We start from the raw sequence: 230,686 nt of genomic DNA, 5'->3' as shown, positions 1-230,686 counted from the left end.
GGAGACCTCGTGACCGGCGTGCCCGTCAAGTCCGTCCCCACCTGGCTGAAGGATGACCAGGGCATCGACTATTCCACCCTCGAAAATGTGGGAACGCTGAAGGAACCCGACGTAGAGGCCATTGCGAAACTTAACCCCGACCTCGTGGTTGTGGGCGCGAGGTCCGCGAAGTTCTACGACGAGCTCTCCAAGAACTTCACCACCATCGACGCGTCCGTCCCGTGGGACAAGGATGGCTACTCGCAGCGCGCTGCTGAATCTGTAGAAATGCTCGCGACTGCTGTTGGTAAGGCCGAGCGCGGCGCGGAACTCAAGGATGAACTCCTTACCAAGATCGCTGAATACAAGGCTGAAGCCGAGAAATCTGAGCGTGGCACGGCAATGGTCCTGATGACCAACGGTGGAGAAGTGTCAATGCATGGACCGCAGTCCAGGTGGGCGCCAATCTACGACGTGTTCGGTTTCAAGCCCGTAACTGAAGGCGAAGCTGAAGAAGGCCACAAGGGCCAGAAGATCTCGTTTGAAACTGTGCGTGAGCTTGCTCCCGACTACATCTTCGTGATTGACCGCGACGCGGCCGTTGGCAACACCGAGGCTGGAACCACTGCGCAGCAAGTTCTGGACAACGACCTCGTAAATGAAACTCCCGCGGCTAAGAACGGTCACATCGTTTACCTGTCGCCAGAGCGCTGGTACGTGGTCATGACGGGCGCATCCAACTTCATGGCTGAGCTAGAAGAAGTAGCGGCCGCCACCAAATGAGCGCTCCCGCTCTAACCGCTAAGCCGGTAGCCGCCAACCAGTCCCGATACGCTCTGGGGCTGGCTGGCGGCGTCGTCTTGCTCGCGGTGCTAATGGCCGTATCCGTAACGGTTGGTACCGCAGACCTGTCCATTGCAAATCTGATAACCGGCCAACTAAGTAGCGCGGAAGCTCAAGTTCTAACCGTGTCGCGTATTCCCCGCACCCTCGCCATCGTGCTTGCGGGCGCCTCCATGGCAGTTGCCGGCCTGGTCATGCAGATGCTGGTGCAAAACCGCTACGTTGAGCCCTCCACCACCGGTGTCACCGAATCCGCCGGCCTTGGCGTGCTGGTTGTGACCCTCCTGTTCCCGGCAGCCTCAATTCTGGTGAAAATGGGATTCGCCGTGATTTTTGCCCTCGGCGCCACCCTGGTGCTCCTCGCCCTGATCCGCTCCATCCCACGCAAAGACCCAATCATCGTGCCACTGCTCGGCATTGTCCTCTCCGGCGTCATTGGAGCCGGAGCCACCTTCCTCGCCTGGGAATTTCAACTGCAGGGCACCCTGCAAGCATGGCTAACCGGTGACTTTTCGGGCACTATTTCCGGCCGTTACGAACTGCTGTGGATCGTGGCGGGGGCGTGCGCTCTCGCATACCTGTTTGCAGACCGCTTCACAGTGGTGGGGCTGGGCGAAAACTTTTCCACAAACCTTGGCCTTAACCACGCCCGCGTCACTCGTGTCGGCCTAACCATAGTCGCCATCGTGGCCGGCACAACCATCGTGGTAGCAGGGTCGCTTCCCTTCCTCGGTCTCGTTGTCCCCAACATCGTGTCACTCATCATGGGGGACTACCTGCGTCGGTCGCTGCCCTTCGTCGCCATGGGCGGTGCCGGTTTTGTTCTCATCGCTGACATTCTTGGACGCACCCTGATCGCGCCAGCCGAAATTCCCGTTGGCGTCGTAATGGGTGTGCTTGGCGGCGCCATATTCCTCGTTATCTTGCTGAAAACGGTGAAGTTATGACCACCATCGCCCTGCCCCTCGTGCGCCCGATTCGATCCGAATCGGCCGTTGGAAGTGCTCCCCACATCGCAGCGGTCATGGCAAAACGAGCTAAAGACGTACGGCTGCACGTGCTCATCGCGGTAGGTCTAGCCGTGATCGCGATGCTGTTCTTCCTGCTGTATGGGGCGCTTGACGCGTGGCAAATCATTGCGGCGCTGCGCATCAAACGCCTTGCTGGTCTAGTGGTGGTGGCCGTTGCTCTCTCTGCCGCCACCGTGCTGTTTCAAACGGTCACGCGCAACCGCATCCTCTCTCCCTCCGTCATGGGATTCGACGCCATGTTTGCCCTGGTGGCAACCAGCCTGGTGTTCTTCCTTAGCGCGCGCGTAACAAACCTGATTCCACCCGCCCTCATGTTTGCCCTGCAAGCCTCCCTTATGACACTGGTGTCCGTCACCATGTTCCTTGCAATCATGCGCAAAGGTCGGGCGTCAACGCACCTGCTGGTCCTCGTTGGCATTGTCGTTGGCGCGCTTTTGCGTTCTATCACCACGATGATGTCGATCATCATGGACCCCAACGAGTTCTTGACCGTGCAAGACCTCTCCACGGCTTCATTTGCCGCCATTAACACAAGCGCACTCGGTATCACTGCATTAGTAACCGTGATTGGTTTGGCTTACGCCATCAAACGGTCGCGTGATTGGGACGTGTTGGCGCTAGGGCCAGACATGGCCACGTGCCTGGGCCTTAACTACAGTCGCGAAGTTAAAACTGTGCTGGCAACCTCCGCACTGCTAGTTTCAGCCGCCACAGCTCTGGTGGGCCCACTCATGTTTTTTGGCCTTCTGGTAGCAAACATTGCCGTTCATGCCCTCGGATCTACGTCCATCCGTCACCTCGTACCCGGCGCAAGCGCGATTGGCATCATCGTCCTCGTAGGCGGACAAGCTATCTTGGAGCATGTTCTTTCAGGAGGCACCATTTTGCCCGTTGTGATTGAACTGGTTGGCGGCGCACTACTGCTGGTCATGCTAGTTAGGGGATCAAAATGATTGAACTACGTAACGTGACCATGTCCTACGGGGCTGATCCCGTAGTGAAGAACGTGAGCTTTAACCTGGCTGATAGCGGGCTCACCGCCCTCATCGGGCCGAACGGGGCAGGCAAATCCACCCTCCTTTCCGGCATTGGACGTCTCATCCCGCTCGCGGATGGCCACGTCCTGGTAGACGACATTGACGTGAAAGATTGGAAAAGCGAAGAACTTGCCAAGAAGATTGCGATTTTGAGGCAGGAGAACCATCTTTCGGTACGGCTCACAGTTGCCGAGCTTGTCATGCTGGGACGCCACCCGCACGGTCGTGGGCGCATCGGCTCTAAGGACCAAGAAAAGGTAGCTGAAGCCCTGAAGTCAGTGGACATGCTTTGCCTCGCCGACCGCTTTTTGGATGAGCTTTCTGGCGGCCAACGCCAGCGTGCATTCATCGCCATGACGCTCGCGCAAGACGCCAAATACCTACTGCTCGACGAGCCGCTCTCCGCCCTCGACATGCGTCATTCGCGTGACATGATGCGCCACCTCGTTCGCGCCACAAAAAACCAGAACATGTCCACCGTGGTTGTCATTCACGACATCAACACGGCCAGCGCCTACGCCGATCGCCTCATTGCATTGAAAGATGGCGAGGTAGTAGCCGACGGAACTCCGGACGAAGTCGTGCGTCCCGAGGTCCTTGAAGACATCTTCGAGGTAGACGTTGAAGTTGTACACGTGAACGGGCGCCCAGTGGCCGTGCCCCTGGCTTAGCTACCTCGAAGCCTCGCAGGTGTTTTAAAGCGGAAGGGGAGCGGCCACCTCGGCAATGAAGAAAGCGTGGACATGCCTGCGCGCGCCACGTGCCGTTAATAGACTGGACGCATGGATTTTCCTCTACGTGGACGCAGTTTTTTGCGTGAACTCGACTTCAGCTCTAGCGAGTGGACCTACCTCCTTGACCTTGCCGGGCAGCTGAAGAACGCAAAGGCCCAGGGGCGTGAAACCCAATATCTGCAGGGATTGCAAATCGCCCTCGTATTCCAAAAAATGTCTACCCGTACCCGGTCTGCCTTCGAAGTCGCAACGTTTGACCAAGGCGCAAACACCACGTACCTAGATCCGGCGTCATCTCACGTGGGTTACAAAGAATCCGTAGCGGACACCGCGCGCGTGCTCGGCCGCATGTTCGACGCAGTTATGTTTCGCGGTGACAGTCATGACACTGTGGAACAACTACACCGATGGGCAGGTGTACCCGTCTTCAACGGTCTTACAGACCTTTGGCACCCCACGCAGATGCTTGCCGACGCCCTCACCATGCGTGAACATTCCTGCGCGCCGCTAACCGAAACAGCATTCGCTTACGTGGGCGATGCGCGCTACAACATGGGCCGATCCCTCCTCGTTCTTGGAGCTATGCTGGGCATGGATGTGCGCATCATCGCGCCAACCGCCCTGCAGCCGCCCGCTGAGCTGGTTGAACAAGCTCAAGATCTAGCGGTTTCGACCTCGGGAAAGGTTACGGTAACCGACGACGTCGAGGCCGTCGCGGGCGCAAACTTTGTGCACACCGACATGTGGGTATCAATGGGGGAGCCCGAGGCCGCGTGGGACGAGCGTGTTCGCCTACTCACTCCCTACCGCGTGGACGCGGCCCTCATGGATCGGGCCGGTGCAGACGCGAAATTCATGCACTGCCTGCCCGCGATTCACGACATCAACACTCAAGTTGGCAAGATGATACTTGAGCGTTACGGCCTGAACGGGTGTGAAGTGAGCGACGAAGTATTCGAGTCGGAACGCTCTATCGTGTTTGATCAGGCCGAAAACCGCATGCACACCATTAAAGCCGTTATGGTCGCTTCTCTCGGACGCGAATAAACCTCAAAGTAGAAGGACTGCGCAATGAACCCGATTTTGCCTACAAACGAACTTTGCTACGGAGGCGACTGGAACCCCGAGCAGTGGCCCGCTGAAACCATTCGCGAAGACATCGAACTGATGCATGAAGCCGGGGTGAACCTGGTAACGCTCGGCGTCTTTTCATGGGCCAAGCTAGAGCCGCGTCCTGGCGAGTACAACTTCACGTGGCTCCGCGAAATCATGGACCAGTGCGCGGCCGCTGGCATCTACGTCGATTTGGCCACGGGCACAGCTTCGCCACCCGTGTGGATGGCTCGTCAGCACCCCGAATCCCTACCCGTAGATGAGGCTGGAGTCCGCCTCTCTTTTGGCTCGCGCCAGCAGTACTGCCCCTCCAGCGCCGTGTACAAGGAAAAGTCGGTGGCGCTTGCGGCTGCACTCGCGAAGGAGTTTTCTAACCACCCAGCTCTTGTCATGTGGCACATCAACAACGAGTATGGTTGCCACGTTCACGGCTGTTACTGCGATGCCTGCGAGGGGGAGTTTCAGGCGTGGCTGCGTGAGAAATACGGTTCTATTGACGCTCTGAATCACGCGTGGAACACGAGATTTTGGGCGCAAACCTACGGCGACTTCACCGACGTCTACCTGCCGCGCAAGATGCCCGCACAACACAACTCGTCGCAGGTGCTGGATCATGCACGCTTTGTTGATAGTCAGTTGCGCGGCCTGTGTATAGCTGAAGCGAAGCAGGTGAGGGAGGTCAACCCCTCTATCCCTGTAACCACGAACTTCATGGGCGAGTTTCCCTTCACTAACGGGCGCGAGTGGGCTAAGCATCTAGATCTGGTTTCCGACGATTCCTACCCGGATCCCGCGCTTGCCGGTAGTGCTCACGAGGTTGCGTTCACGTCTGCCCTCATGCGCGGATACCGCGGAGGCCAACCGTTCCTGCTAATGGAACAAACCCCCGGAGCGGTGCAGTGGCGCCCTGAAAACAGTCCGAAGAGGCCCGGCCAGCTTGCCCTCTGGTCGCTTTCCCGCGTGGCGCACGGCGCGGACGGTATCTTGCACTTCCAGTGGCGGCAAAGCCCGGGCGGAGCAGAAATGATGCACTCGGCAATGGTGGCGCACGCGGGTAAGAACGCGCAGTCTTGGGCTGAGGTTGTGCAGCTCGGTGAGTACTTGCGTCGTCTGACCCCGGTGGTGGGGCAGCGGGTGCAGGCCAAGGTTTGCATTGTGGCGGATTGGGACAGCATGCAGGCGCGCGCCGCTGTGATCGGCCCCGATAGCTTGCCGCCGGCCATGCACGGGGTCAGGGCGTGGCACCGAACCCTGTGGGAGATGAACATCGCTGCTGAAGTGGTTGGTATTGAAGATGACTTGGCCGGCTACGATCTGGTGGTAGTTCCCGAACTGTTCATCGACTACCCGAACTTCGCTGAACGTCTCCAGGCTGAAGCGCGCCGCGGCGCACACGTCTTGGTTGCGGCTCCCTCGGGTGTAGTTGATGAATTCGGCCGCGCGATTTTGGGCGGCTACTTGGGAGCGCTAACAAATCTGCTAGGCGTTCGCGTTACGCAGCACGCCGTAGCATCGCCAAATGCGCAGCGGTGGAATATTCCAAACCTGGACGAAGTGGACCCGCGCGTTGACCGGATTACGAGGGCGGTGCGCGTCCCTTCGAAGCAGGGCTTCCACAACTTGGAGGTTCGCGCCGAAGAGTTGAAGCGGGCGCTGGATCAGATTGGTACACCGCAACCAACCCCGCGCGGGGGCGCGTGGGGCGAGTATGTGATGGCAACAAAGGAAGCCAGCGACTTCACTGATCCGATGTGGCTAAACGACGAGGTCGAGGTGATGGCGCAGTTTGGTTACGAGTCAGATCTTGGAGGATGGCCGGCAATCACGCGCAGGCGAATCGACAAGGGCAGCGCGTGGTACGTTGCAACGGATCTGGATGCTACCGGCCGAGCGGCCCTCATGCGTGTGCTCGGTGCGTTCGCGCGCCTGGATATGAGCGGCATGGAGCTGCCTGATGGTGTAGAGAGAGTCGCACGCGGACCGGTGACGTTCTACATGAACCACTCTGACAAGGCTGTGCAACTATCTGGCGTTACCGGGTTTGACCTGATTTCGCAGGCGGATGCGACGGGCCATGCCGTCCTCGCGCCCCGCTCCGCAATGGCGATCCTGAACCGCTAAGCAAAGCACCAGCCCCGCCCCTTTCTCACACGCGGGTAGGGGCGGGGCTGGTAGTTCTGCTGAAGCAGGTGGACTCGGCGAACTTGATGGCCTACTTGCGGTGCGGGCTTTCTAGCCTCCACTTCGGCAGTAGCCACAGCGGGTATTTATTTGAGAACAGGCCGACCACGGTGCCAACCGCTCCGACGGCGGACAGTAGACAACCGAGGATAAACAGTATCCACACGCCTCCGGTCAACTCGTTGAACAGGCCGGATAGTCCGATTACTCCCAGGCCGAACAGTAAGACGGTGAAACTGGGGAGGAACACGAAGGCAAATCGTTCATCCACGATGCCATCTTCGGTTTCCCACGCCCGCGACGAGGGCGTGTCTTTGCGTAGCCACACGGTTGCGATTAGGGCAGCCAGGCCCAATACGAATGCGATGATCGTCATGCTCCAAGCTTACCCACACGAGCCGGCGTGGACCCGCGCTGATCTGTAGTTGCCGCGCATCGAGTGTTGAGGGGAACATGAGCGGGGGTCGGCGGCGCCACGAAATACGCGCAAGTTTGGCAAAATGGGGTTGTGAATGATGCGCTCCCCACTGATTCTGCCCGACTTCTCGAGGTCGCGATTGAGGCGCTTCCTGCCTCGGTTGTGAACGTGTTTGAAGGAATTGATCGGCTGCTTTATTGTCGGTTGCCACTAAAGAACAGGTTTCGGCGTATCACAGTGCGTGACGGCCTGATTTTGCGCGGGCCGGGCGGTTGGGCGGAAGTTTCACCATTTTGGGATTATGACGCTCGCGAATCCGCCCAGTGGTTGTGTGCAGGGCTTGAGGCCGCGCAAAGTGAGCCACTGCCTCGTAAGCGCGAGGCCGTGCCGGTTAACGCAACGGTGCCGGTGGTGGATCCGCAGGTGGCGTTCGACATCGTGAAGAATTCGGGTGGCGCTCGCACGGTAAAGGTAAAAGTGGCGGATCCAAACTCCACTATTAGCGAGGATTGTGCGCGTATTGAGGCGGTGCGTGACGCCCTCGGCCCCGCGGGGCAGATCCGCGTGGATGCAAACGCGGCGTGGGATGTGCCGCAAGCGCTGGAGGCCATTCACGAACTGAACCGGGCATGCCAGAGTGGGGGCGGCGCGGACCTGGAGTATGTGGAGCAACCGTGCGCAACGGTGGAGGAACTTGCGCGCGTTCGCCAGCAGGTGGACGTGCGGATCGCGGCGGATGAGTCGGTGCGTCGCGCCTCGGACCCTCTAGCGGTGGCACGCGCGGGCGCTGCGGACTTAGTGATCGTAAAGGTGCAACCTTTGGGTGGTGCAAAGCGCCTGATCGACGTGGTTGAGAGGGCGGGATTGCCCGCGGTTGTCTCCTCCGCTTTGGATTCGTCGGTGGGCCTAGCCCGCGGCGTGGAGTGCGCGGCGGCGCTGGATGAGCTTCCGTTTGCCTGCGGACTCGCTACCGCGCAAATGTTCACGGCGGACGTCACTAAGACTCCGCTTCGACCGGTAGATGGGGTTATTGCTCCTCAAGAAATCGAGATTGACGAGGCCGCCGTATCGTTCTTGCCGCATAGGCGTGACGAGGCGGAGCACCTGACGCGGTGGCTCGCTAGGCTTGAAGAAATGGTTCACTGCCTGTAGTGGCGGGGGAGGGTTATGCCTGCTTCTGTTGATGCGCGCTGGCTGATTGCGGCGCTGGCTCCGTACGTGCGCGATTTTGTGGTTGCTGCGGGTTCGCGTAGCGCTCCGCTTGCATATGCGATTGCTAGTGCGGAGGGTAGCGGGATGGTGCGCGCGCACCCCGCGTTCGATGAGCGTAGCGCAGGCTTCTTCGCGCTGGGTTTGGCGCAGGCTTCGAAGGCTCCAGTTGCGGTGGTGACAACTTCCGGCACCGCCCCCGCACACCTGCTACCAGCGGTGATTGAGGCGTTCCACACGGGCGCGCCGCTCATTGTGATTTCGGCGGATCGGCCCTTTGAGATGAGGGGCGTGGGCGCGTCGCAGACCACGGATCAATCTGGGCTGTTTGGCAATCACGTGGTGGCGCAGCTGGATGTGCCGGCGGAAGTGGGGATTAGTCCGGATGCTCGCGCGGTGTCCGAGGACGGCGCTGCGAAGGCCTTTGTTGCGCGCGTTCGCCGCCTGGTGGGCCAGGTTGTGGGCGCGCGCGGGGCGGGTGGTCCGGCGCATATTAATATCGGATTCCGCGATCCTTTGACCCCGGAGGGGGCGCCTGCGGTAGCGGATTTAGACGCGGGGATCCCCGCCCGGCTTGCGCGGCGTCAGCCGGTTGTGACCGCGTGGGAGGATGCCGTGCAAGATTTGCGCACGGTCATTGTTGCGGGAGACAAGGCCGAGGGGGCGGCGCAGCTGGCTCAGGCGGCCGGGATTCCGCTTCTGGCCGAGCCTTCCTCCGGCGCATTTGGAGCTGCTGCCTTTTGCGGATTCGAGCAGCAGATGCTGACTCGGTTTGCGGGTGAAATCGAGCAGGTCGTGGTGCTTGGCCATCCCAGCTTGTCTCGCCCGGTTTCGCGCCTGCTGGCTGGCCCGGCCCGGGTGGTTGTCGCTTCGATCGCGCACGAATACCCAGATGTTGCGGGTAACGCCGACATAGTGGTGGAACAACTTGCCCCTGCCAGGCAGAAGATGCCACAGGGTGCGTGGACAAGAAGCTGGGCCGAGCATGCTCAAAACGTTGGCCAGTGGATCCGGGCGCGCGAACTCAGTCAGCTTGCTGCTTCCTCCCTCCATGAAGGCAACTGCCACGGCAACAATATGCGCGAGGCGGATTCCAACTCAGGCACCCGCCACCCAATACCGCACGGTGTTATTGCCGCCCGCGCGGTGTGGGACGCGTACGCAAACGCTTCGCGCGCGGCTGAGCCGGAAGATGGCGGTCACGCCCTGGTCCTCGGCGCTTCAAATTCGATTCGATACATTGATCTGGCGGCGGATTCGCCCGTGGGGAGCGGGGCAAAAGGGGTGTTTGCCGCGCGCGGCCAGGCGGGAATCGACGGAACTATCGCAACGGCAAAAGGCATTGCGCTCGGCCTTGATTGCCCCGTGCGCGCATTGGTTGGGGACCTCACGTTCATGCACGATATTGGCTCTCTCCTGCTCCCCGCGGGGCAGTCCGTGCCAGATGTGGACGTGGTGGTGATAGACGATCAGGGAGGACGCATCTTCCAATCGCTCGAACACGGCCTAGCTCCAAGTGCCGTCTATGAAAGGTTCTTTGCGGTCGCGCACAGCCTCGACTTTGAGGCGCTTGCCGCCGCTACCGGCTGGGAGTACGTGCGCGCGGACTTCACCACCTCCACCCGAAACGGTGCGGAGGGAAACGGCAATGACGCGGTTGAAGCAGATGCTTTTGAAACATTAACGAGGGCGCTCGCAGACCGGCCGCGGGGGCGGATCATTCACGTGGTGGCAGACCACAGCGGAGTGCGCGCGGGCGTGCAATCACTTTTTCCAGAAAAAACCCAGGTGCGCTGAAGAAATCGCTCAGAACAGCCGGCCACCATGTACATTGTTTTGAAAAAAGTACAGATATTTTTTAGGAGCCACGATGGAGAATGAGCGTCCCAGGGATTACGAGGGCGAACCAGATTCCGTTACCCCTGAAACCCCACAGGGTGAGCCCATCAAAACCCCGGATCAGCCGCGCTACGTTTACCGAACAGCAGATTCGCAAGGCGCAGATCAGCAGGATCCACGTGAGCAAGAAGAGGTAGAAGAGCAAGGACAACCTCAGGCCTACTCCGCGCCCGTAGCCGCGCAAAACTATCCGCAGCAAGGTGCCTACCCGCAGCAGGCGTATGGCCAGCAACAATATGGCCAGCAAGCTAGCGGACAACAGGGAGCATACGACCGGGGTGCTTACGGTCAGGCGAATTACGAGCAACAGGGCTTTCAGCAGGCGCAACCCGAGCAGTCGTATGGCCAGCCGTTTGGCTATGCCTCAAAGGTGCAGACAGCGCCGCGCAAACCGGCTAAGAAGGGTCCGGGTTGGGGCGCCCTCATAGTCGCGATGCTGCTTGCCGCGTTCCTCGCGGTTGGTGGCACGATCGCTACCCTAAAGTTTTCGGGAGCATACGCGCCCGCGGCCAGTAGCCAGCAGATTCAGCAGCCGTCAGGTGAAAAGACTCCAACCGTTCAGGTTTCGGGAGAGGGCACTGACTGGCAGGCGGTAGCTAACGCGGTTCGTCCCGCCACAGTGTCCATTCAAGTCAGCACGGGGGATGGTGGTGACACCGGTTCGGGTGTTGTTTGGGATAGCAACGGCAACATTGTCACGAACTATCACGTGGTTTCTGCCGCAGTTAATAACGAGCAGGCAAAGATCACGGTTCGCGCCAGCGGAAGCCGACTTTACGAGGCGGAGATTGTGGGTATCGACCCAACTACGGACCTGGCTGTTATCCGTATGAAGAATCCGCCCGCTGATTTGGTTGCCGGTAACTTTGGTGATTCCAGCCAGCTAAAGGTGGGCGAGGCCGTGATGGCGATCGGCTCGCCGCTGGGGCTCACGGACACGGTGACCACCGGTATCGTTTCGGCGCTGGATCGCCCGGTGGCGGTGAAGACGGCTGTGCCAAACGATCAAAGCGAGCAGTTCAACTACCAGTTCCCGTACTTCCTGCAGCAGTCGCCGCAGTCAGAAACGGTGGTAACAAACGCTATCCAGGTGGATGCCTCGATTAACCCCGGTAACTCGGGCGGTCCGTTGTTTGATGCGCAGGGCCGTGTGATTGGCATTAACTCCTCAATCGCGTCGATGGGTAAAGAGGGCTCGGCTGGCTCTATCGGCCTCGGATTCGCGATCCCTGTGAACCTGGTGAAGAACGTGGTGACGCAGTTGATTGAGAAGGGCGAGGCGGTGCACGCTCAACTTGGCGTGAGCATCTCTACTGCGGCGGTCCAGGTGGGTGAGGAAACTCGCCTGGGTGCGAAGGTGGAGTCGGTACTGCCAGGAGGAGCGGCCGCAGATGCGAACCTGCGGGTTGGTGACGTGATCGTGTCGATAGATGGCAACGACGTGGTGTCCTCCGCTGCGCTTACGGGATTTGTGCGTAGGTATAACTCCGGTGACACGGTGACGCTGGGGATCGCTCGTGGCGGTGAGATCACCGAGGTCCAAGTGGCCCTCAAGGCTAAGTAGCTAGCTCGGCCAGCTCGCATTCACCACGGATTTGGAGCTGCACGGGCGGCTCGCAGCGCGTGTAGCATTGGGTTTGCAACGCTCGGTCTAGGAGGATCCCGTGAAGCGAAATAGTCAGTACACCATTCCGATTGTGTTGGTGATGCTAGCTGGCCTTGCCCTGCCTTTCCTCGTTTGGTTTGAACAGGTTCCGTTTCAAGCTCGCTATATGCGCGGCGAAGCCGGGGCGGGGGATTGGCTACTTTTGATCGGTGGAGCTCTCGTGTGGGCCGGGTTGGTTTGCGTCGCTTCGGTGATGGCAAATGTGCTGGCGGCGGAGTATTACAAATCGGGCGGCATTTATCTTGTGGCGGCGATAGCGGCGGTAGTTTGCGGCGTTTTCACTGCATTCGCCCTGAACGCCTTTTCGCCACTGGCGTTGACCATTGGTTTCGCGGTGATTTTGTTCCCTGCGATCTACGTGGTGCTCCCGGACTATTCGCCGCGCTAGCCGAATGCGTAAGCTTTAAGCTTTCACCAATCGGCCTCGAAGATTAGTTTTCGAGGCCGATTGCCTGCAGTACGGGCAGCATTTTCGCCCCGGTTTCGGCTAGTTCCACCTCGGGTATGGATTCGGGCATGATGCCTCCGCCGGCAAATACGCGGATTGAGTGCTCGTCGGGAAGAACCTGGCCGCAGCGCAGAGCGATCGCGCACGCTCCCTCACCCGCCCCGTCGATCCAGCCGACGGGCCCGGAGTAGCGTCCACGGTCGGTCAGCTCATGCTTGGACAAAAGCTCGAACGCGTCCTGTGTGGGGGTGCCACAAACCGCGGCCGTGGGATGTAGGGCTCGAACCGCTTCGCAAACGGGCGCGTGGCCCACCTCAATCGCGGTGAGGTCGGCGGTGACGTCGGTGGCAAGGTGTGTGACGTTAGGAAGGTCCAAGAGGAACGGCTGGCTGGGAGCGTTGAGGTCGCGGCTGAGCCCGGCCAGGGCGTCCACCACGGATTGAACGGCCAGGGCGTGCTCTTCGCGGTCTTTAGCTGATTCCCACAGGGTGGCGCCTTCCCCCGGAGGACAAGTGCCGGCAAGTACGCGGGACTTCAACTGTCCGCCGCGCACGGATGCAAGCATTTCCGGTGATGCGCCGGTGAGGCCGGCAACGCTAAACGTCCAGGTGGTGGGGTATGCAGTAGCGAGCTCTTGTAAAACCGCAACTAGGTTAATCGGATGGTCAGATCGAGCCGTAATATCGCGAGCCATAACAGCTTTTTGTGCCCGGCCGTCGCGCAGTTCGTCCACGACCATGGCAACCGCGTGCTTCCATGCGGACCGTGACATGGTGCCCGGATCTAAATACCAGTTGGGCGCTCCGCCACTGTCCTCGCGCGCAGTGTCGCGCTGGCCGCCGCCGTCCTCGATTGAGTGGAGGTCCTCGCCGCCTGCCTCAATAACCGTCTCAATCTTCCACGTGGCGTCTCCCATCGCCACCCATGCAATGCGTGGCAATACCAGCGCCCCCGGCGTTCCGGGAGCAAAGCCAAATGACATTAGCCCCAGCGGAGCGTGTATCCCCGTCCGGGCTAAGAATTCCTGGCCGCCCTTCACGCTGGCTTCAGCGATTAGCGCCAGCCAGTCTTGGCCCGCGACCTGCATGTGCGGCTGGTTTTGAACTATCCCGGGATTCTCTGGCCGCGGGTTGGGCAGCAGCGCGCGTGAAAGTATTTTGAAAGTGGGATGCGCGAGGCCGTAGCTGCCTTCCTCTGCTGCAATGAGGGCAAGTGCTATACCGTCTCCAACGATGATTGGCTGAGCGTCAGTAGCGAGCGCAGGTCCACTCCAAACCGAGAGATTACGTGCGCCGTCAACGCGGTGTAGAAGCTCAGAGAATGTGGAGGGGCCACCAACCTCGCTGATCGAAACGCGCAGTTTTGGGCGCGCATGCGGATCGCGAAGGCGAAATCGTCGTGCGGAGTTCAATACGGTCACGGTATCCCATACTACCTGGCATCGTATTTTCGTTGCGCCAGGCACCCTAACGATCGAGTTTGCTTGAAATCCTAGGCATTACGTCCCCTCGAAGAAGGATCTGATTTCGCGTCACCCGGTTGAAGTTCACCTCTGGCATAGAACCGTGACAAGATAGATCTCATGGCAAAACGTGACCTTAAAGCTTCAGACGTAAATCGTGCATCGCTAGAGAAGCATCCCCACGAGGTCGCGGGCATGTTCAATAAAGTGGCCAGTCGATACGACCTAACCAACGAGGCGTTGACGTTCGGCCAGGTGCACATTTGGCGCAGGGGAGTGGTGCGCGCCCTCAATCTGAAGCCGGGCGAACGAGTCCTTGATCTGGCTGCTGGAACGGGTGGTTCCACGGCGGCACTCGCGGAAACCGGTGCGCATGTGATCGCGTGTGACCTGTCGGAGGGCATGATCGAGGTCGGGCGCCAGCGTCACCCGGAACTAGAGTTTGTGCAGGGGGACGCAACTGATTTGCCGTTTGAGGATGCCTCGTTTGACGCGGTAACTATTTCGTTTGGCCTGCGCAACGTGCAAAACACCGAGAAGGCGTTGCAGGAAATGTCGCGCGTGACCAAACCGGGCGGGCGTCTTTTGATCTGTGAGTTTTCGCGTCCAACTTGGCCGGTGTTTAACGCCGTTTACGGTTTTTATTTGGAAGAAATTTTGACGCGAGTTGCGAAGCTACTGTCTTCAGACGATGAGGCCTATGACTATCTGATTGAGTCGATTCGCGAGTGGTATGACCAGGAGACGCTGGGAAAAATGATTGCCCAGGCCGGTTGGGGGCGGGTGCAGTACCGCAACTACACGGGCGGTATCCTCGCGTTGCACCGCGCTGTCAAACCCTGAAGTGCTGATGCGCTATTTTCGCGATAGCCTCACTGTGATCAATAAAATAAGTAACATGGTTGTGATCAAATACGATTGTGTTTGCGGCGGCCGGGCGTTCGTTTCCCGTGCCAAATAGCCTTTTTTCTGTATCTTTTGTGGACCTACCCCACCTGGTGGATAGGGTAGGGACATATGGGCATTTCGCCTCTAGAGGAATGCAAATTTGGTAAAAGTTATATGAGTAGCAACGAGCGGGAGGAACACGTGGAGCTGGCTGACGCGTCCGACTTCAGTGCTGATGTCGTCGTTGTGGGCGCAGGCCCTGCAGGTTCTGCAACGTCTTATTACTTGGCGCGGGCGGGGCTTGATGTCGCTCTTTTAGAAAAATCTACGTTCCCGCGCGACAAGATTTGTGGTGATGGCTTGACGCCAGCCGCGGTTGCTGAGGTCCAACTCATGGGCGTTGACACCGCGGGGTGGAAGCGCAACAAGGGTCTCAATGTAATTGGCGGCGGCCACTCTATTTATTTGCCGTGGCCAGAAACGAAGTCGGCTCCTAACTTCGGTATGGCGCGTGCCCGAATGCAGTTGGATGAGGATTTAGCGCGCCGCGCCGAGTCCGCGGGAGTCCGCTTGTACGAAGGTTTCAACGTTACGGGCGCTCTGCAAACTCCTACTGGCCGCGTGTGCGGCGTAACCGCTAAGGTCGGCAAGGGTAAAGATGCGCGGGAAATAGAGTTTCGCGCGAAGGTCGTTGTTGAAGCCGGCGGTGTAGCTGCCCGCCTCGCCACGTCCCTCGGTATTGAAAAGCTAGAGAACCGTCCGCTGGGTGTGGCAGCTCGTGCATACTTTAAGTCGCCAAAGGGCGATGCAGAGTGGATGGATTCGCACCTGGAGCTGTGGAGCGGCAAGCGCGGCGAATCTGATCTTTTGCCCGGCTACGGCTGGCTGTTCCCGCTGGGCGACGGCGTTGTTAACGTTGGGCTCGGCTCCGTTTCTTCCACGTCGAAGGCAACTAAGTTGCCGTATCGCGAGATCTTCAAGACCTGGATTGCGAACCTGCCCGAAGAGTGGGAGATGACCGAAGAGAATCAGATCGGTCAGCTTCGCTCTGCCGCTTTGCCGATGTCGTTCAACCGCAAGCCCCACTACCGCGATGGTCTCGTAATCGTTGGTGACGCGGGCGGTATGGTTTCCGCTTTTGATGGCGAGGGAATTGCCCCAGCTATGAGGGCGGGACGCTACGCTGCAGAATCTATTGTTTCCGCACTAAGCCGCACGTCGGATGCGGGTTTTGATCGCGCGATGGAAACGTACACGGAGACGCTGAGGGCAGACTGGGGCGGCTACTACCAGCTGGGCCGCGTGTTTGTGAAGCTGATCGAGAACCCGAAGATCATGCACGCCTGCACAAAGTATGGCCTGCCGCGTCCCAGGCTCATGAAACTCGTTCACAAACTCCTTTCGGACGGCTTTGAGCGTTCGGGCGGAGAGTGGGATGACAAGCTGATAACGGCTCTTGCGAAGGTGGTTCCAAAGGTATGATTAGGCGTTTGGTATCCCCAGCAAAATCTACAAAGAATGATCTGTTAACCGCCAGGTTGGAGGCATAGTGAGCAATCCGTATATCCCGATATTGATCATGGCTGCGATGGCAGTCTTGGTCGCACTCGGTGGCCTGGGAGCCTCCGCGATCCTGGGACCCGTTAACAAGAACAAGGTCAAGTCCAGTAACTACGAGTGCGGCGTGGACCCGATCCATCACGACGCTGATGTCGGCCGCTTCCCCGTGAAGTACTACCTGGTGGCTATGACGTTCATTATTTTCGACATCGAGGTGGTCTTCCTTTACCCGTGGGCTGTTACCTTCGGGAAGTTGGGCCTGTTCGGCCTCGTTGTCATGTTTACGTTCATCGCGCTGATCACGGTTCCATTCATTTATGAGTGGCGCCGCGGCGGCCTGGATTGGGACTGATAGGAGGGAGTAGTAAATGGGTATCGAAGATAGTCTTCCCGCAGGCGTTGGCCTAGCCTCCATTGAGGCGGTTCTAGATCTTGCCCGTAAGCACTCTCAGTGGCCTGTAACGATGGGTCTGGCATGCTGCTCCATTGAGATGATGGCTGCGGGCACGCCGCGTTTCGACATGGCTCGTTTTGGTTTGGAAGTGTTCCGCGCCTCGCCGCGCCACGCTGACCTCATGATCGTGTCCGGCCGGTTGTCGCACAAGATGGCTCCGATTGTTCGCCGCGTTTATGACTCGATGCCAGAACCCAAGTGGGTTATTTCGATGGGCGCCTGCGCCTCCACGGGCGGCATGTTCAACAACTACGCGGTTGTGCAGGGCTGTGACCACGTTGTTCCGGTTGATGTTTATTTGCCGGGATGCCCGCCGCGTCCAGAGGCTTTGATCAACGCGATCATGGTACTGCGTGAGCAGATCGGTAAGGAACCGGTTGGCGCTCACCGCATTGAGGTTGCGCGTAAGGCGGAGGAAGCTGCTCTGGCAGCTACCCCAACTCATCTGATGAAGGGACTGCTTGCATGAGCGACAACTCCCCATCCTCGAAGAAGTTCGGCGAGGTAGCCGAACAGGTCAGCCCAACTCGCGGCGGAGCGGCTCCGGAGACCGTTGACGTTCGTCACGGCCAGTGGGGCGTTCGCGGTTCTGGCGATACCACCGGTTTTGGTGGCCTCACGCGCACGGTTGATCTTCCCGGTGAATCGGCTCGCCCCTACGGCGGGTGGTTTGACTCTGTTGTGGACATTCTTGAAGAACTCATCAAGGATGCCGGCATTGAGGTCAAAGATGTCATTGAGCGCGTGGTTGTAGACCGCGACGAGCTTACGATTTTTGTGACTCGCGAGCACATTCTGCAGGTTTGCCGTTGGTTGCGTGATGATCAGGATCTGCGCTTCGAGCTGTGTCTTGGCGTTTCTGGTGTGCACTACCCGCACGCGGCGGGTCGAGAACTGCACGCTGTCTACCACCTCCTCTCGGTGACGCATAACCGCATGCTCCGCCTAGAGGTAACGGCCCCGGATTCGGATCCGAAGATCCCGTCCGTCGTTTCGATCTACCCGGGTAATGACTGGCATGAGCGCGAAACATGGGATTTGTTCGGCATCGTATTCACCGGTCACCCCGGCCTTACTCGTACCGCTCTACCCGATGACTGGGTAGGCCACCCGCAGCGCAAGGATTATCCGCTGGGTGGTATTCCGGTCGAATACAAGGGAGCTACAGTTCCGCCGCCAGACACTCGGAGGTCGTACAACTAATGAATAACGAAAAACCGGTATTTTACGCAACGCCCGGTGGACTCGATATCGACGATATTCCTGAGGTTCTGGCAAGCGGCGGCGACTGGGAAGATGTTCTTTCTGAAATTGAGCGTCTTTCTAACGAGCGCATCGTTGTTAACCTCGGTCCGATTCACCCGTCCACGCACGGCGTGCTGCGCGTGATCCTCGAGATCGATGGTGAGACCGTGCGTGAGTCCCGTCTGAATACGGGCTACCTGCACACGGGCATTGAGAAGAACATGGAGTACCGCACGTGGACGCAGGGCGTAACGTTCTGTACGCGTATGGACTACGTGGCTCCACTGTTTAACGAGGCTGTTTATGTGCAGGCCGTGGAGAAGCTACTCGGTATTACCGACGAGGTTCCGCAGCGCGCTAACTGGATCCGCATTCTGTTGATGGAGCTGAACCGTATTGGTTCGCACCTGGTCGCAATCGGCTCCGGTGGTAACGAGCTGGGCGCAACCACGATGATGACGATCGCGTTTAGGGGCCGTGAGAACGTGCTCCGTATTTTTGAGCGCATCACGGGTCTGCGTATGAACCACGCGTTTATGCGTCCGGGCGGTGTGGCTCAGGATCTGCCGTCGGGCACCACGGATTACATTCGCGAGCTCCTGCCTAACTTGCGCAACGACATTGGGGAGCTGCAGGACCTCACGCAGGAAAACCCGATCTTCAAGCTGCGTCACATCGATGTGGGCTACATGTCGCTCGCTTCGATGATGGCGCTTGGCATGACCGGTCCGTGCTTGCGTGCTGCTGGCCTCCCACTCGATTTGCGTAAGACGCAGCCGTACTTCGGTTACGACCAGCTTGAGTTTGACGTTCCGGTTCGAGACAAGTCTGATGCGTACAACCGCGTGCAGGTGCGTTTCGACGAGTGCTACCAGTCGCTACGAATCATTAACCAGGTTCTCGACAAGCTCGATGAGTGCGAGGGTGACCCGGTTATGGTGCAGGATCCGGCAATCAAGTGGCCGGCGCAAATGTCGATTGGTTCGGATGGTCAGGGTAACTCGCTGGCGCACATTCGCGAGATCATGGGTGAGTCCATGGAGTCTCTCATTCACCACTTCAAGCTTGTAACCGAGGGCTTCAAGGTTCCGGCCGGCCAGGCGTATGGAATGGTGGAACACGCTAAGGGCGTTATTGGCGCTCACGTTGTCTCGGACGGCGGTACGCGCCCGTACCGCGCGCACTTCCGCGACCCGTCGTTCTCTAACTTGCAGTCGTTTGCGATGATGACTGAGGGCGGTCAGCTTGCTGACGTCGTCGTGTCACTCGCTTCGATTGACCCGGTACTGGGAGGTGTTGATCGCTGATGTACAGCGACGAAGTTTTGGAGCGCCTGCGTGCTGATGCCGCTGCGATTATGGCGCGCTACCCGAAGGGCCACGAGCGTTCGGCACTTTTGCCCATGCTGCACTTGGTGCAGTCGGTGGACGGCTACATTTCTGCTGATGGCGTGACTTTTTGTGCACAGACTCTGGGGATTACTCGCCCGGAGGTTTCCGCTGTTGCCACGTTCTACACGCAGTACAAGCGCCACCCCAACGGTGAATACAACGTGGGGGTTTGCACGAACGCCCTGTGCGCTGTGATGGGCGGGGACCAGATCTGGGAGGCCGTTTCCGGTCATCTCGGGGTGGGCCACGACGAAACCACGGCGGATGGCAAGATCACGCTGGAGCGCCTTGAATGCAACGCAGCTTGCGACTACGCGCCCGTAGTGATGGTCAACTGGGAGTTCTTCGACAACCAGACGCCGGAATCAACGATCGCCCTCGTGGATGATATTGAGGCCGGGCGCCCGATCAAGTCCACGCGAGGTCCGGAGCAGGTGCCCACGTTCAAGGAAATCTCTAGGCTCCTAGCCGGTTTTGAAGATGGCCTCGTGGATGAGGGCCCGTCGGCTGGTGAACCGTCTTTGCGCGGTCTGAAGATCGCGAAGGAGAAGGGCTGGATGAGCCCGTCAAGCATCTCGGGTGCGGAGGGACAGCCTCAGCAGGAAGTTGGCGGCTTGTACTCGTCCGCTGAGCGTCCTGCGGTTACAGAGGAAGATAAGGAGGGCGACGAATGAGCGACGTAACGTTTTCGAAGCCCGGAGTCCTAACGCCGGTACTTTCACGCGGCTGGGATGAGGACCGTTCCTGGACCCTGGAGTCCTACCGCAGCCGCGGGGGATACAAGGGGCTTGAGAAGGCCCTCACGATGGAGCCGGGTGACATCACCGAGACAGTGAAAACCGCTGGTCTTCGCGGTCGTGGTGGTGCAGGATTCCCGACTGGTTTGAAGTGGTCGTTCCTTCCTCCTGATGATGGCAAGCCGCGCTACCTGGTCGTTAACGCCGATGAGTCCGAGCCGGGAACCTGTAAGGACATCCCGCTCCTTATGGCGAATCCGCACGTCTTGATCGAGGGCATGGCAATCACGGCCCGCGCGATCAGGTGTGAGCACGCATTCATCTACTTGCGCGGCGAAGTCGCGCACGTTTACCGTCGCCTTCTCGCCGCGGTGCGTGAGGCCGAAGAGGCCGGCATTATCGGCCAGGGACGCGGACCCGCAGGGGATTTCAACCTCCGCATCACGGTGCACGCTGGTGCGGGCGCTTACATTTGTGGTGAGGAAACCGCGCTGCTTGACTCCCTTGAGGGTCGTCGCGGTCACCCGCGTTTGAAGCCTCCGTTCCCAGCTGTTGCGGGTCTTTACGCCCGTCCGACAGTTGTTAACAACGTTGAGTCGATCGCGCAGGTTTCTGGAATCTTCCAGCACGAAGCCGGTTGGTTCACCTCGATGGGTACTGAGAAGTCGAGCGGTCACGGCCTCTTCTCCGTGTCCGGTCACGTTAACAATCCGGGACAGTTTGAAGCACCGTTTGGCATCACCATGCGCGAGCTCATTGAGATGGCTGGCGGTATGCGCAACGGTCACAAGCTGAAGTTCTGGACTCCGGGTGGTTCTTCAACTCCGATCTTCACTGAGGAAGAACTCGACGTACCGCTCGACTACGAGTCTGTTGGCGCTGCCGGTTCAATGCTTGGAACGCGCGCCCTGCAGGTATTTGACGAAACCACTTCAGTGGTTCGCGTCGTCACTCGTTGGACTGAGTTCTACCAGCACGAATCGTGCGGTAAGTGCACGCCGTGCCGCGAGGGCACCTACTGGATGAAACAGATCCTGCTGCGCCTCGAAGAGGGTAGGGGACTTCCCGGTGACGTGGACAAGCTTTTGGAGATTTCCGGAAATATTGCGGGCCGCTCGTTCTGCGCCCTCGGTGATGCTTCGGCAGCTCCCGTCCAGTCTGGTATCGCGCATTTCCGCGAAGAGTTCGAAGCCGGCCTCACAACGCCTGCGCGCGAACTATTCCCGTATGAAGCGTCCGCCCACTTTGCTAAAGGAGGTGCCCGATGAGTGAGGAGTTGGTAACTCTCACTATCGACGACACTGAGGTGTCCGTCCCGAAGGGTACGCTTATCATCCGCGCTGCCGAGCAGGTCGGTATCCGCATTCCGCGTTTTTGCGATCATCCGCTTTTGGCTCCAGCTGGCGCGTGCCGCCAGTGTCTGGTTGAGGTAGCGGCGCCGGACCGTTCTGGTGAGGTGCGTCCGTTCCCGAAGCCACAGGCCTCGTGCACGATGACGGTCATGCCCGGCATGGTGGTAAAGACGCAGCGCACGTCCGAGGTAGCAGAGAAGGCCCAGAAGGGTGTGATGGAGTTCCTCCTGATCAACCACCCGCTGGACTGCCCGATCTGTGACAAGGGCGGCGAATGCCCGCTACAGAACCAGGCGATGTCCGAGGGGCGCGAAGTTTCGCGTTTCGATGACGCCAAGCGCACGTTCGTGAAGCCCATCAAGCTCTCCACTCAGATCGCGCTTGACCGTGAGCGTTGCATCCTGTGTCAGCGCTGCACGCGTTTTTCGAAGCAGATTGCGGGCGATGCTTTCATTGACCTGCAGGGTCGCGGCGGCGGCACCGCTCCAACCGAGGACCACCAGTTCATGGGGGAGCAGGTTGGACGCTTTGACACTGCCGTTCTCGGCTTCCATAGCGATGCTTCGAACATCAATAGTGACGAAGGATTTGCTGGCCCGTTCGGCAACCCCGGCTACGAGTCCGGCCTCAACGCCGGCCCGGTTGGTGCCGCGGAAGCCGACACGTCCGGACGCCCATTCGCCTCCTACTTCTCGGGTAACACCATTCAGATCTGCCCGGTGGGTGCGCTCACGTCCACCTCGTACCGTTTTAGGGGACGCCCGTTCGACCTCGTATCGACGCCGTCCGTCTCTGCGCACGACGCCTCTGGCGCCGCAACGCGTATCGACATTCGCCGCGGCGAGGTTGTTCGCGTTCTGGCGGGTGAGGACGCTGACGTCAATGAAGAGTGGATCACCGACAAGGATCGCTTCGCATTCACCTGGAGCACCGGCGAGGATCGCCTGACCGCTCCGCTGGTTCGCGAGGACGGCAAGCTTGTTCCCACCTCTTGGGCGGATGCGCTTGACCGTGCGGCTCGCGGCTTGAAGGAAGCCCGCGAAGCTGGCAAGACGGTACTGTTGCCAGGTGGCCGCCTCACGGTTGAAGATAGCTACGCGTGGTCTAAGTTTGCGCGTGTCGTCATGAACACCAACCAGGTTGATGGCCGCGTACGCGCCACCTCGCTTGAGGAAACGAAGTTCCTTGGCACGCGTGTTGCCGGCACTGGCCTGGGCGTGACCTACAAGGATCTTGAGAAGGCTGGCCGCGTTCTCATCGTTGGTCTCGAGGCCGAAGATGAAGCTGGAAACGTTTTCTTGCGTTTGCGCAAGGGCGCACTGGCCGGCTCCGTTAAGGTTTCCGTGGTTGCTCCGATGACCACCCCTTCCACTCGCAAGATGAATGCCGATCTGCTTCGCGCAGCTCCCGGCACTGAACCCGAGGTGCTCGACGCAGTAAGCGGCGATCTCGCAACTGAACTTGCAAATGGTGTGATCGTTGTTGGCGAACGCGCTGTGGAGATTCCCGGTCTTTACACCGCTGTTGCCCGCCTCGCGGACCGCACGGGTGCACGCATCGCGTGGATCCCGCGTCGCGCCGGCGAACGAGGTGGCCTCGAAGTTGGCTTGAACCCGAACCTGCTTCCATTTGGCCGCTGTGCTGCGGATGCCGATGCTCGCATCGACATGGAAGCCGTGTGGGGCGCCAAACTTCCGTCGGATCCCACCAAGTGCACGGTAGATATTCTGGCCGAAGCCGCAACCGATCCTCGTTCGGCGATGATCCTCGGCGGCGTTGACTCGCGCGACGTAACTGACCCGGAGAACCTGAAATCCGCAATCGAAAAGTCCGGATTCGTGGTTGCTCTGGAAGTCCGCCGCACGGATCTGACCGAAATGGCAGACGTTGTATTCCCCGTTGCACCGGTGACCGAAAAGAACGGTACGTTCATCAACTGGGAAGGCCGTCTGCGCCCCTTTGGCCAGGCTCTTGCAACCCGCGCGCTAACCGACCGCGAAGTGCTACACCGCCTCGCAGGCCTCATGGGCGTGAACCTCGGCGTTGAAACCTTGAAGGACACGCACGCCGAAATCAACGAGCTCATGGAGTGGGATGGCTCGCGCATCGACAGCCCGGCAATCTCGCCCGCCCCCGTGCAGGCGCCCGGCGCTGGCAATGCTGTCCTCGCCACCCACAAGCTCATGCTCGACGAAGGCCGGATGCAGGACTTCGCTCCAGAGCTGGCCGGCACTGCTCGCCGATCCGTTGCCCGCATGAGCGTGGCAACTATGCAGGCAATCGGCGTAGCCGAAGGCGATCTCGTAAGCGTTTCTACGTCACGAGGCGCGATCACCCTTCCGGTTGCTGTGACTGACCTTCCCGAGGACGTTGTGTGGCTGCCCGAATGCTCGGCAGGCTCACACGTTCATGAAACTCTCGGCGCCAAAAATGGTTCCGTTGTATCCATCGCAGCCAATACGGAGGTGAACCGGTGAGTACTCTTGCGCTAACTCTTACGCCGTTTGCTCCACCGACAACCGCGCCGGCTGACTTCAGCGAAGAGACCTGGTGGCTGAGCCTACTTAAGGCCCTGTTCATCGTGCTATTCCTGATCATGTCAGTGATCATGGCGCTCTGGGTTGAACGACGTGGTCTTGGTCGTATGCAAACGCGTCCCGGCCCGAATGTTGCAGGCCCGCTGGGCTTGTTCCAAGCATTCGCGGACGCCGTGAAGCTCCTGTTCAAGGAGGACATTTGGACGGATAAGGCAGAGAAGTTCATCTACTTCGTTGCCCCCGCTATTTCCGCGTTCTCCGCATTCATGGTGCTAGCGGTCATCCCCATGGGCCCGAACGTGAACATGTTCGGCCGCTCCACGCCTCTGCAGATGGCTGACACCCCAATCGCGATCCTCTACATCCTCGCGATCGCGTCGATCGGTCTTTACGGCACGGTCCTAGGCGGTTGGTCAACGCGTTCCACCCTGCCGCTCCTCGGCTCGGTCCGCGCTGCCGCGCAGGTCATCTCCTACGAACTTGCGATGGGCCTCTCGCTTGTGTCCGTGTTTCTCGTGGTCGGCTCCATGTCGACCTCAGAAATCGTTGCGGCACAGCACAGCGTTTGGTGGGCATTTGCCCTCTTGCCCGCGTTCATCGTCTACTTCATCTCGATGGTGGGCGAAGTAAACCGCCTCCCGTTTGACCTTCCGGAAGCAGAAGGTGAACTCGTTGCCGGGCACATGACCGAATACTCGTCGATGAAGTTCGGCTGGTACTACCTGTCCGAATACATCAACATGTTCAACGTGTCCGCCGTTGCAACCACGGTGTTCCTCGGCGGCTGGCATGCGCCGTTTGGGCTGTCTTACGTTCCATTTATCGACTTCAACTCCGGCTGGTGGGGCTTCCTGTGGTTCAACCTGAAGATGTGGCTCTTCTTCTTCAGCATGGTCTGGATCCGCGGTACGCTCCTGCGTTTCCGCTACGACCAGTTCATGAAGCTCGGCTGGAAGATCCTGATCCCAACCTCCCTTGTCTGGCTGGTTCTTGTTGCAACGCTGCAGGGCGTGCGCATGTGGGTAACGGATTCGCTTCTCGCAATCACGGGCGGAATCGTAGCGGTGTTCCTCGTTGTCATGATCATCCTGTGGCTGTTTGATCGCCCCGAGCCTGAAGTCAAGGCGGACGAGGAGTTCGATCCGTTCGCGGGCGGCTACCCTGTACCGCCGCTACCCGGCCAGCAGCTACCCCCGTCCCCACGGGCGGGTTTGGTGCCGGCCGCCACCGCCGCAACTGATCAGAAGGAAGTGCGCGATGAGTAAAGACAAGAACGAAGAGATGCTCTACGAGCACGATCCGAAGGGCTTCTGGGGCAACTTGTTCGCCCCAGTGGCAGGTTTTGGCGTAACTATCTCATCGATGTTCCGCCCGGTAGTTACGGAGCAGTACCCGTTTGAGGGTCCCTTCGTGCAGCCACGCTTCCACGGCCGCCACCAGCTGAACCGCTACGCGGACGGCCTCGAAAAGTGCATTGGCTGCGAGCTTTGCGCATGGGCATGCCCAGCGGACGCGATCCTTGTTGAGGCCGCCAATAACACTCCCGACGCCCAGTACGCTCCGGGTGAGCGCTTCGGCCGCGTCTACCAGGTCAACTACCTGCGTTGCATTTTCTGTGGATTGTGCATCGAGGCGTGCCCCACGCGCGCCCTCACGATGGGTAATGATTTCGAACTTGCCGACTACCACCGCCGCGACCTGATCTTCGAGAAGGATCAGATCCTCGCGCCGATGGAAGAAGGCATGCTTGCCACTCCGCACCCGATGGTGGAGGGGCTCTCCGATGGTGACTACTACCGCGGCGCCGTAACCGGCCCAACCAAGGCGCAGGTTGAATGGGTGCGTGAACACCGCCCAGACGATCCGACGCTGGAGGCCGCTGCGAAGGCCGCAGAAAAGAACGAAATGGCTCTCGCTAGCTTAGAAACCGAAGGAGGCGAGAGTAAGTGAACCCGACCCCAATTGATGCAGTAACCACGATCGGCACCGGTGAGACAGTCCTCTTCTGGATCACCGCCGCAATCATGGTTCTCGGCGCCCTGGGTGTCCTCTTCTTCAAGAAGGCGGCCTACGCGGCGTTGTCGATGGTGCTGGTCATGCTTGGCCTCTCCGTCCTCTACTTCGCGCAGGGAGCGCCCTTCATGGGTGTTGTTCAGGTCGTGGTTTACACGGGCGCGATCATGATGCTGTTCCTGTTCGTCCTCATGATGATCGGCCTGCAGGCAACGGATAACTACCAGAACCAAAGCCGAGGCAACATTGTCCTCGCCGTGATTGGCGCCGGCGCCATGGCGTTTGCCCTCTCCGCAGTGGTTTGGAAGGCAAATCTCCCGGCGGTCAAGGAGTTTGGAGTTGATCCCTACTCGAACGCTCCGATTGAGAATCTGGCACTCGCCCTGTTCTCCAACTACTGGTTCTCGATGGAACTCGCCGGTGCGCTACTGATCACCGCAGCCGTTGGCGCGGTCCTCCTAACGCATGGCGACCGCCTCTCCCCGAAGCGCACGCAAAAGCAGGTAGTTGACGCGAAGATGTCCGCTTACGCAGAAACCGGCCGCCACATCGGCCAGTACACTGCGCCCGGTGTGTTCGCTCGATCCACCGCATTTGACGTGGGTGCTATTTCTGGTGAGACCCACAAGCCGGTTGAAGAATCGATCCCGCGCGTTGTGCGCGTGCGCGGTCTTGACCGCTCGCTCGGTTCGCTCGATCCGGAACTCGCGCGTTCGCTCGGAGAGCAAGCCCTGGGCAAGCAGCCGGAGCACCCGTACCACGGCGTCGCCGCCACCCAGAGCGTGGCCCGCGCCCGCACGTGGGGCATGGCCGGCGAGGAAGCCCCGGACGGTCTCCTCCAGTACGAGGCCCGCCCCGAAATCGAAGCCGGCGAGCCCGAAGTTAAGGAGGACGAGCAGTGAGCATCTCGTACTACATCATCTTGGCAATGATCCTCTTCTCGATCGGCGCCGCAGTGGTAATGGTTCGCCGCTCCGCAGTGATCTCACTGATGGGGGTTGAGCTGATGCTGAACTCCGCGAACCTCACCCTCATCACTTTTGCCCGCATTTACGGTGATTTCACCGGCCAGGTGATGGCGTTTTTCGTCATGATCGTTGCCGCCGCCGAGGTCGTGGTTGGCCTCGCAATCATCGTGTCCATCTTCCGATCTCGTCGCACCACCTCGGTCGATGAGGTCAACCTACTGAAGCACTGAGGGAGGAAAGGTGAATTACTCCATGCTTCTTCCCCAGGCACCCGTCGAGGCCGCAGCGGTCTCCGGCGTAGCATCACTGGGCTGGTTGATGATCGCGATCCCACTCGCGGTTTCTATCCTTCTGCTCCTGCTGGGGCGCGTGTCTGATCGGTGGGGCCACTGGCTTGCCGTCCTCGCATCCTGGTCCTCGTTCGGTATCGGCCTGGCCATCATCATTCAGATGCTCGGCGTGGCCCCCTCCGAACGCTCGATGGAGATGAACCTGTTCGAGTGGATCCCAGCTGGCGACTTCACGGTAAACTTCGGGCTCCTCATGGACCCGCTGTCAATGACGTTCGTCATGCTGGTCACGTTCGTTGGCTCGCTCATCCACGTGTACTCGATTGCGTACATGGAACATGACAAGGACCGCCGCAGGTTCTTTGCCTACTTGAACTTCTTTATCGCGGCCATGCTGATCCTCGTGCTCGGCAACTCCTACGCGATCCTGTTCGTCGGTTGGGAAGGCGTTGGTCTGGCCTCCTACCTGCTGATTGGCTTCTGGAACTACGTTCCCGAATACGCCACGGCGGCTAAGAAGGCATTCGTCATGAACCGTGTTGGCGACATGGGTCTGCTGGCGGCCATGATGGTCATGTTTGCCCAGTTCAGCTCGGTGGACTTCCGTACGGTATCGGCGGAGGTAACTGGCGCATCGCAGGGCGCGGCCACTCTGATCGGCCTGTTCCTGCTTCTTGCCGCAACCGGTAAGTCCGCACAGTTCCCGTTGCAAGCCTGGTTGGGCGACGCCATGGCCGGCCCCACGCCGGTCTCCGCCCTCATCCACGCGGCAACGATGGTTACCGCTGGCGTCTACCTGATCGTGCGCTCCGGCGCCGTCTACGTCCAAGCGCCGATCGCCGCAACCGTCGTGGCAATCGTGGGTGCAATCACCCTCCTCTTCGGAGCCATCGTCGGTACCGCGAAGGATGACATCAAGAAGGTGCTTGCAGCATCCACGATGTCGCAAATCGGCTACATGATGCTCGGTGCAGGCCTGGGCCCAATCGGCTGGGCATTCGCGATCTTCCACCTGTTCACCCACGGCTTCTTCAAGGCGCTCATGTTCCTTGGCGCCGGTTCGGTGATGCACGCGATGGACAACCAGGTGAACATGCGTAACTTCGGTGCCCTGAAGGGCGCAATGAAGATCACGTGGATCACCTTCATGATGGGTTGGCTCGCAATCCTTGGCGTACCGCCGTTCTCCGGCTTCTGGTCAAAGGATCCGATTATCGAGGCAGCTTTCGCAGCCAGTAACTTCGGCAACATTGAGGCTTCCTGGCCCGGCTGGATCTTTGGCACGGTGGCTCTCGTTGGCGCAGGAATCACCGCGTTCTACATGTCTCGCCTGTTCTTCATGACGTTCCACGGCAAGGCCCGCTGGACTAAGACAATGGCGGGGGAACCCATCCAGCCGCACGAGTCATCGCCGCTAATGACGGTTCCGATGATTATTCTCGCGGTTGGCGCAGTGTCCCTCGGCGGTCTCCTCACGATCAACTCGACGTTCGTTACCTGGCTTGAGCCGGTCACTGGAGAAACAGTGCACGCAGAGCCGGTACTACCGGTTATTGCAATCCAGGTTCTCGTACTCCTCGTCGTGATTATCGGCGCGCTGTACGCCTGGAAGAAGTACGGACGCGAAGAGGTTTCGCAGGCTGTGCCCGCAGCTGGAGCCCTCGTTCACGCGGCCCGCAACGACCTGTACCAGGATCAACTCAACGAAGGTCTGTTCATGGTTCCCGGCCAGGCGCTCATGCGTGGCGTGACCGCGGCAGATCACTCCTTCGTAGACGGCATCGTCCGTGGCCTCGCAAAACTTGCGGCTGGCACCGGACGGGCCGTATCGAAGGCACAAACCGGCTATGTCCGCTCATACGCGGCGTACGTGTCAGGTGGCGTTCTACTAGCTCTAGTCGTCATTTTGGCAACGCGGATTTAAGAGCGGAGGAAACTGATGGAAATGCAAGTTATCTCGGCAGCTTCAATCCCGTGGCTGTCCATTATGATCGCCCTACCAATGATCGCGGGCATCTTGGTGGTAACCGTGGCGCCGTTGCGCGTTATCGGTCGCCCCATCGCCCTCGTGGTGTCGATCGTCGAGCTGGCTCTTGGCGTTGCGGCTGCGGCCGCCCTCGACTGGTCTGCTGCTAATGCTTACCAGCTCGCTGAAACAAAGAACTGGATTCCAGCGATCGGTGTTAGTTGGGGTCTTGGTGTTAACCAGCTCGCGATGGCGATGATCATACTCGCGGTTGCGCTCGTACCTATCGTCCTCATCGCCGGTTGGCGCGAGGACGCGGGCAAGCGCGACGGGGCTCGCCAGTCCAGCATGTACATGGCTCTGATCCTCATTCTTGAGGGATTCATGGTGCTGATCTTTGCGGCCCGCGACGTGGTTCTGTTCTACATTGCTTTCGAGGCGATGCTGATTCCGCTGTACTTCATGATTGGCCGTTTCGGTGGCAAGAACGCTCGCGCAGCAGCATTGAAGTTCTTGCTCTACTCGCTGTTTGGTGGCCTGATCATGCTTGCCGGTGTTATCGGCCTGTGGGTGGTTTCCGATCACGGTCCAAACGCGTTCCTCATGGAAAATCTTTCCGGAACGCCGATGGCGTCGAACGTAGAGATGTGGATCTTCATCTCGTTCTTTATCGCATTTGCGATTAAGGCCCCGATGGTTCCAGTTCACACGTGGCTACCCGATACAGCTGCGGCTGCTCGGCCTGGCACGTCCGTTCTGCTGGTCGGTGTCCTCGACAAGATCGGCACCTACGGAATGATCGCCCTGGCCCTACCGCTCTTCCCTAATGCTTCGAGCACGGCCGCTCCGGTCATCATTGTTCTCGCTGTCATTTCGATTCTGTACGGCGGCCTGGCAGCCATTGGGCAAAAAGACCTTATGCGACTCGTTTCGTTCACGTCCGTGTCGCACTTCGGTTTCATGGTCCTTGGTATTTACATCGGCTCGCACGTGGCTCTGGTGGGCGCCATGTTCTACATGGTTGCGCACGGCGTCTCGATCGCGGCGATGTTCCTGATCTCCGGCTTCCTCACCGAGCGTGGAGGAACGCGAGAGATCGCGGCCTACCGTGGCATGCAGCGCGTAACCCCGGTCATTGCGGGCACCTGGCTAGTTGCCGGCCTCGCCTCGGTTGCGCTTCCGGGCTTGTCAGGCTTCGTGCCCGAGTTCATGGTGCTTCTTGGCACGTGGAAGATTAACCCGCTGGCCGCCATCTTCGCGGTGCTGGGTGTAGTTCTAGCGGCTCTCTACCTGTTGATCCCATACCAGGCGATCTTCACGGGGCCGCCAACAAATGCAGAGAAGTTCACCGACATGAACATGCGCGAGAAGGGCGTAATCGCCCCGCTTATCGTGGCAATGGTTGTTCTCGGTATTTGGTCTGCTCCTCTGGTAAGTGCACTCAACCCGGTTGCTGACGGTGCTATTGAGCACCTGCAGCCGCGCATTGAGCTCGTTAACAGCGCCGGAGCATCCACTCTGCTCGATGGCACGGAAGGGAGCAACAACTAATGGATCTTGTAACTCAAGCCCCGCAGATCGCCTGGGTCTCATTTGCCCCAATTCTGATCGTTCTCGGAGCCGCTGTAATCGGCGTCCTTGTTGAAGCGTTTGTGCCGCACAAGGCCCGCCGCGGTACGCAGGTTCTGCTTTCGATCATTGCGGTAGTGGTCTCGTTCGTCGCCATCGTGGCGCGCTGGACCGAGATCGCACAGACTCCTCTAGCACACGGGGAGTACATCGAAGATACGCTAACGCTCGCAACCCAGGCGTTGCTTTTGGTTGTAGCGTTCCTAGCGCTCCTCGTAATCGCGGATCGTTCTGAGCTCGGTGATGGAGCATTTGCTGCCCAGCCTTCGGATCGCCCCGGTTCGTCGGATGAAGACCTCTCGATCGCGAAGGGCTACCAGCGTACTGAAATCTTCCCACTAGTGCTGTTCTCTCTTGGCGGCATGATGGTGTTCCCCGCGGCAAACACGCTGATCGCACTGTTTGTTGCCCTCGAAGTGCTCTCCCTACCCCTGTACATTCTGGTGGCAACGGCTCGCCGTCGTCGCCAGCTGTCACAGGAGGCTGCGCTGAAGTACTTCCTTCTCGGTGCATTCGCATCCGCGTTTGTCCTGATGGGTGGCGCGCTCCTGTACGGCTTCTCTGGTTCGGTGGTCCTGAGCGAAATCTCGGTCAAGGTTCCGATGATCCCGGGCATGGACTGGATGCTCATCGTTGGTGTGTTCATGGTTATGGTCGGCCTTCTGTTTAAGGTTGGTGCCGCACCTTTCCACGCGTGGACGCCAGATGTCTACCAGGGTGCTCCAACGCCGATTACTGGTTTCATGGCGGCAGCCGTTAAGGTTGCGGCTTTTGCGACGATGGTTCGTATTTACCTGACCATCGGTGTCCGCCTCGAATGGGATCTGATTTGGATCCTCGCAGCGGTTGCAGCGCTCACCATCGCGATCGGTACGTTCGTTGGTCTGGTTCAGACCGACATTAAACGACTACTCGCGTACTCATCGATCGCTCACGCCGGCTTCGTTCTCATTGGAGTTCTGGCGGCCACCTCGCGTAGCGCGGGTTCGGTCCTGTTCTACCTGCTGGGTTACGGCATCGCCACGGTTGGTGCGTTCGGCGTGGTTGCACTGGTGCGTCAAGCTGATGAGAACGCGAACATTACGGGTGAGGCTACCGAGATCTCCCGCTGGGCTGGTCTTGGCCGCAAGTCGCCGTTTGTGGCTGGCGCCATGCTGATCTTCCTACTCTCGTTTGCGGGTATCCCGCTAACGTCCGGATTCATCGGCAAGTTCGTAGTGTTTGCAGATGGTATCTCCGCTGGCTATACCGGCCTTGTAATCCTGGCTCTCGTAGCTTCGGCAATCACGGCGTTCTACTACTTCCGTCTGGTGGTTCTCATGTTCTTCACCGAACCTAGTGAAAACACCGTGGTTGTGAAGTCGGAAGGCTACACGTTCATTGCAGTTGTTGTCGCCGCTGTGGCAACGATCCTGCTGGGCGTGTTCCCGCAGCCGATTCTTGATGCGTTGGCAAATGTGGTTGTATTGCTACCGTGACGGATTCGAAGTTTTCGCTTGAAGCTCTAGAAGAGCAGGTGTCATCCGACCTCTCCCGAGTTGAGCAGTTGCTCACTGATTCGGTGAAGGGGTCGGATGACCTTATCCACGAGCTCCTTTCGCACCTTGCTAAAGCTGGTGGAAAGCGGTTGCGCCCTGCACTCACTCTCATTTGTGCGCATTTGGGTAGTGAAGGCCAGCCTGCTTCTGATCAGATCGTGGCAGCTGCAACCGCGGTTGAGCTGACCCACCTGGCAACGCTTTACCATGACGATGTAATGGACGCGGCACCACAGCGTAGGGGAGTGACTGCAACTCAACTACAGTGGGGCAACAACCGCGCTATCTTGGCCGGAGACGTATTGTTTTCGCGGGCTTCGCTTTTGGTATCGAAGCTGGGTCAGAGGATCATTGAGTATCACGCGCAGACTTTTGAGCGCCTCTGCATGGGCCAGCTTCACGAGACGTTTGGTCCGGGAGACGCGGATCCGGTCGACTTCTACATTCAAGTATTGGCAGATAAGACCGGTTCTTTGATCGCCGCATCCGCTGTGTTTGGCGGTTGGCTATCAGATGCGGACGATGCGCTGGTGGATGCGGTGCGCGTCTTCGGTGAGCGGGTTGGCGTGGCGTTCCAGATTGCTGACGACGTGATTGATTTTGCCTCTGATGAAGCACTGACGGGGAAGAGCGCCGGAACTGATTTGGTTGAGGGTGTTGCCACGATGCCGGTGCTCCTTTTGCGTAGGCACGCGGAGGCCGGTCTCCTGAATGAAGATGGCAAGAAACTCTTGGCTGACATCGACGGTGGTGACCTCACTGATGATGACCTCCTTGCCTCTGTTGTAGAGCGTTTGAAGCATCACGAGGTGTTGGACGAGACGAGGGCAAAAGCCCGCGAATGGGCCGATCTAGCTTTGGAGGCACTCGAGCCCATCCCGGATTCGCCGGTGAAGGAAGCTCTGGTTCAGTTTGCCAACGCGGCGGTTGACCGCATGGCTTAATCAAGCTGAACTTGTAAAACGCCCCTTTCAAAAGGGGCGTTTTTGATCGGTACAAAAGCGCAGGGCGGCGCAGGAGTGAGAGAAGTCCTGTAGAAATAAGGCCCCGCATTTTCGTAAACTATAGGTTGCATTATTAATCCGTAGGATCGAGGGAAGTAAGTGAGCTCTACGCGTCCACTAAATGTTGCTGTTATTGGAGCCGGCCCGGCGGGTATTTACGCGGCCGACATTTTGTCTAAGTCCGGTTTGGACGTGGCAATTGATCTGTTCGAGCAGCTTCCTGCCCCCTACGGTCTTGTTCGCTACGGTGTGGCGCCAGATCACCCGCGCATTAAGCAGATCATTGTGGCGCTGTACAAGATCTTGCAGCGCGGTGACATTCGCCTGCTGGGTAACGTGCACGTGGGCAAGGACATTACGGTTGAGGACCTTCACGAGCACTATGATGCCGTGATTTTCGCAACGGGTTCGGATCGCGATAAGCCGTTTAACATTCCGGGCGCGGATCTACCCCAGGTGTATGGCGCGGCGGATTTTGTGTACTGGTATGACTCGCATCCGGATTATCCGCGTGAATGGCCGCTGGAGGCCAAGGAGATTGCGGTCATTGGCGCAGGTAATGTGGCACTAGATGTGGCGCGTGTCCTCGCGAAGCACGCGGATGACATGTTGACTACTGAGATTGCGCAGAACGTGTACGAGGGCCTGGCTAAGAATCCGGTGACGGACGTGCATGTATTTGGTAGGCGTGGCCCGGCGCAGATGAAGTTTACGCCGCTGGAGCTTCGCGAACTGGGTAAGCAGCCGGACGTGGACGTGATCGTGTACGAGGAAGACTTTGATTTTGACGAGGGCTCTCAGGAGGCCATCCGCGCGTCTAATCAGACGAAGCAGGTTGTGAAGGCGTTGACGAACTACGCGATGGAGGATGAGCACACGGCCAGCCGTCGCATCCACATCCACATGTTCCATTCGCCCAGTGAGATTGTGGCGGATGAACAAGGTAACGTAGCGGCGATCCGTACGGAGCGCACGAAGCTGAATGGTGACGGTTCGGTGAGCGGCACGGGAGAGTTCGTGGAGACTCCGGTGCAGGCGGTTTACCGTGCGATTGGCTACTTCTCTAGCCCGATTGAGGGCGTGCCGTTTGATGACAAGCGCGGCGTGATTCCTAACATTTCGGGTCGTGTGGTTGACGAGGCGGGTGAGCCTGTCCCGGGTCTTTACACCACTGGTTGGGTGAAGCGCGGTCCGGTGGGTCTGATTGGCTCAACAAAATCGGACGCACAAGAGACGATTGCGATGTTGGTGGAGGACGCGGAGGCGGGTAAGCTTCATGCGACTTCGGCAGAGGTTGGACACGACGCGATGATTGAGCTGTTGAAGGATCGCGGTGTGCGTTACACCGAGTGGCACGGTTGGGAGCTTTTGGATGAGTATGAGCAGAAGCTTGGTGCAGACTTCGGTGAGGTCGTGGGTGGTCGCGGCGGCCGCGAGCGTGTGAAGGTGGTTTCGCGCGAGGCCATGATTCGTATCTCGCAGGGACAGGATCTTGGGGACGCGGATCTGATTGGAAATCCGGGCGAGTAAAACTTCCTAAGTCAGTTTGAGGGATGGGGCAGTGACGCAAGTCATTGCCCCACTCATCTATCTAATGGGTTATTCGGCGGGTTTTTAGCAATCTTTAAGTATTCGCATTTAGGGTGAGTCCTAGGTTTTGGCATCTTTGAGGTTGAGTATGAGTAAAAACGGTTTGAAAACGGCTGGCTTATTGACGGCTATGTGGGCGCTGGTGGTGCTTATTGGCTGGGTTATTTCTCGCGGCACTGGCAATAGTTCCTGGTTGTTCGTTTCGATTGTGCTTGGGTTTGGTATGAACCTGTACACTTATTGGAATTCGGACAAGCTGGCGCTACGGTCAATGAGGGCCCAACCGGTGACACCGCAGGAGGCTCCGCAGCTGTACGCGATGGTAGAGGAGCTGTCTGCGCGTGCAGGCCAGCCGCAACCTCGCTTATATATTGCCCCAACGAGCACCCCGAACGCTTTTGCAACGGGCCGAAACCCGCAGAACGCCGCGGTTTGTTGTACTAGCGGAATTATGCAGCTCTTGGATGATAGGGAGCTTAGGGCGGTGCTTGGGCACGAGCTTAGCCACGTGTATAACCGCGATATTTTGACTTCAACGATCGCGGCTGGAATGGCGCAGGTGATTACCTCAATCGCACAGTTTGCTTTCTTCTTCGGCGGAGGCCGAAACAATGAGGGCGGTAATCCGATTGCGAGCTTGCTAATGATTCTGCTGGCCCCGTTTGCGGCAACGATGTTACAGATGGGAGTGTCAAGGACGCGCGAGTTTGACGCTGACCATGACGGTGCGGAGCTTTCGGGGGATCCGTTGGCGCTTGCGTCGGCACTTAGAAAGCTGGAGCGAGGGAATACTATGTCACCGTTAGAGCCTTCACCATCGCGCGAAACGACCGCTGCAATGATGATTGCTAACCCGTTCAGGGGATCGGGTATGCGGAGTTTGTTCTCCACTCACCCGCCGATGGAGCAGCGCATTGAGCGTCTTGAGCGAATGGCTGGATACTAAGTTTTCGAGGCGCGGTTGGCGCACGTGTAGGACATGCGTCACTAACCTTCGTTTTATGCCTGAATGAATTGGCGTTTTGTGGTTCAGGTTTGATAGTCTTCATTGGCGTCGCCAAGCTGTGATGTTTGAGACGATGGCGGAGTGCCCGAGCGGCCAAAGGGAGCTGACTGTAAATCAGCCGCGTTATGCTTCGGGGGTTCAAATCCCTCCTCCGCCACAAGCCGAAAGGCTGTGTGACGATTAACTCGGTTCCGGGGGTTGCCCCCGCGGCCTTGATTCGAGTAAAGTTGCACGCGTTGCCCCGATAGCTCAGTCGGCAGAGCATCTCCATGGTAAGGAGAAGGTCAAGGGTTCGATTCCCTTTCGGGGCTCTGTTTGTGGGCACAGGCAGTGTTTACAAACCCCCAAGCGGCGGGGTAGCTCAGTTGGTGAGAGCGCACGACTCATAATCGTGAGGTCGCGGGTTCGAGCCCCGCCCCCGCTACCGGCTCATCCTCAATGAGGAAACGCCGAGCAGATTGAAAGGAAAAGGGATGGCTAGCAAGGCTTCTGACGTTCGCCCTAAGATCACTCTGGCCTGCTCGGAGTGCAAGGAGCGCAACTACATTACGAAGAAGAACCGTCGTAACACGCCGGATCGTCTCGAGCTTATGAAGTATTGCCCGCGTTGCCGCTCATCTAAGCTGCACCGCGAAACTCGCTAAGTTCGGGTTTGAGAGCCCCCAGTGTTATGGGGGCTCTTTTGTTTTGCGCAAACTCGTGTTTGCGCTTTGCGGGCCTGTACTATCAGGTTAGAAGAGGGGGATGCAGTGGATATTCCTAGGCCGGATTCAGTTGTGTACACGCGCGCGTCGTATGCGACGGCGATAACGTTCTTTTTTTCTGGATTCACCCTCGCTTCATTTCTTTCGCGTATCCCGTCTATTCGGGATGCTTTTTCGTTGGATCCGGCAATGCTAGGCAACGTCCTCCTGATTGGCTCGTTGGGTTCGGTTATCGCACTTCCATCTACGGGACCAATCGCGGGTCGTTTCGGCCCGCGAGTGACGGCGTGGGCGGGCTTTTTACTGTGGTCTGTGGGAATGTTGGCGGTGATCGTAACTCTCGATCAAGGCAATATTTTGCTTCTCGCTATTTCTCTGTTCGTAGCAAATGTCGGCACTTCCGTGGCAAACACGACCATGAATATTTTGGCCGGTTACGTTGAGGCGCTCTCGCGTAGGAGAGTTATGCCGTGGTATCACGCTGCCTACTCGATTGGTACGGTAACTGCTGCACTATCGGGTGTGCTGATGACGTACTTGCATGTGGGGGTAAGAGCTCACCTGTTGGGCGTCATAGTTGCAACCATAGTCCTCATGTTTTTAACGGGGCTGATGTATGTGCCCCAGTGGATTGTGGCAGCAATATCAACGGACGAGTCGGGTGCGTCAAACGCGAAGCGCACAAAGGCTGCGTGGCGTGAGAAGCGCACGATTTTGATCGGCGTGATGGTTATCGGAACGGGCTTGACAGAGGGCGCGGCAAACGACTGGATTCCTCTGGCGGTTGTTGATGGTTTCGATGTTTCGCACGCGATGGGTACTGCAGCGCTTGCCTTTTTCTTGGCGGTGTTGACAGCAGCTAGGCTTTTAACGCCGCGCATGCAACGGCGGTGGAGCCCGCGCCCGATGCTTCAGGTGTTCCTCGCGATTGCGGTAGTGGGATTGATCCTGTTTGCACTATCGCCGTGGCCGTGGCTGGCTATGGCGGGTATTGCGGGCTGGGCTATCGGTGCTTCGCTGGGGTTCCCCACGGCGGCCTCAGCGCTGTCAACGGATCCGAAGATGACGGCCGCCCGCATTTCGGTGCTGGCCACCATTGGTTATGGCGCGTTCTTGGTTGGCCCGCCGGTGATTGGTCATATTGCACAGTGGGTGGGCTACCGCAGCGCGCTGGGCTTCGTGGCGCTTCCGGTGCTGTTGTCTTTGTACTTGGCTCGTTATATTGATGAGGAGGCGTAGGCACTGCCGGTTTGGCTCTGCTTGCGCCATCGCCTAGTGAACGGGCGTGAGAGAGGTCGATATGGATACGTGTAGCTTTTTCCCACGGACGCCGAATCCGAGTCCGGTGACGTCGGTGCACTCGAATCGTCAGTATGACGAGGGTTCGAAGCGCCTGGCCGATTGGACCACGCTGGGCGTGGGCGGTGAAGCGGAAAGCTTTGTTGTCGCGCGTAGTGAGGATGAGATTGTTGAGGCGGTGCGTGCCGCAGATGAGGCAGGCAAGCCGGTATTGATGCTGGGCGGTGGTTCGAATCTGCTGGTGGCGGATGAGCCGTTTGCAGGCGTTGTGGTGCGCGATGGCCGCTCGGGCTACACGCTGGTGCATGACACGGGCTGTGGTGGCGCTGTGGTTCGCGTGGATGCGGGCATGGCGTGGGATGAGTTCGTGGCAACCGCGGTGGAGAATGATTGGTCGGGCTTGGAGGCCCTGTCGGGCATTCCAGGAACTGTGGGTGCATCGCCGGTGCAGAATGTGGGGGCTTACGGCAAAGAGGTTGCGGACACGATCTCGGCGATCCGTGTTTATGACCGGCTGGAGAAGCGCCGGAAGACGCTAATGTTAACTGATTTAGAGTTTGGCTACCGTACGTCGGTGCTCAAGCGTTCAACGTATGATTCGTCGCTGTCGCAGGGACGTTTGTGGGGGCCAACGGGCCGCTGGATTGTGTTGTGGGTGGAGTTCCAGTTCACGCACGCCTCGCTGTCTTTGCCGATTGGCTATGGCCAGTTGGCGCAGGCCCTTGGCGTGCAGGTTGGTGATCGCGCGGATCAGCGGGATGTGCGTGAGGCGGTGTTGGAGCTACGTCGGAGCAAGTCGATGGTGCTTGATGACGCGAATCGCAATACGTGGTCCACGGGCTCTTTCTTCACAAATCCGATCATTTCGAAGGACGCGGCTAAGCGACTGCCGCAGGACGCTCCTGTGTTCCCGGTCCGCAAGGTTGCGGCTGCAGGTAGCGTGCCTGACGTGGACAGCGTTGAGGAGGGCGTGGTTAAGGTTTCGGCTGCCTGGTTGATTAATCATTCGGGTTTTGAGCGCGGGTTTAAGCTGGATCCAGCTTCGGGGGCGGCATTGTCCTCGGACCATGTCCTAGCAATCTCGAATACGGGGTCGGCCTCCCTCCAAGACGTGGCGCGCCTTGCCGAGGCGGTGCGCGATGGAGTGTGGAAGAAGTGGCAGATCGAGCTGGTTCCCGAACCTGTTCGCGTGGGCTGGGATTTGCCGCCGCTCGCGGCCAACGCTTAAATAGTGTTTTACACGCGTGGCTTGTGACGTTCCATTTCAGCTACGAGCACTCGCAGGGCTTCGGGTGCCGTGAGCAGGTTGTTGTGACCGTAGATGTTGGCAGTGACTACGCGCGCGCCAGGTAGCCATGAGCCGGTGGGGACTTGCTGGTCCCATCGGGCTTGGATTGAGGTTATGCGCGGATTCACGCGAATGTCTTCGTACTGCGTTCGCAGGCTGAGAGCATCGGTGCGCATGTCAGCAACCCGTAGCAGTTTGGGGGCGTAGTTAGCCAGGGGAGATCCCGCGTAGGGCGTGCCCAGTGTAACCATGGCGCGAATGCGCCACCCCTGCGGGCCGGTCATGACGGTCTTGCCGATGAGTCCGCCCTTGGAGTGTGCGAACAGCACAGCATCCTGCAGGTTTTTATCGACGAGGTATTTTTCTAACCTGCGGGCAAAGAGGGGGATGGGCCCGTTTAGGTGATCGAGGGCGGGCACAAAGTGTACGTCCCATCCGGCGCCGCGCAGGGCGTGACCGGCAACGTGCAGGTGCTCGCTGGTTTCGATGATGCCGGGAATGCCGATGCAAACTGGAGCTCCCTCTAGTCGCAAAGCTTCGGCGGATTGCCCGGCAAGTCGGCTGCGAATCAGGGTGGCGCGCACCGCCTGCACGCCGGAGCGAGCGTAATCGGTGAGGGCGATCGGCACGGCTGCCCACAGCGGCGGAGAGGCTACCGAGTGTTCACGCAGCTGCTCCCATACTCCGGTTTCACTTTCAACCGTGCGCGAGGGACTGGCTGCGGCTTCGGTAAGCTGTTTGACCTGCTCCTGCCCGGCCGCAGTTTGTCCTTTGGTCAGGCTTTCTGCAGGCGGCTCTTGAGATAGGGCGATGAGGGCGCGGGCCACCTCGTCGGCGTGCGCAACGATAACGGAGTGCGCGCCGTCCTCGACTTCAAAAATTTGGGCGTCTACACCGGTGCTACTGACAGCGGCGAGGCGTAGGTCTTCAAGCCAAGCGCGCGGTGCCACAGCGTCGTGCTGGCCGCGCATGAGGTAGGTGCGAGCGCGGGCGTCAGCCAGGCGCAGACCGACGGGGTAGGCAACCATTTGCGGCAGGGTTTCCATGAACCAGGGGAGGCCGGAGCGTAGGTATGCGCCTACCGCGAATCGGCTCACTTCGAGGGGTTCGAAGATGGAGGACTGCATGAAGCGCAGTCCCACTTGGGTGAATGTGCGCTCTAGGGCGTTGACGGGCGGGCCGATGAGGAGGATGCGGTTGATCCACTCGGGATCGCGTGCCGCCATTTCGGTAACTACTTGCGCGCCCATCGAGTGGCCCAGCATGACGGGATTTTTTACGTCTTCGAAGCGCATGATTTTGTGTGCGGCGGCGGCAAATCCGGCGATGGACAGTGGGTGGGGTGGGCGCGTGGTGTCACCGAAGCCGGGCAGGTCAAGCGTGATCACATCGCCATGTTCAACCAGTAGCTGTGCTAACGGAACGAAGTATTCGGATGAGACGCCGATGCCGTGAACGAGGACGAACGTGGGAGCGCCCTCGTCAATGAAGTCGCGCCGAAAGCGGTGTACTCGCATGAGGATCCCATCGCCAATGGAAACGACGGAGTTCGTGACGGTGTAGTCGCTCATTGCTTCCCTTCAGCGTTGAAACGCGTCGCCCGTGCAATCGTCTGGTGCACAGCGGCGTCGTCTGGCCCGTGTAGCCACTGGTCGATCTCACCCTTCCAGCGTGCCTTGTTGGTGGGTGAAGCCAAAGATGCCTCGATTGAAGAACGCGCGAGCGATGCCAGTTCAGAATCAGAGAATCCCGCGGCTCGGGCGAACTCGTATTGGTCGAGCAGTCGAGAGCGAAATAGCAGCGGATCGTCGGCTCCAAGGGCAATGGTGGCGCCCGCGTCAAACATGGTGCGCAGGGGCACTTCGTCAAGGTTTTGGAACACCCCGAGCGATACGTTGGAGGCGGGGCACACTTCGAACGCAATGTTTTCATCGACGAGGCGGGCGAGTAGCTCGGGATCTTCGTAGGCGCGCACGCCGTGGCCAAGCCGCTGGGGCTTAAGGTGGGTGACTACGTCGCGTACGTGCGCCGGGCCTAGTAGTTCACCCGCGTGAGGCACACCTTTGAGACCGCCGCGGCGCGCGATGCGGAAAGCGGCGGAGAACTGGGAGGTGTCTCCCGCGGTTTCATCGTTGGACAGGCCGAAGGCAACCACTTCGCCGGGTTGGTCGCCGGCGTATTGGACGGCAAGGCGTGCAAGGATACGCGCGTCGAGGGGGTGGCGGATGCGAGAGGCCGCAACGATTACGCCGATGTCCACCCCGGTCTCACGGCTGGCAATTTTGGCTTCGTCCAGGACGATTTCAAGGGCGGGGGTGAGGCCGCCAACCCACGGGGCATAGGAGGTGGGGTCCACCTGAATTTCGAGGCGGCGCGAGCCCTCGGCGGCGTCATCCTCGGCGGCTTCGCGAATGATGCGGCGCATAACTTCTTCGGTGCGCACGAGTGCTCGGGCGGAGTCATAGGAACGTTGGAATCTGAACCATCCGCGCGAGTTTGCGGGCACGCGCATGGGGTCGTTTTCGAGAAGGTGGTGGGGCAGGCGGATCCGCATTTGCTGCGCTAGCTGAACCATAGTTGCGGGCCTCATCGCACCGGTGAAGTGTAGATGCAGGTGGGCTTTGGGAAGGGCAGCTAGGTCTTTCATGCCTAAAGTCTTCCACGAAACACAGCTAATTAACCACCTGTGTGATGGGATTGGATTGTGATTTCGCATCGGAGATTGCTGGAGTTCATGGCCGGCGAGGGCGCGCGGGAGTTGATTGGCGCGGCTTTGCGTTCGGCGCCCCCGTTGCCACCTGGGCAGGTCTTGCATGGTTTGCGCTATTTGAGCGATTACGAGGTAGCTTCGTGGCAGGTGGTTTCAACCCATGCGCGGCCCAATGCGGGTGCCTCCATCGTGTTCGAGGTGCATTTGGCAAGTGCTGGGCAGGCGATGGTGGTTTGGACGGTGGCCTCAACGGAGCGGGTACGCCACGGATCTGCTGCGTCGTTGCGGGCGGACCCGAAAATCCTCGGCGCGGATCCAGAGCTCGCGCCGGTGCAGGTTAGTGTGTGGACGCTACCGCGGGATCCGGAGTTACCGGGCCTGGTTTGGGCGAGCGATCCGGCGAAGGTGCGCGCGTTTACTGACATCGCTGATCCACATTTGAAGAGGGTGGTTTACCGCCCGACCCGCAGGGCGATGGTGCGCGTGAGCGATGGGGCCCAGCCGCGCGCGTGGGCAAAGGTGTTGCGGCCGGGTTTGGAACAGCCCCTGTTGCAGGCAATTTCTACTTTGGAGGGTTCTGACTTTCCGTTTGCACCCGTGCTCGGCACTCCTAGTGAGGGCGTGATTGTGCAGGCGCACGGGCAGGGGGCGCCGCTTGCGAATCTGATTTCGCAAAAGCCGTTGCAGGCGGCGCGCATGTTTGGTCAGATAAAAGAGGTTTTGGACGCGCTTCCACTCGCGGTGGCGGATTTGCCGCGCCAGAAGTCGTGGACGGATAGGCGGCGCCACCATGCGAAGGCGATCGGACAGTCGATGCCGGATCTGGAGGCCCCCGCTGCACGTTTGGTGGAGCAAATCGATGCGATGTTGACTCCCAACCCGCAGCTGGTGTCGGCGCACGGTGATTTCTTCGAGGCGAATCTGTTGACGAGGGGAGGGCGCATTTCCACGGTGTTGGATTTGGATTCGCTGGGTCCAGGAACTCGCGCGGACGATTACGCGTGTTTGTTGGCCCACGTGTCGGTGTTACCTTTTCTGAACCCAAACAGGTGGGTGTCCGCATCCCCAACCGAGCCGTGGCGCACTCGCTTGGATCAGTTTTTGCCGGGAAGGCGATGCCGCTCGTACCCCGAGTCTGAAACGGTTCTTGAAGCGTGGCGAATAGGCGCCGAGCGGGAGGTTGCAGCTACTGACCTGTATGCGCGGTGCGCGGCGGTGACGCTATCGCTCGCGGCTTCGACCTCGTTGCGTTTTGGCGAGGCCGAAGCAAGGGCACGCTTCAAGAGAGCGCAGTGGTGGGCAGACCTCGGACTGGATGGATTCTGAGGTCACCGTTACGGCCCCGCCTAAGGCGAGCCGCTATGGCCAGCTCCTGCGGCTTACGTCTGCCTCCTAAACCCTAGTTCTGCGGGTCTGTAATGGCTTTGGCACGAAGGATTCCAAACATCCACATGTTGAGGGTTTCCATGAGCATTCCGTTCACGTGTGGTTCGTTGAAAACCTCGTGGCGAGCACTGGGAACTTCGATCATTTCAACGGGGGCGCCGCCCATGCGCGCTTTTTGCGAAAACTCCCAAGAGGCAGAAGGGTCTGCCAGAGTGTCGTCGGAGCCGTGGAAGATGATGAGTGGATTTTGCCATTTGTCGGCGCGCTCAAGCGTTTCAAGACCTTGCAAGATCATGGTTGCGGCGGTGCGGGCGGGCACGCGCCCGTGGTAGTTGAGCGGGTCGGCTTTGTATGCGGCAATCACATCTGGGTCAGAGCTGACTGCTTCGGCATCTAGCGAGGCGGTGGGCATGCCTGCGGGGAACTTGAGTACGGCTTTGGCAACGGCACGCACTTTGTCTCGTTCAATGCCGCCGGCTGTGCTGAATGCGGGGCCGGAGAGGGCAACGCCGGTGACGCCTCGTGGATTGATGAGGTTTGAGGCGGCGGTAATGAGGCCTCCCATGGAGTGGCCGAATAGGAACAGGTCCTCGGTGCGCATCTGTTGGCGAACCTGCTCGCGTGCTTCGAGGTGGTCTTTGATGAGCTGGCCCACGTCAACTCTGGCGCGAGGTCCTGGTGCGGTGCCGTGCCCGTACTGGTCATAGGTGACGGCGTCGAAACCGGCTTCAACCAGGCTGTCAATCAGGTGGCTGTATCGTCCTTGATGTTCGGCGTATCCGTGCAGAATCAGAACAGTTGCTTTGGGATCATCCGCGTAATGCTTCCTTAGTTCAGCTTTCATGTTTTCAAGTTTGTCAAAGTGCGCTGAGTTTCGCCCGCTTTACGCTCGGCCAGTGCAAGTGCGTGGCAAGAAGAATGGTGGCCAGAGTCCCACAAGCGGGTCTGGCCACCATTGAAAGGAAGCGGTTAGTTCTCGCCGTTTATAAGCTTCTTGATGCGAGTTACGCCTTCTACAAGGTCATCGTCGCCAAGAGCATAGGAAAGGCGAATGAAGCCGGATGGGCCAAACGCTTCTCCCGGTACTACCGCAACTTTGGCCTCGTTCAGGATCACTTCGGCAAGGTCAGCGGAAGACTCGATCTTCGTACCTGCAATCTCGCGCCCAATAACGCCTTCAACGGAGGGGTAGCAGTAGAACGCGCCCTTCGGAGTGGGAACTTTGAACCCGTCGATTTGGCTGAGTAGTTCCACCATCTTCTTGCGGCGGCGGTCAAATGCTTGCCTCATGTCTTCAACGGCGGCGAGGTCCCCGGACACGGCTGCGAGGGCAGCTCGTTGGGCAACGTTGCACACGTTGGAGGTGAGGTGGGATTGGAAGTTGGACGCGGCCTTGATGACGTCTGCCGGGCCAATCATCCAGCCCACACGCCAACCGGTCATGGCGTAGGTCTTGGCAACACCGTTCATAACGATGATGCGGTCAAAAAGCTCGGGCACAAGCTTTTGCAGGTGCGCGGGTTCCGCATCGTCATAGAGGAGGTGTTCGTAGATCTCATCGGAGAGGATCCACACGTCGTTTTCTAGCGCCCAACGGCCGATGGCTTCGGCTTCTTCGGGAGTGTAGACGGAACCGGTGGGGTTAGACGGCGAGCAGAAGAGGAGCGCTTTGGTGCGTTCGGTGTGGGCCGCTTCGAGTTGCTCGACGGTGACTTTGTATTCCTGTTCGGCGGAGGCAAAGACCTCAACGGGAATGCCTCCGGCCAGGGTGATGGCTTCGGGATAGGTAGTCCAGTATGGGGCGGGAAGTAGAACTTCGTCACCCGGGTCGATTACGGCTGCAAAGGACTGGAATACAGCTTGCTTGCCGCCGTTGGTGACCAGAATGTTCGTTTCGGGGTCCACCTCAACGCCGGAGTCTCGCAGAGTCTTTTCCGCGATCGCGCGACGCAACTCTGGCAGGCCCTTGTTGGCCGTGTATTTGTGCATGGCCGGCTCATTCGCGGCGGCAACGGCGGCCTGCACGATGTAGTCGGGGGTGGGGAAGTCGGGTTCGCCCGCGCCGAATCCGATAACGGGTTCGCCTGCGGCTTTAAGTTCTTTTGCGCGGTTTGATACTGCGAGGGTGGCTGATGGCGCAATGGCACCCAGGCGTTTTGATACTCGATTTTTGCTCACGTGCTAAGCCTAAACACTGAAGCTCGGGATTAGTAGGACGGGCCCGATTACTGGACGGCACGTGATGAGCCACTGTTATTTGTGTCGCAAAGCTGGCACTGGAGGGTGACAGTTGGACTTGGTAGCCGTGTCGGGTTATGCTTGACGTCGCACATATTCGCTTGCCGGGTATGAGCGTAGGGCAGTGGCGCAATTGGTAGCGCACCGGTCTCCAAAACCGGCGGTTGTGGGTTCGAGTCCCGCCTGCCCTGCTCTTTGTAGTTTATGCAGGAGGAAGAAGATGTCAGACCAGACGAAGTCTTCGCAGAACCCAAACGTCAAGGAAGACTTGAACGTTTTTGGTCGCATCTTGCTGTTCATTCGCCAGGTCATTGCCGAGCTGAAGAAGGTTATTTGGCCTAGCCAGGAAGAATGGTGGACCTATTTCTTGGTCGTGCTGGTATTCGTGGTTTCGATCATGATTTACACAGGTCTGCTTGATTTTGCGTTTGGCCAGTTGAGCGTTTGGATTTTTGGATAGTAAATCCCGCGCTTATGCGTTAAACTCATATCGTTGATAGACACACCCGAGGCTCCGCCCAGGGTGTGTTACTTTTTTAGCCTATTTAGGAAGTGTTCAAGGAGGTCCTAGGTGGATCAGGAAAGCACTGAAGAGAAGTTTGAAGGCGAGCAGGCTCCAGAAGTCGCGTCCGAGGCCGTAGAGGAGTCAGTTTCCCAGGAGGTTGTGGAAGAGGCCGCAACTGATGGGGAAGCGCCTTCCGCGGAGGCCACTTCGGCTCCAAGCGAGGAGACCGAGGTTGTTGATCCGATTGAAGCTAAGCGCGAGGAGTTGTCCTACTTGCCGGGTGATTGGTATGTCATCCATTCTTACTCGGGGCATGAGCGCCGCGTGAAGGCTAATCTTGAGCAGCGCGTGGTTTCGCAGAATGCTGAGGATTGGATTTACCAGGTTGAGGTTCCGATGGAGACCGTAACGGAACTGACGAAGGCCGGTAAGAAGAAGCAGGTTGATCGCGTGCGCATTCCGGGCTATGTGCTTGTGCGCATGGAGATGAATGAGAAGTCTTGGCGCGTGGTCAAGGAAACTCCTGCGGTTACGGGATTTGTGGGCGATGCTCGCGATCCGGTTCCGCTGTACCTCGATGAGGTCGTTAATATGCTCGCCCCGATGTGGGTTTCGAAGGCGCAGCAGCAGGAGACGGCCGAGGTAGTGACTGCTCCGGCGATCACGTTCGAGGTGGGTGAGTCTGTCACGGTTAAGGACGGCCCGTTCGAGAACATGCCGGCTACGGTTTCAGGAGTCTTCCCGGAGCAGCGTAAGCTCACGCTCTCGATCATGATTTTCGAGCGCGAAACTCCGATTGAACTCAACTTTGATCAGGTTGAGAAAATCGACTAGTCACCATCTGGGTGATGTGTCCCACGCCGTCTGGCTTTAGAGGCGGCGTGGGCGTTATGATTATCGATCGTGCACCCTTTCAGCATTCGTGTGCCCAAAATCGGTTACACGAGGGTTGAGAGGGGACACTGCCCAAATCTGCGACATGGCAGTTTGGAAAGTTGACAAGTAAAAGGACCCAATTTTATGGCACCGAAGAAAAAGGTTGTCGGCCTGATTAAGCTCCAGATTCAGGCTGGCGCTGCAACCCCGGCTCCGCCGGTTGGCCCAGCTCTTGGCCAGCACGGCGTGAACATCATGGAGTTCACGAAGGCTTACAACGCGGCTACTGAGTCTCAGCGCGGAAATATCATTCCGGTTGAGATCACCGTGTATGAAGACCGTTCGTTTACCTTCATCACCAAGACCCCTCCGGCGGCTCAGCTCATTAAGAAGGCTGCTGGCGTCGCAAAGGGCTCTGGCACCCCGCACACCACGAAGGTGGGCTCGCTAACGCAGGCTCAGGTTCGTGAGATCGCGGAACTGAAGAAGGAAGACCTTAACGCGAATGACGTTGATGCGGCTATGAAGATCATTGCTGGCACCGCTCGTTCCATGGGAATCACGGTTGAGGCCTGATTCCACTAACTATTTCGTGGCAGGGCAATAGCCGCCCACAGACACCACAACTGCAAGGAGAAACGCAGATATGGCTACTCGTTCAAAGGCTTACCGCGCAGCGGTCGAGAAGATTCACCCCGGTGAGTTGTACGCTCCGCTCGACGCGATGAAGCTAGCTAAAGAAACTTCGACCACCAAGTTTGACGCGACCGTTGAGGTTATGTTCCGCCTGAGTGTGGATCCGCGTAAGGCTGATCAGATGGTGCGTGGCACCGTCTCTCTTCCGCATGGCACCGGTAAGACCTCCAGGGTCCTGGTCTTTGCCGTTGGCGAGCGCGCTCAAGAGGCGCTCGATGCTGGCGCGGATGAGGTTGGCGGCGACGAGCTCATTGAGAAGGTTCAGGGCGGTTACACCGACTTTGATGTCGCTGTTGCTACCCCGGACATGATGGGCAAGGTTGGCCGTCTGGGCCGCGTGCTTGGTCCGCGTGGTCTTATGCCAAACCCGAAGACGGGCACGGTAACGATGGATGTTGCGAAGGCCGTTAAGGAAATTAAGGGCGGTCGTATCGAGTTCCGTGTTGATAAGCACTCGAACCTCGCGTTCATCGTTGGCAAGACGAACTTCACCGCTGAGCAGCTCGCGGAGAACTACCGCGCGGTGTTCGACGAGATCATTCGTCTGAAGCCGGCTTCCTCTAAGGGCCGCTACATTAAGAAGGCTACTGTTTCGACAACCATGGGTCCTGGTATCCCGTTGGATGTCGTGGTTAAGACTGCTTAATCTAGCTTCAAACACGTGACTGGCCCCGGTTTTACCGGGGCCAGTTTTCTTGTTAAACCGCTCATATTTGCCTTCTTTTGGTGTTTTCGTGCTTGCACTTGTAGCCGCGGCTGGGTAGCCTACTTGGTAGCCAAAGACCGTTGGTACCTCATTGAGGTGTAATCCAGATGGAACCTGCGCAGGTGAACGAGTGAGACTTTTTGTCTGTCCCCGTGTGCCTTGCGCGCCGGGGATCTTTTATTCCCCGCTCCGGGTTTGTTCTGGGCCGGCGGATGATCACGGAAGGAGGGCCCATGGCAAGGCCTGACAAGGAAGCTGCAGTTGCAGAGCTAGTGGAGCGTTTCCGCTCTTCATCTGCTGTTGTGCTGACTGAATACCGCGGCTTGACCGTTGAGGAGATGAAGACCCTTCGTCGCTCGATGGCTGGTAACGCGCAGTACTCCGTGGTGAAGAACACGCTGGCCACCATTGCTGCGAAGGAAGTTGGTTTCGACTTCCTGGAAGAAGACCTGGTTGGCCCAACCGCCATCGCGTTTGTAAACGGCGAGGTCGTTGACGCTGCGAAGGCTTTGCGTGACTTCGCTAAGGAGAACCCCGCACTGGTTCTGAAGACCGGTGTGATGGAGGGCGCGAAGCTCTCCGCTGATGATGTTAAGAAGCTCGCTGACCTTGAGTCCCGCGAGGTACTGCTGGCCAAGACCGCCGGCGTCCTCAAGGCTGGAATGTCCAAGGCTGCGTTCGCTTTCGCCGCACTGCCTACCAAGACTGTGCGCACCATCGACGCCCTGCGCGAGAAGCAGGAAGAAGCGGCCTAAGGCCACCCCGGATTCCCGGTACCGTGCCGAGGTCCATCAAACTGACATCTGCTTCTACAGCAGGAATAAATGGAAGGAAGTGCCAAAATGGCAAAGCTCACCGCTGAAGAGCTCATTGATGCTTTCAAGGAACTAACCCTCGTTGAACTGTCCGACTTCATCAAGAAGTTCGAGGAAGAGTTCGATGTTGAGGCTGCCGCTCCGGTTGCCGCTGTTGCTGCAGCTCCGGCTGCTGGTGGCGAGGCTCCGGCTGATGAGGCTAAGACCGAGTTCGACGTCATTCTTGAAGCTGCTGGCGACAAGAAGGTCCAGGTCATCAAGGCTGTCAAGGCCATCACGGGCGAGGGCCTGAAGGACACCAAGGACAAGGTTGAGGGTGCTCCGACCACCATCCTTTCCGGTGTTTCGAAGGAAGACGCTGAGAAGGCTAAGGCTGACATCGAGGCTGCTGGTGGCACCGTCACCGTTAAGTAGTTTCTAACTCAAGCTACTAAGGAGCGCGTGGGGTTTCCCGCGCGCTCCTTTTATTTTGGCAACGACGCATTCGTGGGTCTGATTCGCGATGTCGTTTTCAACTGCTCTGGTGGTGGGCGGCATAGTACACGCTTTGGTGAAAGTGATGAACTGCACGCGTCGAAGGGTAGAGTTTCGTAACCCCTCTTAGATATTCTGATCATTACGCCTGTATCCGAGGTGTACTATGCCTGCACGCAATTAATGAATGCGCTGAGCGTGGGTTGGGTATGGATCACACGAGGGGTTCGAGGCGTGCGCGCTGATTATTAGTAAAGCAGGGAAGGATCCCCTTTGGCTGCACAGAGCGAATCTGCCGCAAAGCACACGAATAAACGAATTTCTTTCGCGCAGTTGCGCGAGCCGATGCAAGCGCCAAACCTCCTTAGCCTCCAGGTGGAGAGCTTCGAGTGGCTTCTTGGAACTGACGAGTGGCGTGAGCGGGTTGAGAAGGCAAATGCTTCTGGCGCTCAGAAGCTACCTACAACCTCGGGGTTGGAGGATATCTTCGCGGAGATTTCTCCGATTGAAGATGTCGGCAACACGATGGCACTGGACTTCCGTGAGTTCCATTTTGAACCGCCGAAGTACACCGTTGAGGAGTGCCGCGAAAAAGACAAGACATATGAGGCTTCGCTGTATGTACAAGCGGACTTCATGAATCAGACTACGGGTGAGATCAAGTCGCAGACGGTGTTCCTTGGCGACTTCCCGCTCATGACGGAGCGTGGCACCTTCATTATTAACGGTACCGAGCGTGTGGTTGTGTCCCAGCTCGTCCGTTCTCCGGGCGTCTACTTTGAGGCCGCTGCGGATAAGACTTCGGACCGCACCATCTACTCGTCGAAGATTATTCCTTCGCGCGGCGCGTGGCTGGAGTTTGAGATTGATAAGCGTGACGCCGTTGGCGTGCGTATTGACCGCAAGCGTAAGCAGCCGGTGACGCACTTCTTGAAGGCGCTGGGTATGACCGAGTCGGAACTTCGCGTTGAGTTCGAGGACTACCCGGTTCTGCTGGAGACCCTTGAGAAGGACACGGTCACCACTCAGGAAGAGGCGCTTACGGATATTTACCGCAAGATCCGTCCGGGTGAGCAGGTTTCGGCTGAGGCCGCGCAGAATCTGCTGAATAACTTCTACTTCACGCCTAAGCGTTACGATCTGGCTAAGGTTGGCCGTTACAAGATCAATAAGAAGCTTGGTCTTGAGGCTGATCTTGACGAGTCCACGCTTCGCCTTGAAGACATCGTTGCTACGGTCAAGTACTTGCTTGCGCTACATAAGCGCGGTAATGCCAGCGGCCGTGAGCGCGATCAGATCCAGTTCCCGGGCATGCGTGGCGGCGAGCCGGTTCTGCTCCCGCTTGAGGTTGACGACATCGACCACTTCGGTAACCGTCGTATCCGCGCTGTGGGTGAGCTCATTCAGGCGCAGGTTCGCACCGGTATGGCGCGCATGGAGCGCACCATTCGCGAACGCATGACCACGCAGGATATTGAGGCGATCACCCCGACCTCGCTGATCAACATCCGCCCGGTCACAGCTGCTATTAAGGAGTTCTTCGGAACTTCGCAGCTGTCGCAGTTCATGGATCAGAACAACCCGCTTGCTGGCCTAACGCACAAGCGTCGCCTCTCGGCTCTTGGTCCGGGTGGTCTGTCGCGTGATCGCGCCGGCATGGAGGTTCGTGACGTTCACCCGTCTCACTACGGCCGTATGTGCCCGATTGAGACGCCTGAAGGTCCAAACATTGGTCTTATTGGTTCGCTTGCAACCTACGCGCGTATCAACCCGTTTGGTTTCATCGAGACCCCGTTCCGCGTTGTGCGTGATGGCCAGGTGACGGACGAGATCCACTACCTGACGGCTGATGAAGAGAACGCGCATCCGATCGCACAGGCTTCGGCGGCGCTCGATGAGAACAATCGTTTCGTTGACGATTCGGTGGTCTGCCGTATTGCGGGCGAGGACCCGGCACTGGTTCCGGTTGAAGAGATCGACCTTATGGACGTGTCGGCACGCCAGATGGTGTCGGTTGCCACCGCGGCTATCCCGTTCCTGGAGCACGATGACGCTAACCGTGCTCTCATGGGTGCAAACATGCAGCGCCAGGCCGTGCCGCTACTTACCACGGAAGCTCCGCTGGTGGGTACCGGTATTGAGCGCCGCGCCGCTATGGACTCCGGCGAGATGGTGACCGCGAAGCGTGCCGGTGTTGTAACCGAGGTTTCTGCTGATCTCGTTGTCGTTATGACGGATGAGGGCGGCTCGGATTCCTACCGCCTGGAGAAGTTTGGCCGTTCAAACCCGGGTAACTGCACCAACCAGATTGTGGCAGTTAACGAGGGTGACCGCGTTGAGGTTGGCGATCTGATTGCAGATGGCCCGGCAACGCAGGGCGGCGAGCTGGCACTGGGTAAGAACCTGCTGGTTGCGTACATGTCGTGGGAAGGCCTCAACTACGAGGATGCGATCATTTTGTCGCGTCGCGTTGTGCAAGATGACCTCCTCACGTCGATTCACATTGAGGAATACGAGATCGCAGCCCGCGAAACGAAGCTGGGTTACGAAGAGATTACCCGCGACCTCCCGAACGTTTCTGAGGATGCGCTCGCGGATCTCGATGAGCGTGGCATCGTGCGTATTGGTGCCGAGGTTGAGGCTGGCGACATCCTGGTTGGTAAGGTCACCCCGAAGGGTGAGACCGAACTGACGTCGGAAGAGCGCCTGCTTCGCGCAATCTTCGGTGAGAAGGCGCGTGAGGTTCGCGACACGTCGATGCGCGTGCCGCACGGCGAGTCGGGCATCGTAATTGGTGTTCGCGAGCAGAACGCGGATGAGGATGACCTACAGCCGGGCGTGCAGCAGAAGGTGCGCGTCTACGTGGCTCAGCGCCGCAAGATCACGATCGGCGATAAGCTGGCTGGTCGTCACGGTAACAAGGGCGTTGTGTCGAAGGTTCTCCCGGTTGAAGACATGCCGTTCCTTGAGGATGGCACGCCGGTTGACATTATTTTGAACCCGCTGGGTGTTCCGCCGCGAATGAACCTGGGTCAGGTCTTGGAGTACCACCTCGGCTGGATTGCCGCGATGGGTTGGGACATTTCCGAGGCAGTGAAGAACGGCGAGAACTGGGCGAAGTACATTCCAGAAGAGGGGATTAAGGCCCCGGCTCGTACGAATGTTGCTACGCCGGTGTTCGACGGTTTGGAGCCGGAGGCTTTGAAGGGCCTGCTTTCGTACACTCTGCCTAACCGTGATGGTGATCGTCTGATTGACGAAAGCGGTAAGGCGCAGTTGTTCGATGGCCGTTCCGGTGAGCCGTTCCCGGGCCGCATTGCGGTTGGCTACACGTACATGCTGAAGCTGCACCACCTGGTGGATGACAAGATTCACGCTCGTTCAACGGGCCCGTACTCGATGATCACGCAGCAGCCGCTTGGTGGTAAGGCACAGTTCGGTGGCCAGCGCTTCGGTGAGATGGAGGTGTGGGCGCTTGAAGCTTACGGCGCCGCCTACGCTCTGCAGGAGCTGCTCACCATCAAATCGGATGACATGCAGGGTCGTGTTTCGGTTGTTAACTCGATCGTGAAGGGCGAGGACATCCCGGAGCCGGGTATTCCTGAGTCTTTCCGCGTCCTCATGTATGAGATGCGTTCGCTGTGCTTGAACGTTGAGGCTCTTGACGCTTTCGGCAACGCGATTGATCTTGCTACGCAAAGCGATTCGGCGCGTTCGGCGTCGGAGGAGCTCGGCATTACGCTCGACACTCGTCCGAATGCGGGCGCGCTGCTTGACGACATTTAGTCCGCCTACCCGCCACCTCGGTTTTAGGTGGTGGCGGGAAGGCGCCTTTGCCGCTCCAGCGGGCGGCAGGGGAGCCGGACCATCCAACGCTGGACCCGGTGTACTACAGAAGGAAACACTTTGATCGACGCCAATGCTTTCGACAAGCTTCACATTGGACTGGCGACTCTTGACAACATCCACGAGTGGAGCCACGGCGAAGTAAAGAAACCAGAAACGATCAACTACCGTACGCTCAAGCCGGAAAAGGACGGTTTGTTCTGTGAGCGTATTTTCGGTCCTACGCGGGACTGGGAGTGTGCGTGCGGTAAGTACAAGCGCGTGCGTTACAAGGGCATCGTGTGTGAGCGATGCGGAGTTGAGGTAGCGCGTGCGGACGTGCGTCGTGAGCGCATGGGCCATATTGAGCTTGCCGCTCCGGTGACGCACATTTGGTACTTCAAGGGCGTTCCGTCGCGCCTTGGATACCTGCTTGATCTTGCACCGAAGGATCTTGAGAAGGTCATTTATTTTGCGGCCTACATGATCACTGAGGTTGATGAGGAGGCTCGCCGCGAGGATCTTCCGACCCTGCGTAACGAGCTTGAGGTTGAGCGCAAGAACATTGAGGCTCGCCGCGAGGCCGACATTAATGCCCGCGCGGAGGCTCTTGAGGCCCGTCTTGCCGAGATGGAAGAGAAGGGCAACAAGCAGGAGACTCGCGACCGCGAGCGCCGTGCTGGTGAGCGTGACATGAACGCGATCCGTCGTGGCTACGAGCAGAGGCTTGCCCGCCTTGAAGAGGTGTGGGATAAGTTCATGAACCTGCAGGTCGGTGACCTGGAGGGTGACGAGCTCATTTACCGCGACATGCAGGCTCGCTACGGCATTTACTTCAAGGGCGCGATGGGTGCGGCCGCTATTCAGAAGCGTCTGCAGTCTTTCGATCTTGAGGCTGAAGCTGAGGCCCTGCGCGAGATTATTGCTACCGGTACCGGTCAGCGTAAGACGCGTGCGCTTAAGCGTTTGAAGGTTGTGAACGCGTTCCTCACTACGGATAACGTTCCAGAGGCAATGGTTCTGGACGCTATCCCGGTGATTCCGCCGGACTTGCGTCCGATGGTGCAGCTTGATGGTGGCCGCTTCGCGACCTCGGACCTCAATGATCTGTACCGCCGCGTGATTAACCGCAACAACCGTTTGAAGCGTCTTCTTGAGCTGAACGCTCCGGAAATCATCGTGAATAACGAAAAGCGCATGCTGCAAGAGTCTGTGGATGCCCTGTTTGACAATGGCCGCCGCGGCCGCCCGGTCTCCGGTCCGGGTAACCGTCCGCTGAAGTCGCTGTCCGACATGCTTAAGGGTAAGCAGGGTCGTTTCCGTCAGAACCTTCTTGGTAAGCGCGTGGACTACTCGGGCCGTTCGGTTATTGTGGTTGGTCCGCAGTTGAAGCTTCACCAGTGTGGTCTGCCGAAGCAGATGGCGTTGGAGCTGTTCAAGCCGTTCGTTATGAAGCGTCTGATTGAAAAGAAGTATGCCCAGAACATCAAGGCCGCGCAGCGTAAGGTTGATCGTTCGCGCCCCGAGGTGTGGGACGTTCTCGATGAGGTTATTCGCGAGCACCCAGTGCTGCTGAACCGTGCACCTACGCTTCACCGCCTTGGCATTCAGGCGTTTGAGCCGCAGCTTATTGAGGGTAAGGCCATTCAGCTACACCCGCTGGTTTGCGGCGCGTTCAACGCTGACTTCGATGGTGACCAAATGGCCGTGCACCTTCCGCTTGGTGCGGAGGCGCAGGCTGAGGCGCGCGTCCTCATGCTGTCTTCGAACAACATTTTGAAGCCGTCTGATGGTCGCCCGGTGACCATGCCGTCGCACGACATGATCATTGGCTTGTACCACCTCACGCTGAACCCGGATTCGTCGATCCCGGTTCCGCGTAATGAGGAGACGGGCGAGCCGATCCTGCCTCACTTCAGCTCTGTTGCCGAGGCGATCATGGCATTTGACCGCGGTGACCTGCACCTGAATGCGCGCGCGATTATTCGTTTCACGGATATTGTGCCGCCGAAGAACTGGGTTGCTCCGGAAGGTTGGAGCGAGGGTGATCCGATCGAGCTGGAAACCTCGCTTGGTCGTGCCCTGTTCAACGATCTTCTCCCGGTGGAGTACCCCTACGTTGAGGCCGTTGTGAACAAGAAGGTTCTCGGCAGGGTTGTCAACGACCTTGCGGAGCTTTACCCCAAGGTTCTGGTTGCCGAGTCGCTTGACGCGCTGAAGGCTGCGGGCTTCTACTGGTCTACCTGGTCTGGCCTCACCATTGCGTTTGATGACATCATGACGCCGCCAAATAAGGGTGAGATTCTTGCCCAGCACGAGGCAGCAGCAGCACGGATTCAGCGCGACTACGAGATCGGTAAGATCACGGAAGATGAGCGTTACAACGCGCTGGTTGAAATCTGGACCACTGCAACTCGTGAGGTTGCGGACGCGATGGAAGAGGCGTTCCCTGAGCGCAACAACCTGTTCCAGATGGTTGATTCGGGTGCTCGTGGTAACTGGGATCAGGTGCGCCAGCTGGCCGGTATGCGTGGCCTCGTGTCGGACCCGAAGCAAAAGCTTATTGAGCGGCCGATTAAGGCTAACTACCGCGAGGGCCTCACGGTTCTGGAGTACTTTATTGCAACCCACGGTGCTCGTAAGGGTCTTGCTGATACGGCTCTTCGTACCGCTGACTCCGGCTACTTGACGCGTCGTCTTGTTGACGTGTCGCAGGATGTCGTGGTGCACGAGGAAGATTGTGGCACCCGTCGCGGTATCAACATGGATATTGCGGAGCTGGACGAAGAGGGCAAGGCGCACCGCCTCGACACTGTTGAGACCACTGCATACGCGCGTACGCTCGCGGCTGACGCGAAGGACGCTGAGGGCAACGTGGTTGCTGAGGCAGGTTCGGATGTGGGCGACGTCTTGATCGACAAGCTCGTGGATGCGGGCATCACCACCATTAAGGTGCGTTCGGTGCTTTACTGTGAGTCCGCTACGGGTACGTGTGCGGCTTGCTACGGCCGTTCGCTCGCGTCGGGCAAGCGCGTAGACATCGGCGAGGCCGTGGGCATTATCGCGGCACAGTCGATTGGTGAGCCCGGTACTCAGCTGACGATGCGTACATTCCACACCGGTGGTGTTGCATCGGCTGCGGATATTACGCAGGGTCTGCCGCGTGTGCAGGAGCTCTTTGAGGCTCGCACCCCGAAGGGTGAGGCAACGATGGCAGAGGCAGCGGGCAAGGTCCACATCGATGATACGGATCCCACCAACCGCAAGATTGTGATCACTCGTGATGATGGCGAGGCCGACCTTGTGGTTGAGGTTTCGCGTCGCCAAGAACTCCTTGTGGAGGAGGGCGAGCACATCGCGGTTGGCACGAAGCTCACCACGGGTCGTCTTGACCCGAAGAAGATGCTCCGCATCCGCAACAAGTCGGAGACACAGCGTCAGCTGGTTGATGAGGTGCAGGAAGTGTACCGCTCGCAGGGCGTGGACATTCACTCCAAGCACATTGAGGTGATTGTTCGCCAGATGCTGCGTCGCGTCACGGTTCTGGATGATCCGGGCGACACCGAGCTTCTGCCCGGTCAGCTTGTTGACGAGGTCGATTTCAAGCGCATTAACCGTGCAACTGTGGCTCAGGGCGGTCGCCCGGCTGCGGGGCGTCCGGAGCTGATGGGTATTACGAAGGCTTCGCTGGCTACGGATTCGTGGCTTGCTGCGGCTTCGTTCCAGGAGACCACGAAGATCTTGACCGAGGCTGCTATTAGCGCGAAGTCGGATCCGTTGATTGGTCTGAAGGAGAACGTGATTCTCGGTAAGCTCATCCCGGCCGGTACGGGTCTTGCGCGCTACAACAAGATCCACGTGGAGCCCACGCCAGAGGCGATGGCTAACGCGGATTACGTTGAGGCTGATTTCCAGGTTGGTGAGGTCGATGAGGCGTTCCTCGCTTCGCTCGACTCGATCGACTTTGGAGCTCCGTTCTCGGATAGCGACTTCCGCTAATCCGGTTTGAAGCGCATTTAGATTTCGCCCCCTCTGCGGAGGGGGCGAAACTAATTCATCAGGGCGGTCGGGCGGGAGGGAGTTCTTTACCGTTTACATTGTTAGATCAGGCACAATAGGCGCGGGTAAAAGGCCTTGGTATTGACCATTGCAGACAAAAAGCCTTATATTTGACGACGGTGCCCGCGTCGCCGGGTATCCACCGTTCAGATTTTTCTGACAAGTGGGCTCTTTGACTGTTCGTCTGAGCTCCGGACGTCATCCTTAACCCTCACGATATGCGACTGTGAGGCTGTTGGCGGGCCGGCCCCGGCGGACACCAGTGTGTCCACGCGGGGTAGCGCGTAAGCGTTTCGGCGTCGCGATACTAAAAGTTTGTTGTTTAAGGAAGACGGAGAAGTAGTGCCTACCATCCAGCAACTGGTGCGCAAGGGACGCAGCACCAAGCCGGCGAAGGCAGCAACGCCCGCACTGAAGGGAAGCCCTCAGCGCCGCGGTGTCTGCACTCGCGTATTTACCACCACGCCTAAGAAGCCGAACTCGGCTCTTCGTAAGGTGGCTCGTGTTCGCCTTTCCTCGGGTATCGAGGTCACGGCTTACATCCCCGGTGAGGGTCACAACCTGCAGGAGCACTCGATCGTGCTCGTTCGCGGTGGCCGTGTGAAGGACCTCCCGGGTGTTCGTTACCACATCGTTCGCGGCGCTCTCGATACGCAGGGTGTTCGCGGTCGTCAGCAGGCTCGTTCCCACTACGGTGCGAAGAAGGAGAAGAAGTAATGCCTCGTAAAGGTCCAGCTCCCAAGCGCCCTCTAGTTGAGGATCCGATTTACGGTTCGAAGGTTGTTAGCCAGCTGGTTAACCGCGTTCTGCTTGACGGCAAGCGTTCCGTTGCTCAGAAGATTGTTTACGGCGCTCTTGAGGGCGTTGCGCAGAAGACTGAGCAGGATCCGGTTGCTGTTTTGAAGCGTGCGCTTGAGAACATTCGTCCGGCTCTTGAGGTTCGCTCCCGCCGTGTTGGTGGCGCAACCTACCAGGTTCCGGTTGAGGTTCGTTCTTCGCGTGGTACCACTCTTGCTCTTCGTTGGCTGGTTGATTTCTCCCGTCAGCGTCGTGAGAAGACCATGACCGAGCGTCTCATGAACGAGATTCTCGATGCATCCAACGGCCTTGGCGGCGCTGTGAAGCGTCGTGAAGACATGCACAAGATGGCGGAGTCCAACAAGGCTTTCGCTCACTACCGCTGGTAATCCCAGCTCTGCTCGTAGATCTAACAAGCGAAGGAAACACACGTGGCACAAGAGGTGTTCACCGACCTCACGAAGGTCCGCAATATCGGCATCATGGCTCACATCGATGCTGGCAAGACCACAGTTACAGAACGCATCCTTTTCTACACCGGCATCAACTACAAGCTGGGTGAGACCCACGACGGTGCTGGCACGATGGACTGGATGGAGCAGGAGAAGGAGCGCGGCATTACCATTACGTCCGCTGCTACCACCTGTTTCTGGAATGACAACCAGATCAATATTATTGATACCCCCGGACACGTTGACTTCACCGTTGAGGTGGAGCGTTCGCTGCGCGTGCTTGACGGCGCGGTAGCGGTGTTCGACGGTAAGGAAGGCGTTGAGCCGCAGTCTGAGACCGTGTGGCGTCAGGCTGACAAGTACGACGTTCCGCGTATTTGCTTCATCAACAAGATGGATAAGCTGGGCGCGAACTTCAAGTACTCGGTTCAGACCATTAAGGACCGTTTGGGTGCAACCCCGATCGTCATGGCTTTCCCGATTGGCGCGGAGGCCGACTTCCAGGGCGTTGTTGACATCATGAAGATGAAGGCCGTCTACTTCCCGGAGAAGGATGAGGATGGCAACGATCTTTATGGTGCACGCGTGGTTGAGGAAGAGATTCCGGCGGAGCTTCAGGCTGAGGCTGAGGAGTACCGCGAGGCTCTTATCGAGGCCGCTGCTGAGGCTAACGAAGAGCTCATGGACATTTACCTTGAAGAGGGTGAACTGACCAACGATCAGATTCGCGCTGGCGTTCGTGAACTCACCATTTCTTCGCAGGCTTACCCGGTATTCTGTGGCTCTGCGTTCAAGAATAAGGGCGTTCAGGTCATGCTTGACGGCGTGGTTTCGTACCTGCCTTCGCCGCTGGATGTGCCTTCTGTTAAGGGCACGAAGGTTGGCGATGAAGAGACCGTTATTGAGCGTCACGCAGATGAGAACGAGCCGTTCTCTGCTCTGGCGTTCAAGGTTGCTGTTCACCCGTTCTACGGCAAGCTGACCTACATTCGTGTTTACTCGGGCAAGGTTGCATCCGGCGAGACCGTGATGAACTCGACCAAGGGTAAGCGCGAGCGTATCGGCAAGATGTTCCAGATGCACTCCAACAAGGAAAACCCTGTGGATGTTGCACACGCTGGCCACATTTACGCTTTCATCGGCTTGAAGGACACCACCACGGGCGACACGCTTTGTGCGCAGGACGCTCCGGTTGTTCTTGAGTCGATGACCTTCCCGGATCCGGTTATCCACGTGGCTATTGAGCCGAAGTCGAAGGCGGATCAGGAGAAGCTCGGTACGGCTATTCAGAAGCTGGCCGAAGAAGACCCGACCTTCACGGTTCGCCTCGATGAGGAGACCGGCCAGACGGTTATTGGCGGTATGGGCGAGCTTCACCTTGATGTTCTTGTTGACCGTATGCGTCGCGAGTTCAAGGTTGAGGCTAACGTTGGTGCGCCGATGGTTGCTTACCGCGAGACCATCCGCAAGACCGTTGAGAAGGTTGAGTACACGCACAAGAAGCAAACTGGTGGCTCTGGCCAGTTCGCAAAGGTGATCGTTCGCTTCGAGCCGCTCCCGCTGGATGGCGAGAAGACGTACGAGTTCGGCAACGAGGTCACTGGTGGCCGCGTTCCGCGTGAGTACATTCCGTCGGTTGACGCCGGTATTCAGGAGGCCATGCAGACTGGTGTCCTGGCTGGTTACCCGATGGTTGGCTTGAAGGCCACGCTGCTTGACGGCCAGTACCACGATGTTGACTCGTCTGAAATGGCGTTCAAGATCGCTGGCGCAATGGTGTACCGCGAGGGTGTTCGCAAGGCATCTCCGGTGCTTCTTGAGCCGATCATGTCTGTTGAGGTTCGCACTCCTGAGGAGTACATGGGCGACGTTATTGGCGACCTGAACTCCCGTCGTGGCACCATCCAGTCGATGGATGATGCTTCCGGTGTGAAGGTTGTGCGAGCACTCGTTCCGCTGTCGGAAATGTTCGGGTATGTTGGTGACTTGCGTTCGAAGACGCAGGGCCGCGCAGTCTACTCGATGCAGTTCGATAGCTATGATGAGGTTCCTCGTGCAGTAGCTGAGGAAATCATTGGCAACGCTTCGGGCCAGTAAGAGCCTGATCTAGCCAAAAAGTGGCGTTATAAAGACCACACTAATGAAAACCCTGTAGGAAGTATTCGAAGTCAAGTGTTAGGCTACTTCTAGCACTAAGCTGACAAGAACTTATCTACCCGAGTCCAGGAGGACACAAGTGGCGAAGGCCAAGTTCGAGCGTACCAAACCGCACGTAAATATCGGTACCATCGGTCACGTTGACCACGGTAAGACGACCCTGACCGCGGCGATCACCAAGGTACTGGCTGACAAGTTCCCGGAACTGAACGAGTTTACCCCGTTCGACCAGGTTGATAACGCTCCGGAAGAGCGCGACCGTGGTATTACCATTAACGTTTCTCACGTTGAGTACCAGACCGACAAGCGTCACTACGCACACGTTGACGCCCCGGGTCACGCTGACTACGTGAAGAACATGATTACCGGTGCTGCCCAGATGGATGGCGCTATCCTCGTTGTTGCTGCAACGGACGGCCCGATGGCTCAGACCCGCGAGCACGTTCTGCTTGCTCGCCAGGTTGGCGTGCCGACCCTGGTTGTTGCACTGAACAAGTCCGACATGGTTGATGACGAAGAGATGCTTGAGCTCGTTGAGGAAGAAATCCGCGAGCTGCTCTCCTCGCAGGACTTCGACGGCGACAACACCCCGATTCACCGCGTTTCGGCTCTTAAGGCTCTTGAGGGCGACCCGGTTTGGGTAAAGTCGGTTGAGGATCTCATGGAGACCGTCGACGAGTACATCCCGACCCCGGAGCGCGACATGGACAAGCCGTTCCTCATGCCGATTGAGGACGTCTTCACCATTACCGGTCGTGGCACCGTTGTTACCGGTCGTGTTGAGCGCGGTAAGCTTCCGCTGAACGCTGAGGTTGAGATCCTCGGTATTCGCGAGCCGCAGAAGACCACCGTTACCGGTATCGAGATGTTCCACAAGCAGATGGACGAAGCTTGGGCAGGCGAGAACTGTGGTCTGCTTCTTCGCGGTACCAAGCGTGAAGATGTTGAGCGTGGCCAGGTCGTAGCCATTCCGGGTTCGATCACCCCGCACACCAAGTTCAAGGGCCAGGTTTACATCCTGAAGAAGGAGGAGGGTGGCCGTCACAAGCCGTTCTTTACCAACTACCGCCCGCAGTTCTACTTCCGTACCACGGACGTTACCGGCATCATCGAGCTGCCTGAGGGCACCGACATGGTTATGCCTGGTGACACCACCGAGATCACGGTTGAGCTTATTCAGCCGATCGCAATGGAGGCGGGCCTCGGCTTCGCTATCCGTGAGGGTGGCCGCACCGTTGGCTCCGGTCGTGTGACTGAGGTTCTTTCCTAAGTCTGACTGACTTTTAGTTGTGGCCCAAAGCGAACGCTTTGGGCCACAACTTATTTACTCCCCATCACTTTTGCCTGGCACCGTGTTACAAACGCGTGCACGTTTAAGATGGCATGGCTTGACGTCGCGGTTGCTTCTTGATGGGGGAGATGCGTCTCGACCGCAAGTGATGCTTTTGAGAATCACACCACTAAATTCCAAATCATTTGGAATCAGTGCTTAAATCTGTCAAACTGGTGTGGTTGTGTCCGAACGGGAGTGCTATCTCGGGAGGGCGAACAGTGGAGAGCATGAATGTGCAATCTGCTGAGGGGCTTTATGCTCCATGTTCTTGATCACAAGAAAACGGTCCAGTTCCTCCAATGGGGAGCCACCGCGCGAAGCTGTTTGAAAAAGCGACACGCCCGAGCGCGGGGACCGGTGAGAAGCTGTTTAAGAGAGGTAAGACGGCATGGCGGGACAAAAGATCCGCATCCGGCTCAAGTCCTATGACCACGAGGTCATTGACAGCTCCGCGCGCAAGATCGTCGACACTGTGCAGCGCGCAGGTGCGACGGTAGTGGGCCCGGTGCCGCTGCCGACCGAGCGTAACGTTTTTACGGTTATTCGGTCGCCCCACAAGTACAAGGACAGCCGCGAACACTTTGAAATGCGCACTCATAAGCGCTTGATTGACATCATCGACCCGACGCCGAAGGCAGTTGACTCGCTTATGCGACTCGACCTTCCGGCCGACGTAAAAATCGATATTAAACTCTGAGGAAACCTGCAGACATGACTAAAAACACCAAGCAGGCGGTTGCGCCCGTAAAGGCGCTACTTGGCCGCAAGCTCGGCATGACCCAGGCATGGGATAACGACGGTAAGGTCGTTCCCTTGACGGTTGTGCAGGTGGGCACCAACGTCGTTACGCAGGTGCGCACTGAAGAGACTGACGGCTACTCTGCCGCACAGATCGGATTTGGCGAGATCGATGCTCGCCGTATCACCAAGCCTTTGGCTGGTCACTTTGAGAAGGCTGGCGTTAAGCCTGTCCGTCACCTCGTTGAGGTCCGCACTTCTGAAGCTGATTCGTTTGAGGTCGGCCAGGAGCTCAAGGCGGACGTTTTCGCTGCTGGAGACAAGGTTGATGTTTCCGGTAACACGAAGGGCAAGGGCTTTGCTGGCACGATGAAGCGTCACGGATTCGCTGGCGGTCCCGGCGGCCACGGTGCACACAAGATTCACCGTAAGCCGGGCTCTATCGGCGGTGCTTCGACCCCTGGTCGCGTATTTAAGGGCACCCGCATGGCCGGCCGCATGGGCAATGTCCGTCGTACCATCCAGAACCAGACTGTTTTTGCAGTTGATGCTGAAAAGGGTCTGCTGCTTATTCGCGGCGCCATTCCTGGCCCGAAGAACGCGGTTGTTCTGGTTCGCTCCTCTGTGAAGGGTGCGTGAACTATAAATGGCTAAGTTGACTATTGACGTTTTGGGCTTTGAGGGTAAGAAAGTCGACACGATCGAGCTTCCCGCAAAGTACTTTGACGTAGATCTTAATATTCCGCTAATCCACCAGGTTGTTAAGGCTCAGCTGGGTGCAGCTCGCGCTGGAACCCACAAGGTCAAGACCCGCGGCGAGGTCCGCGGCGGTGGCAAGAAGCCTTGGCGTCAGAAGGGCACCGGTCGGGCTCGTCAGGGTTCGATCCGCGCTCCGCAGTGGGTAGGCGGCGGCGTTGTGCACGGCCCGCAGCCGCGCTCGTACGCTGAGCGTACCCCCAAGAAGATGAAGGCTGTAGCTCTTTACAGCGCGCTTTCGGACCGCTTCCGCGGTGGCCGCATGCACGTGATTCTCGGCCTCCTTGAGGGCGATGCCCCGTCCACCAAGACCGCGCGAGTAGCTCTTGACAAGATCGTTGACGGTCGCAAGGCTCTTGTGGTTGTAACGCGTGAGGACGACCTGAACCGTCTTTCGGTTCGTAACCTTCCTAGCGTTCACGTTCTTTGGGCGGATCAGCTCAACACGTACGACGTGATCAACGCGGAAGATGTTGTGTTCACCAAGGACGCTCTTGAAAGCTTCATTGCAGCGAGGGAGGACAACAAGTGAGTCTCGAAAAGTCGAAGAACCCCCGCGACATTATTTTCGCGCCGGTTATCACCGAGAAGTCTTCCGGTCTGATGGATCTTGGAAAGTACACGTTCCTTGTAGATCCGCGCGCGAACAAGACAGAAATCCGCCAGGCAATCGAGGCGATCTTCGATGTGAAGGTAAGCCACGTTGCTACGCAGAACCGACAGGGCAAGCGCTACCGCACTCGCGATGGCATTGGCCGTCGAAACAACACGAAGCGAGCCATCGTTACTGTAAGCGAAGGCACCATTGACATCTTCGGCGATCTCGCCTGAGTCATCGAAGAAGAAGGTTACAAATAATGGCAATCCGTAAGTACAAGCCCACGACTCCTGGTCGTCGTGGCTCGAGCGTGGCGGACTTCGTGGAGATTACCCGGAGCACTCCGGAGAAGTCTCTGGTTCGCCCGCTGACCAAGACCGGCGGTCGTAACAATCAGGGTCGCGTGACGGCTCGTCACCGCGGTGGCGGCCACAAGCGTGCCTACCGTCTGATTGATTTCCGCCGCAACGATAAAGATGGCATTCCGGCTAAGGTCGCTCACATTGAGTATGACCCGAACCGTACTGCCCGTATCGCTCTGCTGCACTACGCCGATGGTGCAAAGCGTTACATTCTAGCTCCTGCAAACCTGAATCAGGGCGACGTCGTCGAGTCTGGTCCAAGCGCAGATATTAAGCCGGGCAACAACTTGCCGCTGCGTAATATCCCGGTTGGTACCGTGGTTCACGCTGTTGAGCTTTACCCTGGTGGTGGCGCAAAGATCGCACGTTCTGCTGGCACCTCTGTCCAGCTGGTTGCAAAGGAAGGCCGCTTCGCTCAGCTGCGTATGCCTTCTGGCGAAATCCGCAACGTTGAGGTCATGGCCCGCGCAACGGTTGGTTCTGTTGGCAACGCCGAGCAGTCCAACATCAACTGGGGCAAGGCTGGACGTATGCGTTGGAAGGGACGCCGTCCGCACGTTCGTGGTGTTGCTATGAACCCGGTCGATCACCCGCATGGTGGTGGTGAGGGTCGCACGTCTGGTGGCCGTCACCCGGTTAGCCCGTGGGGTAAGCCCGAAGTCCGTACCCGTCGTCCGAATAAGCCCAGCGACAAGCTCATTGTGCGCCGTCGCCGGACCGGCAAGAAGCGCTGATAGAGGAGCTGGATTATGCCACGCAGTCTAAAGAAGGGACCCTTCGTTGACGAGCATCTCCTGAAGAAGGTTGATGAGCAGAACGATAAGGGTACGAAGAACGTTATTAAGACCTGGTCTCGCAGGTCCGTCATTACCCCGGATTTCCTGGGGCACACTGTTGCAGTGCATGACGGCCGTAAGCACGTGCCGGTCTTCGTTACGGAAGCAATGGTTGGTCACAAGTTCGGTGAATTTGCTCCGACCCGCACCTTCCGTAGCCATGACAAGGACGATCGCAAGGCACGCAGGCGCTAAGCCTGGTCTTGTAGCTAGAAGTGAGGCAGGTTTTAATGGAAGCCAAGGCGCAGGCGCGCTATGTACGCGTCACGCCCCTCAAGGCACGTCGCGTTGTGAATGAAATCCGCAACAAGAATGCCTTGGAGGCAGCGGACATTCTGCGGTTCGCTCCGCAGGCTGTCGCAAAAGATATCCGCAAGATTCTGATGAGTGCTATAGCCAACGCGAAAGTGAAGGCTGAAAACGCTGGTGAGCGTTTCAAGGAAGAGGATCTTTACGTAGTTGAGGCTTACGTAAACGAGGGTCCAACCATGAAGCGTTTCCGCCCGCGTGCGCAGGGTCGTGCAGCTCAGATTTTGAAGCGCACGAGCCACATCACCTTGGTGGTTGGTACGAAGGACGACAAAGGGAAGGAAGGCCGGTAATGGGTCAGAAGGTTAACCCCACCGGATTTAGGCTTGGTATTACCACCGAGCACCGCTCCCGCTGGTTCGCTGACTCCACCACGGAAGGCCAGCGTTACAGCGACTACGTGATTGAAGACGTGAAGATTCGCGACTTCCTGAACGAGCACTTGGAGCGCGCTGGCGTGTCGAAGGTCGTTATTGAGCGCACTACCGATCGCGTTCGCGTTGACCTACATACTGCTCGCCCCGGCATTGTTATTGGCCGTCGCGGTGCAGAGGCTGACCGTCTTCGCCAGCAGCTGGAGAAGCTGACGGGCAAGCAGGTTCAGCTGAACATTCTTGAAGTTAAGAACCCTGAGCTTGATTCGAAGCTCGTTGCGCAGGGCATCGCGGAGCAGCTTGCTGCTCGCGTGTCGTTCCGTCGCGCAATGCGTAAGGGCATTCAGTCCGCTATGCGCGGTGGCGCCGAGGGCATTCGTGTCCAGGTGTCGGGCCGCCTTGGTGGTGCTGAAATGTCTCGTACCGAGTTCTACCGTGAAGGTCGTGTGCCGTTGCACACCCTGCGCGCCTACATCGATTACGGCTTCTACGAGGCTCGTACGACGTTCGGCCGCATTGGTGTGAAGGTTTGGATTTACAAGGGCAACGTGACCGAGCGCGAGTACCAGCAGCAGCTTATGGAGGCTGGTAACCGCGGTGGCGCCCGTCGTGGTGGCCGCGGCCGTCGTGGCGCGCGTCGTGGTGGCGATCAGCCCAGGAACAAGAGGCCGCAGGAGGCAGCTGAAGAAGCTGCTCCGAAGGCTGAGACATCTGGATCGGAGGCCTAGTCGTGCTTATCCCAAGGCGGACTAAGTACCGCAAACCGCACCGCCCGACCCGTAAGGGTATGGCGAAGGGTGGCACTGAGATTGCGTTCGGCGATTACGGCATTCAGGCTCTTGAGCCCGCCTACATCACGAACCGTCAGATTGAGGCCGCTCGTATTGCAATGACCCGTTACATTAAGCGTGGCGGTAAGGTCTGGATCAACATTTTCCCGGACCATGCGCTCACGAAGAAGCCTGCTGAAACCCGTATGGGTTCCGGTAAGGGCGCTCCGGAGTTCTGGATCGCTAACGTGAAGCCGGGTCGTGTCATGTTTGAGCTTGCTGGTGTTGACGAGCACGTAGCTCGTGAAGCTATGCGTCGCGCGCAGCACAAGCTCCCGATTAAGACCAAGTTCGTGGTCCGTGAGGGTGGTGACGCATAATGGCAGACAAGAAGGGTCTAACGACGGCTGAGCTCGACGAGATGGATAACGCCCAGCTTGCGAGCGAGCTTGAGAAGGCTAAGGCAGAGCTGTTTAACCTGCGTTTCTCCAAGGCTCTCGGACAGGTTGAGGATCACGGCCGCTTTAAGGCTGTTCGCCGTGACATCGCCCGTATTTACACTGTGGCGCGTGAGCGTGAGCTCGGTATTCGCACCGCACCGAATAGCGAGGAGTGAGTTAAGTGAGCGAAACGCCTGTAGTTCGTAACCACCGTAAGGTTCGCCGCGGTTACGTCGTATCCGACAAGATGGATAGGACGGTCGTGGTAGAGCTCGAAGATCGCACCAAGCACCCTCTGTACGGCAAGGTTGTTACCCGTACGAAGAAGGTTAAGGCGCACGACGAGAACAACGAGATCCGTGTTGGCGACTTGGTTCGCATCATGGAGACTCGTCCGCTCTCCAAGACGAAGCGCTGGCGCGTAGTCGAGGTAATCGAGCGAGCCAAGTAGTTTCTACTTGCAACCTTTCAGAATGTAGCCATCCGAGTGGGTGGCTACATTCTTTATTTATGATGTGGGTGAGCAAAGGCACAGGGTTTTTCTTCCGCCCTCTCTTTGGTTTGAGTGGGGAAGTAGCGTAAGCTGTTGGGGTTGCAGTCTTTGCAGCAGTGGCAGTGTGCGCATTTTTCCAAACGTGCGCGTATAGCACTGAGTGGCTTAACCCACCACGCCCACGTTGTAAGACCCAGCCTGCTTTGTTTCAGAGACCTAGCACCGATGGTTTCCTGGTGTGCTCGAGTCTGAAGTGAAGAGGTAACATAGCGCGAGTTTTCGCGCACAAGTCCGTATACGTTCGGCCAGGCTCAAGCGCATTTTGTGCGTGTATGAGAACCAGCTCGACGACAGGAGTACAACGAATGATCCAGCAGGAGTCGCGACTAAAGGTTGCCGACAACACGGGAGCTAAGGAAATCCTGTGCATCCGTGTCCTCGGTGGCTCGGGTCGGCGCTATGCGGGTGTTGGCGATACTATCGTCGCATCCGTGAAAGACGCTATCCCCGGCGGCAACGTGAAGAAGGGTGAGATCGTCAAGGCAGTTGTTGTGCGTACCCGCAAGGAACGCCGCCGCCCAGACGGTTCTTACATCCGCTTCGATGAAAACGCAGCTGTCATCCTTAAGAGTGATGGCGAACCGCGTGGTACCCGTATCTTTGGCCCCGTCGGCCGTGAGCTTCGTGACAAGAAGTTCATGAAGATCGTGTCACTCGCACCGGAGGTGCTCTGATGGCAGCAAAAATTAAGAAGGGTGACCTGGTAGAGGTCATCTCTGGTCGCACGAGCGATCAGAAGAAGATTGATGAGCGCAACAAGCGCCGCGAGGCCGAGGGGCTTGCTCCTCTAGCGCCTGGCGATAAGGGCAAGCAGGGACGCGTTATCAAGGTGTTCCCAGCCGAGCAGAAGGTCCTCGTTGAGGGCATCAACGTGAAGACCCGCCACACGCGCCAGGGCATGTCTGCCCAGGGCGCCACAACTGGCGGCATTGAGCACATTGAGGCTCCGATCCACATTTCCAAGGTGGCTCTTGTGGATCCGGATACGAAGAAGCGTGTTCGTGTTGGCTTCCGCGTTGAGCGCGACGAGAACGGCAAGCGTATTAACCGCAACCCGATCCGCGTGGTTCGTGGTGGTACCAAGCGCGGCCTCGAACCTGGAAAGGAAATCGGAGCATGACCCCTCGCTTGAAGCAAAAGTACATTGATGAGGTCCGCCCGAAGTTGGAGAAGGACTTCGCGCACGCTAACACCATGGAGGTAGGTGGCCTGGTTAAGGTCGTCGTGAACATGGGTGTTGGAGATGCGGCTCGTGACTCGAAGGCTATCGAGGGTGCGATTCGCGACTTGACCGTTATCACCGGCCAGAAGCCGGCTGTTACCAAGGCTCGTAAGTCGATCGCGCAGTTTAAGCTGCGTGAGGGTCAGCCTATTGGCACGCACGTCACGATGCGTGGTGACCGCATGTGGGAGTTCATGGATCGCCTGATCTCTCTTGCACTTCCGCGTATTCGCGACTTCCGTGGTCTAAGCCCGAAGCAGTTCGACGGTAACGGCAACTACACGTTCGGCCTGACGGAACAGTCCGTATTCCACGAGATTAATGTGGACAACATTGATCGCGTTCGTGGCATGGACATCACGATCGTCACGTCAGCCAAAACCGACGATGAGGGTCGTGCGCTTCTGCGCGGCCTGGGCTTCCCGCTCAAGGAGAACTGACAAATGGCGAAGACGTCTTTGAAAGTAAAGGCCGCCCGCAAGCCTAAGTTTGCGGTTCGTGCTTACACGCGTTGCAACCGTTGCGGTCGTCCGCACTCGGTGTACCGCAAGTTCGGATTGTGCCGTGTCTGCCTGCGTGAACTCGCTCTTAACGGCGAGCTTCCGGGTGTGACTAAGAGCAGCTGGTAACGACTACATCGCAGGTCCAATGCTGATAAGCAGTTTTGGAAACCGCGTTGAGGAAGGGGAGAAACCCCGATGACAATGACTGATCCCATCGCAGACATGCTCACGCGTCTGCGTAATGCGAGCTCGGCACAGCATGAGTCGGTGTCGATGCCGCATTCTAAGCTCAAAGCAGCTATTGCTGAGATCCTTGTTAGGGAAGGCTACATTGCCGCTAGCAAGGTAGAGGACGCCCGCGTTGGTAAAACTCTGACGCTTGACCTCAAGTACGGTGCTAACCACGAGCGCGCTATCACTGGCGTAAAGCGCGTCTCTAAGCCGGGTTTGCGCGTTTATGCAAAGTCCACCAACCTGCCGCGCGTTCGTGGCGGTCTTGGCGTTGCGATTCTTTCGACTTCGTCCGGCCTGCTCACTGACCGCGAGGCATACAACAGGGGAGTAGGTGGGGAAGTCCTCGCCTACATCTGGTAAGGAGAACTATTCATGTCACGTATTGGCAAGACTCCGATCCCGATCCCCGCTGGTGTTGACGTTACGATTTCGGATCGCGAAGTTAAGGTTAAGGGCCCGAAGGGCGAACTTAGCTACGTCGTGAAGGGCCCGGTTGCCGCGGTTATCGAGGATAACGAGGTTAAGGTCTCTCGCGATGGTGACGATCGTGAGGCTCGTGCAATGCACGGTCTTACGCGTTCCTTGATTGAGAACATGGTTGTTGGTGTAACCCAGGGTTACTCCAAGGAACTTGAGATTGTGGGCACGGGTTACCGTGTTGCCGCGAAGGGCAAGGGCCTTGAGTTCCAGCTTGGCTTCTCCCACCCGGTAGTCGTTGAGGCTCCGGAAGGGATCGAGTTCAAGGTTGAGAACCAGACCAAGTTCTCTGTTTCCGGTATCGACAAACAGCTGGTTGGTGAAACCGCTGCGAAGATCCGCAAGATTCGCGCTCCCGAGCCTTACAAGGGCAAGGGCGTTCGCTACGCCGGCGAGCAGGTACGTCGCAAGGTTGGAAAGGCTGGTAAGTAATGGCTTACACGGTTAAAGGCAAGGGCAAATTCATTGCCCGCAAGCGTCGTCACCAGCGTGTTCGTAAGAACGTTAACGGTACTGCGGAGCGTCCTCGTCTGGTAGTGACCCGCTCTAACCGCCACATGGTTGCGCAGGTTGTGAACGACCAGGTTGGTCACACGCTCGTATCCGCTTCCACTTTGGAAAAGGATTTTGATGGCAAGGGCACGAAGGTTGAGAAGGCTCGCCGTGTTGGCGAACTGATCGCTCAGCGTGCTAAGGATGCCGGTATCACCGCTGTGGTTTTTGACCGCGGTGGCAACAAGTACCACGGCCGTGTCGCCGCTGTAGCAGAGGGTGCCCGCGAGGGCGGCCTGACGCTGTAAGAAGCGACGAAAGGAAGAGAACACACTGATGGCTAAAAATCAGGAAAACTCTGAGGGACGCGACGAGCAGCGTCGCGAGCGCCGCTCAGGTCGCGATCAGCGCCGTGACAACAACCGGCGTGACGACAAGAACCAGTACATTGAGCGTGTAGTTACCATTAACCGCGTCTCTAAGGTGGTTAAGGGTGGTCGTCGTTTCAGCTTCACGGCTCTTGTAGTCGTTGGAGATGGCGAAGGCACTGTCGGCGTTGGCTACGGCAAGGCTAAGGAAGTTCCTCAGGCTATTGCGAAGGGCGTTGAAGAGGCTAAGAAGAACTTCTTCCGCGTTCCGATGATCCGTCGCACGATCACGCACAAGGTTCAGGGCGAGGACGCTGCGGGCGTTGTTATGCTACGTCCCGCAAACCCCGGTACTGGTGTTATCGCCGGTGGCCCGGTTCGTGCAGTGCTTGAGTGCGCGGGTATCCACGACGTTCTGTCGAAGTCGCTTGGCTCGCAGAACGCAATCAACATTGTTCGCGCTACGGTTGCAGCGCTGAAGGAACTTGAGGTTCCCGAGGCTGTTGCTGCGCGTCGCGGACTTCCGCTGGAGCGCGTGGTTCCGGCTTCCATGCTTCGCGCTCGCGCGGAGGGTGAAGCTGAGCGTCGCGCTGCTGCTGAGAAGGCCGAGAACGATAAGGCTGCGGCAGGGGTGAGCAACTAGTGGCTAAGAATCTGAAGATTACTCGCGTTCGCGGCGATGTTGGTCGTCCCGAGCGTCAGCGCGCCACGATGCGTGCTCTTGGTCTGCGTAAGATCAACCAGTCGGTTGTTCTGCCGGACAACAAGTCCAACCGCGGTATGGTTCGCGCCGTCCGCCACATGGTCGAGGTAGAGGAGGTCGACTGACCATGAGTGAAGAATACTCAATCACGCGCCTCCACGACCTTAAGCCGGCACCCGGTTCCAACAAGCGCAAGATGCGTGTTGGCCGCGGTGAAGGTTCGAAGGGTAAGACCGCTGGTCGTGGTACCAAGGGCACGAAGGCTCGTTACCAGGTTCCCGCAGGTTTCGAAGGCGGCCAGATGCCTATGCACATGCGCCTTCCGAAGCTGCGTGGCTTCAAGAACCCGTTCCGCGTCGAGTACCAGGTTGTGAATCTGGAAAAGATTGAGGCTCTGTTCCCCAAGGGTGGCGACGTCACCGTTGAGGATCTTGTAGCCAAGGGCGCTGTTCGCGGTGGCGAACTAGTGAAGGTTCTGGGCCAGGGCGAGCTCACCCAGAAGTTCAACATTACGGTTGATAAGTGGTCGGCATCTGCTGAAGCTAAGATCACTGCTGCCGGCGGATCCATTTCCGCTCGCTAATGTCAGCTGTCTGAGATGAGGTGCGGCCCGATCAGTATGGTCGGGCCGCACTTTTACCGTTTGCTTAATCTGGTTTCAGACCTAGCATAATGATGCGCTAGTCTAAGATCGATTACGCTTGAATTGATTTGTTTATCCCAGGAGGACGCTTGCTCTCCGCATTTGCACAGGCATTCCGAACACCTGATCTTCGGAACAAAATGCTGTTCACGCTGATGGTCATGGCATTGTTCAGGCTGGGCTCATTCATTCCTACGCCGGGTGTTTCCACTCCGAATGTTCAGGTTTGTTTGGCACAGCAGGATCAGACCTCGCTTCTCGATCTGGTGAATCTATTCTCCGGTGGCGCGCTCCTACAGCTGTCGGTTTTTGCGCTCGGTATCATGCCTTACATTACGGCGTCGATTATCGTTCAGCTTCTTCGCGTGGTTATTCCTCGTTTTGATGATCTTCATAAGGAAGGACAGCAGGGGCGTTCTAAGCTCACGCAGTACACGCGTTACCTGACGATTTTCTTGGGTGTCCTCCAGTCTTCGACCATCATTTCGCTGGCGATGTCGGGCCGTCTGTTCCCAGGCTGCTCCGTGCCATTGATCCCAAATCAGGGTCCGGTCACGTTCCTTCTGATGGTCATTGTTATGACCGCTGGAACTGGCGTCATCATGTGGCTCGGTGAGCTCATTACGGAGCGCGGTATTGGTAACGGCATGTCGCTCCTTATTTTCACGTCGATCACGGCGACCTTGCCTGCTCGCCTCATGTCTATCGGCCGTGGTGGCGGATGGGGCAAGGTCTTTTGGATCGTGGCTCTTATTCTGGCGATCACCCTGGCCGTGGTTTATGTGGAGCAGGCCCAGCGCCGCATTCCGGTCCAGTACGCGAAGCGTATGGTTGGGCGCCGCTTGATGGGTGGTTCCGCCACTTACATTCCGTTGAAGATCAACATGTCGGGCGTTATCCCCGTCATCTTCTCCACGTCTATTCTTGCTCTACCTCCGATGATCGCTAACTTCGGTGAACCCACTGCGGATTGGGTCCTGTGGATTCAGCGTAACTTCTTGTCCACTAGCGCCATGTACATGCTGATCAACGCGATCTTGATTATTTTCTTCGCGTTCTTCTACACGTCAATCACGTTCAATCCGGAAGAGACCGCGGACAACATGAAGCGCTACGGCGGTTTTATCCCCGGTATTCGCGCGGGCCGTCCAACCGCGGATTACCTGCGTTACGTGATGAGCCGTATTACGTCGGCGGGCGCTATCTACCTCGCAATCATCGCGTTGCTCCCAACTCTTGCGATCATTCCTTTGAAGCTTGAGGCTGGCCAGTTACCGTTTGGCGGAACAACGCTTTTGATTATCGTTGGTGTTGGTTTGCAGACGGTTAAGGAAATTAACTCGCAGCTACAGAAGCACCACTACGAAGGGTTCCTCCAGTGATAACTCCAGATGGGGCAAATGTAGGCCCTGCGATTTTGATTCTTGGTGCACCGGGTGCTGGGAAGGGAACGCAAGCTAAGCGTATTGCCAAGGCTTTGCAGATCCCCGCAATTTCTACCGGCGCGATTTTCCGCCAGAACATGAAAGACCGCACCGAGCTTGGTCAAAAAGCGCAGTCTTATATGGATGCGGGCGAGTTCGTTCCCGATTCGGTTACCAACCCGATGGTGGAGGCACGCTTGTCGGCGCCAGACGTTGCAGGCGGGTACTTGCTTGATGGCTACCCGCGCACGATTGAACAGGCGTTTTACTTGCGTGACGTGCTTGCCGCCACGGGGCGCGATTTGGATCTGGTTCTTGAGATCGCGGTTGAACTTGATGAGGTCGTTGAGCGTTTGTTGAAGCGGGCCGAGATCGAGGGACGCGCTGATGACACTGAGCCGGTGATTCGTCGCCGCCTTGAGGTGTATAAGGATCAGACGGAACCGATGGTTACCTACTATGCGGACCAGGACAAACTGGTGCAAGTGGATGGTGTTGGCACGGTTGATGAGGTGTGGGAACGCATCCGCAAGGTGCTCATCGAGCACGGCTTGCTAGAAAAGTAGTTTGATGATGGTGAACCCGCTGAGATTTCAGCGGGTTCACCGCTTTATACGTGTTGAGGTTGGTATGTCTCGAATTGAGCTGAAGTCCGATAAGCAGATTTTGTGGATGCGTGAGGCCGGGCTGGTTGTAGCAGATATTCATAGGGCGCTACGTCAAGCGGCCGTGCCGGGTGTGACATTGCTAGAGCTGGACGAAGTTTCGGCAGGTGTGATTGCAAAGAACGGGGCGAAGTCAAACTTCCTTGGCTACGGAGGTTTCCCGGCAACGGTTTGCATCTCGGTGAATGACACGGTGGTGCATGGCATCCCGGATATGACGCGGCTGGAGCGCGGTGACCTCGTCTCTTTTGACTGCGGGGCTTACGTGGAGCGCGAAGGCCGGCAGTGGCATGGCGACGCGGCATTCACGATGATTGTGGGCGGCGATGAAGCCGGTTCGGATGAGGCTCGTCGTTTGAACTCGGTGACCGAAGAATCCATGTGGGCTGCCCTCGCCGCGGTTGCGAAGGGGAAGCGCATCTACGATATTGGCGACGCGGTTGAAGAAGTGGTGGAGAAGCGCCGCGACGGCAACTGGGAGGCCGGAATCATCGAGGAGTACACGGGGCACGGTATCGGCACCGCAATGCATCAGGCGCCAGAGGTATTGAATTACCGTCCACGCGGTCTGTCACCACGAATTAAACCGGGCATGGTTTTGGCGGTAGAGCCAATGCTGACCGATGGAAGTATTGAAACGTTTGTGCTTGAAGATGACTGGACGGTTAAGACTTCGGATGGAAGCTTGGCCTCGCATTGGGAACACACTATCGCGCGTACAAGTCAGGGCGTTTGGGTGCTGACTTCTCCAGATGGCGGCGCAGCCGGTTTGGCTCCGTACGGGGTGAAACCCACGCCGCTCAGCGCGTGAGTGATTTAACAAGCTCGGGGCCTTTCCAGGCCATCAAATATCCTATAAACTCGATGGTTGGGCCATAATCTGTACCCGAAATTCGGTGTGCATAGGCTCGCCCTCAGTTTTGGGGGTTTCCAAACGACCTGTAGGGGATAGACGGAGGATATGGCGAAAAAAGACGGCGTCATTGAGATGGAAGGAACCGTCGTGGAGGCTCTGCCTAACGCGATGTTTCGAGTTGAGCTTGGTAACGGGCATCTAGTTCTGGCACATATTTCCGGAAAGATGCGCCAACACTACATTCGTATTCTTCCGGAGGACCGCGTCGTCGTCGAGCTTAGCCCGTACGACCTGTCGCGCGGACGCATCGTTTACCGCTACAAGTAAAACCGACACTAAGCCGATTTTCGGTGGAGGTAGAACCATGAAGGTACAGCCGAGTGTCAAGAAGATCTGTGACAACTGCAAGGTGATTCGTCGCCACGGCAAGGTTATGGTCATCTGTGACAATCCGCGACACAAGCAGCGCCAGGGCCGCTAAGCCCAAAGCTGTTTTATAAATCAATAAGCATTTCATCGGCCGCTCCGGGGGATTTTCCCGGGTGCGAGACCCTCGGTTGAGGAGGCCGGGGCTGGGGATTAGAACCTAGATGATGAAGTGACCACCTCCTACTTCACCATTGGAGTGAAAACATGGCACGTATTGCCGGCGTAGACCTCCCCCGCGAGAAGCGGTTGGAAGTTGCGCTTACTTACATTTACGGCGTTGGCCGCACGCGCGCTAAGGAAGCCTTGGCCGCAACCGGTGTTTCACCGGATCTGCGCACAAAGGACGCCACTGAAGAGGATCTCGTAAAGCTCCGTGAGTACATCGAGGGCAACTACAAGGTGGAAGGTGACCTGCGCCGTGAGGTTCAGGCTGATATCCGCCGCAAGATTGAGATTGGTTCCTACCAGGGTCTGCGCCACCGTCGTGGCCTGCCGGTCCGCGGTCAGCGCACCAAGACGAACGCTCGTACCCGTAAGGGCCCGAAGCGCACTGTTGCCGGAAAGAAGAAGGCCTAACCCACGGGGTTGGCTGTTACTCGCAGGAGAATAAGTTATGGCTACTACTAAGCGTTCATCGGTGGCTCGTAAGGGTAAGCGCAAGACTCGTCAGAATGTGCCCCACGGCCACGCGTACATTAAGTCGACGTTCAATAACACGATCGTGTCGATCACAGACCCAACCGGCGCTGTCCTTTCTTGGGCTTCCTCCGGCCAGGTCGGTTTTAAGGGCTCGCGTAAGTCCACCCCGTTTGCTGCTCAGCTTGCTGCGGAGTCCGCAGCTCGCCGCGCCCAGGAGCACGGTGTGAAGAAGGTTGACGTTTTCGTTAAGGGTCCGGGTTCCGGCCGTGAGACTGCTATCCGTTCGCTTCAGGCAACGGGTATTGAGGTTGGCTCCATTCAGGATGTCACCCCGCAGCCGCACAACGGTGCACGCCCGCCGAAGCGTCGCCGCGTCTGAGCGTTTCATCGAGACCTTTGAGTCTCCACGTCGATGTTGATTAGCCTCCCGGTTATTCAACGCCAAACCTGTTCCAGCAAGTGCTGGTAACACCGCTCAATGTCATATGGCGGATGTTGAGCAGAAAGGATCACAGACGTGCTCATTGCACAGCGACCCACTCTGACAGAAGAGAAGGTTAGCGACTACCGCTCGCGTTTTACACTGGAGCCCCTAGAGCCGGGGTTTGGATACACGCTGGGTAACTCCTTGCGTCGTACCTTGCTGTCCTCCATTCCGGGGGCGGCTGTGACGTCTATCCGCATTGATGGCGTTCAGCACGAGTTTTCGACCGTGCCGGGCGTTAAGGAAGATGTCGCCGAGATTATCCTGAACATCAAGGAGATCGTTCTCTCGTCTGAGAATGATGAGCCTGTTGTCATGTACCTTCGTAAGGATGAGGCCGGTGAGGTAACGGCGGGAGATATTACGCTTCCTGCCGGGGTTGAGGTTCACAACCCGGATCTTCACATTGCCACGCTTTCTGAGAAGGGCAAGCTGGAGATCGAGCTGACCGTGGAGCGTGGCCGTGGCTACGTTTCGGCCGCTCAGAATAAGAGCGCGGATGCAGAGATTTCTCGCATCCCGGTTGATTCGATTTACAGCCCCGTTTTGCGGGTTACCTACAAGGTTGAAGCTACTCGTGTTGAGCAGCGTACGGACTTTGACCGTCTCGTCGTTGATGTCGAGACTAAGGCGGCCATTTCGCCGCGTGACGCTCTTGCTTCAGCTGGTAAGACGCTTGTTGAGCTGTTTGGTCTAGCTCGCGAGCTGAATACTGAGGCTGAGGGCATTGAGATTGGTCCGTCCGCTACGGATGAGACGCTTGCGCAGGATCTGGCTCTTCCGATTGAAGAGCTTGGGCTGCAGTCCCGTTCTTACAACGCCTTGCGTCGCCGCGGTATTTTGACCGTTGGCGAGCTGGTTGCTCACTCGGAGGCTGACCTTCTGGATATTCGTAACTTTGGTACGAAGTCTATTGAGGAGATCAGGGAGAAGCTTGCTGGTCTTGGCATGACGCTTAAAGACGCAGTAATGCCCGGTGGTTCCACTGATCAGCCTCGTTCTATCCAGTTCAGCGACGAGTAAGCATCGCACAGAAGTTTTATAGGAGAAATCATGCCCAAGCCTACGAAGGGCCCTCGTCTGGGTGGAAGCCCGGCGCACGAAAAAATCATTCTGGCGAACCTCGCCAGGGAACTGTTCATTCACGGACAGATCACGACGACGGCCGCTAAGGCTCGTCGCTTGCAGCCGCTTGCCGAGAAGATGATCACCAAGGCTCGCCGCGGTGACATTCACGCTCGTCGCACGGTTGCTAAGACGATTTCGGATAAGGACGTTTTGTACACGTTGTTTGACGAGATCGCACCGTCGATTGATCCGGAGCGTCAGGGTGGCTACACCCGTATCACGAAGCTCGGCAATCGTCGTGGCGACAACGCTCCGATGGTTCAGATTTCTATCGTGACCGAGAAGGTTGAGAAGAAGGCTGTTATCGCGGAGGCCGACAAGACTGCAGCTATGGCTGCGGCGGCTGAGGACGAGGTCAAGGAGCAGGAGACCGCCCAGGCTCCTGAATCTGAAGAGGCTGAAGAGGTTGTAGAGGCTGCTGAGGCTGAAGAGGCCGAGGCTGCTGAGGAAACCGAGAAGTAAGTCTGACTGCTTCAAGGAGGGTGCGGATCGTTTGGTCCGCGCCCTCCTTTTGTTTTTGCGCAGGTTGCGGGCCGCTAGGATGGGGAGCATGAGTGAGATTTTGACCCTGGCTGTTGACTGCGGTGGGGGTGGAATAAAGGCGTCGGTGCTGGATGAGAACGGCACGATGATTGCCCCGGCTGTGCGCACGGCTACGCCCTACCCTTTGCCGCCAGCGCTACTGGTTGACACGATTGTGGATTTAGCGGTGCATCTGCCGCATGCGGATCGCGTGACGGTGGGTATGCCCGGCATGATTCGCCACGGTGTGGTGATTGCGACGCCGCACTACATTACGAAGGATGGCCCTCGCTCTAAGGTTTTGCCCGAGTTGGTGCAGCTGTGGTCGCGGTTTGACATGCGCAGGAGTTTGGAGGAGCGCCTACAGGTTCCTACGCTCGTGCTGAATGATGCGGAGGTTGCGGGTGCTGGGGCGATTGCGGGCACGGGCTTAGAGATGATCATTACGCTGGGGACCGGTTTGGGAAACGCGGTGTTTGATGCGGGCAGGCTGGCGCCGCATACGGAGATCTCTCAGGGGCCGATTCGCTGGGGTTTGACCTATGACGATTACCTGGGGGAGCATGAGCGGTTGCGGCTAGGGGACGCGCACTGGTCGCGTCGCGTTCGCCGCACGGTAGCTGCACTCCGTCCCATGTACATGTGGGACCGCTTGTATATCGGTGGAGGCAATGGGGTGCGGATTACGCCGTCTCACCGCGAGCATTTGGGTGATGACGTGGTGATTGTGCCTAATGACGCGGGAATCCGTGGCGGGGTGCGAGCTTGGAACGTTTAGAACAACCCGCGCCACCCGTAGTTGAGCAGGCCGCAGAGCCCGTGGTTCGTGTCCGTTTGGATCTGGCGTATTTGGGAACATCGTTTCGCGGTTGGGCACGTCAGCCGCGTTTGCGTACGGTGCAGGGTGAGGTTGAGGAGGCCTTGGCAACTCTTCTGCGCACGCCGGCGACGCTAACGGTGGCGGGGCGTACTGATGCTGGTGTTCATGCGGCGGCTCAGGTGGCGAACTTTGACGTGGAGCAAAGCCGTATTTCAAAGCTCAACCGTGAGGGTGATTTTGAGGCCGGGATGGCGGCCCTCCAGGGACGCTTGAACGGTTTGTTGTCGCGCGGCAGTGAGGGTGCTGGCGCAGATGTGGTGGTGAAGTCTGTCCGGGTGGTGTCCGCTGATTTTGACGCCCGGTTTAGTGCACTTAAGCGCCACTATTGCTACCGCATTTCAGATCGGGTGGATACGAACGATCCCCTCACCGCTGCCACGATGTGGTGGACTGGTGCGCAGTTGGACGTGAACGCCATGCAGGCAGAAGCAACCTGCCTGCTGGGGGAGCACGATTTCTTGTCATTTTGTAAGCCTCGGGAGGGGGCTACCACTATCCGCACCTTGGAAGAGGTGAGGGTGGAGCGCTCCTCAACGGGAATTGAAGTGCGCTTGTCGGCGGATGCTTTTTGTCATTCGATGGTGAGGTCCGTGGTGGGGGCGCTTATAGAGGTAGGACGCGGGCGGCGTCCGCGCGGGTGGGTTAGGCAGCTGGTGGAACAGCCCAGCAGATCTCATTCGGTGCCGATCGCGCCCGCACATGGCCTGACGTTGGTTGCGGTGGAGTATCCTGGTAAGGACGAATGGGCGGACCAGCAGAAACGAACGCGCAGGTTGAGGTCGCTCGGCTGCTAATAGGTCGACGCCAGCGTGTTTTATGAGTAATACGCCACTAATGGGCGCTGTTCCTTTGACGCTGATCCGCTAGGTCGTTAAGCTGTAAGACGTTGTGCGTCTAGTGTGCGCGGATCAGAACTTCCCACTCACTGGTCTAACGCCCAGACGCAATGACGCGAGCAATACCTGAATGTGAGCGGTTGCAATTATTCGTCATTGAATATTGCGGCGCTCCCGAATTAGAAGAAGAAGGCCACGCCCGTGCGCACCTATATTCCTAAGCCCGGAGACGACGTCAAGAAGTGGTACGTTATCGACGCCACTGACCTCGTCCTCGGCCGTGTGGCAGCTGCGGCTGCCAGGCTACTTCGTGGGAAGCATAAGCCTACTTTCACGCCGAACCTTGATCAGGGTGATTTCGTCATCATTATTAACGCTGACAAGATCGCCGTTACTGGTAACAAGCTGGATCAGAAGTTCGCTTACCGCCACTCCGGTTTCCCGGGTGGTTTGAAGAAGATTTCTTACCGTGAACTTCTTGCTAAGTACCCTGAGCGTGCTGTTGAGAAGGCTATTCGCGGTATGATCCCGCATAACAAGCTCGGTCGAGCTCAGATGAAGAAGCTCCGTGTCTACGCAGGTCCGGAGCACCCTCATGCGGCTCAAAATCCGATTCCCTACGAGATCACCCAGGTCGCCCAGTAAGCGCCCAGCGCTGTGGACGCCAGTAAGTAAAACTGAGGAGAACTGTGGCTGAGACCACCGATATCGACGTGCTGGAAGAGGAGAACGCCCCCAGCTCGTACACTACTGAAACTGAGACCGAGAAGACTGGCGCTGGCCAGTCGATTACCGCTCCGGGTGTTGGCCTGGGCCGTCGCAAGCGCTCCGTTGCGCGTGTGCGCCTAGTTCCGGGCACTGGCGAGTGGAAGGTCAATGGTCGTTCGTTGGACGACTACTTCCCGAACAAGTTGCACCAGCAGCTGGTTCGCTCACCTTTTGTACTTCTTGACCTTGAGGGTCGTTTTGACGTGATTGCTCGCATTAATGGCGGCGGCACGTCTGGCCAGGCTGGCGCTTTGCGTCTTGGCATTGCCCGCGCGCTCAACGAGATTGACCGTGAGGCTAACCGCCCGGCTTTGAAGAAGGCTGGTTTCTTGACTCGTGACGCTCGTGTCACGGAGCGCAAGAAGGCTGGTCTTAAGAAGGCACGTAAGGCTCCGCAGTACTCCAAGCGTTAATGTTTGGCTGATTGCGTTTTGGAGGCCCGCACCACGTGGTGCGGGCCTCTTTTTTGTGTTTTGCTCATATGATTGTGGGGTAAAAGTTTTTTAGGAGTATCGTTTTTCTTGTTTGTTAGAGGGCGCATGTAGCCCGCGATTGGAGGAATGCTATGCCTCGGATGTTTGGTACTGATGGTGTACGTGGGCTTGCAAATCGGGATATAACCCCGCATTTGGCGTTGGAACTGGGGGAGGCTGCCGCTAGGTATGTGGCGCGTTCTTCTAATGGTTCGGGGTCGCGTCCTCGCGCAATTATTGGCCGCGATACGCGCTTGTCGGGCGAGTTCTTGGATCATGCGCTGGCTGCTGGTTTGGCGGCGGCTGGTATGGATGTGACGCGTATTGGCGTGGCTACTACTCCGATGGTGGCGCATTTGACGGCTACGGAGAACGTTGAGCTGGGTGCGATGATTTCCGCGTCGCATAATCCGATGCCGGATAATGGTATTAAGTTTTTTGCCCACGGCGGTTTTAAGTTGGAGGACCGTGTTGAGGACACGATCGAGCGTTTGATTGGCGAACCGTGGGAGCGCCCGGTGGGCGAAGCGGTTGGCGAGATCGAGTTTGATGATTCGCGCGCCTCGTCTTCGTATATTGAGCATCTTGTAGGTGCGGTTGGTACGTCGCTCAGGGGTATGCGCATCGCGGTTGATGCGGCTAACGGTTCGGCATCTTGGTTTGGTCCGGAGGCGCTTCGCGAGGCCGGGGCTGACGTTGTGGTGATTAACGCGTCGCCTGATGGCAGGAATATCAACCATGATTGCGGTTCTACTCATCCGGAGCAGTTGCAGGCGTTCACCGTGGCGTCGAAGGCTGATTTTGGTGTGGCGTATGACGGTGATGCGGATCGTTGTTTGGCAGTTGATGCTGAGGGCAACCTGGTTGATGGTGACAAGATCATGGGCGCGTTGGCGTTGGATCTGCGTAGGCGTGGAAAGTTGTTTGATGACACGCTGGTGATCACGGTGATGTCGAATCTGGGCCTGGTGCTCGCGATGAAGGAGCAGGGCATTAAGACGGTTCAGACGGCTGTGGGTGACCGCTACGTGTTGGAGGAGATGCGAGCGAAGGGCTACACGCTGGGTGGCGAGCAGTCCGGCCACGTGATCGCCTCTCACCATGCAACCACGGGTGATGGTGTGCTGACGTCGTTGTTGATCGCACGCATGTTGAAGGAGACGGATCGTTCGCTGGCCGAGGCTACAGATTTTGTGAAGCGTTTGCCGCAGATTTTGATCAATGTGGGTGGCGTGGATAAGAAGCGCACGGATGACGAGGCAGTTGTGGCTGCAGTGCGTGAGGCTGAGGAGCGACTGGGCGAGACCGGTCGTGTGGTGCTGCGTCCGTCGGGCACGGAGCCTTTGGTGCGCGTCATGGTTGAGGCAGCAACCCAGGAGCAGGCTGATCACGAGGCCGGCCTAATCGCCGACGTGGTGAAGGAACGCCTGTCGCTCTAGATTGTAATAGTCATCTGTCGCTAGGTGACTTCCAGGACAGTAACGGAACTGTGGGGATTCGTCCCTGCAGTTCCGTTTTCATTAGACCTGTTATGGCAGTACAGTACACGGCATTTTAGAGGTTATGGGTGAGAGCTGCACTCAAGCGGTTTGCCTGGTATGCTGCTTGATATGCTGCGTGTAGTTATCACGGTTCGTGATATGTCATGTGCGTAGTACGTACGTAGGAGTAGGCTGGGAAATTTTGCGAAATTATCGCCTTGGAGAGCTGTTCTGCGGCCCGGGAGGATTGGGCTTAGGGGCTCAGCATGCGCAGATAGGTAACGGTGACAAGATCACGCATGTGTGGGCCACTGATTATGATGCGGATACTTGTAATACCTATATCAAGAACATTGAAGGTGCTTCTGAACGGTCGGTCATATGTGAGGATATTCGCGAGTTAGATTACAACCGACTGAGCGAGATCAGCGGTATTGATGGTCTTGCGTTTGGATTTCCCTGCAATGATTTTTCAATCGTTGGCGAACGAAAAGGAATCTCTGGCGAATTCGGCCCTCTTTACAAGTATGGAGTGAAGGCTCTCGAGGTTTTCCAACCGCAATGGTTTATTGCAGAAAATGTTGGGGGATTGCGCTCCAACAATGCGGGCAAAGCCTTCGATCGCATCATGAAGGAACTTCGGGGAGCTGGTTACGAAATCGTTCCAAACCTATACAAGTTCGAGCAATACGGCGTCCCTCAAGCGCGTCACCGAATAATCGTGGTCGGTATGCATAAAGATCTAAAGAAACCGTTCAAAGTGCCGTCTGTTGAACCCTACAAGCATGTGGATGTCTCCGTGTCCACGGCATTGGCAGGAAACATGAGTGGTTTGACCGGAACTGAAAAGACTAGGCAGTCCTCTCAAGTTGTTGAGAGACTCAAGCACATTAAACCCGGGCAGAATGCGTTCACAGCCGACTTACCGGCTCGCTTACAGATCAATACTAGGACTCGGATAAGTCAGATCTACAGGCGTTTAGACCCTGATAAGCCGGCATACACGGTTACAGGTTCTGGGGGCGGAGGCACGCATATGTATCACTGGGATGAGCCGCGCGCACTGACTAATCGTGAGCGGGCTCGTTTGCAGACTTTCCCAGATGATTTTGACTTTTGTGGAAGTAAAGAAAAAGTTCGTCGCCAAATCGGAATGGCTGTCCCACCCCAGGGAGCGCAGGTCATTTTCGAAGCGATTCTTAAAACTATGGCTGGTGTCGAATACGAATGGCAGGAGCCCAGTTTCAAGTAGCGCATATCTGTAGCGGCTCTTGATGGTCCGGAAGACTATCTGGATATGGAATTGCTCGTCGGGGCTTGAACATTAAGTCTTTTGGAGGCTCTCAAATATACTGAACTTGTATTCACACCGGCGTGACCTAGAAGGCATAATGGACTGTATTAATCAACCTTGGGCGCAGAGGCTACGCAAGAAAGTCGATGCTTTCGCGAAGAAGCAGGGTACGAGGGAGCAAGCAGAGAAGCGATATTCGCAGTTTGATAGGGCCAATTGCTTGCCTCAAATACTCGATGAAGTGTATGGCCAGCTAGAAGCCCGGCATCAAGAGGTGCAAGCCAATTTTCTGAAGACTTCGGTTACCACTAAAGACGGATTTGCAGATTGGTATCACGGAGCAAAGGAATCTGGCGGTTGCTGGGCGCAATATCGGGATCGACTTTCCAACGACTCCGGTATGAGGAGCGCGCTAAATACTATCGATTCGGAATCCAGCACAGTAGTGGGCCAGTTGGCAAACCCTTTGAAACGAGGTGACAGGAAAAAGGGTCTCGTACTTGGCTATGTGCAATCAGGTAAAACTGCTAACTACGCAGCCGTCATAGCAAAGGCAGTCGATGCCGGATACAAGATGATTATCGTGCTCTCGGGCATGTACACTGCGCTTCGCCAGCAAACACAGCTGCGTCTTGAGCGAGACCTGGCTGTTGGGCAACGTTTTATACCTGAAGGGACTGCCAAAGAACACGAATGGTTCTTGTTAACGAGTGTTGATCTAGAAACCGTTGCATCAGCTGACGGCGACATGAATGCTCGAGCTGCGAAAATCGGTTCGACGAGCATCGTGGAAGACCGTGAGAAAGTGTTTCTGGCAGTTGTTAAGAAGAACACTGTAGTTTTACAGAATGTCAGTAGATTTCTAAAGAACATGCGGGATTCTGATTTGGCAACGTTTCCCGTACTGATAATCGATGATGAGTCGGATCAAGCAACCCCAAACACCGAGGCTGAAAAGAACGCAATTTCCACTATCAACAAGCGCATCCGTACGATCTGGGAATCGGTGAAAATCGGGTCATATGTCGCATACACCGCCACGCCGTTTGCGAATCTACTAATGGATCCGAATGACGAGTTCGAACTCTATCCTTCTGATTTCTTTATCGCTATGAAGAAGCCCGATGGTTATTACGGTGCGTTGGAATACTTTGGACGACGTGAGGCTGGATTAACGGACAAACCTGGTTTTGAACCCGTGCTAGATGCCGTTAGAGAAATCCCCGACAGTGAAGTAAAACGTATCGAACCAAAAAAGCGTAAAGGCGTGTATGGCGTACCTGAGATGGTTCCGAGTCTGCGCGCGGCCATTGACTGGTTCATTGTGGCGACTGCGATAAGAAGGCTCCGCAACGGGGAGCGTCATTCGACGATGCTCGTGCACACATCAATGAAAACCTCATCACACCAGTCCGTCGCGAGTCTCATCAATGCTTATCTAGACGTATTGCAGGATCTGTCTGAAGCAGAGCTATTAGAACATTTCGAAGAGGTATTCTCCGTAGAATATTTAGCGCGTTTGTCACCTGATGTGGAACCCGGTGAATCTTGGGGAGAACTAGAACCTATCTTGTTGGAGTTAGTTCAAAAGGCGAATGTCATTGTCGACAACTCAGAGTCAGATGAGCGGTTGCAATACGATGCTGATGCCCCGGCTACGACCATTGTTGTTGGTGGTAACACGCTTTCTCGAGGGTTAACGCTTGAAGGATTAGTTTGTTCGTATTTCGCACGTGTATCCCAGGCTGCCGATACCTTGGCGCAGATGGGCCGTTGGTTCGGCTATAGGCCAGGATATGAAGATCTTGTAAGAGTGTGGATGAGTCTAGGCGTGCGCAATAAGTTCACGTACATAGCTGATATTGAGTCCGAATTACGTGAAGAAGCACAGTTCTTCGTAGATGGGCAACAGACGCCGGGTGAAATTGGAGTGCGGATGCGCACATACCCCGGGGTGCTCGAGTTAACCTCGAACAACAAAATGTACTTTGCGCACAAGGTAGACCGTAATCTTCAAGGGGTAAGGCTACAGACGCAAATATTCGAGAATGATCTGGAGCCGATTGCACATAACTGGCAGGCGTTCGTCGATTCGGTCGCGGCTTTTAATCAATCCTGTTCGAAGGCGAAACGCATTCGAAACAACTGGGTACTGTTTGATGTGCCCTCGGCAGAAATATTGGCTTTTCTAGACCGATATAACGTCCACGAAAAGGTGAGTTCGCTCCAGCCCGAAGTGATAGGCGCTTGGATTAATAAACATGCGATGTCTAAACAGTGGAATGTAGTCCTTGTTTCACCAAAGTTCGGCAAACGGGTTGAGTTAGTCGACGGGATGGAGATTACCCTGTCAAAACGTACTCGAACTATTACAAGTGATGATGATGCAACAGACATCAGGGCAGTTATTGCTCCGGATGATGTTAGTGCCGATATTGAAGCAGTTGAGCCAGGATTAGGAATAAGACAACAAATTGAGGCGCGCAGGCGGGACGCTCGCGGTAACGGGCTTTTGTTGCTGTATTTGATTGACAAGTACTCTGCTCCTTCGAATAATGACTCGAAAACTCGATGTGCGCTTAATGCGCCGGCAGATGTTCCTTTGTTCGGCTTGATACCTCCATTCCTCTCAAGAACTGAAAAGAGCGATGGCGATTATGTATCAGTGAAACCTGAAAGCTCTAGGTGAAGGAAAACAGTGAATACGCCTGGTGAAGATTTACGTAGTTACCTAGAAAAACCATTTGAGAGCCCCGATGATGAAACGGTAAGAGCATTTCGGCTTGAATGCCCAGGTACCGGGGAACTTGTATGGGTTACTTTCTCCCCGGAAGCTCAAAGGCAGTTACTGATACAAATTTCGGAAGAGCTCGCCGTCATGAGTGGGGCTCTGACGAAATTTATCGACCGACAAACTGTCTGGCACACAGATAGAAAAACCGGCCGCAAGGCTAGGTATGTCGCATTCACATGTACCCGAGCGTCGTTAACATCAACTTTTGAATCGCTCATTGTTGATTTCATCCGAATGCTAGATGGGATGGAGACAAGTGCGTTTGAGACGTTTGAGGATGTGTTTCTTAAGTGGGAAGAGCTTTTGCAACAGGACATCAGAAAGGTCTCTTTTAATACCCTCGTTGGCTTATTTGGAGAGCTTGTAGTCCTCGAGTATGTGGCTCAAAATGACCCGACGCTCGCTGTTGAATCGTGGTCAGGACCAGAGAACGAAGGCCCTGACTTTAAGAGCGCGTCTTGGAATATTGAAGTTAAGACCACTACAGCGACAAATTACAATCGCCTGCACGTAAGCGATCCCAACCAGTTTGTCCCCTCAGGTGGAATCCCGCTCTATCTAGCTAGAGTGGCTTTAACGACTCATCCGAGGGGGCGAACAATACACGAACTTCGCGATGACATCATTGAGCTGGGAATAAGTAATATCGATCTGGCTGGCAAGATCCAGATGGTATCTGCCCAGATCTTAGAAGATGACACCACTCGCCCTCTTCTGGTTAAAGACATCGGCTTTTACAAGGTTGATGAGACTTTCCCTCATATTGGGGATTTCGGGGCGCCACGCGTAATGGAAGGCGTATCGAACCTGCAATATGACGTGGAATTGCAATACGCATACCGGTTATCCAACGAAGAAATGACGAGCGTTTTTCTAGAGCCAGTGAGGACGAATGTCGAACCTTAAACCGCTGAAACAGTACTCGCCAGAGACAGGGGCCAATGCGGTATCCGCAGATGGAACGCATAAGCTACTCGGCACGTTTGCTATGGATCCTTACGAGATTATGATCCGAGAATGTGCGCAAAACAGTTGGGACGCAAAGCTTGAGTCGTGTCAGACTCCAAGGTTCTTGGTGGATGTTCGTGAGCTTTCAGAGTTGCAGGATGACCTTGTAAAGAATGTGGTCCTTGGTTCTCGGAAGAATCTCGCTACCAGCCTAGTTGAGAGTATTCGTAGCAAAGATCATTTGAAATGCATCGAGATCCTGGACAGGGGCACGTCGGGCCTTGATGGTGAAGCGCGCATTTCTGCACCAAAAAGGGATTCCCAGGGGAGAATCTTGGATACGAATTTTCGAGACCTCGTATTCACACTAGGTGCGACACGTGATACCGAGCTAGGCGGTGGAACGTATGGGTTCGGAAAAATTGCTGCTTTTTTGGTCAGCAAATCGATGACGATTATCTATTGGACTCGTTGCTGGTATCGCGGGCAACTCGAATATAGATTGATCGCTTCGCATATTGGTTCTCCATTTCAAGAGAACGGCAAGCAACATATTGGCCGGCATTGGTGGGGAGACGAACAGGACGGTGAGTTCGTTCCTGTAACTGGAGAGAGGGCTCGCCGAATTGGTGAGGCCATATTCGATCATCACTTTGAAGGACAGGAAACGGGCACAAATATCCTTGTAATCGATCCCGTATATACGAACGCGGAGAGCGAAGAAGAAATAGCTTCAGGCGATGTGAATGATCGCCAGATTGATACGAACGAACTCGGAGCGAAGCTACGAGATTATGCGTTAGTTAATCTGTGGCCGAAAATGACCCCTACGTCGTCTGGGGTGTTGCCGATGGATATAAGAGTGCTAGCAAATGGTGTCGAGCTTTCAATGGGATCTACCCATGAAGATTTATGGGGCATATGGGCCGAAGTCCTAAATGATGTGCGTGATCTCGAGGATGGTGAGATTGAGGAGAGCCCCGAAGGGGAAAACGACATCAAGGTCGTGAAGACGATTGGGTATCAACAAAGGACCAAAGGCGTAAAGGATCTTGGATCACTTGCGATTGTTAGAGATCTTTTCCCGATGGATGAAACGCCCTTTAAACGAGCCATGGTAGGGAAGAACGGAACATTATGCCTGTTGCGAGCTCCTGAACTTGTGGTCAGGTACCTGCCTTTTGGCACAGAGTCTAATGAAGACGCTTATACGTGCGGAGTGTTCAAAGCGTCTCGAGATCCGGAGGTAGATGAGGCATTCTCAGCTGCCGAAAACCCAACTCACACCGAATGGAATACCGGCCAATTAGACGGTGCGAAGCGTGTTTACAAGAACAGAGTCGAGCGAGCTAGACGAGACGTGCGGGCTGTGGCAGCTGCGTTCATGAATCCTGTGAATCATGACGAGGCTAGTGCAGGAGCGAATATCAATATCACGGTTTCTAAGATGTTGGGCTCTCTGTTACCACGTCCAGCCCTACCCGAATCAATGACCACTTCGTCGAAGAGTCGAAGTGGTAGTAAGGGGCGAACGAAAGTACTGTTGCCCGAAATTATCGAGTGCAAATTTGGAGGAATTAGCGGTAACCAGCAGATTCAACATCTACTCATCAAGACCCCTGAAAACGAAACTGAACCTTTGAACGTGTCCCTTGAGGTTTCGATCGTTGCGGAGGCAAAAGAGGTTCTCAGAGATGAGCAACTGGAAGTTCAATGGATTAATCTGAATGACCCGCGCAATAACTCGACGGGTCTAAAGGCAACCCTAGTTGGTGGTGCTGAGTACTTGGCGAAAGTCAAAGCTCCGGGAGGTTGCTTGCTTGAGACCAAGTTGAATGCCGAGAAACCTGAGAATAAGCGAGAAGGGAGGAGAGCCCAGTGAGAAAAGTTCAGGCATTCCCGTTTTTTGCTGCTTCAGACTCGGACGTTCAGTGGGGTAAATGGTCGGTAAACGGCAGTGAGGACGATTCTTTTGAATCGTTGATGGATGAATGGCCTCCTTCTCCATCTGTTAGTTTCGAGATTGGAGCCAAAGTATCCGATCGGTTCTTTGAGAACGTACATGTTCAGGACCGAGAACTGTACAGTCTGGTGATTGAGGCTTACTGTCCCGGAACTCGCTATCTAGTCCATGAAACATCGGGTTTTCGTTCGCGAAATGCCGGCACTCTTGTCACTTCGGTCAGTGTTGACGCATCCAAGGTTATCGGCGAGATCCAACTTACAGCCACCATATGCGGACCGGGATATGTGTCTGATGATCAGAGCGTTCCTGCCGTCCCGTTTGCTCGTCTTGCGACCAATACGACGAAGATACTTGCCCGAGGAGACTCTGCAATTATCCCGACTCGGGAGGTCGAGGGATTAGAATCACCTTGGGAAATTCACGTTAGCTTCCAAGACCTAACTGACCGGTATCAGCATCACATCAATCCCCGTCTAAATGCGAATGAAAAGAAGCTCATTCGAGATTTGAATGCAGGCGACAAGGTATTGCAATGGGCGCTGGTGTGTGACGTTATTCGGACCACGATTCAAGCAGCTTCCTCGTTAGCAAGTGATGACTTGAATGAGGTAGATGACTGCGCTGTGGAATATCCGGAATCACTGGCAGCGGCCGTTGCTAGATATGCAAAGATGATGGACAGCAACTGGACTAGCGCTGACCTATTGCGGGCTTACCGTGACCCGTCAAACTTTGTGGAGATCGAGAATAAGATCAAGAAGGCGGTGAAGAAGAATGTCCGTTAACGGTAGCTGGTTTTTATATCCAGTAGCGTCTTCGGATGTGCTGAGTCAGCAGTTCGAAAACCTTGCCTCTATGTATGCCTCGGGGATGGACATGCGGTCGCATGTTCGGCTCGAGCATCCATCTTTCGCCTACTCACCCGAATTGAACCAAGTCGGTGGTACCAAGGTTACTGCGGCACATCTTAAAGAACTGCAGAATAAGGTGGCATCGCTAATAGATAAGACTAGAGAAGGGGAATTTCTATCTTTCGCAACTGATGCTGACTTTGCATCCCTTCTCCACACAGAAATGAGGGTGCACCCCGCTCAGATTGAGGACGGTCTGATGTGGGCAACGCTAGCGACTTTCATATTGCCTGAGTACGTTCTCAGACGGTTCCCGAAGATTAGCGAAGCGAGATTCGGAGCTACTCGAAGGAATGCTCTTCATAGGCTCTGGTTTAGACGTGAGGCGTTTAGGTTGGAACTAGAAGAGAAGTATGAGCACATATTAGACCAGGACAGTGTGCAGCAAACGGTTGAACGCCCATTGCTCAGTTCTGATAAGCGCCTGGTTGAACTCCTGCTGGAGGTTACAGATGAATCTGTTCCTAAGGGCGTCAATCACAGGCTGTTTTTCCGTGACCTTGCCAAACAGGCAACCTATTTGACGGCAGTGAGCATCCCTGGAGTCATGCCTGAGAAGGTTTTGAAGAGAGAACTATTGAAACGCGCTGCGAATCTGCTGAATGAAAGTGCGACCTAGATTCTCATAGAAAGCAAAGCTTTGCGCAAATACCGCCTTACGCCGGGAGCGCTTGTTGTGCTCCCGGCGTTTGCGTGTCTGCGGGCACTTGCGGTCCGCGTACGGCTGCGACTGCGATCGCAGTTGTGATGGGCACGCTCAAAATGAGGGCGCTGCCGGACGCGAAGATTTGCAGGGCCTCGGCCGCTAGGCTCTCCACCGCGAACAGGTCCGATAAAGACTGGTCATAAAACAGTGCAATCAGCATGACGGAAGACAATGCGGCGCCAGTGTAGGCAAACACTATCGTGTAGATCGTGGAGGCAATGTGGTCGCGCCCAATGCGCATGGCGCTCGAGTAGATCTCTCGTTTCGTGTAAGTGGGGGAGGCAATGCGTAGCTCCCAAACTGCAGAAGACTGCGTGATCGTCACATCGTTCAACACGCCCAGTCCGCTCAAAATAATGGCCGCAACCAAAAGCTGGCTCATATCTAGGCCCGGCAGGCTTGAGGACAAGTTAAACGCAGTCTCGTCAACAAAACCGGACAGATGCCCGAACCTCGTTGCAACGGTGCCAAGAAAAGCAGCCAACAACAGGCCCGCAAAGGTGCCCAACATTGCGGAGGCAGTTCGCATCGAAAAACCGTGCGCAACATGAATCACAACCAGCATGATCGCAGTTGAACCAACCACGCCCACGAGAATCCCGGGTCTTCCCGACGCCAGCGACGGCAACATGAATCGAACGAGCACCAGCACGGCAAACGCAAGCCCTACCAGCGCCATAGCTCCCTTCGCCCTCGCCACGGCCAGCACAACCAAAACGAACAGTAGCGCGAAAAGAAGGATGGGCAGATTGCGCTCAATCCCCGTGAAACTGTAAACCGCAGAGCCGTTTGGGCCGGGTGAACTGATTACCTGAATCACGTCTCCTACAGACAGGTGCGAGGCGGCGGCAGGGCCAGGCGATTCCATCACGGCTTCTTTCCCCGCATCCTCACCCGTGGTCAGCCGGACGGTAAGCGTCACACAAGAATGCGCTCCGCTCGCCGCCAGAGCAGCGCTCTCGCACCGGTGCTCCACTTCAAGAATTTTGGCCTGCTCCCGCGAAACGCCCGGTGCGGTTTGATAACCCGTGAGGGCCTGAACATGCTCAAGTCCCTCCCAGTCAGGCCGTAGCACGTACGCGCCAACAGCGGTCAGAGCCGTAATGAATGCGAGTAGAACAATGATTACCAAACGCGCCTTTGGCGAAGTTGTTGAAGCCTCAGCAGTGCGAGAAATATGTGAGTGCTGGTGTGCCATAGGTGTTTTCTTCTAAACCTAGTTTCAGATTTTGCGTAACCGCAGTTCCCTAACCCGGTGGTCTGCTCCCTTATGAATAACGAGGGTAGCGCGCTCGCGGGTGGGCAGGATGTTGTCCGTTAGGTTAGGCAAGTTAATGGTGTTCCAAATTTCGTGGGCGCGCGCCACGGCCTCCTCGTCCGTCAGATTCGCGTAGGCGCGGAAATACGAGTTCTTGTCACTAAACGCAGTTGAACGTAGCTTCAAGAAACGGTTGATGTACCAAGACTCAATGTGGTCTTGGTCTGCGTCCACGTAAATCGAAAAATCAAAGTAGTCCGAAACCGCTACAGCGCCCGTCTGGTCTTTTGCGGTTCTTGCAGCCTGGAGAACGTTCAGGCCCTCAACGATGAGGATGTCCGGCTGGTTCACCACTTCACGCTCGCCGGGAACAATATCGTAAGTGAGGTGCGAGTAAACGGGGGCGGTCACGCCAGACTGGCCAGACTTCACGTCGGCCATGAACTTCATCAGAGCCGCGCGGTCGTAGGACTCTGGGAAGCCCTTCTTTGCCATTATGCCGCGCTCTTTCAACACGGCATTGGGTAGCAAAAATCCATCCGTTGCAATCAGTTGCACGCGGGGAGTGTTGGGCCACCGGCGCAACAGTTCCCGCAACAGGCGTGCGGTTGAAGACTTACCAACCGCTACCGATCCGGCCACGCCAATAATAAACGGGACCGGCGGGCGGTGGGGTTCGCGCAAAAAGTAGTGTCGGTCGTGTGACAGCCTGCGCGCCGAGTTCACATACATTTGCAAAAGCGCGGAAATAGGGCGGTAAATGGCATCCACTTCCGCAAGATCCATTGGGTCGCCAAGGCTGGAGATCCGCTCAACATCCTCCACGGTTAAAGGTAGTGGCGTTGAATCTGCAAGGTCGCTCCAGGCTTCGCGCGTGAAACGTTGGAACGGTGATTGCTCTGCGTAGAGCCGGGCAGGCGGGTTGAAATGCACGCAACTATTTTGCCTGATTTTTCGCGATTTTTCGCCTCGGATGATGGCGCCCTGTTTTAGGACGTAAAGTTGTGTAGTTGAGGAGGGCAAATGCAGCGAGTTTTTAGCGTGTCAATGATCCGCGCCAGGGAGGCCGCAGCTGTGAAGGCTGCGGGCCTAGATGAGTTGATGAAGGTAGCGGCGCGAGGCGTTGCAGGCGCGGTGCAAGATGTGTACCAGGCCGGCGAGGTAGCTGCGCTTGTTGGTGGCGGTGACAATGGGGGAGACGCGCTGTACGCGGCCGCATTCTTGTGCGGTGAGGGCGTTCCCGTTAAGGCCGTCGTGCTGAGTGATCATCCACACGAACGTGCTTTGACTGCCGCGCGCGCGGCTGGGGTGGAAATCTGCCAGCCTGCTAAGACCGCCGCTGACGTGTTGCCGTTGCTTGCCTCCGCAACTGTATGGATCGATGGCCTTGTGGGCACGGGCACCGAAGGCGCGCTGAAGGAACCGCTGGCGTCAATTGTTGCCGCGTTAGAAGAGGCGCGGGGCCAGTTGCCTGGCCGCAAGGTGGTGGCGGTTGACGTGCCGTCGGGACTAGCAACACCGGACGGTACGGTTCCGGCAGATGCGCTGCGCGCTGACATCGTGGTGACGATGGGCGCGTTGAAGCCGTCGGCGGTGTTCCCTCCCACTTGCTACTACCAGCGCGAGGTTCGCCTAGTGGATTTGGGGCTCGATTTGGGGCCTCATTTTGCCCGCGTACTTGAAGGCGTTGACGTGCGTGAGGTTGTTGCACTCCCATCCGCTACGGATCACAAGTATTCACGCGGCGTGGTGCGCCTGGTGGTGGGATCGCAGAAGTATCCGGGCGCGGCGGTCTTGGCTACCTTGGGAGCACGCGGAGTTGGTACCGGCATGATCCGCCTCGTCACTGATGAAGCTACGCGCACTCTGGTGCTGACTGCCGCTCCCGAGGTTGTAACAGTGGATGGACGCGCACAAGCAGTGGCAGTTGGGTGCGGTATGGACCCGCAGAACTTGGAGGATCGTAGCCGGATCGCTACACAGATTTTTGAGGCGGAAGTCCCCCTGGTGGTTGATGCGGGCGCGATTTCGGTGGCAGCGCAGCTGGTGCACTCTGGTCACGCGGCAGCGCCACAGATGGTGTGGACGCCGCACGCGGGGGAGGCCGCAGCGGCGCTATCGATCCTGGATGAATCTGAATGGACGCGTGAACGCGTGGAGGAAGCCCCAATCAAGGCCGCTATGCGCCTGGCTGGGCTATCTGGCGCGGTAATTGCATTGAAGGGTGCTGCCACGCTGATTGTGAGCCCGCGCGGCCACGTGTTTGTGCAGGCGCAGGCTCCGGCATGGGCGGGCACGGCCGGCTCAGGCGACGTCCTCGCCGGTGCGATTGCGGGTGTTCTTGCCGGCGTGCAGGCGCGCGTCGAGGAGGAAGCGGGCCGCCTCGATTGGGAGGAGCTGACGCGCGCGGTGGCGGCCGCTGTTTGGTTGCACGGGGTGGCGGCGCGGCGTGCAGCTGGATTCGAGGACGTGGATGGGCAGGCCGGCGGGGTTGCTCTGCGTCCGGGCTATGGTTTGGAAGGTGGCCGCCCGATAGCGGCTTCTGATATTGCGCGCAATCTGCCTGACGCTTTTGGGCAGGCCCTGCGCTCGCATAAGAATTCTGCCCGGGAGGCTATGTGACTGAAAACCCAGGAACCCCAAACCCAATCGAGCCGCCCACGCCGGGCCCCTCGACGCCGGACGGATCCTCGGCCCACCCGGCGGCACCTGCAAAGCCCTCTGCGCCGGGCCAAGCTCGCCGCAAGTTGATTGACGCAACTACGTGGAAGTTCATCCTGGTGGGCATTGTGAACACGATTGTGGGCACAACCGTCATGTTCTTGGCGTATAACTGGCTGGGTTTTGGCTACTGGGTGTCCTCAGCGTTGAACTACATTATTGGATCGATTGTGAGCTTCGTGCTGAATAAGTACTTCACGTTCCAAAACAAGGAGCGTTCGCTGCGTCAAGTGTGGCTGTTCATTGTGAATATTGCGGCGTGCTACCTGTTTGCCTACGGGTTGGCTAAGCCCCTGGTTTATGCGCTTACTTCGGGGCTTTCGGTGAAGGTTGCGGATAACTTATCCATGGGTCTCGGTATGATTTTGTTTGTGGCGTTGAACTATGCGGGGCAGCGTTTCGTGGTGTTCGCCAGCAAAACGGATGCCGCCCAGAAGTAGCGTCCCGGTGGTGTCATAGTCTCGAGGAGAATGACAGTGAGTGAACAGTTAGCGCACTATCCGGCGGTTGTCGAGGTCGATGTTGCCGCGCTTGTGGCAAATGCCACGCGCATGCGCACTTTCGCTCCGAAGGCTCGCCACCTGGGGATTGTGAAAGCTGACGCCTACGGGCACGGTAGCCACGAGGTTTCTCGCGCGCTTGCCCGAGCAGGCTACGACATTTTGGGTATCGCCCAGCTTGCCGAGGCTCTTGATCTCAGTAGTTTCCTCAAACAAGAGGGCATTGATGGGGTCAGTGTTTTCAGTTGGATCTTGCCAGTGTCTGACGAAGCTGCCATTCGCCAAGCGATTGAAGCTGGCATTGAACTGTCCGTGTCTAACCTGGACCAGCTTCACCTGATAGAGAGTCAAGGTTTGCCAGCTCGTATTCATCTGAAGGTGGACACGGGGATGGGCCGCGGGGGAGCGGTCCCAACCGAGTTCCCCGCCCTCGCGCTCGCGGCAAGCAAGGCAAAACACGCGAAGATCGTGGGCGTGTGGTCGCATTTGGCGCGCGCGGACGAAGCCGGCGCGGAAGGCAAGCGGGCCACCGACCTTCAAATCAAGATTTTTAACGAGGCAGTGCAGGCGGCTGTAGAGGCTGGCCTGGCCGGTTTTGAGCGCCACCTTGCGGCAACGTCGGGCCAGATCTGGCATGAGGACGCCCATTTCGACATGGTGCGAGACGGCATTGGGTTGTACGGACTTTCGCCAGAGCCGCAGAACACGCCCTCGCTGGACTTGGGGTTGCAACCGGTGATGACGTTGAAGGCTGACCTGGTGCAGGTCAAGCGCGTCTCGCGGGGTCAAACCGTGTCATATGGAGGGCAGTGGGTTGCTCCCACGGATCGCTGGCTCGGCCTGGTTCCTCTTGGATATGGGGACGGTATCCCGCGCCACGCTGCGGGCAAAGGCCCGGTCAGCGTCTATACGCAGGCGGGGAGGATCGACACGCACGTAGTTGGGCGCGTGTGCATGGACCAGTTTGTGATCGACCTTGGGCCCGTGGAGGAAAACGAGCCGCCCGCCCGGGCCGGCGACACCGTGGTGCTGTTTGGCAATCCCAACTCAAAAACCACGCCCGGGTGTCCGCTTGCGGATGATTGGGCGCAGGCGTGCGGCACTATCAACTACGAGATCATTACTCGGTTGGGTGCGCGCGTGCCAAGAGCGTACTCTTAGAGCGGCGCTGATACGTAAAGGAAGACCATGTTTACGATTACTGCAAGAAGCGCGGATGATACGCGTAGCTTGGGGGCCGCTCTTGCCCGGTTTGTGTGCGGGGGCGACATGATTATGCTCACCGGCGATTTGGGGACGGGTAAGACCACGTTCACGCAGGGGCTTGGACGCGCTATGGGCGTGAAGGGCCGCGTTGCTTCCCCCACGTTCATCATTGCGCGCGTGCATAAGGGCGATCCGGATTTGGTGCACGTGGACGCGTATCGCATTAAGGATCTTGACGATCTAGAAACTTTGGATCTGGACACCGCGCTGGAGGAGTCCGTTCTTGTGGTTGAGTGGGGCGAAGGTAAAACCGAGTCGCTTTCCCCGAACCGCCTTGAAGTGACTTTTAAGAACCCTGTCGCCGTGGACGAGTTGAGTGAAAACTTGGAGCACGCTGATTCCAACATTCGTGAGGTCACTTTCAACCCGGTCGGTCCGCGTTGGACCGGTGAGGACGCGCTTGAAGAAACGCTTCGCGAGGCAGTTGAGGGAGCTTACGCATGAAAGACCTGTGCATTGATACCTCCGGTGGTGCGGTAGTTGCGGTTGTAACCGAGGCCGGGACAACGGTAAATACGGAGCCCAACTCTCGCGCTCACGCTGAGCGCCTTGCCGAACTTATCTCGCTTTCGATCAGTGAGGCGGGGCTTGGCAAGACAGCAAAAGAGGCGGACCTGGATCAGGTGATCGTCGGTACCGGGCCGGCTCCATTCACGGGGCTTCGCGCGGGCCTCGTAACCGCTCGAGTAATTGGCCGCGTGGCTGGGATCCCCGTGCGCGGGATTGGCTCGCTCGAGGTTTTGGCTCGCTCTTACCTAGATGACATGCCCGCAGGCGCCGAGATTGTGGTGGTGACCGATGCTCGCCGTCACGAGGTGTATTGGGCGCACGTGCGCGCAGCTGGCCCAAACGACGTTGAGATACTTGAAGGCCCTGCCGTAAACACCGCAGATTTTGTGGCCAATAAGTTCCAAGGTAGCGGCGTTGAGTTCGCGGGCCCGGCCTGCCAGATTTACTCCGACGCTTTGCCGAGCACTCGCGACGCTCAAGGTTTTGACGTGGCTGTGGCTGCGCGGATTGTGCGCGCTCGCCTTGAAAATGGGGTGGAGGACTTTCCGGTAGATCCGCAGTATCTGCGCCGCCCGGATATTCACGGCGAAAAGAAGTGAGCCTGGAGCCCGCCCCGGTGGTTTTAACCGCGGCGAACTTAGAACAGGTGCTGCACTTTGAACAGCAGGTTTTTCCAAAAGCCGACCAGTGGAGCCGCGCCAGCTGGACCGCGGAGCTCTCTAGCCCAGATCGCATCCACTTTGGAATGTTTGACCGCGACGTGCTGATTGCCGCCGCGGGGGCTTCCATAAACGAGGTGGCCGATGTGCTGACCATAGGCGTGCTACCAGAATATCGGGGCCGGGGGATAGCGGGCGCACTACTCGATCACCTGTTGCAGGTGCTTAGAAGCGCCCGGTTTTTCACGCCGAGCCAGGTGCACTACCTGATGCCTTTGGAGGATGATCGCGCGATGGCAGATCCTGCCAGTGCTAGCGATACGTCGAGCGAGGATGACAGCGAATCCGTGGCGGGCATAGAGCGCTCACAGCGCCGGGTTAGTCGCGTGATGCTGGAGGTCCGCGCATCTAATGCCAGCGCGATCGGGTTATACGGATCGCGCGGTTTCAAGCAGATCGCAAGGATTCCGCGCTACTATTGCGCACCCAGCGAAGAAGCCGTCGTGATGGAGCTGGGCCTATAGGTGGGCAGGTAAACACTGCCCCAATTGCAATCTCGTAATGCGTAAAAACCAGTTGGTGGCGACAGGTTTGATGACGATCGGTCATTATGAAACCCAAGTGTTGCCTAATAGACATATTTTTATGACGTTAACAAGGCGCAAAGTGGCCTCAAACCTCTCGGTCGGGGCGGCAGAACAAAGCCCGCTAATTCGCGCCATATAGCCCAAAAGTAGGAATATGTGCGAGGGTCCTGCACCGGCGTGACTATCGTATACGACATGAGCTGCGTTTCACGTATGTACCCTTGAATACATGGCCAATAAAAATCTCGAAACGAGGAAGCGCCGCGCCTGGAACACGAACGTGTTCGTGAAGCAACTAATGGCAATTTCCGGCCTCTTCTTCGTCATGTTCGTTATCGTCCACGCGTACGGAAACTTGAAGATGTTCCTCGGCCAGGAGGCGTACGATCACTACGCTCACTGGTTGAAGGGTGACGCCTTCTATCCGCTACTGCCTGAAGGTGGACTGATCGTTGTATTCCGCACGGCGATGATTCTGTTCGCGCTCGTGCACATCCTCGCCGCGTTCCACACCTGGTATGTTTCCAAGAAGGCACGCGCCGACCGCTACTCGGTTAAGAAGAACGTTGCAGACTCCTACGCTGCGCGCACCATGCGCGTATCCGCAGTGATCTTGCTGTTCATGATTGTGTTCCATATTCTCCACTTCACCACGGCAACGATTCCCGCTGGCTTCGAAGCAAGCGAGATGTCCCCGTACATGAGGATGGTTGGAGCCTTCTCTAACCCGGCCCTCGTTGTCCTGTACGCCGTTTTTGTTGGAACCCTTGCAATGCACATCGGTCACGGCATTTGGTCGGCTCTACAGTCCATGGGCTGGCTCCGTCGTAACACTCAGCACGTTACTGTTGTAATCGGTGGCATTGTTGCTGCAATCGTGTTCGTGATGTTCATGCTGCCGCCGGTCGCTATCGCATTCGGCTTTATTTCTTGAGGAACGTGAAATGACTGATCAGCTTATCCACGGCCTCTACCGCGAAGGCGAGAAAATCGCGGACACCAAGGCACCCTTGGATGTGCCCCTAGCGCAGTGTTGGGAAACCCGTAAGTTCAACGCAAAGCTCGTGAACCCGGCTAACCGACGCAAGCTCAAGGTGATCATCGTAGGTACCGGTCTTGCAGGTGGCGCTGCCGCTGCTTCGCTTGGCGAAATGGGTTACCACGTTGACGCATTCTTCTACCAAGATTCCGCCCGCCGCGCACACTCCATTGCTGCGCAGGGTGGTATTAACGCTGCGAAGAATTATCGCAACGACAACGACTCGGTATTCCGCCTGTTCTACGACACTGTTAAGGGCGGCGACTACCGTGCTCGTGAGACCAACGTTTACCGTCTCGCTGAGGTTTCGGCAAACATCATCGACCAGTGTGTTGCCCAGGGCGTTCCATTCGCTCGTGAATACGGCGGCCTGCTAGATAACCGCTCGTTCGGTGGCGTGCAGGTATCGCGTACGTTCTACGCTCGTGGCCAGACAGGCCAGCAGCTCTTGATTGGCGCCTACCAGGCGCTTGAACGTCAGGTTGAAGCGGGCACGGTGGTGGAACACCGCCGCCACGAGATGGTTGAGCTCATTGTTTCGGACGGCCGCGCTCGCGGTATCGTTGCCCGCAACATGGCAACGGGTGAGCTGGAGACCTACACGGCGGATGCTGTTGTTTTGGCAACGGGCGGCTACGGCAACGTATTCTTCCTGTCCACCAACGCAATGGGCTGTAACGGTACGGCTGTTTGGCGTGCACACCGCAAGGGCGCCTACTTTGGCAACCCCTGCTACACGCAGATTCACCCAACCTGCATCCCGCAGCACGGTGACCAGCAGTCAAAGCTGACGCTGATGTCAGAGTCGCTCCGTAACGACGGTCGTATTTGGGTTCCGAAGAAGGCTGAGGACTGCAAGAAGGATCCGCGCGATATTCCGGAAGAGGATCGCGACTACTACTTGGAGCGCATCTACCCGTCGTTCGGTAACCTCGTTCCGCGTGACATTGCTTCGCGTCAGGCGAAGAACATGTGTGACGATGGCCGCGGCGTGGGTCCGGAGATTAACGGTGTTGCACGCGGTGTTTACCTGGACTTCGCGGAAGCTATTGAGCGCATGGGCAAGGACGCGGTTTCCGCTAAGTACGGCAACCTGTTCGACATGTACGAGCGCATCACAGGCGACAACCCGTACGAAGTTCCAATGCGTATCTACCCGGCTGTTCACTACACGATGGGCGGCCTGTGGGTTGACTACGACCTGCAGTCCAACCTGCCGGGCTTGTTCGTAGCTGGCGAGGCTAACTTCTCGGATCACGGTGCTAACCGCCTGGGTGCTTCCGCGCTCATGCAGGGCCTGTCCGATGGCTACTTCGTTCTTCCGAACACGATTAACGATTACCTCGCTGGTGCGTTCGGCTTCGACAAGCTTGACGAGAACTCGCCTGCCGTTCAGGAGGCGTTGGATTCCACGCAGGCTCGTATCGATAAGCTCATGTCGATCGACGGTAACCGTTCCGTTGACTCGTTCCACAAGGAACTCGGCCACATCATGTGGGAGTACTGCGGTATGGAGCGTAACGAGGAAGGCCTTAAGAAGGCTATTGGAATGATTCGTGAGCTTCGCGAAGAGTTCTACAACAACGTGCGCATTCCGGGTAAGACCAAGGGCGAGATGAACCAGTCTTTGGAAAAGGCCGGCCGCGTTGCCGACTTCCTCGAGCTGGGTGAACTGATGTGTATTGACGCATTGCACCGCGAGGAGTCCTGTGGTGGCCACTTCCGTGCAGAGCACCAGACGCCTGAAGGTGAAGCACTTCGTCATGACGACAAGTTCACCTACGTGGCTGCCTGGGAGTTTGGCACCGACGGCGTTCCGACCCTGCACAAGGAAGACCTGATATACAACAACATCGAGCTTAAGCAGCGGAGTTACAAGTGAACATCACCCTTAAGATTTGGCGCCAGGCCAATCCCGAAGATGCTGGCGCGATGCACGAATACCAGGTACACAATGTGTCGGAAGACTCGTCGTTCCTGGAAATGCTGGACATCCTCAACGAGGAACTATTCGAGGCTGGCGAAGAGCCGATCGCATTCGACTCGGACTGCCGTGAGGGCATCTGTGGCCAGTGTGGCGTTGTAATCAACGGCGTTGCGCACGGCCCGGAGGTCACCACCACCTGCCAGCTCCACATGCGTTCGTTCAACGATGGTGACACGATCACCATCGAGCCGTGGCGCGCAACCGCATTCCCGATTATTCAGGACCTGGTTGTTGACCGCTCGGCTCTGGACCGCATCATTCAGGCCGGTGGCTACATTTCCGTGAACACGGGTGCGGCTCCGGACGCTCACGCTACGCCGGTTCCAAAGCAGAACGCCGACCGCGCGTTCGAGGCTGCCGCTTGCATCGGTTGTGGTGCTTGCGTGGCTGCCTGCCCGAACGCTTCGGCAATGCTGTTCACCTCGGCTAAGGTCACGCACCTGAACCTGCTTCCACAGGGCCAGCCGGAGAACCTTATGCGCGTGAAGAACATGCTGAACCAGCATGACGCGGAAGGCTTTGGCACGTGCACGAACATTGGTGAGTGCGCGGCGGTCTGTCCGAAGCAGATCCCGCTGGATGTTATTTCTACGCTGAACCGCCAGCTTGGAAAGGCCGTCCTGAAGGGCGTGTAACCCAAGCCGTATTGGCCAAGTAAAAGGTGGCTTCGAGAATTATCTCGAAGCCACCTTTTTGTTTTCGTAGCGTGGCGGCTAGTACAGGCCCGCGTGTTTGAGGGCGTTTGCGAGGCCGTCCTCTTCAATGTGGGTAGAGACAAAATCCGCTACCTTTTTCACTTCTGGAACGGCGTTGCCCATGGCGATGCCCATGCCGGCTGTGGAGACCATCTGCAGGTCGTTCAGTTCATCCCCAACAGCTACGGTTTGCTCAATGGGGAAGCCAAGCACTTCGGCCACCTCTTTAAGTCCCGTGCCCTTGTTGTACGCCGATAGCATCACCTCTCCCGTATTTGCCACGCCGGTATCAACCGAAGCGGGAATGATGAGGATCTGCAGGCCAAGGTGTTCGTTAACGTCTTCGATCGTGAGGCCCGAGGCTGGGGGAATGGTAATCATCCCTTTAGATGAGCCCGCTGGAAGTCCCTTCTTGACGTACGGGGTGACCTGGTCAATGTAGGCGCTCCACCGCTCAACTGCTTCGGGAGTGGACTGGAAAAACATTTCCATAAACCCCTCAGCTGGATGAAGCGCATCAGGGGTTTGCCACAGGCTCACAATGCCGTGTTCACGAAAGTAAGCTTCAGCCTCTTCTATGAACTCTTTAGAAAGTCGGTGATCAAAAAGGTCCTCCCCGTCAAGGCGGGCGTGAGCACCGTTTGCGCCGATGAATCCTTGAAAGCCTAGATCCCACAGCCACGGATAGATCTCGGGTGCTGACCTGCCCGTGCAAATCCACAGGGTGTGCCCGTTATCGTGCACCTTCTGAAGCGCTTCGCGCGCGGATTCGGGGACGGTTTGATGCTGGGTAACAACGGTTCCGTCAAGGTCGAGAAATACTAGTCTTTTCATACTTTTATCGTCTCACACTAATGGAGCGGGTAAGCAATAGGTTTTGGTGTGGGATTGTGCCGCTCAGGGTTTAGAATGCTTGAGGTGATGGAAATGAAAGATGCTTTGGTCTTAGGTATTGAGTCGACGTGTGACGAAACTGGCGTGGCGCTGGTTCGCGGCGGGCAACTGTTGGCTGATCGTACAGCCACGTCGATGGACGAGTACGCGCGTTATGGCGGCATTATTCCCGAGATAGCCTCGCGCGCACACCTTGAGTCTTTCTTACCCACTCTTGAAGCGGCGTTAGAGGAGGCCGAAGTTCAGCTTTCAGACGTGGATGCTGTGGCTGTTGCGGCAGGGCCCGGTTTGGTGGGCTCGCTAACGGTTGGGATTTGCGCGGGTAAGGCTCTGGCCACTTCTTTGGGTGTGCCCGTGTACGGGGTGAACCACGTGCTGGGGCATTTGGCTGTTGATGAGCTGGTGCACGGGCCGCTTCCAGATAAGTTCATTGGGCTGGTTGTGTCGGGCGGGCACTCTAACCTCTTGCTCGTAAACAATATTGCAACGGATGTGCGCGAGCTGGGAGGCACGCTCGATGACGCGGCCGGCGAGGCATTCGACAAGGTTGGCCGCTTGCTGGGGCTACCGTATCCGGGTGGCCCGCACGTAGATAGGCTGGCGCAGCAGGGCGATAAGGAAGCGATTAAGTTCCCGCGCGGCCTGTCGGGTGGGCGCGACAAGGAACGCTACCGCTACGACTTCTCTTTCTCGGGTTTGAAGACCGCGGTTTCGCGCTACGTGAAAGCCAAGGAACTTCGCGGTGAGTCGATCAGCAAGGCTGATATTTGCGCTGGTTTTAGTGAGGCCGTGAATGATTCGCTGACGGCTAAGGCTGTTCAGGCAGCGCTTGACCACGATGTGAAGACGATTGTGGTTGGAGGCGGGTTTTCCGCGAATTCGCGTTTGCGTGAGCTGTTGACTGAGCGCGCAAATGCGGCTGGCGTTGAGGTTCGAATTCCGCCGATCCGTTTCTGCACGGACAATGGGGCGCAGATCGCGGCAATGGGTTCGCAACTGGTGCGAAATGGTGTGGAGCCCTCAACCTTGCAGTTCTCGCCGGACTCGCAGATGTCGCTAGACGAGATGGCGATGGCGTAGCGTACGCAAAAGCCTCCAGGAAAAGTATGCGGCTACGATGTCCGCGGGCATTCCCAAAGACAGCTTCATGAGTGCCAGCCACTGCACATTATCGGTGAAGTAGAGCGGGATTTGAACGCTGAGGCGGGCAACGAACACGAAGAACCATATCCACGTGATCTGGTAGTAGCGCAGGCGGGTGAGCTGCCACCCTTCACCTTTACGCCAACGGGTTTTCTCTCCGCGCACTGCTCCGAGCATGACGCCGAGTAGCGGCCAGCGCACCAGGATGGAGATCAGCAGGAGTGAGCCGTAGAACGTGTTCTTCAAGATGGAGATGGCAAACACGTTGACGGCTTGTCCCGTTTTCCACGCCACAAATACCGAGGCGGTCATGCTGAGCACTCCGATGAGGGCAGGGCGCACGGGAAGTCGCTGAATCAGGCGTATGAGCGCGGCGATCGACGTGAAACCAAGAGCCAGGCCCGCGGGGAGCAGGTAGTCTCCGGTGAGGTTCAGCCCAACAAGGAAAATGATCGTGGGGGTCACGGCCTCAACGATAACGCGCCAGCCTCCAATGACGGTGAGGGCGTCAAACTCGTCTTCGTTGATGGCGGCCAGGCCGCTTTTCTTCTTCGGTTCCGTGGGCGTGAGCTCTTGCGCGGCGGTCATGTTTCCCCTTTGTGTCTATGTCAGCCACAGAAAGGATAGTTTGAACCGCGAGTAAACGCCTACATTCTGCGGTTTTAATGACGTAGTGCCATGAACTTGAGTGGCGGTAGTGCCCAGTTCGTGTGAGAACTGTTCTTTTGGTGCTATTGACTTTGATGCCACCTGGATTTATCGTTAAACAATAATATCGATAAACAATAAGGGGGCCATGATGTCTAGATTTGAAAAAGTGCCGTTCTGGTTCGCGGTTGCGCTGGTGTGGGTGCTGTCGCTACTGGTGATTGCCGGTCAGGCGGTGACGGTTATTGAACTGGCAAGTGGGAAACGCTTATTTGGAGGCGCTCCAATTAGCGCCTGCGACTTGCCGAATTTCTGTTTGCAGGGCGAATCGGAGGTTCCGCTAAGCTACGTCTCTGCCACTAGCATTCAGCTTGCTATTGCTGAGGCCGCGCTTGTTGCTGTAGTTGTCGCGGCCGGCCTCATTATTGGTACTGCGGTTATCCGGGCAATCAGTAAGGGCCGCGCTTTTGAGAGGCGCACCGTGCGGCTTATGGGGGTGACCGGCATAGTGCTTGCGCTAGGTGGGGTTGTCTGTGGTTTTGTCTCCGATGCGGCTAGGTCTGCCCTGCAGCAGGACCTGATTGCGTTCCAAGAGGCCGTGCACCCGGGGTCCGGCACTCTCGTCGTGGGGGAGAAGCCGCTGCTTGCCATGGCGCTGTTCTTTGCAGGAGTGTTGGCGCTGGCGCTGTGGGCGGCGTTTAGGCAGGGGGCGCGCATGCGGGAGGAGCTCGACTATGTCGTCTAAACCATTGCCGCACCGCGTTGAGGTGACGTTAGATGCTGTGCTTTCGCAAAGAGGGATGACGCTCACCGCGCTATCCGAGGCCACGGGAATCACGATGGCGAATTTGTCGATTTTAAAAACGGGCAAGGCACGCGCGATTCGGTTCTCTACGCTCAGCGCAATCTGCGAGGTTCTCCAGTGCCAGCCGGGGGACATCCTCAAGCTCGGCTAGCCCGCCAAAACTCGGTTAGCTAGCCGAGGCCCGGTTAGGGGTCGAGGCGGTCAATCCCGCCGTTACAACGGTAAGCTAGCTGCAGTTTTAGTTCGCGGCCTAAAGCGCCGAGTCCGCGCTACTGCCTGCGCACTTCTTTCTTGAGCTCGTTGGGTTTGCTGGCCAGGAAGGTAAGCGGGTCGATCGGGTGGCCGGCCTTGAACTCGGCCTGCATGAGTTCAACCATCGCTCGCGGGCCGTCCTTGTGTCGCGCAGCCGCAATGCTGAGCCGCTGGTAGGCCGCTCCTATGCGCATAATCTCGTGGATATGCTCCAGCTCGTCGCGGCAGCCGATCTCCTCGGCAATGGGGAGTAGCTCGGGAAGCATGTTTCGGATCGTGGTTATCACGTCTTCCTGGTTGCCGGCCTCGTCAACGATCAGATTAGCTTCCATGCCGTAGCGCGATGCCCTCCACTTGTTTTCCGCTACATACCAGTCGGGAATACGGGGCAGTTCTTCCCCGCGGTCGTACATGCGCGAATAGTACTCAACCAGCGTGGCCGTGAGGGCAACAAGTACGCCCACCTCGCGAATGTTCGTGGCTGCGTCAAAAACGCGAATCTCAATGGTTCCCAGCTTTGGCGAGGGGCGAATGTCCCAGCGAATTTCAGAGAAGTCGCTGATAATGCCGGTTCGCGTCACGTCCTCAACGTAACGCTCGAGGTCATCCCACTTCTCAAACTGGCGCGGAATGCCTGCGGTGGGTAGCTGCTGGAAGTACATGGCGCGGTTAGACGCGTACCCGGTGTCTTCGCCCGCCCAGTACGGCGAGGAAGAAGACAGCGCCTGCAGGTGCGCAAACCTCGTGAGTAGGGCATTCAGGATGGGCAGAACCTTGGCGGCATCCTCAATGCCGATGTGCACGTGAACGCCGTACAGCTGCATTTGCCTGCCCCAGTACTGCGTTCTTTCCACTAGGTCGTTGTAGCGGCCCGTGTCGGTAACGCGCTGGTATGCGGGGGTCGCAAAGGGGTGTGTGCCCGCGGTTGCCAGGTCGATGCGCATAGGCGTAGTCACCGGCTGGATGATCGCAATGTTCTCAAGCAGGTCGTCCAAACATTCGGAGGCGTGGCGGCGCGGTTTTGACGTTATCTCAATGGTGTTTAGGAGCATTTCGCGGTGGATGTTTGGCACGTCGCCCAAAGACTCCACGATGTCCATGACGGCATCGGCACTTTGTCTGAGGTCGCCCGTGTCCTTATCGATCATTTGGAGTTCCCACTCCACGCCAATCAGGCCGCGCTCGGACTCGTTGAAATGCATGGTTATCCTATGTTGGTCGCTTGCTCTCTGTTACGAGCCTAGTTTAAAGGTCGAGGCGGCGCGCGATGACTGCCTGGTGACGCCCGTCAACCCTTGTTGCAATGACGGTTACGGGGTTTTCGTAAGAGCTGGTTCTTGGCACCAAAATGCGTTTCAAGGCCGTTTGGAGGGCCGCGGGGTTAATGTCCGCACCGCGCTTCTTTACCTCCACGCTGGTTGGCTCGAGGGCGCGCAGTGCCTTCGAGATGGCTTTCGGCCGCAGTTGCGTCACGTCCAGCACTTCGAATCCACTAAGCGCGTTGGCTTCCTTCCCCGCAACGATCTCGTTTGAAGTCAGGTAGGCAATAGATGGCGAAATCGGGCCTTCTAGCGCCGTGTTGTCTACAAATTGAGCGATGAGGCCAGCGCGAATTACCGCCGGGTCAGGCTCCCACAAATACGTGCCCAGGCCCGCGCTTTCCAACTGCTTGGCCGGCTCCGAGGGGTCGCAAGCCTGTCTGAAAGTAAATGCTTCGCTACCTCTAACTACTGTGGCGGAGCGGCCCGGACCGTGGCTTTGTAGTGCCGGGCTCCACAGGCCCGCCTCCAGTAGCTGCCCGTCCACGGAAACCCAGTTGGCCTCAAAATCAGAGGGGATGTGCTCGTAGCCCAAGCCTGGCGCAACCTTGAGGCCCAGCGCGTCAAAACCGCCCTTACGGAGCGGCTCGCGCCAAGACAGCGCGGTAGGGAGGGAAGGGGACCACTCCTCGGGGGAGCTGATGCGCCGCCCGCCAGCCGCAGCGCCCGTGCGCCGGGCCGGATCAGCAAAGATTGCCTGCACGCCCTCACTGATCAAATGTTCAATATCGAGGGTGGTTACATCCCCCAGGTTGGCCTCGCAGTCGGGCATAAACCGCAGATTAACCTTGGTGCAGGCAACGGCCTCTGGATTAATATCCCACGAACGCACGCGCAAGCCCAGGCTGGCCATCGCCAGGGAATCAATGCCAATACCGCAACCCAGGTCCGCAACCGTGGTGATTCCCGCGTCCTTGAACCGGGCGGCGTGCATCGCGGCCACCTGCAACCTCGTTGCCTGTTCAAGGCCGTCGCGCGTGAAAATCATGGCGCGCGCAAACTCGCCCAACTTATCTTCGGCTTGGCTGCGCAAGGTCAGCTGCGTGAGCACAGCCGCGCGTTCTCCCGCTTCAAGCTCAAAATTTGCGAGGGCGCTTTCCCGCTCAGCTTCGGGGATCTCTTGCAGGTCACCCAAAACCTGCCAGGGGAGTGGCCTTAGAACCAGTTCAACGGGAGAAACACTCACGAGGCTCCTTCATCCAGCTTTTGGCACTCAGCTTGCAAGAGTGCTAATCGAGGATCTAATCTTGTATGTGTAACGCTTACCGTATCCGACCACCCGCGACGGCGGATGCAGCAAATGCGTGCAGTTCAACTACGAATGTGAAAGGGAGTTGGCCAATGTCGATCTCCATTAAACCACTTGAGGATCGTATTGTGATCCAGCAGGTTGAGGCCGAGCAGACTACGGCTTCAGGCCTTGTTATTCCTGATACTGCGAAGGAAAAGCCGCAAGAGGGCACCGTTGTTGCAGTTGGTCCGGGCCGTGTTGATGACAACGGTAACCGCGTTCCGATGGATGTTTCCGAAGGTGACGTTGTTATCTACTCCAAGTACGGCGGCACCGAGGTTAAGTACCGCGGTGAGGAGTACTTGATTCTCTCGGCTCGCGATGTCCTCGCGATCGTTGAGAAGTAACTAGCTCTTCTAACAAAGCATCCCACGCCATTGGCGTGGGATGCTTTTGTGATGCTTAAGCTACCTGCGTTTATGCTACGCGGAAGCGCTTCTTGCGGTTAATAATTTCGCGCCGTTCTTCTTCGGTCAAGCCGCCCCATACGCCGTATGGTTCCTGTACGCGCAGGGCGTGCTCGCGGCACTGCTCGAGTACGGGACAAGCGGCGCAAATTGCTTTGGCTGCCTCCGCGCGGCGGCGCCTAGTTGAGCCGCGCTCACCTTCCGGGTGGAAGAAAAGTTCTGTGTCCATGTCGCGACACGCGCCGAGGTATTGCCAATCCCACCGATCCGCTACGGGACCGGGAAGCCTGGAGATATCTGTCATCCTTCTGCTTCCTTTCATATCGCCTCTGTCTGCGACCAGAACCTATATTATTAGTTATGCAAAAGTTGTTCAAGACCCTTCCGCATATTGTTCGAAACTTTTAAGAAGTTAGGCTCCGGTGGCGCTTCGCTTCTTCGGGCGTAACAATATTAATAGGTGATGTACCTTAAACTTTTCTGGAAATTGTCCAAACTGGAGATGAACAATGCCCCGCCCAGATCTAAGCGCGCACATGAATCCCGCGCCGCTAACCATCGCAACGGTTGCGCAGCGCCTGGGAGTTTCCGCGTCTACGATCCGTACGTGGGAGCGCCGCTACGGGCTAGGGCCAAAACGCGAACCGGGCAAACGCAGAAGGTATAACGAGATTGAACTCAAGCGGCTTGAACAAATGGTTCGCCTAGTCCGTTCCGGCGTGTTCCCCTCGGATGCCGCGCAAGCGATCAAATCTTCCGATGAAGTACTCACCGATAGTGAATCTGCAATTACGGTTGAGTCAATCCTCGACACCGCGCACCGCGGCGACTTCAACTCCCTCCAGCGCAATCTTGACGTGTTGATCTCCCGAGATGGCCTACTCCATACCTGGCACGAGTACATTGGCCCCGCGATGCGCGGCACCTACTACCCGCCCAAAGGAGATAAACCCGGCATCGCTCCTAGGTCGCTAATCACGCAGGCAACACTGTATGCCGTGTATCAGGTAGCCAAGCAAGCGCCGGAACACTCCGCGGGATTCCCGGATGCATGCCCCGTCCTCATTGTCTGCGACGCCGCGCATGAACTGCGTGCCCATATTGTGGGCGTGGCCCTCGAATGGGAGGGAGTTCCCGCCCGCATCGTCCCCGTCACTGCGCCCGCGGAAGGCCCCGACATTTGCCCCCAAGACGTTAGCGAAGCGATCAAAGAATACCGTGACAGTTTTGGCGCGCACGTCCTCATCCTCATCGGCCTGCTTTCATCCGATGAAAAAGTTATCGAGGGTGTGGACGATGGGGGTTCAAACCTGATTCTGGTTGGCCGGCACTGCCCGTTGGATTCCGCCCCGGGCGCCACGCGCCTGCGCACACTAACCGCATGTGTGGAGGAAGCCGTGGATTCAGCTCGAAACTGCTCCATCCCTGAAAACGTTGGGGTTAACTAGTATTATTCCGTTGCCTTGATTGGAGTAATGCCAGATGACTTTCGATTCGGATACGCGCGCCGCGCAGTTTGATGCCCTAATCGATTTTGCAAAAGCCTCCCAAGTGCCAACCGGCTTTGGCTACCTGGATGCAAACGGCACCGTTGACTCCTCGCGCCCCGTAGAACTTTGGATCACCTGCCGCATGACGCACGTGTTCTCACTGGCATCAATGATGGGCGACCTCGAAGCAAATGTGCTGGCCACCCACGGCGTGAAAGCACTGGCCACATACTTCTTCGACCAGCAGTATTCAGGCTGGTTCTCAGCCATTGGGCATGACGCTGACAACGTGCATATTGTTGATGGCACAAAAATGGCGTATTCCCACGCGTTTGTGGTGTTAGCGGCCTCGTCGGCAAAAATCGCGGGTATCGAGGGGGCCTCGGACCTTTTGGACCTAGCGCTTTCCGTGCAGGACGAGTTCTGGTGGGAGGGCGACCAGGCGAAGGTGCGCGAAAGCTATGATCGTGGGTTCGTGGAATGCGAAAAGTATCGCGGCGTTAATGCGAACATGCACACCGTTGAGTCCTACCTGGCCGCATATGACGCGACGGATGAGAGGCAGTGGCTAAACCGTGCGGTGGCGATACTCAACTGGGTTGTTGAGGAAGCCTCGAAGAACAATTGGCACGTGCCCGAGCATTTCGATGAGAACTGGAACGTGCTGCCGGACTACAACCGGGATCGGCCCAAGGATCCGTTCCGTCCGTTCGGTTTCACACCGGGGCACGGGTTTGAGTGGGCTCGCCTTGCCGTACACGCTGGGGCGCAGCTGGCGCGTAGCGGAGAAAAAGTGCCGCACTGGATGCTAGAGGGCGCGCTCGAACTGTTTGACCGCGCAGTAGTGGACGGGTGGAACGTGGACGGTGCCCCCGGATTCGTTTACACCATTGATCAAAACGGCAAGCCCGTGGCGCGCGAGCGCATGCACTGGGTGGCGTGTGAAGCGATCGGGGCGGCCGTGACGCTGGCGCGCGCCCTCGAAGGAAACGACGGGTTTGCGGCCGGCGACGCCGCGAAGGCAGAAGATCTGAAAGCTCGCGCTGAGGCCTGGTGGGAGTACTGCGAGCGCTACCTGATTGAACAGTCGGGCCGCTGGTGGCATGAGCTGGATGAGAACAATCAGCCATCCACCTTGACCTGGCCGGGCAAACCGGACGCCTATCACGTGGCGCAAATGCTGCTGCTACCCGAGCTTCCACTTGCGCCCACGTTTGCGCGCGCGATCAAGGAAGCGATCGCGTAGAAGGCCGCCGCTGGGCAAAGAAGAGCGCAAGAATCAGAGGGGGAGCCCTGCGCATAAGTGGTAGGGTGAAGGCCGCTCAACGACGAGTTGTGGAGGTTCCATGCACGACAATCGCGAAATCCTGTTAAACCGCGCCCGCCGTACGTTACGCGAAAGGATTATCCCCGCCCAGTACGAGGCAGTAGCGGGTGTGTCAGTCAGCCACTGGATAGTTCCGGCCTGCGACGGCACAGTTGGTGAACCCGTCGCATTCGAGCAGGCGAAAGTCGCCTCGTATAAACCGATTGAGATTGGAGCAGAGTGGGGCAAGCCGTGGGAGACCGTGTGGTTCCGCCTGGAAGTTGACGCTGCGCCGCTCGCGTTAGAGGGCGAGGATCGCCTAGAGGTTGTGTTTGACCTCGGCTGGCTGGATAAGTTTGCCGGTTTTCAGTGCGAGGCGCTTGTGCGCAACGAGAGCGGCCAGATTGTAAAAGCCCTCAACCCGCGCAATAACTGGATTCCCGTGCCCGGCGCGGGTTCGCACGTGTTCTATGTTGAAGCCGCCGCAAACCCATTTATCCTCCCGCTCCCACTGTTCCCCGTGACCGAGGATGGCGACAAGCTCACCAGTGGGAATGAGCCACAGTACAGGCTGGCACGTGCAGACCTCGCGATACTGCGAGCAGACGTTTATAGCCTCGCAATGGACCTATCTGTGCTTGTGGAACTGGCAGAAACTACTGCAGAAGACGACCCGTGGGGTTGGAAAATCTTGCTGGCGATGAGCGAGGCCCTCGACCTCATAAATCTCGATGACGTAGCGGGTACCGCGCACGCCGCGTCTGAGGTTTTGAAGCCGATTCTGGCCACGCCGGCCTACGCGAATGCGCATCGCCTGTCTGCAATGGGGCATGCGCACATCGACTCGGCTTGGCTTTGGCCCATCCGCGAAACGCGCCGAAAGGTCACGCGCACTATCGCGAACGTGGTGCGACTTATCGAGGACGGAACAGGCTTGATTTTTGCCCTTCCTGCCGCGCAACACGTGGCGTGGCTGAAAGAAGAAGACCCAGAGCTGTTTGCACGGGTTAAGAAGCAGGTGGAGGCCGGAGCTATCGTTCCGGTTGGCGGCATGTGGGTGGAGCCGGACGCGGTTTTGCCCGGCGGTGAAGCAATGTGCCGCCAGCTAACCGAAGGTCTGGACTTTTTCGAATCTGAACTGGGGGCCACGTGCGAAGAGATCTGGTTGCCCGACTCGTTTGGTTACTCGGGCGCGCTTCCGCAAATTGCGCGGTTAGCTGGGATTGACCGTTTCCTCACTCAAAAAATCTCGTGGAACCAAGTTGATACGTTCCCGCACCACACTCTGATGTGGGAGGGGATTGACGGTTCGCGCATTTTCACGCACTTCCCGCCCGCAGACACCTACGGTTCGGAGGTTACCGGGCAAAACCTTGCCCACGCCGCCTCGAACTTTAAGGACAAGGGGCGTGCCAACAGCTCGGCGCTACTGTTTGGCTACGGCGATGGGGGAGGCGGCCCCACTCGCGAAATGATGGAGCGAATCAAACGCTTTGCTGACTTGGCTGGCGCTGCCCGTACCGTCATCGAATCACCCGCGCAGTTTTTTGAACGCGCCCAGGCCGAGTACAAGAATCCGCCCGTGTGGGTGGGCGAGCTCTACCTTGAGCTGCATCGCGGCACATTTACCTCCCAGATTGAAACCAAGCGCAATAATCGCCGCGCCGAATCACTACTTCGCGAGGCTGAATTGTGGGCCACGATGGCAAGCGTGCGGGCGGGCGTGGAATACCCTCACGAACAGTTGCAAGCTGTGTGGCGTGACGTGCTGCTGTGCCAGTTCCATGACATCCTGCCCGGCACATCCGTTGCATGGGTTTACCGCGAAGTTGCGGCCATTTACGATCGCGTGCAAGAGTGCCTCGAAGCTATTATCGCCCGCTCGCTCACGGCACTTGTCGAGGACGAAACCCCGGCACTAACTAATGCTTCGAGCTTCACGGCACACGGTGTTCCCGCCCTTTCCGCTGCCGCCCCAACTGAGGCGGTGCCGGTACAGGTACGAGGGCACCTGCTCGAAAATGAATATCTACGTGCCCAGTTTGACGAGGTGGGCCTGCTGACCTCGCTAGTACAGAAAGAAACGGGGCGCGAGTACGTGCCGGCGGGCCAACGCGGCGGGGAACTGCACCTATTCCAAGACTTCCCCAATGAGTGGGACGCGTGGGATCTCGACCCGTTCTACCGCGGATCCAAGCAGGTGATTGTGCCAAAGAACGCTGTTTATGAAAGCACTGACGGCGCCGCAAGAGTGCGTACAACAGCCGAGTTCTCTAACTCGAAGGCCGAGGTCACCTGGACTCTGCAACCCGGATCGGGCTCCCTCGATGTGCACGTACGCCTGGATTGGCATGAGAGTGAGAAGATTTTGAAGCTTGCCATGCCGGTCGACATCCACACCGATCACGCGCAGTACGAGATGCAAATGGGCTACATTACGCGTCCAACACATGAGAACACCTCGTGGGAGGCCTACAAGTTTGAGGTCAGCGCACACCGCTGGGTGCGCCTGGCAGATGCGAGCGCCAGCCTGGCTATCACCAACGACGCCACGTACGGGTGGAGCGTTGCGCGTCACTCCAGTGGGCAGCGGGGGACGTGGAGCGAAGTTAGTGCATCGCTGGCCCGCGCTTCACGCTTCCCCGACCCGCATCAAGATCAAGGCGTGCACGAGTGGAACTTCCAGCTCGTGCCCGCCGCGTCCATTGAACAGACAGTGGCGCTTGCACAAATGCTGAACCTCGGTCAGCGTCAGGTAACCGGCCAGATCAGCCCGCTGTTCACCCTCGATGGCGCCGTCGTGGAGTCGATACGCATGGTAGACGACGGCTCTGGTGACGTGATCATTCGAGCATACGAGGCGAGCGGCGGCCGCGCTCTTGCGCGCCTGGTCTGGCCCGAAGCGGCGAGCGTGCGCGGCCAAGATCTGCGCTACCGAGACTCGGACCTGGGTGTGCAGGTGCGTGAAGTTTCGGGTGCGTTCGAGTTCAATCTGGACCCGTTTGAGATTGCAACCCTCAGGGTGAAACTCGCCAATTGAGGCCTGAGTCCAGCAAGAGGCTGGCCCGCCGCGAGGCGGAGGAGGTTAACTGCGTCCGGCGGGCAACCTCTACGCCGGCCGGATTTTGGGCGATAAGAAGTTTCTCGTCACTATGCGGGCGCGGATGAGACCATCGCGCGCTCTGCGTTAGACTGGTCGCGTGAGCGAAATGATCGATAATCCTTTTTCCCTTACCGGCCTAACGTATGACGACATTTTGTTACTGCCTGAAATCACAGATGTTGTGCCCTCCGAGGTTGATACGACTGCGCAGCTAACAAAAAACATCACTCTTAAAATCCCGATGCTGTCCGCGGCAATGGACACCGTTACCGAGGCGCGCATGGCTATCGCGATGGCTCGCCAGGGCGGCATTGGCATCTTGCACAGAAACCTGTCTATCGAAGATCAGGCGCAGCAGGTGCGCCAGGTGAAGCGATCCGAATCCGGCATGGTTAGCGACCCAGTGACAATCCACAAGGAAGCCACCATCGAGGAGCTGGACGAACTGTGCGGCCACTACCGAGTTTCCGGCCTGCCCGTTGTAGACGAGGACGGCAAGCTTCACGGCATCATCACCAACCGAGACCTGCGCTTTATTCCTCCGAGCGAATGGGCAACCGCAACGGTGCAGCAGCACATGACTCCCACGCCGCTTATCACCGCGCCCGTTGGGATCTGCCGTGAAGATGCGAAAGCACTACTCGCTAAGAATCGCATTGAGAAGCTCCCCATCGTTGATGACCAGGGGCGCCTAGCCGGCCTCATCACCGTTAAAGACTTCGTTAAAACCGAGCAATACCCGGACGCGGCAAAAGACGCGGAGGGTCGCCTTCTAGTTGGCGCGGCAGTGGGCTACTGGGGCGACTCGTGGGATCGCGCAGTGGCGCTCGCGGAAGCAGGCGTAGACGTCCTCGTTGTTGATACTGCAAACGGCGGCGCACAGTTGGCGCTGGACATGATTCGCCGAATCAAGTCCGATGAGCGTTTTGCCGGCATCGACATTATTGGCGGAAACGTTGCCACTACCGAAGGTGCACAGGCACTGATTGACGCGGGCGTGGACGCGGTGAAGGTGGGCGTAGGCCCCGGCTCCATTTGCACCACGCGCGTGGTCGCAGGCGTTGGCGTCCCCCAGGTAACCGCGATCTACTTGGCATCGCTTGCTTGCAAGCCGGCAGGTGTGCCGCTCATCGCTGATGGTGGCCTGCAGTATTCGGGCGACATCGCAAAGGCCCTCGTTGCAGGCGCTGACACCGTGATGATTGGCTCCATGCTTGCCGGTTGCGAGGAATCTCCCGGTGACCTCGTATTCACCAACGGTAAGCAGTACAAGCGCTACCGCGGTATGGGATCCGTTGGCGCAATGAGCTCGCGCGGACGCAAGTCCTACTCGAAGGACCGCTACTTCCAAGCGGACGTGTCTTCGGATGACAAGATTGTTCCCGAAGGCATTGAGGGTCAGGTGCCCTACTCGGGTTCGCTAGCCGCAGTGATTTACCAAATGGTTGGCGGCCTACACCAGTCGATGTTCTACCTTGGCGCGCCCACCATCGCGAAGCTAAAGGAGAACGGCCGGTTTGTTCGCGTAACCTCAGCGGGCCTGCGCGAATCGCATCCGCACGACATTCAGATCACGTCAGAAGCCCCGAACTACCACATCAACGAGGGGTAGCGGGCAAAGAATCGCTTGGTAGCTAAGCTGAACTAGCGTAGAAGCAGGCCGGGAAGCTAAACCAACCAGGTGCGGTTGATATTGGCTTCCCGGCCTTTGCTATGCAAGAAAGCCTCAAAATCAGCGGCCCAAACCGCGTGCGCCTGCTTTTGGTACTCGTGCAGACTGTCCAGGCTGTACATGGCCAGGCGAGGGTGCTTGCGAATCATTTGCTTCAGCAGATCTAAAGTTGCACGCGTGTCCACCTCCGCGTCGTGCAAAGACTCATCGGCACTAACGCCGTAGGCCTCCATCAGGTCTGCCAGGGTACGCTTACCGCGCCGCCTGGGAACAAGTGCGCGATCGAGTACCAGCGGGTCAATGACCGGGCGGATCTCACCTAAACGCTGCGTTAGCGTGGGTAGTTGCATGCGGGCAAGCTCGGCCTCCATCAGGCCCAGATCAAACCCTGCATTAAACGCCACCACGGGAATACCGTTGCCGAGCGCGCGGGTCAGAGCCTGCGCGACCTCCTCCAACACCTCGCGGTGAGGACGCCCATGCTGGCGCGCATACTCCGTGCTTATCCCATGCACCCTCTGGGCAGACTCGGGGATCTCAACACCCGGATCCGTCAGCCAATTCGAAACCTCATCGCCGTTCTCACCTCGAAAAATAATCGAGGCTGTAACCAACCGGCTACTACCTGGAATAACCCCCGTAGTCTCTGTATCAAAACCCACGAACGGGCCGGCAATCCAAGACATGGACCCTCCTTAACGTTTCACTACGTAGAGCTTATATGCCCATACGGACAACTATTTCAACAAGCATCACGTAAGGCTCGTATCATGGAAGTGTGACTGAGACGATTAACATTGGACGCGGCAAACAAGCCCGCCGCGCATACTCGCTGGACGACGTGGCAATCGTCCCCTCCCGGCGCACGCGCGACCCCGAAGACGTGAATACGTCCTGGCAAATCGACGCATACAACGTGGACATTCCCGTCCTGGGCGCGCCAATGGACTCGGCCATGAGCCCCGAGAACGTGATCGCGCTAGGCAAGCTGGGTGGCATTGGCGTCCTCGACCTCGAAGGCCTATGGACCAGGTATGAGAACCCCGAACCTGTCTACGAGGAAATCCGCGGACTGCCCGCGCGTGCCTCAAACCGCCGGCTTCAAGAAATCTACGCCGAGCCCATAAAACCTGAACTCATTGGCCAGCGCCTCAGCCAGATTCGCGAGGCCGGAGTTGTAGTTGCCGGCAAGCTCTCCCCGCAACGCACCCAAAAGTACTGGCGCTACGTTGTTGACGCCGGGGTGGACCTGTTCGTCATTCGCGGCACCACGGTATCTGCAGAACACGTATCCAGCAGGGCACAACCACTAAACCTAAAGCGCTTCATCTATGAACTCGAAGTGCCCGTCATCGTGGGCGGTGTAGCCAACTACAATGCCGCGCTACACCTCATGAGAACGGGAGCCGCCGGCGTGCTCGTCGGCTTTGGTGGGGGAGCCGCGCACTCCACCCGCCAGCTCCTCGGAATCCACGCGCCCATGGCAACAGCGCTCGCAGACATAGCCGCGGCTAGGCGCGACTACCTCGACGAATCTGGCGGCAGATACGTGCACATCATCGCCGACGGAGGTATTGGGCTTTCCGGAGATCTGCCAAAGGCAATCGCCTGCGGCGCGGATGCAGTCATGCTTGGCGCAGCCCTCGCTCGCGCAAAAGAAGCCCCCGGAAGCGGATGGCACTGGGGATCGGAGGCTTACCACCCCGAAGTTCCTCGCGGACACCGCGTGCACGTGGGCACGGTTGCCAGCATGGAAGAAATCCTCTTCGGCCCATCCTCACGGGCCGACGGCACCGTTAACTACATCGGTTCGCTCCGCCGCACCATGGCAACCACCGGCTACCTGGAAGTCAAAGAACTCCAACGCGTAGACATGGTGGTGGCGCCCTACGAACCGCACTAAAGGTTCCTCACCAATATTCGATACGGCATTGCCTGCCTGGGCATGCGTGCAAACCGCCCCCAGCATGGCCCCCGTGTTAGACAATAGAAGTAAGTGCGCGCACGTCGCGCGATCAACGATTAAGGAGAACTAATGACCGAAATCGAATACCGCATTGAGCACGACACGATGGGTGAAGTTCGCGTTCCCAAGAACGCCCTTTACGCCGCACAAACGCAGCGTGCAGTTGAGAACTTCCCGATCTCCGGGCGCGGACTTTCCGATCACCACATCGCCGCACTCGGCCAGGTGAAGCGCGCTGCCGCGATTGCCAACCTCGAGCTCGGCGTCATCGACCAGGCCACCTCGGACGCCATTCGTGAAGCCGCCGAAGAAGTCATTGCCGGCAAGCACGACGGTGAGTTCCCCATCGACGTCTTCCAGACCGGTTCGGGCACGTCCTCGAATATGAATACCAACGAGGTCATCTCTACCCTCGCCACCCGTATCAAGGGCGACAAGGTACACCCGAACGACCACGTCAATGCGTCGCAGTCTTCCAACGACGTGTTCCCCACGTCAATCCACATCGCTGCCGCACAAGCCGTTGATGAGGTTCTTCTGCCCGGGCTTGAAACCCTCGCGAAGTCGCTCGAAGCCAAGGCTGAAGAGTACAAGGACGTTGTGAAGTCGGGCCGCACCCACTTGATGGACGCAACCCCGATCATGCTCGGCCAGGAGTTCTCCGGCTACGCCACCCAGATCCGCTACGGCATTGACCGCGTGCACGCCGCCCTCCCGCGCCTGTATGAGCTCCCTCTTGGCGGCACCGCTGTGGGCACCGGCATCAACACGCCGGCCGGCTTCTCCGAGCGCGTCATCGAGCTCATCGCCGAGAACACGGGCCTTCCATTCAAGGAAGCCAGCAACCACTTCGAAGCCCAGGCCGCCCAGGACTCCCTCGTTGAACTGTCCGGCGCGCTGCGCACCATCGCAGTGTCACTAACCAAGATCGCTAACGACCTGCGCTGGATGGGCTCCGGCCCGCGCACCGGCATCGGCGAGCTCCACCTGCCTGACCTGCAGCCGGGCTCCTCGATCATGCCGGGCAAGGTTAACCCCGTTGTTCCTGAAGCCACCGTCATGGTTGCAGCCCAGGTTATCGGTAACGACGCGGCTATCGCGTTCGCTGGCGCGCAGGGCAACTTCGACCTGCTGGTGATGCTGCCCGTCATGGCTCGCAACATCCTCGAGTCGATCAACATCGTTGGCAACGTCTGCACCGTCCTCGCAAAGCGCACGGTTGACGGCCTGATCGCAAACGTTGAACGCTGCAAGGAGCTTGCCGAGTCCTCGCCGTCCATCGTTACGCCGCTCAACCGCATCATCGGCTACGAGAACGCCGCGAAGATCGCCAAGCATTCCGTAGCTAAGGGCATCACGGTTCGCGAGGCCGTGATTGACCTCGGATTCGTAGAGCGCGGTGAGATCACCGAAGCACAGCTTGATGAAGCCCTCGACGTGGCGTCCATGACCCATCCGAAGGCCAACTAGCAAAGCTGAAAAAGGCTCGCGTCCAGCAAGGTTGGACGCGAGTCTTTTTATTTGTGTGGCCCGGTTTACTCGCATAATCGGTGGTTGGAAAGTGTGCGCTGACTTTGGCACAATCAACCGAGATCCACTTTTGAAAGGGCGAGGCAAGTTGGTTTCTGCTGATGTCGCTAGAGCGCGTGCGGGCGTAACCGCACTGTTCTTCACCAACGGCGCACTGTTTGCAAACTTCGCGCTGAGGTTCCCAGAACTAAAAGACGCATTCGAACTAACCGCGGGAGGCTATGGCCTCATCATCGCGGCGTTCCCGCTAGGCGCCATCATTGGTAGACCGTTCGCCGCGAAGTTCGTGGAGCATTTTACCTCCGCTAAAGTCGCTGCCTACGGCACGTTCCTGATTGGAATCGCGCTGACTCTTTCAGCGATCCTGGTAGCCGTTGCGCAGGGTGGGGGAGCTATCCTCGTAGTCCCATTCGCCCTTCTTTTCGCGCTCGGCGGAGCAACAGATGCAATCGTTGACGTGGGTCAAAACGCGCACGGCCTGCGCGTACAAAAACGCTACGGACGCTCCATTATTAACAGTTTCCATGCCTCCTGGTCCTTGGGCGCAATGACCGGAGGACTGATGGCCATGGTAGCCACCGCGCTCGCCGTTCCAATCGGCTACCACATCGGATTTGCCGGAGTCCTCTTCAGTATTGTTGCCCTCATCGCCAGCAAGCACACCCTCCCGGGACATGACGGGGAAGATCAAGACGAACCCAGTATTCACCGGCTCTCTGCAAAAAACTGGTCTGTTCCCCTCGTTATTGCGCTTTTGCTACTTCTAGCGATTTCCGGTGTGCTCGTCGAAGACATCGCGCAATCTTGGTCCACGCTCTACATGCGTGACTACCTGGGGGCCAGCGCGGCCCTCGCTCCCGCAGCCTACGTGTGTATGCTCGCTTTCCACTTCCTGGGGCGCGTTACGGGGGACAGGTTTGTTGATCAGCTTGGCGCGAAGCGCACCATTTTGATGGGTGGCACTCTCATCATTGTTGGTATGAGCGCGGCCCTCCTATTCCAAAACATCTTCGTCACCGTCATTGCCTTCGCCGCAGCGGGCTTTGGCGCTGCCACCACCGTTCCGTTGGCAATGAACGCCGCAGACGACGTCCCCGGATTGAAACCGGGGGTTGGCCTTATGATTGTCTCCTGGCTCATGCGCCTGTCATTCCTGCTGTTGCCACCGCTTCTAGGCCAAGCGGTTGTCGCAACGTCCCTGCTGGCGCCCATCGTGATCTTGCCTATCGGAGGCGTTCTGGTCATCGTCTCTACGGTTGTGCTTGAAGAGCGCAAACCCGTACAAGATTAGTCCAAAATGATTTTGCTCCGAGGCCATTCAAGTGGCCTCGGAGCAAAACTACAAACGTGGTTCAGCGCTTCACGTGTGGGTGTTTTGCATAAGAGATGATCGTGGCGGCCAACCCTCCAACGGTTACGAGGCCCGCGACGATGACCGCCACTTTCACGGCTACGGTCACCGAAGGGTAGAAAGCTAGGATCAGCAAGGTGGCTCCGTGAGCCAGAGCAATGAACACGAGGGCCCCCAGAATCGGCAAGGACGCGCGGTGCACGTGGCGAACCACCTCGGTATCATCCGACCGCACGGGCAAACGCAAGGCGGAGCCTTGCCAGGCATCCTCTTTCACAATGCTCGCAATCAAAGCCACGCCGAGGGTAGCGGCCATTATGAAAAGGCCCCCAAAAATCAATAGCAGTACGGTCACGGCTACCTCTTTTCTAGTTCGATGCCGAGGCTATCAGCCAACTTGTCTATACGTGCAAGCCAAGGCGCGGGCGAGAGATCAGATGCGAGCATCAGGCCACCACGAGGCGACAGGTTCGCGCCTTCTAGTACGCGCGGGCCATTTGCCAGCGTGGAACGCTTGAACTGGTTTGTGAAGAAGCGACGCAGGAATACGCGCTGCCACGTGAGGATCTGCTGAAGGTCAAACTCTGCGCGATCCGTTGCTTCTAAACCGGCGGGCCAAACGCCTTCGTCTGCGTTGCTCCAAGCATGCAAGGCGCGAAATGCCGTGAATTCCGGGGAAAGACCCAGGTAAACCAGGTAGTAGGCGTTGAAATCCTGCAATGAGTAGGGGCCGATCATTGCCTGCGTAGACTGGGCCTCTTCGCCTTCGCGCGTGGGGATCAACTCCGGCGTAATTTCGGTATTCAAAATCGAATCCAGCGTGTCATTTACGTCCTCGCCAAAACGATTCGAGGCCATAATCCAACGGATCAGATGCTGCATAAGCGTTTTTGGAACGCCCGGATTTACGCTGTAATGCGACATGTGGTCACCAACGCCAAACGTGCACCACCCGAGCATGAGCTCCGAATAGTCGCCCGTACCGATCACCAGGCCGCGCCTGCCGTTGGCAATGCGGAACAAGAAATCAGTGCGCAGGCCCGCCTGCACGTTCTCAAACGTCACGTCATACACTTCTTCGCCGCGTCCAAACGGGTGCCCCATGTCGGCAAGCATTTGGCGGGCGGTATCGCGAATATCGATCACCTCAAACGTTGTGCCTAGAACTTCGCACAGCTTCGTCGCATTGTTCTTCGTATGCGAGGTGGTGGCAAAGCCCGGCATGGTGAAGGTCAAAATGTCGGTGCGGGGGCGGCCCATGCGCTCCATAGCCTCAACACACACGAGGAGGGCATGCGTTGAATCCAGCCCGCCCGAGATGCCGATAACCGGGTGCGGGTTTCCGGTGGCCTCAAGTCTGCGCATCAAGGCCTGGACCTGCAGGTCAAACATGTCCTCCAGGTCAGACTCCCAAAGCCGTGGATCCGTATCCAAATACGGGAAGCGGGGGAGCCTGCGCTCTAGCGTCCAGTCGCCCCGCGGTTGCACCCGCACCTGTTGGCTGGCAAACATTTCTTCTTGCGTCGGGTTTAAAACCTTGCGCTCTGCCTGTAGTCGAGCTAGATCAATATCGGCATAAGTGAGGCGCACGCCGGATCTGAACCGGTCGTTTTGTGCCAGTACCTCGCCGGCCTCCACGATGAAAGCCTGCCCGTCCCACGCGTAATCGGTTGTGGACTCTCCCTCGCCTGCGCCCGCATACACAACCGCGAGTCTTGCGGTTCGCGAGGCCTCACGTGCCCGGGCCAAACGATGCCGTGCAGTTCCTGCAAACGCGGGTGCTCCTCCCAAGCTCGCAACTAGGCTCACTCCGCGCTTTGCTTGCATCTGGTAGTCGACTGGTTCGTGCAATTGCACACCGATAGATAGGCCGGGGAGATCCAGGGTCGTCAGAGGTATCTCGCCCGCAACAAATAGCGGCTGGTCCAATATGACCGAGTAGGCGGGGGAGGCATCAGAGTGGGAACTAAACCAGCGCTTTCGCATCGGGGCGTTTTGAATAGGATCAAACCAGATTCCTGCTATTTGGCCGCGCGTGACCGCGATTGCGGCGTTCAGAATCTTGCCGCTTACCCGCAGGGGCGTCCCAAACAGAGCTACTAGTGGCCATTCGGTGGAAGCCTGCTTAATGGTCTCTACCGCGGCTTCACATTCTTCGTGCATAGTGTCTTGGAACAGCAGGTCGTCTGCCGTTACTCCCACCAGCGTAAGCTCTTGAAATACGACCACGCTTGCTCCGGCCTCGCCCGCCCGGTTGGCGGCTTCAATGATGCTGATCGCGTTCGCGGCGGGATCTCCAACCTTGATGGGGATGTTAGCTGCCGCTACACGGGCAAACCCGTTTGCGATGGGGGAGTGAAAGTCGTACATGTTTTTCCTTCACGAATGGCAGGTAAAGCAGGGCTTGGTTATCCCTGATTACGATTTTAGAGCCCAAATTGAAATGGCGCCCCGGTCCGCGAAGAAAACCGAACAGCTCGGTCTATTCCTCGCGGGAGCGGGGCGCCACAGTGTTTTAGTCAAGCAGCGACATCGCTTGCTGGGCGATGGCTAGCTCCTCGTTGGTAGGCACAACCATTACTCGCACCTTCGAGTCGGAGGCCGAGATTGTGCGCGGATCCTTTGAGCGCAAAACGTTTGCAACCGGATCCAGCGTTATGCCGAACATCTTCAGCTTGTCGCACAGTTCTTGGCGTAGAGCCGAGTCGTTTTCGCCAATGCCTGCGGTGAATGTGAGAACGTCCAGGCCGCCCATTTCGGCAGCGTAGGCGCCAACGTACTTGACCAGGCGGTGCAGTACGACGTCGAGGGCAAGACGAGCTTCCTTATCTCCCGCGTTTGCGCGGGCGCGAACGCTACGCATGTCATTGTCGCCGGTAAGGCCTTTCAGACCGGAGCGCTTGTTAAACAAAGTGTCGATCTCATCGATCTTCATGCCGCCGTTGCGCATGAGGTGGAACACAGCCGCCGGGTCGATGTCACCGGTTCGCGTGCCCATCACAAGGCCTTCGAGGGGGGTTAGGCCCATCGAGGTGTCTACGGCCTCGCCGTTTACAACCGCGGATGCGGACGCGCCGTTACCAAGGTGGAGCACGATTTGGCGAATGCGTTTGCGGCCCAGCAGGTCATGGACCCGCCCAGAGACGTACTGGTGCGAGGTTCCGTGCGCGCCGTAGCGGCGGATCGAGTACTTGTCCGCGGTTTCCTTGTCCAATGCGTAGGTTGCCGACTCGTCGGGCAGAGACTGGAAGAACGCCGTGTCGAAAATCGCTACGTGAGGAACGTCTGGAAGCATTTTGCGCGCTACGTCAATGCCCTTGAGGTGGGCGGGGTTGTGTAGCGGGGCCAGCGGGGACAACTGGTCGATTAGGTTACGCGTTTGATCATCTATGAGGGCGGGGCCAGAGAAGTACCTGCCTCCTTGGACCACGCGATGTCCAACTGCCACAATGTTGGCTTCCTCGAGTTTTGGGCCTACCTGATCGAATAGGCGCAGGGCCTCGCGCAGTGCTGCGGTGTGGTCGAGGATCGGCTGGTCCATCGCAACCTCTTTGTCTCCGAACCGGTGTTCGGTGTGAGACACGGGTTCGCCAATTCTCTCAGCGATACCCGAGGCGATGGAGACGCCATCTTCGGGCTCTACCAGCTGGTATTTGAGCGATGAGGATCCGGAGTTGATAACAAGCACCCGGGGAGGAGTTTCACTCATTGATTGCTTCCTGTCTAGTTCTGCTCGTTGTTGATGCTTTGGGCCTGCACGGCGGTGATCGCAACCGTGTTGATGATGTCTTCCACGAGGGCGCCGCGCGAAAGGTCGTTAACCGGCTTGTTGAGGCCCTGCAAGATGGGGCCCACGGCCACAGCGCCGGAGGAACGCTGCACGGCTTTATACGTGGTGTTACCGGTGTTGAGGTCGGGGAAGATGAACACGGTGGCCTTGCCGGCTACGTCCGAGTTTGGCATCTTCTGCGAGGCAACTACCGGATCGATGGACGCGTCAAACTGAAGCGGGCCATCAACGGCAAGGCCGGGTGCTTTTTGACGTACGAGTTCGGTGGCTTCACGAACCTTGTCCACGTCCGGGCCGTGGCCGGACGTGCCGGTGGAGTAGGAGATCATCGCAACGCGAGGTTCCACTCCGAACTGGGCGGCCGTTTCAGCGGACGAAATCGCGATGTCGGCAAGTTGTTCGGCCGACGGGTCCAGATTCACAGCGCAGTCGCCGTAAACGTGTACGCGATCCTTCAGCAGCATGAGGAAGGTGGAAGACACGATCGAGGTGCCGGGCTTGGTCTTGATGATCTGGAACGACGGCACGATGGTGTGAGCCGTGGTGTGGGCAGCGCCTGAAACCATGCCGTCCGCATCCCCCATATGCACCATCATGGTGCCGAAGTAGGAGACGTCTTGAACCTTCTCGCGCGCCTGCTCCAAGGTCACGCCCTTCTTTGCGCGCAGGCGCGCAAACTCGGCCGCATACTTTTCCAAGAGTTCCGGATCCTGCGGCGACACAATTTGTGTGTTTGCCAGTTCGACGCCCAACTCGCCCGCACGGGCGCGGATCGCTTCCTCATCGCCGATCAGAATCACGTCGGCCACGCCGCGCCGCACAATCGTGTCGGTAGCGTGCAAAATGCGATCATCCTCGGGCTCGGGCAAGACTATGCGCATGCGCTTGGCCGCAGCCTTTTCAAGCAGATCAATCTGGAACATGAGCGGCGTGACGTGCGCGGTGCCAGGCGCCTCAGAAATGGCTTCCATTGCGGCCGGATTGATCGATTTGCGAACTAGTTCGATAGCGCGCTCAAGTTTGCGAGGGGTGTGCAGATGCACTGGGCCGCGAGTGCGCGAAACCCTGTCCGCGGTTTCAAAAGTTCCGGTAGAAACCGTCATAATCGGCAGGTCCGGAACGAGTTTGCCAACCAGGTCCATCACTTGTTCAGACAGTTCAAAACCGCCATTTAGAATGAGGCCGGCGAGACTTGGCTCGCCCTCAACCGCGTGAGCTGCGGCAACGGTCATCAAAAGCTCGGGGCGATCCGCCGCCGCAATAACGATCTGACCATCTTGTAGTCGCTCGAGTACGTGCGTGGAGTTCATGCCGCAAATGAGGACGTTTTCGGCTTCGCGAAGCAGGTTTGCGCGGTCACCATTTACCAGTGTGGCGTTGGTGGAGTTCATGATGTCGATGACTCGAGGGGCGGTAAGCAACGGGTCTTCCGGGATCACGTAGGTGGGGATCTTCTCCACCTTGCGGCGGTAGTCATCCGCATTTTCCTCTGGAACGCGCGTTATAACCACACCCGCCACGTGGGCGAACTCCTGGCGAGCCGTAGTCACGGCTAGGCGTCCGGCATCCATCACGTCTTCTGGGGTGCGGTCAATACCGGATAGAACAACGGCCATGTGTGCCCCAATGTTGGCGCTTACTCGGCAGTTGAACTCAAACTCGTCAAACCCAACGACGCCTTCAAAATCGGAACCTGAAACTATGACAACATCAACGTTTTCAGAAAGCTTGCGGTGTGTTCGCACAATGCTTTCCAAAGCGGAATCAGGGTCCGCAATGTACTCGTCATAGGTGAGGGCGCCAACGGCAGGTCCAGAAATAACGGTGCCGTTGTTGAAGATGTTCAGCATCGCGTCTGTGGATCGGTCTCGCACAATGGGGCGCAAGAGGCCAACCTTCATACCTTTTTCAATAAAAAATGAAGCCAGCCCGATAGTCACCATTGGTTTACCGGTGCGAGGCTCTGGCGAGGCAACGAAAAGTGTGCGTGCCAAAACTATCTCCTTTGGAATTATTTTTTAAGGCTCTTCCTAATGGTAGTTAAAATCGACGATGAAAGTAGAGTCAAAAATGTCTCAAGGCACCAAAGTCGCATTTGAGTGGTGAATACATAACATTCGTGATGTAACGTTACGCGGGTGCACAACATGAGTTTTAACAAAAGGCACGAGGCCATAAGCCGTGGTCTTGCCAGCAGGAACGGTATTGAGCTTCCTACGGTAGCAAAAGAGCCTGGCTGGTGGCCGTCTTTCTTGCGCCCTCCCTTGGGGGATCCTGTCGATATGGAGGCCTCGCCTCGGCGCATTTTGTTAGGACTCTTACGTAAGAATAAATGGTTGCTTCTTGGCGCCACATTGGTGGCAACCCTGTCGCAGGTGTCTTCAGCTCTGTTGGCTTGGGCGCTGGGGCTCCTTTTGGATGCCGGCCTGGATATGGGCTTGGGTAGCCACCTTGTTCGCCCCGTCGTGATTTTCTTCTCGCTGATCCTAATCGCAACGGTCTTTGCGGGGTTGTACCAAGTATTCGAGATCGGAACTTGGTTTCAAGCCCAGGCTGGAAGTGCGCGAATGTCCTCGTATCATGTGACAAACCGGCGTGGGAATACAAAAACCGATATGGCGACCGGAGACATCATTGCCACGATAACAACCGACTCCAACCATATTGGCGCACTTTTTGCTTACATTTCAGATCTGGCTGCGTCCTTGATTACAACAGTCGTGATTGCCGCTCTGATGTTCTCTGTCTCAGTTCCCTTGGGGCTAGTGGTGCTGATCGGAATGCCGGTGGTAGTTGGCGGTCTGTCCTTGCTTATAAAACCGCTCGAGCAGCGCCAGCAATCCCAGCGTGATGCGCAAGGCGACCTCACTAATATCGGCACGGATGTTGTGACCGGTCTGCGAGTTTTGCGCGGAATTGGAGGGGAAGACGTATTCAACGAGCGCTACAGGGAGTTGTCGCAAGAGGTTCGTCGTCGAGGGATTCACGCTGCCCGCCCGCAGGCTTTGCTAAGCGCAGCATCGCAGGGAGTGCCGCACGCATTCGCTCTCGCGGTAGTGGCAATCGCAGCGTTCTTGGTTTTTGAAGGCCAGCTATCTGCCGGAGAGATGATCGCTTTTTACGGTTTTGCCGGGTATTTGGCCACCCCGCTGTTCATAATCGTAGGAGCGATGCAGGTGGGCACGCGCGCGTGGGTGGGACTGCGCAAGGTGGCTCGCGTGCAGGAGCTGAAATCGAGCGTGCAGGATCGGACGGACGCTAATGAGAACGTGGACAACAACCCGGAAAACGAAACTAGCTCTTGTTCAACGGACAGCCGGTATCTGCAACCTCTGCGTGACGGTATCAGCGGCGTAGAGGTGAAGGGCGGCGCTATTACCGCACTGGTTGCTGCTGATCCGGATGTTTCCGCGCAACTGGCTACAAGGCTTTGTCGGGTAGACGACGAGAACCCGGTATTTATTGGCAAAGATGATTTGCGTGATCGCCCGGTAGATGAGGTGCGCAAGCACATCGTCCTGGCGTCGGCACAAGACCACCTGTTTAGGGGAAGCTTGCGAGATAATCTGCTGGCTGATCGGGCAGATATGCGCGAGCCGCTGACGGTGCAGAACACGATTTTTGAGACCTATCTGGATAGCCGGATTCGCGAGGAGCGCCCCGAAGTTGAGGTGGGGGAGCATGCGATGGATGAGGCTCTGCTAGACGCTATGTGGACTGCGGACGCTCAAGACGTGCTGGATTCCATTCCTGGGGCATTGAACGGAGCAGTGGCAGAGAAGGGCCGCACGCTCTCTGGTGGGCAACGCCAGCGCGTTGCACTTGCGCGTGCCCTCGCGACAAACGCGGATGTGCTAATCGCAATCGAGCCTACCTCCGCGGTGGATTCGCATACAGAGGCGCGGATTGCCAGCCGGTTGCGCTCGCGGCGCCAGCAGCTCACCACGGTGCTAGTAACCTCCTCCCCATTGGTTTTAGAACAGTGTGACGAGGTTGTGTTTATTGGTGAGGACGGCAAGGAAGTGGCTCGCGGATCTCACGATGAACTGCTGGATCGCGCGCTAAGGCGCGAGGAGAGCGGTCTTAAGTATCAAAAGGTTGTTCAGCGCGCTCAGGGAGGAGAGTAATGAAGCTTCCTATTGCCGCTCGCCCGCAGGTGATCTCGAGGTTTTGGGCTGTTATCCGCCGGTTCCCCAAGCTAATTGCCACGGTTTTGGTGTTCCAAGTTGTGGCGTCTCTAATCGTGGTGGCAACCCCGTGGCTCATCGGTAGACTTTTGGATCTGATCGTGGCGGGGACTACTCGCGCGGAAGTGACACGCTACCTCATCATTATTGGGGCGATAGTGGCCGCACAGTTGTTGCTGACTTATTTGGGCGAGTATTTCTCGCGCGTATTTGGCCAGGCGGTTTTTGCCCAGCTTCGTGAGGATCTGGTGTATTCGGTTACCCATATGCCCCTGTCTGTTGTGGAAGCGGCAGGTACGGGAGACCTGATTGGGCGTACAACTCACGATATTGACCGCATCCAGTTTCTGGTCCAGCGTGGAATCTACCGGATCATAATGATCGTGTTCACTGTGGTAGTTACCTATGCTGCTGCATTTGCGCTTGCTCCCGTTTTGGCGCTATTACTTCTGGCTCCGCTGATTCCGCTCATTTTTGTGTTGCGTTGGTACATGCGCCGCGCTGTGCCGGGCTACCAGGCGGAGTCCGCACAGTGGGCGACGCTTTCTGGCATCACCACGGAGACGGTTGAACAGCATTCCACGGTTGATGCACTGAACCTGCGCCGGGTTAGAAACAATATCCTTGACGTGGCTATCACTCAAATTTGGAATCTGGAGCGCTACACCGCTTACCTGCGCATTTTCTTGTTAAACGCAGTGATTTTCTTCCTGCACACCCCGGCGCTGTTGGTGGCTTTAGCCGGAGCATGGGCGATTCCAAACGGTTACGCCACGCTGGGCGTGGTGACCACGATCGCGCTCTACGGAGTTCAGCTTTCTTATCCGCTCGACGAGCTCTCTTACTGGGTGGATGTGCTTCAAAGTGCGGCAACCTCGTTGGCCCGTATTTTTGGCGTGGACGAGGTGGAATCGGACAGGATAGCGTCGGGCAAGCAGCCTACCTCGAACGCTGTAAGCGTACGAGACGTGAGCTTTGAGTACCGGCCGGAACATCCCGTTTTGCACGGGGTTGATTTAGAGCTGAGGCCGGGGGAGACCCTCGCAATCGTGGGGCCGTCAGGCGCAGGCAAGTCCACACTCGGCCGGATGATTGCAGGTATTCACCCGCCCACTTCCGGGTCGGTAACGGTTGGAGGAGTTCCTCTAGTCGAACTCACGGAAAGCCAGTTGCACCAAAACGTGGCCCTGGTGACGCAGGAGCACCACGTGTTTGTTGGAACGATTGCGGACAACCTCCGGCTCGCAAAACCGGACGCCACGGTTGAACAGATGTGGCATGTCCTAAAAAGCATGGGGGCGGCCAGCTGGGTACAGGAGCTATCGGATGGGTTGGACACCAAGGTCGGCTCGGGCGCTCTGACACTCAGCCCAGCGCAGGCCCAGCAGTTAGCGCTTGCCCGTATTGTCCTCATGAATCCGCACACTTTGATTCTTGACGAGGCTACCTCGCTGATGGATCCAACGGCGGCAAGGCAGTTGGAGCGTTCCCTTGGGAAGGCGTTGGAGGGGCGAACCGTCGTTGCGATCGCGCACCGGCTGTATACGGCTCACGACGCGGACCGCGTAGCGGTGATGGTGGACGGACGCATAGTGGAGCTCGGCAGACACGATCAACTTGTAGCTCGCGGCGGCGAATACGCTTCCTTGTGGAGAGCCTGGCAACACGAATAGTAAAAGGGGAGCGCGGTGAACCGAGTCCGTAAGGATAGTTCACCGCGCCCCTCTATTTGAGCGACTTTGATGCTAACCCGATTGGCGAGCCAGGTCGGCGGCGCCGATTAGGCCAGCGGGAACGCCAAGCTCAGCCAGTGTGATCTGGGCAGGCTGGCGGTACAGGCGGGCAGTAAGGTTCTTTTCGAACGACTTTTGGACGGGCGCACGCAACAACTCTCCCGCAGAGGCGACGCCGCCGGCTAGCACGATCATTTCCGGATCGAGGATGGCACAGAGGTCAGCAAGCCCGCGGCCCACCCACTCCGCAATGGTTTCAACCACGTCGAGCGCAACCGGGTCGCCTTCTTTCGCAGCGGCCGTAACCATCTGCCCGGTGATCTGCTGCGGGTTACCGTCAGCCATTTCTAGCAGTCGCAACGCAGACGCGGGTGCAACAGTGGCGATTTCGCGAGCTTCGTGCACGAGAGCCGTGCCCGAACCGTAGCGTTCCCAACAACCTCGATTTCCGCAGCCACAGCGACGTCCTCCGGCCTTGACCTGCATGTGGCCAACCTCGCCGGCAAATCCTTGATAACCGCGCACCAGCCTGTCATCAACGATGATGCCGCCACCAATGCCAGTACCTAGCGTGATAACAATCGCGTTCTTCGCGTCGCGGGCAGCTCCGAAACGGAACTCGCCCCATGCCGCCGCGTTTGCGTCGTTTTCGACCACAGTGGGAAGCTCTGTTGCCTCCGTGATCTTTGAAGCCAGCGGCTCATTGCGCCACGCCAAGTTTGGCGCGTACACAACCGAAGTGCGCGCGGCGTCGCAAAAACCTGCGGCTCCAATACCAACGGCACTTACTTCCTCGCCCTCACGCAGCTTTGCAACCAGCGTGGCGATTGCGCCCGCGGTTGCGTCAACTTCTTGCGCAGGAGTCTGTATAACTTCCGTGCGCAGAACTTCACCTTCTTCATTAACAAGGCCTGCGGCGATCTTGGTGCCGCCTACGTCAACTCCAATCGTGAGGCTCACGTGCTACTCCTTATTTAGTCACAGGGGCTTTATTGTGCGAAGTTCAAACTTACGGTCTGCACCTAAACTGTACGTCAACGCGCGGCAGATATTTTTCAGAATGGGTGGTCGGGTTTGTTCCACACGCTCAGCGGGTGGGTGGGGATAGTGAAGGCGCTATCAAGGTGTTCAGATACCAGCGAGGCAAGGTTCGCGGGCGTGCCATCTGAGACGAAAAGGATTGGCGGGCGCAACTTCGCAGTTTCAACGAGGTTGAGGATAGGTTTGGCGCCGCCATCTTCAGATTCAACCCAGTACACCATCCAGTCCGGCCCGATTGGGTGCTTGCGTGAGACGATAAGCCGCTTCACTGCGCATCCGGGAGGGAGGGCAGCCACGACGTCCTCATCCAGGTCAATCATTTGTTGCGGTCCGCATACCCACGTTAGTTCACTTTCGTCAATGGACGTCAGTTTTAGTTTAAGGTCCGACTTCTTGGCCTCGAACGACTTGCGTTTGGAGCGCAGGCGCAGGTTTTCAAAGCTATCAACCAGATCGCCGAGGGCGTTGTAGTCCTTTTGCGTCCACGGAATCATGACGCCGGGGTTGATGGCTGTGTATGAGGCGGAGGCTAGGAACCATTCGAGAGGATCAACGGGTTCGGTGAGCAGACCTTCGCGCAGGTAGAGGGCGCGGCGAAGCACCTGGTCTCGCAGCGGGTCGGCAACGCGCTTTTGAGCTTTGGCGAGCCGACGGTGGAAGCGGTTTTGGGCGGATTCGTAGTCATCGCCGGTATTCCACTGGTCTCCGGGCCAGTTGTGCAGTCGGGTTAGTTCTTCACGTAGTGAGAAGCGCTCACCGATGTGGCCGCGCAGTTTAAGGAACTCGTCCCACGCCTCCACCCACGCCACGGCTTGCACAAAAGCATGCGGGTAGGTGCGGGTGGGTAAAACGGTAAGGTTCTTGGCGCCCTCTTCTACGTTGTTGTACCACTGTTGCAGGTCTTCGGTGGTGTACCAGCGGGATTTGCTGTCGGTAAGTTCTTCCCAGTTTGGATTGGTTTTTCGGGCCTCGTGGGCCTGCCACATGCGGGCAAGGGGCTCGCGAATTTTGCGGCGCGGTAGTGTGCGCGTGCGGTTGGTGTACTCGTTTTCAATGATGTTGATAGCGGCGAGTACCAGGTCAAGGTCAGGTAGGTCTGGACCTTTTCGTTTTCCGAGGTCACGAGGGCTGGTCCAAAGAGATATTAACCACGCTGTGTCGGGGCAGTGAGCCGCGGTGGCGGCTTCGTTGGCGGCTTGAAGGAAGTCGTGATTGATGGCGTCGATGGCTTGTTTTTCGGTTTTTGTAAGGGGTTTGAGCTTGCGCGTGCCCCATTTACGGATGAAGACTTCTGAAAGCGACGTTGCCGACTTCTTGTGTGCCATGTCTAATATTCTGCCCTAATTTTGGGACGCGGTGACGGAAGGCAAATTTTGCGCGGTAGAATTTAGCTGTGACTAACGCAAATGAAATGAAGAATCGCCCGGTTCTGGTGGTCGACCTGGGTGCACAAAACGTGCAGCTGATTGCCCGCCGGGTCCGTGAGGCCCATGTTTACTCCGAGATTGTTCCCCAGACTTATAGTGCGCAGCAGATCCGTGAAAAAAATCCTGCTGCGATTATTCTTTCTGGTGGTCCGTCGTCCGCGCACGTTAAGTTTGACGCGGACATTCTTAATTCTGGGGTTCCAGTTCTTGCTATTTCGTCGGGCTTCCACGTGATGATGGATGCCTTGGGGGGTGTGGTTACCCCCGGAGATGTTCCTGAAAATGGTCGCGCCCGCGCAACTGTGACGGTTTCGGATTCGAAACTGCTTGGTACTGATGGTGACCAGGATGTGTGGATGTCTCACACTGACCGCGTCGAGGAGCTCCCCGATGGGTTCCGCGTGAGCGCGAGCACGGAGAAGTCGAAGATTGCGGCAGCCGAGGATGCAGCTCGCGGCTTGTACGGCGTGGAGTGGCTCCCGGAGATTCGTCGCACCGAGCACGGTCAGGATCAGATTGTGCGTTTCTTGCGCGATATTGCCGGTATTGAGGGCGAGTGGTCCGCGGCCTCGATTGTCGATAGTGAGATTCAGAAGATCCGCGAGCAGGTTGGTTCTGCGCGCGTGATTTGTGCGCTTTCTGGCGGCGTGGATTCTTCGGTTGCGGCAGCGCTTGTACACAAGGCTGTTGGCGATCAGCTCACCTGTTTCTTCGTGGACCATGGCCTGTTGCGTCTGGGTGAGCGTGAGCAGGTTGAGCGTGACTACGCAGCCACGATGGGTATCCGTGTGGTCACGATTGATGAGTCCGAACGTTTTTTGAACGCGTTGAAGGACGTCACCGAACCGGAGCAGAAGCGCAAGATCATTGGCCGCGAGTTCATTCGTGTGTTCGAGGATGCTCAGAAGAAGTTCGTGGCAGAAGCTGATCGCGATGGGGAGGAAGTTAAGTTCCTCGTCCAGGGCACAATCTATCCGGATGTGGTCGAGTCTGGAGCCGAAGGGTCGGCGAACATCAAGTCGCACCACAACGTGGGCGGCCTGCCTGAGGATTTGAACTTTGAGCTGGTTGAGCCGTTGCGCGCCCTCTTTAAGGATGAGGTTCGCGAGCTTGGCCTCGAGATTGGGGTGCCGGCCTCTATGGTGAAGCGCCAGCCGTTCCCCGGCCCCGGCTTGGGTGTGCGCGTGGTTGGCGCGCTGACTCGGGAGCGTCTGGATGTTCTGCGCGCAGCTGACTACATTGTGCGCGAGGAGCTAACGAATGCTGGCCTTGATGAAGTTATTTGGCAGTGCCCGGTTGTTCTGCTTGCTGATGTAAGGTCCGTGGGTGTCACGGGCGATCAGCGCACGTACGGTCACCCAGTTGTTCTGCGCCCGATCATTTCTGAGGACGCCATGAGCGCCGAGTGGGCACGCGTGCCGTTCGATGTGCTGGATCGCATTTCGATGCGAATCACCAGCGAGGTCCCGGAAATCAACCGTGTTGTGCTTGATGTGACGTCGAAGCCGCCGGCAACGATCGAGTGGGAGTAATCTCATAGAGTGATGTTTTGGGGAGGGCAGTGCGTGGCGCTGCCCTCCCCAAAATGCTTATGAGGGGCCGGTTCTTAAGGCAGGTGGGTGCTGATAGGGCGCAAGTCTGCCAAAATACTGTTGTCGCAGTGTAGTGATGAGCGAGGAGATTTTTATGCCGGACGACGCAGCGCTCCAGGACGTAGAGCCCCAGGACGCGGAACCTGAGGGCGTGCCGGTAGCGCATTCGGAGCAGAGTGAGCAGGGTATCCAGCCCGTAGACGCGTCTGAACAATCGGCAACAGTCGAAGCTACGGTGCCAAGCAGGGTGCGTAGGTTTAGGGACGCGCTATTGAATCCGAAAGCCTGGTTTGCTTCTAAGAATCGTCCGGGTATTGCCGCGTTCGTCATTCCGGCACTGATCATTTTCATCGCGTTTCAGGTGTCGGGGGTGTGGCCCAGCGGCAACCGGCACATCCTCACTATCGACCTGTACCATCAGTACGCGCCGTTCCTCGCTGAATATCAGCGCAAGCTGTCAAACTTTGAGACTCTTATGTATTCGTGGCGAGGAGGCTTGGGTACCGACTTCCTTTCGCTCTTCGCCTACTACTTGGCAAGTCCAATAAACCTGCTCATTTTGTTGTTCCCCGCCTCGCAACTGTCTAACTTTGTGCTGTTCGACGTCGTTTTGAAAACGGGCTTGGCGGGCTACACCAGCTATTTCTTCCTGCGTCGAGGCCGCGCTCACACCCCGTGGGTTGCCGTCTTGTTCTCCCTCGGATACGCGCTCTCTTCGTTCACGCTCGCGTACTTTTGGAACATAATGTGGCTGGACGTGCAGATCATGTTGCCTCTCCTCGCTTACGGCGCGTGGTTGATCGTCAAGCATGAGCGGCTTGTTCCCTACGTGATTTTCACGGCCATAACCCTCTTCGTAAATTATTACGCGGCGTTCTTCGCCGTCCTGTTTATCGCCCTGTATTTCCTGGTCCTTCTGGTTGAGAACGTTCCGTTCAAACGTTGGCGAGATCAGGTGGCTAAAGCGATCCTGTTTGGTGGGGCGTCCGTGTTCGGGGCTGCGCTGGCCTCCGCGCTGTTAATCCCGGTCTATTTGAAGTTGCAACACACGTCGGCATACGGTGATGCGTGGCCAGACAAAGTGGACTTCATGTATTCGCCCATTGATTTGCTTGGGCGCCAAATGTTCCTGTCCGCACCCGCTGTGCGCGAGGGTCTTCCGAACATTTACGCGGGAACCCTCGTCCTGTTGCTGATCCCGGCCTACTTCCTGACTCGAAGTATTTCCGTAAAGGTGAAGGTTGCTAACGGAATTCTGTTGACCGTCATGGCGCTCAGCTTGTCGGTCAACTCGTTGAACTTCTTCTGGCACGGAATGCACTACCCGAACCAGTTGAACCACCGGTTTGCATTCACCGCGGTATTCCTCCTTGTGGTAATGGCTGCCGACGCTTTCCGTGCGCTCAAAACCGAGCCGCTTCCACTGGCGAAGATCGCATCCGGAATAGGTCTGCTCGCCCTGGTCATGTATCGAATCGATAAAGAGGCTGTGACCGCGCGTTCGATGGTCGCGACCATCGCGGTTAGCGCGCTGTACGTGGCGGTTCTTGCGGCTGTATCTAGGCGAGAAGAAATCACCTTGAAACTGAGGAAGTCGCCGCGAGTGTTTGCCGCGCGGAGCGTTGCAGTGGCAACCATGATCGGCTTGGTCTCAATGGAGCTACTGGCTTCATCAATTGTGGGCATTAAAGATGTGCGAGACGGGCAGGTATTTGGCAATCGCGACGGCTATGCCGCGGGCGACTTCCCCCGGGATGTGCGCGAGGTTGCCGCTAAGATCAAGACTGACAATGACGGGTATCCGCGGGCGGAGCTCGCTAATCGCAAGACCTATAACGACGCATTCCTCTACGGCTATGACGGTGTCACGCTGTTTGGTTCTTCATTCAGCCAGGCGCAGTTGAAACTCATGGAGGACGTTGGCCTATCCACTAACGGCATTAACTCCTACGCTTACAATCCGGCTAAACCGCTCGATACCTTCCTGGGCGTGAAATATGTGATGGCCAGCGACAAAGAGCGCGGGCAGTTGATTGACTACCCGACCTACTACGAATCGACCAGTCTCAATGTTTACGAGAACGCGGACGCCCTGCCTAATGCGTTCCTGGTTGATAGCGCGGCCAAAGATTTCAAAACCGGAGCCGAGGGATTCCTTACCAATCAAGCGAGGATGTACGAGGCTGCGTTTGGCACCTCCGGCCTGTATGAGACGGTGAAGGCAGAGTTCTCAGCTACCACGGGCACGGTGTCTGAGCAATCTAACGAGCCTTTTGGTCAGCAGGTCAAGATTGAATCTTCTTCCGGACAGGCCGTTGCAAACGTGAGGGTTACAGCGCAAAAGGATGGCCACTACTTCCTCGCCTACAAGTCTGGAACGGTGAAGGTGCAAAACGTTTCGGTTTACACCGGGAATGAACAGAAGGTCCAGGTAAGTACCCAAAAGAATGGTCTGGTTGACTTGGGCGTTTTGCACGCGGGCGATACCGGTCGAGTGGAGTTCAAGACCGAGAAAGACAAGTCCGGCACGGTTAGCTTCGAAGCCGGCGTAATGAATGATTCGGTTTATGAAAGTGCCGTTGCGAAGGCGAAAGCCACCCCCGTGAAGATTGAGCGGGGCGGTCGTTCTATGGATTTGAGCATCAGCGCACCCCAGGCAGGCTACTTGCTGGTAAGTAATATTTACGATCCGGGTTGGGAAGCTACAGTTAACGGGCAGAATGTAAAGATAGAGCCTTTCGATGATTCGCTCATGCTGATTCCGGTGCAAGCGGGTGATAACCAGGTGCATATGAGTTTCACGCCTATCGGATTGCGGGCGGGACAACTCACCAGCGCCCTCGCGTTATTGCTACTGATAGCTTTGATTGTTTTTGAGCGGAAAACCAGGCAACGCCAGTTGAAGCGCAAGCACGAGCGTGAGATCGCCAAGAGTGACTTGCCCCAGGATGAACCTGCCTTGGCCGAAGCGGGGGAGCTTAACGAGGAAACCCTGGACGCAGATGAGATGTATGACGGTGGAGTAGAAGATGAGTAGGAAAAAGCCTCGGAACTGGCCCGGGCCCCCTGCGGCTCTAGCTGGTCCTGTGCTCGATAATCACACGCATCTGCCCATTGGGGAGTGGGAAATCCCCAAAGCTGGCGGCGTCAAGCTTCCCCTTGAGGAACAGCTCCATCGCGCGTACCAGGTGGGAGTCCGCGGGCTCATTACGGTGGGCTGTGAGATTACAGATTTTGATCCCACCATTGAGCTTGCCCACAAGTTTGGTGACTCGGCTGGTTTCCCGCGGGTACGTGCAGCTATTGCGCTCCATCCCAATGAGGCGCCGCTACACGCGGGTGTGTTGGACGTGGCCGCCGACGGTTGGGAGCATGAGCTGAAGGATCATCACGTGCCTTTAGATGAGGCTCTTGCCGCGGTGGAGAGCCGGCTGGATGATCCGTCCATTGTGGCTGTGGGAGAAACCGGTATCGACCTGTTCCGCACGGCCGACGCAGGCCTTATCGCTGCAAAGGAATCGTTTGCTGCTCATTTGCGCATGGGATTTGAGCGTTCCTTACCAGTGCAGATCCATGACCGAGATGCACATCAGGAGTGCTTGGACGTCCTCTACGACACGGGTGCAGATAAGGGGAACGCGCCAATCGTGTTCCACTGCTTTTCAGGTGGAACGCACCTGGCTCGGCACGTAGAGAAGAACGGCTGGTACGCCTCGTTTGGCGGATCACTAACGTTTGCGGCTAACGATGATCTGCGCGAGGCCTTCAAATCACTATCACCAGACCGCATTCTGGTAGAAACAGATGCTCCTTACCTCACTCCCGTGCCGTATCGCGGTCATCCGAACGCCTCATACGTTATTGCGCATACGGTTCGGTTCATCGCGCAGATGTGGGAGCGTAGTGAGGAGGACGCCCTCGAGCAGTTACAGAAAAATAGTGAAGCAGTGTATGGCAATGTCTTTTTTGCTTGAAGTGCTTTGTAAGTAAAGGCACAAACTTTGTGTGAGCTTGCACAATTTGCCGGCGGATTAGCTTCCCATTTCTATAACGATCTGGTTACGGTAGGGAGTAGTTAGTTATCTACTCAAGAGGTAAAAGTTTGGCTTTCAACAATGTAGCGTCAACCCGCTGGGCAACGAACGCATCGAAAACGACCATTAAATCCGTTGCAGCTGCGTCTGCTTTGGCCCTCGTAGCGACGGCTGGCGTTTCGATTGCTTCGGCGCGTACCGACGTCCTGGTGAACGCTGATGGTGCAACTTCGGTTGTAACGGTCTGGGGCGGCACGGTTGGCGGCGCGCTGGAGGCGGCTGGTGTAAAGGTTGGCGAGCATGATCTCGTAACCCCTGCAGTTTCCGCTCCGGTAGAAAAGGGCCAGACGATTACGTTCACGTCTGCGAAGCCTTACACAATTCGCGATGAGAAGGGCCGCTCTGAGGTTTGGTCCACCGCCGATTCGCTTGAGGGCGTGATGAGCGTGTTCGCTGATTCGGGCCGCAATGTTGCCATCGCTGCGAATCGTTCGAGTGTTCGCGAGGCCCTGCCTGCAGTTCTTAACGAGGCTGGCACTGTGAGCGTTGTGGTTGACGGCAATGCCAAGTCTGTTGAGGTTCCTGAGGATGCAACCGTTCCTGAGATCCTTGAAGCAGCAAACATTACTCCTTCACCCATTGACCAGGTCTTCCTAGAAACCGGTGACGGTGACGTGAAGGTGAACATCGTGCGCCAAACGCGCGGCACTGTAACCGACGTCGAGGAGCTTGATTTCAAGACGGTTGAGCGTGACACGGATGAGCTTTACGAGGGTGAATCTCGCGTGGTGCAAGAGGGCCAGAAGGGCAAGATCACCACTGTAAAGTACGAGCAGAAGCGTGGCAGTGAGGTCCTTGTTTCTACCAAGGTTTCTGAAGATCGTGAAGAGCCTACCGACAAGATCGTTGAGCATGGAACCAAGAAGCGCCCGGCTGGAGCTGTAGCGGCTGCTCCGCAGCAGGGCTCGGGTACGGGTTCCGCGCCGGCCGGTGTTTGGGCCGCGCTGGCTCAGTGTGAGTCCGGTGGCAATCCGGGCACGAACACGGGTAACGGTTTCTACGGCCTCTACCAGTTCTCGCTACCTACGTGGCAAGCGGTAGGCGGCAGTGGCTTGCCGTCGGATGCTTCGGCTGAAGAGCAGACGATGCGAGCCCAGATCCTCCAGCAGCGCGCTGGTTGGGGACAGTGGCCGGCATGCTCGTCAATGCTTGGACTGCGATAAACTAAAGCGTCTAGTAGGGGAAGTGGTGGCTCAGCTACCACTTCCCCTTGTAATTTGTGTCTGTGTCTGCCCGGTAGAATGGTTCTATGAGCGAAGTTAAGTTGTTGACGCCAAGGGATGTGCGCGAGATCTGCGCCGCCCTTCACATCCAACCTACAAAAACGCTGGGTCAGAACTTCGTTCATGATGCCGGTACGGTTCGCAAGATTGTGAAAGCCGCGAATGTTGTAGCCGGGGAACACGTGTTGGAGATTGGTCCGGGTCTGGGCTCTCTAACGCTGGGCTTGTTGGAGGCCGGCGCGCGCGTGACGGCGATTGAGATTGACCCGGTTTTGGCAACGGCTCTGCCGGCCACTGTAGCCGGGCATGCGCCGGGTGCGCCGCTTCGGGTTCTTCAGTCGGATGCTCTTAAGGTCACCACTTTGGATCGTCTGAATGAGGCGAAGCCTATTGAGGGAGAGATGCAAGAGTGGGAGGCTCCCACCCGCCTCGTGGCAAATCTTCCGTACAACGTGGCTGTGCCGTTGATCCTAGGTGTATTGGATAACTTCCCATCCATCCGTGAGCTTTTAGTGATGGTGCAAACTGAGGTTGCGCAGCGCCTGAGCGCCAATCCAGGGTCAAAAATTTACGGCGTGCCGTCCGTCAAGGTCGCTTGGTATGGCGATGCTGAGCTAGCGGGCACTATTTCCCGGCGCGTCTTTTGGCCCATCCCAAATGTTGATTCTTCACTGGTACGAATTTCGCGTTACGAGGCGGATGCTTTGCCGGCTGCCGAGCAGGCGGGTGTTACTCGCCAAGAACTTTTTGAGGTTGTGGATGCCGCGTTCTCTCAGCGTCGCAAAACCCTTCGCGCTGCCTTGAAGAAGTGGGCGGATGTGGACGTGGACGCATTGATAGAAAACGCGGGTATCGACCCGCTTGCGCGAGGTGAGGTATTGGATATTGACCAATTCTTGTCCTTAGCTAAGGCCCGCAACGAGTTGAAGCAGGGCGCCTAGTGATCACAGCGAGCGCACCGGGAAAGCTGAATCTTATCCTTTTGGTAGGTAAACCCGACCAACGTGGCTACCATCCGCTTTATTCCATTTTTGAAACGTTGAATATTAGGGAGCGAGCAACCGTTCGTTTTCGCCCGCAACGCGATGAATCTGCGCGAATCGGCATGCCGATCGTAGTGCACACGCTGGGCGCGGACCTATCGGATTTGGAACCTACAAAACACCTGGCGTTTCGAGCGGCAAGAGCGCTGATTTTGGAGGCCGCAAAGCTTGGTATTCCAGCGGTTCCAGACGGCCACGTCCTCGAGATCGAAATTGAAAAGAGCATCCCAGTAGCCGGCGGAATGGCCGGAGGTTCCGCAGACGCGGCCGCAACCCTCGTAGCGGTTGATAAACTCCTGGGGTTAAACCTCGATCGCGAGAGCATGCATGAGATTGCCCGTGGGCTTGGCGCAGATGTGCCGGCGTGTTTGGAGGGTGGGATTAGCCTGGGCCTGGGATATGGGGACCACATGACGCGACTGTACCAGCCCGATACGCCTGAGCACTACTGGGTGATGTGCACGATGCGGCAGGGGCTTTCAACGCCGGCCGTGTTCAAAGAGTTTGACGTACAGGGCAGAGGTCGGAGCAAGCTACCTACCAGTTTGCGCGAGGGCGATTGGCGTGTGCTTGAAGGTGCTGAGCAACTGGTGGGCCTATTAGAAAATGATCTGCAGGAAACCGCTTTGAGTATGCACCCTACGCTTGGGCAAGCGTGGAAGGTGATTGAAGAGGCCGGGCCGCTCGCAGTTTTACTGTCCGGTTCGGGCCCAACGGTAGCGGCGCTGGCAACTAGCCTTGAACATGCCCGCCAGATTGAGCAGCGCCTCGCAGAGGCGCCCGAGGTGGAGAACACGCTGGTGGTGTCTGGCCCCGCGCAGCCGGCAAAGGTGGAGTAGTGGCACATCTTTTTGGAACGCAGAGCATTGGCGCGATAGGTGGTTCGCGCAAGATTTTGGCCGATATTTCGGTTTCGGTGGCAGACGGAGATCGCATTGGCGTGCTCGGACCAAACGGGGCGGGCAAAACCACGCTGTTGGACATGCTGGCGGGTGAACGTGAGGTAGATAGCGGCCAGATAATTGTGCGCGATGGTGTCACGTTTGCGCACTTGTCTCAGCGCGACATAATCAGCGATCAGAAGGTTCAAAGCGTGGTTCATCCCGGACTTGCAGCCCACGAGTGGGCGTCTGTGCCCGCGATTAGGGATGTTCATGAGGGGCTTTTGGCTGATATTGATCTGGAAGCGAAAATGAGTGAGCTTTCGGGCGGTCAGCGCCGGCGCGTGAACTTGGCGCGAGTCTTGTCTGCGGGTGTCGTGCAGGGGCACCCGGCGGACGTCCTCGTGTTGGATGAGCCCACGAACCATTTGGATGTTGAAGGCGTATCTTGGCTGGCTAAACATTTGAATCAGCGGATGGGGCCGCGCGATGGTTCGGGCCGTAATAGTGGTGCTCTGATCGTGGTGACGCACGACCGCTGGTTCTTGGACGCGGTGTGTACGCACGTGTGGGAGGTTGTGCCGGGTATTGACCCGGGAGGTTCGCGCCCGCAGGTTCCGGGCCGAATCGAAATGTACGAGGGCTCCTACGCGGCTTACATTTTGGCCCGGGCAGAGAGGGCTCGCCAAAACGCTCTAGCGGAACAAAAACGGCAAAACCTGCTTCGCAAGGAGCTCGCCTGGTTGCGCCGTGGCGCGCCCGCGCGCACTTCGAAGCCTCGTTTTCGTATTGAGGCCGCGGAAGAACTGATCGTTAATGAGCCTCCTCCGCGCGATGAGGTTGAACTTGTACGCATGGCTACCGCGCGTCTGGGCAAACAGGTGATTGACCTGGAAGGCGTGTCTTTAGCTTTTGGCGAGGGCGATGAGAAGCGCACGATTTTTGAGGACGTGACTTACCGTCTAGCTCCGGCTGAGCGCGTGGGAATTGTGGGTGTGAATGGTGCGGGTAAAACCACCCTGCTACGCCTGCTTAGTGGCGAGGTGGAGCCCGATTCGGGTCGGGTAAAGCGCGGCAAAACAGTGAAGGTGCGCACGCTTTCGCAAGATACGCATGAACTAGACGCAGTCGCACATAGGCGGGTGGTTGAGGCCGTGGCTGACGTGGCGCAGTCGGTGATGATTGGCGATAGGGAGGTGTCTGCCTCCCAGCTGGTTGAACGAATCGGTTTTACGCGCAGTAGGGCGTGGACCCCGGTTGCCGACATTTCGGGCGGGGAGAGGCGCAGGCTGCAGCTGATCCGCCTGCTCATGTCGGAGCCGAACGTGATTTTGCTGGATGAGCCTACCAACGACCTCGACACTGACACGCTTGCGGCCATGGAAGATCTGCTGGATTCCTTCCCCGGCACGCTGGTAGTGGTTTCTCACGATCGTTATTTGCTGGAGCGTACTACCACTCACCAACTTGTTCTATTTGGCGACGGCAAGCTTCGTGCCATTCCCGGTGGTGTGGAGCAGTATCTGCAGATGCGCGAGGCCGGCATGGGCGGCGTGGCCGGTAGGGGCACGTCGCAGTGGTCAGATACTAACCGCGAAGAACCGGGCAAAAACGGCGTGAGTAACACCTCGTCCGCGCCAAAAACTTCCGACGCGCAACTGTTCCGCGAAGCGCAGAAGGAAGCGCGCCGAATCGAGCGGCAGATGGATCGCCTGGCCAGTCAGATACAGAAATATGAGGCTCAGCTGGAAGAGCTCGCTGCCAACCCGGAGCCCTCGGCGGATCAGATTGCCGAGATGGCCCGGGTGTCGGCCGCACTTCAAGATGCTCAAAGCGAGCATGATGAGCTAGAAATGGCGTGGCTTGAGGCCGCAGAGGCCGCTGAACGCGCCAAGTAGTCTTCGCCTAATGGCCGGGCCAGCTCTTGATCTGTTGCAAGATGGCGGCCTGGTTGCGCTCTAGCAGGCCTGCTCCGATGCGTAGGGCCACGTAGCTGATCCCCAACGTCCATACCAATACCAGTAGATAAACCGCGGCCTCGGTGATGATGGGGCCAAGGTAGATGTATGCAAGAACTGCTGGGACCATCAGCAAGCTACCGAGTGTGAATACGACCAGACCGCCAATAAACGTGGCCATTTGGTTTGCCGTGCCCTTGGTAGACATGGCTGATGTTCCCGGAGGTTGCACGCCAAATGCGCGGTATCCAGTTATGGCAGACATCAGGCTTGCGGTAAGCAGTCCCAGTGAGAACGAGGCGATGGTCAGCGCTAGCCAGGACATTCCGATTGGTAGTGCAATGGATGCCAGAACGCCGTTGAATATGGAAACCACGATTAGAGCGGGAAGTGATGCGAAGAGACGCCCGAAGCGGTCGGCTCGTCCGGTTACACCCGCGCTGACATGCATCCAGTAGGCGGTTGAGTCGTATGAGAGCAACATACCCGCAGTCTGACCGAAGATCAGGGGAGTGAATACGAATAAAAACCAGCCCGTGGACGCACCCGTTGGGCTTAGCGAAAAGCCGAGACCAAGAATCGGCATCATCAGCATGATGATGAGGGAGGGCGCTAGGCGCGCGTCACGCACCCACATGTGAAGGTTGCGGGCTGCCAGCGCAGCGGTGGGTGGGTTGAGGCCCAGTTTCAGCCAGAAGTTTAGAGACTTCAGCTGTTGGTCTAGGCCGGCAACAGTCTTGACCTCAGTGGCTACTAAAGTCGGATCCACTACGCTTTGCCCCGCGGCCACGGCCTGCTTGGTCGCATCGGTGAGTTCGTGTTTGCGCCCCACCATTTCGCCGCGAACCAGCGAGTGCCATCCAGCTCCTAGTACCGTAAAGATTGCTACCCCGTAAGCCACTTGCACGAGGGCGGGGATGAGCTCACCGCCTGCCAGAAGGTAGGGAATAGAAACGATGCCAGCGAATGGTGTCCATTTCGCGATGTTTGTCAAAGTGCCAATGTCGAGGTTCATTCCGCCTTCTGCAAAGGTCGACATGAAGTAGGAAAATCCCCACATGATTGCCACAAACAGGACTACGCCAACCATTTGCATGAGGTCGCGCCGGCCTTGAGAGGCCTCAACGCGGGCAGCAAACCAGAAGCTTATAAACCGCGATACGAGGGCAAGGGAGACCAGAGCAAACGGCATCAGCACGATGGATAGAACGCCGTAAAGTGGCTCATTTACCTTGAATAGTCCCGCGGTTCCGGCGACGAAAACGAGGAGTGTTATGAGGCCGGCCGGCCCTGCTACTGAGGCGTAAAGGAGCGCTCTAGACAAAGATCTGGTTGGCGCAACATAAGGGGCGAAGGACTTTGGCGCGGTTGTGGCATCTAGTCCCATACCAAATAGAGGAGCGCCTGCCCACGCTAGCGTGCTAGCGCTGGCCACCAGCAGGGCAACTTTGGTGAATGGGATTAAGAGGCTGGCATCAAGAATCAGTAGCGGCGCGATCAGCATGAAACCAAAGAATGCGCCAAAGTAGAGCGTAGCTAGGATAACGAGAACTAACTTCCACCATTTTTGGGTTAGGTTGTTCCACAAAGAGCGAAGTTTAAGGCCAATTATTGACGCAACCAATCGAGACCTCCTGTCTCCTTCACCCCACCTACGAGCTCGCGGAAGCGCTCGTCCAGGCTCTTACCAGCTGATACCTGCTCGGTGGTGCCGGCCGCTAGCACTTGACCGTGATTCAAAATCGCCACGTGGTCACACAGTTTTTCTACCGTGTCCATAACGTGCGAGGAGAGCACTACGGTGCCTCCGGCTTCTACGAATTCGGTTAGGAGGCTACGAATACCGGCCGCGGATATCGGGTCTACCGATTCAAACGGCTCGTCAAGTACAACGATTTTCGGGCCGTGTACGAGGGCGCAGGCCAGCGCAACTTTCTTCGTCATGCCCTGCGAATAGTCGGCTACAAGTTTCTTACCGGTGTTTTCAAGGCCGAGCGCTTCGAGTAGCTCTTTTGCCCGAGTGCGGGACGTGTCTTTATCGAGCCCGCGGAGCATTCCCATGTATTCCACCAGGGCGGCGCCGGAGAGGCGGTCGAACAGTCGGTATCCGTCGGGCAGAACGCCGAGCATGGCCTTGGCCTCTTCGGATTTATCCCAAATATCTACGCCGGAAATGTATGCGGTTCCAGCGTCTGGCACAAGCATGCCCGTAACCATAGAAAGGAACGTAGTTTTGCCTGCTCCGTTAGGGCCGACTAGGCCAAAGAAGGATCCGCGCGGGATGCCCAGGGTTAGGTTGCCAACCGCAATGGTATTCCCAAAAACCTTGGTCAGGCCGCGCGCGTCGATCGCGATGGGCGGTCCGTCAAAGCGGGTGCTGTGAATGCTTTGCGTAGGGCTCGTGGGAGCTTGTTGGTGAATGTTTTCGTTGCTCACGATTTCCTCTTAGTCGGGTACAAATCGGGTCGAAAATGTTAGGTAATGAAGCTGGCAGGCACGCGTGGTGTGCCCTACACGTTAAGCGTCGAATGCGAGTAGTAGCGGCTTCAACAGTAGTGAAAGCCTCTGCTCATCTTCTTCGCTGATTCCAACCAGCAGGTTACGTTCGTCGTCAAGTAGTGATTTGAGCGCGGAGTCCACGCGTTTGCGGCCCTCGACGGTTAGCGACACTAGGACGGCGCGCCGGTCCGACGGGGAAGGGGATCGTTCAACAAGCCCTTTTGCTTCCAGCCTGTCGATACGGTTGGTCATGGTTCCCGATGAGACGAGTAGTTCGTTCATGAGGACGCCCGGGGTGAGCGCGTATGGGCTACCAGACCTGCGTAGGGACGAGAGAACATCGAATTCCCAAGGCTCGAGGCCGTGCGAAAGAAACGCGTTTCGCCGCGCGAGGTCGAGGTGGCGGGCCAGTCGCGTGATGCGCGAGAAAACGAGCATGGGAGTGGAGTCGAGGTCGGGCCTCTCTTTTTGCCAAGAGCTGACGATGCGGTCAACCTCGTCGTCCGGAGTTGGGACGGGCATGCGTTTGTTTTCACTCACGCTTCAAAGATACTTGAAATCAAGACTCTTGTCTTCGTTGATTTTGAAGTTCACCTTAATCAGCGTCGCTAAGTAGCTGCGGATCGGGGTGCAGATTTCGTAGTCCGAGCCAGGTGAGGTTAACGATGTGGGAGGCCACGGTCTTCTTATCGGGGCTGCGCTCTTCTAGCCACCATTGACCAACTTGGGCGATTAGTCCAACCAGCATCTGCGCGTAGATTGGGGCGGCTTTAGCATTTAGTTTTGCCTCCTTGAAGCGGGCGGCAACAAGATGCTCAACCTTGTTTGCTACATCGCCGATGACGGAGGAGTAGTAGCCTTCGGATCGGTTTAGGGGAGCGTCTCGAACGAGCACGCGGAAGCCATCGGTGTGCTCGTCAATGTAGTCCAGGAGGGCAAGAGCGGTGTTCTCAACGATGCGACGCGGGTGCTCCGCCGAGTTAAGCGAGTTAGTGATAGTGGTGACAAGGAGCTGTACTTCCCGGTCCACGATCACGGCGTAGAGGCCTTCTTTGCCTCCAAAGTGTTCGTATACAACGGGTTTTGTTACCCCTGCTTTACTCGCGATTTCTTCTACTGTGGTGGCGTCAAAACCGCGGGCGGCAAAAACGGAACGTCCGGTTGCGATGAGTTGTTCACGGCGTTCGATTGCGCTCAGCCTGGTCCTTTTCGCAGCCACTTTATTTCCTCCGCCCTCGCGGGCATTTTAACTTCGATCACTGGCACCGGTTTCGTTTAGGTGCTCAGCTTTAAAGTATGGCACAATGACTTGTGGCTTTCCGCCCTAGTGTAACGGCAGCACACAGGCTTTTGGTGCCTTGAGGTCTGGGTTCGAATCCTAGGGGCGGAACGGTTGCTCTCACGCAAACGCGTGGGAGTTTTTCTTGTCTGCCCCGTTTCATCCCAAAAATTTATTGAGTCTGCCTAAATTTTCGCCTCGGCGCCTCTGTTCCTATTAAGATCGGAGGTGTTGGCGTAACTCTCGCGGTTTTACAAAACCAAAAGGATGGGAATGTGAGTAACCCGTTGGCTGTAATCGTCCTGGCGGCAGGTCAGGGCACGCGTATGAAGTCCAATACTCCAAAGGTTCTTCACCCAATGTGTGGGCGCCCGCTTTTGGGACACGCAATTGTTGCGGCAGAAGAATCCGGGGCGGCAAAACAGGTTGTGGTGATTCGTCACCAGCGTGATCGCGTGGCGCAGATGGTGCAGGATTTCGCGCCGGATGCTGTGATTGCAGATCAGGATGAGATTCCGGGTACGGGTCGCGCCGTTCAGTGCGGATTGGAAGAACTCGCGAAGCACGTGGATGAGCTCGCGGGAACTGTTTTCGTTACGTCCGCTGACGTACCCCTGCTTACTGGGCAGACGCTGCGCGAGCTGGGGAAGGCGCACGAGAGTGCGAAGAATGCGGTTACGGTTGTGACAACCGTTGTGGAAGACCCCACGGGTTATGGCCGGATTATTCGCGAAGAGGGTGCGGTTACGAAGATCGTGGAGCACCGCGACGCCTCGGAAGACGAACTAGCTGTGCGGGAAATTAACGCGGGAATCTACGCGTTTGATGCGGCTTTCCTCGCCGAGGTTCTACCTACGCTTGGGACGGATAATGACCAGGGTGAGGTTTATCTGACCGACACCATTGCAGCAGCTATTGCGCGGGGCCGCAGGTGTGGAGCTTTCATTCTTGAGGACGTGTGGCAGGCGCAGGGGTGTAATGACCGCGTTCAGCTATCCGAGCTTCGTGCGGAAATGAACCGGCGAATCCTCGAAGAACACATGCGCGGGGGCGTAACCGTGGTTGATCCAACCTCAACGTGGATTGATGTTGATGTAGAAATCGCGCCGGATGTGACGATTGAGCCGGGCTGCATCCTCGAAGGCAACACTTTTATTGATTCTTATTCTGAAATTGGCCCTCATACGACGCTACGTAATGTAGAAGTCGGTGAGGGCTCCATCATGCCGTACTGCTTTGCCTTCGACGCGTTGGTTGAAGCAGGCACTCTTCTACCCGCCTTCCAACAGCTGCAAAACCGCATTTAGGAGAAATTAAAGTGACTGGAATTATCACCACCGGTGAAAAGCGCCTGATCCTGGTGTCAGGGCGAGCCTACCCTGAGCTTGCGGCGGCTGTTGGCGAGGAGCTTCAAACGGGTGTTCTACCCACCACGGCATACGATTTTGCGAATGGTGAGATTTACGTGCGCTTCAACGAGTCTGTTCGTGGCTGTGACGCGTTTGTTATCCAGTCGCATACCGAGCCCATCAACAAGTGGGTTATGGAACAGCTGATTATGATTGATGCGCTCAAGCGTGCAAGCGCGAAGCGCATCACCGTTGTGGCACCGTTCTACCCGTATGGACGTCAAGACAAGAAGCACCTTGGTCGCGAGCCCATTTCGGCCCGCCTCATGTCCGATCTTTTCAAGGCTGCCGGTGCTGACCGCCTCATGTCGGTAGATTTACACGCGGCTCAGGCGCAGGGTTTCTTTGACGGTCCGGTCGATCACCTTTGGGCCATGCCAGTCCTCGTTGACTATGTCCGTACCCGCGTGGATCTGTCTAATGTTGCGGTGGTCTCTCCTGATGCTGGCCGTATTCGGGTTGCGGAGAAATGGTCGCAGAAGCTGGGTGGAGCTCCCCTTGCTTTCATTCATAAGACTCGCGACACCACTCGTCCAAACGTTGCGGTTGCAAACCGGGTTGTTGGTGACGTGGTGGGCCGCGAGTGCGTTTTGGTGGATGACCTCATTGATACGGGCGGCACGATTGCAGAGGCCGTGAAGGTTCTGCTTGCTTCGGGTGCTAAGGACGTGATTGTGGTTGCAACCCACGGCGTTCTCTCTGATCCGGCAACCCAGCGTCTTTCCGAATGCGGCGCTAGGGAAGTGGTTGTGACCAACACTCTTCCGATTGTCCCGTCCAAGCGGTTCGATAAACTAACCATCCTCTCCATTGCCCCGCTTCTTGCGCGCGCAATTCGTGAGGTATTCGACGATGGTTCGGTGACGTCGCTATTCGACGGAGTCGCATAATTTCGCTACACTATTGAAGTTGCCTCGGCGAGGGCTGGCGTTGCTGGCCGTTATCGACAGGGCGTTCGAAACGCATTGTTTCGCACCACCATCCGGGGTCACGTTCATTTTGAGAGATCCTAGGAGGATAAATGCCTGCTGATATTACGCGTATGGAAGCGAAGGTTCGCACCGAGTTTGGTAAGGGCGCTGCCCGTCGCGCACGCCGCGACGGCCTAGTTCCGGCCGTTGTTTACTCTGATTTTGTTGATCCGATCCACCTTGATCTACCTGGCCACGAGACGTTCCTTGTAGTTAAGGACAGCGCGAACGCTCTTGTTAACCTCGTGTTCGATGGCAATGAGCAGCTTGCTCTGGTTAAGGATATTCAGCGTCACCCGGTTCGTCGTGACATCCTGCATGTTGACATGTTTGCGGTTCGCCGCGATGAGATGGTTGAGGTTACTGTCCCGCTGATCGTCCACGGCGAAGTCAAGGACAACATGGTTGCTAACCAGGAGCACTTCGAGATCCTGGTCAAGGCTCCGGTTATTGCTATCCCGCAGAGCTTCGAGCTTTCCATTGAGGGCATGACCGAGGGCGATAGCCTTACGGTTGCTGCGCTAGAAATGCCTGAGGGCGTAACGCACGAGATGGATCCGGAAGAGGTTCTGGTTTCGATCGTTGCTGCTGAGGAAGTTCCGGAGCCTGAGGTTGCAGAGACTGAAGAGGGCGAAGCTGCTGAAGGCGAAGCTGAGGCAGAGGAAGAGGCTGCGGAAGAGGAGTAATCCTCGCCGAGTTAGCCACTTAGCTGTTGCGGATTGGGAGACGGGGTCTCCCAATCCGCTTTTTTATTCGGCTTGACGTGTGATGTGCGGATTCGGCTAGACAGGCCGCAAATATAACTGTTCGCTTACGATCATGAAGCAGAGTTCTGGGGGCCTTCTATATCGGTTATACTGTTACGTGCATACGAGCGGACCTTGCCAGATTGCGGGGGAGACTCGTCAAACTTCTAAAACCTTTCCACAGGAGGAACTGTGAAGAAAACGATTAAGGTATCTGCGGTTGCTGCTGCAGCAGCATTGATGCTGGCAGCTTGCGGTTCGGCCCCGGATCAAGGCGGTAACGAAGGCGCAAGCGGCGAGACCGGCGGCGCGCAGGGTGCAAGCAATGTCAAGGCTTGCATGGTTTCTGACGAGGGCGGCTTTGACGACAAGTCGTTTAACCAGTCGGGCTATGAAGGTTTGAAGCGCGCTGAGAAGGAACTCGGCGTTGAGGTGAAGACCGCTGAGTCGAACTCGGATGCTGATTTTGATCCGAACATCTCCACGATGGTGGATGAGGGCTGTGACCTGATCATCGGCGTTGGCTTCAAGATGGCCGCTCAGCTTGAGGCTAAGGCTGTTGAGCACCCGGACGTTAAGTTCGCTCTAGTTGACTCGACCTTCGAGAACCAGCCGGAGAACGCTCGCGCACTTGTGTTCAACACCGCTGAGGCCGGCTACCTCGCTGGCTACCTCGCATCGGGCATGACCCAGACCGGTAAGATCGGTACCTTCCTTGGCATGAAGATTCCTTCGACCGCTATCTTCGCTGATGGCTTCGAAGGCGGCATGATGAAGTACAACGAGGTCCACTCGACCGACGTGAAGCTTCTTGGCTGGGACATGGAGAGCCAGGAAGGCTCCTACACCGGTGACTTCTCTGATGTCGCTAAGGGTAAGAACACCGCTCAGCAGCTGATTAACCAGGGCGCTGACATTGTCATGCCAGTAGCTGGTCCGGTTGGCGCTGGCGCGCTCACCGCTGCTTCCGAATCTGACGGCGTTTCCGTCATCTGGGTTGACGCTGACGGTTACCTCACCCAGCCGGAACAGGGCCAGTACATCCTCACCTCGGTGATGAAGGAGATCGGCCAGGCAGTGTTCGACACGATCAAGTCTGTTGCTGATGGCAACTGGACTTCGGAGCAGTACGTTGGCGATCTCGAGAACGGCGGCGTTTCGATCGCACCGTTCCACGACTTCGATTCGAAGGTTCCTGCAGAGCTCAAGGACGAGGTTGAGCAGATTAAGCAGGACATCATCTCTGGCAAGATCAAGGTTGAGACCAAGAACCAGCCGTAATTTACAGAGCTGACCAATACAAGTAGGTAAGGCCCGGGCGCCCTTCTCGGCATCCGGGCCTTACCTGGCTTTATGGGCGCTTTGAAACGAAGGAAAACATTGTGAAACTCGAACTTCGAGGCATCACCAAGGTTTTCGGTCCGCTCGTCGCTAACGACAACATAAACATCACCGTCGAGCCTGGGGAGATTCACGCTCTTCTTGGTGAAAATGGTGCGGGCAAGTCAACTTTGATGAATGTCCTTTATGGTCTCTACCAGCCAGATGGCGGTGAGATCCTGATTGATGATAAGCCGGTTCATTTCAGCGGCCCCGGAGATGCGGTCGCAGCTGGCATTGGTATGGTGCACCAGCACTTTATGCTGGTCCCTGTTTTTACAGTGGCGGAATCCGTAGCCCTCGGTTACGAGCCCACTGGAGCGCTTGGCGTTATAAATAAGACCAAGGCACGCAAACTGGTTAACGAGCTCTCGGCTCGTTTCGGTTTTGATATCGACCCGGATGCGCGTATTGAAGATCTCTCAGTTGGCGCGCAGCAGCGCGTGGAGATCATTAAGGCGCTGTCGCGCGAGGCCAAGGTTCTGATTTTGGATGAGCCCACCGCAGTGCTCACGCCGCAAGAAACCGATGAGCTCATGGACATCATGGTTCAGCTCAAGGAATCGGGCACTTCAATCGTGTTCATTACCCACAAGCTACGTGAGGTGCGAGCGGTTGCAGACCGAATCACGGTGATTAGGCGCGGCAAGGTTGTTGGTGAGGCATCCCCGCAGTCCACGGAAACCGAATTGGCCTCCCAGATGGTTGGCCGCCCCGTGAAGCTTGATGTTGATAAGAACGAGGCAAAGCTGGGCGAAGTGGGACTATCCGTTTCGGACCTGTCGGTTGTAAGCGAAGAGGGGAACATCCTGCTCGACCGGGTAAGCCTGGACGTTCACAAGGGCGAAATCGTCTGTGTAGCGGGCGTGCAGGGCAACGGCCAAACTGAGCTTGCCAAAGCGATCCTCGGTGATATTGAGCCAAACTCTGGCTCCATTAAGATCAGCGGTGAAGATCTTGCCGCATTCACCATCAAGGAACGTTTGCAGAAGAAGGGCCTTGGATACGTCCCGGAAGACCGGTCAACAAACGGCATGATCGCCTCGTTCTCGATAGCAGAGAACATGATCCTAGACGTTTACGATCGGGCACCTTTTGCCAAGGGCATCAATATGTTGCCCGCGGTGGTGGAAAAACACGCGGAGAAACTACGCGACATGTTTGACGTTCGCGTGACATCAATCCACGATCCGATTTCTACGCTTTCTGGCGGTAACGCGCAGAAGGCTATCTTGGCGCGTGAACTTTCGCGCGATCTAGAGGCCCTCGTGGCGTCACAACCCACTCGTGGCCTCGACGTTGGTTCCATCGAGTTTGTGTACGAACGCATCGTGCAAGAGCGCGACAACGACACCGCTGTCTTGGTGATTTCTACAGAGCTTGACGAGGTGGATGCGCTTGCTGATCGTATCGCGGTTATGTACCGCGGCAAGATCGTGGGCATTGTTCCGGCGGGTACGCCGCGTTCTGTGCTCGGCCTCATGATGGCTGGTGTGCCTCTTGAAGAGGCGCAGGCGCAGGCTCATACAACGAAGATTGAGGAGGCTGGCGAATGAGTCAGGAAACAAATCCGCAGCCGACTAACCAGAAACTGCCTGGTGAGATCCACGGGCAAGAGCGCGAAGTTGAAAAGCCGGCAGAAAAGAAGGCGGAATCTGACAAGGTTCCTTTCGGTAGCCGGCTGACGCAGCGCCTGTTCTCGATCAATACGGCCGTGATTCTAGGTGCTATTGCTGTTGCACTGGTGCTTGGCGCGTTGATTGTTGTGATCTTCAACGAGGACGTCCAAACCGCTGCCGGTTATCTTTTTGCGCAGCCGTCGGACTTCTTCCAAGCGGCTGGATCCACGTTCCAAAGCTTCTTCTCGTCGCTGTTTAGAGGTTCTATCTACAACTATCAGGCAGATTCCTTCGCGGTTGGTATCAAACCTCTTCTTGAGACGCTAACTCGTTCGGTTCCACTGATCATTGCCGGTCTTGCAATCGCGGTTTCGTTCCGCGCGGGCCTGTTCAACATCGGTGTGCAGGGCCAGCTGATCATGGGTGCTTTTGTGGGCACAGTAGTGGGCATGCACCTGCACCTTCCGATTGTCCTGCACCTCATTGTTGCGATCGTGTGCGCTGTTTTGGGTGGTGCTCTGTGGGGCGCTATCCCGGGCTTCTTGAAGGCAAAGGTCGGCGCAAATGAAGTTATCGTGACCATCATGTTGAACTCTATTGCTCTACTGTTCCTCTCGTGGACGCTGAGCCAGGAGTTCATGAAGGGTGATGGTTCGGCAGGTAAGTCAATGTACGTTGCCGACACGGCCACGTACCCGAGCTTACTTGGCTCAAACTACCGTCTTGACCTTTCATTCATTATCGCGATCCTGGCTGCCGTCTTCGTATGGTGGCTGTTGGAACGCTCCACGTTTGGTTTCGAACTTCGCGCCGCTGGTGCAAACCCGCACGCAGCGCGTACGGCCGGTATTTCCGTTCCGCGCGTCATCTTCTTGACGCTTGTGATCTCGGGTGGTCTCGCCGGTCTTGCCGGTACAGCTCCCGTGTTGGGCACCGAGAAGTTCCTTACCAGCGCTACAGCCGGATCATACGGATTCGACGCAATCACGGTTGCGTTGCTTGGTAAATCAACGCCGCTCGGCACCGTCCTCGCCGGCATCCTGTTTGGCGCACTCGCTGCAGGCGGCTCCACCATGCAGGCAGCCGCTGGAATTCCTGTGGACATTGTTCAGGTCACGCAGGCGATCATCGTTTTGTTGATTGCGGCATCTGAAGCAGTTCAGTACTACCGCAATAAGCGAAAGGTGGCTGCGCGCGCCTCGGCTGGAGCTAAGAAGGAGGCCGCAAAGTGAGCACTGAAAACGTAGTTCAGCATAAGAAGGCAGGCGATGACATTCGCCTGAAGATGCAGTTGCGCGACCCGATCGCAGCAACCGTAATGGCAGTCCTCACGGTACTCATCGCGTTCACCACCAGGGGAAACTCAACGGTCTCGTGGGCGGGTGCAACCTCGTGGTTCACCATTCCGGATACCACTTTGCCAGCCGGTCTGACCTCGTGGATCATGGTGCTAATCGCGGTACCCGTAACTGGATACATCTGGTATCTGGCTAAGGAACGCAAGCACGTAAACGGCTGGCTACTGGTAGCCGTGGCCGTACCGTTCGTGATCGCATTCTTGCTCTCCACCATTGCGGGCAAGGACGCACACCTGCCGGCCGTGTCACTGCTGACCGGCGCTCTAGCGTTTGCTACGCCGCTCGTATTCGGTGCGCTATCTGGTGTAGTCAACGAACGTTCCGGCGTTATTAACATTGCGATTGAAGGTCAGCTGCTATTCGGTGCTTTCCTTGGCGCGGTTGTGGCTTCCGTCGCGGGTAATCCGTACTTCGGCCTCATTGGCGCGCCAATCGCGGGCGCTTTAGTTGCCGTGCTACTTGCACTGTTCACTATCAACTTCCGCACCGATCACATCATTGTGGGTGTTGTGCTGAACATGCTGGTGGTTGGTCTAACCTCGTTCCTTTACTCCACGGTACTGAAGTACAACGCGGAGACTTTGAACTCGGTTAACCGTCTGCCGAACTTGAAGATCCCCGTACTTGCGGACATTCCGGTAATCGGCCCGATCCTGTTCAACCAGTCGATCCTCGTGTACCTGATGTTCCTCACGGTAATCATCCTGCAGTTCATGGTCTTCAACTCCCGTTGGGGACTGCGCATGAGGGCTTGTGGTGAACATCCGCGTGCCGCGGATACCGTGGGTATCAAGGTAAACCGTACGCGTTGGATGAACGTGTTGCTGGGCGGCGCTCTTGCCGGCCTGGGTGGCGCATTCTTCACGATCGGTCAGGGCCTCGCGTTCTCGAAGGACATGGCTGCCGGCAACGGCTTTATCGCCCTTGCGGCGATGATCCTTGGCCGTTGGAACCCGAAGGGCGCATTCGGTGCGGCCCTCCTGTTCGGCTTTGCCACGAACCTTGGTGCCATCATGCAGGCAGTTGGCTCAAATGTTCCATCCGAGTTCTTGCTGATGATCCCGTACGTGATTACGATCCTCGCGGTTGCTGGCTTCGTCGGAGTAGTCCGCGCTCCTGCTGCAGAAGGTAAACCGTACCCGTAAACCGGAATCAATTTGCCGTTAGCCCCCAAAATTTTGGGGGCTAACGGAGCACCCTAAGGAAAACCATGACTGAGATTACTGATGAAGTCTGGACCAAGCTGTATGAAGCGGCAGTAGCTGCGAACAAAAGAGCTTACGCTCCCTACTCGAACTACCGGGTTGGCGCTGCCGCGCTCGTAGATGACGGGCGCATTGTTACCGGTTGCAACGTGGAGAATGCGGGCCTAGGAGTCACACTATGCGCTGAATGCGGGGTGATTTCCGACCTCATTAATGGAGGTGGAGGCCGCCTCGTAGCGTTCACGTGCGTCAACCAGGATGGTGACTATATCGTGCCGTGTGGCCGGTGCCGGCAAATCTTGTACGAGCACGGAGGCAAGCAGCTTCTTATGAAGATGCCGAGGGGCATTCAGACAATGGCCGAGGTCCTTCCGGACGCGTTCGGCCCAGACGACCTCGACGAAGTTGAAAGGTCATAACATGAAGAAAACTTTTGACGCTGTAGACGTTATTCGTCACAAGCGTGACGGTGGGGAACTAACCCCCGAAGAAATCGATTGGATCATCGATGCGTACACTCGCGGTGACGTGGGTGAAGAGCAGATGGCTGCCATGGCGATGGCGATCTTCCTAAACGGAATGACGCGCGCCGAGATTGGGCGTTGGACGCTCGCAATGATCAATTCCGGTGAGCGTATGGACTTCAGCTCGCTTCCGCGCCGCACCGCAGATAAGCACTCTACGGGCGGTGTCGGAGACAAGATCACGCTTCCGCTTGCACCGCTGGTTGCCGCATTTGACGTGGCTGTCCCGCAGCTTTCTGGGCGCGGACTCGGGCACACTGGCGGCACTCTCGACAAACTAGAGTCGATTCCCGGTTGGAGGGCAAACCTATCCAACCAGGAAGTCATCGACATGCTGGCCGGGCCGGGATGCGTAATCTGTGCAGCTGGTTCAGGCCTTGCTCCCGCAGATAAGAAGCTGTACGCGCTTCGCGACATTACGTCCACCGTGGATTGCATTCCGCTTATTTCCAGTTCGATCATGTCGAAGAAGATCGCGGAGGGTACCGACTCACTCGTGTTGGACGTGAAAGTCGGCTCGGGTGCGTTCATGAAGGATCTTGACAAGGCGCGTGAGCTTGCCCGCACAATGGTTGATCTTGGCACCGATCATGGCGTTAAGACCTCCGCGCTCCTTACCGATATGTCCACTCCGCTTGGTCTTACGGTTGGTAATGCCCTCGAAGTGCGTGAGTCCGTTGAGGTTCTTGCGGGCGGTGGTCCGGAGGATGTTGTTGAGCTGACCGTTGAACTTGCTCGCGAGATGCTCACCGCTGCTGGAAAGCCTGATGCGGATATTGAGGCCGCTTTGAAGGATGGGCGCGCAATGGACCGCTGGAGGGAAATGATCACCGCTCAGGGTGGCGATCCGGATGCTCCACTCCCGGTTGCAAAGGACACGCACGATGTTGTTGCCGAGCGAGATGGGTACCTAACCCGCCTCGATGCGCTTTCAGTTGGCGTGGCTTCCTGGCGTCTTGGCGCGGGTCGCGCTCGCGCTGGCGAGGAGGTTCAGGCCGTTGCAGGCATCGAGCTTCACGCAAAGCCGGGTGACAAGGTGGTTAAGGGCCAGCCGCTCATGACGTTGCACACGGCAACGCCACAGCGTTTTGAGCGCGCACTGCAGACGTTGGAAGGCGGCTACGACATCGGTGATGAGAAGCCGGCTGAGCGCGCCTCGGTAGTGCTTGATCGGATTAGCTAACCGATGCATAGGCAGGCTACGGATACGACGTGTGGCATTGCGGCCGCCCTCCAGGTGGCTTCAAAACATGTGCCTTCCGTCAAGAAGTATGCGGATATGAACGCGGCTGAGGCAGCTTTGCAACAGGAACGCGTTCACCGCATCGCCTCACGCATGGGAATGCCCTGGCCAAGAAGTTTGGGCACTTCTCCGTGGGCGATGACGGGCCTGCTGAGCCGTGCTACGGGCCTAAAGTATCGGCGATACGCATGGATACCAGGCATTGAAGACCTGGCGTTGTCTGCCCTTAAACGGGGCGAGGACGTCGCATTCTTCACGGGCGGGGGAACACTGAAGGTTAAGAAACCGTGGTGTTTTGCAGATGTGATTCCTCGCCACGTGATTACCGCCTCTATAAGGGGCAATCAGATAGAGATTTTTGAGCCCGCTGAGGGCAGATATTGGACGATGGAGTGGAGCGATTTTGTTGCTCGCTCCCGCTCTTGCACACGCGAGCGCGCGTTTGGTAATTGGCAGCGCGTTCTCGTTGCTGTGATACCGGAAGGAATGTAAAGAATATGAAGCGTGCAGAACTTGCAAAAATGATCGATCACACCCTGTTAAAGCCCGAGTCGACCGCGAAGGACGTCGAGGCATTGATTGAGGAAGGTGCGCAGCTGGGCACTTTCTCGGTCTGCGTCTCGCCAAACCAGTTACCGATTGAGGTTCCCGAGGGCCTAAAGGTTGCCGTGGTTTGCGGTTTCCCATCGGGCGCGCACATGCCTGAGGTCAAGGCCGCGGAGGCTCGCCAGTCGGTTCAGCTGGGTGCGCAGGAGATCGACATGGTTGTGAACTTGAAGCTCGTTAAGGAAGGCAAGTTTGACGAGGTAGAGGCCGACATCCGCGCTGTTCGCGAAGCCAGCGAGGGCGCGCTGTTGAAGGTAATCATCGAGTCCGCCGCACTGACGGATGAGGAGATCGTGGCTTGCTGCAAGGCCTCCGAGGCTGCGGGCGCTGACTACGTGAAGACCTCCACGGGCTTCCACCCGGCCGGTGGAGCCTCGGTCCACGCTGTGAAGCTGATGCGCGATACCGTGGGCGATCGCCTGGGCGTTAAGGCTTCGGGTGGTATCCGCGATACCAAGACCGCGCTGGAGATGGTCGCGGCCGGTGCTTCCCGCCTTGGCTTGTCTTCATCGAAGGCAATCCTCGCGGGCATGGATGACTAATCTGAGCTAACAAGAGTTTTGGGCCGGGCATTTGTAATGCCCGGCCCAATCTTGTGCGCATCTACTGGCGTTTAGTTGCTAAATGCCGAGCGCGTCGCGCATGTCTTTCTTCATGAGTTCAAGACGGCGATCGGCTTCGTCTCGAATATCATCCATGCTGGCACCCTCGGGAACCGCAACAATGGTTTCGAGGTAGCACTTGAGCTTTGGTTCCGTGCCGGATGGGCGGGCCACAACGCGGTCGCCGCGCTCGGATAGGAACACGAGGCCGTTTGTAGGTGGAAGCTCCGGGGATCCTTCCGACAGGTCGGTCACGGACGCCAACGGGGAGCCGGCAAGCTCCTTGAGACTACCTCCGCGCAGGTTCTCCATGCCCTTCGGAATGAGGGAGAGGTCCGAGACGCGGATGGACAGGGGAGCGGTTGCGTAAAGACCGTGGCGGCGTGCGAGGTCGTTCAGCGCCTGCAGTAGCGACGAGCCTGCCGCCTTGCGCTCAGCTGCCATCTGGGCGAGCTCCAGGCATGCGGTGATACCGTCTTTGTCGCGAACAAAGCCGGGGTCAACGCAGTAACCCAGAGCCTCCTCGTAGCCAAATACAACACCGGGCACGCGCGAGATCCACTTGAAGCCGGTCAGTGTCGCCTTGTAGGCAACGTTGTAGTGCGCGGCAATTTGGGACAGCAGGCGGGAAGACACGATGGAGTTGGCCACCACCGCGTCGGTTCCGGCGTGCTCGCGAACTGCTTTTTCTCCCAGCAGGGTGCCTACCTCGTCACCGGCCAGCTGGCGCCAGCCGCCTTCGGCACGCGGATCCTTGATGGCGGCCGACATGCGGTCAGCATCCGGATCATTGGCGAGGATGAGGTCAGCATCAACCTTGCGTGCGAGTTCGTAGGACAGGTCCAGGGCGCCGGGTTCCTCCGGGTTCGGGAACGCAACGGTGGGGAAGTCGGGATCTGGATCATGCTGTTCTTTGACGATGTGCACGTCCTCGAAACCGGCCCGGTGAAGAGCCTCGAGGCAGGTGTCGCCACCCACGCCGTGCATGGAGGTCAGGACGATCCGCAGGTCTTTTGCCCCTGTGGGGACTAGCGATGCGGCCCGAGTCAGGTACTCGTTCAGGATGTCCTTGCTCAGGGTTTCCCAACCGTCTTCGGCAATCGGCACTGCCTTGATCGACTTTACGGCCTTGATCTGGTCAAAAATTTGCGTGTCGAAGGGAGGCACGATCTGCGCGCCTTGGCCTGAATCATTGACAGCGCGTCCGCCCAGGTACACCTTGTAGCCGTTGTCTTGGGGTGGGTTGTGTGATGCCGTGACCATGACGGCTGCGTCCGCATTCAGGTGGCGGAGCGCAAATGCGGTGACGGGCGTGGGCAGGTGCTGGTCGAACAGGTAGACCTTCCCGCCGGCCGCAGTGGCGATGCCGGCCGTGTCTTTTGCGAACTGGTCGGATTGGTAGCGGGCGTCGTAGCCCACAACCAGGGTGAAGTCGTCTCCAACTTTTTCTTTGAGGAAGGCGACGAGGCCGGCAGCCGCGCGGATAACGACTGCGCGGTTCATGCGGTTGGGGCCGGCCCCAAGTTTGCCGCGCAGACCAGCCGTGCCGAATTCGAGGGTGCCGTCGAAGCGGTCGGTCAGCTCAGCTTCAGCTTCGCCGCTTCCTTCTCCGCCGGCTTTGTAGGCGGCGAGGAGGGCCTCTATTTCGGCTCTCGATTTCTCGTCCGGATCGTCGTCGATCCACTGTTGGATTAGGCGTTCATTGAATGTCGCCATGGGTTTCCTTCCGGTAACAGCGCATGCGCTGGGGCGCCCGGTCGGGCGCTATTAAAGGTTGCGGACAATGTTGGCAAGCAGGTCCGAGATGCGCGGGCCTGCGGCTTGTCCGGCTTGGATTACTTCCTCGTGTGACAGGGGAGTTTTTGAGATGCCTGCCGCCGGGTTAGTAACGAGGGAAATGCCGAGTACTTCCATCCCCGCCTCGCGCGCGGCGATAGCTTCAAGGGTGGTAGACATTCCAACCAGGTCGGCGCCTAGAACCTTCGCCATTTGCACTTCCGCGGGGGTTTCGTAGTGGGGCCCGCGGAACTGGCAGTAGACGCCTTCGGGAATGGTCGGGTCAATTTCGTGCGCGAGGTCGCGAAGCCTTTGCGAGTACAGGTCGGTCAGGTCAACGAACGTTGCGCCTTCGAGGGGTGAGGCCGCCGTGAGGTTAATGTGGTCGCTGATGAGGACGGGCTGGCCCGGTGTCCATTCGGGATGCAGGCCGCCACACCCGTTGGTGAGTACCACGATTTTCGCGCCGGTTGCCGCGGCGGTGCGGATACCGTGGGCCACGGCGCGTACGCCGCGTCCTTCGTAGTAGTGCGTGCGTGATCCGAGGACTAGGGCGTGCTTGCCGCTGGGAAGTTCGATGGAGCGGGTTAGTCCCACGTGGCCTTCAACTGCTGGCTTGGAAAAGCCGGGAACTTCGTGGGCAGGAATCTCGGCTACGGTTTTGCCGATAAGTTCGGCTGCTCCGCCCCATCCGGATCCGAGGACAAGGGCGATGTCGTGCTGCTTTACGCCGGTGCGATCCGCGATATATTTCGCTGCTTCTTCAGCTTTTCCAAAAGGGTCATTAACGTCTAGTTCATTGTTTTGGTTGGTTTCATTCATAACCATCTATTTTACTGGAAAATTGTGATGGTGAACCATTTGATAGGTAACAATGGGGAAGCAGCCTATTAATTTTTAGTGAGGGATTGATCGTATGACTAGCGTCGAGCAGGCCGCAGATTCAGGTTCGCACCGCCTTGGGGCTGAGCCGGCAGCGTCGCCGGTTAGAGAGGGCTCGAAGGTTGTGATTATTGGCGGCGGTCCGGGCGGGTATGAGGCCGCGACGGTCGCGGTTCGACTTGGTGCCAAGGTCACGCTGGTGGAGGCCCAGGGCTTGGGTGGCGCGGCGGTTCTGACCGATGTGGTGCCGTCTAAGACGCTCATTGCTACCGCACAGTGGTTGACGCAAACAGAGCAGGCAGAAGAGCTCGGTATCGGCGTGGGAACGGATAGTCCCACGGCTGATTTGATGAGGATTAATGAGCGCGTGCGCGCTTTGGCAAGCGCCCAGTCCCGTGACATTCGCGCGGGCCTCGAGGCCCTGGGCGTGAACGTGGTTGATGGCGTCGGCAAGATCGGGGCTTCGCTACTTCCCGATGGCACTCGCGAGGTGTTCGTGTCGAAGGGGTGGGAAGAGGCCGCTAGGGATCAGATCGAGATGACGCTACGTGCCGACGTGGTGCTGATCGCCACGGGGGCACGCCCGCGCGCATTGCCCGGCTCGCCGTTTGATGGCGAGAGGATCTTGAACTGGGTCCAGCTGTACGGCATGAAGGAGCCTCCCGAGCATTTGATTGTAATCGGCTCGGGTGTGACGGGCGCGGAGCTTGCGGGCGCCTACCAGGTGCTTGGCACTAAGGTGACGCTGGTGTCCTCGCGTGATCGCGTGCTACCCAATGCGGATGAGGACGCGGCTCGCTTGATCGAAGACGTGTTTGAGAGGCGCGGAATGGTGATCAAAGGCCATGCGCGCGCCAAGGCCGCTAGGCGCACAGGACAGGGCGTTGAGGTAGAGCTGGAATCGGGCGAGGTTTTAAGTGGCTCCCACGTGTTGATCGCGGTGGGTTCAGTGCCGTCCACGAAGGGGATTGGCCTGGAGGCAGCCGGGGTTCGCCTGACTGAGCGCGGCCACATTGAGGTGGATCGGGTCTCGCGTACCTCTGCCTCGCACGTGTATGCGGCAGGGGATTGCACGGGTGTGTTCCCACTCGCTTCGGTGGCCGCGCAAATGGGGCGCATCGCAATGTGGCACGCCCTTGGAGATGCAGTGACGCCCTTGGACGTGTCTCTCGTGGGCTCTACTATTTTCACCTTGCCCGAGGTTGCCACGGTTGGTATGACCGAAGATCAGGCGAGGTCGAATCACATGAACATCAAGATCGCGCAACTTCCTATTGCGCGTAATCCGCGGGCAAAAATGCAGGGTGTTCGCGATGGTTTTGTGAAGATTTTTGCCGAAGCTGACACGGGTGTGATCACGGGTGGGGTGATCGTTTGCGAGCGCGCATCAGAGCAGATTTTCCCGCTGACGCTCGCGGTGACACACCGTATGACGGTTGATCAGCTGTCTTCGGCATACACGGTTTATCCATCGATTTCGGGCACTTTGTCCGAGGTTGCCAGAATGTTGCACTGATTGTGGAGAAAAAGTGAGCCCAAAAACGAAACGTCCAACTTACCGGCGCGGCCCGCTCCTGTACAGGGGTAGGCAGGTGCCCAAAGAGACCACCGATGCGTATTTGCTGAAGCCGCAGTCTGATGAGGATTGGATCCATTCGGACCCGTGGCGCGTGCTTCGTATCCAGTCCGAGCTTGTGGAGGGGTTTGGCGCGCTTTCAGAGGTGGGCCCTGCGATTTCAGTGTTCGGTTCGGCGCGCACACATCACGAGAGTGAGGATTACGCGGTTGCGCACAAGATGGGCCGGATGCTTGCCGAGCGGGGCCTAGCTGTGATTACGGGCGGCGGCCCGGGAATCATGGAGGCTGCGAATAGGGGCGCGGTTGAGGCGGGCGGAGTTTCGGTTGGCCTCGGCATTGAGCTACCCCACGAGCAGGGCATGAACAAGTGGGTTGATCTGGGCGTGAACTTCCGCTACTTCTTTACGCGCAAACTCATGTTTGTGAAGTACTCGCAAGGTTTTGTGGTTATGCCGGGTGGTTTTGGCACATTTGATGAGCTGTTTGAAGCGCTCACGCTGGTACAGACCGAGAAGATTCGCCGTTTCCCAATAATGCTGGTTGATAGCTCCTACTGGGGCGGTCTGGTGGATTGGTTACAAAACGTGATGGTGAAAGAGGGAATGATTCACGAGGACGATATGGATTTGATCCACCTCGTTGATACGCCCGAGCAGGCCATGGCGGTGATAGAAGATTTCCTGGCTGACGACATCAAACGCTCGCGCGATCAGCGCATGTGAATGTGACCAGTAGTGGTGTGAATGCGGGCAGTTTTGCGCTCTCTCATGCCGAAACTCACGTGTCGCGATAGAATGAAGGGGGTATAGGGCGGCTTAAATCGTGATCGCCCGTAGACGAGGGGAAGGAATTTACACGTGGCTGCAATGAAACCTCGTACTGGAGATGGCCCTATGGAGGCGTCCAAGGAGGGGCGCGGAATCGTGATGCGTATTCCTTCTGAGGGTGGTGGGCGCCTGGTTGTTGAGCTCACGCCTGATGAAGCGAAGGTGCTTGCGAAGGAACTTCAAGAGGCGATTTCTTAGCGTTTACAAAAATGGTGCCGGCCATCTGCCGGCACCATTTTTGTTTGGCTTTGTTTATCGGCGGATGGCCACGAGCAACCCATCACCTACGGGGAGGATCTGGGTGACCCAGTTGCTGGAGTCCGCAATATCTTTGGCCAGCTGGCGCATGGCAACCGTGTCTGGTTCGCGCCTGGCTGGGTCTGCTACCTGGTCGTGCCAGAGGGCGTGCGCAATGATCATGAGACCACCGGGGCGGAGCATACGCGTTGCGTGCTCAACGTATTCGGGGGTTTCGCTAACGGCTCCGTCTAGGAACATGAGGTCGTAGGTACGTGAGGCCATGCGGGGGAGCACATCGAGTGCGCGTCCGGTAATGAGCCTGGTGCGCGGTGGCCTCATTCCCGCCGCGGCAAATGCGGCGCGGGCAACGCGATGGTGTTCCGCGTCAAAGTCAATACTGGTGAGGACGGCGTCTTCGCTCATGCCGGATAGTAGCCACAGTCCGGAAACGCCCGTGCCCGTGCCGATTTCAGCTACTGCTTTGGCGCCGCACGCGGCAACGAGGGAGCGCAGGGTTGCTCCGGTGCCAGGTGAGATGGGCGTGCATCCGAGCTCTTCGGCCTGGAGGCGCGTGGCCATTAAAACCTCGCCCTCGGGTACGAATTCCTCGCAGTAGGACCAGCTGAGTGCCTTATCGGTAGCGATGATGCGCCCCTTTCCCGAAAAATTTTGCGCAGATGCGTATAGTTTATCGTCTTGGGCTAATAGTTTCGTGCACGATTAGAATGGGGTTATGGGTTTTTCAATCAGTGGCGGTGAATTCTTGGTGATCCTTGTGGTCATCATGCTGGTTGTGGGCCCCTCGAGGATGCCGGCGGTGGCAAAGGGCGTGACGCGCATTGTGAAGAGCACGCGCTTACAACTCACGAAGTGGCGGGCTACGCTGGATGATCAGATGGGGGATGACTTCAAGCAGGTTGATCTGTCAAAGCTCGATCCGCGCCAGTATGATCCGCGTCGTTTGATTCGCGAGGCCGTTCAAGAGGAGATGGATGAGTGGAAGAAGCTCATGAATCCGCTTTCCCCGATGCCGCCCTCATCTAGACCGTCCGCTCCTAAATCGAGTGGTACCGGCAAGATGCCAGCGCAATCGGCAACGAAGGCCGAGGGGGTTCAGCTTACTCAGGCCAGGCCGACTCCCGCACCTGCGGCGCCGGTCAAACCCAGGCGGATCCGCACGTCGTCCTCGCCAACGATGAAGACCAGGGCGAAGACGCTGAAGCGCGGAAAATAGACACGGGGTAGCCATATTTACGCGCCCTGAATCAAAATAGTTTGGATAAAGGTTGTGGAGCAGTTCATCTGAACTGCTCCACAACCTTTGCTTATCTAGGGCCGGTCTTATTTGGGAGTTACACCCAGCTGGCGTCCTGCAAGGCCGCGTGCATGCTTGCCAAGCTTTGCGGCAAGGTCATTCAGCACGGTCGATGCGGGCGATTCGGACAGGGCAACGGGCTTGCCCTCGTCTCCGCCTTCGCGCAGGTCCACATCTAGCGGAATCTGTGCTAGCAGTGGCACCTCGTAGCCAAGAGCACTGGATAGGCGCGCCGCAACGGTAGATCCACCGCCCTCACCAAATAGGTTCAGGTGCGTGCCGTCAGGCTGGGGCAGGTAAGACATGTTCTCCACTACGCCAACAACGCGCTGGCGAGTTTGACCCGCGATGGATCCGGCGCGCTCGGCAACCTCAGCTGCGGCCAGCTGTGGCGTGGTTACAACCAGGATCTCAGCCGTGGGCAGAAGCTGCGGGATAGAGATGGCAACGTCGCCCGTGCCCGGCGGAAGGTCAAGCAGAAGCACATCTAGGTCGCCCCAGAACACGTCTGCAAGGAACTGTTGGATTGCGCGGTGCAACATGGGGCCGCGCCACACAACTGCCTGGCCATCCGGCACAAACATGCCGATCGACATGACTTTAACGCCGTTAGCAATAGGCGGAATGATCATGCCGTCAATAACCTGAGGTTCGTGTTCAACGCCCATCATGCGAGGAATTGAAAAACCATAAATGTCGGCGTCAACCACGCCAACCTTCAAACCTTGCTTTGCCATTGCCGCTGCGAGGTTTGCGGTTACGGAGGACTTTCCAACTCCGCCCTTCCCCGAGGTCACCGCAATGACGCGCGTTAGTGAGCCGGGCTGGGCGAATGGAATCTCGCGTTCCTCAACGCCGCCGTTTAGCTGTTCGCGTAGAGCCTTGCGCTGCTCCTCATTCATGGCGCCCATGATGACGCGCACACCGGTCACGCCTTCGAGGGCAGAAAGGGTCTTCTCAACTTGCTCGTTAATGGTGTGCTTAAGCGGACAACCCGCGGTGGTGAGCAAAATGTTGACGATCACATTGCCGCCGTCAATTTCGATATCTCCCACCATGTTCAGCTCGGTGATTGGCCGCTGAATTTCAGGGTCAATGACGGAACTGAGCGCTTCGCGCACCTGTTCTTCTGTAAGGATACTCATACACGCCATACTAGTCGGTCCATGGATGGGATGCCTTACGGGGTTAGTCTAAGAGTCAAGAAAATCTCGGGGCTATTAGTTTACGAGGCAGGTTGCAATAGGTGAATGGTGAACCAGTGCGCAAACAAGCGTCGGCCGTAATGGGCAAGCAGGAGTTGCAAGCTCCACGCCGACCCGAGGCGCGCACCCCCGCTCGGCGAGTTCGCGGACTGGACGGGCTACGCGCGCTCGCGGCCGCTGCAGTGCTCGCTTACCACCTGATTCCAGGAGTGGCGATTGGTGGCTTCTTGGGCGTAGACGTGTTCTTCGTCCTCTCTGGATTTTTGATTACTGCTCTCCTAATCCGCGAAAATCAGCGATTTGGCGGCATCAACTTGAAGTCGTTCTGGTTGCGCCGCATTCGCCGCCTGCTCCCCGCAGTGGGGCTGATGTCGGTGATAACCCTGATCGTTGCCGGTCTTTTGAATCGCGATCTGCTGGTGGGCATTTTGCCGCAGTTCGTAGGCGTCCTCACGTTCTCATACAACTGGGTGGAAATCTCGCAGGGCGTTTCCTATTTCAACCAGGCACAGCCACATTTATGGACAAACGTGTGGTCCTTGGCTGTGGAACAGCAGTTTTATCTTTTGTGGCCGCTAGCGGTGGTGGGCATTTTGTTCTTGCCCCCCAAGTGGCGCCCTGCGGTGCCCTTGACACTCGCGGTAATTTCGGCCGGTTTTATGGCCTTTTGGGTTTCGGGTACAACCGAGTTCACGCGCGCCTACCAGGGTACGGATTCGCACGCTTTTGGCCTGATGCTCGGCGCGGCCCTCGCAATGGTGGCAACCGACCCAATGGGCATGCCGGACAAGGTTGCGGCCGGGTGGCAAAAGTGGTTGCGTGGCCTCCTCGCATGGATTTGCCTTGCCATCATCGTGAGCACCTGGTTCCTCATTCCCGATGACCGCGCGTGGGTGTACCCGTGGGGCACTCTCATCGCGGTGGTGGCTACCCTGGGTTTGATTCAGGGCTTCCTTCCGCAGATTGACGAGGCGGGCGGGCCCGGCCACCTCCTCGCAAACCTGTTGGACGCGCGCCCCCTGGTGTGGCTGGGGGAGCGCTCATATGGGATCTACCTGTGGCATTGGCCGCTGTGGGTAATCGCCGGCAAGATGCTGCCGGCCGCACCCGTGATACTGATTGCGCTGATCGTTATTGCCGGGTCGGTGTTGGCCGCTACCCTCTCGTATCGATACGTTGAGGTTCCCATGCGGCAAGAGGGGATTGGCGCAACTATTAAGCGGTGGCTCGGCCCCTCGTGGGACTTGATCGACCCTTCCACGCCAATGCCGAAGGCTCCGCAGTGGCAAAGCTACCGCCGGATCATGGCGCCCGGTCTCGTCGCTGTTGTGGTGGTTGGCACCGTACTTGGTTTCTTACTTTCGGCGCCCGAGAAAACGCAGGCGCAGATTGCTGTGGAGCGTGGCCAGCATGCGTTGCAGGGCGGCTCTCAACCTACGGAGGCCCCAACAGAGGCTCCCACAGAAGAGCCGGAGCCGACGTTGAGCCCTGCTACGGGGGAGAACACAGTGGTTTACGGCGACTCCGTGACGGTGGCTTCGGCCGCGCACCTTCAAGAATTGCTACCGGGCGTGCAGATTGATGCAGAGGTGTCGCGCTGGGTGTACCAGGGCATTGACCTCATGCATGCCGCTGCCGAGGACGGATCACTGCGCACGTACGTGGTGGTTGCTCTGGCCACCAACGGACCGGTGGACCTGGGCCAGCTTGATGACATGCTAAAAACCATCGGGCCGGATCGGCGCCTCGTTCTCGTAACTGGTTTTGGGCCCGCGCGAACCACTTGGGTTGAACCGTCGGCGAGCCTCATTCGCGAGTTCGCTCAGAAGCATTCCGATGTTGTGCGGGTAGCGGACTGGAACGCCGCGATTCGCGATCACACTGACCTGCTGGCTTCCGACTACGTGCATCCAGATGATGACGGCGCGAAGATTTTCGCTCAGACCGTTGTAGATGCGCTTGCCAGCTTTAGCCAGCCGGATGCAGATCCATCCGAAGAGTAATTAGCAAGTCGCGGAGTTGATTTTAAGGGTCGCGGGTAGTCATTCGCGCGTGCGTTTGAGCGCCGCCCGTTATTCTCGCATACCACCGCGGGCAACGGTTATAACTTGAGTGAGCGGCTACTGATCCGTGTCAGCTTCTTTAACCTCGTCGCTTTCTTGTGTCTCGCGCAACTTATCGCGAGCAAGGTCGTGTTCAAAAATCTCTTCTAGCAGGTCGCGTATCTCAGAGCGCACAAAGTCGCGGGTAGCAACGTCGCCCAAGGCCTGACGTAATCCCGCGATCTCGCGTGTGAGGTACTCGGTGTCGGCAAGGTTACGCTCGGCGCGGTGCCTGTCTTGTTCGGCAGTAACGCGGTCGCGGTCATCTTGGCGATTCTGCGCAAGCAAAATCAGAGGAGCCGCATAGGAGGCCTGCAGGGACAGCATCAATGTGAGGGCAGTGAACCCGAGCTCGGCCTTGTCGAACTGCAGGTGAGCCGGAGCAAACGTGTTCCACCCCAGCCACGCGAACACGAAGATAGTTAGGTAGATGAGGAACTGCGGGGTACCAGAGAAGCGGGCGATAGCTTCAGCTACGCGCCCTACGCCCTCGGATTCAAGGTTGATACGCGGTAGCCAACGTCGCCTGGTTAGCGGAGTATCTAGTCGCTCAGCCATTCAAACCCCCTTAAAACTCGTCGTCCAGATCGCGCCAGTCTTCTGGCAATAGGTTATCGAGCACGTCGTCAACCGAAATAGCGCCCAGTACGTGCCCGTGCTCATCCACTACCGGAACGGCCGTCAGGTTGTACATTGCAAGCGTTTTGGTGATCGACCGGATGGAACGCTGCGGATCAACTGTTTCGATGTCAGTATCCACGATAGTTCCGAGTAGCGATTGCGGTGGTTCGCGTAGTGCCCGCTGAATATGTACCACGCCAATGAACTTGCCCGTAGGAGTTTCTAGCGGCGGCCTCGCAACAATAACCATGGCGGCGAGGGCGGGTGGAATGTCTTTGTTTCGCACGTTTGCCAGCATCTGGGCCACGGTTGCGTCGGGCGGCAAAATCACGGGCTCGGTGGTCATAAGGCCACCGGCAGTGTCATCGTCATAGCGCATGAGTCGGCGCACGTCCTCGGCCTCTTCGGGCTCCATGAGGTTAAGCAAGTTCTGCGCGGTTAGGGGCGCTAGCTCAGAGATGAGGTCGGCGGCGTCATCCGGCTGCATCACGTCGAGCACATCTGCGGCTTGCTTCGCCTGGAGCCGTTCGAGGATCGCCACCGAGTCATCCTCGGGGAGCTCTTCCAACACGTCAGCGAGGCGCTCATCGGAAAGCTGTGAGGCTACCTCGTACATGCGTTCTTCGGGAAGGTCGCGAATAATGTCAGCGAGGTCTGCGGCCTTCATGTCATGCGTGGACGCGATAAGGCTGGTGGCGTCCTGAACACCAACCTGGGTGGACAGTTTCGTCACGTCGGAAACGGACACCAGCATGCTCTCGCCCGCGCGTTTAAAACCAAACGTTGATTTGGTAACGCGTTCTACGAATAGTTCCGTTACTCGCCATTCGCGAGGCAGCCGCTGTTCCATGCCCACGTCACGAATGCGAACCTCTCCTGAACCATCGCGCATGGATACCACGCGGTCAAACAATTGGGAGATGATGAGCGTTTCGGCCTCGCGCTGGGTAAAACGGCGCATGTTCAGCAGGCCCGTGGTGATAACCGCACCCGGTTCGATGGCGGTGACGCGCGAGATTGGAACAAAAACGCGGCGTCGGTTTGAAACCTCCACAACAAAGCCCACCACGTCGGGTGCGCGATTCACTCGCATGATGGAAACGACGTCATAAATGCGCCCCACCTGGTCTCCGATGGGGTCAAAAACGCCGGTTCCAGCAACTTTTCCTACGAATACGCGTATGCCACGCGGGGCGAGTTTGTGCTCTGAAGTGCTCACACTTCAAGGGTAGCTGAGCGCGGCCGAAAGCGGCGCCGGCCGCGCGATGGGAAGCGACACACTCACCTCCCAGGTCTTCTAATAAATCCGGGTTCTGACTGCCGCGACCTAGCCATCATGAGCTTTCGGGCACCGCTTTGAGGCGCTAGCAGGCTGACAAGTGCCAAAGGGTTCATCTCATAGTGAAAAGTTGGCACTTGATAAGGCAACATGCAGATTAATCTGCAAAAGTAAAGGTATGAAACGTATTGAAGCAATTTCTGCTACCGGCTTGCCAACTCCTGCGCAGGGCACGGAGGTGGCCTCTTACCGCACCTACGCGGAAGCCCAGGCGGCCGTCGATCACCTGTCTGACGAGGCTTACGATGTGCGCGGCCTCGCGATCGTGGGCACGGACCTGCAGTTGGTAGAGCGCATCACAGGACGCCTGACTTGGGGAAAAGTACTGTGGGATGGCTTCCTCTCCGGCATCTGGCTGGGTCTGTTTATTGGCTTGTTTTCTGCGCTTTGGGCTCCCAATGCTTCGCTTGCGATCGTTATCGTTGGCATGGCTATGGGCGCCGTGTTTGGAATGTCACTAGCGTCGGTGCCGTATGCGCTGAGCCGGGGCAAGCGTGATTTCACGTCGGCAACGCAAGTGGTTGCCGCGCGTTACGCAATTTTAGCGAAAGAGGGAGCCGGTGAGTTCCGCCAAGTTTTGCGAGGCACCCCGGGCAACCTGACTCGCGATCCTCAGCCGACCCGTCCTGTCGAGGACTTGTCTAAGCCGAGCGCCTTCGGCTCACGCCCCGGAGAGCAACCTAAGTACGGCGTGCGCCTCAGCCCAAGCGAGCGTGAAGCCCACCAGGCGCGCATGCAGTCTGGTGTCGGCGGCCCAGAGTCGGCGACACCAGCACCGGCAGCGTCTGAAAGCGCGGGCGTGGCAGATGCGGCAGAGCCTGCTTACGGCGAGGTGCCCGAATCGGAGTCGAGTGACTCTGCAGGCCAGCCGGGCGAGTCAAATGATAACCCGAACCGGTAAGCCGGGTAGAGGCAAATAAAAATTGCGGCCGCTTGGCCGCAATTTTTATTTGCCTGAAGTCTTTTTGAACAGACGTTATCGGGGGTTCTAGGAGTTTTGCACCCGCTCAATCCAGGCCTCAACGTCAGCTACCGTGCGGGGAATATCCTCCGAAATGCGCGTGACAGAGCCGTCCTCGTTCACAACAACATCATCTTCAATACGCACGCCAATACCGCGGTATTCTTCGGGAATTGCGAGGTCGTCAGCGCGGAAGTAAAGGCCGGGCTCGATGGTGAACACCATGCCGGGCTCCAGCACTGCATCCAGGTACATTTCGCGCCTTGCCTGCGCGCAGTCGTGCACGTCCAAACCGAGGTGGTGGCTGGTTCCGTGCGGCATCCAACGGCGGTGAAGTTGGGACTCTACTTTCAGCGATTCTGCAGCTGGAACAGGCAGGATGCCCCACTCTTCCAAGCGCTGGGCAATGACCTCCATCGCGGCTTCGTGCACGTGGCGGAAGCGAGCGCCCGGCTTGTTCGCTACGGTCAGTGCAGCCTCGCACGCGTCCAGTACAGCGTTGTAAACCTTTGCCTGCACCGGCGTGAACTTTCCGCTAACCGGCATCGTTCGCGTGATATCTGCGGTGTAGAGTGAGTCGAGCTCAATGCCGGCGTCAACCAGGATCAGGTCGCCGTTTTTTACTTCACCGTTGTTATCGATCCAGTGCAACGTGTTTGCGTGGTTACCCGACGCTGCGATTGTGTCGTAACCCAGGCCGTTGCCCACTTCGCGGGCGCGAGCACCAAATGCTCCCTCCACAACGCGTTCACCGCGCGGATGGTTGGTGGCGCGCGGAAGCTGCTTGATGATTTCCTCGAAGCCTTCCTTAGTGGCGTCGACAGCCTTTTGCATTTCGCGAAGCTCCCACGCGTCCTTCTTCAAACGGATTTCAGAGAGCTGTTGCTGGAGGGCACCATCGATTGCCTGCGCGTCGTTGCCGTGGGGTAGGCCCACTTGCTGACGGATCTCGTCAACCAGGGCGGTCATGTTGGCGTCGGCCTCGCGCACAACGCGCAAGGAAACCTGTCCGGCGTCCTTTGAAAGCGAGTCGCGAAGTGTATCAATGTGACGCACTTTCAGGCCGGTGAGCGCCTCCATCTCTTCTAATGAGGGGCGTGCCCCCACCCAGAATTCGCCATAGCGCGAGTCCGCGTAGAACTCCTCGGATGAGCGTGAGGCACGCGGCTTAAAGTAAAGAACGGCCTCATGCGTGTGAGCGGATCCTTCTTCGGTGGGTTCAAGCACTACAACTGAGTCCGGTTCAAGTTCTCCCGTTAGGCCCGTCATGTGAGCAAATGAGGAATGAGCGCGGAATCTGTAGTCCGTGTCGTTGCTACGCACCTTCAATCCACCGGCGGGGATAACTAGGCGCTCGCCTTTAAAAGCTTCGCCAACGAGGTCGTGACGGGCCTGCAAATAGTCAGCAACCTCTGCTCGGGCCGGCAATTCGAATGAACGTGGCCCCCAGTTAGTGCCAATGAAGTCTTTGAATGCTTGCGAGTTGGGGCGACGCGAACGGTTGTTGCCGCGCGCGGCCATGGATTGTTCTACTGATTCTTTTTCACTCATGTGCCTATTGTCTAACTTTGCTGGTCAATAGTCATCCCGCTAGAGGGCCGCTTAAGCTGGAGGCATGTTGAAGATAGATCCGCACACTCATTCAAATCATTCGGATGGGACGGACACGCCCGCGCAACTGATGCGCAGGGCCGCCGATGCAGGGCTGGACATGGTGGGGCTTACCGATCACGATGTCACCACCGGTCATAGAGAAGCTGCGGGCGAAGTTCGCGCAGCCGGTGTTGCTCTGCTTCGCGGTATGGAAATGTCTTGCGCCTGGCAGGGGATAACGGTTCACTTGTTGAGCTACCTGCATGATCCGCAAGATCCCGCGCTGGTTGAAGCCAGCCAGAAGGTGCTGCAGTCACGGCGTGACCGCGCGAAGATCATGGTTGAGAAAATCTCGCAGGACTATCCGATTACTTGGGATGACGTGGTTGAGGGGACCGGCGGAGACGTGCGCGTGGTGGGACGCCCGCATATTGCAGACGCGCTGATCAGGGCGGGCTCGTTTTCCACGCGAGATGAGGCGTTCGCGCAGGTACTGCACCCGCGCGGCCCCTACTATCAATTTTTGTGGGCAGAGGACCCCGTTGTGGCTGTACAAAAAGTGCGGGCCGCCGGTGGAGTTCCCATCATTGCGCATCCGCGGGCTTGCGCCCGCCAAAAGGTGCTTCCCATGGAGGCGATTTACAACATGGTCGAGGCCGGTTTGGCCGGCCTCGAAGTACGCCATCGCGACAATCCGGCCGAGGATCAGGAGTTTCTGCTGCAGGTTGCCCGCGAGCGCGATTTGCTGGTGACGGGTTCTTCTGACTATCACGGCACGGGTAAGCCCAACCGGTTGGGGGAGAACACCACGCCTGTTGAGGTGATACAAGAAATCGAGAGCCAAGGAAGGCTCTCGATTCTGTGGCCCTAGCGGCCTTAAGTATCGGTGGCAGGCGTTTTGCTGCGCTTGCGCTTACTCGGCTGAGTTCTTGCGCGTGCGGGTACGTTTGCGGCGGGGAGCTTGGTTTTCCCTGGCTTTGCCCCGCGCAGGATCGGCTGATTTGCTTCGGCTTGATTTGCGTTCACCCGAGTTGTGAGAGGCGGCGCCGCCGCGACGGGTGCGCTTGCGCTCGCGCTTTTGTCCGCTTCTCCCACGTGAGCCGGACCTGCGGGTTCCCCGTCCGCGGGCGCGCTCGCCCTTGCCAGAAACATCAACGAACTCTTCTGCCTCAAGCCCGGCGCGCGTGCGCTCACTGCGGGGAAGTCTGCCGGTGACGTCCGTGGGGATGTCAAGGTCGGTGTAGAGGTGCTCGGAGGTGTGGTAGGTCTCCAGTGGTTCGGGCACGCCTAGGCCCAGCGCGTTAGAGATGAGGCGCCAGCGCGGTACGTCGTCCCAGTCCACGAACGTAACAGCGGTGCCGGATGCGCCAGCGCGGCCCGTGCGGCCGATGCGGTGTACGTAGGTCTTTTCATCTTCGGGGCACTGGTAGTTGATCACGTGTGTGACGTCGTCAACGTCGATGCCGCGCGCGGCCACGTCGGTTGCGACGAGCACGTCAACCTTGCCTTTTCGGAAGGCGCGCATGGATTGCTCGCGAGCCCCCTGGCCGAGGTCCCCGTGTAGCTCCGCGGTGGCGAAGCCGCGCGATGCAAGGTCCCGCGATACTGATGCGGCGGTGCGCTTAGTGCGCGTGAAAATGATGGTGAGGCCGCGCCCGCGTGCCTGCAAGATGCGCGAGACAACTTCGAGTTTATTGAGGGCGTGGCACCTGTAGATCACTTGTTTGACGCTGGCAACAGTGGGAGAGGAATCCTCAGGATCCTGGGCGCGAATGTGGGTTGGTTGACGCATGTAGCGGCGAGCCAGTGCCACCACCTCGCCCGGCATAGTGGCTGAGAAAAGCATGACGTGCCTGTCCGCAGGAACGCGCGACATGAGGACTTCTACGTCGGGTAGGAATCCTAGATCCAGCATTTCGTCGGCCTCGTCAAGCACCAGCGTGTGCACGTTAGTGAGCTTTAGGACCTTGCGTTTCATAAGGTCAATGAGACGCCCGGGCGTTCCCACAATGACGTCGGTGCCCCTCTTGAGCTGCTCGATCTGGGGATCAAAGGCTGCACCGCCGTATATTTCGGTTACGCGAATGGAGGTGTTAGCGGCCGCCTCGCGAAGGTCACGAGTCACCTGCTTACACAGTTCGCGCGTGGGCAGGATTACGAGGGCCTGGGGAAGGTCTGGGAAGTGCACTTTGTTCGCGTAGTCCGGGTCGTCGGGGCGAACAACGTGCATAAGGAGGGGCAGGCCAAAGCCGAGGGTCTTACCGGTTCCCGTTTTTGCTTGGCCGATGATGTCGCGCTTGCCTAAAGCGACGGGTAGTGTCAGAGCCTGGATAGGGAACGGGTAGGTAATGTCCTTTTTGGCCAGTGCCTCCGCGAAATCTGCGGCCACACCAAAATCGGCAAATGTTTTTTGCGCTAGTTCTTCTTTGGTGACGTCGCCTTCGATGTCAGCTTTCGCTTCATCTGTGTGTTCTGGAAGGGCAACGCCTTCAAGGTTTACAACGCCGGCAGAGTAGGTTTTAGTGTCTTCAGTTTTGTCAAGCAAAGTAGCGTGAGTCTTTCTCACTTTGGAGCTCGCCTGCACGCCCTGGGAGCCTCAACAAAGTGAAAGTAGGTGTGGTACCGCTCGCGCAATTCATTAAAGAAAAATCTTTTGCGTGCCAAAAACCATTCCGGTGCGAACGGCATGTTCTTCTTCAGGGTAGCAGTATTTTTGGGGCGCGCGCGTTTAGTGCCGTTGATCACTAAGCAGTGTGCGGCGGTGTAAAACTCGTCCCAAACCGGTTACTTTTTGGGTCCTCAACGTAGTATGGAATGGAAACTTCGCAAAGGGGCTAAGGCTTTGGAGGCTACTTTGATTGCTAGTAACGATTCTTATAAGAACTTGTTGGGCATCGGAGCTTACGCGGCGATTGCGGCGCAAACTCGTCTTGCAAAGGATGGTGACCAGGCGCCAAAAGCTTGGGAGCATGTAGACATGGCGAACATGTCGGGTAAAGCGTGGGAGAACTTCAAGTACGTATGTAAAGTTGCCGAGCGCTCTGACATAGATATTGCCGAGGCCATCGCGCCATACGAGGGCCTTTTGGATGATATTGATGCGCGCTTGCGCCCAACCACGTGGTGGGAGCGCATGACAAAGACGTATGTTGCTATCGGTATTTTCACGGACGCGTTACGCGAAATCGCGCACCTACAGGGGCAGGAAGAATACGCGAAAGACGTAAACGATTTTGGCCATGGTGATTGGGTTCGAGAACGTCTTGAGCCGGCCGTTGCAGCTGATAAACAGCTTGAGGCACGTCTGTCTTTATGGACCAGACGAGTGGGGGGCGAGGCCCTCTCGCTTGTGCGCGCGTTCTTGTTCACCAACCCGGAGATCATTTCGGGAACCGATGCGGATGAGCTAATGGATCGTGTCTCCAAGGCTCACAAGGAGCGCCTCTCCGCCGTGCACTTGCACGCCTAGATGGGGCGGAGGCCAGGCGGCCTCGCGCGTGAAAACGCTTGCATCGAAAACGGTCGGACCTCGCTTTTGGTCCGACCGTTTTCGATTGGCGTTGTTATACGGTGAAGCCCACCGGCCCGCGCTTAGATTCAGCTACGAGGACGTAACCGAGTTTGTCGCTTGGAATGATGACGCGGCGTTCTTTCGCGTCGGTGAACTCAAGGTTCGTCTTTCCCTCCAGCGCTTCGCGAACTTTGCCAAACAGCTCGTCCTCACTCATCTTCACTTCGAAAGAGAGCTCGCGCGTGACGCCGGTAATCCCAATCTGAATGATCATAGTTTTCCTATCGTCGTTTGTTCCTATCGTAGGCATAACGAGGCACTTTCGCGACGGGCGATGCCACTTTCAAAACTTTTGTCCGACCCCTGTGGTGGAATACAACCATGACAACAAATCGCGCGCAAACTTGTAGCGAGGTGCGGCTTGCTCTTGGCCGTCCCGCAGATTTCGGAGTGCTTGACCAGGCGAACGGAGAAGTGGTTCATCAAGTGGTCAGCCATGACGGGCCGGCAGTTATCCGCGGTTGCCCAGGCTCTGGCCGCACGTCAGTGGCTATCGAAGTTGCGCACCAGTTACGTGAAAAGTTGGGCGGTGATGTGTTTATTTTGGCACCGGACAGGCTGCGTGTAGATCTGTTGCAAAGCGCGGGGGAGCATGCTCTGCCTGGAATTGTGCGGCCTGTACGCACGCCGGTTGCGCTCGCGTATTCGTTCGTGTCGAAGTGGTATGTAGAACGCAAGGACCCGCAGCCGGCCCCGCAGTTGCTAACGGGCGCGCAGGAAGACTTGGCACTGGCCGAAGCCATCGAAGCGCAGCTGGTGGAGTGGCCAGAATCGTTGAATGATGCTTTGGGGATGCCCGAGTTTCGCATGCAGATTCGCAACCTCATGGCCAGGGCACGTGAGGCCGGCTGGGACGGTCACAAACTAGAGAGCGTGGGCCACGATTTAGAGCGCGAAATTTGGGTGGCAACCGGGCGCCTCATGCAGATCTGGCAGGAGCAGTCCTTGCGTGAATCCGGTGATACTGTGAGCCACTTTGAATCTGCCGAATTGCAAGAGCGGGCGGCACAGATCATAACCCGTTGGCACGAGGACGCTGGCAGTGAGGCAGTGGTGGCCAATCTGGGTGCACCTGCGGCGGTAGTGGTCGATGACCTGCAGGATTGTACGCGGGCAACGCTAAGCTTGCTCGAAGCGCTACACGCGGTTGGAACACGGGTTGTGGTGACCGCAGACTCTGATGTCGCTGTCTCGGTGTATCGCGGTGGTGAGCCTCATCTGGATGTTCGCTTTGCAGATCGACTAGGGGCAAAGAGCTTTTACCTTGGACCTACGCACAGAGGAAACCAGACACTTAGAGCTGTCGTGCAACGAGTTTCGGAGCAGACCACTGTCCGCCATGATGCGCGCCATCGTTTAATGGGCGCGGTTGATTCTAGAGAGGATAGCTCTGGTCTTTCAGTTAATACCTACGGTTCTGCTGCGCAGGAGGCCAATGCGATTGCTCGCATGATTACGCGCTACCAATTGGGGCGTGGTCCCGGTATCAGCAGATCCGTGCCACTGGATCGGCAGGTCGTTATCACTCGCAATAGTGCGGATGTGAAGCGCCTACATTTCAGTTTGATGCGTAATGGTATTGAGAGCACCATTCGAAGCCGCGCAACGGTGTATGCGGCAAATCAGACTACCTCGATCTTGCTTTTGCTGCTCAGCTCAGATCCGTTTGGCCCTACTGATTTTGAGCTTTTTGACCGGCTACTTAGAAGCCCACTAGTAAACGCTCATACAGCCAAGCTACGCAAACTAAGCGATGTGTACCGGGCGCGTATTGATGCGGACGTAAAGTCGGTCCTGCAAATGTGTGAGGACCTCGCTTCTGATAAGCCCGAGGTCCAGGCGTTGAAAGAATACGTCCGCAAAGTTGGCCTGGCAGAAGTACTAGATGATGTCACAAAGGCATTCGACCTGCTAAAACTTGGGCGTAAGGTCCGTAGTGAAAGCCCGCAGATTGCCCTGTGGGAGCTTTGGGAACTAGCAGATGTCACTGAGGAATGGCGTCAGCGCGCTATTCGGCCGGGCACTGACTCGGCCGTGTTTGATGAGCGCTTGGACGCCGTAGTGTCGCTGTTTAGAAGCGCGGACGTGTGGCAACAACGTAATCCGGGAGCGAGTGCGGAGCATTTCTCCAGTGAGTTCCTTTCGCAGCGTTTGCCCACAGACACTCTTGCACAGACAGGCAAGCGGCCCATTGGCGTGCAGATCTTGACGGTATCTGAGGCCGTGGGGCAGGAGTGGGACGTCGTTTACTTGGCCTCAATGCAAGATGGCACTTGGCCAAACTTAGCTCTTCGTGACCAGCTGAGTCAGGCTGGCGACATCGCACAGTTGCGCTCCCTGAGCCCGCACGAGTGGGCAAATCAAAAATCATGGAATACGGGGAGGGCGAGAAGGAAGGCTAGGTTAACCGAGGAGTATCGCCAGCTCGCAGCAGCGGTTTCGAGGGCCAAATCCGCCTTGCATGTATCGGCAGTGCAAAATGAGGATGACGTTCCCTCTCAATTCGTCTACCGCTTAGCTAAATGGGTAGGAACTCCTCTGATTGACGGATACCACCTTCCGGTAACCCCGGTGCCGTCAGGCATCGATACGCGATCATTGGTAGGTACGCTACGCCAAAAGCTAGCGCAACGCCTAGTAGAAGACGATGCCCACCTGTATGCAAGCCTCCTCGCACTACTTGCTTTAGCGGGCATAGACCAAGCTAATCCGCGCGTGTGGAATGGTGTCGGTGGGCTCACTCCCACGGCAGATGAGTCTAAGCAGATGGTTACGCTTTCGCCCTCACAAATTGAGACCCTGATTGATTGTCCTGCCAAATGGTTCTTGACGCGCCACGGTGGTTCAGTGCCTGCAAGTGAGGCGATCTTGACAGGAAATCTGGTCCACAAGTTGGCAGAAGAATGGTCCGAAGCAGACTTTGAAGAACTTAAATCGCACTTGGATGAGCTCTGGGATGACGAGTATTTCGACCGAGAGACTTCCCTTGGCATGGCTGAATATGAAAGCACATTAGAGAAGGTCAAGAAGCTTGCCGACTATCTCGAAGCTTGGAAGGGCAAGACGGTCGACATCGAGCACCCGTTTGCGCAAGTTGTTGATATTGGTGGAACCAAACTGCGCATCGCGGGCCGAATCGACAGGCTCGAACACACTGAAGATGGTGTAGTCGTTACAGACATCAAGACGGGCAGAGTCCCATCACAAAAAGAAACGCAGAACCACCTGCAACTGGCAGCTTATCAGTTCGCGCTGAACGCTCGCGGTGAGAACGTGCAGAAGGCTCGTTTACTAGCACTTAGGGAAAAATCTCCAGACAAGTACATCCAACATTCCCTCTTTAACAAGGGTGAACGCAAGGATAGTGACCCGGTTGTTTCAGATCAGCGAGAGCGACTGGCAGAGGTCATAAAACTTGCTGCGGAAATAGCGGCAGGAAATACCTTCCTAGCAACACCGAACGCGAATATATGTCGAAGTTGTCCGGTGAAAAACATTTGCCCAGCCCAAGATGAAGGAAGGAGGACCCTGTAGTGACACTCAATGCAATGGAGTTTGTAGAGACTCTTAATGCCCAGCTTGAACCGGGACAGAAGAAGATCATGCTTTCGCCGGACCAGGCCAAAGTAGTTGAAACTGACAGCGTTCCCACTCTCGTGGTTGCCGGCGCCGGGTCTGGAAAAACCGAAGTGATGTCGCTGCGTGCCCTCTACCTCATGTATCGTGACGGCCTTGAGCCTGATTCAATTCTTGGCCTCACTTTCACTCGTAAAGCAACCGCGAACTTCACCGAACGTATCCTGCGGCAGCTTGATTTGATGCGAAAAGCGGGACTACTTGGGGAAGCAGACACGATCGGCTTGGAACCAACCGTTGCTACTTACAACTCGTTTGCAAAGAATCTAGTTAGCGAGTACGGCCTTCAAATCGGGGTAAGCCCGTCCGTAATCCAACTCAGCGAAGCTCGTGCGTGGCAGGTAGTTGAGCGTCTTTTGCAGGAATACACCGGGCCGCTACCACAGGGAGCGAAGGCCTCGACCATGCGAGATGCCATACTGTCTCTTTCGCAAAGCCTGACCGAGCATCAAGTTGTTCCTGCCCGGGCCGCACAAGATTTTGAACGTGTTGCGGCAGCCATTAAATCTGCGGGCCCGGGGACGGGCGCCACTGGAAGACAACGCACGGCACTTCCAGCCTCGGCAAAGAGTTTTGTGACGCGCATGGAAGACAAAGCGCTATTGATGCCTCTGGTACAGCGATATTGGGATTACAAGCGCGAACACGATCTGATTGATTTCACGGATCAGTTGGCGTTGGCTCGCCAAATTATTGACGCGAATCCGACCATCGGCGCTGAACTGCGTGACCAATACCGCGCTGTTCTATTGGATGAATTCCAGGACACTTCGGTTGGTCAGCTCCAGCTGTTCTCCAGCCTGTTTAGAGATACTGCCGCCACTGCGGTCGGGGACCCAAACCAGGCGATTTACGGTTGGCGTGGTGCGTCAGCGGCTTCGCTTTCAATGTTCTTGCCCTATTTTGACACGCAGGGCCGAGGCGGGGTGCTTGAGCTTCGCGATGCGTGGCGTAACTGGCCTGCCATTTTGGAAGCCGCAAACGTGGTTTCTAGTGCCGACAAGGTTGAAACCCAAGCACGAGAAGAAGCCTTTGCACACATGGATTTGGCAAGCCAAATCGAAATGCAGAGCCTGCGTGCCAATCCAAAACACCCGGGGCGCGGCGTAGTGAAGTACATGTTCCCATCCACGCGCGACGAGGAGTTCGAACTGGTTGCGCGTCTTATCAAGCGCTGGCAAGAAAACGTGCCGGCCGGTCAGAAACAGCCATCGATTGCGATCTTGTCGCGCAAACGAAAGTTCTTTGCACCCCTTTATGCTCAGCTTCAAAAGCTGGGCGTGAATGCGCGGATTGTGGGTGTTGGGGGCCTTCTAACAGAGCCGGCGGTAACTGACATTGTTGCTGTCATGCGCTCCCTCGCAGTGCCTGACAATGGTGCGGCTGTGATGCGTCTGGTTGCAAACCTTGACCTGTCTTCCGCAGATATAAAGATCCTGTGGGACTGGGCTAGAGAACAAGGCAAACAGCGAATATCTGATGCTGGAGATCCCGAAACCATTGTTAGTGACGTGGATAGAGCGAAGGCCAACACTGACAAACCGGAAGCGGGTGCGGATCTGCGCGTTGAGTTTCTGCTCGACGCGGTCCTGACACCTCCAACGGTTGGATGGAAAAAGCGTGGTAGGCAAGGGTTCAGTCCTGAAGCGTATAGTCGTGTGAGCCTCCTAGCTAGACGCCTCGACCTTGTCCGCGAACACATGGATGCCGGCGTAACCACACTCATCTCGAAGGTGGTCAAGATTTTTGACCTTGACCTGGACATTGCGTCTGATCCGTTTGACAACCAGGGGGAAGTCGCAATAGACGCATTCATTGATTTCGCTGCCAATTACGAAGCCGAAACTCCGTATGCTTCGGTGAAGAATTTCCTGGAATGGATAGACACCACCCTCGAGACAGAAGAGAGGTTGGAAGCGCCTGTTAGCGAACCCGATGAAGGGGTAGTGCTACTGCTAACCATTCACCAAGCAAAAGGTTTGGAATGGGACAAGGTTGTAGTGGTTGGCCTAACAGAATCAGATTTCCCCGGCGTGGTCGATGCCCGAAATGCTGCGCTTAAACAAACCGTTGATTTAAACGGACCGTTGCCTGCTATCCAACCATCCAGTGGCTGGACGTCGGAGCTGGGAGAGATCCCGTACAGTCTGCGCCTCGATAGTACTCATGAGGGCAGGGTCATTTTGCCTACCCTTCCCGAGATGACGGGCCTAGATGTTGTTGGAGTAGAGGAAACCTTCGATGAATATCGTCTGCAACTAAGCCTGCATGAACTGGCTGAGGCTCGCCGCCTCGCGTATGTCGCTTGGACGCGAGCATCAGATGAGCTTGTGCTGTCGGGCTCCTGGTATGCGGGTCAAACCCAGTTGGTGCCTTCGCGTTACCTCATGCAAATGGTGCAGGGTAAATCCGAAGCTTCAGAGCCGCTGGCCATTCCGGTTACTGTAGAAGACCTCGTAGCTGAGGCTGGAGAAGAGATCCCGCAGCCGGTGGTGTTGAAGCTAGAAGATGCCACTAAGCCAGAAGAATGCCTCACGGATCAGGCTGTCTTCCCGGCCATGCCTTCTAAATCGCGGCAGCTCATTACCGGCGCGGCACAAGCCGTGAATCGGGCTATGGAAATGTACTATCAAGAGTCAGATGAGAACACTGATTTTGATGCGCTAATTGACGATCTCCTAAAAACTGTCGAAAGCGGAGCGGGTGGCAATAACGGTGAAATTGCAACACTTGTTCACTCAGTGCGAGACGCAATAACACGACAAAATAGCCCTCGCACTCCGGCTCCTGTGATCGAAATAGACCGGCTGAATGCCACACAAGCGTTTGGACTACTGGACGATCCTTACCGCTATGCGATGCAGGTTCGCCGGCCCATCCCGCATGAGCCAAGCAAGGCCGCCCAAATTGGAACGGCATTCCACAACTGGGCGGAGCAGTGGCTGGCCAAAGCAGGTCAACTCGACGATGCTCTTGAGCCCACAACTAACAAGCCGCTAACAGATATCGATTCGGTAGCGGACAGTGGTGACAGTGGCGACATGCAGAGTCTGACTGGAGCTGAGAAAAAGTTGTTCGAGCAACTCACTAAGCGCGCCAGGGAAGTGGTGGGGAACAACCCCGAAGGCGTTCACGCCGTTGAGGCGGATTTTGCCTACACCAAGAGCGGGGTAACTATCCGTGGTCGTTACGACGTGGTCCTTAACCGCGATGGCAAATGGGTGGTCCTGGACTGGAAGACCGGTGCTCCACCCAAACTAGGAGCTAAAAACCCGTATCTGCGCCAGTACGCCACGCAGCTTGAGATCTATCGGCGAGCTCTGGCCAAACAAAAGGGCGTGGACCAGTCGCAAATAGATGCTGTTTTGGTCTTCCTCGGAGGCCCAGACACGCAGCCGAGCGAGCGGATACTCCGTCTAGAGGACCTGGAAAAACTCCTCGGAGATTACAACTTCGAGCAGCAGTGGGATCAACTTGTAAACAGTTTTAGTCCTCATCCTCACGATTCAAAATAGTACTGAGATTAACCGTAGGAGCGTTCGGATCGACCTGCGTGGTAGCTGGCAACACCTCGTCAATTACCCGCAGGTCGAACGGGGTGTCCTCCTGGGCGCTATGAGCGTGCCCAGGCACCAAAGCGTCATCGCCAACTTCGTTAGCTAAATCTTTCAGCATCTGCTTGGCGTCAGCAATCACGGCCTCGTCGTCGGTCCGCTTGCCGTGCAACAGCCATCGCAATAGGGCAAGTTCTGCCCACAGGCTGGCGCGCGTCAAAATATGCAGGTCCGACTCGCCTTTGCGTGAATCACGGTATGCAGTCAAGAACTCGTCTTGCGTATGCGCAGATGCAGACAGAATCCATGCCAGGTCTTCAGCGGGATCGCCCAGATGAGCTGAAGCGAATGCGGAAACTGAAGACACCGTGTTGGCCGAACAGAGGAAAGAATCGGGCCCCAAATCTCCGTGCACGGGAACACACTCAAATCGGAACAAGCTCTCATCGTTCAGGGCGTTGTCCCAACGCTCAAACAGATTTGGAGGCAGCGTGCTGGCTGCCACGCCCTCCTCAAGTAGGCGACGTAGCCGCGCTTGTACTTCTGCGGCTGAATAAACGGGCAACCCGGTGAACTCAATCGCCTCAGCGGGCAGGTTGTGCAGGGCCGCGATGGATTTAGCCATGGAACGCACAAGCATTTGGGAGTCTTCCATGTCTTCCCAAGAGCCCGGCTTGCCCCGCATTTGAGGGTGCACGATCACGCGCACGTCCGCGCTGTTCTTGTTTGCCACGGGAACAGGAGCATCAAACGGCAAAAAGCCCTTCTCGTAAGAGCGGTGCAGAATGCGTAGCAGTGTTGATTGGGCTTGAATATCTGCCCCTGCTTGGTCAGTCAGAGGTGTGCAAATCACCCAACGATTACCCTGCGTGTCAACCACGCCCTGGCGTGCCATCGATCCGTCATTATCGTACGGCTCGGTCAAACCAACGATCTTGAGGCCGGGCATTGCTGCGGTTGCGTGTGCGGCAAGAACGAGAGGGGAAATTTGAAAACTCACAGATACTACCGTAAGGCCCTAACGCCCAGTTATCCACATTTTGATCGGGCATGTGTATTTACCGTTGGCTATCAGGTACTTTATGTCTACCAAAACAGGTGGAGGACGCATGACCGCAATGTCGCAGGGTGCACGGGGTGAGTGGGTACGCCGGGCGGTTGCTGACGCCGGTTTTGACCCGGTTACGAACTCGCAGATGCTTCGTAGCATTGTGGACCGCTCGTTTGATGTTTACACCGTTGATGATGAAGAAGAACGCCAGGCCGTAACTACCGCTCTTATGGCCGATATTGGCGGTTACGGCCCGCTCCAAAAGTATCTTGATGATCCCGAGGTTGAAGAGCTCTACGTAAACTCGCCGTCAAAAGTGTTTGTGGCAAGACGCGGACAGTCTGAGCTGACACCCGTGATATTAAGTTCCGAGGACGTGAAGGACCTCGTTGAACGGATGCTGCACCATTCTGGTAGGCGGCTGGACCTGTCTGCTCCATTTGTGGATGCAATGCTCCCGGGTGGGGAGAGGCTGCACGTGGTGATCCCTCCAGTTGCGGGTCGCGAATGGTCGCTCAACATTCGTAAGCATCTGCACCTGGACCGTTCGCTGTGGGATTTGGTAGAAGCTGGTTCCCTCACGCAAGAGGCCGCGCGGTTTCTGTCCGAGTCTGTCCAAGATGGCGCCACCGTGCTGGTCGCTGGGGCAACCCAGGCGGGCAAGACAACGCTTGCGCGCGCACTCGCCAGAGAAATCCCGCCGCGAGAGCGCGTCATCACGTGTGAGGAAGTATTCGAACTCAACCTGCCCAACCGAGACTGTGTTGCGATGCAAACCCGCTCGGCCAACATTGAGGGCCACGGCGAGGTAAAGCTTCGAGACCTGGTGCGCGAGTCGCTTCGTATGCGTCCAGATCGAATCGTGGTGGGCGAGGTGCGCGGCGCTGAAGCGCTCGACATGCTGCTCTCTTTGAACGCGGGTATTCCGGGCCTTTCAACTATTCACGCAAACACGGCTCGTGAGGCGTTACGCAAGCTTTGCCTGTTGCCGCTACTTGCCGGCGAGAATGTCACTTCCGCGTTCGTCATTCCGACGGTTGGTAGCTCCATCGATTTGGTTGTACACGTGGTGCGAGACGGGGACGGCAGGCGTCACGTGCAAGAGATCGTGCGCGTTGAAGGTGCTAACGGAAGTGTTATCTCAGCGGCCACACTTTTCGAATGGAACGGGAGTGATCTGGTTTCTAAGAAACTATCGTCTGCAACGAACCAGTTCCAGGAGGCGTTCGCGTGAGCATGATTCTTGGAGCCTCCTTTGCCCTGGGCATCCTCCTTATCTACTGGTCTATCAGCACCCCCATGCCAAAACGCAAAGAAAGATCACGTTCAAAACTTGCCGCATTGGGAACTAGAGCGGGCCTGTCCGAATCTGAAACAAACGTGTTTGGCGTTGTCCTTGTTGCCGTGCCACTAGTTGTATTCCTACTGATTCTTGGGCTTACGAGGGCGTGGCCGGTGGCGCTGGCGGTGGCGCTCGCGGCTTCTTCGCTGGCCCCGGCTTGGTTGTATGCGCGCATTGAACGGCATGCGGACGTGGTGCGTAAAGCGTGGCCAGACGTGGTGGATTCGGTGCTGGCGTCCATCCGCGCGGGCGTAACTCTCCCGGAGTCGGTGGTGCAGTTGGCTCACAACGGTCCGGAGGTAACGCGCCCGTATTTTGAAAGGTTTGCGCGCGAGTACCGGGCGAGTGGCAGATTTATTGACGCGCTTGAGGGAGTGCAGTGCGACCTGTCAGATCCGGGAGCTACACGCCTGTTCGAGGTGCTGAAGTTGGCGCGCGAGGTGGGCGGTTCTGAGCTGGGCCATTTGTTGCGTGACTTGTCGGCGGTGCTACGCGATGACGTGCGGGTTCGCGGTGAGTTGCTTGCGCGCCAGTCTTGGACGGTGAACGCGGCGAGGCTGGCAGTGGCTGCCCCTTGGGTTGTGCTGGTGATGATTTCGACGAGGCTCGATGCGGCTTCTGCATACACGAAGCCAGTGGGTCTTCTGGTGCTGTTTGGTGGCGGCCTGGCGTGTTTGATCGCGTATGGGCTGATGAGGCTCATTGGCCGTTTGGACGGTGTGTAAATGCTGTCTTGGGCGATTTTGACTGGGTGCATGTTCAGCTTGGGCGTGCTGATGACGGCGCGCGCGGTGGCGGCTTCGCGTGAACGCCTGGTGGTTCGAGTTCTCGCCTCTGGGCGTGATGATCGTAGGACGCGTCCAAAGCTCGGTTGGATTTCCCCGCTGTGGGAAAAGCTTGGTTCGACCGCGGTGTCGGTGACGGACCGCTTGGATGCCCTCTCATCAAAAACGACGCTAGAGCGTTTCCGTCTGCAACAGTTCTTAGCTGGTATAGCAGGCGTGACGGCCATGACGCTCGTGACGTTTGCAATCGCGGCGGCAAGGCCGGTGTCGATATTGCAGTGGATCGTAATGATGCTGATAGGTTTCGTTGCCGGCGCTATGGTGTTTGACCGTATTTTGACGGTGCGGGTGAACGCGATCTCGCGAAAAGTATCCAGCCAAGTTGCGGATGCGGCTGAGCTACTTGCCCTCTCGGTATCAGCCGGCGAGTCTGTGCCAGCCGCGCTGCGTAGAGTACAGCAAATCGTCGGCCCTGAACTTGCTACGCAGTTGGGTGCAACCCTTGAAGACATTGATAATGGAGCGTCAGTGACGAGGGCACTTGGAAAGCTGCGCCGCACCACGCGTTCACCTCAGCTTGGCCGCCTGCTTGACACCCTCGTCGCGTCCATGGAGCGAGGTGCCCCGCTGGCAACAACGCTTCGCGAGCAGGCCAGAGACCTTCGCGATGAGGCCCGTCGAGCCCTAATGGAATCGGGCGGAAAACGCGAGGTAGCAATGCTCTTCCCCGTGGTTTTCATCATTTTGCCCGTGACAGTAGTTTTTGCTCTTTATCCAGGTCTAGTTGCACTCCGCTTCTAGAAATCTTGAAAGGAAAATCCCATGAATACAATCCTCACTTTCATTTACCTGTGGTTCGCAGACGAAGAATCAGAGCGCGGCGACGTTCCCGGTTGGGTGCTCGTGACGCTCATGACTGCTGGTCTAGTTACCGCGATCTGGGCAATTGCTTCACCCACGTTGTCGAACTTGTTCCAAACCGCGATTGCAGGTGTTACCGGCCCGTAGCCATGAGAAGAATCCACGATAATGCGCAGGGGGAGGACGGCTCGCAGATTGTGGGGCACGTGCTCGTTCAGGTGCTGGTCGTGTTCGTGGTTCTCGGTTTGTTGCAGTTGGCATTTGCTCTGCACACCCGCAATGTTGCGGTAGATGCGGCATCGGAGGGGGCAAGGAGGGCGTCACTGTTGGGGGCAACGCTGGCCGAGGGCGCGGATCGTACTTCGCAGTTGCTGAACACTGCCCTCGGAAGTGATGTTTCGCGCGATGTTCGTGTGTTTGAAACGGCCGTGGATGGGCAACCGGTAGTGCGCGTCGAGGTGGATGCAACGCTACCCCTGCTAGGCCCATTCGGTTTTGCAAACACGTTGCACGTATCGGCGTCTTCGTGGAAGGAACGCGAGCGTGTTCCGTAGGTTTTGGCATTGCAACAGTGAAACAGCTCAGCTCCAAGCGGTGTGTTCGGCGGCCTCGCCCCATCATGTAACTGCAAAGTTGCGCAAGATATCGCCGCGCGGGGAGGAGGCAGGGGAGGCAACCGTGGAGTTTGTAGCGATGTTGGTGATCATCTTGATCCCGGTCGCATATTTCATCTTCACGGTTGCGGCACTGCAAGCTGCGGTGTTCGCCTCGGACGCTGCCACGCGCGAGAGTGGCCGTTTGCTGGCGAATGATCCGGCAGCGCACGTGCACGTGGAGCGGCAGGTGAATCAGATTTTCACCGACTATGGCGTGAGCGGTAGCCACAGTCTCAAAGTGGCGTGTGACCCAACGCCGTGCAGTCAGGCTAAGTTCGTGAACATTGAGGTTCGCACGCAAGTGGCGTTGCCCTTGATTCCGGACGCCATCGCAAGAGTTTTGAATCCAACTGTTCCAATAATTTCAAGCGCGCAGGTGCCGGTGAATCGGATCGAGCTGGTGAGGTAGCGTAAATGACACGAGGGCGTACGAGGCTGCGACAGCTCTCGCCAGGGCTAATTAGCGGCAAAGACGGCGAGGATGGGCGAATCACGCTGTTGGTGCTCGGCTTATCACTGCTGGTGGTGGCGCTGGTGCTGGCATCGATTGCGGCAACGACGGTGCACGTGCAGCGCAGGCAGTTACTTTCGTGCGCGGATTGGGTGGCGCTATCGGTAGCGGGGGTAGCGTCTGCTTCCAGTTATTACGAGGACGGCTTTGCCGAGGTTACTCAGTCCAGCGTGCCCGACCGCGCAACGGCCACGTTCAACCAATTGCGCACAACCTCTTGCGACGTGGGTAGAGCCGCATGGCTGGAGAGCGCAACGGCGAGCGGGGGAGAGGTTCGCGTGGAGCTCGCGATGAATCCGGCGATGCCCGTGTTTGGTAGCGTGCTGGATTTCATTAATCAACCTTTGACTGTCCGTGTGGTGGCGTCGGCGAAACTGTATTAATGCCATAAGGTGGAGGCGTGAGTATTGAGTTCCCCGAGGAAATTGAGAGTTTGCGCTTAACTTTCGCGAATATCGTGGCGGTTACGCACCCGGATCAGTTGCGTGAGCAGATCGCGGACCTGTCGAAGCAGGCGGCGGCACCTGATTTGTGGGATGACCCAGAGAAGGCGCAGCAGGTGACGTCTAGCTTGTCGCACGTGCAGTCTGAGCTTGCGCGCGTTACGAAAATGGGGGAGCGCATCGATGACCTCGAGGCGATTGTTGAGCTGGCGGGTGAAGAAGAAGGCGAGGATCGCGAGCTTCTCCTTGAAGAGGCGACAGCTTCGCTAGAGAAGATCCAGCGGGACTTGTCGGATCTTGAGGTAAGGACTCTGCTGTCGGGAGATTATGACGAGCGCGCAGCGGTGGTCACTATCCGGTCGGGCGCGGGCGGCGTGGATGCCGCGGATTTCGCGCAGATGCTGCTACGCATGTATTTGCGTTGGGCGGAACGCAACGAGTACCCGACCACGGTGATGGACACTTCATATGCGGAAGAGGCGGGAATTAAGTCCGCCACGTTCGAGGTGAATGCCCCGTATGCTTACGGCACGTTGTCGGTGGAGGCGGGCACACACCGCCTGGTTCGCATTAGCCCGTTTGATAATCAGGGTAGGCGTCAGACTTCGTTTGCCGCGGTGGAGGTTATTCCGCTGATTGAGTCGACGGACCACATTGATATTCCGGATTCGGATTTGAAGGTGGATGTGTTCCGCTCGTCGGGCCCGGGTGGCCAGTCGGTTAACACAACGGATTCGGCTGTGCGCATGACGCACATTCCGACGGGCATTGTCGTATCGATGCAGAATGAGAAGTCGCAGATTCAAAACCGCGCGGCGGCGCTTAGAGTTTTGCAGTCGCGTTTGCTGCAACTACGTCACGAGCAGGAGCAGGCGGCTCGCAAGGAGCTCGCGGGGGATGTGAAGGCCTCATGGGGTGATCAGATGCGAAGCTACGTCCTCCAGCCGTATCAAATGGTGAAGGATCTTCGAACTGGTCATGAAAATGGCAACACGGCGGCCGTGTTCGACGGTGAGATCGACGATTTCATTAATGCTGGTATTCGGTGGCGTAAAGATTCTGAGGCCGGCCAGGAGCAGTAGGTGAACTGATGATTCGTTTTGACAGGGTAACAAAGGTTTATACGCGCGGTGCTATGCCCGCGATTGATGATGTGAGCCTTGAGATTGAGCGCGGAGAGTTCGCGTTCTTGGTCGGTAAGTCCGGTTCGGGTAAGTCCACGTTCTTGCAGCTGGTGCTCCGTGAGGAGCGTCCAACGTCTGGGGATGTGTGGGTGCTCGGTCAGAATGTGGGCGAGTTGTCGCGGTGGAAGGTGCCGCATTTGCGTCGCCAGATCGGCATGGTCTTCCAAGACTTCAAGTTGCTTGAGAACAAGAACGTGTATGAGAACGTGGCGTTTGCTATGCAGGTGCTGGGCCAGCCGCGCCACCAGATTGAGACGCAGGTTCCAGAGATTTTGGAGCTTGTGGGTCTGGATGGCAAGGAACGCCGCATGCGCTGGGAGCTTTCGGGCGGTGAGGAGCAACGTGTTGCGATTGCGCGCGCAATGGTAAACCGCCCGCAGTTGCTACTAGCTGATGAGCCTACGGGTAACTTGGATCCAGAGACGTCGCTGGGCATTATGCGCTTGCTTACGCGCATTAATGCGACGGGAACAACCGTGGTGATGGCAACACACGACGCCGATATTGTGGATCAGATGCGTAAGCGCGTGATTGAGCTTGCGGATGGTCACGTGATTCGTGATCAAAAGGGCGGCGTATACGGGACGCAGGGGTAGTAAATGAGAGCGCGTTTTATTTTTTCTGAGGTCGGTAAGGGCCTGTCGCGTAATAAGGCGATGGCGATTTCCGTTGTGCTGGTGACGTTCGTGTCCCTATTGTTTGTGGGTATTGCGGCGCTGGCACAGATGCAGGTTTCCACGATGAAGTCGCAGTGGTACGACAAGATTGAGGTGTCGATCCACATGTGTGCGAAGGATGACCTGGTGGCGTCGTGTAATCAGCAGGAGGCCACCGAGCAGGAGGTTGAGGCCGTCCGTGCGAAGTTGGAGTCTGCTGAACTGTCTAGTTACGTGTCGGAGTATTACTACGAGTCGAAGGAAGACACGTACCAGAATTTCTTGGAGCTTTACGAGGGCACGCCGTTTACGCATTGGCTGACGGAGGACATGATGTGGGTGTCTTTCCGTGTGAAGCTGGTGGATCCGCAGCAGTATCGCCTGCTTGAGGAGGAGTTCTCGGGTGCTCCGGGCGTTGCGGAGGTGAAGGATCAGCGTGAGATTGTGGAGCCTTTGTTCGATGTAATCGATAACGCGAAGTATCTGTCGCTGGGTCTGGCTGGCATTATGACGGTCGCGGCGATTTTGCTGATTACCACCACGATTCGTCTTTCGGCAATGTCGCGTGAGAAGGAAACGACGATCATGCGTTACGTTGGCGCGTCGAGTCTCACTATCCAGTTGCCGTTCATGATTGAGGGAGCCTTGGCCGCTCTGCTGGGCGCGATTGGTGCGGTGGCAGCGCTTTGGGGTGGATTGCATCTGTTTGTGAATTCGTGGCTTGCAAGTACGTTCGCATGGACGAGGTTCGTGGGTACCAGGGAGCTTTTGATTGTGGCTCCGGGCCTGATTGTGCTGGCTATTTTGCTGGCAGTTATTGCTTCGGCAGTGTCGTTGGCGAAGTACACGAAGGCGTAAGGAGTAGGTCATGCGACGTAGTTTTGGATTTGCGATTGCGGCTTTCACTAGCGCGGTGTTGGCGCTTTCTGGCGTGTCCGCTGTGGCTGCGGAGCGTGATGATTGGGTTAATAAACGCGATCAGGCGGCGAATGAAAGCTCGGATCTTGAAGAGCAAATTGCGGGTCTCGATGATGATCTGAAGGAGATGTACCGCAAGCTGGAAGATGTTCGTAAGGATCTGCCGGTAGCTAAGGATGAGTTGGATAAGGCTCAGGCCCAGTATGCGAGCGCTCAGCGCGAGTTGGAACAGGTGACGGATCGCCTGAACGTGGCTAAGGAAGATAAGGCGCGTATTGACGAGGAGATCGCGAAGGCTGGTTCGGAGTCAACGCAGTCTCGGCAGGGTATTTCGCTGATGGTCCGCGAAGTGTATCGTTCTGGAGATTTTGCAGCTTCACCGTTGATGATTGCGATGACTTCGAAGTCTACGGCGGATATTACGAGGAGGGCAGCTGGGGCCGAGACGATGGCGGTTGCACAGTCTCGTGCGCTGCTTGCCGCTCAGGATAGTTTGGCAGTGGAGCGTAACCGTTCTGCCCGCCAGGAGGCGCTCACGGATCGTATCGGCAAGCTTCAGGCGAAGGCGGAGAACGCGGAGCGGATTGCGTCTGAGTCGAAGACGCTCGCAGAAACCAAGCTTGGCGAGCTACAGTCCCTGGAGCAGACGGAAGCGAAGCGGGCGGATGATGTTTCGAAGGTGCGGGAAGAGGCCAAACGTCAGTTAGCGGCCTCGGAACGCGAGTATGAGGTTGCCCGCCAGAACATTGCGCGCATTGATGAGGAGAACCGTCGCAAGCAGCTCGAGTGGGAGCAGAACCAAACGCCGCCGCCGGCTACTGGCGGAGGGGTGCAAACTTCTGGTGTGTTGAGTTATCCGTTGGGACAACGCTATCCGTTGGCGTCGCCGTTTGGCTATAGGTGGCATCCGGTTTACCAAACGTGGCGCTTGCATGAGGGTACCGATATTGCGGCTCCGTGTGGAACGCCGGCGTTGGCAACTGCGAACGGCGTGGTCAGCTTGGTGACGTGGTCACCGACGGGCGGTAATTATTTGTCGCTGAACTACGGTTTGATTGGTGGAAATTCGTATCAGACGTACTACCTTCATTTGCAAAGCGCCGCGGTTTCGGTTGGACAAACGGTTTCGCGCGGTCAGGTAGTTGGCTACGTGGGTAGCACGGGTGCCTCTACGGGTTGCCACTTGCACTATGAAGTGGTTCTTAACGGTACCAATGTTGATCCGGCGAATTACCTGTAATATGGCAGACCCCGTTGCAAGTGGGTCTGATTTTGAGGAAGGCTGTTATGGCGAAGTCTGGGCAGCAGAAGTTGACGCCTGCGCAAAAAGCTAAGGCGCAGGCGGATGCTAAGAAGGTAATTGCTCGCAATAAGCGCGCGACGCATGATTACTTCATCGAGGACAGGCTTGAGGTTGGCCTTGTACTGACGGGCACGGAAGTGAAGGCGCTGCGTATGGGCAGAGCTTCGCTTACTGAGGCTTGGGTTGAGATTTATGAGGGCGAGGCGTGGCTGAGGCAGGCGAATATCCCGGAGTATTTTCAGGGTACTTGGAATAACCATGCGCCGACGCGTAAGCGCAAACTGTTGATGCATCGCAGTGAGATTTTGAGCTGGGGCATGAAGGCTCAGGCGAAGGGGTACACGATTGTGCCGCTGGAGCTTTATTTCATTGAGGGCCGGGCAAAACTCTTGATTGGTCTTGGCCGGGGTAAACAACAGTGGGATAAGCGGCAGGCGCTTCGCGAAGCGCAGGATAAGCGCGAGGCTCAACGCGAGATTCAAAGGTTCGCGAAGGGAATTCGTTAGTTTCAGTGATTTGAGGGCGCGGGTTTGCCGCGTCCTCTTTTTTCTTTGGTGCTTTCAAATACCGGTGTTACTGCGTCCATTTTCCTAATTCTGTTCAAATTTGCGGCGAATTCTATTACATTTAGCAGTGAGCAGAAATGCGCGTATTGGCAGAGAATGATCAGAGATGAGCGTTTTCTGTTGGTTTTTGACGAAGTAGTCAACGTTGAACGCAAAGTGCAATCTATCCGGGAGAAAAGCATGGTGAAGAAAACAACTTTTGCACGCTCTACAGGTGCATTAATGACCTTGGGGGTCGGGCTAGCGTTGGTGGGAACACCCGCGGTAGCTGCCGACTATGATTACACGGCGATCCCTCAAGATCAGATGCGTGCTGTGGCAACTGATTCGGTTGAGCAGGGCGGCGAAGGAGCCAATGGTCCGATCGAGCTGATTTTGGACGGCGACTCCAGTACGTACTGGCATACGAAGTGGAGTGACACGGTTGATCCGCTACCGCACTGGTTTGTGGTGGATCTTGGAAATAAGGTCGACAACCTTGCGCGAATCGACCTTCAGCCACGGCAATCCTCAAACGGTTCTGGCCGCGTGAACGAGTACACGATTTGGGCGGTTGACGCCGAGACTTGTGATGAGAATCAGTTTGGCGAGGCCGAGCCGGTCGCGACTGGATCTGTGCCGTTTGCTGAGAGGCTGAATACGGTTTCGGTTACGTTTGCGCCGGTTGCTGCTAAGTGCGTGAAGGTTCAGTACGACAGCTCTTGGGGCGGTATCGAAAAGCCCGAAACGGTTGGTAGCCTCGCGGAGTTTAACGCGTTTACCGGCACAGAGGTTGAAGCCCCCGAACCTGGCACGGGTCCTGAAATTACCGTTCCAGAGGGTGCCCTTACCATCTCTGATGGCACTTTGAACGTGGTGCTCCACCCGGATTTCCCGCAGGTTGTGAAGTATGAGCTAGGGGACAAGGTTCTTCCCGGCAAGCTGGGCGATCCGCTAACAAAGGTTTCGATTAACGGCCAGGCTACTGCTGTCACGGTTGGTCAGCCGGTTGTTGCGGCGGACTCGGTAACCTACCCGGTGACTGCTGGTGCGGTTTCGTTTAATGTTGTGGTCTCTGTTGCCGAATCGGTTTTGACCTACAAACTGACGGACATTTCGGACCCGGATGGTTCGCTGCGCTACATCGAGATTCCGAACCTCGACCTCGTCTCTTTGCGTGAGACGGACGAGGGCGCTGGCATTTACGCCGCGAATGTTTCGGTGAATCGTAACAATAGCGGAGACATGTTCACGAAGATTGCGGATGCTCCGGTTGGGGCCGTTGCGCAGGCGCGTGAGGCGTGGATGATCGCTGCTGGTACGGATCAGCTCGCCGCTGGTTTCGACTCGAATGCTGTGGTTGACACGAAGGCTAAGAGGCCGGGAAGTGCGCACACCGGTTTCAAGTACACCTTGTCGCGCGTATCTGGCGCTAAGGTTGGCGCGGTTTCGCCCGGCGAGTGGGTGTACCGTTCAGGAGCTGTTGCGAACTACGACGCTGGTTCGGGTATCGGCGTGGATGATGATCCGTTTGTAAAGATCAAGATCACCGCTGATGCGAACGGCGACTCGAAGATCGACTGGCAGGACGGCGCTAAGGCGATCCGTGATATCAAGCCGCGTCTTCCGCAGTCTGAAGACGTACCTAACTATGTGATTGCGCGTATTCCGTTCAATATTGTCTCGCAGGCAGCGCACCCGTTCTTGCGCACGCTTGACGACACGAAGCGTATCTCCCTTGCTACGGATAACCTTGGCCAGCAGGTTCTGTTGAAGGGTTACCAGGCTGAGGGCCACGACTCGGCGCAGGGCGACTACGGCGGTCACTACAACGACAAGGCTGGTGGTCTTAAGGACCTGAAGACGCTCGTTGAAGAGGGTAAGAACTGTAACGCTACGTTCGGTATTCACGTCAACGCAACCGAGTCTTACTCTGAGGCGAAGGCGTTCTCGGAGGAACTACTCGAGATGCCGCCTTCGAAGGCTTGGGGCTGGATGAACCAGGCGTACTACATGAACCCGCAGAAGGACCTTGCAACGGGTAACGTGTTGAAGCGTCTCGAAGAGCTTCGCGCAGACTTCCCCGAGGATTCGAACCTGAACTGGCTGTACTGGGATGTTTACTACGAGCGCGGCTGGCAGGCTAACCGCTTCGGTCAAGAGGTAGCGAAGCAGGGCTGGCGTATTGGCTCGGAGTGGTCTGACGCTATCATCGAGCAGAACACCTGGTCCCACTGGGCAAACGATGAGAAGTATGGTGGCGCTACCAACAAGGGCTTGAACTCTAAGCTCGCGCGCTATGTTTACAACTCGCAGCGCGATACGTTCAACCCGGATCCGATGCTCGGCAACACGAACGTGGTTGAGTTCGAGGGCTGGACGGGGCACAACAACTACAACGCTTTCATTCAGAATGTGTGGGAGCGTAATCTCCCAACGAAGTTCCTCCAGCTGTCTGAAATCAAGACGTGGGAGCCGAACGAGATCACGTTCGAAAATGGCACGGTTGTACGTTCTGACCTAACTTCAATCCCGGGAACTGTTGTTCCTACCAACCGCACGATCGAATACGATGGCGCAACGGTATTCAAGAATGGTGGCTCCTACCTGCTTCCTTGGAAGCTGGGTGGCGATGATCGCCTCTACTACTGGAACCCGACTGGTGAGGCTCAGGATTGGCAGCTCACGGATGCTTGGGCTGATACGGGTGCTCTAAAGCTGTACAAGCTGACGGATACTGGCCGTGAGGAAGTTGCTGACATTCCGGTTAACGATGGTTCGATTTCGCTCCCCGCAACGGACGAGGGCGTAGCTTACGTTCTCTACTCGGCAGGCAATCCGGTGAAGCCAGTTGATCCTAAGTGGGGTCAAGGTTCGTCGATCAACGATCCGGGCTTCTTCTCGGGCACGACGGACGCCTACAAGGTCACCGGTGATGTGTCGGTAGTTAAGACCGATCGTGGTAACTTCCAGGCTAAGCTTGGTGCGAAGCCTGCTGACTTGTCGCAGACCATTACCCTTCCGGAGGGTGAATACTCTGCATGGGCGTGGGTTGAGATCGAGCCTGGCCAGACGCGTAACGTAACGGTTGGCGTTAAGGGCGCCGGCATTGAGGGCGGCGAGCAGAAGACGATGGTTTCGGCTTCCTCCGCGCTTAACGCAACGGCTTCGGATGAAAAGGTCAACACCTACTTCCAGCGCGTACCGGTGCGTTTCAAGACGGATGGCAAGCCGTTCGAATTCTCGGTAGCTGCGGCTGACGGTGATGCTCGCGTTTACGTTGACGATCTGCGTATCGTGGCTCAGCCTGCTGCGAAGGATGCTAATGCGACTGACGCGACCATCTACTTCAACGATTTCGAGAATCAGGATGATGGATACTGGCCGTTCGTGACGGGTTCGACTAACCGCCGTGGTGACGCGCGCACGCAGCTTGCTGAGTTGCATGCTCCGTACTCGCAGTCCGGTTGGTACGGCCTCGTGAATGATTCTGATCGCACGGCAACCGAGGGCCAGAAGTACCTGGACAATGTACTTGAGGGTAACTGGTCTTTGATGGCTCACCAGGAGAATGGTGGTTTGATCCTGCGCACCACGAACGCTTCGTTCCCGATGCTTAAGGGGCACACCTACCGCGTGACATTCGATTACCAGGCGGCTTACGACCAGGATTACCAGTTTGTAACCGGCACGGACGTTCCCGCCGCTAAGGGCTGGAGCGAGCGCATCGAAACCACAACTCCGATCGACATGGCCAGGGGTGAAGGTTGGAAGGACGCCAACGGCGCCGCGGGTGCGGGCACGCAACAGTTCACCTACGATCTGGCCGTGACGACGAACAACCCAACCTTCTTTGGTATTAAGAAGATCGGTGGCCGCGTGCAGGGCGACCTCGTGATCGACAACATTCGTGTTGAAGACATGGGTGTGAAGCCGGTTGCTGAGATCGCATCGAAGCGCGTTGCGTCGGATCAGGCAGGCTTCTACAAGTACGAAGTGACCACCAGTGTCGAGATGGCGGAGGGTAAGATCACGGGCGTTAAGCATGCTCTTGACGTTCCGGAGGGTTGGACCGCCAAGTTGGTGACCGAGAATCCGGCTAACACGGCTGAAGAGGGTAAGCCTTCTGTTGCCAAGTGGACGGTTCTTGCGCCGAAGACCGCTGCTGCTGCTGATGTTACGTTCAACGCAACATGGGTGCGTGATGGTGAGGAAGGCTTGGGTAGCGCGAAGGTTCGTATTGATCCGGCTAACCCGGAGCTTTTGGATCCGATCGAGAAGCTGAGCTTGGTGTCGGTCAGCTCTGAGGAAACCAACTTCGAGAACAGCCCCGGCACTAACGCTATCGATGGTAATCCGGGAACGATCTGGCATACGAAGTACTCGGGTTCCGTTGACAATTACCCGCACGAGATTGTTCTGCAGGCGGGCGAGAAGGACGCTACCTGTGAGATCACAGCGTTCGAGTACACCACGCGTCAGGACGCGGCGAATGGTCGTGCGAAGGGCTATGAGATCTACGTGTCCGAAGATGGTCAGACGTGGGGCGATGCTGTAGCTAAGGGCGAGTTCACCGCTAACTTGGCTCCCCAGGTGGTGGAGTTCGAGGCTCCAGCTCAGGGCTGCTTCGTGAAGCTCGTTGAGCTCAGCGCTATCAACGGCGCTCAGTTTGGTGGCGCGGCTGAGCTCCGCCTGGGTGGCACTGTTGACGCGGGCGAGCAGCCGACTGATCCGACTGACCCGTCCGAACCGACGGAACCGTCCGAACCGACGGACCCGTCTGAGCCGACTGACCCGTCCAACCCGACGGACAAACCGTCCGAGCCGGGTGAGCCGGGTGAGGTTGTGGTTGTGACGCCGGTGGCTCCAAAGTTCGTTAATCCGTCGGCTTCTGATCCGGCTTCGTGCACGGTTAAGCCGTACGCGACGGTTAAGGCTACGGAGGGCGTGAAGTACACGGTCACCGTGGATGGTGTGGAGTTGAAGCCGTACCCGAATGGTCGGTATGTCTACCCCTACGGCAAGACGATCATCGTCAAGGCCGAGCCGGTGGATGGCTTCGAGTTTGCTCCAGGCGCTCAGACTGAGTGGTCTTGGACTGCGATGAAGGCTGACAAGTGCAACACTGCTCCTGCTAAGCCGAGCAAGCCGCTGGCCAAGACGGGTGTTGAGGTCGCAGCTCTTGCGATCCTTGGCCTTGGACTTGGAGCCCTGGGTATCTCCGCTGTGACGGTTCGTCGCCGGAAGATGCAGTAAAACTAGGCTGACCTAGAAACAGTATTTGAGCCCACCTGGAAAGGTGGGCTCAAATACTATCTGTAGAGGTTTACTGTTTGCGTTTGTTGGCGCCTACCGCGTGGCGGATAGCTTGATTGCGGCGGCGAATCTCTTCGCGCTCGCGGCGGTGGCGGCGCTCAATAGCGAGCTGGCGTTGGAACGCTTCTTGTGAGCGCTGGTCTAGGTAGACCACGTCGTTGCGAAGGTCCTTAACGATTGCGAACATGAGCGCTACAACCACGAATAGGAATGGCGTGGCCGCAACGATGGTTACGGATTGAATGTTTGAGAGGGCTCCGTCGCCTCCGGAGACCAGCAGGGTCAGGCCAATGGATGCCGTGAGTAGGCCCCAGATTCCGGCTAACCACGGGGAGGCGGAGGAGCGTCCTCCTTGTGAAATAGATGCCATGACGGTGGAGGCCGAGTCCGCTGACGTGATGAAGAAGGTGCCTAGGAGGACGACGGCGATGATGCCGAAGAAGAAGCCTCCCGGTAGCTGGTGAAGCAGGTTGAACAGCTGGCTTTCCGCGCTGCCGTCACCCCAGATTGATTGGCCTTTGGATTCGAGGAAGATGGCGCTGCCGCCAAAGATTGCAAACCAGACGGTTGATAGGCCGGCTGGCACTAGCATTACGCCCATGCAGAATTCGCGAATGGTGCGTCCACGGGAGATGCGGGCGATGAACATGCCCACGAAGGGGGACCAGGAGATCCACCATGCCCAGTAGAAGATGGTCCATCCGGATAGCCAGGGGCCGGCGGTGCCGTCTGCGGAGGCTGCGGTGCGGCCTGCCATTTCGAAGAACTGGGATAGGTATGCGCCGATGGAGCCGGGCAGTAGGTTCAACTGCGCAATGGTGGGGCCGAGCACGAACACTGCCAGCGCTAGTAGGGCCGCGAGGATCATATTTACGTTAGACAGGTAGCGAATGCCTCGGCCAACTCCAGACATTGCTGAGAGGAGGAAGGCAAGGGTTAGCACTGCGATGATTGTGATGATGAGGCCGGTGCCAGGATCTTCGACGAGGCCGGCAACTTCTAGGCCGGCGCGGATTTGGAGGGCGCCCAGGCCCAGTGAACATGCGGTTCCGAATACGGTTGCGAAGATGGAGAGGGCATCGATGGTTTTGCCGATGGCTCCGTTGGCGTGGCGTTCACCGATGAGTGGGGTGAATGCGGATGAGATGAGTTGGCGCCTGCCGATCCGGTAGGTGGAGTAGGCGATGGCCAGGCCGACGATGGCGTACATGGCCCAGGGGTGTAGCGTCCAGTGGAACATGGCGGATGCCATGGCAGTGCCTACTTCGCGCGGCTGGTGGGTTGGTACGCCGTCGCGGTAGAAGGCGAGGGGTTCGGACGCTCCGTAGAACATGAGGCCGATGCCCATGCCGGCTGCGAACATCATGGCGATCCATGATGCGTTGGAGAATTCGGGTTGCTCGTCGGCGGCTCCAAGGCGGATCTTGCCGAATTTGGAGGCGGCGATGACGATGACGAAGATGACGAAGATGGTTGAGAAGAGTACGAACGCCCAGCCGAGGTTGGTTAGTACCCAGGTGAGCATGCTGTTTGCGGTGGCTTCAAAGTTGGCTGGTTTGCCGAGGCCCCAAACTACGATTGCGAGGATGAGGAGCATGGCGGGGATAACTACCGGCCAGCTGATGGATTGATCTTCAGTTTCAGAGATTAGTTCAACGGGCTTTTCTTGTAGGTCTGCCGCGTTGATTTGTTCTTCTTCGGATAGTAGCGCCGCAAGTTCAGAGGTTGCGGTGGTTGTATTTTCCGTTGGTGGCGTATCTGTTATTTCTGGTTTCGTATGTTGCGTGTCTCGATTTTCGCTATTTTCCATACTTCTATTGTTCAAAATATGGTGGCAGAGTCTAGTTTTAAGTGCTTTTTATGTGGCATCTCTCCATTTGAGCCACTATTTTGCGAAAAATTTGTTTGGCTTCCTCCACCTGGTGTTTTGTCGTGGAGGCGTGCGCCTTCAGTTTGAGTTATCCGGAATTTCCGGATAACTGAGTCTTGATCGAGTTCGCCTGAACGGAAGATATTACCTAAGTGCTCGTTTACAGTTCTGGCGTCCCCGTCGAAGAGCTACGCCATGAGTTTTTGAGTGAGCCAGATGGCTCCTGATTGCCGCGCGACTTATCGACCGCATCCCAAGGGTGTGCTCTAGACTCTTCCTACTCTTCTTAGCGGCCATAAACTTTCCTTCTATTCGGACGCGAACACATACCCGGGTACCTGGCACAGTCGATTCTCTACGTAGAGTCTGACTTGCGCACCGACGTGCCAAAATGCCGCAAAGTGCTTTTGAATCATTCTAATGAACTCTACGGACAAAGATTTGTTTCATCTGTCTGGTATGAATGTGTCGCTACAATTTGCCAGTTCTTGAACTTGCCTCGTAGCTCGTCAAAAATAGGCATTGTGGGTGGGTGCACGGAAATCTCCCAATATAAGGGGCTTGCAGGGATAACTCGATGAATTACGCACCCCGTTCTCTCGAGAAATCGCAAGACTTCTTTGACCTCCTCGATGGGAGGTTCGGAGTAGGTTCGTAAAACGACTTCTGACGTATGGTCTTGGGGATAGTTGTCCAGATTTCGTATCGCTCCATTCATAAACTCAAGTTGGTGATTAGAAAACAACTCCGTATATGTTGAGAATGCCTTGGACCGAACCCTTACGCTCGATGGAGTGAAGAAGCTCTCGGAATAGATAACTAAGCCAGACATCGCAGCAAATGTCTCTGACACGTCATACGTCATGGTGCCGCAGTAGCGGCCGTATAAAACGTTGCTTTGCGCAATGAAAAACTTTAATAAATCAGGGAATCTGTAACTGTATCCACGCGGGCACAACTCCAATGGGCTGTGCCGTTCCTTGCCAATATCCTCGAGAAAATCAAACCATATGGATTGCACAAAAGGTGCGGCCTTTATCACGCTATCTTCATCGGTTAAATAAACGGGTGACCGCAATTACATTATGCCGGTTGAACGAACTCTGTTTGTGAAGAACAGGGCTCTTTCTAACGCCCGGTGCCACGCAGGGCGATTTGCGTCTTCGATATACATGATCGAGTAGAACAGGCTTAGGAGTAGTGGATCCTCGTTGAAAACATCGGGTAAAAGGTGGTGAAACCTTCGTTTGTAGGAATAGAATTTTTCTTCCTGTGAAGAGCTAAAGTACAACTTCGGTGGAGCGTCGGAGTCGTCCTCGTCGTTTGTAGTGTCGTTAGCGTGTTCTCGTTGTCCGTTGCCTTTAACGAAACCAGACAAGATTAGGCCGCTGACGCCGAAGAAGAATACCAACATGAACTGCCAGCCAATATTTGTCTGCTCAAACCAGCCGATCCCTCTTGTAGGGATCTCGCGAACCACAACCCAGTCAAAGTAAATTCCCACGCCTATCGAGAGGAAAGCTTGAGCGAACAGGGTCCACTTTGGATATCTGACATGTCTTGCTCGGAAGACAGTGACAATTTGGATACACCAATAGAAGACGACTGGTAACCACATCAGGTTCCGAGGTCCTTTGAAATTAAAAGGCGAAGATAAAATGTATACAACGCCGATAATCAAGTACGAGTAAACCACCGGTGAGAGGATCCGGTAAAAAATATTAATCTGACTCTCTTCATTGAGTGTGTAGCTCGTGATTTCCTTAAGGTACTTCCCGCGCAGAACCAACGGGCCTGCAGTTCGGATCATAAATTTCGTTAACAGGCCTATGAAAAAATAAATGATTACTTCGGCACCGTGGACCGAATACAGTTGCGCCTCATATGTGGAGATAACATCCATGCGTCAAACCTCTCTAATCGACTAAGTTTCTTTGAAGTTAGTCTGTCAAATGACAAATGATCCACAGGTAGGGTGTTTGTTCTAGGGATACGTCTGTGGAGGACTGCGTGACTAATACCTTGAGGAACCTCAAGTGAGTGCGAGTGAACGAGAGGATAGCGAATAGTTCAATATTGAGGCGTGCACAAACACTTGCAGGTTCCATCCGTGCGTGAACTCCAGAGTCCTTGAAGCGAACTTCCGCACTAGCAGTCACTGCATTCCCAATAGGTGCGTGGTCCGATAGTAGAAATATCTATGGTCGCTAATGCGACTGATCGTTCCATCTCCACGGCGTTGCCCCACTCTCACCAGACCGGGGTGCCAATGACGCCCCACCAAATGTGAGAGCACGGCCTCGCACCCGTCACACCGGTAGTATGTGGCAACCGTTAGAAGTTGGGCTGGCGTCGTTTGCGCGCCGCTAAGGTGATAATTTGCGAACGACACGTGTGAGGTCTATCCAGGAGGAAGTTATGACCGACCAGAATCTGCCCGAACCTACGCCTGAAGAATCGCAAACGCCGCGCGAGAGCGTTCCCGCGCCGGAAGTGAAGCCAGAAAATGAGTCGGCACCTAGTAGCCCTCAGGCTGAGGCCACGCAATCCGGTCCGCAGGCGGCCAACACGGCCCCGAACCAGGCTGACGCATCCATGCAGCAGATTAAGGACGGTGCCAAGCAGTTCGCCTCAGGAATGAAAGGCTTCTACGACCACAAGGTGGCCCCCGCGGCCAACGAAGCGTTCGAGGTGGCGAAGAACTCGGTGCGCGAAACGCAGGGCAAATCAAGTGAGGGCCAGATTTTCGCTTACGGTCCGATAATCCTGACGGGTGCGGGCGTGCTTGGCCTGATCTCGCTGTTCCTGCCAATCGCTCACATTTTTGGTTTCTCCATCAACTACTTCAGTGAACTTGTGGGCAATGAGGGCGTATTCTTGCTGATCCTCATGCTTGCGGTCATTTCTCTGGGAATTGCAACGATCATGTCTGCAAGCCGCGGAGTTCGCATTGCCGCTGGCGTGGTTGGTCTGATTGGCGGCCTCTTTGGCGTGATCGATGGTATTGGCAGCATTTCCGGTCTTAGCGACACTGGCGCCTCGATTGGAATCGGCCTTATCTTCTTGACGCTTGCAGGCATCGCGATGATCGTGGGCGCGGTGTTCACACTTATGCAGTTGCGTAATCCGCAGGTCGGCTCTGGCGCGCAGCCTCCTGCAGAGCCAGCACAGGGGCAGTATCCAACCGGCCCGGTGCAGGGGCAACCTCCGGTAGACCCAACGCAGCAAGGTTAAAGTTTGCAGCTTCCAGACGCAGTTATCGTCCTCGCCGGTGGAACTGCCAAACGCCTCGGGGGAGTATCTAAGCCTGACTACAAGATCGGCAACGCTCGCCTCATCGACATTGTTCTAGATGAGATTGACCGCACCGGGTTTGACGGCCGAATAGTTGTTGTGGCTCCAAGCGAGTTGGCGGTGCGCGAAGGCGTGGAGCTAACGCTTGAAGATCCTCCCTACGGGGGTCCGCTCGCGGGCCTAGCCGCGGGCGTTGCCGCACTTAAAGACCTGCCGGGTAGCGCGATAGTTGCCCTTATGACGTGTGATGCCCCTTTGTCACCCAGGCTTTGGGGCGAGCTTTGTAGCAAGATTGACGAGGCCCAGGCTTCTGTCCCTGTTCCGAAGGATGCGAGGGCGTGGCCACAGTTTCTGCATGGCTGCTATCGCCTTGCTACTTTGCGCGAGGTCCCCGCAGAGCGCAATGGTTCGATTCGCCACGGTTTTGCCGCACTTGAGCCGGTCAAAGTTGTGGACAGGAACTGGTATTGCATGGATGTGGACACGCCAGCGGATGCGGAAGAACTAGCTGTTCGCCTAGGCGCCCGCTTGGTCTAATAGGTCCGTAGCGCTTCCGCTAGTGCTCCTTTAGCATCCAGAATGTGTTTACGTGTTTCTTGGTTGCTAGTTGGTAGTCGATGAAGAGTGCCGCCAGGTCGTAGTCAGGCGGCCCACGGATGGTGGGCTACTGTTCTGCCGCTCGTTCAACCTCGGCCGATAGTTTCGTTTGGCCAACCGTCCAGCGCAAAGCGGTAATAGCAACGCGCGCAACGGGTCGCCTCCACAAAAAATCCTCCAAGCTAACTCGCGAAGGCTCGTTTGAGTCCTCGAGACCCAGCAGTGTTCGCGTTGAATCTGGCAGTAGCGAAATAGCGCCAACCTTCAGCATGTCGTAGCCCCACCTCATCGGGAGCTCCAAAGGAGGGTTATTGATCAGCAGGTCAATAACGTCAGCGGTAGCGGCGGAGAATTCTAACTCGGGGCCGTAAGCCGCAAGCCTCTCGTAAAGCTGAGCCACAGTCAAAGGTGGATCAACTACGCCAAGCAGCTGTGCAGAAATCGCTGACTGTGCCACGTACATGTCGCACTCTTCAGGTGTTAGGGGAGTTGGGCTGAACCGCTGGTAGGCAATCATGAATGACTCAATCTCAGCGCAGTGCACCCAGGTTAGTAGGTGCGGATCCGACGCTGCGTATGCCCTGCCGTCAGGTAGTTCTCCCTTCACTAACGTGTGGATACGGCGCACGTGAGCAATCAGTTTTTCGGCGTCCTCAATCCGCGCAAACGTTGTGGTAGCAACATACTCTGCGGTCCGCTGTAATCGACCCCAAGGGTCATCCTGGTAACCCGAATGCCCGGCAACGCCAGCCATTGCAAGCGGATGTAGGCTTTGCAACAAGAGGGCGCGGATGCCAGCCATGTACATAGTGGGAGCGCCATTCACGCGGGTTATCGGATCATCGTTAGTGAACCAGCGTTCACCGGGAGTGCGCCAAATCAGATCAGCGCGAGCCTGTCTATCCGGCCCCGCCACCTTTTGTTTGATCTTTTCCGCAAACTGGTCGCGCGCGTTAGAAATCCACATGAAGCCAGTATTACAAGACGCGCCCAGATGCACGATTTCTAAGGTCGACCACTGCAGGAGCCCGGCGCATCACCGATCATCCCAATTTTATTTAATCCGTTTACATGTTCGCGCAGGTCACGTATGCTTAGACACAAGAGGTCAGAGCTCTGAGAACAAGAGATGTTCGTTTTAAATAACCTTGACGAGTTAACAGTGAAGGAGAACAAAGGTGTTCGTACACTTGTCACACAAAATGAGTGAAAATGATGTTGCTTTCCCCGGAGAGCCGGTGCTGAAGCTCAGGCAGGATCGCCAAGCTGGCGTTGATGGATATCCCTTCAACGCCTACATCATGGAGCTGCCAAACCACTTCGGCACGCACATGGATGGCCCGCATCATTTCAATACCACTGGTACAAACTTTGAAGATCTTCCCATGGAGTATTTCGTCTACATGGGTGATGAGGTACTAGTTGTTGATCTGCCGCATAAGTGCAAGCCTGGCGAGATCATCACCAAGGAAGATGTAGAGCCTTTCGCTGAAGAACTTAAGGGCAAGGGGCTTTTGCTACTGCGCACGGGATTCGAGAAGTATCGTACGGAGGATCCTGAGATCTACAAGCGTGAAGGTCTAGCTATTCACACGGAGCTGGCAAAGTGGTTGTCGCAGGAGTTCCCGGATTTGCGTTGCGTGGGCATGGACTGGCTCTCGGTAGCGTCGCCGCTTAATGATCACGGCCCTGAGGCTCACCACTGGCTACTAGGCAACTACTCGGACCACCTCATCACCGCTGTTGAAGACATGTCGATGGTGGCGCTGGGTGATTCACCTAAGTTCAAGCTGGTCACGATGGGTCCCCTACGCATCGAGAAGGTTGACTCTGCGCAGGTCAATATCATCGCCTGGCTGGAGGACTAGTCCGGTAGGGTTCCACTCGTTGTAGGGAGACTTACACCAGTGATCGACAATATTCGCTAACAATGCGCATATGCGGGGCGCGACTTCAAACTATCTGAAGTCGCGCCCCTGTTGCGTATTCGAATCAATACGTGACCGCAAATCCCTGCGTTAGTTCAAGGCTCCATAAAACGCGTGTATCGTATTTGCAGGAGAGGAGGACAAGTGAAGCTGTACCGCTACGCCAGCAAACACCCCTCTTTTTCGCGAGTCGTTTTGGCGCTGTTGATCGGAGTTGCCGGAGCGATTGCCATCCTCGCATCCCAGCCTCCTTCGGATGCGAGCCAGATTCTCGGGCAGATTCTGGTTGAGATTCTGCTTGGAGGAGCCCTAATAGCGCTCGCGGCAGGCTACCCAGTGGCGCTGACTGTCAGCCAAATAATCCGCGCGGCCAAAGCCGTGAGCGGTAAGGACTTGCCGGTTCTCGACGCGGGTCTGGACGTTTGGACCCTGTGTGTCATAGTGGTTTATGAGTTCATATACCTGGGGTTCTTCAAAGAGGTTGTGCCTACTGCGGACTGGCACGTTCAGCTGGTGAACTACCAGACCCACGCGCCGATTTACACGCGGGCGTGGTCGCACGTGCTGTTTATCTCGCTACTGTTCGTGTTCGGGTTCCTCGTTTTGAGGTTTAATGAGGCGAAGCAGTTGCCGCCCCTCGTGGTTGTGCTCGCGATTGCGGGGCTTTACTTGGGCGCCGCGTTCGGTCTGGCGTGGACTATCCAGATCACCACCTTTGAAAAGTCCCTCGACGCGTTGCTGATTCTTCCTCTACTGGCCGTGCTTGCGATTGTGGTGAAAGTAGTTGCCATCCAAGTTCGCGCCTACGAAGCTGATGAAGATAGACGAGGCCGCATCGATGGCTCCTCGGTATTGAGCAAACTGGATGCAATGGTGGCGGATGCGAAACGCTGGCCGCTTCTAGGGTTCGTGGTAGCGCTCCCGCTACTTGCCGTGGTGGTCGGAATTCTAGCTTTGTTTGGCCAATCGCCGAGCATGGTGGTGAGGGCGTTTACCGAGACCAGCGACTGGAATCTATCGCAGCAGGTTGCTCCCCAGAATGTGTCTTTTGACGAGCACTATCTTTGCACTGTGGCCGCCGGCGGGCACCGAGCGCTGGTAAAACCGATTCGCATGGGCCTGCGTCATGGTCGGCCGGTGGTTGTGAATCGCCAGCTGCTTGTGGCCAATGCGTTTGAGCAGGTGTTGGAAGAGCGCGTGCCTAGAACTCATCGGGTTATTCGGCGCTTGTATGACACGTATGGTTTCCCGGTTGCCAAGCTGATCAGATCGCAGTGGGCGGCCGATGTCGTGTGGGTTTTGATGAAGCCAGCGGAGTGGTTCTTCCTCGCCGTCCTCTACGTGAACGACCGTCATCCGGAAGATCGCATAGCCCTCCAGTACACGGCCTAACGCAGGCCGGGCACTGAACTTTCGTGTTTCAAGGGCCTGAGTCCGGATTGATTCGGTTTCGCTTATTCGGTTTCGCTTATTCGGTTTCGCTTACCGGCTTCCTCGCACCATCATTACGGATATTCCGCCGATTATTGCAAGCGATGCTGACATTACGTAGAGGCCGGGATAGCCGCCCAGTACTAGCAGGGCGAATGCGGCGAGCATTGGCGAGGCCAGGTTGGGGGTGGCAACCGCGATGGCCATGATGCCAATGTCACGCCCACGGCTTGAAGCGGAGGGGAGAACTTGGTTGATTAGCGCCTGGTCAATGGCTGTGAAGATGCCCCAGCTGGCGCCCAGAATGATGGCTGCAATGATCACGATCGTGTAGTTGGTTGCCCACGCCATTAGCAGGCATGCCGCTGCGATGCCAAGACAGCTAAACAGCACAAACGGTTTGCGCCGCCCTACCTTATCCGATGCTTTACCCGAGATAATTGAGGCAAAAACAACGACAACAGCGTAAATGACGGTTAGCTGCAGTACACCCAGGTCGGGGTCTTCGAGTTTGATTTGGTCGCGCAGGAAGTAAAGCAGGTAAAAAAGCGCAACCGTGTTGCCCAAAGTGGCGGCAAGACGAGAGATGAACACCCACGTGAAGTCGCGGTATGCGGCAATGCCGGTGGCTTCTTTGCTGGTGAGTCCGCCCGCAGCCTCGGCTTCCATGATTGCGCCAGCAAACGCGCCTTCGGTTGGGTGGGTGTTTAATGATGTCTGATTGTGTTTGACCAGGTAGGGCAGGCACAACAGGATCATGAGGGCAGCGCTGGCGATGTAGGCGGCCTTGATAGATAGACTTTCGCCCAGTAGTGTGCCCACCACTAGCGCCATCGTCCAGCTGATTCCCATGACGCCGGAAACTATCCCGTATTGGGAATGGTTCACCCGGTCTGGTGGGATTGCTTGCGAGGCAGTCACGGGCGCGGCAACAAGCATTTGGAATATGCACCAGCCAACCACAAGCCACACGTAGCCAGGCGCAAATGCCATTGCAAGCAGAGTGCTTGCCGAACCGATGGAGCCGATGATGATCCAGGGGGCGCGCCTGCCTAGCCGGCTACGGGTTTTGTCAGAGAAGATGCCAACGAGGGGGCCGGCGATGAGGCCGAGGAATCCTCCGAGCGCCATGATGAATGCCAGGCGTGCCTCTTTGTCGGCGGGGTGCCAGGCGAGGATTTGGTTGGCAATCAGTAGCTGGGAGGGCGCGGCCCACGCGATGTTGATGCCCAGGTACATGATGCCAAAGGAGGCTATCCATCCTCGGGTTACCAGTGGGCGTCGCTCACTCACGGTTTCTCCTGCGGGTCGCTCGTGTGCTTGGTTCCAGCGCGGTTGATGGTGCTTGGAGTGCGATAGGTTTGACCCGCGGTGTAGCGCGCTATTATGTCGCTACTCAGCTCGCCGCTTTTAACGATTTCGCTGAGCATGCGGCCAGATGGTTTCACGATGCGTCGCTGGGTTTCGTAATCGTTGTAGACAATTCCAAAGCGGGGGATTTCCCCATCGGACCATTCCCAGTTATCAACAAAACACCAGTGGTAGTAGCGTTCGATCGGTACTGAGGAGTCAAGGATTGCGCTCAGGTGGTCGGCAAGGAATTTTGGCCGGAAGCTTTCGAGGTGGTTCGCATCGCCGTTATCTGCGCATCCGTTTTCTGTGATCCAGACGGGAACGCCGAGCCTCTCATTTAGGTCTTTGGAGCATTCAACAAGGCCTTGCGGGTAGATTTCCCAGCCGAGGTCGTTTAGCGGAACATCCGGGAATGTGCCGTCTTTGAGCCCGTCAACGGCTGTGCGCGAGTAGTAGTTGAGGCCGATGACGTCGACGTAGCGTCCCTCGGGTACGGGTGAGCGTCCCATTACCGGCCCAAACTTACCTTTGCCAAATGCTTCGGTTAGTTGATCTTGGAACAGGTAGGAGTCTGCGCTGGTGAGGAACTTGTGCCACGGATTGTTTGGGTTTAGGGGAGCGAAGCTACGCAGGTGGTGAGCAATAGTGACTGTCGCATCCGGTGTGATGGAGTGGATGAGTTCGTAGGCGTATAGGTGCGCAATGGCCATGTGCCGCATAACCTTTAGAGTGTCACGCATGCTGACGTTTCCAGGCGGGCCTTCGCGGAATAGGTGTGCCTGCGTGGCGTAAACGTTGGGTTCGTTGATTGTTACCCACTCGTCTACGAGGTCGGAAAGTGCTCGCACAACGTAGCGGACGTAGCGCAGGAATGCTTTGATGCTGAGCGGGTTTGTCCACTGTCCGTTTCGCTCTAGCCACAGCGGGTTGGAGAAGTGGTGGAGCGTCACGAGGGGCTTTATTCCGCGTTCTTTTAGGTCTGCAAGTTCTTCGCGGTAGCGGTCAATTACCGCATGGTCGAAGTGGCCTGGTTCGGGTTCGATGCGTGACCATTCGAGACCAATGCGGGCGATTGGGAACCCGAGTTCGCTCATGAGTTCGTTGTCTTCGCGCCAGCGGTTCCAATGGTCGTTTGCGCGAAACGGCGTTGAACCGTCCGCAATGTTGGGGCCTTGTGCCCACTCGTACCAGTTGTTGTTGGTGTCGCCCCCTTCGATTTGGGTGGCTGCGGATGCGGTGCCGATTAGTAGGCCGTTTAGTGGTCTGCTGGTGTTGCTCATGTGCCCATTATCTTGGACGCGAGTAGAAAATAGGCACGATTGGGGGGGGGCAAGGCTTGCAAAGCGCGGAGCGCGAGTTCTTGATGTTTATTGAGTAAAGCCATTGCTAGAGAGTTGGGGGGGGACTCCAACTGGTAGATAGTAGCTTGGAGTTCGACTATATTGAATTTTAGAATTCATACTTATTGCTTTCTCGAGGAGCAATGTCCGATGGTTTTGTGATCTCTACTCAGCCTGGCTGAGACGCCGCCCTAACAATCGTTGCGTCCTGGAGATCGTCATGCCTGCAATCAACCTCGATAATGTTTCTTTTTCTTATTCATCTAAGCCAGTATTGGACCGTATTGATCTGCATATTGGTGAAGGTGAGCGAGCTTGTCTGATCGGCCCCAATGGGTGCGGGAAAACCACGTTGCTTCGGATCGCATCTGGCGATCTGGCTCCCGAAATGGGTACGGCAAGAGTTAGTGGACTCGCAACAGAGTTGTTCCAAGTGCCTGAGGCTGAACAGTTTGATGGGAGTATCGGTGAATATCTCGACGCGGCGCTGCATCCACTTCGAAGCATTGCTACCCACTTTTATTACGTAGCTGATCGGCTGGAGGCCGACGCGAATCTCGTTGAAATGGGGCTAGAATATGATCAGCTACTAGCCCAGATGACAAGCTTCGACATTTGGACGCTGAACGCGCGGGTTGCGCAGGTATTGACCGAGCTAGGCTTGAGCGCTTTCACAGATTCTGGGCTTAATCGCCATGTTGGGACGCTATCTCCAGGCCAGCGAGTTTGCCTGCAGCTGGCGGCCACTCTCATCTTGAAACCTGAAGTGTTGATTTTGGATGAGCCTACCAATCACCTTGATGTAGAAGCGATTAGGTTTCTCACCGAGACGATAAATGACTGGAAAGGTCCGGTTTTGATGGCAAGCCATGATCGTGCCTTCATTGAAGATACAGCAACAGTCATCTACGACATGGACACGACTGTATGGAACGAGGTTGCGAAGGTTGACGGAACGTGTGAAACGCCGAGTCTTTATCGGTGTGTGGGAAACTATTCCAACTACCTGAAAGAAAAAATCAGAGCCCAGAAAAAACATGATGAGCTGCATGATTTACAACAAGGCGAAAAACGCAGGTTGGCAAAACATAGGCAGAAATCCAGCAGAATCTCCCGAGGCGGAGTTCGTTTAGCAACAGCTGAAGGGAAGGCGAAGAAATATTTCGCAGATCGCGCTGCCGCAACGGCTGAACGCCGAATGCGAAACGATGACAAGCGATTAGAGTCCCTAATAAGTAAAGAGGTGCGCAAACCACGTATCTACAACTTGTCATTCGAATTTGAGGCTCCAGCCACGCGCACAGGAATAGCAGTATCGTGCAGGCAAGCATTCGTTATGCATCGCCTGAACGCCATTAGCTTTGATATTTCGTACGGTGAACATTTGCTGGTCGCAGGTGCGAATGGCTCCGGAAAATCTACACTCTTGAACTGGATCTATAGTGGGCAACCACCTGCTGGGACCGTAGCGAGTGGAATTATTGCGCGCGACGAATCGATCAGCCTTGTGCCTCAGCATTTACCTAAAGAAAATGACGCAGGCTTCAACACCGATGTTTGGCGCGATGGAGTTGGAGAAGTTGGTAAAGGAATCTTGCATCCGGCAATGTGGTCCATACCCGTTCCAGAATTATCGGCCGGCAATCAACGTCGCGCGCAAATTGCGACTGCCCTTGCATCTGCTCCTGCCATACTCGTTATCGATGAGCCAACGAATTATCTTGATTTAGCCTCAATGGAAGCCCTTGAGAGGGCACTATTAAGCTGGACGGGCACATTGATCATTACTAGCCACGACCGGTGGCTCACGGATCACTGGAAAGGTAGACGAATCGACATGCGTTGACGCGGCTTGTTAGGCATTTGGAACGGTATCTGCGCTCATTTTCTTCTCTGGAGATCGTTTCGGAAAGAGGCCTCGCAAGGTTAGCAGGGTTCCGTAGATAACAGAGTAGAGGGCCAGGCGGTATAGGAATGTCCAGACGTCGTTGATGCGAGGCGAGGCTTAACGATGCTCCGAGTATTGTTTCTGCTCAGTGTCACCATTTTTATAATGTCCTCATGGGTGGAGAGAAAAGGTCGCATGGTGGGTTCCTAAGCTGGGCCGGAATTGTTTTGCTTTGGGACTGACCTTGGGTGTTGAGTTTTACCCTTTCGCTGACGGATATAGCCACAGGGGCGCGAAAATGCGCGTTTACCGGCAGTTGAATGGGCACACATCACCTTGTTGCGCACTAACAAGCGTTGTAAGCTGTGAGTGCAAACTGTGAATGGAGGGAAAATGGCGTCAAGTAATCTGACTATCCGTCTTGATAGTGAGTTGAAGGACGGGGCGGCAAGTGTCGTGGAATCCTACGGGCTTGACCTGTCTTCCGTCGTGCGAGCGTTTTTCACGGAAATGGTGAATACCAACTCGATTCCTCTGTCTCTCGATTACAAGCGTCCAAACGAGGAAAGTCTCCGAGCTATCCGCGAGACTCGGGAAATGATTGCCTCGGGCAGTAGCGAAAGCTATATGACTGGCCGCGATCTTATCGAAGCAGCCTTGGCATGAGCAGGCGTCTACAGGCGAAGTTCACCTCGGCATTCAGCAGAGATCTGAAAAAGAAGGTCATCAAGCGGCAATGGGACCTTGCAGAACTGGAATCTGTGGTTGATCTGGTTTTGGACAATACGCAGGAATCTATTGAAATCCTAAAACGCAGGCACCGGATGCACAGGCTCTCTGGCGAGTGGGATGGCAGCAATGAGTGCCACGTTGCAAATGCGGGTGACTGGCTAGTTATCTGGAAAACTGACGGCGGGTTTGCCTATTTTCAACGAACAGGATCACATGACGAGCTGTTTCGTCGGTGAGCGATAATCTCAAGCAGATTAAAGTCCCCGCAATCAAAATCTCCTACACAATGTTATCCGACCAGGCGATTGAGCATTCCTGATCTTAGTTCGGAACGTCATAAACGGGACAAGCTTGTTGGTATGCACCCATTTCTGTACTGGTCACGCGGATCGAGTACAAGAAGTGCACGAACGTAAGAAGTAAAACTTTCTCTCAGCGTTCCGAACTGATCTCTAAGCCGTATGAGTATTCGCCCTCTGGTGGCTCCTTGGTGATGAAACCATTCTTGCGATCCGTAAAATGGTGGCATGTCAACGACGATCAACGTCTATCCAACCAATGGTTTCATGCCTCTAGTTGAACGAACGCGCGCTCGCACACAAGAACTGTTCCAAAGTCTGCTCGACAGGTACCGCGTTGGGGCAACTATCGAGGTGAAGGCTTTTTATCCAAGTGATAATGCAGAAATTCGCTATGTCGATAAAGACGTGGTGTGGGAGCCACGGATGCATTTGGGGTTTGCCTACTGGATTAACGGGCGGTGGGATTCCAGCTCGTGGCCCAGTTGCTTGCCTGTGGAGGATGAAGACCGGATTTGTGAGGAGGACTTGGTTTACCCATTCGAGTCGAAGCCAGAACATCTTGGCTTGTGGCAAATAGTGGAAGAATTTGAGGGCCTGCTTCCTCCTGATCGGCTTGCAAAGGTGCTGGAGCAAGACCATTACTGGTTTGAATACAGGAACTTTGGTGGCCCCGCTGTGGCTTCGACAGGTTATGGGCTGGTCGCTGCGGCGCTTGCCGAGGCGAGTGAGGGAATCATCGCATCATTCGATTCCGCTTTCGATTGCGAGCACAATGGTGAAACTGCGGAGGAGTTCCTCGCTTGGTGGGGTGAGCGGCAAATGGCTTTCTACGGCCCCGGTAGGTTCAAAAATGCTGATCGGTAATAAGCCTCAGCACAGATGAGGTGGGGTGTGCGCCGGGTTACTGTGAAACTGCTCGTATTATTAGCCGCCTCCCAGCATTTTTAGGGAGGCGGCTAATAAGGATTATTGGCTATTTGTAGGCGACTGTGTAGGTGTTGTTACTGGCGCGCAATGCGGATACGTGACCCGACTGCTGCAACAGCAAGGCCGAGGACTGCTATCGCAAGGTATCCCCAAATGTTGTCGCCGCTGGTTTGAATGTTCTTCGGCGGTGCAGGAGTGTTTTCTGCAGTTAGAACGCTTTGGGTGTCGCGGCCAGAGACAATGTTGTCGATCCATTCAGCGGTGCCTGCGAGAGTGGTAATTGCGGCGCTGGGGGAGGGCAGGTCTGGGTCCCCATTAGCTGTTCCTGCGGTTGCAAGTCCGGCAAGTTTTCCGTCAACAAAGAACGGGCCACCAGAGTCACCGCCCTGCATGCCAGCTCCAGAAACTGATTCCACATCCAGGATGGAGGTTTCGATCCTAGGCTGTATGGAGTTGTCAGCTGGGACCTCCGCCATCCCTTCAGGATCAGATTCGGTTTGGCCAGACTGCGACATTCCAGGTGCTGACTGTAGAGCCTGTGGCGGGGCAGTCTCTGTAGACGTGTCAGCGCCGGTAGGGGTCTCGGAATCGGAAGGAGGTTCGGGAGCACTCGGCGTGTCAGAACCGGAAGGCGCGCCACCTAGTAGCTCTTTGACAACCATTTTGGCCATCGGTAGCTGTCCGGATCGTGCCATGGACGAGCTGCTACTCCAACCGTAAAGAGTTCCTGTCTGCCCTGGGCTCGGAGTATCGTGAGAGATTTTTGCGGGGGTAGCGTTAGTTACTTTTTCAGTCAGGTGCAGTAACCCCGCGTCAGATGTGGGCGAAAGAGCCCAAGAATCAGCGTTGTAGACCTTCCCAGCGATGCGTGCCTGGGTTCCTTCGTTGTTAACTGATTCGAGACAGTGGCGTGCTGTGAGTACCCATTGGTCAGCAATGAGTGTGCCCGTGCAGTCACCAAAGTTGCCGATTTTGCCCATTTTGAGGGCGGCAACGGAACTGCTTTCCGCATTTTCTGGTGCCGGATCGCCATATTCGAGTGCGAGGGCCGGAGTGGCAGTCATTAGTAGGGTGGCGCTGACAATGGCCGCGATCGAAAAAGATGATTTTTTCACGGTTAATTCTCTTTCTTGGAAGGAACAATGGCCTTGATTGTGGTGGCAACGAGTTTCTCGGCAGGACCTTGTCCTACGAACTTCTTCCAAAGGCTGGCTGCGACGAGGAAAAATATGATGAAACCGGTTGCTGACAAGGTGGAATGCAACGCGATGTTTTGCTGCCAGTAGAAAGCGGTGAGAATGTGCAGAATGTAAATGGTGAGAGACATTGTTCCCATGGCTGCGAAGGGGTAAACCGCGATTCGTGAGTGGTCTCCTACAATCAGGCATAGGTGGATCACCACGGCTGCGACGGCAACGGAGAGGATGATCTCGCCTAGGACGCCGGTGTGGCCGGTGAAGCTGAGCCAGCTGGGAATGTTTGGGTCGAATCGGAAGTACATGCCAATGCCGGCGATGACCACGCTGATTGCGGTTACGATCCAGGTCAGTCGCGTGTTAGTGGTGGCGTTCGTAGCGGGGTTGCGCTGTAGTCGGCCGCGCAGGTACACGTCGAAAAGAAGCATGCCGCCGGTGAAGTATGCAATCCATGCCAGTAGCGGATAAATCTGTGGCAGTTCGATGGGGGCGTAAACGACTGTTGCGGCGATTGTGGCAGCAATAAATAGCGCGAGCCTCCACCATGTTCCTAATGCGGGCATCCAGGAAACCAGGATCATTACTAAGCCCATTACGATGAGGACCACTTGAATCTCTCCACCGACGGGCAATAGTGCCAGGCCGATGAGGATGATTAAAGCGCCTCGGGCTATCAGCCGGAAGAAAGTGGTGCTGGTGTAGTTTCGTCCGATGATCATCATCGTCGCGCCGGCGATGATGGCAAATAATGATGCGGGTAGGCCAGAGAGCATTACTTTGGTGCTCCAAAGTAGCGAGGCCATGTGGATCGTAATCATTCCGATGATCGCGAGTGAGCGCGCTACATCTAGCCCCACGATTCGTGAAGGTTTAGACACTCAGTTTTCTCCTTTACTAATACTTTAGAGAACCGTTCTTTGGTTAAAAATGCTCCCTAAAACCGGCGTGTCAAAAACGACTTTCTATAAATAACCACCGTTTCTGGCAAAAAATTTAGAAAAATCTGAGCGTATTCTGGATTTGTTTCTAAAATGGCGCTCCAGCGGGCTGAGAGTGTTTGATCCCACAAAATAGAGGGGAAAAGTAGTACTCGTGATTTAGTTTTAGTTTCATGAAGACGGGCGGCTAGAGGGTGTACCCGAAGCTCCTGGGTACGCAGAAACGCAATATCGAAGATCGCGCATGTGAGTTTGGGCTGAGCCGGCAAGACGAAGCGGTGTGCTGCCTGTGTGAGATCTCTAAGATGCTAAACGGGTTCCAATAGTTTCCATAAAGGTGGGGAATGAGAATATTAGAATCTGCTTCGCACGAGGCCTCGTAGTATTTGAGGATTGTGCAGTGTTAGGTTTCGCTACACTGATGTGAGAGTTCTGAGAGTCTCCGTGCAAAGAAGTATTGATGATGACTGATAATACGCCAACGATTGACCAGTTCCGTCCTGTAGTGTTGCAGGTTCTTGCTGATGGTTCAGAAAGACCCTTTCGGGAAATATGTGAATTAGTTGCGAATCAGTTGCAACTTTCAGAACAGGTAAGGAGTGAGCGAATTGCGTCGGGGCAAGCCCGTTACATAAATCGAATTAACTGGGCATGTTCAGGTTTAACACAAGCGGGTTTACTGAAGCGGCCAAGACGTGGGCATTACTTGATATCACCTGATGGGCTGAGCGTGAACGCGCGAGGCCTGACGAAATACTCCGAAAACGACATGATGGAGTGGAAACAGTGGCGCGATTATCAAGAAGAAATTACTGCGCGGAAACAAGACACTACTAACGCAATAACGCGACCATCAGATACGGCCAGTGACCCTATCGAAATAATGGAAGCAAGTGAGCGTACGTTTAATGCACAAACCGAAACCGCGTTGCGACAACTTTTGCAGAGTTCTTCTCCTGAGTTTTTCGAAAAAGCCGTGATAGATCTGTTATGGGCCATGGGGTACGGCGGCACTCACGGAGAGAAACAACACGTGGGGCGTTCTGGTGACGGCGGTATTGATGGTGTTATTCGTCAGGATGCACTTGGGCTTACCAATGTTTACATTCAAGCGAAACGATATGCGGATACAAACAAGGTAGGTGAACCGGAGATCCGAAATTTCATCGGGTCCTTAGACTCCCGTGCGGCAAACCGAGGTGTATTTATTACGACTTCAAGCTTCCTGCCCGGAGCCAAGACGGTCGCGTCGAATTATCGTCACGGGAAGATCGTGTTGATTGATGGGATTAAACTTACCGCACTGATGCTTGCTTACGGAGTTGGCGTACACAGGAGCGAAGAGTTCGTTTTGTACGAGATTGATGATGACTTCTTTGACGAGGAACTCTCCTAAAGGTTCTTTCATGTGATAGGTAACGGTAACGAGATGGTTGCCTGGTTGCGTAAGAATTTCATCTCAGATCCGTCGTAGACGCTTTTTCTGCTCTGATCGGTAGGTGCTGTTGACAACTCCAACTGCATACGCCAACGATATGCCCCTATATGTAAGGGGCGCACCAGAAAAGGTACGCGCCCCCAACGCTCTATGTATTTCTTGAGGCTTGCCGGCTGCAGTTAAGCCGAACCAGCAAGCCCCTGCTCGTTACTGCTTCACGAGGTTCTTGTTCTTCAGTCGGTAAACCACGTCAGCTTCGCGCGCTAGTTGCTTTGAGTGCGTAACGGCGATGACGCACTTGCCTTGCTCGTGGGCAAGATTGCGTAGGATCGCCACCATTTCGCTAGCGGTATCACCATCGAGGTTGCCGGTAGGCTCGTCAGCAAGAATAATGGGCGATTTTGCGGCCAATGCGCGCGCAATAGCAACCCGCTGCTGCTGGCCACCAGAAAGCTGCATCACGTTACGGTTCGCTTCTTCCTCAGAAATGCCTAGCTCCAAAAGTGAATCAACTTTCGCCTTCGAGTCGACCAGGCGCACGTTCTCCAGCGGAGTCAAATAGTCAATCAGATTGTAATTTTGAAACACCAAAGCAATGTTGTGCTGCCGGTGATGCGTGTAGCCGCGCTTAGCGATGTCCTCACCATCCATCGAAATGGTTCCCTGAGTGGGCGCATCAAGGCCCGCCAACAAGCTCAGTAGCGTTGACTTACCAGTGCCAGAGTTGCCAATAATGGCGTAGAAGTTCCCGGACTCAAACTCAACACTGATGTTGTCAAGAACATTTTTCTGTCCGGCCAAGTAGTTAAAAGATACGTTTTCAAGTTTTAGCGTGGTCATGGAAATCTTCCTATTTTGTAAGTGAAAAGTAGTGGGCGAGGGATTAGCTCATTTTGGCCAAAATCCGTTTAGGCGGAAGGCGTAAGATCGGGAAAATAGCGATAAGCAAGGCTGCCAGCACAATGGCGATGATTCCACCAAAAGCCGCGATGGCCGAGGTACTTAGCGCGCTCAACGGGACGGCGCTAATCTGTCCGTCAGTAGCTGACTGCAAAATCTGTACGGAGAGGAAATGCCCCGCGATCTCGCTGGCAATCAGTGCAACAATGAACGCTGGAATAGTCAGCATAATCAGCTCTGTGACAACCTGGGCGAAGATCCGCAGTTTCGAAAAACCAATGGTTAGCAAGATCCCGATCTCGTGAATGCGTGAACGCACAAAGAATGCGAGTACGAAAGCCAAGATCAATCCACCTGAAACTAAGATGACGCGCAACAACCGCAACAGTAGGGTTGCAAAGCCAGATACCGATCCCAGCAGGTCTGCGGCGCCTCCGGTATTGCTAGCAACCTCTAGACCTTGCGCGGCATGTTCTTTCGCGAACTTGATTGCGTGGTCAACGTCTTCTGCCTTGGTTAGGTAGGTGGCGCTGGAAACCGCCGTTTTGCCCGCCAGCTTCTGCGCAGTTTCTAGGCTTGCATACACCGACACGTCAGGATTCTTGGAGCCAGAAATATCCTGCTTATAAACCCCCGCAACTTCTAACTCAACTTCGCTAGAGTCCTTACCGAGCGTCAGTTTGTCGCCAGCTTTAATACCCAGCTGCTCTGCAATCAGTTCAGGCATGATGATGCTCTGGCTACCCTGCAACTTCTGCAAAGAGGTCTCGTCTATCTGCGCATCTTCTTCTGCAAAAGTCGGTAGCTTGCTCACGTCGCTTGCACCAGTTACGGAAACGAATCCGAGCTGCTGCGCTTCTGCCGCGGTGTGTAGCACAAAGTTGTGGCCCGTCAGGCGGTCATAATCTAGTAGCTTCTGTGCGGCCTCTTCTTGGAAATCTCCCGCAGTGGAAGTAACCGTGAATCCGGGAGCAATTCGCTCGGTAGCCGCGTTCGTTACGGTGTTTACGGTTGCGCTAACTATGCCCTGCAGTATGAAAACAGCTGAAATAACGAAAATGATGGCTGCCAGCGTGACGCTTTTCTTGGGGTGGCGCCTTACTGCCAAACCCGCTTGAGTCCAAAACTGCATTACTTAACCGATCTGAGTTAGCAGTTGCTTTGGACGCTTCGAAAGCATCGGTGCCGAAGCAATCAGGGTCGCAACGATTACGAGAATCAGGCCGGCAACCCCAACCATGACCAGGTGCGATGGTTCGATTACAACGTTCACGTGATCCACAGTCTTTTGAATCGTGGAGGTGTAGAAGTCGGTACCAAAGTTCTGACCGCCGTTAAGTTGCGCACTTGTTTGAGCAGACGCGCGCGAAACAATGCCGTCGCCCAGCTTCTGCGCAAGCAAGGTGGCAGTGCCAAACGATGCTACGACGGCTACAACGAAAGCGAAAATGTTCTCCGTCAAGTACTGCGCGAAGATCTTGGCCTTACTTACGCCTACGGCCAGCAGGATTCCTGTTTCTTTGCGGCGCTCATTCATCCAGAGGGCGAGGACCAGTGCGAGTGCCACGATGGTGAAAATCAGGGTGCCAATGAAAGTGGCATTAACGAGGGAGTTGATGCTTTGAAGCGAGTACGCCAGTGCTCCAAGCATGTCCGTGTTCTTCACTAGCTCATAGTGGTCCCAATCTAGGGGTAGAGCTGCGGCAGCTTTCATAACACTGTCCACGTCTTTGACGCTGTTAACGAAGAAGCCAGCATCTTGGTAGATCTCATTTTCGGGCGTAGTGCCGTTCAAGGTCCGCGCTGTATCAAGGTCGGTAAATATAGCGTTCTGGTATAGCTCTAGGCGCTGCGCGGCCGGGCGAGCGTTTTTGCCGCTAAAGGTGCCAACGATCTCTGCATCAACAGCGGCGTCGGATTGGAACCGGTTGTCCGGGTCGTAAATGTTGCCGCGCATGCGCAGCGTGTCTCCAACCTTCAGGTTGTTCTTAGCTGCAAACTCTTCGTGCACCATCACTTTGTGGTGATCATTGTCGGTGAGGTGACGGCCTTGCGCCACGGTGAAGGTTCCCGCGCGGAAGGGGGTGGCGAGGTCTGACTTGTTCACCGCGTTCACCATCACGGCGTTGCCAAACTTTTCTTCTCTCTCTTGTGAATAGTCAGATGCTGCGCCATCTAGTTTGAAAATCTCGGCATTTTCAATGTCTGCCACCGAGCTCATGTTAGCCACGTACTTCGTGATGCCCGGAAGCTTGGCGATTGCTTCAATCTGGGCGCGAGAAACATTTCCTGCACCTCGAGCAGTGCCGGGGTTCGTGCGCTGATTATTTTGTACCGAGAAGCCAGCTAGCAGTTCTGAGCCCACCTCGTCGCTCGTGCGGGCCACAGCCTCTCGCACCGCGAAGGTGGATAGAAGAAGCGTGCAGGCGGTTAATAAAACTAGAAAGATTGTAAGCGACTTGGCTAATTTGCGAGAGACGTTAAGCCAAGCTCGTTTAACAAACGACATCTGAAAATATTCCTTTGCGTCAGTTCTTTTATTTATCAAAAAGCATTAAGCAACGCGAAACTGTATGCATCCTGATAATTGTCTTCAGTTAAGCCTGAGAATCATTACAAATAGGGTGCGAGGTCGGTCACGTTTCGTTTGCTGAGGCATAGGATCGGAACGCCTGCCACCTGCGGAAAGAGTCCGACTTAAAGAGGATCTACCGCACGACTTCAACAAGGATGTCTTGATCGGCAAGCTGTTCTAACACGGTTTTTGGAGTTTCAGAGTCTGTAATGACAAGGTCAAAATCAGTTAGCGGCCCAACTTTATAGAGCGCGTTTTTGGTGAACTTGCTGGAATCGGCGACGAGAATCTTTTTATCTGCAGAGGCAAGCATTTGCCTCTTAACATCCGCCACTCGCTGGTCCGGGTGGAAGGCGTGCGTGGTGGTGAGAGCGGTGGCGGACATGACACAGAGGTCTACCCTCAGCTGGTCAAGCGATTTGATGGTGATGTCTCCAAAGTAGGAGTCGGCCCAGGGCTCGTATTCTCCGCCCACCAATATGAGCTTGGCGTCTTCTTGAGGTCGAACAATTTTGGCGATGAACTCCGCGTTGGTGACAACCGTTATAGGAGTAACCTCCGATAGGTCTTCAACGAGTGAAATATTGGAGGTGGAATCGTCAACTAGTAGTGACATCCCGCGCGTGATGTGTTTCATCACGGCCTTGGCGAGGCGTTTTTTCTGGGGCCGGTTCGCCTGCTGGCGCAGGTGAGCAGAGGACTCTGACAGCGAGGATGCCGCGGGGCTGATCAATCCGTTTCTGCGTTGTACCAGTTGCAGTGATTCAAGTTCGGCAACATCGCGGTAGACGGTCATTTGCGATACAGAAAGAAGCTCCGCGAGCTGCTCAACCGTGGAGTTTCCGTGGGTCAGCAAGTGGGAGAGTATGGAGTTTCTGCGGGCTTTAGGTCCGTGGATGCTCCTCTTATCCATATCTACCCTCCCTAGTTGAAATCCTGCTTCGGTCTAGAAGACTATTCAATATTAAAACCTGGCCCCGCGATCCGTCAGGTTCGCGGGGCCAGGGGTGAAAGTTACGGTCTCTTGGGGAGTACCGCGGCTGCAACTTCCGTCTTGACGTCGGTTGCAGCTCCCGAAATGATGCGGCTTACAGCCGCTAGTAGCGGAAGCTCATCCACCAGGTCGGGCGCGTGTTGCTTTACAAAGCCAACGGCCAGGCCTGCTGCCGGTACGCCCTCAACGGTTTGCTCCAGTCGATCCATCTCGGCTAGAGCCTCCTTTGCGGTTTCTCCACGGCCTAGGCGCACACCATAAACCTTGTTGCGACCCGACAGGCCGGTGACTTCCAGGTCTCCAACGCCAGCTAGCCCGAAAGCGGTTGCCGGATCTGCGCCTTGTGACTGCCCAAGCAGGGACATTTCGCGCACAGCCTGCGCAAACGTTGCAGCCTTGAGGTTGTGGTGCGGCACCCCGGTTCCTTCCTCAAGGCCATCCGCGATACCAAGCGCGATGGCATACACGTTCTTCATGGGAGCGCAGATTTCCACACCGGTTTCGTCGCCGCTCGGCTCAATGCAGTAAACATCGGAGCGGGCTTCGCGAGCGAAACGCGTGGCCAGGTCCTTGTCCTTCGAGCCAAAGATCGTTGCGGTGGGCTTGCGTGCCGCGCACTCATTGGCTTTAACGGGACCAGCGATTGCAACGATCGGCGGGACGGTTTTGCCGTTAGCCTTAGCAATCCGCCTGATTGCGTCCGGCAGCAGCTGGATGTTGCCATCCGGGCCTTCATTAAAGCCCTTGGATGTCAGCCAAAGTGCCTCGGCCTTCTCGATTCCGTCAAGGGCTAGCTCCGTAATCTTCTCGACGCCCACGGAAGCCACCGACATGACCACGACGTTAGCGCCGTCGAGTGCGTCGTTAAGTTCTCCACTGCGGTAGAGCTTGACGCCCTCGGCTACGTGCTCGTTGGTGCGCGGGTGCGGCTTTCCGGCCTCAATCGCATCGAGGAGGTGGTCGTCGAGCCACGTTCCCCACAGGCGTACCTCCCAGCCCGAATCGATGAGTGGCGTGCACAGCGCAGAACCCATAGCTCCGGCGCCCAGTACGGTAATGATCGACATGTTGTTCCTTTCCGTATCTTTAAAGCTCAGCCGCAGGGGACTCGGGCTTCGTGGATGGGTATTTCAAGGAAAGATCGTGGAGGCGTTCGAAAGTGTCCTTGAGCTTCGGGTAAAGCTCGTGCTGAATGTCCGCAATCTCCTTGTAGTTTTCATGCGCATCCATGTCTGGCTCAATGGTATCGCCATAGCGGGCCATGCCAACGGCTGCGCTTTGGACGTCCTCGTACGCATCCGTGGACGCCATTGCAAGAACTGCGGCGCCGAGGGCGGAGGTTTCATCTTCGAGGCAGACAGTGAGGGGCAGGCCCGTGCAGTCGGCCATGATTTGGCGCCACAGCTTGGAGCGAGTGCCGCCACCCATGATGCGTAGGCCCTGAAGCTTCACACCCGTGCCTTCCTCGATGTGGTTGAGGTTGTAGCGCATTTCGAAGCCGATCGACTCGAGGATCGAACGGTACATGTGGGCGCGCGAATGGGTGCCGCGCCAGCCCACTACGGCGCCGCGCGCAACGGAATCCCAGTATGGGGACTGCACTGCGTTCCAGTAGGGGAGTGTTACGAGGCCTTCGCAACCGGCAGGAATCTTTGAAGCTGCTTCATCCAGATCCGGGTCAGGTTCGCCCAGGAGCTTCGGATCGCCCAGCGACTTGCGGAACCAGCCGGCCAGGTAGGAGCCAGAAGACTGTAGGACCTCAAACACGTAGTTGCCGGGAATGCCGGAGACATGCGTGCGGAATACGGGATCGTACTTGTAGACCGGGGATTCAACACCTGCATTCACGGCGGTACCGAGGTTAAGATAACCAATCTCTGGCGTAACTGCCGCAGCGCCAATGCCGGCGGCCTGTCCGTCGCCAAGTCCGGCGATTACTGGAATTGACTTCGACAGGCCCCATTCGGATACAAGTTCATCCTTCAGCATCGCGATTGGGCTAGCTGGTTCAACAAGCTCAGACATTTGATCGCGGCGCACGCCTGCGATCTCAAGTAGCTCATCCGCGTAGTCGCGCTTTTCAATATCGAAAAGGCCGAGCGAGTCCGCGGCTGCCTGCGAAGAAGCCCAACGGCCGGTCAGATTGAATGTGATGTAGCCGAGGACGTCAACGACCTTGTCAGCCTTCTCGAACACCTCTGGCTCGTGCTGGGCAACCCAAGCCATCTTGTAGATCGCGGGGGTCACGCCCGCAGGTTTACCGGACAGCTGGTGGATGTGTGCTGAGCCGTACTTGCGGATCTGCTCGGTTGCGCGGCCATCAAGCCACAAAATGCCGTTACGAAGCGGTGTGCCATCTGCCTTGAAAGGTGCGAAGCTCTCGCGCTGGTGCGTAATGCCGATTGCTTCAATGCGCTCGCGGTCTGTGGGGGAGAGCGCTGCTACGGCCTCGCCAATCGCGTCGCGCGTGGTCTCCCACCAGCGGATCGGGTTGTGCTCGTAGCAGTCCATCGCGGGCGTGTGTAGCTGAATGTTGCGTTTTGCGGTGTGTAGCACGTGCCCGGTGGCGTCAACAATGATCGCTTTGGTGGACGTGGTGGACGAGTCAATAGCAATAACAAGGGGGCCAGCACCAAGGTGGTGCTTGTTCTCAGGTGTCATTAGAATCTCCATTCTTCGTTGAATGCACCATCAGATTATCCACACGATTAACAAAAATCAACAGGAATTCTGCTAAAACCCACAAAATATATGAAAGTTTGTTTTTAGGGCTGTTTTTCCGTCGCTGGTTTTCTGACACGGTTGTCGTAAAAAACGCTGTATTTCAACAAAAAGTCGAGGTCTTAGCCGTGTATATTCGTATGCGGTTCATGAATGAAGGATGGAAACAATGGCGGATGAAGCTAAAAGCGCACCTAGAGTTTTGGTCATTTACAACACCCTGACCGGATTTTCTAAGACCTATGGGACTTGGATCGCAGAAGACCTCGAGGCTGATCTTCACCCATTGTCGGAGGTAGTCGAGGGCGTGAAGAGTGGCCGCATCAACCTAGCGTCATATGACCTGGTGGTCTACGGCGCTGGCGTGCGAATGGCGATCATCCGCGGCTTCAGAAAGTTCCGCAAGATGGCAAAAGATGCCGGCATTTTGAATCAAGGTCGCGTAATCGTGTGGGCAAACGGGGGAACGCCGCAGCACCCGGACCGAGATTGGAAGTGCGCAGCCCGCACGTTCACCAGGAACGAGCTGGCAAAGGGTGAGTTCCCATTCTTCTACTTCGAGGGCGGGGTCCGCTATGAAGGCCTACCCGCAGCTGAAAAGACGCTACTCAAGATCTTCGCTAAGCGAGTGCAGAAGTACCGCGACCGCGGAGAGTGGGCTGTAGCCGTGGCCGATAATATTGCGCAGGGCTACGATCACACGAACCGTGACTCGATTGCTCCTCTGGTTGAGTGCGCCCGAGAGGCTTTGAATCACCGCTAAGACAGGTCTCCGCGCATGCGCCCGCCTACAATGGGGACGCCGGATTCTCATTTAGTTGAGAAAGCGCCAAATTGTCTCCTCGTTCCCGTATGGTGATGGGACGGCCACAAAGGTGTGGTTAACGACGAAAGGCGTGTGAAGGCATGAGCAAGTATTTCGCCGGTATTGACGCAGGAACAACAGGCGCAAGCGTCATTATTTTCGATGGTGCCGGCAAGATCATTAGCAGCGGTTACAAGGAATATCGCACTAAGCATCCTCATCCTGGTTGGGTGGATCAGGATATGCATGAGCTTTGGGACGGTATTTGTTATGCCGCGAGGAAGGCAACAGCCTCGTTCCCGGGCGATGTGAAAGACATTGTTTCGATCGGAGTTTCGTCGCAGCGCGGCTCATTCATTCCGATTGATGAGGATTGGAATCCGCTTAGCGACGCGATTGTGTGGTCTGACGGGCGCTCGGGCAAGCAGACTCGCTGGATGAAGGAGGAGTTTGGCGAGGAGGGTTATTACGAAATTTCAGGCTTGAACATTTCCAGCCTGTGGGTGTATCCCAAACTGATGTGGCTGAAAGAGAACTGGCCGCAGGTTTATGCCAAGACTTGGAAGATAGTTAACGGGCAAGAGTGGATTTTGCACAAGCTTGGCTCAATCGAGCTGTTTGCAAATGCGTCTGCGCTTAACTACAACGGCATGTTCGACATCAAAACCTTGGAATACTCGCCGGAACTATTTGACCGTGCGGGACTCGACCTAGACATTATGCCACCTCTCTTGCACGAGCTTCGCCCGATTGGCGAGGTTAGCGCGCAAGCCAGTGAACAGACCGGGTTCGCGAAGGGCACGGTGCTCTCGCCGGGTGGCGGTGACCAACAGTGTGCTGCCGTAGGGTCGGGTGTGAATAGGCAGGGGCTGGCAGAGCTGTCGCTCGGCACGGCTGCTGTCATGGTTGCCCAGCTTGACCAGGCACCCGACATGGCCGCGAATCTGCAAAGCGGCGTGTCGTTTGGAGCTCATTCGATCCCGGGCCGTTGGGACATGGAGGGCACTGCACACGCCGCGGGCGCGGTCTTGCGTTGGTGGCGTGACACCTATGGCCAGCCGGAGGTAAGAGCGGCCGCTGAACTTGATTTGAGCCCGTATGACCTCATCGCGCTTGAGGCGGCGAAGGCGCCGGTGGGCTCGCATGGGCTGATCTTCTTCCCGTTCTTCAACTCGCAGGCGAATCCGTACTTCCATGACAATGCGCGAGGCGGCATGCTGGGCATTACGCAGATCCATACTCGTGCTCATTCCGCGCGCGCCGTGCTCGAGGGTGTGGCCTATGAGCTGCGCATGAGCGTGGAGGCAATGGAAAATGCGATGGAGGAGCCGTTCGAGACGATTCGCCTCTCGGGTGGCGGCGCGAACTCTGTGTTCTGGAGTCAGGTGCAAGCCGACATTTATGGCCGCCCAGTTGAGCGCCTGATCGTGTCCGAGTGTGCTGCGCTCGGCGCTGCGATTCTTGGCGGTGTTGGCGCGGGAGCACTGCCTTCCGTTGACGTGGCGGTGGACAACATGGTGCACACGCGCGGGTTTATCTACCCGAACGAAGACAACCATGCGGTATACAACGAGTACTACGAGGTGTTCAAGAAGGCGTTCCTCGCTTGGGCGAATGCGGATGTTTACAATGACCTCGCAGACGTGAACGCGCGAATGGCTGATAACCCGGCTGCTAATTAGGTGCGCTAATCGGGCCTGACCGCCGCGCATGAAAGCAGGTTGATGGCTTAAGAGTGGTGGGGTGTTGCTCTTGAAGTGTCCCCCGGAAGTTGGACTGGATTATT

207 protein-coding genes and 5 tRNA genes (1 of these 212 cut by a window edge) are annotated in these 230,686 nt (G+C 56.9%); 165 read left to right on the top strand and 47 right to left on the bottom strand.

The window, feature by feature from the left end; genetic code table 11:
- The 6 genes from HMPREF2854_RS01930 to HMPREF2854_RS01905 all read left to right on the top strand — a co-directional run.
- A protein-coding gene (locus HMPREF2854_RS01930; RefSeq protein ID WP_070618253.1) for a siderophore ABC transporter substrate-binding protein crosses the window boundary here: on the top strand, positions 1-762 show its 3' portion. 234 nt of this gene lie to the left of the window's left edge; 762 of the gene's 996 nt are visible here — the last part of the coding sequence; the start codon falls outside the window, past its left edge; its stop codon occupies positions 760-762.
- Positions 759-1,769, top strand: coding sequence for an ABC transporter permease (locus HMPREF2854_RS01925; protein ID WP_070618250.1), 1,011 nt, complete (start codon positions 759-761; stop codon positions 1,767-1,769). Before HMPREF2854_RS01930 ends, HMPREF2854_RS01925 begins: the two co-directional genes overlap by 4 nt.
- Complete coding sequence (locus HMPREF2854_RS01920; RefSeq protein WP_083309317.1) at positions 1,766-2,806, top strand: iron chelate uptake ABC transporter family permease subunit; 1,041 nt, start codon at positions 1,766-1,768, stop codon at positions 2,804-2,806. Before HMPREF2854_RS01925 ends, HMPREF2854_RS01920 begins: the two co-directional genes overlap by 4 nt.
- Positions 2,803-3,561 carry an iron ABC transporter ATP-binding protein gene (locus tag HMPREF2854_RS01915; RefSeq protein WP_070618247.1) on the top strand — a complete coding sequence of 253 codons (759 nt, stop codon included), beginning with the start codon at positions 2,803-2,805 and terminating at the stop codon, positions 3,559-3,561. Before HMPREF2854_RS01920 ends, HMPREF2854_RS01915 begins: the two co-directional genes overlap by 4 nt.
- A gap of 111 nt (positions 3,562-3,672) precedes the next feature.
- Positions 3,673-4,671: an ornithine carbamoyltransferase gene (argF, locus tag HMPREF2854_RS01910; protein WP_070618244.1), complete on the top strand. Its 999-nt coding sequence runs from the start codon at positions 3,673-3,675 to the stop codon at positions 4,669-4,671.
- Positions 4,672-4,695: 24 nt separating this feature from the next.
- Positions 4,696-6,858 carry a beta-galactosidase gene (locus HMPREF2854_RS01905; protein ID WP_070618232.1) on the top strand — a complete coding sequence of 721 codons (2,163 nt, stop codon included), beginning with the start codon at positions 4,696-4,698 and terminating at the stop codon, positions 6,856-6,858.
- Positions 6,859-6,949: 91 nt separating this feature from the next.
- Here HMPREF2854_RS01905 and HMPREF2854_RS01900 read toward each other — a convergent pair whose 3' ends face one another.
- Positions 6,950-7,294, bottom strand: a complete 345-nt coding sequence (locus HMPREF2854_RS01900) for a hypothetical protein (protein ID WP_070618229.1) — start codon at positions 7,292-7,294, stop codon at positions 6,950-6,952.
- 132 nt (positions 7,295-7,426) lie between these two features.
- Here HMPREF2854_RS01900 and HMPREF2854_RS01895 point away from each other — a divergent pair, with 132 nt between their 5' ends.
- The 4 genes from HMPREF2854_RS01895 to HMPREF2854_RS01880 all read left to right on the top strand — a co-directional run bounded on the left by HMPREF2854_RS01895 (position 7,427) and on the right by HMPREF2854_RS01880 (position 12,498).
- Positions 7,427-8,488: an o-succinylbenzoate synthase gene (locus HMPREF2854_RS01895; protein ID WP_070618227.1), complete on the top strand. Its 1,062-nt coding sequence runs from the start codon at positions 7,427-7,429 to the stop codon at positions 8,486-8,488.
- A 15-nt stretch (positions 8,489-8,503) separates the two neighbouring features.
- Positions 8,504-10,342, top strand: coding sequence for a 2-succinyl-5-enolpyruvyl-6-hydroxy-3-cyclohexene-1-carboxylic-acid synthase (gene menD, locus HMPREF2854_RS01890; RefSeq protein WP_070618223.1), 1,839 nt, complete (start codon positions 8,504-8,506; stop codon positions 10,340-10,342).
- A 73-nt stretch (positions 10,343-10,415) separates the two neighbouring features.
- Positions 10,416-12,008: a S1C family serine protease gene (locus HMPREF2854_RS01885; protein WP_261666631.1), complete on the top strand. Its 1,593-nt coding sequence runs from the start codon at positions 10,416-10,418 to the stop codon at positions 12,006-12,008.
- Positions 12,009-12,108: 100 nt separating this feature from the next.
- On the top strand, positions 12,109-12,498 hold the full coding sequence (locus tag HMPREF2854_RS01880) for a hypothetical protein (RefSeq protein WP_070618220.1): 390 nt from the start codon (positions 12,109-12,111) through the stop codon (positions 12,496-12,498).
- A 43-nt stretch (positions 12,499-12,541) separates the two neighbouring features.
- Here the strand turns inward: HMPREF2854_RS01880 and HMPREF2854_RS01875 are convergent, their stop codons facing one another.
- Positions 12,542-13,978, bottom strand: coding sequence for an isochorismate synthase (locus HMPREF2854_RS01875; RefSeq protein ID WP_070618217.1), 1,437 nt, complete (start codon positions 13,976-13,978; stop codon positions 12,542-12,544).
- 162 nt (positions 13,979-14,140) lie between these two features.
- On the opposite strand from HMPREF2854_RS01875, the gene HMPREF2854_RS01870 reads away from it, so the two are divergent.
- The 25 genes from HMPREF2854_RS01870 to HMPREF2854_RS01750 all read left to right on the top strand — a co-directional run bounded on the left by HMPREF2854_RS01870 (position 14,141) and on the right by HMPREF2854_RS01750 (position 39,419).
- On the top strand, positions 14,141-14,863 hold the full coding sequence (locus HMPREF2854_RS01870; protein ID WP_070618214.1) for a demethylmenaquinone methyltransferase: 723 nt from the start codon (positions 14,141-14,143) through the stop codon (positions 14,861-14,863).
- 219 nt (positions 14,864-15,082) lie between these two features.
- Complete coding sequence (locus tag HMPREF2854_RS01865; protein ID WP_070618210.1) at positions 15,083-16,390, top strand: geranylgeranyl reductase family protein; 1,308 nt, start codon at positions 15,083-15,085, stop codon at positions 16,388-16,390.
- A 67-nt stretch (positions 16,391-16,457) separates the two neighbouring features.
- On the top strand, positions 16,458-16,820 hold the full coding sequence (locus HMPREF2854_RS01860) for an NADH-quinone oxidoreductase subunit A (RefSeq protein ID WP_034507130.1): 363 nt from the start codon (positions 16,458-16,460) through the stop codon (positions 16,818-16,820).
- A gap of 16 nt (positions 16,821-16,836) precedes the next feature.
- Complete coding sequence (locus HMPREF2854_RS01855) at positions 16,837-17,391, top strand: NADH-quinone oxidoreductase subunit B (RefSeq protein ID WP_034507127.1); 555 nt, start codon at positions 16,837-16,839, stop codon at positions 17,389-17,391.
- Positions 17,388-18,125 carry an NADH-quinone oxidoreductase subunit C gene (locus HMPREF2854_RS01850; protein WP_070618207.1) on the top strand — a complete coding sequence of 246 codons (738 nt, stop codon included), beginning with the start codon at positions 17,388-17,390 and terminating at the stop codon, positions 18,123-18,125. Before HMPREF2854_RS01855 ends, HMPREF2854_RS01850 begins: the two co-directional genes overlap by 4 nt.
- Positions 18,125-19,474, top strand: a complete 1,350-nt coding sequence (locus HMPREF2854_RS01845) for an NADH-quinone oxidoreductase subunit D (protein ID WP_034507120.1) — start codon at positions 18,125-18,127, stop codon at positions 19,472-19,474. The genes HMPREF2854_RS01850 and HMPREF2854_RS01845 overlap by 1 nt, the downstream gene beginning before the upstream one ends.
- Positions 19,474-20,232 carry an NADH-quinone oxidoreductase subunit NuoE gene (nuoE, locus tag HMPREF2854_RS01840; RefSeq protein WP_070618204.1) on the top strand — a complete coding sequence of 253 codons (759 nt, stop codon included), beginning with the start codon at positions 19,474-19,476 and terminating at the stop codon, positions 20,230-20,232. The genes HMPREF2854_RS01845 and nuoE overlap by 1 nt, the downstream gene beginning before the upstream one ends.
- Positions 20,229-21,563 carry an NADH-quinone oxidoreductase subunit NuoF gene (gene nuoF / locus HMPREF2854_RS01835; protein WP_070618201.1) on the top strand — a complete coding sequence of 445 codons (1,335 nt, stop codon included), beginning with the start codon at positions 20,229-20,231 and terminating at the stop codon, positions 21,561-21,563. The genes nuoE and nuoF overlap by 4 nt, the downstream gene beginning before the upstream one ends.
- On the top strand, positions 21,560-24,124 hold the full coding sequence (locus tag HMPREF2854_RS01830; RefSeq protein ID WP_070618198.1) for an NADH-quinone oxidoreductase subunit G: 2,565 nt from the start codon (positions 21,560-21,562) through the stop codon (positions 24,122-24,124). Before nuoF ends, HMPREF2854_RS01830 begins: the two co-directional genes overlap by 4 nt.
- Positions 24,121-25,449, top strand: a complete 1,329-nt coding sequence (nuoH, locus tag HMPREF2854_RS01825) for an NADH-quinone oxidoreductase subunit NuoH (protein ID WP_034507110.1) — start codon at positions 24,121-24,123, stop codon at positions 25,447-25,449. Before HMPREF2854_RS01830 ends, nuoH begins: the two co-directional genes overlap by 4 nt.
- Positions 25,442-26,134 (top strand): NADH-quinone oxidoreductase subunit NuoI, encoded by a 693-nt coding sequence (nuoI, locus tag HMPREF2854_RS01820; protein ID WP_070618195.1) that lies wholly within the window; start codon positions 25,442-25,444, stop codon positions 26,132-26,134. Before nuoH ends, nuoI begins: the two co-directional genes overlap by 8 nt.
- Positions 26,131-27,099, top strand: coding sequence for an NADH-quinone oxidoreductase subunit J (locus HMPREF2854_RS01815; protein ID WP_083309316.1), 969 nt, complete (start codon positions 26,131-26,133; stop codon positions 27,097-27,099). Before nuoI ends, HMPREF2854_RS01815 begins: the two co-directional genes overlap by 4 nt.
- On the top strand, positions 27,096-27,395 hold the full coding sequence (nuoK, locus tag HMPREF2854_RS01810) for an NADH-quinone oxidoreductase subunit NuoK (RefSeq protein WP_034507104.1): 300 nt from the start codon (positions 27,096-27,098) through the stop codon (positions 27,393-27,395). Before HMPREF2854_RS01815 ends, nuoK begins: the two co-directional genes overlap by 4 nt.
- A gap of 22 nt (positions 27,396-27,417) precedes the next feature.
- Complete coding sequence (gene nuoL, locus HMPREF2854_RS01805) at positions 27,418-29,379, top strand: NADH-quinone oxidoreductase subunit L (RefSeq protein ID WP_070619471.1); 1,962 nt, start codon at positions 27,418-27,420, stop codon at positions 29,377-29,379.
- Positions 29,380-29,394: 15 nt separating this feature from the next.
- On the top strand, positions 29,395-30,972 hold the full coding sequence (locus tag HMPREF2854_RS01800) for an NADH-quinone oxidoreductase subunit M (RefSeq protein ID WP_070618192.1): 1,578 nt from the start codon (positions 29,395-29,397) through the stop codon (positions 30,970-30,972).
- Positions 30,972-32,528 (top strand): NADH-quinone oxidoreductase subunit NuoN, encoded by a 1,557-nt coding sequence (gene nuoN / locus HMPREF2854_RS01795; protein WP_034507100.1) that lies wholly within the window; start codon positions 30,972-30,974, stop codon positions 32,526-32,528. Before HMPREF2854_RS01800 ends, nuoN begins: the two co-directional genes overlap by 1 nt.
- Positions 32,525-33,532: a polyprenyl synthetase family protein gene (locus HMPREF2854_RS01790; protein WP_070618189.1), complete on the top strand. Its 1,008-nt coding sequence runs from the start codon at positions 32,525-32,527 to the stop codon at positions 33,530-33,532. The genes nuoN and HMPREF2854_RS01790 overlap by 4 nt, the downstream gene beginning before the upstream one ends.
- A 159-nt stretch (positions 33,533-33,691) precedes the next feature.
- Positions 33,692-35,122, top strand: a complete 1,431-nt coding sequence (locus tag HMPREF2854_RS01785) for an FAD-dependent oxidoreductase (RefSeq protein ID WP_070618186.1) — start codon at positions 33,692-33,694, stop codon at positions 35,120-35,122.
- A gap of 148 nt (positions 35,123-35,270) precedes the next feature.
- On the top strand, positions 35,271-36,128 hold the full coding sequence (gene htpX, locus HMPREF2854_RS01780; RefSeq protein ID WP_070618183.1) for a zinc metalloprotease HtpX: 858 nt from the start codon (positions 35,271-35,273) through the stop codon (positions 36,126-36,128).
- Between the two features lie 135 nt (positions 36,129-36,263).
- Positions 36,264-36,345 (top strand) — tRNA-Tyr (locus tag HMPREF2854_RS01775).
- Positions 36,346-36,426: 81 nt separating this feature from the next.
- A tRNA-Thr gene (locus tag HMPREF2854_RS01770) sits at positions 36,427-36,499 on the top strand.
- 39 nt (positions 36,500-36,538) lie between these two features.
- Positions 36,539-36,612: transfer RNA gene (locus HMPREF2854_RS01765), tRNA-Met, on the top strand.
- A gap of 49 nt (positions 36,613-36,661) precedes the next feature.
- On the top strand, positions 36,662-36,832 hold the full coding sequence (rpmG, locus tag HMPREF2854_RS01760; protein ID WP_016444173.1) for a 50S ribosomal protein L33: 171 nt from the start codon (positions 36,662-36,664) through the stop codon (positions 36,830-36,832).
- Between the two features lie 105 nt (positions 36,833-36,937).
- On the top strand, positions 36,938-38,131 hold the full coding sequence (locus HMPREF2854_RS01755; protein ID WP_158237787.1) for an MFS transporter: 1,194 nt from the start codon (positions 36,938-36,940) through the stop codon (positions 38,129-38,131).
- Positions 38,132-38,246: 115 nt separating this feature from the next.
- Entirely contained in the window at positions 38,247-39,419 is a 1,173-nt protein-coding gene (locus HMPREF2854_RS01750) for a UDP-N-acetylmuramate dehydrogenase (RefSeq protein ID WP_261666630.1), read from the top strand.
- 8 nt (positions 39,420-39,427) lie between these two features.
- Here the strand turns inward: HMPREF2854_RS01750 and HMPREF2854_RS01745 are convergent, their stop codons facing one another.
- Both HMPREF2854_RS01745 and HMPREF2854_RS01740 read right to left on the bottom strand, forming a co-directional pair.
- Positions 39,428-41,050, bottom strand: coding sequence for an alpha/beta hydrolase (locus HMPREF2854_RS01745; RefSeq protein WP_070618176.1), 1,623 nt, complete (start codon positions 41,048-41,050; stop codon positions 39,428-39,430).
- A complete protein-coding gene (locus HMPREF2854_RS01740; protein ID WP_070618173.1) occupies positions 41,047-42,126 on the bottom strand; it encodes an adenosine deaminase in 1,080 nt (359 codons plus the stop codon). The genes HMPREF2854_RS01745 and HMPREF2854_RS01740 overlap by 4 nt, the downstream gene beginning before the upstream one ends.
- 57 nt (positions 42,127-42,183) lie before the next feature.
- Between HMPREF2854_RS01740 and HMPREF2854_RS01735 the strand changes: the two genes are divergently transcribed.
- The gene (locus HMPREF2854_RS01735) at positions 42,184-43,515 is read left to right on the top strand and encodes a phosphotransferase (RefSeq protein ID WP_148130867.1); all 1,332 of its coding nucleotides are present in this window, start codon (positions 42,184-42,186) and stop codon (positions 43,513-43,515) included.
- Positions 43,516-43,588: 73 nt separating this feature from the next.
- Here HMPREF2854_RS01735 and HMPREF2854_RS01730 read toward each other — a convergent pair whose 3' ends face one another.
- Both HMPREF2854_RS01730 and HMPREF2854_RS01725 read right to left on the bottom strand, forming a co-directional pair.
- Positions 43,589-44,419 carry an alpha/beta hydrolase gene (locus HMPREF2854_RS01730; protein WP_070618167.1) on the bottom strand — a complete coding sequence of 277 codons (831 nt, stop codon included), beginning with the start codon at positions 44,417-44,419 and terminating at the stop codon, positions 43,589-43,591.
- Between the two features lie 125 nt (positions 44,420-44,544).
- A complete protein-coding gene (locus HMPREF2854_RS01725) occupies positions 44,545-45,753 on the bottom strand; it encodes a pyridoxal phosphate-dependent aminotransferase (protein ID WP_070618165.1) in 1,209 nt (402 codons plus the stop codon).
- 178 nt (positions 45,754-45,931) lie between these two features.
- Here HMPREF2854_RS01725 and HMPREF2854_RS01720 point away from each other — a divergent pair.
- From HMPREF2854_RS01720 to HMPREF2854_RS01455, 54 genes are all read left to right on the top strand, one after another.
- Positions 45,932-46,004, top strand: a tRNA-Trp gene (locus tag HMPREF2854_RS01720).
- A 29-nt stretch (positions 46,005-46,033) separates the two neighbouring features.
- Positions 46,034-46,273 (top strand): preprotein translocase subunit SecE, encoded by a 240-nt coding sequence (secE, locus tag HMPREF2854_RS01715; protein WP_034500361.1) that lies wholly within the window; start codon positions 46,034-46,036, stop codon positions 46,271-46,273.
- A 111-nt stretch (positions 46,274-46,384) separates the two neighbouring features.
- Entirely contained in the window at positions 46,385-47,152 is a 768-nt protein-coding gene (gene nusG, locus HMPREF2854_RS01710; protein ID WP_034507033.1) for a transcription termination/antitermination protein NusG, read from the top strand.
- A 186-nt stretch (positions 47,153-47,338) separates the two neighbouring features.
- Positions 47,339-47,770 carry a 50S ribosomal protein L11 gene (gene rplK, locus HMPREF2854_RS01705; protein WP_016444150.1) on the top strand — a complete coding sequence of 144 codons (432 nt, stop codon included), beginning with the start codon at positions 47,339-47,341 and terminating at the stop codon, positions 47,768-47,770.
- 70 nt (positions 47,771-47,840) lie between these two features.
- The gene (gene rplA, locus HMPREF2854_RS01700; protein WP_016444149.1) at positions 47,841-48,536 is read left to right on the top strand and encodes a 50S ribosomal protein L1; all 696 of its coding nucleotides are present in this window, start codon (positions 47,841-47,843) and stop codon (positions 48,534-48,536) included.
- 293 nt (positions 48,537-48,829) lie between these two features.
- Entirely contained in the window at positions 48,830-49,351 is a 522-nt protein-coding gene (gene rplJ, locus HMPREF2854_RS01695) for a 50S ribosomal protein L10 (RefSeq protein ID WP_034507028.1), read from the top strand.
- An 87-nt stretch (positions 49,352-49,438) separates the two neighbouring features.
- On the top strand, positions 49,439-49,825 hold the full coding sequence (rplL, locus tag HMPREF2854_RS01690; RefSeq protein ID WP_070618162.1) for a 50S ribosomal protein L7/L12: 387 nt from the start codon (positions 49,439-49,441) through the stop codon (positions 49,823-49,825).
- A 405-nt stretch (positions 49,826-50,230) separates the two neighbouring features.
- A complete protein-coding gene (gene rpoB, locus HMPREF2854_RS01685; protein WP_374048018.1) occupies positions 50,231-53,671 on the top strand; it encodes a DNA-directed RNA polymerase subunit beta in 3,441 nt (1,146 codons plus the stop codon).
- A gap of 120 nt (positions 53,672-53,791) precedes the next feature.
- Entirely contained in the window at positions 53,792-57,709 is a 3,918-nt protein-coding gene (locus tag HMPREF2854_RS01680; protein ID WP_070618158.1) for a DNA-directed RNA polymerase subunit beta', read from the top strand.
- Positions 57,710-58,111: 402 nt separating this feature from the next.
- Positions 58,112-58,486, top strand: a complete 375-nt coding sequence (rpsL, locus tag HMPREF2854_RS01675; RefSeq protein WP_016444144.1) for a 30S ribosomal protein S12 — start codon at positions 58,112-58,114, stop codon at positions 58,484-58,486.
- The gene (gene rpsG, locus HMPREF2854_RS01670) at positions 58,486-58,956 is read left to right on the top strand and encodes a 30S ribosomal protein S7 (protein ID WP_034506953.1); all 471 of its coding nucleotides are present in this window, start codon (positions 58,486-58,488) and stop codon (positions 58,954-58,956) included. Before rpsL ends, rpsG begins: the two co-directional genes overlap by 1 nt.
- A gap of 42 nt (positions 58,957-58,998) precedes the next feature.
- Entirely contained in the window at positions 58,999-61,116 is a 2,118-nt protein-coding gene (fusA, locus tag HMPREF2854_RS01665; protein WP_070618155.1) for an elongation factor G, read from the top strand.
- A gap of 139 nt (positions 61,117-61,255) precedes the next feature.
- Entirely contained in the window at positions 61,256-62,446 is a 1,191-nt protein-coding gene (tuf, locus tag HMPREF2854_RS01660) for an elongation factor Tu (RefSeq protein WP_016444141.1), read from the top strand.
- Positions 62,447-62,897: 451 nt separating this feature from the next.
- Positions 62,898-63,206, top strand: a complete 309-nt coding sequence (gene rpsJ / locus HMPREF2854_RS01655) for a 30S ribosomal protein S10 (protein WP_016444140.1) — start codon at positions 62,898-62,900, stop codon at positions 63,204-63,206.
- Positions 63,207-63,220: 14 nt separating this feature from the next.
- Positions 63,221-63,886 (top strand): 50S ribosomal protein L3, encoded by a 666-nt coding sequence (rplC, locus tag HMPREF2854_RS01650; protein WP_070618152.1) that lies wholly within the window; start codon positions 63,221-63,223, stop codon positions 63,884-63,886.
- A gap of 7 nt (positions 63,887-63,893) precedes the next feature.
- The gene (rplD, locus tag HMPREF2854_RS01645) at positions 63,894-64,535 is read left to right on the top strand and encodes a 50S ribosomal protein L4 (protein ID WP_070618149.1); all 642 of its coding nucleotides are present in this window, start codon (positions 63,894-63,896) and stop codon (positions 64,533-64,535) included.
- Positions 64,532-64,834, top strand: coding sequence for a 50S ribosomal protein L23 (gene rplW, locus HMPREF2854_RS01640; protein WP_016444137.1), 303 nt, complete (start codon positions 64,532-64,534; stop codon positions 64,832-64,834). The genes rplD and rplW overlap by 4 nt, the downstream gene beginning before the upstream one ends.
- A gap of 26 nt (positions 64,835-64,860) precedes the next feature.
- Complete coding sequence (gene rplB, locus HMPREF2854_RS01635; RefSeq protein WP_070618146.1) at positions 64,861-65,697, top strand: 50S ribosomal protein L2; 837 nt, start codon at positions 64,861-64,863, stop codon at positions 65,695-65,697.
- Between the two features lie 15 nt (positions 65,698-65,712).
- A complete protein-coding gene (rpsS, locus tag HMPREF2854_RS01630; protein WP_034506934.1) occupies positions 65,713-65,994 on the top strand; it encodes a 30S ribosomal protein S19 in 282 nt (93 codons plus the stop codon).
- Between the two features lie 35 nt (positions 65,995-66,029).
- A complete protein-coding gene (gene rplV / locus HMPREF2854_RS01625; RefSeq protein WP_016444134.1) occupies positions 66,030-66,401 on the top strand; it encodes a 50S ribosomal protein L22 in 372 nt (123 codons plus the stop codon).
- Positions 66,401-67,210 (top strand): 30S ribosomal protein S3, encoded by an 810-nt coding sequence (gene rpsC / locus HMPREF2854_RS01620; RefSeq protein ID WP_070618143.1) that lies wholly within the window; start codon positions 66,401-66,403, stop codon positions 67,208-67,210. Before rplV ends, rpsC begins: the two co-directional genes overlap by 1 nt.
- A 2-nt stretch (positions 67,211-67,212) precedes the next feature.
- Complete coding sequence (gene rplP / locus HMPREF2854_RS01615; RefSeq protein ID WP_034506926.1) at positions 67,213-67,632, top strand: 50S ribosomal protein L16; 420 nt, start codon at positions 67,213-67,215, stop codon at positions 67,630-67,632.
- Complete coding sequence (rpmC, locus tag HMPREF2854_RS01610) at positions 67,632-67,868, top strand: 50S ribosomal protein L29 (protein ID WP_016444131.1); 237 nt, start codon at positions 67,632-67,634, stop codon at positions 67,866-67,868. The genes rplP and rpmC overlap by 1 nt, the downstream gene beginning before the upstream one ends.
- 5 nt (positions 67,869-67,873) lie before the next feature.
- On the top strand, positions 67,874-68,143 hold the full coding sequence (gene rpsQ / locus HMPREF2854_RS01605; RefSeq protein WP_070618140.1) for a 30S ribosomal protein S17: 270 nt from the start codon (positions 67,874-67,876) through the stop codon (positions 68,141-68,143).
- Positions 68,144-68,550: 407 nt separating this feature from the next.
- The gene (gene rplN / locus HMPREF2854_RS01600; RefSeq protein WP_016444129.1) at positions 68,551-68,919 is read left to right on the top strand and encodes a 50S ribosomal protein L14; all 369 of its coding nucleotides are present in this window, start codon (positions 68,551-68,553) and stop codon (positions 68,917-68,919) included.
- Complete coding sequence (gene rplX, locus HMPREF2854_RS01595; RefSeq protein ID WP_016444128.1) at positions 68,919-69,365, top strand: 50S ribosomal protein L24; 447 nt, start codon at positions 68,919-68,921, stop codon at positions 69,363-69,365. The genes rplN and rplX overlap by 1 nt, the downstream gene beginning before the upstream one ends.
- On the top strand, positions 69,362-69,907 hold the full coding sequence (rplE, locus tag HMPREF2854_RS01590; protein ID WP_070618138.1) for a 50S ribosomal protein L5: 546 nt from the start codon (positions 69,362-69,364) through the stop codon (positions 69,905-69,907). Before rplX ends, rplE begins: the two co-directional genes overlap by 4 nt.
- A gap of 3 nt (positions 69,908-69,910) precedes the next feature.
- Complete coding sequence (locus HMPREF2854_RS01585) at positions 69,911-70,096, top strand: type Z 30S ribosomal protein S14 (protein ID WP_016444126.1); 186 nt, start codon at positions 69,911-69,913, stop codon at positions 70,094-70,096.
- A 69-nt stretch (positions 70,097-70,165) separates the two neighbouring features.
- On the top strand, positions 70,166-70,564 hold the full coding sequence (rpsH, locus tag HMPREF2854_RS01580; protein ID WP_034506916.1) for a 30S ribosomal protein S8: 399 nt from the start codon (positions 70,166-70,168) through the stop codon (positions 70,562-70,564).
- A gap of 12 nt (positions 70,565-70,576) precedes the next feature.
- Positions 70,577-71,113 (top strand): 50S ribosomal protein L6, encoded by a 537-nt coding sequence (rplF, locus tag HMPREF2854_RS01575; protein ID WP_070618135.1) that lies wholly within the window; start codon positions 70,577-70,579, stop codon positions 71,111-71,113.
- Complete coding sequence (rplR, locus tag HMPREF2854_RS01570) at positions 71,113-71,481, top strand: 50S ribosomal protein L18 (protein ID WP_034506912.1); 369 nt, start codon at positions 71,113-71,115, stop codon at positions 71,479-71,481. The genes rplF and rplR overlap by 1 nt, the downstream gene beginning before the upstream one ends.
- Positions 71,482-71,509: 28 nt before the next feature.
- Positions 71,510-72,184 carry a 30S ribosomal protein S5 gene (gene rpsE, locus HMPREF2854_RS01565; protein WP_034506910.1) on the top strand — a complete coding sequence of 225 codons (675 nt, stop codon included), beginning with the start codon at positions 71,510-71,512 and terminating at the stop codon, positions 72,182-72,184.
- Positions 72,184-72,369, top strand: coding sequence for a 50S ribosomal protein L30 (gene rpmD, locus HMPREF2854_RS01560; RefSeq protein ID WP_016444121.1), 186 nt, complete (start codon positions 72,184-72,186; stop codon positions 72,367-72,369). The genes rpsE and rpmD overlap by 1 nt, the downstream gene beginning before the upstream one ends.
- Positions 72,370-72,371: 2 nt before the next feature.
- Positions 72,372-72,827, top strand: a complete 456-nt coding sequence (gene rplO / locus HMPREF2854_RS01555; RefSeq protein WP_034506908.1) for a 50S ribosomal protein L15 — start codon at positions 72,372-72,374, stop codon at positions 72,825-72,827.
- 149 nt (positions 72,828-72,976) lie between these two features.
- Positions 72,977-74,269 carry a preprotein translocase subunit SecY gene (gene secY / locus HMPREF2854_RS01550; protein WP_070618132.1) on the top strand — a complete coding sequence of 431 codons (1,293 nt, stop codon included), beginning with the start codon at positions 72,977-72,979 and terminating at the stop codon, positions 74,267-74,269.
- Positions 74,266-74,877, top strand: a complete 612-nt coding sequence (locus tag HMPREF2854_RS01545) for an adenylate kinase (protein ID WP_070618129.1) — start codon at positions 74,266-74,268, stop codon at positions 74,875-74,877. The genes secY and HMPREF2854_RS01545 overlap by 4 nt, the downstream gene beginning before the upstream one ends.
- A gap of 64 nt (positions 74,878-74,941) precedes the next feature.
- Positions 74,942-75,787: a type I methionyl aminopeptidase gene (map, locus tag HMPREF2854_RS01540; protein WP_070618127.1), complete on the top strand. Its 846-nt coding sequence runs from the start codon at positions 74,942-74,944 to the stop codon at positions 75,785-75,787.
- Positions 75,788-75,937: 150 nt separating this feature from the next.
- Positions 75,938-76,159, top strand: a complete 222-nt coding sequence (gene infA, locus HMPREF2854_RS01535) for a translation initiation factor IF-1 (RefSeq protein ID WP_016444116.1) — start codon at positions 75,938-75,940, stop codon at positions 76,157-76,159.
- Between the two features lie 37 nt (positions 76,160-76,196).
- Complete coding sequence (gene rpmJ, locus HMPREF2854_RS01530; protein WP_016444115.1) at positions 76,197-76,313, top strand: 50S ribosomal protein L36; 117 nt, start codon at positions 76,197-76,199, stop codon at positions 76,311-76,313.
- A 152-nt stretch (positions 76,314-76,465) separates the two neighbouring features.
- The gene (gene rpsM, locus HMPREF2854_RS01525) at positions 76,466-76,837 is read left to right on the top strand and encodes a 30S ribosomal protein S13 (protein WP_016444114.1); all 372 of its coding nucleotides are present in this window, start codon (positions 76,466-76,468) and stop codon (positions 76,835-76,837) included.
- A gap of 37 nt (positions 76,838-76,874) precedes the next feature.
- Positions 76,875-77,279 (top strand): 30S ribosomal protein S11, encoded by a 405-nt coding sequence (rpsK, locus tag HMPREF2854_RS01520; protein ID WP_034506900.1) that lies wholly within the window; start codon positions 76,875-76,877, stop codon positions 77,277-77,279.
- A 138-nt stretch (positions 77,280-77,417) separates the two neighbouring features.
- Positions 77,418-78,407, top strand: coding sequence for a DNA-directed RNA polymerase subunit alpha (locus HMPREF2854_RS01515; protein ID WP_034506897.1), 990 nt, complete (start codon positions 77,418-77,420; stop codon positions 78,405-78,407).
- A 30-nt stretch (positions 78,408-78,437) separates the two neighbouring features.
- On the top strand, positions 78,438-78,974 hold the full coding sequence (gene rplQ, locus HMPREF2854_RS01510; RefSeq protein WP_070618124.1) for a 50S ribosomal protein L17: 537 nt from the start codon (positions 78,438-78,440) through the stop codon (positions 78,972-78,974).
- Between the two features lie 88 nt (positions 78,975-79,062).
- Complete coding sequence (locus HMPREF2854_RS01505; RefSeq protein ID WP_070618121.1) at positions 79,063-79,812, top strand: ROK family protein; 750 nt, start codon at positions 79,063-79,065, stop codon at positions 79,810-79,812.
- Positions 79,800-80,708, top strand: a complete 909-nt coding sequence (gene truA, locus HMPREF2854_RS01500; protein ID WP_070618117.1) for a tRNA pseudouridine(38-40) synthase TruA — start codon at positions 79,800-79,802, stop codon at positions 80,706-80,708. Before HMPREF2854_RS01505 ends, truA begins: the two co-directional genes overlap by 13 nt.
- Before the next feature lie 243 nt (positions 80,709-80,951).
- Positions 80,952-81,395 (top strand): 50S ribosomal protein L13, encoded by a 444-nt coding sequence (gene rplM, locus HMPREF2854_RS01495; protein WP_070618113.1) that lies wholly within the window; start codon positions 80,952-80,954, stop codon positions 81,393-81,395.
- Positions 81,396-81,439: 44 nt separating this feature from the next.
- Positions 81,440-81,931, top strand: coding sequence for a 30S ribosomal protein S9 (gene rpsI / locus HMPREF2854_RS01490; protein ID WP_016444107.1), 492 nt, complete (start codon positions 81,440-81,442; stop codon positions 81,929-81,931).
- A 152-nt stretch (positions 81,932-82,083) separates the two neighbouring features.
- Entirely contained in the window at positions 82,084-83,430 is a 1,347-nt protein-coding gene (gene glmM / locus HMPREF2854_RS01485; RefSeq protein WP_070618110.1) for a phosphoglucosamine mutase, read from the top strand.
- 244 nt (positions 83,431-83,674) lie between these two features.
- Complete coding sequence (locus tag HMPREF2854_RS01480; protein WP_070618107.1) at positions 83,675-84,724, top strand: DNA cytosine methyltransferase; 1,050 nt, start codon at positions 83,675-83,677, stop codon at positions 84,722-84,724.
- Between the two features lie 139 nt (positions 84,725-84,863).
- Positions 84,864-87,455, top strand: coding sequence for a Z1 domain-containing protein (locus HMPREF2854_RS01475; protein ID WP_070618104.1), 2,592 nt, complete (start codon positions 84,864-84,866; stop codon positions 87,453-87,455).
- A gap of 9 nt (positions 87,456-87,464) precedes the next feature.
- Positions 87,465-88,466: a PD-(D/E)XK motif protein gene (locus tag HMPREF2854_RS01470; RefSeq protein WP_070618100.1), complete on the top strand. Its 1,002-nt coding sequence runs from the start codon at positions 87,465-87,467 to the stop codon at positions 88,464-88,466.
- Positions 88,453-90,390 (top strand): hypothetical protein, encoded by a 1,938-nt coding sequence (locus HMPREF2854_RS01465; RefSeq protein ID WP_070618095.1) that lies wholly within the window; start codon positions 88,453-88,455, stop codon positions 90,388-90,390. Before HMPREF2854_RS01470 ends, HMPREF2854_RS01465 begins: the two co-directional genes overlap by 14 nt.
- The gene (locus HMPREF2854_RS01460; protein WP_070618093.1) at positions 90,387-91,259 is read left to right on the top strand and encodes a hypothetical protein; all 873 of its coding nucleotides are present in this window, start codon (positions 90,387-90,389) and stop codon (positions 91,257-91,259) included. Before HMPREF2854_RS01465 ends, HMPREF2854_RS01460 begins: the two co-directional genes overlap by 4 nt.
- Positions 91,249-92,004, top strand: a complete 756-nt coding sequence (locus HMPREF2854_RS01455) for a DUF6339 family protein (RefSeq protein WP_070618090.1) — start codon at positions 91,249-91,251, stop codon at positions 92,002-92,004. Before HMPREF2854_RS01460 ends, HMPREF2854_RS01455 begins: the two co-directional genes overlap by 11 nt.
- A 37-nt stretch (positions 92,005-92,041) precedes the next feature.
- Here HMPREF2854_RS01455 and HMPREF2854_RS01450 read toward each other — a convergent pair whose 3' ends face one another.
- Together HMPREF2854_RS01450 and coaA are read right to left on the bottom strand one after the other, a co-directional pair.
- Positions 92,042-93,289: a YibE/F family protein gene (locus HMPREF2854_RS01450; protein ID WP_070618088.1), complete on the bottom strand. Its 1,248-nt coding sequence runs from the start codon at positions 93,287-93,289 to the stop codon at positions 92,042-92,044.
- A 24-nt stretch (positions 93,290-93,313) separates the two neighbouring features.
- A complete protein-coding gene (coaA, locus tag HMPREF2854_RS01445; protein WP_034506880.1) occupies positions 93,314-94,282 on the bottom strand; it encodes a type I pantothenate kinase in 969 nt (322 codons plus the stop codon).
- 90 nt (positions 94,283-94,372) lie between these two features.
- Between coaA and HMPREF2854_RS01440 the strand changes: the two genes are divergently transcribed.
- From HMPREF2854_RS01440 to HMPREF2854_RS01400, 9 genes are all read left to right on the top strand, one after another.
- The gene (locus HMPREF2854_RS01440) at positions 94,373-95,971 is read left to right on the top strand and encodes a bifunctional ADP-dependent NAD(P)H-hydrate dehydratase/NAD(P)H-hydrate epimerase (RefSeq protein WP_070618085.1); all 1,599 of its coding nucleotides are present in this window, start codon (positions 94,373-94,375) and stop codon (positions 95,969-95,971) included.
- Complete coding sequence (locus HMPREF2854_RS01435; protein WP_083309314.1) at positions 95,968-96,510, top strand: GtrA family protein; 543 nt, start codon at positions 95,968-95,970, stop codon at positions 96,508-96,510. The genes HMPREF2854_RS01440 and HMPREF2854_RS01435 overlap by 4 nt, the downstream gene beginning before the upstream one ends.
- Before the next feature lie 30 nt (positions 96,511-96,540).
- Positions 96,541-97,731 (top strand): alanine racemase, encoded by a 1,191-nt coding sequence (alr, locus tag HMPREF2854_RS01430; RefSeq protein ID WP_070618082.1) that lies wholly within the window; start codon positions 96,541-96,543, stop codon positions 97,729-97,731.
- A gap of 27 nt (positions 97,732-97,758) precedes the next feature.
- Complete coding sequence (tsaE, locus tag HMPREF2854_RS01425) at positions 97,759-98,280, top strand: tRNA (adenosine(37)-N6)-threonylcarbamoyltransferase complex ATPase subunit type 1 TsaE (RefSeq protein ID WP_034506876.1); 522 nt, start codon at positions 97,759-97,761, stop codon at positions 98,278-98,280.
- Positions 98,277-98,945: a tRNA (adenosine(37)-N6)-threonylcarbamoyltransferase complex dimerization subunit type 1 TsaB gene (tsaB, locus tag HMPREF2854_RS01420; RefSeq protein ID WP_070618079.1), complete on the top strand. Its 669-nt coding sequence runs from the start codon at positions 98,277-98,279 to the stop codon at positions 98,943-98,945. The genes tsaE and tsaB overlap by 4 nt, the downstream gene beginning before the upstream one ends.
- Positions 98,942-99,529 (top strand): GNAT family N-acetyltransferase, encoded by a 588-nt coding sequence (locus tag HMPREF2854_RS01415; RefSeq protein ID WP_083309312.1) that lies wholly within the window; start codon positions 98,942-98,944, stop codon positions 99,527-99,529. The genes tsaB and HMPREF2854_RS01415 overlap by 4 nt, the downstream gene beginning before the upstream one ends.
- A 292-nt stretch (positions 99,530-99,821) precedes the next feature.
- Positions 99,822-100,526: a succinate dehydrogenase cytochrome b subunit gene (locus HMPREF2854_RS01410; protein WP_070618073.1), complete on the top strand. Its 705-nt coding sequence runs from the start codon at positions 99,822-99,824 to the stop codon at positions 100,524-100,526.
- A gap of 10 nt (positions 100,527-100,536) precedes the next feature.
- Positions 100,537-102,513, top strand: a complete 1,977-nt coding sequence (locus HMPREF2854_RS01405) for a fumarate reductase/succinate dehydrogenase flavoprotein subunit (protein WP_070618069.1) — start codon at positions 100,537-100,539, stop codon at positions 102,511-102,513.
- Positions 102,510-103,253, top strand: a complete 744-nt coding sequence (locus tag HMPREF2854_RS01400; RefSeq protein WP_034506864.1) for a succinate dehydrogenase/fumarate reductase iron-sulfur subunit — start codon at positions 102,510-102,512, stop codon at positions 103,251-103,253. The genes HMPREF2854_RS01405 and HMPREF2854_RS01400 overlap by 4 nt, the downstream gene beginning before the upstream one ends.
- Before the next feature lie 78 nt (positions 103,254-103,331).
- On the opposite strand, the gene HMPREF2854_RS01395 is transcribed toward HMPREF2854_RS01400, so the two are convergent.
- Entirely contained in the window at positions 103,332-104,147 is an 816-nt protein-coding gene (locus HMPREF2854_RS01395; protein ID WP_070618066.1) for an HAD family hydrolase, read from the bottom strand.
- Positions 104,148-104,240: 93 nt separating this feature from the next.
- On the opposite strand from HMPREF2854_RS01395, the gene tsaD reads away from it, so the two are divergent.
- Positions 104,241-105,287, top strand: coding sequence for a tRNA (adenosine(37)-N6)-threonylcarbamoyltransferase complex transferase subunit TsaD (gene tsaD / locus HMPREF2854_RS01390; RefSeq protein WP_070619460.1), 1,047 nt, complete (start codon positions 104,241-104,243; stop codon positions 105,285-105,287).
- On the opposite strand, the gene HMPREF2854_RS01385 is transcribed toward tsaD, so the two are convergent.
- The gene (locus HMPREF2854_RS01385) at positions 105,264-105,938 is read right to left on the bottom strand and encodes a DUF3159 domain-containing protein (protein WP_070618063.1); all 675 of its coding nucleotides are present in this window, start codon (positions 105,936-105,938) and stop codon (positions 105,264-105,266) included. The genes tsaD and HMPREF2854_RS01385 overlap by 24 nt on opposite strands.
- 211 nt (positions 105,939-106,149) lie before the next feature.
- Between HMPREF2854_RS01385 and HMPREF2854_RS01380 the strand changes: the two genes are divergently transcribed.
- Positions 106,150-106,743 (top strand): DUF2975 domain-containing protein, encoded by a 594-nt coding sequence (locus HMPREF2854_RS01380; protein WP_158237788.1) that lies wholly within the window; start codon positions 106,150-106,152, stop codon positions 106,741-106,743.
- Positions 106,733-106,954, top strand: a complete 222-nt coding sequence (locus tag HMPREF2854_RS01375) for a helix-turn-helix domain-containing protein (protein WP_070618058.1) — start codon at positions 106,733-106,735, stop codon at positions 106,952-106,954. Before HMPREF2854_RS01380 ends, HMPREF2854_RS01375 begins: the two co-directional genes overlap by 11 nt.
- A 118-nt stretch (positions 106,955-107,072) precedes the next feature.
- Here HMPREF2854_RS01375 and HMPREF2854_RS01370 read toward each other — a convergent pair whose 3' ends face one another.
- Positions 107,073-108,257: a glutamate--cysteine ligase gene (locus HMPREF2854_RS01370; RefSeq protein WP_070618054.1), complete on the bottom strand. Its 1,185-nt coding sequence runs from the start codon at positions 108,255-108,257 to the stop codon at positions 107,073-107,075.
- 43 nt (positions 108,258-108,300) lie between these two features.
- Positions 108,301-109,560, bottom strand: coding sequence for a THUMP-like domain-containing protein (locus tag HMPREF2854_RS01365; RefSeq protein WP_070618051.1), 1,260 nt, complete (start codon positions 109,558-109,560; stop codon positions 108,301-108,303).
- Positions 109,561-109,715: 155 nt separating this feature from the next.
- Between HMPREF2854_RS01365 and groES the strand changes: the two genes are divergently transcribed.
- Positions 109,716-110,012 carry a co-chaperone GroES gene (groES, locus tag HMPREF2854_RS01360; protein WP_016444087.1) on the top strand — a complete coding sequence of 99 codons (297 nt, stop codon included), beginning with the start codon at positions 109,716-109,718 and terminating at the stop codon, positions 110,010-110,012.
- A gap of 70 nt (positions 110,013-110,082) precedes the next feature.
- Here the strand turns inward: groES and HMPREF2854_RS01355 are convergent, their stop codons facing one another.
- Positions 110,083-110,376, bottom strand: a complete 294-nt coding sequence (locus HMPREF2854_RS01355; protein WP_070618048.1) for a WhiB family transcriptional regulator — start codon at positions 110,374-110,376, stop codon at positions 110,083-110,085.
- A 205-nt stretch (positions 110,377-110,581) separates the two neighbouring features.
- On the opposite strand from HMPREF2854_RS01355, the gene HMPREF2854_RS01350 reads away from it, so the two are divergent.
- The 4 genes from HMPREF2854_RS01350 to guaB all read left to right on the top strand — a co-directional run bounded on the left by HMPREF2854_RS01350 (position 110,582) and on the right by guaB (position 117,583).
- Positions 110,582-111,520 carry a MerR family transcriptional regulator gene (locus HMPREF2854_RS01350; RefSeq protein ID WP_070618045.1) on the top strand — a complete coding sequence of 313 codons (939 nt, stop codon included), beginning with the start codon at positions 110,582-110,584 and terminating at the stop codon, positions 111,518-111,520.
- Between the two features lie 34 nt (positions 111,521-111,554).
- A complete protein-coding gene (locus HMPREF2854_RS01345) occupies positions 111,555-112,808 on the top strand; it encodes an AGE family epimerase/isomerase (protein WP_070618042.1) in 1,254 nt (417 codons plus the stop codon).
- Between the two features lie 100 nt (positions 112,809-112,908).
- The gene (locus HMPREF2854_RS01340) at positions 112,909-115,908 is read left to right on the top strand and encodes an alpha-mannosidase (protein ID WP_070618039.1); all 3,000 of its coding nucleotides are present in this window, start codon (positions 112,909-112,911) and stop codon (positions 115,906-115,908) included.
- 169 nt (positions 115,909-116,077) lie between these two features.
- Positions 116,078-117,583 carry an IMP dehydrogenase gene (guaB, locus tag HMPREF2854_RS01335; RefSeq protein ID WP_148130891.1) on the top strand — a complete coding sequence of 502 codons (1,506 nt, stop codon included), beginning with the start codon at positions 116,078-116,080 and terminating at the stop codon, positions 117,581-117,583.
- Between the two features lie 56 nt (positions 117,584-117,639).
- Here guaB and HMPREF2854_RS01330 read toward each other — a convergent pair whose 3' ends face one another.
- On the bottom strand, positions 117,640-118,329 hold the full coding sequence (locus HMPREF2854_RS01330) for an exonuclease domain-containing protein (protein ID WP_070618033.1): 690 nt from the start codon (positions 118,327-118,329) through the stop codon (positions 117,640-117,642).
- A gap of 92 nt (positions 118,330-118,421) precedes the next feature.
- Here HMPREF2854_RS01330 and HMPREF2854_RS01325 point away from each other — a divergent pair, with 92 nt between their 5' ends.
- The 3 genes from HMPREF2854_RS01325 to HMPREF2854_RS01315 all read left to right on the top strand — a co-directional run bounded on the left by HMPREF2854_RS01325 (position 118,422) and on the right by HMPREF2854_RS01315 (position 122,430).
- A complete protein-coding gene (locus tag HMPREF2854_RS01325; protein ID WP_070618030.1) occupies positions 118,422-119,546 on the top strand; it encodes a GuaB3 family IMP dehydrogenase-related protein in 1,125 nt (374 codons plus the stop codon).
- A 132-nt stretch (positions 119,547-119,678) separates the two neighbouring features.
- Positions 119,679-121,079 carry a class II fumarate hydratase gene (locus HMPREF2854_RS01320; protein WP_070618027.1) on the top strand — a complete coding sequence of 467 codons (1,401 nt, stop codon included), beginning with the start codon at positions 119,679-119,681 and terminating at the stop codon, positions 121,077-121,079.
- Positions 121,080-121,170: 91 nt separating this feature from the next.
- Entirely contained in the window at positions 121,171-122,430 is a 1,260-nt protein-coding gene (locus HMPREF2854_RS01315) for an MFS transporter (RefSeq protein WP_222563157.1), read from the top strand.
- A gap of 61 nt (positions 122,431-122,491) precedes the next feature.
- Here HMPREF2854_RS01315 and HMPREF2854_RS01310 read toward each other — a convergent pair whose 3' ends face one another.
- The 4 genes from HMPREF2854_RS01310 to pta all read right to left on the bottom strand — a co-directional run bounded on the left by HMPREF2854_RS01310 (position 122,492) and on the right by pta (position 128,274).
- Positions 122,492-122,845 (bottom strand): hypothetical protein, encoded by a 354-nt coding sequence (locus HMPREF2854_RS01310; protein WP_070618024.1) that lies wholly within the window; start codon positions 122,843-122,845, stop codon positions 122,492-122,494.
- A gap of 2 nt (positions 122,846-122,847) precedes the next feature.
- Positions 122,848-124,860 carry an NAD(+) synthase gene (locus HMPREF2854_RS01305; RefSeq protein ID WP_070618021.1) on the bottom strand — a complete coding sequence of 671 codons (2,013 nt, stop codon included), beginning with the start codon at positions 124,858-124,860 and terminating at the stop codon, positions 122,848-122,850.
- A gap of 145 nt (positions 124,861-125,005) precedes the next feature.
- On the bottom strand, positions 125,006-126,199 hold the full coding sequence (locus HMPREF2854_RS01300) for an acetate/propionate family kinase (protein WP_070618019.1): 1,194 nt from the start codon (positions 126,197-126,199) through the stop codon (positions 125,006-125,008).
- Between the two features lie 14 nt (positions 126,200-126,213).
- Complete coding sequence (pta, locus tag HMPREF2854_RS01295) at positions 126,214-128,274, bottom strand: phosphate acetyltransferase (RefSeq protein ID WP_070618016.1); 2,061 nt, start codon at positions 128,272-128,274, stop codon at positions 126,214-126,216.
- 153 nt (positions 128,275-128,427) lie between these two features.
- Between pta and HMPREF2854_RS01290 the strand changes: the two genes are divergently transcribed.
- On the top strand, positions 128,428-130,407 hold the full coding sequence (locus tag HMPREF2854_RS01290; RefSeq protein WP_148130866.1) for an ABC transporter transmembrane domain-containing protein: 1,980 nt from the start codon (positions 128,428-128,430) through the stop codon (positions 130,405-130,407).
- Positions 130,407-132,140 (top strand): ABC transporter ATP-binding protein, encoded by a 1,734-nt coding sequence (locus HMPREF2854_RS01285; RefSeq protein ID WP_070618010.1) that lies wholly within the window; start codon positions 130,407-130,409, stop codon positions 132,138-132,140. Before HMPREF2854_RS01290 ends, HMPREF2854_RS01285 begins: the two co-directional genes overlap by 1 nt.
- Positions 132,141-132,212: 72 nt before the next feature.
- Here HMPREF2854_RS01285 and HMPREF2854_RS01280 read toward each other — a convergent pair whose 3' ends face one another.
- A complete protein-coding gene (locus HMPREF2854_RS01280) occupies positions 132,213-133,160 on the bottom strand; it encodes an ROK family glucokinase (protein WP_070618007.1) in 948 nt (315 codons plus the stop codon).
- 95 nt (positions 133,161-133,255) lie between these two features.
- Complete coding sequence (locus HMPREF2854_RS01275; RefSeq protein WP_070618004.1) at positions 133,256-134,566, bottom strand: hypothetical protein; 1,311 nt, start codon at positions 134,564-134,566, stop codon at positions 133,256-133,258.
- Positions 134,567-134,652: 86 nt separating this feature from the next.
- Here HMPREF2854_RS01275 and guaA point away from each other — a divergent pair, with 86 nt between their 5' ends.
- From guaA to HMPREF2854_RS01240, 7 genes are all read left to right on the top strand, one after another.
- Positions 134,653-136,200 carry a glutamine-hydrolyzing GMP synthase gene (gene guaA / locus HMPREF2854_RS01270; protein ID WP_186822298.1) on the top strand — a complete coding sequence of 516 codons (1,548 nt, stop codon included), beginning with the start codon at positions 134,653-134,655 and terminating at the stop codon, positions 136,198-136,200.
- A 154-nt stretch (positions 136,201-136,354) separates the two neighbouring features.
- Positions 136,355-139,297: a YfhO family protein gene (locus tag HMPREF2854_RS01265; protein ID WP_070617999.1), complete on the top strand. Its 2,943-nt coding sequence runs from the start codon at positions 136,355-136,357 to the stop codon at positions 139,295-139,297.
- Positions 139,290-140,234, top strand: coding sequence for a TatD family hydrolase (locus HMPREF2854_RS01260; protein WP_070617996.1), 945 nt, complete (start codon positions 139,290-139,292; stop codon positions 140,232-140,234). Before HMPREF2854_RS01265 ends, HMPREF2854_RS01260 begins: the two co-directional genes overlap by 8 nt.
- A gap of 128 nt (positions 140,235-140,362) precedes the next feature.
- Positions 140,363-141,517, top strand: a complete 1,155-nt coding sequence (locus HMPREF2854_RS08860) for a resuscitation-promoting factor (RefSeq protein WP_070617993.1) — start codon at positions 140,363-140,365, stop codon at positions 141,515-141,517.
- Positions 141,518-141,603: 86 nt separating this feature from the next.
- Complete coding sequence (rsmA, locus tag HMPREF2854_RS01250) at positions 141,604-142,518, top strand: 16S rRNA (adenine(1518)-N(6)/adenine(1519)-N(6))-dimethyltransferase RsmA (RefSeq protein WP_070617990.1); 915 nt, start codon at positions 141,604-141,606, stop codon at positions 142,516-142,518.
- Positions 142,518-143,459, top strand: a complete 942-nt coding sequence (gene ispE / locus HMPREF2854_RS01245; protein ID WP_070617987.1) for a 4-(cytidine 5'-diphospho)-2-C-methyl-D-erythritol kinase — start codon at positions 142,518-142,520, stop codon at positions 143,457-143,459. The genes rsmA and ispE overlap by 1 nt, the downstream gene beginning before the upstream one ends.
- Positions 143,459-145,399 carry an ABC-F family ATP-binding cassette domain-containing protein gene (locus tag HMPREF2854_RS01240; RefSeq protein ID WP_070617983.1) on the top strand — a complete coding sequence of 647 codons (1,941 nt, stop codon included), beginning with the start codon at positions 143,459-143,461 and terminating at the stop codon, positions 145,397-145,399. Before ispE ends, HMPREF2854_RS01240 begins: the two co-directional genes overlap by 1 nt.
- A gap of 7 nt (positions 145,400-145,406) precedes the next feature.
- Here HMPREF2854_RS01240 and HMPREF2854_RS01235 read toward each other — a convergent pair whose 3' ends face one another.
- The 4 genes from HMPREF2854_RS01235 to HMPREF2854_RS01220 form a co-directional block, all read right to left on the bottom strand.
- Positions 145,407-147,083 carry a hypothetical protein gene (locus tag HMPREF2854_RS01235; protein WP_070617980.1) on the bottom strand — a complete coding sequence of 559 codons (1,677 nt, stop codon included), beginning with the start codon at positions 147,081-147,083 and terminating at the stop codon, positions 145,407-145,409.
- Positions 147,068-147,895 carry an ABC transporter ATP-binding protein gene (locus tag HMPREF2854_RS01230; RefSeq protein ID WP_083309309.1) on the bottom strand — a complete coding sequence of 276 codons (828 nt, stop codon included), beginning with the start codon at positions 147,893-147,895 and terminating at the stop codon, positions 147,068-147,070. Before HMPREF2854_RS01230 ends, HMPREF2854_RS01235 begins: the two co-directional genes overlap by 16 nt.
- An 81-nt stretch (positions 147,896-147,976) precedes the next feature.
- Entirely contained in the window at positions 147,977-148,498 is a 522-nt protein-coding gene (locus tag HMPREF2854_RS01225; RefSeq protein WP_370870620.1) for a MarR family winged helix-turn-helix transcriptional regulator, read from the bottom strand.
- A gap of 55 nt (positions 148,499-148,553) precedes the next feature.
- Positions 148,554-149,177: a TetR/AcrR family transcriptional regulator gene (locus HMPREF2854_RS01220; RefSeq protein WP_034506792.1), complete on the bottom strand. Its 624-nt coding sequence runs from the start codon at positions 149,175-149,177 to the stop codon at positions 148,554-148,556.
- Positions 149,178-149,276: 99 nt separating this feature from the next.
- On the opposite strand from HMPREF2854_RS01220, the gene HMPREF2854_RS01215 reads away from it, so the two are divergent.
- The 12 genes from HMPREF2854_RS01215 to deoC all read left to right on the top strand — a co-directional run bounded on the left by HMPREF2854_RS01215 (position 149,277) and on the right by deoC (position 160,840).
- Positions 149,277-149,348: transfer RNA gene (locus tag HMPREF2854_RS01215), tRNA-Gln, on the top strand.
- 164 nt (positions 149,349-149,512) lie between these two features.
- Positions 149,513-150,544, top strand: coding sequence for a bifunctional UDP-N-acetylglucosamine diphosphorylase/glucosamine-1-phosphate N-acetyltransferase GlmU (locus HMPREF2854_RS01210; RefSeq protein ID WP_070617977.1), 1,032 nt, complete (start codon positions 149,513-149,515; stop codon positions 150,542-150,544).
- Positions 150,545-150,555: 11 nt separating this feature from the next.
- Complete coding sequence (locus tag HMPREF2854_RS01205; RefSeq protein WP_034506786.1) at positions 150,556-151,536, top strand: ribose-phosphate diphosphokinase; 981 nt, start codon at positions 150,556-150,558, stop codon at positions 151,534-151,536.
- A 131-nt stretch (positions 151,537-151,667) separates the two neighbouring features.
- The gene (locus HMPREF2854_RS01200; RefSeq protein WP_070617974.1) at positions 151,668-152,303 is read left to right on the top strand and encodes a 50S ribosomal protein L25/general stress protein Ctc; all 636 of its coding nucleotides are present in this window, start codon (positions 151,668-151,670) and stop codon (positions 152,301-152,303) included.
- Between the two features lie 252 nt (positions 152,304-152,555).
- Positions 152,556-153,644 carry a BMP family lipoprotein gene (locus tag HMPREF2854_RS01195; RefSeq protein WP_070617971.1) on the top strand — a complete coding sequence of 363 codons (1,089 nt, stop codon included), beginning with the start codon at positions 152,556-152,558 and terminating at the stop codon, positions 153,642-153,644.
- Positions 153,645-153,745: 101 nt separating this feature from the next.
- The gene (locus tag HMPREF2854_RS01190; RefSeq protein WP_070617968.1) at positions 153,746-155,299 is read left to right on the top strand and encodes an ABC transporter ATP-binding protein; all 1,554 of its coding nucleotides are present in this window, start codon (positions 153,746-153,748) and stop codon (positions 155,297-155,299) included.
- Entirely contained in the window at positions 155,296-156,594 is a 1,299-nt protein-coding gene (locus HMPREF2854_RS01185; protein WP_070617965.1) for an ABC transporter permease, read from the top strand. Before HMPREF2854_RS01190 ends, HMPREF2854_RS01185 begins: the two co-directional genes overlap by 4 nt.
- Positions 156,591-157,865, top strand: coding sequence for an ABC transporter permease (locus HMPREF2854_RS01180; protein WP_070617962.1), 1,275 nt, complete (start codon positions 156,591-156,593; stop codon positions 157,863-157,865). The genes HMPREF2854_RS01185 and HMPREF2854_RS01180 overlap by 4 nt, the downstream gene beginning before the upstream one ends.
- 65 nt (positions 157,866-157,930) lie before the next feature.
- Positions 157,931-158,344 (top strand): cytidine deaminase, encoded by a 414-nt coding sequence (locus HMPREF2854_RS01175; protein WP_070617959.1) that lies wholly within the window; start codon positions 157,931-157,933, stop codon positions 158,342-158,344.
- Position 158,345: 1 nt separating this feature from the next.
- On the top strand, positions 158,346-159,632 hold the full coding sequence (locus HMPREF2854_RS01170) for a thymidine phosphorylase (protein ID WP_070617957.1): 1,287 nt from the start codon (positions 158,346-158,348) through the stop codon (positions 159,630-159,632).
- 3 nt (positions 159,633-159,635) lie between these two features.
- The gene (locus tag HMPREF2854_RS01165) at positions 159,636-160,184 is read left to right on the top strand and encodes a hypothetical protein (RefSeq protein WP_070617953.1); all 549 of its coding nucleotides are present in this window, start codon (positions 159,636-159,638) and stop codon (positions 160,182-160,184) included.
- A gap of 5 nt (positions 160,185-160,189) precedes the next feature.
- Positions 160,190-160,840, top strand: a complete 651-nt coding sequence (deoC, locus tag HMPREF2854_RS01160) for a deoxyribose-phosphate aldolase (protein WP_070617951.1) — start codon at positions 160,190-160,192, stop codon at positions 160,838-160,840.
- A 78-nt stretch (positions 160,841-160,918) separates the two neighbouring features.
- Here deoC and HMPREF2854_RS01155 read toward each other — a convergent pair whose 3' ends face one another.
- Positions 160,919-162,616, bottom strand: a complete 1,698-nt coding sequence (locus HMPREF2854_RS01155) for a phospho-sugar mutase (protein WP_070617948.1) — start codon at positions 162,614-162,616, stop codon at positions 160,919-160,921.
- 51 nt (positions 162,617-162,667) lie between these two features.
- A complete protein-coding gene (locus HMPREF2854_RS01150; protein ID WP_070619450.1) occupies positions 162,668-163,498 on the bottom strand; it encodes a purine-nucleoside phosphorylase in 831 nt (276 codons plus the stop codon).
- A 94-nt stretch (positions 163,499-163,592) separates the two neighbouring features.
- Here HMPREF2854_RS01150 and HMPREF2854_RS01145 point away from each other — a divergent pair, with 94 nt between their 5' ends.
- The 3 genes from HMPREF2854_RS01145 to HMPREF2854_RS01135 all read left to right on the top strand — a co-directional run bounded on the left by HMPREF2854_RS01145 (position 163,593) and on the right by HMPREF2854_RS01135 (position 166,161).
- Positions 163,593-165,074, top strand: a complete 1,482-nt coding sequence (locus HMPREF2854_RS01145; RefSeq protein ID WP_070617945.1) for an NAD(P)H-quinone dehydrogenase — start codon at positions 163,593-163,595, stop codon at positions 165,072-165,074.
- Positions 165,075-165,087: 13 nt separating this feature from the next.
- Positions 165,088-165,858 (top strand): LOG family protein, encoded by a 771-nt coding sequence (locus HMPREF2854_RS01140; RefSeq protein ID WP_070617942.1) that lies wholly within the window; start codon positions 165,088-165,090, stop codon positions 165,856-165,858.
- Between the two features lie 135 nt (positions 165,859-165,993).
- A complete protein-coding gene (locus HMPREF2854_RS01135) occupies positions 165,994-166,161 on the top strand; it encodes a DUF3117 domain-containing protein (protein WP_070617939.1) in 168 nt (55 codons plus the stop codon).
- Between the two features lie 54 nt (positions 166,162-166,215).
- Here the strand turns inward: HMPREF2854_RS01135 and HMPREF2854_RS01130 are convergent, their stop codons facing one another.
- Positions 166,216-166,782 carry an O-methyltransferase gene (locus tag HMPREF2854_RS01130; protein WP_232219343.1) on the bottom strand — a complete coding sequence of 189 codons (567 nt, stop codon included), beginning with the start codon at positions 166,780-166,782 and terminating at the stop codon, positions 166,216-166,218.
- A 154-nt stretch (positions 166,783-166,936) separates the two neighbouring features.
- On the opposite strand from HMPREF2854_RS01130, the gene HMPREF2854_RS01125 reads away from it, so the two are divergent.
- Positions 166,937-167,437, top strand: coding sequence for a twin-arginine translocase TatA/TatE family subunit (locus HMPREF2854_RS01125; protein WP_070617936.1), 501 nt, complete (start codon positions 166,937-166,939; stop codon positions 167,435-167,437).
- A 107-nt stretch (positions 167,438-167,544) separates the two neighbouring features.
- On the opposite strand, the gene HMPREF2854_RS01120 is transcribed toward HMPREF2854_RS01125, so the two are convergent.
- Entirely contained in the window at positions 167,545-168,672 is a 1,128-nt protein-coding gene (locus HMPREF2854_RS01120; protein ID WP_370870619.1) for an Mrp/NBP35 family ATP-binding protein, read from the bottom strand.
- A 92-nt stretch (positions 168,673-168,764) separates the two neighbouring features.
- Between HMPREF2854_RS01120 and HMPREF2854_RS01115 the strand changes: the two genes are divergently transcribed.
- Entirely contained in the window at positions 168,765-170,726 is a 1,962-nt protein-coding gene (locus HMPREF2854_RS01115; RefSeq protein ID WP_083309308.1) for an acyltransferase family protein, read from the top strand.
- 117 nt (positions 170,727-170,843) lie between these two features.
- On the opposite strand, the gene HMPREF2854_RS01110 is transcribed toward HMPREF2854_RS01115, so the two are convergent.
- Complete coding sequence (locus HMPREF2854_RS01110) at positions 170,844-171,383, bottom strand: DUF1003 domain-containing protein (protein ID WP_070617930.1); 540 nt, start codon at positions 171,381-171,383, stop codon at positions 170,844-170,846.
- Positions 171,384-171,393: 10 nt separating this feature from the next.
- The gene (locus HMPREF2854_RS01105; RefSeq protein WP_070617925.1) at positions 171,394-172,665 is read right to left on the bottom strand and encodes a magnesium transporter MgtE N-terminal domain-containing protein; all 1,272 of its coding nucleotides are present in this window, start codon (positions 172,663-172,665) and stop codon (positions 171,394-171,396) included.
- A 238-nt stretch (positions 172,666-172,903) separates the two neighbouring features.
- Here HMPREF2854_RS01105 and HMPREF2854_RS01100 point away from each other — a divergent pair, with 238 nt between their 5' ends.
- A complete protein-coding gene (locus HMPREF2854_RS01100; RefSeq protein WP_070617922.1) occupies positions 172,904-173,686 on the top strand; it encodes a general stress protein in 783 nt (260 codons plus the stop codon).
- 87 nt (positions 173,687-173,773) lie between these two features.
- Here HMPREF2854_RS01100 and HMPREF2854_RS01095 read toward each other — a convergent pair whose 3' ends face one another.
- Positions 173,774-175,297 (bottom strand): aminopeptidase P family protein, encoded by a 1,524-nt coding sequence (locus HMPREF2854_RS01095; protein WP_070617919.1) that lies wholly within the window; start codon positions 175,295-175,297, stop codon positions 173,774-173,776.
- A gap of 64 nt (positions 175,298-175,361) precedes the next feature.
- Between HMPREF2854_RS01095 and HMPREF2854_RS01090 the strand changes: the two genes are divergently transcribed.
- A complete protein-coding gene (locus HMPREF2854_RS01090) occupies positions 175,362-176,210 on the top strand; it encodes a PHP domain-containing protein (RefSeq protein ID WP_070617916.1) in 849 nt (282 codons plus the stop codon).
- Positions 176,211-176,252: 42 nt separating this feature from the next.
- Here the strand turns inward: HMPREF2854_RS01090 and HMPREF2854_RS01085 are convergent, their stop codons facing one another.
- On the bottom strand, positions 176,253-177,905 hold the full coding sequence (locus HMPREF2854_RS01085) for a DEAD/DEAH box helicase (RefSeq protein WP_070619444.1): 1,653 nt from the start codon (positions 177,903-177,905) through the stop codon (positions 176,253-176,255).
- A 288-nt stretch (positions 177,906-178,193) separates the two neighbouring features.
- On the opposite strand from HMPREF2854_RS01085, the gene HMPREF2854_RS01080 reads away from it, so the two are divergent.
- Complete coding sequence (locus HMPREF2854_RS01080; RefSeq protein WP_233187606.1) at positions 178,194-178,808, top strand: ferritin-like fold-containing protein; 615 nt, start codon at positions 178,194-178,196, stop codon at positions 178,806-178,808.
- 94 nt (positions 178,809-178,902) lie between these two features.
- Here HMPREF2854_RS01080 and HMPREF2854_RS01075 read toward each other — a convergent pair whose 3' ends face one another.
- Positions 178,903-179,124, bottom strand: a complete 222-nt coding sequence (locus HMPREF2854_RS01075; protein WP_070617909.1) for a DUF3107 domain-containing protein — start codon at positions 179,122-179,124, stop codon at positions 178,903-178,905.
- Between the two features lie 107 nt (positions 179,125-179,231).
- Between HMPREF2854_RS01075 and HMPREF2854_RS01070 the strand changes: the two genes are divergently transcribed.
- Both HMPREF2854_RS01070 and HMPREF2854_RS01065 read left to right on the top strand, forming a co-directional pair.
- Complete coding sequence (locus HMPREF2854_RS01070; RefSeq protein WP_070617906.1) at positions 179,232-182,444, top strand: PD-(D/E)XK nuclease family protein; 3,213 nt, start codon at positions 179,232-179,234, stop codon at positions 182,442-182,444.
- The gene (locus HMPREF2854_RS01065; protein ID WP_070617905.1) at positions 182,444-186,061 is read left to right on the top strand and encodes an ATP-dependent DNA helicase; all 3,618 of its coding nucleotides are present in this window, start codon (positions 182,444-182,446) and stop codon (positions 186,059-186,061) included. Before HMPREF2854_RS01070 ends, HMPREF2854_RS01065 begins: the two co-directional genes overlap by 1 nt.
- Here HMPREF2854_RS01065 and HMPREF2854_RS01060 read toward each other — a convergent pair.
- The gene (locus HMPREF2854_RS01060) at positions 186,033-187,100 is read right to left on the bottom strand and encodes a phosphotransferase (protein WP_070617902.1); all 1,068 of its coding nucleotides are present in this window, start codon (positions 187,098-187,100) and stop codon (positions 186,033-186,035) included. The two genes, HMPREF2854_RS01065 and HMPREF2854_RS01060, sit on opposite strands and share 29 nt — an antisense overlap.
- 109 nt (positions 187,101-187,209) lie before the next feature.
- Here HMPREF2854_RS01060 and HMPREF2854_RS01055 point away from each other — a divergent pair, with 109 nt between their 5' ends.
- The 13 genes from HMPREF2854_RS01055 (at position 187,210) to HMPREF2854_RS00995 (ending at position 201,611) form a co-directional block, all read left to right on the top strand.
- Positions 187,210-188,385 carry a TadA family conjugal transfer-associated ATPase gene (locus tag HMPREF2854_RS01055; RefSeq protein ID WP_070617899.1) on the top strand — a complete coding sequence of 392 codons (1,176 nt, stop codon included), beginning with the start codon at positions 187,210-187,212 and terminating at the stop codon, positions 188,383-188,385.
- A gap of 2 nt (positions 188,386-188,387) precedes the next feature.
- Positions 188,388-189,218, top strand: a complete 831-nt coding sequence (locus HMPREF2854_RS01050) for a type II secretion system F family protein (protein ID WP_070617895.1) — start codon at positions 188,388-188,390, stop codon at positions 189,216-189,218.
- Positions 189,219-190,079, top strand: coding sequence for a type II secretion system F family protein (locus tag HMPREF2854_RS01045; RefSeq protein WP_070617892.1), 861 nt, complete (start codon positions 189,219-189,221; stop codon positions 190,077-190,079).
- Between the two features lie 21 nt (positions 190,080-190,100).
- On the top strand, positions 190,101-190,286 hold the full coding sequence (locus HMPREF2854_RS01040) for a hypothetical protein (protein WP_070617889.1): 186 nt from the start codon (positions 190,101-190,103) through the stop codon (positions 190,284-190,286).
- Between the two features lie 2 nt (positions 190,287-190,288).
- Entirely contained in the window at positions 190,289-190,693 is a 405-nt protein-coding gene (locus tag HMPREF2854_RS01035; RefSeq protein WP_070617887.1) for a TadE/TadG family type IV pilus assembly protein, read from the top strand.
- 124 nt (positions 190,694-190,817) lie between these two features.
- Positions 190,818-191,204 (top strand): hypothetical protein, encoded by a 387-nt coding sequence (locus HMPREF2854_RS01030; protein WP_146002498.1) that lies wholly within the window; start codon positions 190,818-190,820, stop codon positions 191,202-191,204.
- A gap of 5 nt (positions 191,205-191,209) precedes the next feature.
- Positions 191,210-191,689 carry a hypothetical protein gene (locus tag HMPREF2854_RS01025; RefSeq protein ID WP_070617883.1) on the top strand — a complete coding sequence of 160 codons (480 nt, stop codon included), beginning with the start codon at positions 191,210-191,212 and terminating at the stop codon, positions 191,687-191,689.
- A gap of 17 nt (positions 191,690-191,706) precedes the next feature.
- Positions 191,707-192,831, top strand: coding sequence for a peptide chain release factor 2 (gene prfB / locus HMPREF2854_RS01020; RefSeq protein ID WP_070617880.1), 1,125 nt, complete (start codon positions 191,707-191,709; stop codon positions 192,829-192,831).
- 8 nt (positions 192,832-192,839) lie between these two features.
- Positions 192,840-193,529, top strand: a complete 690-nt coding sequence (ftsE, locus tag HMPREF2854_RS01015; RefSeq protein WP_070617877.1) for a cell division ATP-binding protein FtsE — start codon at positions 192,840-192,842, stop codon at positions 193,527-193,529.
- Between the two features lie 3 nt (positions 193,530-193,532).
- On the top strand, positions 193,533-194,447 hold the full coding sequence (gene ftsX, locus HMPREF2854_RS01010; RefSeq protein WP_070617869.1) for a permease-like cell division protein FtsX: 915 nt from the start codon (positions 193,533-193,535) through the stop codon (positions 194,445-194,447).
- Between the two features lie 10 nt (positions 194,448-194,457).
- Positions 194,458-195,747 carry a M23 family metallopeptidase gene (locus HMPREF2854_RS01005; RefSeq protein ID WP_070617866.1) on the top strand — a complete coding sequence of 430 codons (1,290 nt, stop codon included), beginning with the start codon at positions 194,458-194,460 and terminating at the stop codon, positions 195,745-195,747.
- 47 nt (positions 195,748-195,794) lie between these two features.
- On the top strand, positions 195,795-196,316 hold the full coding sequence (smpB, locus tag HMPREF2854_RS01000; RefSeq protein ID WP_016444001.1) for an SsrA-binding protein SmpB: 522 nt from the start codon (positions 195,795-195,797) through the stop codon (positions 196,314-196,316).
- 282 nt (positions 196,317-196,598) lie between these two features.
- Complete coding sequence (locus tag HMPREF2854_RS00995; protein WP_186822469.1) at positions 196,599-201,611, top strand: endo-alpha-N-acetylgalactosaminidase family protein; 5,013 nt, start codon at positions 196,599-196,601, stop codon at positions 201,609-201,611.
- 70 nt (positions 201,612-201,681) lie between these two features.
- Here HMPREF2854_RS00995 and HMPREF2854_RS00990 read toward each other — a convergent pair whose 3' ends face one another.
- Both HMPREF2854_RS00990 and HMPREF2854_RS00980 read right to left on the bottom strand, forming a co-directional pair.
- Entirely contained in the window at positions 201,682-203,481 is a 1,800-nt protein-coding gene (locus HMPREF2854_RS00990; protein ID WP_070617860.1) for a BCCT family transporter, read from the bottom strand.
- A gap of 1,138 nt (positions 203,482-204,619) precedes the next feature.
- Positions 204,620-205,444 carry a hypothetical protein gene (locus HMPREF2854_RS00980; protein WP_070617853.1) on the bottom strand — a complete coding sequence of 275 codons (825 nt, stop codon included), beginning with the start codon at positions 205,442-205,444 and terminating at the stop codon, positions 204,620-204,622.
- Positions 205,445-205,959: 515 nt separating this feature from the next.
- Here HMPREF2854_RS00980 and HMPREF2854_RS00975 point away from each other — a divergent pair.
- Together HMPREF2854_RS00975 and HMPREF2854_RS00970 are read left to right on the top strand one after the other, a co-directional pair.
- Positions 205,960-206,775: an NfeD family protein gene (locus HMPREF2854_RS00975; protein WP_070617851.1), complete on the top strand. Its 816-nt coding sequence runs from the start codon at positions 205,960-205,962 to the stop codon at positions 206,773-206,775.
- 3 nt (positions 206,776-206,778) lie between these two features.
- The gene (locus HMPREF2854_RS00970; protein WP_070617848.1) at positions 206,779-207,372 is read left to right on the top strand and encodes a molybdenum cofactor guanylyltransferase; all 594 of its coding nucleotides are present in this window, start codon (positions 206,779-206,781) and stop codon (positions 207,370-207,372) included.
- Positions 207,373-207,499: 127 nt separating this feature from the next.
- Here HMPREF2854_RS00970 and HMPREF2854_RS00965 read toward each other — a convergent pair whose 3' ends face one another.
- Positions 207,500-208,399: an oxygenase MpaB family protein gene (locus HMPREF2854_RS00965; protein ID WP_070617846.1), complete on the bottom strand. Its 900-nt coding sequence runs from the start codon at positions 208,397-208,399 to the stop codon at positions 207,500-207,502.
- A 211-nt stretch (positions 208,400-208,610) separates the two neighbouring features.
- Here HMPREF2854_RS00965 and HMPREF2854_RS00960 point away from each other — a divergent pair, with 211 nt between their 5' ends.
- On the top strand, positions 208,611-209,300 hold the full coding sequence (locus HMPREF2854_RS00960; protein ID WP_034506547.1) for a cyclase family protein: 690 nt from the start codon (positions 208,611-208,613) through the stop codon (positions 209,298-209,300).
- Between the two features lie 204 nt (positions 209,301-209,504).
- Positions 209,505-210,752, top strand: a complete 1,248-nt coding sequence (locus HMPREF2854_RS00955) for a DUF6688 domain-containing protein (RefSeq protein WP_070617843.1) — start codon at positions 209,505-209,507, stop codon at positions 210,750-210,752.
- A gap of 90 nt (positions 210,753-210,842) precedes the next feature.
- Here HMPREF2854_RS00955 and HMPREF2854_RS00950 read toward each other — a convergent pair whose 3' ends face one another.
- Both HMPREF2854_RS00950 and HMPREF2854_RS00945 read right to left on the bottom strand, forming a co-directional pair.
- Positions 210,843-212,084 carry an MFS transporter gene (locus HMPREF2854_RS00950; protein WP_070617840.1) on the bottom strand — a complete coding sequence of 414 codons (1,242 nt, stop codon included), beginning with the start codon at positions 212,082-212,084 and terminating at the stop codon, positions 210,843-210,845.
- Positions 212,081-213,424: a glycoside hydrolase family 1 protein gene (locus tag HMPREF2854_RS00945; RefSeq protein ID WP_070617837.1), complete on the bottom strand. Its 1,344-nt coding sequence runs from the start codon at positions 213,422-213,424 to the stop codon at positions 212,081-212,083. Before HMPREF2854_RS00945 ends, HMPREF2854_RS00950 begins: the two co-directional genes overlap by 4 nt.
- Positions 213,425-213,704: 280 nt before the next feature.
- Between HMPREF2854_RS00945 and HMPREF2854_RS00940 the strand changes: the two genes are divergently transcribed.
- The 4 genes from HMPREF2854_RS00940 to HMPREF2854_RS00925 all read left to right on the top strand — a co-directional run bounded on the left by HMPREF2854_RS00940 (position 213,705) and on the right by HMPREF2854_RS00925 (position 217,270).
- Positions 213,705-215,330, top strand: a complete 1,626-nt coding sequence (locus HMPREF2854_RS00940) for an ABC-F family ATP-binding cassette domain-containing protein (protein WP_070617834.1) — start codon at positions 213,705-213,707, stop codon at positions 215,328-215,330.
- Positions 215,331-215,765: 435 nt separating this feature from the next.
- On the top strand, positions 215,766-216,038 hold the full coding sequence (locus tag HMPREF2854_RS00935; RefSeq protein WP_034506535.1) for a type II toxin-antitoxin system RelB/DinJ family antitoxin: 273 nt from the start codon (positions 215,766-215,768) through the stop codon (positions 216,036-216,038).
- A complete protein-coding gene (locus HMPREF2854_RS00930) occupies positions 216,035-216,340 on the top strand; it encodes a type II toxin-antitoxin system YafQ family toxin (protein WP_081940728.1) in 306 nt (101 codons plus the stop codon). Before HMPREF2854_RS00935 ends, HMPREF2854_RS00930 begins: the two co-directional genes overlap by 4 nt.
- Before the next feature lie 291 nt (positions 216,341-216,631).
- Positions 216,632-217,270: a hypothetical protein gene (locus HMPREF2854_RS00925; RefSeq protein WP_070617832.1), complete on the top strand. Its 639-nt coding sequence runs from the start codon at positions 216,632-216,634 to the stop codon at positions 217,268-217,270.
- A gap of 137 nt (positions 217,271-217,407) precedes the next feature.
- On the opposite strand, the gene HMPREF2854_RS00920 is transcribed toward HMPREF2854_RS00925, so the two are convergent.
- Together HMPREF2854_RS00920 and HMPREF2854_RS00915 are read right to left on the bottom strand one after the other, a co-directional pair.
- Positions 217,408-218,448 (bottom strand): trypsin-like serine protease, encoded by a 1,041-nt coding sequence (locus tag HMPREF2854_RS00920; protein ID WP_070617829.1) that lies wholly within the window; start codon positions 218,446-218,448, stop codon positions 217,408-217,410.
- Positions 218,449-218,450: 2 nt separating this feature from the next.
- Complete coding sequence (locus tag HMPREF2854_RS00915) at positions 218,451-219,407, bottom strand: DUF418 domain-containing protein (RefSeq protein ID WP_070617826.1); 957 nt, start codon at positions 219,405-219,407, stop codon at positions 218,451-218,453.
- Positions 219,408-219,927: 520 nt separating this feature from the next.
- Between HMPREF2854_RS00915 and HMPREF2854_RS00910 the strand changes: the two genes are divergently transcribed.
- The gene (locus HMPREF2854_RS00910) at positions 219,928-220,863 is read left to right on the top strand and encodes a restriction endonuclease (RefSeq protein ID WP_070617823.1); all 936 of its coding nucleotides are present in this window, start codon (positions 219,928-219,930) and stop codon (positions 220,861-220,863) included.
- 249 nt (positions 220,864-221,112) lie between these two features.
- On the opposite strand, the gene HMPREF2854_RS00905 is transcribed toward HMPREF2854_RS00910, so the two are convergent.
- From HMPREF2854_RS00905 to HMPREF2854_RS00880, 6 genes are all read right to left on the bottom strand, one after another.
- The gene (locus HMPREF2854_RS00905) at positions 221,113-221,745 is read right to left on the bottom strand and encodes an ABC transporter ATP-binding protein (protein ID WP_034506521.1); all 633 of its coding nucleotides are present in this window, start codon (positions 221,743-221,745) and stop codon (positions 221,113-221,115) included.
- A 43-nt stretch (positions 221,746-221,788) separates the two neighbouring features.
- A complete protein-coding gene (locus tag HMPREF2854_RS00900; RefSeq protein WP_070617820.1) occupies positions 221,789-222,937 on the bottom strand; it encodes an ABC transporter permease in 1,149 nt (382 codons plus the stop codon).
- Between the two features lie 3 nt (positions 222,938-222,940).
- On the bottom strand, positions 222,941-224,191 hold the full coding sequence (locus tag HMPREF2854_RS00895) for an ABC transporter permease (protein ID WP_186822468.1): 1,251 nt from the start codon (positions 224,189-224,191) through the stop codon (positions 222,941-222,943).
- 322 nt (positions 224,192-224,513) lie between these two features.
- Entirely contained in the window at positions 224,514-225,293 is a 780-nt protein-coding gene (locus HMPREF2854_RS00890; protein WP_070617814.1) for a DeoR/GlpR family DNA-binding transcription regulator, read from the bottom strand.
- 101 nt (positions 225,294-225,394) lie between these two features.
- Complete coding sequence (locus HMPREF2854_RS00885) at positions 225,395-226,441, bottom strand: NAD(P)H-dependent glycerol-3-phosphate dehydrogenase (protein WP_070617811.1); 1,047 nt, start codon at positions 226,439-226,441, stop codon at positions 225,395-225,397.
- A gap of 19 nt (positions 226,442-226,460) precedes the next feature.
- Positions 226,461-228,035, bottom strand: coding sequence for a xylulokinase (locus tag HMPREF2854_RS00880; protein WP_070617808.1), 1,575 nt, complete (start codon positions 228,033-228,035; stop codon positions 226,461-226,463).
- Positions 228,036-228,264: 229 nt separating this feature from the next.
- On the opposite strand from HMPREF2854_RS00880, the gene HMPREF2854_RS00875 reads away from it, so the two are divergent.
- Complete coding sequence (locus tag HMPREF2854_RS00875) at positions 228,265-228,858, top strand: flavodoxin domain-containing protein (RefSeq protein ID WP_070619441.1); 594 nt, start codon at positions 228,265-228,267, stop codon at positions 228,856-228,858.
- 143 nt (positions 228,859-229,001) lie between these two features.
- A complete protein-coding gene (locus HMPREF2854_RS00870; RefSeq protein ID WP_070617804.1) occupies positions 229,002-230,582 on the top strand; it encodes an FGGY-family carbohydrate kinase in 1,581 nt (526 codons plus the stop codon).
- The last annotated feature ends 104 nt before the right edge of the window (positions 230,583-230,686 follow it).

This window comes from Actinomyces sp. HMSC075B09, assembly GCF_001812395.1.
Classification (GTDB): Bacteria; Actinomycetota; Actinomycetes; order Actinomycetales; family Actinomycetaceae; genus Gleimia; species Gleimia europaea.
This window is presented reverse-complemented; position numbering and strand designations above follow the sequence as displayed.

Coding starts and splice junctions, on each gene's coding strand:
- HMPREF2854_RS00870 (WP_070617804.1), top strand. CDS start 229,002: ATGAGCAAGTATTTCGCCGGTATTGACGCAGGAACAACAGGCGCAAGC.
- HMPREF2854_RS01100 (WP_070617922.1), top strand. CDS start 172,904: ATGAAACGTATTGAAGCAATTTCTGCTACCGGCTTGCCAACTCCTGCG.
- HMPREF2854_RS01475 (WP_070618104.1), top strand. CDS start 84,864: ATGGACTGTATTAATCAACCTTGGGCGCAGAGGCTACGCAAGAAAGTC.
- HMPREF2854_RS01330 (WP_070618033.1), bottom strand. CDS start 118,329: ATGTCTTGGATTGCCGGCCCGTTCGTGGGTTTTGATACAGAGACTACG.
- rplA (WP_016444149.1), top strand. CDS start 47,841: ATGGCTACTCGTTCAAAGGCTTACCGCGCAGCGGTCGAGAAGATTCAC.
- HMPREF2854_RS01450 (WP_070618088.1), bottom strand. CDS start 93,289: ATGGCACACCAGCACTCACATATTTCTCGCACTGCTGAGGCTTCAACA.
- HMPREF2854_RS01090 (WP_070617916.1), top strand. CDS start 175,362: ATGTTGAAGATAGATCCGCACACTCATTCAAATCATTCGGATGGGACG.
- rplD (WP_070618149.1), top strand. CDS start 63,894: ATGGCTAAGTTGACTATTGACGTTTTGGGCTTTGAGGGTAAGAAAGTC.
- rplJ (WP_034507028.1), top strand. CDS start 48,830: ATGGCAAGGCCTGACAAGGAAGCTGCAGTTGCAGAGCTAGTGGAGCGT.
- rplQ (WP_070618124.1), top strand. CDS start 78,438: ATGCCCAAGCCTACGAAGGGCCCTCGTCTGGGTGGAAGCCCGGCGCAC.
- alr (WP_070618082.1), top strand. CDS start 96,541: ATGACAGTGAGTGAACAGTTAGCGCACTATCCGGCGGTTGTCGAGGTC.
- HMPREF2854_RS01905 (WP_070618232.1), top strand. CDS start 4,696: ATGAACCCGATTTTGCCTACAAACGAACTTTGCTACGGAGGCGACTGG.
- HMPREF2854_RS01125 (WP_070617936.1), top strand. CDS start 166,937: ATGGGTTTTTCAATCAGTGGCGGTGAATTCTTGGTGATCCTTGTGGTC.
- nuoE (WP_070618204.1), top strand. CDS start 19,474: ATGTACAGCGACGAAGTTTTGGAGCGCCTGCGTGCTGATGCCGCTGCG.
- tsaD (WP_070619460.1), top strand. CDS start 104,241: ATGAAAGATGCTTTGGTCTTAGGTATTGAGTCGACGTGTGACGAAACT.
- rpsC (WP_070618143.1), top strand. CDS start 66,401: ATGGGTCAGAAGGTTAACCCCACCGGATTTAGGCTTGGTATTACCACC.
- guaB (WP_148130891.1), top strand. CDS start 116,078: ATGATCGATAATCCTTTTTCCCTTACCGGCCTAACGTATGACGACATT.
- HMPREF2854_RS01345 (WP_070618042.1), top strand. CDS start 111,555: ATGACTTTCGATTCGGATACGCGCGCCGCGCAGTTTGATGCCCTAATC.
- HMPREF2854_RS01865 (WP_070618210.1), top strand. CDS start 15,083: ATGAGTAGCAACGAGCGGGAGGAACACGTGGAGCTGGCTGACGCGTCC.
- HMPREF2854_RS01800 (WP_070618192.1), top strand. CDS start 29,395: ATGGAAATGCAAGTTATCTCGGCAGCTTCAATCCCGTGGCTGTCCATT.
- HMPREF2854_RS00980 (WP_070617853.1), bottom strand. CDS start 205,444: ATGGATGTTATCTCCACATATGAGGCGCAACTGTATTCGGTCCACGGT.
- HMPREF2854_RS01035 (WP_070617887.1), top strand. CDS start 190,289: ATGAGAAGAATCCACGATAATGCGCAGGGGGAGGACGGCTCGCAGATT.
- HMPREF2854_RS00910 (WP_070617823.1), top strand. CDS start 219,928: ATGATGACTGATAATACGCCAACGATTGACCAGTTCCGTCCTGTAGTG.
- HMPREF2854_RS00995 (WP_186822469.1), top strand. CDS start 196,599: ATGACCTTGGGGGTCGGGCTAGCGTTGGTGGGAACACCCGCGGTAGCT.
- HMPREF2854_RS01745 (WP_070618176.1), bottom strand. CDS start 41,050: ATGAGCGACTACACCGTCACGAACTCCGTCGTTTCCATTGGCGATGGG.
- tsaE (WP_034506876.1), top strand. CDS start 97,759: ATGTTTACGATTACTGCAAGAAGCGCGGATGATACGCGTAGCTTGGGG.
- HMPREF2854_RS01505 (WP_070618121.1), top strand. CDS start 79,063: ATGAGTGAGATTTTGACCCTGGCTGTTGACTGCGGTGGGGGTGGAATA.
- HMPREF2854_RS01045 (WP_070617892.1), top strand. CDS start 189,219: ATGCTGTCTTGGGCGATTTTGACTGGGTGCATGTTCAGCTTGGGCGTG.
- HMPREF2854_RS01155 (WP_070617948.1), bottom strand. CDS start 162,616: ATGGCGACATTCAATGAACGCCTAATCCAACAGTGGATCGACGACGAT.
- nuoL (WP_070619471.1), top strand. CDS start 27,418: ATGCTTCTTCCCCAGGCACCCGTCGAGGCCGCAGCGGTCTCCGGCGTA.
- htpX (WP_070618183.1), top strand. CDS start 35,271: ATGAGTAAAAACGGTTTGAAAACGGCTGGCTTATTGACGGCTATGTGG.
- HMPREF2854_RS00940 (WP_070617834.1), top strand. CDS start 213,705: ATGCCTGCAATCAACCTCGATAATGTTTCTTTTTCTTATTCATCTAAG.
- rpmG (WP_016444173.1), top strand. CDS start 36,662: ATGGCTAGCAAGGCTTCTGACGTTCGCCCTAAGATCACTCTGGCCTGC.
- HMPREF2854_RS01740 (WP_070618173.1), bottom strand. CDS start 42,126: ATGAAAGACCTAGCTGCCCTTCCCAAAGCCCACCTGCATCTACACTTC.
- HMPREF2854_RS01920 (WP_083309317.1), top strand. CDS start 1,766: ATGACCACCATCGCCCTGCCCCTCGTGCGCCCGATTCGATCCGAATCG.
- rpsM (WP_016444114.1), top strand. CDS start 76,466: ATGGCACGTATTGCCGGCGTAGACCTCCCCCGCGAGAAGCGGTTGGAA.
- HMPREF2854_RS01150 (WP_070619450.1), bottom strand. CDS start 163,498: ATGAATGAAACCAACCAAAACAATGAACTAGACGTTAATGACCCTTTT.
- rplN (WP_016444129.1), top strand. CDS start 68,551: ATGATCCAGCAGGAGTCGCGACTAAAGGTTGCCGACAACACGGGAGCT.
- HMPREF2854_RS01855 (WP_034507127.1), top strand. CDS start 16,837: ATGGGTATCGAAGATAGTCTTCCCGCAGGCGTTGGCCTAGCCTCCATT.
- HMPREF2854_RS00945 (WP_070617837.1), bottom strand. CDS start 213,424: ATGAGCAACACCAGCAGACCACTAAACGGCCTACTAATCGGCACCGCA.
- rplK (WP_016444150.1), top strand. CDS start 47,339: ATGGCACCGAAGAAAAAGGTTGTCGGCCTGATTAAGCTCCAGATTCAG.
- rsmA (WP_070617990.1), top strand. CDS start 141,604: ATGAGCGAAGTTAAGTTGTTGACGCCAAGGGATGTGCGCGAGATCTGC.
- HMPREF2854_RS01170 (WP_070617957.1), top strand. CDS start 158,346: ATGAAGAAAACTTTTGACGCTGTAGACGTTATTCGTCACAAGCGTGAC.
- HMPREF2854_RS01915 (WP_070618247.1), top strand. CDS start 2,803: ATGATTGAACTACGTAACGTGACCATGTCCTACGGGGCTGATCCCGTA.
- rplR (WP_034506912.1), top strand. CDS start 71,113: ATGGCTTACACGGTTAAAGGCAAGGGCAAATTCATTGCCCGCAAGCGT.
- HMPREF2854_RS00935 (WP_034506535.1), top strand. CDS start 215,766: ATGGCGTCAAGTAATCTGACTATCCGTCTTGATAGTGAGTTGAAGGAC.
- HMPREF2854_RS01900 (WP_070618229.1), bottom strand. CDS start 7,294: ATGACGATCATCGCATTCGTATTGGGCCTGGCTGCCCTAATCGCAACC.
- HMPREF2854_RS01290 (WP_148130866.1), top strand. CDS start 128,428: ATGAGTTTTAACAAAAGGCACGAGGCCATAAGCCGTGGTCTTGCCAGC.
- HMPREF2854_RS01260 (WP_070617996.1), top strand. CDS start 139,290: ATGAGTAGGAAAAAGCCTCGGAACTGGCCCGGGCCCCCTGCGGCTCTA.
- HMPREF2854_RS01185 (WP_070617965.1), top strand. CDS start 155,296: ATGAGTCAGGAAACAAATCCGCAGCCGACTAACCAGAAACTGCCTGGT.
- rpsJ (WP_016444140.1), top strand. CDS start 62,898: ATGGCGGGACAAAAGATCCGCATCCGGCTCAAGTCCTATGACCACGAG.
- HMPREF2854_RS01340 (WP_070618039.1), top strand. CDS start 112,909: ATGCACGACAATCGCGAAATCCTGTTAAACCGCGCCCGCCGTACGTTA.
- HMPREF2854_RS01070 (WP_070617906.1), top strand. CDS start 179,232: ATGACAACAAATCGCGCGCAAACTTGTAGCGAGGTGCGGCTTGCTCTT.
- rplV (WP_016444134.1), top strand. CDS start 66,030: ATGGAAGCCAAGGCGCAGGCGCGCTATGTACGCGTCACGCCCCTCAAG.
- HMPREF2854_RS01375 (WP_070618058.1), top strand. CDS start 106,733: ATGTCGTCTAAACCATTGCCGCACCGCGTTGAGGTGACGTTAGATGCT.
- HMPREF2854_RS01275 (WP_070618004.1), bottom strand. CDS start 134,566: ATGGCACACAAGAAGTCGGCAACGTCGCTTTCAGAAGTCTTCATCCGT.
- HMPREF2854_RS01730 (WP_070618167.1), bottom strand. CDS start 44,419: ATGAAAGCTGAACTAAGGAAGCATTACGCGGATGATCCCAAAGCAACT.
- HMPREF2854_RS01380 (WP_158237788.1), top strand. CDS start 106,150: ATGTCTAGATTTGAAAAAGTGCCGTTCTGGTTCGCGGTTGCGCTGGTG.
- rplE (WP_070618138.1), top strand. CDS start 69,362: ATGACCCCTCGCTTGAAGCAAAAGTACATTGATGAGGTCCGCCCGAAG.
- HMPREF2854_RS00990 (WP_070617860.1), bottom strand. CDS start 203,481: ATGGAAAATAGCGAAAATCGAGACACGCAACATACGAAACCAGAAATA.
- HMPREF2854_RS01455 (WP_070618090.1), top strand. CDS start 91,249: ATGTCCGTTAACGGTAGCTGGTTTTTATATCCAGTAGCGTCTTCGGAT.
- HMPREF2854_RS01130 (WP_232219343.1), bottom strand. CDS start 166,782: ATGGCCACGCGCCTCCAGGCCGAAGAGCTCGGATGCACGCCCATCTCA.
- infA (WP_016444116.1), top strand. CDS start 75,938: ATGGCGAAAAAAGACGGCGTCATTGAGATGGAAGGAACCGTCGTGGAG.
- HMPREF2854_RS01285 (WP_070618010.1), top strand. CDS start 130,407: ATGAAGCTTCCTATTGCCGCTCGCCCGCAGGTGATCTCGAGGTTTTGG.
- HMPREF2854_RS01410 (WP_070618073.1), top strand. CDS start 99,822: ATGGCCAATAAAAATCTCGAAACGAGGAAGCGCCGCGCCTGGAACACG.
- rpsE (WP_034506910.1), top strand. CDS start 71,510: ATGGCTAAAAATCAGGAAAACTCTGAGGGACGCGACGAGCAGCGTCGC.
- HMPREF2854_RS01300 (WP_070618019.1), bottom strand. CDS start 126,199: ATGAGTGAAACTCCTCCCCGGGTGCTTGTTATCAACTCCGGATCCTCA.
- rplB (WP_070618146.1), top strand. CDS start 64,861: ATGGCAATCCGTAAGTACAAGCCCACGACTCCTGGTCGTCGTGGCTCG.
- HMPREF2854_RS01025 (WP_070617883.1), top strand. CDS start 191,210: ATGACACGAGGGCGTACGAGGCTGCGACAGCTCTCGCCAGGGCTAATT.
- HMPREF2854_RS01440 (WP_070618085.1), top strand. CDS start 94,373: ATGCAGCGAGTTTTTAGCGTGTCAATGATCCGCGCCAGGGAGGCCGCA.
- ftsX (WP_070617869.1), top strand. CDS start 193,533: ATGAGAGCGCGTTTTATTTTTTCTGAGGTCGGTAAGGGCCTGTCGCGT.
- guaA (WP_186822298.1), top strand. CDS start 134,653: ATGAAGAATCGCCCGGTTCTGGTGGTCGACCTGGGTGCACAAAACGTG.
- rplC (WP_070618152.1), top strand. CDS start 63,221: ATGACTAAAAACACCAAGCAGGCGGTTGCGCCCGTAAAGGCGCTACTT.
- rplF (WP_070618135.1), top strand. CDS start 70,577: ATGTCACGTATTGGCAAGACTCCGATCCCGATCCCCGCTGGTGTTGAC.
- HMPREF2854_RS00875 (WP_070619441.1), top strand. CDS start 228,265: ATGGCGGATGAAGCTAAAAGCGCACCTAGAGTTTTGGTCATTTACAAC.
- HMPREF2854_RS01200 (WP_070617974.1), top strand. CDS start 151,668: ATGCCTGCTGATATTACGCGTATGGAAGCGAAGGTTCGCACCGAGTTT.
- HMPREF2854_RS01885 (WP_261666631.1), top strand. CDS start 10,416: ATGGAGAATGAGCGTCCCAGGGATTACGAGGGCGAACCAGATTCCGTT.
- HMPREF2854_RS00900 (WP_070617820.1), bottom strand. CDS start 222,937: ATGCAGTTTTGGACTCAAGCGGGTTTGGCAGTAAGGCGCCACCCCAAG.
- HMPREF2854_RS00925 (WP_070617832.1), top strand. CDS start 216,632: ATGTCAACGACGATCAACGTCTATCCAACCAATGGTTTCATGCCTCTA.
- nuoN (WP_034507100.1), top strand. CDS start 30,972: ATGGATCTTGTAACTCAAGCCCCGCAGATCGCCTGGGTCTCATTTGCC.
- HMPREF2854_RS01005 (WP_070617866.1), top strand. CDS start 194,458: ATGCGACGTAGTTTTGGATTTGCGATTGCGGCTTTCACTAGCGCGGTG.
- HMPREF2854_RS01165 (WP_070617953.1), top strand. CDS start 159,636: ATGCATAGGCAGGCTACGGATACGACGTGTGGCATTGCGGCCGCCCTC.
- glmM (WP_070618110.1), top strand. CDS start 82,084: ATGCCTCGGATGTTTGGTACTGATGGTGTACGTGGGCTTGCAAATCGG.
- HMPREF2854_RS01870 (WP_070618214.1), top strand. CDS start 14,141: ATGGCAAAACGTGACCTTAAAGCTTCAGACGTAAATCGTGCATCGCTA.
- HMPREF2854_RS00885 (WP_070617811.1), bottom strand. CDS start 226,441: ATGTCGATCATTACCGTACTGGGCGCCGGAGCTATGGGTTCTGCGCTG.
- groES (WP_016444087.1), top strand. CDS start 109,716: ATGTCGATCTCCATTAAACCACTTGAGGATCGTATTGTGATCCAGCAG.
- rpsG (WP_034506953.1), top strand. CDS start 58,486: ATGCCTCGTAAAGGTCCAGCTCCCAAGCGCCCTCTAGTTGAGGATCCG.
- rpsK (WP_034506900.1), top strand. CDS start 76,875: ATGGCTACTACTAAGCGTTCATCGGTGGCTCGTAAGGGTAAGCGCAAG.
- ftsE (WP_070617877.1), top strand. CDS start 192,840: ATGATTCGTTTTGACAGGGTAACAAAGGTTTATACGCGCGGTGCTATG.
- map (WP_070618127.1), top strand. CDS start 74,942: ATGTCTCGAATTGAGCTGAAGTCCGATAAGCAGATTTTGTGGATGCGT.
- HMPREF2854_RS01110 (WP_070617930.1), bottom strand. CDS start 171,383: ATGGCTGAGCGACTAGATACTCCGCTAACCAGGCGACGTTGGCTACCG.
- HMPREF2854_RS01265 (WP_070617999.1), top strand. CDS start 136,355: ATGCCGGACGACGCAGCGCTCCAGGACGTAGAGCCCCAGGACGCGGAA.
- HMPREF2854_RS01355 (WP_070618048.1), bottom strand. CDS start 110,376: ATGACAGATATCTCCAGGCTTCCCGGTCCCGTAGCGGATCGGTGGGAT.
- HMPREF2854_RS01925 (WP_070618250.1), top strand. CDS start 759: ATGAGCGCTCCCGCTCTAACCGCTAAGCCGGTAGCCGCCAACCAGTCC.
- HMPREF2854_RS01040 (WP_070617889.1), top strand. CDS start 190,101: ATGAATACAATCCTCACTTTCATTTACCTGTGGTTCGCAGACGAAGAA.
- rplL (WP_070618162.1), top strand. CDS start 49,439: ATGGCAAAGCTCACCGCTGAAGAGCTCATTGATGCTTTCAAGGAACTA.
- nuoI (WP_070618195.1), top strand. CDS start 25,442: ATGAGTAAAGACAAGAACGAAGAGATGCTCTACGAGCACGATCCGAAG.
- rpoB (WP_374048018.1), top strand. CDS start 50,231: ATGCAAGCGCCAAACCTCCTTAGCCTCCAGGTGGAGAGCTTCGAGTGG.
- HMPREF2854_RS01845 (WP_034507120.1), top strand. CDS start 18,125: ATGAATAACGAAAAACCGGTATTTTACGCAACGCCCGGTGGACTCGAT.
- HMPREF2854_RS01830 (WP_070618198.1), top strand. CDS start 21,560: ATGAGTGAGGAGTTGGTAACTCTCACTATCGACGACACTGAGGTGTCC.
- rplX (WP_016444128.1), top strand. CDS start 68,919: ATGGCAGCAAAAATTAAGAAGGGTGACCTGGTAGAGGTCATCTCTGGT.
- HMPREF2854_RS00880 (WP_070617808.1), bottom strand. CDS start 228,035: ATGACACCTGAGAACAAGCACCACCTTGGTGCTGGCCCCCTTGTTATT.
- tsaB (WP_070618079.1), top strand. CDS start 98,277: ATGAAAGACCTGTGCATTGATACCTCCGGTGGTGCGGTAGTTGCGGTT.
- smpB (WP_016444001.1), top strand. CDS start 195,795: ATGGCGAAGTCTGGGCAGCAGAAGTTGACGCCTGCGCAAAAAGCTAAG.
- HMPREF2854_RS01385 (WP_070618063.1), bottom strand. CDS start 105,938: ATGACCGCCGCGCAAGAGCTCACGCCCACGGAACCGAAGAAGAAAAGC.
- HMPREF2854_RS01320 (WP_070618027.1), top strand. CDS start 119,679: ATGACCGAAATCGAATACCGCATTGAGCACGACACGATGGGTGAAGTT.
- HMPREF2854_RS01120 (WP_370870619.1), bottom strand. CDS start 168,672: ATGGCGTGTATGAGTATCCTTACAGAAGAACAGGTGCGCGAAGCGCTC.
- HMPREF2854_RS00930 (WP_081940728.1), top strand. CDS start 216,035: ATGAGCAGGCGTCTACAGGCGAAGTTCACCTCGGCATTCAGCAGAGAT.
- secE (WP_034500361.1), top strand. CDS start 46,034: ATGTCAGACCAGACGAAGTCTTCGCAGAACCCAAACGTCAAGGAAGAC.
- HMPREF2854_RS01175 (WP_070617959.1), top strand. CDS start 157,931: ATGACTGAGATTACTGATGAAGTCTGGACCAAGCTGTATGAAGCGGCA.
- rpsH (WP_034506916.1), top strand. CDS start 70,166: ATGACAATGACTGATCCCATCGCAGACATGCTCACGCGTCTGCGTAAT.
- HMPREF2854_RS01370 (WP_070618054.1), bottom strand. CDS start 108,257: ATGCATTTCAACGAGTCCGAGCGCGGCCTGATTGGCGTGGAGTGGGAA.
- nuoF (WP_070618201.1), top strand. CDS start 20,229: ATGAGCGACGTAACGTTTTCGAAGCCCGGAGTCCTAACGCCGGTACTT.
- menD (WP_070618223.1), top strand. CDS start 8,504: ATGCCTGCTTCTGTTGATGCGCGCTGGCTGATTGCGGCGCTGGCTCCG.
- HMPREF2854_RS01055 (WP_070617899.1), top strand. CDS start 187,210: ATGACCGCAATGTCGCAGGGTGCACGGGGTGAGTGGGTACGCCGGGCG.
- HMPREF2854_RS01585 (WP_016444126.1), top strand. CDS start 69,911: ATGGCGAAGACGTCTTTGAAAGTAAAGGCCGCCCGCAAGCCTAAGTTT.
- rpmC (WP_016444131.1), top strand. CDS start 67,632: ATGGCAGACAAGAAGGGTCTAACGACGGCTGAGCTCGACGAGATGGAT.
- HMPREF2854_RS01145 (WP_070617945.1), top strand. CDS start 163,593: ATGACTAGCGTCGAGCAGGCCGCAGATTCAGGTTCGCACCGCCTTGGG.
- HMPREF2854_RS00890 (WP_070617814.1), bottom strand. CDS start 225,293: ATGGATAAGAGGAGCATCCACGGACCTAAAGCCCGCAGAAACTCCATA.
- HMPREF2854_RS00975 (WP_070617851.1), top strand. CDS start 205,960: ATGACCGACCAGAATCTGCCCGAACCTACGCCTGAAGAATCGCAAACG.
- HMPREF2854_RS01305 (WP_070618021.1), bottom strand. CDS start 124,860: ATGTACGACTTTCACTCCCCCATCGCAAACGGGTTTGCCCGTGTAGCG.
- HMPREF2854_RS01405 (WP_070618069.1), top strand. CDS start 100,537: ATGACTGATCAGCTTATCCACGGCCTCTACCGCGAAGGCGAGAAAATC.
- HMPREF2854_RS00905 (WP_034506521.1), bottom strand. CDS start 221,745: ATGACCACGCTAAAACTTGAAAACGTATCTTTTAACTACTTGGCCGGA.
- deoC (WP_070617951.1), top strand. CDS start 160,190: ATGAAGCGTGCAGAACTTGCAAAAATGATCGATCACACCCTGTTAAAG.
- HMPREF2854_RS01465 (WP_070618095.1), top strand. CDS start 88,453: ATGTCGAACCTTAAACCGCTGAAACAGTACTCGCCAGAGACAGGGGCC.
- HMPREF2854_RS01050 (WP_070617895.1), top strand. CDS start 188,388: ATGATTCTTGGAGCCTCCTTTGCCCTGGGCATCCTCCTTATCTACTGG.
- rplO (WP_034506908.1), top strand. CDS start 72,372: ATGAGTGAAGAATACTCAATCACGCGCCTCCACGACCTTAAGCCGGCA.
- HMPREF2854_RS01095 (WP_070617919.1), bottom strand. CDS start 175,297: ATGAGTGAAAAAGAATCAGTAGAACAATCCATGGCCGCGCGCGGCAAC.
- HMPREF2854_RS01350 (WP_070618045.1), top strand. CDS start 110,582: ATGCCCCGCCCAGATCTAAGCGCGCACATGAATCCCGCGCCGCTAACC.
- HMPREF2854_RS01075 (WP_070617909.1), bottom strand. CDS start 179,124: ATGATCATTCAGATTGGGATTACCGGCGTCACGCGCGAGCTCTCTTTC.
- HMPREF2854_RS00965 (WP_070617846.1), bottom strand. CDS start 208,399: ATGTGGATTTCTAACGCGCGCGACCAGTTTGCGGAAAAGATCAAACAA.
- rpmJ (WP_016444115.1), top strand. CDS start 76,197: ATGAAGGTACAGCCGAGTGTCAAGAAGATCTGTGACAACTGCAAGGTG.
- argF (WP_070618244.1), top strand. CDS start 3,673: ATGGATTTTCCTCTACGTGGACGCAGTTTTTTGCGTGAACTCGACTTC.
- HMPREF2854_RS01395 (WP_070618066.1), bottom strand. CDS start 104,147: ATGAAAAGACTAGTATTTCTCGACCTTGACGGAACCGTTGTTACCCAG.
- rpsS (WP_034506934.1), top strand. CDS start 65,713: ATGCCACGCAGTCTAAAGAAGGGACCCTTCGTTGACGAGCATCTCCTG.
- HMPREF2854_RS01850 (WP_070618207.1), top strand. CDS start 17,388: ATGAGCGACAACTCCCCATCCTCGAAGAAGTTCGGCGAGGTAGCCGAA.